Source organism: Alkalihalobacillus sp. NPDC127517 (assembly GCF_050276055.1).
In the GTDB taxonomy this organism is placed as follows: domain Bacteria; phylum Bacillota; class Bacilli; order Bacillales; family Bacillaceae_D; genus Alkalicoccobacillus.
In genome coordinates, this window is sequence record NZ_JBNNQX010000005.1 from 57,672 (window position 1) to 283,356 (window position 225,685).

Here is a 225,685-nt window from a genome sequence, read left to right on the forward strand (position 1 = left end):
CTGAAGAAACCTTTTGTTCAGCCATTAACTCGTCAACAGTAATCTTGGCGCGATCGATGTGATCCGGTGCTTGAAGAATACGAATGCCGTTAAAGAAAGGCGTTTCTCCAAAGAATTCAATTAAGCCAACTGTTCCGTACCAAGGTCTGAAGGTTGGAAGATTCTCTGTATCCTTCGTCATCTTGAACGTTTCCTCTGAGTAAAGGTCCAGAAAAACGATCTCCTGCTCAACCTGATCTACAGCCTGTACTAAACGAGGTTTAAGTGTTGTCCATTGTTCCGCTAATTCTTTTTCAGCTGATTGAAGTCGATGCCCCTCTTCTTGTAGGAACCACTTCACTCCTGTTAGCCCGTTCTCATGGGCGTAAAAGAAGTTTAGCCAGAAGTTAACATATCCTTCTTCAATACGTTCAGGAATTAACCGGTTCGAACGACGATGAAATTCTGATTGAAGGGTTAAGAATTCGCTATATGTAACCTTTTTATCCATAAATGCCTGTAGCTTTTTAGTCAGCTGATGCTTCTGCTGTGCAACACGTTCTTCACGTGCTTGATTGATATCTGTCACTTGCTTTTTATTCATGCAGCATTTCTTATATTTTTTACCGCTGCCACATGGACATGGTTCATTTCTACCTACTGTCATTTCCATACTAAACACCTCTATTAAGCTTTCTCAGTCTATAATGTAACATACGTTTGGTGGTTTCTGCTGAAAAATAAGTATTGGATATTATTAGAACAACCGGATTCTGCTAAGCAAACGAATAGAAAGAACCATCGTGGTCAAACTAAGCTCATTAAAAAGAATGGAAAGGAGGATCTCATATGGGCTTTCTATGGAGTTTGATTATTGGTGGTTTAATCGGTTGGGCAGCTGGAGCGATAACGGGAAAAGGCGTACCGTTTGGCATTATTGGTAATATTATCGCTGGATTTATTGGAGCCAATCTTGGTGGCTGGTTATTTGGAGATTGGGGCCCATCAGCAGGAGGATTTGCGATCATCCCTGCATTACTTGGCGCAGTTATCCTTGTCTTAATCGTTAGCTTTATCTTTCGTTCAATGCGCAAGAAATAAAGGAAAGCTATCCCGACCTAGTCAGGATAGCTTTTTTAGATTGAATCCTTTTGTTGAGAGGCAAGCATCGCCCGGTAAAGGTCCGATGTTTGCTTTAATTCCTGGTGTGATCCTTGTGCGACAATTCGCCCTTGATCCATGATCAGGATGTAATCGGATTTCATCGCAGTAGATACCTTCTGCGTAATCATAAGGGTTGTGCACTCATACCGTTTAAGTGCATACAAGAAACGGTGCTCCGTCTTTGCATCTAATGCACTGGTGCTATCATCCAGTAACAGGATTCGAGGGTTTCGAATAAGCGCTCGTGCAATGGCAATACGCTGCTTCTGACCTCCAGATAAGTTACTTCCTCTTTGACTAATATTGCCCTCATATTGATCCGGTAATTTCATAATAACATCATGAATTTGTGCGTCCATCGCCGCTTGTATCATCTCTTCATCCGTGGCATCTGGCTTCCCCCAGCAAATGTTGTCTCTGATACTACCCGAGAAAAGAAAGGTCTCCTGCGCAACATAGCTTATTTGTCTTCTCATTTGAATGACGTTAAAGGATTCGATTGGCTGCTCGTCAATTCTTATCTCACCTAATTCTGGACGATATAGACGAGGAATCAGTTGAAAGAGTGCAGACTTCCCCGATCCTGTTGCTCCCATAATCGCAACACGCTGACCCGACTGTACCTGAAAGCTAACGTCTTCAATGTCTGGAACCTCTTTTTCTTCATATGAAAACGTCACACCTCGAAATTCAATTGTTCCTTTGATCTGTTTGGTTTTTGCATCATCTTCAGCTATTTGTTCCTCCTCAAGCGTTTCGAGTACCTCAGTCAAACGTTCAGAGGAAGCCTTTGCTCTTGAAAAAGTCATAATCACGAGTGGAATAGAAGAAAGTGCTGCAGATATGCGCAAAACATAGTTCACAACCGCTACAACATCACCAACAGGAATGGATCCAGTGGGTATGGACTCACTTGCAAACCAAAGAATCAGAAGGATCGATCCATTCATGAGCAGCAACAGAACCGGCTGGGTTAGTTCCATTAAACGTAAGGAGGAGATGAGCTTATCCCTCAGGCTCTTATTTACATTGAGGAACCGAGTAGCTTCCGTTTTTCTTCTGACAAAGGCTTTAACGAGCTTAAAACCGAGCAAATTCTCCCTCATCACATGATTGACTCCATCAAGCTTCACCTGAACCAACCTGAATTGATCTGCTCCCCTTTTAAACACCCAACCGACAAGCATAATCACAATTGGAATCACAACAACTAAGACGAGTGCTAAACGAAAGTTGATAATAAGAGCCATAGTCAATGCACCGACGATGACTAAAGGCGGACGTAACATGTAACGAAGGGTCATCACGATGCTATTTTGAATTTGAGTCACATCATTTGTTAGTCTCATGATTAGTGAAGAGGTTGCAAACTGCTTCAGTCGGTCAAAGGAAGCGTACTGAATTCGTTTATACACCTGTTCTCGAATGTCATAGCCGGTGCTTTGACCAGCATGGGTTGCAAAAAAGGAATTCAACACCCCTGCACCAAAGGCTAGAAGGGTTAATCCCATCATAATCATGCCCCAAAACACAACCGTTTCCATATCTCCCTGCATGATTCCATCATCAATCATTCGAGCGAGCAAATACGGATGAAATAGCTCTACACTTAATTCCATTAACACAAGTACAATGGAGATCCCAACCATTGCCTTGTACTTCTTAAGGAAAACGAATATTCCCAATACACATTCCCCAATTCATTCTTAGATGGTCAGGCTCTCAGTTGGTTAAACCTATGAACAAGCTGGTTAAACGCTTGTTCTTCTTCTAGAAAAGCATTATGATTGCTTTCATTAAAAATAACAAGCTCTGAATGCGGTAAGCTTTCGTGAATCTCGATGGAGCAGTCAAGTGGGCATTGTCTATCGTACTTCCCACAACTAATGATTGCAGGTACGTTTACATGAGGAAGCTGCTCAAACAAGTTAAAGGCCGGTAACTCCTGATACGAAAAATAATCAAGTCGATTCCCGACGACCTTTCCACTACTTGGCTTCGAGAAATACTCCTCATATCGTTCAGGGCGATAGATCGACATCTGTGTCCATTCTTTACTTGCAGCCCTTCTTTCATCCACTGACTCACTCGTTTTAATGATATCAAGCAACTGCAGGACTCTTGAGTTGGCTGAATTTGAGCGATTGTAGATACAGTCTGGATGATTCATGTACTCATAGCTTCCAGCACCCGCATTAATCAGAATCTTTTCTAATGATCCAGGAGATTCAACGCCATATACCAATCCAAGCATTGCTCCTGTTGAATGACCTGCAAAGCTCCACGAGTCGATTTGCAAAGCACAGCGAATGGCTTCCAAATCTTCTACACCTTGTCGCATACTAAATTCATTCTCATCAGCAGCCTGACGCGAGTTCCCTGCACTGCGCAGGTTCACTAGATACACCGTAAACGCTTCCGTAAATGAATCAGCAAAATAGTTTCCTCGGTCGTTAAACTCACTATATAGATGGGTTATACATAACGGATCGCCTTCCCCACTAATAAACACTTCAAATATACCATGTTCCGTCTCAAGTAACTCCTGCTTCCACATTCGATTTCTCTCCCCTATCAGTTGGGATCTCGTTTTATTGCATCGATGATAAGTGATGGAAATTGAGGGTCATCACCTAGATTTCTAGGGTCACACTTAGATGATCTGTATATAACCCCGTCTGCTTTATTCCACTCTGATGTATGAAAGATTCCATGCTCATCAAAATATTCTAGCAAGGTGACGTGAAAGCCCGCTTTCTTAAATAAAGATTGGATTGTTTGATATGTATACACAATCTTGTGATCGAAGGCGGGGTGATCCTCGGGTCCCGGTCCTCCCACTTGTACAGTCCGTTGATACTCCTCATTCGGAAAAAAGCCATCAGGAACTGCACAACGAATATGTCCTCCCTCTTTCAAATAGTCCCTTACAAGATTTGCTGCAATAAGGCCTTCTTCGTAGGTAAGATGCTCCCACACATGTTCAGCTACAACCGCTGAGATTGATTCCTCTTCAAAGTTCTCAATCCAGCTTGAACGCTTCAGGAGGTTCAGTTCATCCTCTTCTGTATGAAGCCATCCCGGATTATTATTGTAGCCTCCCGCTCCGATTACAATCTTTAGTTCGCTCATCGTATCGTTCCTACTCCACTTTCGTTACGAAAGCCAAACCATACACTCCAGCGATCTTTCTCGATAATTTCTTGCTCTTGAGGAAGCTTTGATGAGATATACCTTACGAATGCATTTAATTGCTCATCACTTAATTCATGCAAAATAGTTCGGCCTCTTCTTGACTGCAAATCCTCTGCCAACTCATTCATGGTTGAATAGACAGAGCGCGTCTCCCACAATTCAACCCTTTCTACTCGCTTAAAGCCTGCCTCAAGCATTGCCTTCTGAACCGCTTCATCAGAAAACCTACGCTTCTTTTCCGTTTCTGCTAAAAACGGAAAGCATTCAAATAAATAGCCACGAATATGTGTTGACGTTCCTTCTACTAAGCAATCTTCAGGTGTGCGATCTTGAATGATTGCGACCCCGTCCTCTGGTGATAGGACACGAGAAATCTCTTTCATGTTAGGAAGTAGTTCAGCTAAATGATGAATGACTGCCCGTTCAACAACAACATCGAGGCTGCCATCACGGAGTGGCGCTAAGTTCTCTCCATCGGCAAAAACGTATTGAATGTGATCATTCGTTGTTTTTTCTTGGGCCGCTTCAAGCATCCGCTTAGAAGAATCCACACCTAGCACAGAGCTTGGCCCAAATTCCGCCAGCATTCTCGTGTAGATTCCACCTCCACAGCCAATGTCAGCTACTCGTTTCCCCTTTAGCTCAACCTTAGAAAGAATGAGCTGGATCCATTCCTGATGTGCAGTTCGTTCAGCGTACGTAAATTGATTTTCTAACTGATCAAATTTATTTTCCATTACACAACACCTCACTTTATCTAAACACTTCTCGATCCACACATTAATTTCCTGCTATTAACAGTTGCAACCGGTTTTATAAAGCAATCCTAAACCGCCAGACTTCTTTTCCTGCAAAGGTTTCATTTGATTCACGTAGCCTATTTAAAAATTCAAGTTCTTATTGACAATGACTGCCTTTAAATCTACTATTGATAATAGTTTTCATTTTCATCTAGAGAGGTTGAGAGAGTATGAATAATAGAACACATTCAATCATTGGTATTACACTAACATCCGCACTACTTCTAGGTGCATGTTCAACTGGAGAAGCAGACAATCAAGGCTCTCAAGCATCTGATGAGCATACTCTTACATTCGCATGGCCATATGATATTGGAAAATTGGATCCTCATGTTTACGTTCCATCTCAACTTTTCGCTCAGTCTATGATGTATGAGCCATTAGTTACATATGGAGAAGGAGGAGAATTAATTCCTCATCTTGCAGAGTCGTGGGACATCTCCGAAGATGGTCTGGAATATACCTTTCACCTACGTGATGACGTAGAATTTACAAATGGCACAAAGTTTGACGCTGAAGCTGTTCAATCAAACTTTGAAAACATTCTTGAAAACATTGATATACACAGCTGGTTAGGTTTCATTTCAAAAATTAACGATACAGAAGCCGTAGATGAATATACATTTAAACTTACATTAACGGAGCCTTATTATCCTACACTTCAAGAGCTTACCGTAGTAAGACCTGTGCGTTTTGGTGATACAGATGTTGAAGATCTTGACCCTGCATTACAAGACATTCAAAAGTCTGTTGGTACTGGTCCGTGGATCTTAGACGAATATAAAGTAGATGAATTTGCAACCTTTGTACGAAACGACGATTACTGGGGCGACCTTCCAGAAGAAGAATCCCTTACGATCAAGGTAATTCCTGATGCAGAGACCCGTGTTCTTGCTTTTGAAAAGGGTGATGTTGACCTTATATACGGAGAAGGAATTATCAGTCTCGATTCATTTAAACAACTTGAATCAACCGGTGAATATAAAACAAGCGTTTCTGATCCAGTCGCTACTAGACAGCTTGTTATGAACACAACGAAAGAGCAGCTTTCTGATGAACGCGTGAGACAAGCCCTTCATTATGGGTTTAATAAACAAGGCTTAGTTGAAGGCGTAACATCCGGACTTGAAGAAGCAGCAGACTACATTCTGCCTCCAAATATGCCGTACACTTCGAATATTGATGCAACAACGATAGAGTATGATCCAGATAAAGCGATTGAACTTCTTGAGGAAGCTGGGTGGACATTACCTAGCGGGGGCCAAGTTCGGGAAAAAGATGGTCAGCCTTTAGAGTTTGAATTAATGTACAATTCTTCGGAATCAATCCAAAAAACAATGGCTGAAACCTTACAATCTGAATGGACAGCCCTTGGAGTTAAGCTAGATATTGTAGGCATTGAGCTCAGCACACAAATCGAACGCTTTAAAGCGAATGATTTTGATATGAATTTCTATAGTAACTATGGTGCACCTTATGACCCTCATACATTTGCTAACATTATAGCAACAGAAGGGTTTGGTTTTAATGAAGCCATTTCTTCCTACGAAAACAAAGACGAAATCCTAGAACAAATTGATACAGTTCTCAAGTCAACAGATGAAGCAAAACGAGAAGAGCTTTACCGAGAAATACTAGGATCCCTGCAAGAACAAGCAGCCATTGTGCCAATATCCTATGTGAACAAAATTGCGCTGTACCAAGATGACATCTCTGATTTCTCGTTCTCTGCTAATAGAGATGAACATTCATTTTCAGGTATAAGACGTAACTAGGAATGAACGGGAGTACAACAATATGAGCATGTATATCGTGAAACGAATACTAATGATTGTTCCGATCTTTCTTATAGCGACGTTTGTTACCTATGGAATGATTAGTTTATCTCCGGTTGATCCGGCAGAAGCCTATTTTGCAGCTTCACACATCCAAGCAACCGATGAAATGATCAAGGATAAAAGGGCAGAATTAGGGTTAGATCAACATTTTGTTGTTCAGTACTTAGAGTCTCTTAAAAAGATAAGTCAATTAGATTTCGGCTTATCTTATCTTACAGACAAGCCTGTGTTTCAAGAGATTACGTCAAGAATGTCGGCAACCATTCAGTTATCCATCTCAAGTTTACTAATTGCCATTGTTGTTAGTGTTCCGATCGGTTTCTTTGCAGGCATGAAGAAAAACAGCTTAGTTGATCATCTCAGTCGGGCCCTCTCTTTTATTGGGGCTTCCATTCCATCATTTTGGTTGGGTTATTTGTTAATCTTTTTTCTATCCGTAAAGTTTGACTTGTTCCCTGTTGAAGGAACCGGTTCGTGGCAGCACTTAGTCTTACCTTCACTCACACTTGCTTTTCCGTTAATTGCCGTTTACACACGACTTTTACGCACAAGTGTCATGGATAATTTAAAGGAGCCCTATGTATTATTTGCTCGTACCAGGGGCCTCCGTGAGAAGTTAATTATCGGAAAACATCTATTCCGGATGTCTATTTCCCCAATGATTGCAGGACTTGGAATGAATCTTGGAAACTTAATGACAGGGGCCATTATTGTTGAAGTTGTCTTCTCATGGCCTGGCTTTGGACGATATTTTATTGATGCTTTGTTTAATCGTGACATTCCTGTCATTCAAGGATATGTGGTACTCGCTTCCGCTATTTTCCTACTTGCCAATCTACTAGTGGATCTATTGCAAATGATGATTGATCCAAGAATTGCAAGGGTTAGAGGTGGATCAAAATGACGACTACATTCCGAAGCTTTTTCTACAGTCATAAAATGATGGTAATCTCCTCATTTATTTTAGGAATTATTTTCATAATCGCGCTTATTGCACCTTATATTATGCCGAACGATCCTACCTTAGTTGATTCAATCAATCGATTACAGACACCTTCGTGGACCTATCCGCTCGGCACGGATCACTTAGGTAGATGTATCCTTTCAAGAATCTTATTTGGCGCACGAATCTCACTAGGGTACGCGTTAGTTATCTTTTGTTCAGCACTAGGCATTGGCTTGGTGGTTGGCGTAATTGCCGGCTATGTAGGCGGATGGGTTGACCAAGTCCTTATGAGATTTGCTGATGGACTCATGTCAATTCCAAGTCTTATCTTTGTTCTAGGTTTTGTTGGTATCTGGGGAGCAGGTCCTACGCAAGTCATTATTGGGCTCGTTCTTGTACAGTGGGTATACTATGCAAGAGTCGTTCGAGGCATGGTACTAAGCCTAAAAAGTCAAAACTATATCACAGCTGCAAGAATTAGTGGTTCTTCTTCTGTTGCGATTATTCGGAAGCACATTCTTCCAAACATCCTGCCTTCGCTTGCAGTCATTGGAACGCTTGAGATGGGCTGGTCGATCATGAGTTTATCTTCTCTGTCCTTTCTCGGACTCGGTATTCAACCACCTACACCGGAGTGGGGCTCAATGATTCTTGAAGGAAAATCATATATCCGTACTAATCCAATGGTTATGGTGTATCCTGGGGCCATGATTATGCTTGTGGTCATTAGTTTTAATTTACTGGGTGAATCCTTATCCGAAAAATATGCTGTGAAAAGACGTTAATAAAAGTGAGGGTTATGATGGAAGAGCAGAAGATTCTTAGCGTTTCGAATTTACAAACAGACGTTCAAGCACATAATGGCCTTTCGCCTTTAATCAAAGACATCTCTTTTCAGCTTAAAAAAGGGAAAATACTTGGCATTGTTGGTGAAAGTGGTTGTGGCAAAACCGTCACAAGTATGTCGATCCTCCAGCTTCACAACAAACAAACGATGCAAGTACGGGGTAGCATTCAATTAAAAGGACAAGAATTAAATGGAATCGGTGAAAAGAAAATGCGATCGATTCGCGGAAAAGAAGTCGCATTTATTATGCAAAATCCAATGAATGCCTTTACTCCCGTATTCACAATCGGTCAGCAATTCATTGAGACGCTGCGAACTCATTTATCCCTCTCTAAAAAAGAAGCGGCTGAGCTTGCTGTAGAAACCATGCAGAGCGTTAATCTAAAAGATCCAAAAGAACTTATGAAAAAATATCCATTTGAGTTGAGTGGCGGCATGCTTCAACGAGTCATGATTACCATTACCGCATCCCTAAAGCCGGCACTTATTGTCGCAGATGAACCAACAACGGCTCTTGATCTATCAAGTCAACTATCCGTATTACGGTTACTTGAGGATGTACGATCAACGTACGGAACCTCTATTCTTTTGATCTCTCATGACCTCGGTGTTATCTCTGAGATGGCTGATGATGTGATCGTCATGCAAAATGGACAGATCGTTGAATCAGCTCCAGTCTTAACGTTGTTTGACAAACCAAACCATGAATACACCAAGAGATTATTAAGGACTAGACCTTCCCTTTATGCAGAAGGTCAACCTTACTTTTATTCAAACGGGTGAATCCCTTTAGGGCAAGGAGGCGTTACATTTTGAGAGTTCTAGAAGTGAAACAAGTTCATGCTCACTACGGATCAAAGAATCTTTTTTCATTTGGACAAAAACAGAAAAATGTTCTTCACAACATCTCCTTTGGGATCGATGAAGGAAAGTGCCTGGGGTTAATCGGTACAAGCGGTTCGGGTAAAAGCACTCTTGGAAAAGTCATTCTTGGCATCCACCCTCCGTCGTCCGGCCACGTTCTTTTCCAAGGAAAAGAGATGTATAAAAAGGGAAACGAGAAGCTTCTTCGTAAGGATCTTCAAATTGTGTTTCAAGATGCGTATTCCGCCGTCAATCCTCGGATGACCGTAGAACAAATCATTCGTGAACCAATGGAAAACCATCGACTAGGATCGTCTGGTGACATGCGAAAACAAGTGATTGAATTACTAGAGCGTGTAAACCTAAGCGAGAACGAATTAACACGCTTTCCTCACGAGCTAAGCGGCGGGCAGCTACAACGTGTAACAATTGCTCGGGCGCTCGCTCAAAAACCTAAGCTTATTGTATTAGATGAATCGGTCAGTAGCTTAGATATGATTACGAAAAGTTTAATCTTAGATTTACTAGCTGACTTAAAACATGAATATAACCTCTCATATTTATTCATTACACATGATATTAAAGCAGCTTTCACCCTCTCTGATCAGATTGGTGTCATGGAAGAGGGCGAGCTGATTGAATTGTACGAATCAAAGGATCAATTTTTACTATCACACCACCCAAAAGTGAGTGAATTAAGAAAATCAATTCTGGCAGAGCACCCTCGTTTCCGTACAGTGGCGCCACTTCCGAATGAGAGAACGACTGTTAAACAAACGTTTGATTAAAGAGAAGGCATGGATTTCCTAGGAGAATTCATGTCTTTTTTTAACAAACTATTTCCAGATTATCGTATAATCATAGAAAAACATATGAGGTGGTTAATGTGAGAAGAACACTTTCTTTGCTTGTTTTTAGTGTGTTTGTATTTCTTTTTGGATGTCAGGCTTAGGATCCAAATCAAAGCTTACCCGAAGGACCAACACCATCTTCAAGCTCTCCACCTCTTTTAACTGTCACTATAGACAACAAAACGATTGATACCACATTAGGATCATACTGCTGGGGAAATGTTTGCACAGATTCAGAAGACCCGCTACTCATTGAAAAAAGAAAAGATGGTGAACCACCATCCTTTGCTCCTAATTCACTTGTAACCCTCTCGTATTCAGAGACTGAGCAACAAGGTACCCTCCATCTTATTTATCAAACAAAAACTAATCAGACTGAAGTAGAAGTCTCCCATGTTGAACAAGAATTTGAGTTACCTGAGCAAGCGGGCATTTATTATTACCGGACGTTCGCTACTTGGGAAAGTGGTGGAGATTTAAGCCATGCCTTCCGAGTTGCTGTCGAGTAACTTCTTTCAGTTACCTCTCTCTTCTCAAAGCAGAGGGGTTCTTTCTCTTTCTCATCCACTTCACCCATTTAAGGATCAATCTATTATCTGGCTTTAGGCACGCAGCTAACTGGGCTTCTTTTGCCTCCCGTATATATTTACGCCTTTTATCACAAACCAACTGTCTATAATAGTCCAGCATTAGGAAGCCCCCTTTATTGGCTGCGCATTAGAGTTCTTTCTTATCTTAAAAGCCAGCTTTGATCGGTTGGCGATAATCACAAGTAACGCTCCACTTGATAGGACAGCCATGCAAAGAAATGCGAGTTGTGCGTTGAACCAGTCCATTGAGACAGTGAAAACGAGAAGAAAGATTACTCGAATTCCCATACCTATTGCATCAAACACACCGTTCACTCGACCAATTCGAGAGTTATCAATTCTCGCCATCATGATCGTTTGTTTACAGATTCGACTGCCCGCATTTCCAAGGCCTTGGACGACTTGAAGAAGCAAAAAGAGTGGAACGATCGGGACAAGGGCAATGAAAAAGAGCGAGCTTGTATAAAAACCAACTGATACAATCGCCGCAGCCCATGGACCAAAACGAGCAAACATCCAAGTAACGAACACTCCCGCCATGCATGCACCAAGCGAATAAAGCATATTAGTATAGCCATAGATGGAGGCGTCAACCTGAAGCGTTTGATTTAGATAGACCGGTCGTAAGTAATTCCCTACCATTAATGTGACAAACGGGGTGAGTAAGGAGAGAATAACCAAGCTGAATGCAAGGTTCTGTTTTATAAAGGTCAATCCTACATTTCTTTCCGTCACTTTTGGAACCTGATCAACCTTTTTGATCTTGAAAGGCTGATCTTTCGGTAAGTTGTGAATCAGGCTCAAGCTAATTAAACTACCAAGGGTCACTACTAAAAGAACACGAGACGGTTCAATAAATTGAAACAAAACACCGCCTACTCCCCCTGCAATCATACTTGCAGACTGAGATTGAACTTCCAGTAAGCCATTCATTGAACCATGTTTCCCTTTATCAAAGAGCTGTTGGACGTACGCCAGCATGTTTGGATAGTACACGCCATAATAAGCTACCGAAACGACATACAATAAGATAAGTTGCCAAGTAGCTAACCCCTGATTGATAGAACCATACATCGCAATCGGTGTGACCAGAAGCAACACAAACCATTGATTCCCTTTCATAATGTTCCTTCGCGAAAATCGATCGATCATCACACCAATTGACGGAGCAGTTAAGAATAACAAGATGGTCGTAGCGATCATAACGATTCCAAGTAGTTTATCCCCTCCTTGCCTATCTACAATCAACCAAGCGACTCCTAAACTTAAAATACCCATCCCAATCGATGCAAAGAGATTGGCCCCGACTAAGAGGACTGCATTTCGATCCTTCCAGAACCCGTTCAACTTACTGCAATCCTTTTGTATTCATGAGAACAATTCGCCAGCCGTCCGGATCCTCAATTGTGATGCCTAACTCTCTCCAATATGGATTCTCTGGTTCTACCTCCCCGTACCCTAACTCGTTCAACCGCTCTGTCACCTGTTTGATCTCCTCATACTCAGGTACATAAAACACAATAAGATTATCTTTTGTTGGTGCAGGACAAGGGCTGCCATCGATATGCTGCGTAAATTCAAGATGATACGCGGTATCAGGTAATCCGTACATCACTCCGTTGTAACCACTGTGTTTCTGAAAGGAGCCAACCCTCGTTAATCCTAAGCCCTTTTCATAAAATTCAGTGACTCGCTCTAATTGATCCGTTGGTCGTGCGATTCGTATTTGTGCAGCATTCATGTTTCATTCCCCCTAACTACTGTGTATATCTAAAGTACCAATTTAATCTAATCCCAAATAGCCACAAAGGATGGATCTTCTCTCAGACTTTTGATGTAGATGAATGGAGCAATAATAAAAAAGGACGAATGATTCTGAAATCGAATCATTCGTCCTGACACACTTTATTCTGTTTCAACACTTATCTGAAATACCAGAACCACAAGGGAACCGATTCCGATTGAAAAGCATCTGTCGTACATTCCGATTCTGGAGAGAACGCAGATTCCTGCATCTCTCCATAATTCGCTTCATCAATATTATTTGTAAATCCTGCATCATCAAAACATGCTGGAGCACTGTATTCTGTTAATGTATAGTCAATAATGACCGTCTCGTCTGCAGGTGAACCTACTTCAATTCGAATGACAAAACCTAGAATGATAATAAGTAAGCTTACTCCTGCACCAATTAACCATCGATATTGTTTCATCTAAAATTCTCCTTCAATTCCTCTATAAAATGATAGGTTTTGCAATGCCCGCCTGAATGGCAAATAGGGCCGCTTGCGTTCTGTCAGTAAGCTCTAGCTTGGACAAGATATTGGAAATATGCGTTTTGACAGTTTTCTCCGAGATAAAGAGAGCTTCTGCGATGTCTTTATTACTTTTACCTGTACTAATCTCTTTAAGAACATCTACTTCTCTTTCTGTTAAGCTGTTTAAACGTTCTTTCGTAGAGTCATAGGTTACATGCGAAAGGACATGCTTCATGACGTGTGGGTGCAATTTATTTTCACCTTTGTAGACTGCTTTAATGGTTTCAACGAGTTCTTCTGGCTCTACGTCCTTCAACTGATAGCCCGATGCACCAGCCTGTAGAGCGGGAATTACGTAGTCCTGATCCGCAAAGCTTGTCACGATTAAAATCCGGGCCGTGGGCCATCTTGCTTTGATTTTGGTTGTTGCTTGGATTCCATCTAAAACAGGCATATCTACGTCCATCAAGACCACGTCAGGCTTATGTTGTTCAAACAAGTCAATCGCTTCCTGTCCATTTGATGCCTCTGCTACAATCTGAAAGGCTGGAATGGCCTCTAAGAAGTAGATTAATCCCTTACGTACGATATGGTGATCATCAACGATTAAGAGATTCATGCTGTTCTCCACTCCCCCCTGGAAAGATGATTTCCCACGTTGTTCCTATTCCTTTTTTGGTAGTTAACGTTGCGACTCCCTTTACCTTTTCGGCCCGGAGTTTAATGCCTTTAAGTCCGATTGTATGTACAGGAAGATCTCTTTCATCATCAAAGCCTCTACCTGCATCCATAATCATTACTTTTCTTTGCTGATTATTCTTATGTAAGGAAATCTGTACTTCTTCCGTTCCTGCATGTTTTTTCGTGTTGTTTATCGCTTCTTGTACGATACGATAGACCTCCTTTTGTTCTTCTTTACTAAAGGCTATCTTCTGATCATTTAAAAGCTCTACCCTTACTCCAACAAGTTGTCCGTATCTGATCATTTGCTTTGATAAATCAAGCTCTTCACCATCTGATCGCCGTACTTGGATCACTTCTTTTAATTCTTTAAGAGCTTCTTGAACAATGTCCGCTAAACTTCGAAGCTCTTCTTTTAATGATGGCTCCGTATAACGCATAGACAAACCTTTTAGGCGCAATTGTAAGGAGAACAGTAATTGGTTAACCGAATCGTGCAAATCGTGTGCAAGCTTTTCTCTCTCATGTTGCTGGGTGAGTCGCTCTTCAAGTTCCAGAAGTCGTTGTCTTTCTTTAAAAAGACAGAGATGCTCTTGGAGATGCGCTCGAAGCTCCAGACTTAGTTGTTCCGAATGTAAAAAGGATAGACGGTTAATTGGTGATGAGAAATTTACATCTTCTTGATTAAGTTGAAAGGCATGGATGAATTCATCAATCAGCATCTGATCGGAGCTTTTATAGGAGAGGGTATGCAAGCGCTGTAAAAAAGAGCTTAGCTGACTATACTCTTCTGCACGTGTTGCCTCCTGTTCATACAATTGGACTCTTTTGATTGCCGTTCCAATTTGGTATCCGATCGTTTCCAGTAAATTAAGTTCATCCTCTTTAAAATGAATCTTCCCTGGTGAAGCCACATTAAGAATACCAATCGGCTGCTCACCAGCATGAATAGGGATGGTGGCGTGATGGGTAAGATCCTTTGTATCTCCGAGCTTTTGATCAACTGCTAGCTCTAACCGTTGACATTCAAGCATGTTCACCGCGCTCGTTAACTCGCCATTTAGAAACTGGCGTTTACACCAGCAGCCGCCTTTTTTCAGCAATCGTCCGTCGGCACATGTCAATGCTTCAGGTAGATTCGCCTCTGCAACAAGCGTATGGCTTCCTTTTTGATCAATTAAAAAAATCCATCCACTTGATAAGCTAGTGACTTGCAAAATCTTAGTAAGAACAGGTGTCAGCATAGAGGTCACATCTGTTCCTTCGTTTAGTGTTTTTGACATTTCTTTCAGTGCGCGAAGAATATCCACAATGGGTCCCTCCACTTTTTTCCCTTAGTGTATCATAAGTGAACGAGGGCATTACTGTTTAAAAATAAACGTTTCTTTATAAGGTCGGTCCCCTTCTACTCCGGTGGTCCAAAGAACATCGATTTCAATTTGTTTTGCTTTTTTTGTTACGGACATAGCCGAGTAAGAAGCTGCCCCTCCAAGTGTAAGTAACCCTTTGGTTTGCCGTTCGTCCATGATGGCAAGGCCGTATCTCACATCTGTATCAGGTTCATCCCGGTACGCTCGAACCATCACAGCACCCATATCACCCTTCTTATTTTCCACTTCAAGCTCGTACGTATCGAATGCTTTAGGATTCGGCTTTTGAATACGTGAATCATTTGTTGCCACGTTCAATGAAACAATCCAGTGGTCTGATTCCTTCACCTGAGGGAGATCCTTAAAGGTAACAGCTTGTCCTGGCGTCGAACTTAGATTAAAGAACAATATGAAACCAATTACACCTAGTAACCAGCTTTTTCTTCGTTTCAAATCCTACCACTCCTTTATGGTAGGATTTACTCTCAAGTCTTAGAATATCCGAAACAAACATGAAAAAAAGAGACACCTTCAAAAGGCACCTCTTTTCTAATATATGTAATAATAATTTTTGGCAGTTGTATAGTATGTAGCTTAGCAAATTTTTAAATATAAGTCTATATTTTTTTTTGCTATTCACCCAAAATAGTTATAGAAGGAGGCGATTACATGAACCAGTCGTATCAAGAGGAACAGCATGCACTACGTGAAAAATTAATAAAGATCCAAGCTTATCAGAAACAACTTGAAGCTCTTCCCCGGTACCACGGTGATGACTTCAATGAACAGGTTCTTGAGAACAGCCGCGAACGCCAACGGCAAGTAATGAAAAAAGCAACGGAGGAGCCTTACTTTGGTCGATTAGACTTTGAGGAATACGGAAAGTCTCAAGCGACTCCCTTATACATTGGAAAAGCTGGTGTACATGATGATCAAACGGGAGAGGTCCTCGTTGTCGATTGGAGAGCCCCTGTTTCCAGTCTCTTCTATGCCTTCTCGGGTAGCGAGGATGATGTGTATTACGAAGCTCCCGAAGGAATCATTGATGGCACAATTGAGCTAAAGCGTAACATTATGATCCGTGAACAAGAATTGATGCGGGTAGTAGATAGTTACAAGCAAGGCGAATCAACTACTAGTGGCGGAGATGAGTTTCTCCTTTATAAGCTTGGTGAGCAAAAGGATAATCGTTTGCAAGACATCGTTTCAACGATCCAAGGAGAACAAAATGAAATTATCCGTCATCAGAAAAATCAAGCTGTCATTATTCAAGGGGTAGCCGGAAGTGGAAAAACAACCGTAGCTTTGCACAGACTCGCTTACTTGCTTTATGAATACCGCGAACAGATGCAGGCAGAGAACATGATTATTTTTGCACCCAATGCCATGTTTTTAGATTACATCTCTCAAGTTCTCCCTGAATTAGGTGTGGGTCACATTCAACAAACCACATTCAGCGAATGGGCTTTGAGTGTGCTTGACGACCCCGCTATTCAATTAGCCAATCAGACGAATAAAATGCAAAAACGCTTTGAGCAGTCTGAGGCCTCTGTAGATGAGGCGACACAGTTTAAAGGCTCTATTACTTTTAAGGAAATGATTAATCAAGAGTTAGAGGAATTAGAAGAGAGCTTGTTCCCTACAACTGACTTTACTCCTTGGGATGGCGCTACGATTACTCATGAAACGATCTCACAATGGCGCAACAAGGATTTTCTTCAATCCCCCGTCCAAGGCAAACAAGAACGATTGAAGGCTCGTATGAAACGTTGGATTGAAATTGAAGTGAAGCAGCAGCATCACTTAGATCAAAAAGAACAGCAGGAGCTTCGTAAACACGCTTTGGAACAAGCAAGAAAGTATCTAGCTAAGATGAAAAAAAGAACGCCATTTCAGCTTTATCTTCACATCTTAAAAAAACAAGGACTCACGCTTCACGAACCATTAATTGAGCCTGAGGATCTCGCTCCTCTTCTTCATATCTATCATAAATGGATCGGGTTCGATAAGGATAATCGCTTTGATCACGTTGTCATTGATGAAGCCCAGGATTTCTCGCCCTATCAAATTGCGATGTTGAAAGAGCAAACGCGAGGCCAGTCCTTTACAATCCTTGGTGACTTATCGCAGGGCATTCATAGCGTACAAGGAATTGACGAGTGGTCTTCTTTTAAAGAATTGTTTGGCAAACAAAAAACAGCCTATTTTGAAATGAATAAAAGCTATCGTTCTACACTAGAAATTATTGAGTGCTCAAATCACCTTCTACAACAATTTCCTAAGCGCAGAGTGCTGGCAGAGCCCGTTTTTCGCAGCGGCGAACCGGTTCAAATTGAACACGTATATGAAGAGGAAAAGGTAAATGCAATTACTACATGGGTACAATCCATGCAAAGTGAAGGCTATCAGACGATTGCAGTGATTGGACGCACGCACACAACATGCGCTGACTTATTCGAGCAACTACAAAAAACTCAAGAGGACCTGACATTTATCCAAGCAGAAGATGCAACTTATAATGGTGGAACCTCCATCTTGCCTGTCTATCTTTCTAAAGGACTTGAATTCGACGCTGTTCTGATTATCGACGCAGATGAGCAAAGCTATCAGCAGACTGCCGATCACATCAAGCTTCTGTATGTTGGGATTACACGTGCGCTTCACCGGTTACACATCATGCATACCGAACGTTTGACGAAGCTCCTAGCAGATTACGGATCTGGCGAATGACCATACTTAATCCATCCTTACTTAAGAAACAAATTTTGCGCGTAAGCCACGCTACGTCAATTACACCCATTCATACGGGATTTTCAACTGATTATAAGTTTATGGTTCGATTTGAACTCGAGCCTCCTCTGATCTTACGAGTGGGCCAATCAGACTCCCTCCAAAGCAGACAACAGGAAGCAAACATCTTGTTATCTCTTGATCAAAAAGGCGTCATCTGCCCCTCCCCTGTTGGATCTGGATACTTAGCTTCCTTAGATATGACCTATCAATTAAATTCCTATTTAGAGGGAGAGGATGCAGAAATCATTCTTCCCACTCTTTCGGATAAGGAGCAGTATAAGATTGGCTATAAAGCAGGAGAACAGCTTGCACACATGCATACATTAAAAGCTCCACATCATATCGTAGCATGGGAGAACCGAGCGATTACCAAGCATGAAACCTACTTAATGCACTACAAGAATCTCTCCAAAAAAGTCCCGAATGACGAAAAGCTGATGGACTTCATTACATCGAATCAACACCTTCTAAAAGGGCGACCAAATTATTTTCAGCATGATGATTTTCACCTAAAGAATATTCTTATCAAAGATCAACAATTTGCAGGAACCATCGATTTTAATGGCTATGACTGGGGAGATCCATATCATGACTTTGTGAAGATTTCCTTATTTTCACGGCAAACAAGCATTCCTTTTTCTATCGGTCAAATTCATGGCTATTTCCAAAATCATATACCCGAGTTGTTTTGGACTTTGTACTCTGTGTACACTGCAATGACTGTGTTCTCATCTGTCGTTTGGTCCATCCGTGTTGCTCCCGAGCAGCTTGACGAGATGCTTGGACGGTTGGAGACTGTGATTCAAGACCACTCCTCCTTTAAATCCGTTATACCCTCGTGGTTTTGTGATGCAGAACCTCTCTTCAAAATAAATGCCGAACCCTCTAAATAAGGAGGGTTCGGCATTACTATCATTTGATTATCCTAAATATGCATTAAGCATCCATATATGCTTATCAAGCTCTGCTTTTAACGCGATAAACATATCGGCTGTGGATTCATCCTCCACTTTTTCAGCTGCCTCAATGACCGCTTCCGCATGCGTTGAAACCGACTTAAAGTCTTGCTCAATCGCCGCAACCATATCTCTGGCCGTTTCTTGTCCACTTGCTTCTTCTATAGTAGACGTTTCAAGAAATTCCTTCATTGTCGCAATGGGTCTTCCTTTGATTGCAAGAATGCGTTCTGCGATCTCGTCAATGTGCACGCCGGCTTCATTATAAAATTCTTCAAATTTAGCATGTAATGTAAAGAAATCTGGTCCTTTTACATTCCAATGAAAATTATGAAGCTTTGTATAAAGTACATTCCAGTCTGCTAATTGTTGGTTTAATTCTGTTACTAATGTTTGGTTTGTCATCGTACATCCACTCCTTATCTCTTATAACTAAATTATATATCATTTAATAAATAATATCAAATAATAATTATTATAAATAAGGTTTTATTTTTCAAAGTAGATATGAGAATGTAAAAGACAACCTTCATTAAAAAGAGAGCTACACGAAGGACACGTATGGCGACAATCCTTATATTGCTGGATCGTTAATTCGTTCTTACATACACCACATAAAATAGCTTTCCTATTAAACTCTACCTCTGGCCACACTTCAATCTGATGATCCGCGCATTCATTGTGGCACTGATAACAAGGATAATAATGTCCGCAGCATTTAAACTTAATCGCAATAATGTCCTTTTCTGAATGATAATGAACGCACCGCGTTTGTTCATCAACAACGGGACCTCTCACCTTACACATCATGTACCCTCCTTCTTCACTTTACTAAACTACTTATAGAATGAGCGAATGTTTCTTGCAATTCAAGGAATGACTATTTAAACTATTTAGATATCTATTAACAATGATTCGGAAAGGAATGACAGCATGAGTTTACCCTCGATCGATGCTTACGTATCAGAACATAAAGAACGGGCGCTCGACACATTATTTAAGATCCTAAGACAAGAAAGCATCAGCACACAGAACAAGGGAATGAGAGAATGTGCATCTCTTATGCAAGATCTTATGAGAGATGTAGGAATCGAACCTGAGGTGTATGAAACAAAGGGACATCCTATCCTATACGGAGAACTTAGGTCTGAAAATCCTGAAGCTAAAACAATCTTGTTATATGGTCATTATGATGTTCAGCCTCCCGACCCACTTGATCACTGGCAAAGCCCTCCGTTTGAACCAACCATCCGTGACGGACGGATCTTTGCTCGTGGAGCAGGTGATAACAAAGGACAAATTGTCGCTCAGCTGTTAGGAGTAAAAGCATATCTGGACTCTTTTGGCGCACTCCCTGTTCACTTGAAGTTTGTGATTGAGGGCGAAGAAGAAATGGGTAGCGTGCACTTGCCTGAATTTGTCCAAGAGCATAAGGACATGCTCAAATCAGATCTTGTCTATACGGCTGATGGCTCCTCTCATAGTAGTGGCCAGCCCCTTGTTTTACTTGGAGTACGCGGAATGCTTTCGCTTGAAATTGAGATAGAAGGCGCTGCCTTTGACAACCATTCAGGGAACACTGGAAATATTGTTCCGAATCCCGCTTGGGAACTAGTTGAACTATTGCACACCATGCGTAATTCAAATGGGCATGTACTCGTTGACGGCTTTTACGATCATATCCGCCCTGCTACACCTGAAGAAACGAAGCTATTAAAAGATCTCCCATTCGACGCAAGTGAGGTCGGAGAAAAAATAGGTTATCCTTCCCTCTCTTTAGATGGACAAAGCTATCATCATAAGCTAACGATGGAACCTACGTTTAATATTTTTGGAATGAAGAGTGGGTATTTAGATCAAGGCGTTAAGACGATTACACCTTCTAAAGCCAGTGTAAAAATTGATACACGCTTAGTGGTCGATCAGGACCCCGCTGATGTGTTTGCAAAAATTGAGGCGCATGTAAGGGCTCACCATCCAACGGCCACCGTTCGCTTTCTTGGTTCAATGAATCCATCCAGAACTCCCGTAGATACACACATTGTTCAACAAGCAATTTCCGGGATTAAAGAAGCGTTTAATCAACAGCCCTTGATTCAGCCTAGTCTGGGTGGATCTTTACCTGATTACGTGTGGACAAATATTCTAAAAGCTCCTTCTATGCTGATGCCATACGCGAACTTTGACCAGCGAAATCATTCACCAAACGAGAATATCACACTTGATCACTTCTTTAACGGCATTCGTTGCACGGCTCATGTGATTCATGAGTTGGGGAAATGATAAAAGTGCAGTCAGAAAACTGATTAAGAGAACGAAGACGCTGGGACATAACAGTAATGCGGATAGTAAAACACGAAAAGAGCAACAAATCCGCTGCAGGAGAATCCCTCGCTTTCCGCGGAAGAGGCTGAGGCCGTACCCGCGGAAAGCGAAATTTTCACTGAAGCGGATTTTATAGCACATTCGTTTTAGGAACACTGATATTTCTTTTTATGTCCCTTATCACTCTTACTCCTCCGCAACAGCTTTCAACTTAGAAACAATGCCTGTCCAGCCTCCATCCATTCTTTCTCTAATGACTGCACTTTTTTCTTGTGCCTTCCCTATTATCGCATCAGCTTCACCCCAGCCACCGTGTGTTACTGTGCATACGGTTTTGTCGCCCACTTCTGTTAGAGATAGATCCACGAACCATCCTTCAGTATCCCAATCAAACGTTAGTTGCTTTGGCTCTTCTACATGGGTGACTTTACAAGGAGAAGTACCAAATGGTGATTGCAAATTAAATTCATGCCCTTCACTCGCTTTGATTTCTCCTGGCATAAACCATTGCTCAAGCCCGTGAGGTGTCGATACAAGCGACCATACTGTATAGATTGGTGCATCAATTTCCACTTTTTTATGAATATCTTTTAATAGGTTTTGACTCATAACAATTCTCTCCTCATGCTTTTTATACATCATGCACGTTTTTGTATATCTTTAGTCTCGTTTAGGTCTACACACTATCCTAACCATCTATTTATGATTCTCCCACTTCTTCTCCCTCATAAATCACATAAATCCAGATCATCAAAAGTGATTGTCATCCGTCGATAAACCAACGATTTTCAACACGTTTTCCCCCTAAAATATGCATTAATTCAATCGTTATCTCGATTGCCTAGCTCAACATTACTTTATTCTTAATTTTCTAAATATTGATGTTTTCTACTTATAGATTAGCTATGATACGTGTAGCAACGAGATTTACATAAAAAAGAAAAAATCTAGGAAGAGGTGACGAGTTTTAGGAAGAAAATTAAATAGAAAAGGAGAAAAAGATCATATGAACAGACGACTAAGAAAAATAATGTCCATTTCCCTTGTATTCTTGTTTGTCTTTACCATGTTCACCCCACACCAGACGTCAGCCCAATCCGCTAGTACGTCTATTTTTGATTTCACTCAATCAAGCTCTGACAAAATTAGTGAACGTGTCTATGAGGAGTTTGAAGACGCAGAATTCGTTACGTTTTTATTAAAATTTAAAGAGCAAGTGAATACGGCTGAGGTGGCAAGTAGCGTTTCTAACACACAGCAGGCTCAAAACGCATCCGCCTCACAGATGAAGCTGCTTGAGCGCTCTGCGGTTGTCTCTAGCTTACGTGCCACAAGTATCGACAGTCAAAAAGAAGTATCAGCCTTTCTTGAAGGAGAGTTAGAGGAAGAGAGAGTAAAAGACTTCCAATCATTCTTTATCGTAAATGGAATGGCCGTTACCGGTACAAAAGAAGTGATGGAAAAGCTAGCCTCAAGGCCTGAAGTCGAAAAGGTGCTAGCAAATGAAATGAGACAGTTGAATCCTACAGAACAAACCTCAGCGGAAGCACCTGATGTGGCAAGTGACTCTGATATTGAATGGAACATTGATCATATCGGCGCTCCTGCTGTATGGGAGCAAGGCATTGATGGAACCGGTATTGTCGTTGCCTCTATTGATTCAGGTGTCCAGTGGGATCATCCAGGTCTAATCGAACAATATCGTGGATATGATCCATCTGACCCTGAGAATCCGGATCATGAGTTTAACTGGTTTGATGCAACGGCAGGCAACGCAGCTCCATATGATGATGATGGTCATGGTACACACGTGACTGGAACGATGGTTGGAGTTGAGCCAGATGGATCGAATGCGACTGGTGTCGCTCCTGGAGCTAAATGGATCGGCGTAAAAGCGTTCACTCCTTTTGGTGGATCAGATGCAGATCTACTGGCTGCTGGAGAGTGGATTATTGCTCCTACCGATGAAGATGGCAACCCGCAACCCGAAAAAGCTCCAGACATTGTTAATAATTCATGGGGTGGCGGTGCTGGGCTTGATGAATGGTATCGCCCAATGGTTGAAAACTGGAGAGCAGCAAATATCTTTCCTGAATTTTCAGCTGGAAACACCACTCTTTTTAACCCTGGTGGTCCAGGGTCTGTTGCAAACCCGGCAAACTATCCAGAATCGTTTGCCACAGGGGCAACAGATATTAATGATAGCTTAGCAAACTTCTCACTTCGTGGACCCTCTCCGTACGAAGAGATAAAGCCTGAGATTTCAGCTCCAGGCGTGAATATTCGCTCTGCAGTGCCAGGGGGCGGCTATGAAGGTGGCTGGAATGGCACATCAATGGCCGGTCCTCATGTCTCAGCAGTAGCGGCATTACTTTTACAAGCAAATGCTTCGCTTTCTGTTGATGACTTAGAAGAGATTCTGATCTCAACGGCCATCCCTCTAACGGATGACGAATACCCAGAGACGCCTAATCATGGCTATGGACATGGGCTTGTCAATGCGTATGAAGCCGTATCCTCTGTTCTAGATGGAATCGGTACTGTATCAGGTAGCGTAACTAAAGACGGTGAAGATACAGAGCCACCAAGCTTTGAACACGATCCAGTAACAGAAGGGTATGCAGGACTAGACCTTCCACTAACGATTACAGCTACTGACGATGTTGCGGTAACAGATGTAACCTTACATTATGGTTCCAATGATGAGTGGACAACGGTTGAAGCCACACAAACAAGTGGTAATCACTTATCAGGAACGTATAGTGCCACGATTCCCGCTGATGCGGTAGATGGTGAAGCCATTCAATACAAATGGACCATCACAGACTTTGGCGAGAACATAACGGAATCTGATGTGTATGAAGTGACGATCCTCCCTTCCATTGGCGTTGGTTATGAAGAAGATTTTGCAACCAAACCGAATGGCTGGTACTCGTTTGGATCAAATGATGTCTGGGAATGGGGAGAGCCAGTATCTGGTCCAGGCGAAGCACTAACTGGTGACAATGTGTATGCAACAAACCTTTCTGGAGATCATCCGAATAATGCAAATATGACACTTGTGATGCCTCCAATTGATCTAGACGAAGGACAATCCTTCCTGCAATTCACTCATTGGTATGAGCTCGAAAACAACTATGATTTCGCCCATGTGTTTATTTCAACAGATGGCGTGGAGTGGGAGCAGTTGGAGCGCTTTAATGGCGCAACAGCCGATTGGACTGAAACAGAGATTGATCTATCAAGTTATGCCGGTGAACGTATCTATCTAGGGTTTAATGTAACAACAGATATTTCGATTACGAATGAAGGATGGTTCTTGGACAAGGTCGCACTATCAAATGAGTCCACGCAACCAACCTATCATCCTGGTGTAGAACCACCAAACCACACATACTTTAACCGAAATTTTGAAAAAGAAAATGTGAATCCTACTGACATCGAGCCAAAACAATCAAGTACCCAAAAACCTGCTGGAGCAAAGACGGATGCTGAGTTTGAACTCGCCTCCCTCCCAGTTGAAGCAACAGTTAATGTACTTGAAAGTGGACGTTCTGTTCAAACCAATTCAGCGGATGGTAGCTACTCACTTAAGCATGCACCAGGCGATTTTACATTACGTGCTGATGCGTATGGCTTTGTATCCGAGGAACAATCAATCACAGTGGAAGCTGATGCCACTACAACGGCTCACTTCACGTTAAGAGAAGTAGCAACCGGAACCATTTCTGGTGTGGTTAGTAATGAAGCAACGGGTGAGCCTGTATCAGGTGCTACGGTAACGTTACTTGAGGATGGGCACGTTGCTCCTGTACAAACAAATGATCAAGGTGAATATGAGCTAAGTGCCTATGAAGGCGAGTATACGGTCCAAATCACCGCACCTAGCTTCTATAGTCAAACGATTGAAGTAACCGTTTCAGGTGGAGAAACGTCTTCGCATGATGTAGCCCTGCAACCATTTGTCGGCTACGAAGGTGAGATCGGTTATGATGACGGTACAGCTGAGAATGCACGGGCCTACTATGAAGCAGGCAACGGTTGGGCTGTAAGAATGTCCCTTGCTGAAGGCGAGGATCGAGCACTTCTAACTGGTGGTCTTTTCCGCTTCTGGGACGAGGAATGGCCTGTACCTGGAGGAACTGAATTTAAGGTAGCCGTTTACGATTCAAGTGGTACGGACGGTGCTCCTGGCAAGCAAATTGCTGGACCAATTGATGCAACTGCGAAGCGTGATGGCACGTGGACAGAAGTTGATTTATCTGGTGAAGGTATTATGGTTGAAGGCGACTTCTACCTTGTGTACATTCAATCTGCTGCAGATCCAAATGCACCTGGTCTAGCGATTGATGAAGACGGTCCGGTTGCAGAGCGTAGTTGGGAGTTTATCGGAGGAAGCTTTACACAAACCCCAGCCGAAGAAGGGAACTACATGATCCGTGCACAAGTGAACTATGAACTTAGCGCTCCAGCTATTACGTCTCCGGAAGATGGTACGATTACAAATGAAGACGTGATTTCAATCGAGGGGACGTCTTCCGCTGCTTCAGACATTATCGTCTACAATGATGGAGAAGAAGCGAGTACAACAACCTCTGATGAATCTGGTGTATTTACTTCGGAAGTCACTCTTACAGAAGGTGAAAACAGCTTAACGGCAGCGGTTGTTACAGAGGCTGGTGTTAGTGACCCTTCCGAAGCGATCACTGTAATTCTTGATCAAACAAGCCCTGAGCTTGAGATTATAGAACCAGTGGACGGATCAAAAACAAACCGTGAAACCGTGACGGTAAAAGGAACGGCAACTGACGAAAACCTTGATGCCGTCACCGTTAATGGTCAAAATGCAAGCGTTGAAGAAAACGGAAGCTTTAGCCAACGAATTCTTCTAGATAACGGAACAAACGACATCGAAGTCGTTGCAACCGATCTAGCAGGAAACACAACAACAGAACAAATTAGCATTGACGTAAAATTCGATGCCCCAGTAATTGAGAACCTTAAGCCAGACGAAGATAAAACACTAAAATCTGGTGAATCCGTAAAGATTGAATTTACAAGTGAAGAAGACTTGGATGCGACCTTCATCATCCGCATGCCTCTAACAAACATCACCTCAAATGCAACGGAGCTCCCTATCCGTGAAGAGAGTGATGGTACGTATGTCGGATACTGGACAGCTACCTCTAACATTGAAGTAGAAGATGCAGAGATTGAAGTCATTGTCCGTGACGATTACGGCAATGAAACGCGCAAAGTCGCTCCAATGAAATTGAATGTGAATGTAGAAGAATAACGAACGAACAACCCCTCGTACGTGGTGATTACGAGGGGTTGTTTTTTATTTGACATCAAACTCTATAGAGAGCTTCTCCTCCCCATTCACAATGATGGTTAGTTGATGTTTCCCTGGGTAATGTGTGCGTGTTGAGAGATTTTGGAATGAATGTGTTCGTAAATAGTTCTTCGTTTCACCTTTTTTGATGGCTGTTTCGGAAAGCTTGAATACCTTTCGTGTGCGGTTACCACGAGCTTTCACGTAGTCAATCGCATAATCAATTCTAAGCTTCGTCTCAGTGTCTGCTTGAAGCCGGAATGAAAAGGTGATTGCTTCCCCAATTCGAAGAGATTCAGCCCTGCATTCGAACGCTTGAATATGTAACTTTCCACTCTTTCCATAGCCAAATAAACGAAGAATGTCCGGGTCACCCTTTTTCAAAAGGCTTCGACTGGCATGCTTAATGATCCAATCCGTGTCAGGATGCTCGTCCACCCAAACTGATGCGATGTCTTTAAAAAGAGAGGGATGCGTTTTGGTTACATCATTTAAGCTATTAGCCACACTTCTGCGCACGTATAATGACTGATCTTGTTTAAGTGATTCAAGGATCGGCAGAATCAAAGAAGGATTTTCTTTAATAGTAGGTATTAAGATGCCCCAAGGCAATCTTGGACGGCTCCCTTCACTCGCAAGCCTACGCACATGCTCATTTTCATTTTGCGCCCACGAAATGCTCTGTTGAATCATGCGCTCTGGGTCCTTTATGAAAAAAGGACGGACTGCAAACTCTGCTGTAGAGTACTGCGTGAATTGTTCCAACGCTTTAATGGATGCATCCCAATCCTCCAGCCCGTATAGTTGAACATAATCCGAGAATACAAGACCTGCTAGCCCACTATAGTTTGGCGCTACCTGCTTGAGTATTTCAAGTGAATCCAGATAAGGAGTCGGGAGTGTCGCGTGGATCGCCTCTGTAATTCTCCGTTTACGCTGCATCAGCTCTAGTTGATCCCAGTCTGATTGTAGAATGATTGATTGATATTCATTCACTTTGAAACGTGGTTCAGCTTTTTCTAGATTATTCATTAAATCTTGGATGAATGCTTCATTGTAAACAGCTTTCCTAAGTTCCATTCGCCATCCTCCTTTTTCACTCATTATAAGAGAATGTACGTTCCCCCGCAACTCCTTATGACGCTTTGATTCCATTGACAATCGCTCTAGCCGCTTTGTTCTGATAATCCTCTGTCTTTAGGAGACCCGCATCCTTTTCATTTGAGACAAAACCAGTTTCAACAAGTACCGAAGGCATACTGGTATATTTTAACACGAAGAAATCAGCCGAAAATACGCCCCGATTTTTATTATTAGTCGATTGTGCAAGTTCCTGTTGAATAGATGTCGCTACCTGCTTTCCTCTAGTACTTCCATGATAGTAAAACGTTTCAACCCCATTGGCCGCCGGATCTGAATACCCATTCGCGTGGATACTTACAAACAAGTCCGCAGCCCATTTGTTGGACTTTTGCACACGGTCTTCAAGAGATACAAAGATGTCGGAATCTCTCGACATCAATACTTCATAGTTCTCATCTATTAATAAATCTCTTACCTTACTCGCTACAGAAAGTGCAACAACCTTTTCATAGAGATCGTTGCCAATCGCACCTGGATCCTTCCCACCGTGACCTGCATCGATCACAATTCGTTGCACATGAAAGGGTTCAGTAGGTTTTGACTCAGGCTCTTTATCTTCGGAAGGCGCCACCTGTGGATCAGGCGTTCTCTCCATTTTCATCAAGTAGGCGGTGCTCACAAAACCCAGCTCCCCCTGATACGTAATTTGCCCCCACCCGTTCCCAACATCAATGTATTCCACTCGTTCACCAGGAGATAAGCTCCCAATAACAGTTGCCTCTTCACTTGGCTCAGATCGAACATTTAAGGAAACCTGTGTATCCACCTCACCCATCTCCGCTGCCTGAGCGCTCTCTCCCCATGTAGCCATAAACAACACTGACATAAAAATCACAACCAAAACCTTTCTCATCATGTAAACCCCTCTCCCTATCCGTTAACCTCATAATCTATTTCTCTAGCATTGACAGGTTGATAGAAATTAATCATGAGTTGGGTGAAAAAGTTATGGATGAGCGGGGGTCGGGGGTACCGTTTCACTTCGGCTTCTATCGTTTCACTTCAGCCCAGCTGGCTAACGCTCCATCCCCTCACACAACAAAAAACCCTCCACACAGGAGGGGCATTCAACTATTCTGCCGCCAAAACCGTTCGCAACGTCTCTACGTTTTTGTGCATTAAGGAGAAGTAGTCTTCGTCATTCGCGACATCTTCATCCGTTAATGCTTCGAGCGGGTAGATCGTCAGTGCTTCTGCACCGATTTCACTTTGTACGACTTCAGCTACAGCTGGAGTAATGTTCGGTTCAAATAAAACATAGTTCAGGCCAAGCTCTTCAGCGTGGTCAATTGTTTGAACAAGCTGACTTTGCGATGGTTCGTTTGTTGGTGAGATACCTGCAATCCCGATCTGATTCAATCCGTAACGCTCTTCCCAATATCCGTAGCCTGCGTGAGAAACGATAAATGTATCAAGCTCCGCCTTCTCAGCAACCTCTTTGAATTCACTGTCTAATTCTTCAAACTGGGAAACCAACTCATCATAGTTATTGTTAAAATAGTCTTCTTGCTCTGGTAACATCTCAACTAGCTGATCCTTAATGTTTTCAGCTAATTCTATCGACAGCACAGGATCTAACCATACGTGTGGATCGAATTCACCATGAGAGTGCCCATGATCATCATGCCCCTCATCATCGTGGTCATCAACCGAGATCGTCACTGGATTTGATTGAGCGAGAACCTCATCATTTTCATCTAAAAGCTTAGCCTGGATTTGTTGACCATCCTCTGCTGTGCCTTCATATTCCGCAGATTCATTCCCCTCAACTACTTCCCAGGCATCTTCTTCAGCTCCAAGCGTGTACCATTGCCACTTACCAAATTCAACTTCCTCAGAAGCTGTAGCTGTAAGATTTACGTGATCGCCTGAATGATAGTGATCAGAGACGCCTTCCATGTTCACTGTTTCGCCAGCTTCTCCTTCGTGATCATGGTCGTGATCATGGTCGTGGTCATGATCCTCTTCTTCATGTCCATGCTCCTCATCGCCATGCTCATGCCCCTCTTCTCCATGACCGTGATCGTGGTCATGGCTATCTGCAATCAACTCAACCCCGTCTGTTGCTTCTAACGTCACGACGTCTTCCCCATCCACCGCGCTGATAACCTTATCTGCAAAGGCCTCCATTCCAGCTCCACTATAGAAAAAAGCGTCGGCACTTGCTACCTTCACCATTTCTGTAGGTGTGGGTTCATAGGTATGAGCATCAGAACCAACGGGTACCATGTTGGTAACGTCTACGTAGTCGCCTCCGATTTTTTTCGTCCAGTCTTCTATTGGAAAAATGGTTGTATAAATATCTAGTGTTTCGCTCGTACCTTCTTCTGTGTCTCCTGATCCCTGCGAGCACGCATTTAAAAATAATAGTGCCGCTCCTGCTAGTGCTAAACTTTTTTTCATTGTCAGACTCCTTTTTCGTAATTGTTCCGATCTATGTACTGGAGTCAGTATATCGTAACGATTCTTATTTGTAAACGATTTTCTATCTTAAAAACAAATAAACGTGACGACTCTTAATGAGTTCGCCACGTACGTTCTTATTTATATTACAAATTGAGTGTATGACTTCCACTTTTTTTATTCATACTCCCTTCAGGAACAAACGCTAAAATGACTCCACCAATGATAAATAATAGAATGAGACTGAAAACCCCAGTTGTTGAGCTTCCTGTTGCTTGCGTGGTCACTGCTAGAAGTAACGGCCCCATCACGGCTGCGAATTTTCCAAAGATATTGTAGAAACCAAAAAATTCGTTAGCACGGTCCTTAGGAATAAGTTTGGCATAGTAGGAGCGGCTTAATGCTTGAATTCCTCCTTGAGAAGTTGCAACAAGCATCGCGAGTACCCAAAAATCAAACGCTGAATTCATGAACAAAGCATAGATACAGACAACAATATACACAACAATTCCTACATACAGCATCTTTTTTCCTGTGAACCGTTGGGCAAGTCTTCCGTACAATATCGCAAAAGGTGCAGCCACAACTTGAGTTAAAAACAGAATGAGCAATAGGCTTGTTGCATCAATTCCTAAATCCGTTCCGTAAGCAGTGGACATTTTAATAATGGTCCCTACCCCATCGATATAGAAGAAATAAGCGAGTAAAAATAACATGAGTGTTTTATATTGACGTATGCTTTTAATGGTTCGGCCAAGTCGCTTAAAGCTATTGATTACAGGCCTTGATTCACGTTTTATGAAATGGATTTGCTTTACATGTCGAAGCATCGGAATACTAAAGATCGCCCACCATACAGCTGTGATTAGAAATGAAATTTGACTGGCCGCGGTTACGGACAAAGGCAATATCTCCATCTGCGAGCATAAAATAATGACGATACATATTAAAAAAGGAATCGCGCTACCAATATAGCCCCATCCAAAACCACGTGCAGAGAGGTCATCCATTTTTTTCTCATCGGTCACATCCACTAAAAAGGCATCATAAAACACATTTGCTCCAGCAAATCCAATGGATGTGATTGTGTACAAAATTAACAGTGCTAACCAGCTATCAAACGGGACAACCGCTAGCATGGCCGTTGAAACGACACCGGCAATAAAGAAAAAAGCGAAGAACTTTTTCTTAAATCCATCGTAATCTGCAATGGTTCCAAGAATGGGACTAAGCATCGCGAGAATAAATGTTGCAATGGCAATGGTGTAGCCAAGATAAGCGGTTGAATTGACGCTCGAAATGCCTGCTGCCTCAGCACCAGCTTTAAAAAAGATCGGAAAGATAGCGGTTGTGATGACAACCGAATAAGCGGAACTAGCCCAGTCGTATAACATCCAGCTCCGCTCAACTTCACTGAATTTTTTCATGTGCAACACCCCCTTTTTTATTGTATAGCACTACCTAATTTAATAGGACAACCTTACAAATGTTTTACATAAATGAAATAAAAAAAAGAACCTTAAGCCATTCGCTTAGGATTCTTCTCTATGTAGAAACGGACATTTTCCTGTAAGAGGCTCTACATCATCTCCAATAAAAAACTGCTTCCACTCATTATGAGTAGGATCGCCAAAATGACTGATGTCAGGATGCGTCGGTAACTGGTCCCAGGCCTCTGTTCGCTCTCTCACTTTTTCACGGGACATAATACCACCTTTTTCTGTCCCTTCAAGCCCTTTAAAAATCTTACGTGGCTGGAAGCCTAAAACAAGGCTATCCCCCAAATTCCTTGTTCGTCTCTGCTTATAGGCTGGTGCGTTACCAAATGCAAAAATGGGTTCCCCCGCAAAGTGAAAGTCCCATAGATAATGTGCCGGATCCCGAGGACTTTCCTTTGGCCAAGGAATCGGATCTTCTTCGTGGAGGTATTGAAGGATTCTCCAGAAGTAATCTCGGTAGTATTCAATATCCTGCTCCCCTTTTTCTGGTTCGACAAAAACAAATAGTCCATGCCTAATGAAAGGTGGGTCCCTGAACAATTGAAGAAATTGATCAACCGCTTTTGGGAGGTTTGACCAATCGTCGTGCGAGAGGTAGGAATAACGAAGCTCCCCTTTGTTCTCGGCCTTCATTCCAAAATAACAAGGAAATGTTGCATCGGTCACAGTATCATGAAACGTCTGATATTCATTTAAAACCCATTCAGGAACAATCGATGGATTCGTCATATCCTCTTTAACTAATAAACTTCGATGGTCCAAGCTAGCTCACCCTTTATGGAAAAGTTTAAAAAGCAACGATGATTTATTCATACGCAGCTTTTGTCGTCATCATGCTACTTAGGCTCTTCCTTTATTTCAAGTGAATGAAACCAACACTTCTGATAATCAAGAAATCCAAAGTCGTCAAGTTCTACTCCATACGCATGTGGATGCGTGTAGGCTTCTTGTTTCGTCATGTAAAGAGGAATGACACGTATCGATTGTACTAAGTGATCATTAATTTTTATAAGGGCGTCTGTTGGATCCTGCTCTAGACAGGCTACTTGTGCAAGGTTCTCTAGTATCTCTGCTTGCTTCGGATCAAACAGGTTAATGAACCACGCATTGTGGCCTAAGAGAAATTGAATAAACGATATATGCAGGTCACTAGTGTTAACCATTGAAATAAGGATTAAATCGGCTTTGTCTCTTGTCCTTTTATGCACTAGTTCAAGAATCGGAACGATCACGACCTTCAGACGAAACCCATTTGTTCTTAATTCTCGTGTAAGCCAAGCTGCATCATTCACATTAAGGGAGTGTGCATTTGTATAAAGCGTCAGTGAAATTAGCTCAGTACTCTCTGATACATCTCGATACATCTGCGTTGCTTCCTCACCATATAAAGATTCACAACTACATAACCGATTCTCCCCAAGTTCGGTAATCATTTGGTTTTTATCAATGGCTGCCAGTAGTCGTTTTCTGTTGTTAAAGTTTTTCATATCGCCTTTTTTGTAGGTATTACAAATGAGTACTTTTCTTTCAAGATCCACTCTGTTGATCTTGGACCATTCTGTGACGTGTGTCTCACCCTCAGTTGGAACATACGGATAAAATTGGGCATCCTTCCTCCACTGTATCGAAGAAGGCATTGTCCATATTCGTATGATATCTAATAATGGACGCTCTCTAAAGTAGGTATCTACTGCGTGAAGTTCAATCAGCTCAGGTTGATGATCAAAGACTCTGAATGGTCCTGTACCAACGGAATTAGCATGTTGAGTATCATCTGATTTTTGTAAAATAACAGCTTGAGGAAGAGCAAGATAACGTAATAAATGAGGACAAGGCTTCTCGAATTCTAAAGCAATAGTATACCGGTCCAGTTCCCTAACAAAACGCAGACCCTCAACCATCCAATGATTAAAATCAATTAATCGTTTTAAAGTATAGGCTACATCCTCAGACGTAAGCTCCTGATCATCGTGATAGAATACTTGTTTCCTTAAATGAAAGACCCATGTATTAGCTTCAGCATTCACATCCCAGCTGTGTGCAAGATGTGGACAAACCTCTCCGCTAGAAGAATTGCGTCTTGTTAAGCCATCATATACCTGATGAATAAGATGCATCTCCATTTGCCTGATAGCTAGCATTGGATCCAACTGATGGATCTCTCTAAAGTACGGAAACTGCAACACATCTTTTCTCGTGTTTACATTCGTTTCCTGTTGAAATCCCAATTTACTATTGATCCAACCGTACAACTCATCTTTCCATTCTTCTGTAAGATTAAGCTCTTCTATTAATGAAAACATTTGTTTTAATTGTCTCTGATCAAACAATTCCTGAAGCTCTTCTAACTGAAGCTCTTGAATCGTTTTATGAAAAATGAGATAGGATTGCTTCGATCGACCAACTCCAGGTTTCCATTCAAGCCAACCTAAAGAACGTAATTTTTTCATAATAAAATTAACGTTCCTTCGCGAACAAAATAACACTTGTTCCAAATCAACTAAGGAAGTCGGTATTTGATGTGGCGTTTCTTGAATCTCAAAATGTTGAGTGAGTTGTTTATAGTGATCGAATGGTTTCAAATCCTTCCCTCCTAAAAGATGAAATGATTCAAGTTAAACCCTACGCTTTTTATGCACCTTTTACAATCTATACTTAAGTAAGGAGGTGCATATTTCTTGTTAAACAAGTCAGTCGCTATCATAGTTGGTGTGTTTGTAACAGTTCTATGGTCAAGCTCATACATTGTAAATGCATGGGCTTTCGAGGAAGGCATAGGGCCTTTAACACTTGCAGGGGCACGATATGTAGTAGCATCCATTGTATTAACGGTGGTCGTACGCTCCATTCGGTTATTCGATAACCGTGAGTATCCCATAAAGTCAACGTTGAGTTGGAGGATTGTTGTTTTACTCGGACTAACTGGTTATTTGTTCGCACAAGGTTTACAATACGCAGGTCAATTTTATATGACTCCTACTCAAACGTCTTTGTTTTTAAGCATTGGCAACACATCCGCGGTACTTTTAGTTGATTATGTGTATACAAGAGAAAGCAGAAGTCGTTCGTCCATTTATGCACTCCTCGTATTATCTGTCGGAGTGCTCACTTACTTTTATCCATGGGAACTTACACAGATCTCATTTATCGGGATAATCCTTGTCCTTTTTTCCTCTATAGGATATGCGCTTAATCTTACAATTAATCGAAGCCTACTGCGCCACAAAGCCACACGAACAGAAGACCTTATCATCTTCCCAATGCTAATTGGATCCGTGGGATTGTTAGGTGTCGGTCTTACAATGGAAGAGCTCCCTTCCCTTACACCAAAACTCGTGCTCCTCATTCTTTGGCTCGGCAGTGTAAATGGTGCTCTAGCCTTTTACCTTTGGACGTGGACTCAGAAACATCTCAAAGCATTTGAAAGTAGCTTGTTAAATAATTTAATGCTGATTGAAATCGCTCTATTGGATGTTTTGTTCCTACAACGGCAATTAATCTTAATGCAAGTAGTTGGTATCTTATTTGTTGCAGCCTCTATTGCTTACGTCCAGGTAAGTCCACTCCTTAAAAAAAGGCGAGAATCCACTTTATAAGTTGGAGACTCGCCTTGTTACTAGTGATTAAATAAAGATAAAAATAGAAATGATAAAACCAATGATCATTAACGGTATAAAGAGTATTAGTGCAACAACTATACCTGTTAACAGAGCCATCCACGCAGAGAATCCGTGTGCCTCTCCGATTGATTTAAGCGAAATAATGAAAGTCCAGATAAATGCAATCCCTTGTATGAAAATTAAAATAGGATGCATTCCATTAGCAATGTATTCTAGTGTAGACAGCTCTCTTGTTTCAATGATCAAATTAATACTATAGAAAAATTCTTCCCCTCGCATCGCGAAATCAATAAGACCAATAAAAACTGTTAACAAAGATGGAACCAAAGATCCTCTTACCATTGCTACTCGAAGATCAGAGGCATATCCACGCCCACCAAGCCACCGACCTACAACTGCGTTAATCCATGAACTAAAATAAAGCATTAAGAGTCCTAAAGCCGAACCTACAAATACAGTAACTAAGAAGACAACAAGCGGATTTATGCCCGCCCTACTTTGTTCATAAGTCGTAAACATCGTTAACATCCCAATAACAATGCTTAATAAAATTAAGGTTCTTTCCTGATCAGGTTTTTCTAATTCCTGTCTAATAACAGCCCTCGGCTTGAACCATATATGTAACCATGGATTTAATTTTTCTTGCATTCAAAGCTCCCCTTCCTTTTCAAACCATATATACCCTTTTTTCTCATCATAAACCTAACCAATACATAATAATAGATCTTTTGTTTAACCTATTAACAGGTGGTGATAGGTATGAAAGAAACAAAAAAAAATAGTAATCAAAAACCAATAATCGTCGACCCGGTTGGACTCGATCAGGATGAACAAGAAATGAACGGTGATTATGGTATGCCGGAGACGGACTACGAAGATCAGCTTCATGATAAAAAAGAGTAATTAAACGGCACACAGGCTTATGTCTGTGTGTTATTTATCTAAACAATAAACCAGTCTTACCATATCCCTGCACCAAATTCCATTCTCAACGATCTTTTCCGAATAATGCCGCACAAAAAAGTCATGGTCAAGTCGATCGATTCTGAAGCCACGTGTTTGATAAAAACGTAATGCATCCATACTTGAATTACCCGTACCAACTTCGACGAATCGAGCATTGAGTTGTTTCGCCTTCTCTATCGCTGTTTTTATTAACATTGAACCAATCCCTTTTCCTTGAAGGTTTTCTTTGACGGATATGTTCTTGATTTCGTACGTATCATTTTTTATCCGACAAAGAACCATCACTCCAATGACAACATCGTTTTCAATTGCTAAAAAACTTTTCCCCTTGTGAAGATATTCTTGTACGAGTTCTCTAGAAGGATCTGCTTCGAGTAACAAATCCCACGGCAATTCATCAGTAGCATGTAACTCCTTAATATACATACGCACCTCCAACATCTGGAATATTTACTCATTTTCAATTATACATGGATCATTAGAAAAAAACTCAGCAAATCCTATGATTTGCTGAGTCACATTTACTAACCTTAAATAGTAATGACAGTACCTAAAGGACCTGTAGCAAAACGGAAGAAAACCACATGCCCTGCACTTGCTGCCTCTGCTGGTGAGTTAATTAATGAAACTGGAAAAGCCGAACGGTTATTAATGGTAATGGTATCTCCTGCTACATAGTTCTGAACTCTGAATACGGATAGGTTTCCTCCAGAATCTGCGTTGGCTGTTGGTGCAACCGCTGCGGCAACTCCGTTTACCACAAGTGAGAAGACGGCATTGACCGGTGTTAATGCTGCAGTATTTAAAACAATTCCTATATAATACAGACCCGGTGTAATAACAGTGAAAGTTCCAGTTGCCGGTACAAATGTGATTCCTGCATAGGCACCTGGTGTTAAGCCTGTTAAGGCAGCCCCGGAAGCAATGGTTTGAGGTTGAACATTGCTATTAAAAAATGGCTGCGCTGCAATGCCTGTGGCTCCGGTTGGTCCTGTCGCTCCCGTCGGCCCGGTTGCTCCCGTGGCTCCCGTTGGCCCTGTTACCCCTGTCGCTCCGGTGGCTCCCGTTGCCCCGGTTGCTCCCGTTGCCCCGGTGGCTCCCGTTGCTCCCGTGGCTCCGGTGGCTCCCGTTGCCGCGGTTGCTCCCGTTGCTCCCGTGGCTCCTGTTGCTCCCGTTGCTCCCGTGGCTCCGGTGGCTCCCGTTGCCCCTGTCGCTCCTGTCGCTCCGGTTGCTCCCGTTGCTCCCGTTGCTCCCGTTGCTCCCGTGGCTCCCGTTGCTCCTGTTGGTCCCGTCGCTCCGGTTGCCCCTGTTGGTCCCGTTGCCCCTGTCGCTCCTGTTGCCCCGGTTGGTCCCGTGGCTCCTGTTGGTCCGATCGGCCCCGTTGCTCCGGTGGCTCCTGTTGCCCCGGTTGCTCCCGTGGCTCCCGTTGGACCCGTCGCTCCTGTTACTCCCGTGGCTCCTGTTGGTCCAGTCGCTCCTGTCGGCCCCGTTGCCCCGGTTGCTCCGGTTGCTCCCGTTGCTCCCGTTGCTCCTGTTGGTCCCGTCGCTCCGGTTGCCCCTGTTGGTCCCGTTGCCCCTGTCGCTCCTGTCGCTCCGGTGGCTCCGGTTGCTCCCGTTGCTCCCGTTGCTCCCGTTGCTCCGGTGGCTCCGGTTGCTCCGGTGGCTCCCGTCGCTCCGGTTGCTCCCGTTGGTCCTGTTGCTCCTGTTGCTCCTGTCGCTCCCGTTGCTCCAGTGGCTCCGGTCGGCCCCGTTGTCCCGGTTACTCCCGTCGCTCCAGTAGGTCCTGTTGCCCCTGTGGCTCCCGTCGGCCCCGGCGGACCACTCGCAACAAAACTAAATTCCGATGAAAGTAAAACGACGTCATCAATCACTATATCTGCCGCCCCAATTAACGCACTAACATTAATCGTAATGATTGCTGATGCAGTTTCGAGTGGCGCAGTTGAAGTTGTTTCATACACTGTTAACCATGTCGAATCAAAAGCATTAGGGATTCCATCAGATTGAACAATGACATTAAGTCCTGTTCCTATTAACACACCTGCAGCATTATAGTACTGCATCGTTACATTAACCTCTGGGGAAGGCAAATCACTCGTTTTTGCTAAAGACAAAAATAGTTCAAATCGGTCCCCAGCTAGTATCTCTACTTCTTGTGCTAAGTTAGACCCTGTCCCACTTGGTAATTGGAATGAGAAGAATCCAGTGTGACTGTACACTGAAGTGATAAACCCATTCACTGTTTCCCAAGGAGTTAAAATCCCTTCCTCAAATCCACTATTGGATAGTTTATTTAAGAGCATATAATCTCTCCTATCTACTGTTAACGAACTTACATATTAGTGTATTGAGTTCTACTATTTATGAACCTTCTTCTGCCTACTAGAGAAAGAATAAAAGTATTAAAAACCATATATACATCCCTTAAAGACTTTCTAAACAATAAAAATGCTAATGTATAGAAGAGCTTAGGTCATTACCTCACATCTAATCCCCACTTGACTTATAAGTTATAAAGGTTTTATAATTTCTGTAAATGTTAAGAAAATTGAAATGTATATCTTGATACCTGAAGACACCATCCTTTTCGGGTGGTGTCTTCTTTACTAATAGGGAGGGTATTAACATGGATTTCCACTGGTTTTTACCGACTGATGGGGACGGACATTACTTAGGAACAGATCATCTATCTCGCGAAGGAAACATCAGCTATTATACTCAGATCGTCCAGGCACTTGATCGTTTAGGCTACGAAGGTGTGCTTGTTCCCACAGGAAAAACGTGTGAGGACCCTTGGGTTGTCGCTTCTGCATTAACTCAAGTGACAGAACGTTTGAAATTTTTAATCGCTATTCGCCCTAGTATTATGTCTCCTACGGTGGCAGCTAGAATGGCTTCTGCTTTTCAACGCTTATCAAATGGCAGACTCCTATTAAACGTAGTTACTGGTGGGGACTCCAAGCAGTTAGCCGGAGACGGTGTGTACCTATCTAAGGATGAGCGATACGCGGCGACTGATGAATATTTAAGAGTGTTTAAAGACTTGATCAAAGGGGAAAAAGTTACATTTAATGGGAAACACATTCAGGTGACAGATGCTGAAGTCCTTTATCCACCTTCTGACCAGCCAATTCCCCTATACTTTGGAGGTTCATCAGCACCAGCACTTGATATTGCAGCCAAACATATTGATCAGTATCTAACATGGGGCGAGCCACCAAACATGGCCAAAGAAAAAATTGATCAAGTTAAAACACTCGCTACTGATCAAGGTAGAGAGCTTGGCTATGGAATGCGAATACATATTATTGTAAGAGAAACAGACGAGGAAGCATGGGATGCGGCAGAAAAGCTATTAACCTATGTTTCTGAAGAGCAAATTGCTAGTGCTAGAAAGGCATTCGGAGCAGCTGAGTCTGAAGGACAACGAAGAATGGCCAGCTTAACTTCTAGTAAAGACCTTGAGGTTAGTCCAAATTTATGGGCCGGAGTTGGTTTAGTTCGCGGTGGCGCTGGAACCGCTTTGGTTGGAAGTCCGCAAACGGTTGCGGCGAGACTGCGTGAGTACGAGGATCTTGGGATTACGTCTTTTATTATGTCCGGCTATCCTCATTTAGAAGAAGCATATCGTGTCGCTGAATTGTTATTCCCAATTCTTAAACCAAATGCGACTAAATCGAATCGTTCTGCCAATTTGTATGGAAAAGCGTATTCTTCTTAAAAAAAACCGAAAGTAGGAAAAAGAATGAAATCTGTACCGCGTATTTTTGGATTGCTTTCCTTAGTCGTATTAGCTAGTTGTGCTCCTGCCAATTCTGACCTATCAACCGGTTCCGAAGATTCAGCTGACTCAGATGTAACGATTAGTTTTATTCACTGGAGAGGCGAGGATAAAGAAGCCTTTGATTCTCTTATTGATGAATTTGAAGACGCGAATCCTGGTATTTCTGTTGACATGAACATTTACCCATCTGATCAATACCAGTCCCAGGCTCAAACATTAGTTCGAGATGGATCGACCGGTGATGTGTTTACCTCTTTCCCTGGTGCTCAATTTGATGCGTTAAACAAAATTGAAGCATTTGCTGACTTAAGCGGCGAACCATTTTTGGAACATTTCGAGGATTCATTAATAGAAGCTGGTCAAAAGGACGGTGTTCAGTACGCTCTTCCATACCAGCTTGTTTTTAATCAGCCCGTTTACAATGTTGATATTTTTGAAGAACTAGGTTTAGACATTCCTCGGGACTGGGATTCCTTTTTAGAGGTGTGCCAAACGCTTCTTGATAATGGATACATCCCTATTGCGTTTCCAGGTGCAGACATCGGCCCTGGTCAGCTTATGAACAGTATGGTTATGAATAACGCTCCGGAAGAAGACATTTTTGAGAAGCTTCAAGCTGGAGAGGTAAAAGCGACGGATGAGTGGTGGGTGAAGACGCTCAGTCAATTTAAGGAACTCGAAGATTTAGGCTATTTCCAAGAGGACTCTCTAGGGACACAGCATCCAGCTGCCATCTCTTTAGTTGCTCAAGAAAAAGCGGCTATGCTTGCAACTGGCTCCTATGCCATGGCTGGGTTACTAGAACAAAATGAGGACTTAAACTTACAGCTACTTGCACCAATCACGGTTGACGAGTCGGATACTACGTATGAAGGCATTCATACAACAACCTTTATGCTTGGAGTGAACAGTCAGTCTGAGCACCCAGAAGAAGCAAAGGCGTTCATTGAATTTTTATCAGAACAAGGACCGGCAAGTGAATACGCAAATGCTACTGGTCAACATTTAACAGTTAAAGAGTTAGATTATGAAACAGATGAACTACGTGATACAGCTGAATGGATGGACAAAAACACAAGATTCCAGCCACGCTTTCTCATTACAAATGCGGATGTGGAGCAGGCTTTAATTTCATCGATTCAAGATGTCATCGCTGGTACGGATCCAGAAGAGGCAGCTGCTTCTGCACAAGGGATTATCGATCAACACATTGACTAAATCAAATGCATAAGGAGTTACTATGAGAAATAAGATGCTGCTCTTCTTTATGCTGCCTAGTCTGCTTATCTATGGCGTATTCAGCTTCTGGCCGACGCTGAATACGTTTTTCTATTCTTTTACAGACTGGGATGGCTTAACAAGCGAATATTCATTTATCGGGTTTGATCACTATACTCGGTTGATTGGTTCAGATTCGATCTTCCACACAGCCATTACAAACAACATAAAGTTCATGCTGGTGGTTGTTATTTTTCAAACACTGTTTTCTTTAATTCTATCTTTATTTCTTATTAAGAATAGTCCAGTAAATGTTGGACTTCGCGCGTTGTTCTTTTTTCCAACGATCTTGTCCAGTGTGTCCGTTGCCTTCATTTGGGCCTATATGTATGACCCGTCTCTTGGTCTATTAAATCAACTCTTTGATTCCATTGGGCTCAGTACACTTAAACAAAACTGGATTGGCAATCAAAATATTGCGATTTACTCGATCTCAATCACACAGGTCTGGTTCCATACAGGTCAGATGATTGTACTGTTTGTAGCTGGACTTCACGCCATTCCTAAAGATCTATATGAAGTCGCTCGAATTGAAGGAGCGAGCCGGTGGCAATCGTTTCGTTTTGTCACATGGCCGTTGCTAGCACCTGCCACAACAATTGTCATTGCCTTTACAACCGTACAGACGTTTAAAGCCTTTGATTTGATCTATGCCATGACTCGTGGAGGCCCAAACTATTCAACAGAGATTCTAGCAACCTTTATTTACACGAGAGCATTTAGAAGTTATGAGTTTGGGTATGCTTCTGCAGCAGCCGTTCTTCTTATGGCCATCAGTGCTCTTATCGCGTTTTTGCAATTCAGACTACTACGAACAGAGCGTTCATAAGGGGGCATTGGAATGAAAGGAATACGCAGAATCGTTCTAAGCATTGCAGTGCTGATTATACTCATTCCGTTAGCAGGTCTTGTGCTCACAACCTTTAAGACCATGTCGGACATGTATGATGCACCTTTAGGGTTACCGGAGAGCTGGGCTTTAACAAACTACATAACCATTATCCAAGAAAATGGTCTCCACTATTACTTTGCTAATAGTGTCATCGTTACCTCTTTTTCAGTAACCCTTACGCTTTTGTTTGGTAGTCTCACTGCCTATGCACTCGTCCGACTAAGACCATTATGGTCAAGAATTGGATTTAGTTTCTTTTTACTTGGTATGTTTGTTCCCGCTCAAGTGAACATGATTCCATTATATGATCTCATGTACAACACGGGCTTAACTAATTCATTAATCGGCTTAATTGTGGTAAATATTGCTTCTACCATGCCGATTGCCGTACTGATCTTAACTGGTTTTATGCGCACTGTTCAAAAGGAACTATTTGAAGCTGCGGCCATTGATGGCGCCTCCCACTTCTTAACGTATGTAAGGGTCGCTCTTCCTTTGTCCAAGCCTTCACTTGCCGCAACAGGAACCTTTTTAATGGTTATGAGCTGGAATGATTTATTCTATCCACTTTTATTTGTAACCAGAAACGAGTACAAAACGCTTCCACTAGCTCTTCTTGATTTCCAAGGGGAATATGCGACGAATTATCCTTTATTGTTCTCAGGGGTTGTTCTATCCTCCCTACCGATCGTTATTATGTACTTCCTGTTCCAGCGGTACTTTATTGAAGGAATGGCCGCCGGTGGTGTGAAGGGATAAGTAAAAGGAGGGGTCTGGTAATGACAAAAGAACAGATGATTTGGAATGCTGCATTGTATGATCACAGTCACTCATTTGTTTCGTCTTATGGTGAAGATCTAGTGACTTTACTTAGCCCCCAAAAAGATGAGGACCTCTTGGATTTAGGTTGCGGTACTGGAGATTTATCAAATCAAATCCATCAATTGGGTGCGTATGTTGTTGGTGTCGATAAGTCTTCATCTATGATTGAAAAGGCACGTTCAAAGTACCCATCCCTTCCTTTCGATGTGCAGGATGTCACTCAGTTGGATCACAACCATCGTTATGATGCAGTCTTCTCAAATGCTACTCTTCACTGGGTACAGCAACCTGAGTTGGCTCTGCAGAATCTATTCAAAAGTCTTAAACCAGGCGGGAGATTTGTTGCGGAATTCGGAGGAAAGAGTAATGTTCGTCAAATCACTGATGAAATGATGAAACAGCTTCAATTAGTTGGCATATCCAATGTTGAAGAACGCTTTCCATGGTATTACCCAAGTGTAGCGGAATACACAACCTTGATGGAGTGAGTGGGTTTCAGAGTCACACTTGCCATGCATTTTGATCGACCAACTCCTTTAAATGGAGAAGAAGGACTTAGAAATTGGATCAGCATGTTTGGCGGGAGCTTTTTCGCAGGACTCTCTGCACAAGAGATAGAAGATGTTCTCTCTAAAACGGAAGAATCGCTCAGACCTACCCTTTACAAAGACGGGCAATGGATTGCCGATTACAAACGCATTCGAGTAGTTGGTATAAAAGAATAAACAAAAAAATCCACCTTAAAGCAAGGTGGATTTCTTAGTGTATTGCTTAATATTGAGAAGATTGTCCGCCATCAATGGCAATGACTTGTCCATTCACGAACTCTGCTTCGCCTGATAATAAGAAGGAAACAACGCGTGCCACTTCTTCTGGCTTACCGAAGCGTTTTTTCGGATTCACACTTACGAAGTCAGCCATTGCTTGCTCCCAGTTGTCTCCACCGATTTGTTTGAATGATCCTTCTACCATCGCTGTCAGTATTACACCTGGTGCGATCGCATTGACACTAATTCCGTATTGTCCGTAATCAATTGCAGCTGTTTTCGTTAAGCCTGAAACTGCGTGCTTACTTGCAACGTATGCTGCTTGATTAAGAACCGCACGGATTCCTCCAACAGATGCTACGTTTAAGATCGAACCATACCCTTGTTCTTTCATAATTGGTAACACGTGTTTCATACCGTAGAATACACCGTTTATATTAATATCTGTTACTTTATTAAATACTTCACTATCATACTCGGCTACAGGTGCCTGTTTCCCTTCAATCCCTGCATTATTGTAGAATGCATCAATCTTTCCGAAGGTTTTCACTGTACCATCTACGTAGTTCTTAACTGCCTCTTCATCTGCCACATCAGCTGTGATAAGAAGTACTTCAGTACCTGGTGTTTCTTCAAGAATCTGTGCTTTAGCTGCTTCTAGTGATTTTTGGTTTAAATCAACTAGTGATAACTTAGCGCCCTCTTTAGCTAATAGTAATGCCGCTGAAAGACCTAATCCAGATCCAGCTCCTGTGATAATAACCACTTTACCTTCATAACGAGTACTCATTTTTCGCTTCATCTTCTTTCTTTTTTTATTCACACTAATTATGACTTTATACCCAACCGAAATCAAGAATCTTGCTTAGGTTTTATTTATATCGGACTATTTATTCAGATTCTTTACCTTTTTCATTATCTACTTCTACAAAGTATCCTTTATAGCTCATTACATTTCCTAGCAGACCATTACTTATCTTTACTTCAATGGTGAAAGCCTGTACCTGATCATCGAATCCTTCTAAGACCTCTACATTCCCTTTAAGAATAGATGGAATAGGAATTTCTACCTTTCCTAAAACCAACTTCTGAGATCCAGACACTATGCTCAAGTTACCTTCTGGCGTCACTGTAAACAGGAGATCTGAATAAAATAAGGACGGCTCTCCCAAATAATCCTTTACAATCTTTCTTGTTGAGTCGATTGTCATGAATGCATGAAAATGCCTCGTTACGTTTTGAAAATGAAACGTGCGCTCCCACTTTACTTCCTCCATCCCATCAGGCTTTCTATACGCATTATTCTTAATTTCAAAAGGAATCTGTTTGCCACTCTCCGGAAAGATGAATTTCCACTTTGTTAAGAGCAATAGAAATGGGTACATCCAACGTCTTCCACCCTGAATGTCAGTCATTGTTCCTTTTCCTTGAAACATTCCATCCCTTTGAAACGAATATCTTTCCTGAAGTTTTGGATGCAGTTTTTCAAACGAATCACCTAAAAGCATCTGATAAATGGACATTTACTTTTCCCTCCTGCGTCGACACGTTCTCGCGGTGGGAAGATCTTTAGATAGATAAAAGCCGACCACTGACAAGGTCATTAATGCCACATTAAATGTAACTGGATTAAACGGATCACCTAAGGATTGAGGGGCAACAATTATGGCTGATAGCAAGAGTAAAGGGAAAATGAACATATGGATAAAGAATAAATGCCTTTTATGTTTGTAAAATAGCCACATGGCAGCTAAGAGTATTTCAAGAAAACCAACTATACTTACAGCGAAACCGGCTGAATTCCCGCTAATGCCTAATGCTTTCTCAATCATCATGACCTCATCTGGATGCTTAAGAAGTATCTTTGGAACAAGTCCATGGTAAAGCCAAATAAAGCTAAATAATAGAACCATACTCATGCTTAAAAAGAAACGTCTAAACTGCCATTTCGGTAATTCATGCTTCTCAATAGAGCGCTTTAACACATCAAAGCTTAATGCCGTGGCCCAGCCAATCAACGGGCGGAAGCACCATCGATCAATCACCCTACCTAGAAATCCATACCTTACATCGTAATCATATTGAGTAAGAAATGTAGTTGTGGAAGATTGCTGTTCATACTTCCAATATCCTCTTCCCTCGCGAATTAAAGAGATCTTCTAGTCCGTCCCAAAACGTAAGGATGAGGTTCTTGATCCATCCTTTTTCAGTTCTCCTACACTTTCTCCCCAACCAGCTATACGTAGTCCAAGTCCAATGTTTGTCTTGTACAAAAAGGACTGTGGCTCACCTTCTTTTTTTGGTAAGTAGGAAATGGAAGAAAACCGCAGATCCCATTGCTGATGACGCTCCGGCTCTTGAGTGGCCTGCCAGACTTCTTCTAGAGGAGCCTCGATTGGCAGTTCAACATAGATCGGTTTAGCCTTCATTTGGAGTGAACTCCTTTTTGGTTTCATTGTACGTGAAACGGATTGGTTATGAAAGGAAACATCATTTCATTGCAAGTAATCGAATTTGCTGAATCCGATCATCATGATCATACACAAATTCCAGCCTTGTCTTTCGTTCTCGATCTACGTAAAAAATCCATCTCTCCATACAAGGCTCAAAATCATTTGCGAAATTGCCGCCGTAGAGATCTTTTGCTTTCTGTAAGTCATCACCGACCGCTACACCCCGGCTCGTTTCTTCTCCTTCTTTATATACATGTAATTCACTTATTTCATGGTCCCCATCCGTCGTTATCCATGCTTCATTAAATTCCATGAGATAGGTATCCTCATCCACATGATCTCTAAGCTGATAGGTTCCAAGCCCTTCCACGTGTTTATCAGAAAAAGTGTCAAACAATTGTAGTCCTAATAGTGTCTCACCCTCTAAGTCGGTTGTTTCTACAAAGTAATCATTCGTTGCGTAAACATACCAGCCAACAGGGACAAGAATAACTAATAGAGTTGGTAGAGCACATAATAAAGCAATGACTTTGGAACGTCTCCAAAGGATGATTCCAAGTAGTAATGGAATTGTTATAATGAACAGAATCAAAGCTAGAAATCCAATCATTTAGTAAGCACTCCTTTATCTACATAGTAAAACTAGGTATATAATTAAAAAAAGGGGTCTAAATCGAATGTAAGACCCCCATACGTACAGCCAACTGACTCATTGGATAAAATGCAATGGTGGCAATAATACATGCAAACAAAAATGATGGATTCAATAAAGGCGAAAACCACGCACTAAAGGTTTCCGTAAATAAAACCGACATCATTAGAAGATAATTTGGAAGTAAAGCGACGAACACATATTGACGGTTTTCACGATATTTTTTGAATCCAAAGGAGTACCCGTGCTTGAAATACATTAAGCCTTGTAAGCAGCAATAAGCCAACAAGATGATCCATTTCCATTGCACTAACTGTTCCCAGAATACATTCGTTAGATCTGTGAAACCAGTTGTGTAAAAAAGCGTGAGCAATGCTCCTACTACGAAAAGAGAATAGTTAATTGAAACCATAGATTTTAAAAAATGTGTGCTTGAGGATGCTTGATTATATGAATTAGCCACCTCTTTGGGGCTACCGAATTCTACTATTACCATTTCCTCTGCATGAAGTGGCGATTTTCCTGCCAGCATAAGCTCGTGCTGCTTCGATTCCATCACTGCCTTGCACTCAAGAATAATGTCTTCCCTATTTGGATGCCTATGAAGCTCCAATCGTAAGTCGTTAAGATAAGACTCGATGCTCATAATGGCTTCTCCAAAAATCGATTAACCATTTTCACAAAGGAATTCCATTCTTTTGTCTTTGAGGATAAAACAGACCTTCCCTCATCAGTAATCGCGTAATATTTGCGCGCAGGTCCCTTGTCTTGTTCCTTCCAGTAGGACTTAATACACGCCTTTTCTTCAAGCTTATGCAACGCAGGATAGAGCGTTCCTTCCTTTACATCAAGCGTCTCTTCACTTTGTTTTTTCATTTCTTTCACAAGCTGATATCCATACATATCTTCATGTTCTAAAAGCTGAAGAACAAGCAAAGACGTACTTCCTTTTAGCAATTCACGATTAAACATGTAATCACCTACCTAGAATTAATGGGTATATTAAGTGTAAACAATTGGAAAGCACAAAGCAAGCAAAATAAAAAAACATCCGGCTTCACGCCAGGATGTTCATTTCTTTCTCGATGCAATGACAACACCTACTACAATCGCTATGATCAAAACAAAGCCAAGTAAGCCACCAAGCAAAATCATCGTGTTTAACATAATAGACATAGTCCCTCTCCTTAGTGAGCTGTCTGACGAGTACGAATTTTGTTAGAAATGAAGTACGCCCCAATTGCAGCTGCTAATGAAAACCATAACGGAAGGCCCACCATTCCAAATTCAACAGTAGACGCTCCCCCTGATATCGTATGCGAAGGCGTGTCCATCCATGTCAAAGCCAATCCTGACACGATCTGAAAAACAACAAATAAAGTGCAGAAGCTCAGTACAAATACAATTAGTTTTTTCATAACGATCCCTCCTAAGCCCATTTACGAGATTGGATAAAAAAGGTTTCAAGAATGTATAATCTCATCCTACAACTCTGTCTGTCCTATTAGCTTTGATTGAATGATATACCGGTCAGGAGCACTCCCTAAAAATTCAAATGGATAACAAGTTGTAAGTGTCAACGTAGCCTCGTCCTTATCGACAATGACCGTCCGATCATCTTCATCCGTAATCCAAATCTCTGCAATTTCATATTCATACCGTTGTCCTTCGTATTCCAGGTACAGTACATCGCCCTCGTTAAGTGTTCCTAATTCGGAAAACACCGTATCGCGATGTCCACTTAATACCGTATGGCGTTTCTCATCGGGCGTCGTTGTCCATTGACTAACGTACATCCCAACTCCTTGTTTCAAAGTCGCATCATCTGCGCCCCAATACGTTTTATAAGACTTCTCAATTTTCGGGATGATCAGCCGTGACATTTCAGATCCCACATCAAATAACTCAATTTCATCACTCATGATAGGATCTGCCTGTGGCTCTTCTTCCGTTTCTATTACATCCTTTTCCTCAGAATCAGAAGTTACCTTTTTTGCCTCTTCTATCTGCTTTAATTCTTCCTGACTGACTGGTTCTGCTGCCTGTGTTCCATTTATCCATTGGAAACCAAAGTATCCTGTCATCGTTAACCCAATAATAATTAATGCACTGTACACAATTCTCAAGCGCTTCACCTCTACCCTTATCAATCGTTCTTGCAGGTACTTATATTTAGTATAGAGGCTTTTCCTACTTTTCTAAAGGATGAATTCCATTTATCTCTAAGTGCTTCATTTAGGGTTCAAATGATACAGGATAGTCCTCTTAAATGAATGATGTTGACTCTAGCATGAGTAACCCCTACGCTTTGGATAAAGTAAGCGCTTTATTAAAAAGGAGTTGATTGTTTGATCCAAGTTGCTGTTATTGGAACAGGTGCCATTAGCCCTGCTCATATTAAAGCCTATCAAGCGTTCCCTGACCTTTGTACCATTACTGCACTAAGTGACCTGGACCTACCTAAAGCACAAGAAAAGATAGAAGAGTACGGACTAATTGATTCCACTGTAAAAGATGTTGAAGCCATTTGTCTCGACCCTGAGATTAACCTTGTGTCGATCTGTACTCCCCCCTCCACTCATGCCCCTCTCGCTGTCAGATTAATGGAATCGGGGAAACATGTATTGATTGAAAAACCAATGGCTTCATCACTAGAAGAGTGTGATCGAATTCTGAGTGCATCAAAAAAATACAACCGAATCGTTTCTGTCATTGCTCAAAACCGTTTCCTCACACCCATGATGAAGGTCAAACAACTGTTAGCAGAAAAGAAAATTGGAAAAGTCCTTCACACTCAAGTAGATTCCTATTGGTGGCGCGGTCATTGCTATTATGACCTTTGGTGGCGTGGAACGTGGGCAAACGAAGGCGGAGGCTGTACGTTAAACCATGCAGTTCATCATATCGACCTTTTGCAATGGATGAATGGAATGCCCAAGGAAGTGACAGCCATCATGAGTAATACAGCCCATGATAACGCAGAAATCGAAGACCTCTCCGTGGCTCTGCTTACATACGAAGATGGTTCGATTGCACAAGTAACAAGCTCAGTTGTTCATCATGGAGAGGAGCAGCAGCTTGTGTTCCAAGGCGAGAAAGCTCGCATCTCCGTGCCTTGGCGTATCCACGCCTCCACTTCCGCGTCCAATGGTTTTCCGGTGAAAGATTTAAATACTGAACAAGAAATTACCACGTATTTCGATCAGCTACCAGAGCTAAAACACACTGCACATGTTGGACAGATTCATAACATGCTTACCGCGATTAAAGAGGAGGCTCCGGTATTAGTCGATGGTGATCAAGGAAGAAACACACTTGAACTAATTACTGCAATCTATAAGTCTGCCAGTGAGAAAAGGACTGTTACACTTCCCATTCAGCCAAGTGACTCTTTTTATACAAAAGAAAGTATCTTAGAAAATACAACCTATTTCTATGAAAAAACAAATACTGTCGACCGTTTTGATACAGAAGAAATTACAACAGGGCGGGAGTATGACGAAAATAAAGGGTAGGATCTGTGTGGTGTGGTTTGGTATGATGAAATAAATTCCAGTTAAAGGAGAATAAATTATGCCAAGCCCTACTCAACAGATCGCCAACTCTTTTGTCAATCAATTCTTTCCATCCTCTCAATTCGCTATACTAGCTGGCAGTGCTTCAAGAGGAGAGGAAACACCTACATCAGATGTAGATCTAGTCATATTTGATGAAAATCTTCTTCCTTACAGAGAGAGCTTTGCATATCAGGGAAAGCGCATCGAAGCCTTTATCCATAATCAAGATTCATATGTAGCAGAGTTTGATCGAGAGAAAGAGATTGGTCGCCCCATTTTAGGGAACATGATAAAAGAAGGTATTTTACTAAAAGAACATGAATCTTATTTTTCTATTTTAGAGGCAGCAAAAAAACATGTCTCAGCTGGCCCGATCCCACTAAACAAAGCGTACATTCAGGCCTCGAGATATTTTATAGGGGACCTGGTCGATGATTTTTGTGATGCGAAACATAAACAAGAAGCTCTTATCACATTGAATCAACTATCACTTGAATTACCCGATTTTATCTTGCGGTTAAACAGTCAATGGTCAGGTAGAGGCAAAGGTTTAACAAGAGCCTTATATGAGTATAACAAAGAGCTAGCTGATGCGTTTTTCAGTGCATTAGAAGCCTTTTATCATGACGAAAACAAAGAACCATTTTTTCAATTTGCCACCGAAATCTATAAACCTCTTGGCGGATTTCTATTTGAGGGCTTCTCAATGGGTAAAAATTCATAATATAAATAACTTATTGACAACCACTACGTATAAAACGTATAGTAAGTCTATTAACTGAATAATGTAATTATTTCTTATCCAGAGAGGTGGAGGGAATGGCCCTTTGAAACCTCGGCAACAGACTTAACTCAAGAACTGTGCCAATTCCTGTAGTTGCGATACTACAAAGATAAGAAGAGCAGTCGATTAATAGATACTCGAACCCCTCTTCTTATATCCGAAGAGGGGTTTTTTAGTAGAAAAAATAGAGAGAATTGGAGAGAGACAACCATGACAAACGCACCGTTCAAAGCAGATCACGTAGGAAGCTTATTACGCCCAGAAAGCATTCACAAAGCGAGAAAAGACTTTAAAGATGGTACCATCACAGCACAGGAACTATACGACATTGAAACAACTGAAATTAAGAGAGTAGTTGATAAACAAATAGAAGTGGGTCTTGAAGCCGTTACAGATGGAGAATTCAGACGCAGATTCTGGCACACCGATTTCCTAGAACACTTAACAGGTGTAGAGGGCTATGTTCCAGAACATGGGTATAAGTTTAAAGGAGAAGAAACGGAAGCGTACGATGTCCGTGCAACAGGGAAGATTTCGTTTAATCAAGATCATCCACATGTTAAAGAATTTATTGAGTTTAAAGAAATTGTTGGCGAACGCGCTGTAGCAAAGCAGACCATTCCAAGTCCAAATCAATTATTTAATGCAGGAATTCGTAACGTGGAGATCTATCCAAACCTTGATGATTTCACGAATGATGTTATTCAAACATACCGTGACGCGGTTCAAGCCTTTTATGATGCGGGCTGCCGTTACCTACAGCTAGATGATGTGTACATTGCTGGCTTAAACTCAGAGCACATTCCGTTTAATGACAGTGGTTTAAATCGCCAGGAGCTGATCGATCTAGCATTACACGTCATTAACAGCGTCTTAGAAGACAAGCCTGAAGATTTAGTGATCACAACACATCTGTGCCGTGGAAACTATCGTTCAAACTGGGCATTCGAAGGCAGCTACGCGAAGATTGCTCCAACCTTATTCGCGAAAGAAAAAGTAGACGGCTTCTTTTTAGAATATGATGATGATCGCTCAGGTGATTTTGAGCCATTAGACCACATTCCAAATGGCGGCCCACAAGTAGTGCTTGGCTTATTCACATCAAAGCATGGCCAGCTCGAAGACAAAGAAACGATCAAGGCACGCTTAGAAGAAGCTACACAATTTGTATCTGCTGATCAGATCTGCCTAAGCCCACAATGCGGTTTCGCTTCCACTCACCACGGAAACATTTTGACAGAAGAAGAGCAGTGGGAAAAATTAAAATATGTTGTAGACCTTTCTAAAGAGCTTTTAGGCTAGGAAGGCATTGAAGACACCTACCTTTTGTGGAGTTAGGTGTCTTCTTTTCTTGGAGGTGGTTTTGCCCAATCAAAGAACCACATGAATCCAACTACGACAAGTGAGTAAACGAGTGTCTTGCTGAGGATTTGATTAAGGTCGAAGCTTTCCCCACTCCACAATGGTCTGATCAAATTGTACGTTCCATAAATAAAAAATAGGATTAGGAACATTCTTAAATTACGGTTTTTGAGGAGTTTCACAGGTAGCACCACCTCCTTTATATGGAAATTAGGTTATATCGAATTTAACATACTGGAAATGAATTATAAACCTTTAAGTTCCTGGTTGAGCGGGGAAAGGTCTTGCTAATCTGTGGAGAGGGCTTGGTAATGATTTGCGGGGTCTTGCTAATGAGGGTTGGATCTTGGTAAGAAGTCTTCTTTCCTTGGTATCAGATCCCTGTTCTTGGTGGACCCCCTCTCTCCTCTTGATAAAATGGAAAAAGCTCTTGCTAACGAATCTGCGATCTTAATTAAACGTTTGTTTAGCTTGGTTTAGAGCCTGTTGTTCTTGGTAAAATGTCTCCGCAACCGAAAAAACGTCGGACCCTTTTGAGTTCGACGTTTCTTTGTTGATTCTGCTGTCTCTTTGTTAATTCCAGCTTCTATTCGTTGATTCAGCGGTCTCTTCATTGATTTCAGCTTCTCTATATTGATTCCGCTCTCTCTTTATAAATTCCGCAATACCTCTTCGTTGATTCCAGCAATCTCCCACTTCATTCCTTCACTCTCAACAGCCTTAATCCATTCGCTGTCACCAAAAGTGTCGCTCCAACATCAGCAAGGATCGCAATCCAAAGTGTGAGCCAGCCGGGCACAACGAGCATGAGCGCGAGTAACTTAATTCCAAGTGAGAAGGTAATGTTCTGCTTGATGATAGTGAGTGCGCGGCGGCTGAGCTTAACGGTATAAGGTAATTTTTTTAAGTCGTCGCCCATCAGTGCAATGTCTGCTGTTTCAAGCGCTGTGTCTGTTCCAGCACCGCCCATCGCAATCCCAACTGTTGATGCGGCGAGTGCCGGAGCATCGTTTACTCCATCACCGATCATTGCTACTTTTCCAAATTCTGCTTGAAGCTGCTTCACTTGGGTGAGCTTATCTTCAGGCATCAATTCAGCGCGTACGTGGGTGATTCCAATATCGTTTGCAATGGCATGAGCGGTTCCTTTATTATCTCCTGTCAGCATGATGGTTCTGTGGATTCCGTTTTCATGAAGTGCAGAGATCACACTGCGACTTGACTCTCGAACTTCGTCTGCTACGGCAATAAGTGCAAGGATCGTCTCTTCTGTCCCGACGACCATAACTGTTTTACCTTGCTCTTGTAATGGTTGAATTCGCTCCAAATGATCATCAATTCGGTCAGCAAATAAAGCGGGACTTCCTACATAATACGTAACTCCATTGACCAATCCTTTTAAGCCTTTACCCGTAATCGACGTAAAGTCAGTTACATTTAGATTCCGGTCAAGAACCTGTTCTTCCTCTGCTTTTCGAACAATGGCAGATGCGAGCGGATGCTGTGAATTTGATTCAAGCGCCGCCACGATAGCAAGAAGCTCACTCAGGTTCACATCACTTACTTCAATATAATCTGTGACAACAGGTACACCTTTTGTTAATGTGCCTGTTTTATCAAAGGCAATGGCTTTAAGCGCACCTATTTCTTCTAAATACACGCCACCTTTGATTAGGACGCCGTGCTTTGCTGCGTTCCCAATCGCAGTTACGATCGCAACGGGTGTCGAGATCACAAGAGCACATGGACACCCAACGACTAGGACGGCAAGACCTTGATAGATCCACGTCTGCCATTCTCCACCCATAAAAAGTGGTGGCAGAATAGCCACTAGGAATGCCACAAGAATAATGGCCGGTGTGTAGTATTTCGCAAATGTATCGACAAATGCTTGAGATGGTGCCCGCTCTGCCTGCGCATCTTCCACGAGCTGAATGACTTTAGAAAGGGTTGTGTCTTTTACCTGTTTCGTTACACGAACCTCAAGCAATCCTTCTTCGTTTAAGGTGCCTGCGAACACTTCATCCTCTACGTGCTTTTCAACAGGAATCGATTCTCCCGTAATGGCTGATTGGTTAACAGATGAATGACCTGATACGACCACTCCATCCATCGCAAGCTTTTGCCCAGGCTTTACAATCATGACATCGCCGATTTGTATGTCCTCTACGTTAACCTTCATCTCTTGACCATTTCGTTTGATCAGCGCTTCTTTTGGTGCAATATCCATTAATGAGCGAATAGATTGTCTGGCCCGGTCCATTGAAAAGCGCTCAAGTGCTTCGCTAATCGCAAATAAAATGACAACAATAGCTCCTTCTGTCCATTCGCCAATGATCGCGGCACCTATAACGGCAATGGTCATCAATGTTCGCATATCAAACTGAAGGCGCGTTAAGTTGAGTAAACCTTGCTTAAACAGCGTATATCCTCCGATCACCATCGAAGTGGCAAATGCAAGGACTGTTACCAGATTGTCTTCTCCATTTACTCCGTAAGATAAAAAGCCAAACATCAGAAACAAAAGTGAACCAATCACAGTCATGTGCTTCTGGATAAAGGAAGTAGGCTCTTGTTCCTCACTCGAACTAGGTGCTGTCCGTTCATGCTCAGGTCGAACCTTCAGCTTTTCAAAAGCCCCAGCCCGCTCAAGCTCTGCCACATTAGTTGAACCATAAACGGTAATCTTGGAGGCGCCGAAGTTAACCTTCGCATCCGCTACCCCATCAAGCTTCTTCACATTTTTCTCAAAGGTTCCGGCACATCCTGCACACGAGAACCCCTCTACCCGGTACACATTTGATTCTGTATGCTCACTCATCATTACACCTCCTGACTATGTTGAACAGCCATCATCACTAACTGACGAACATGCTCATCATCTAACGAGTAATAGACCATTTTTCCTTCCTTACGACTTTTGGCAATGCGTAAATTTCTTAAATGTCTTAAATGGTGTGAAGTAGATGCCGTGGTCATCCCGATTATATTGGCCACATCGCATACACAAAGCTCTTCTTCCTGAAGCAGCGCAAAGGCTATTTTAAGACGGGTAACATCCGATAATGCTTTAAATACATCAGCCACGGGCACAAAATCTACGTTTTGAACTAAACCTGTTACTCGTTGAACCTTTTCCTCTTCAAAGCAAACCACATCGCATGTATCTTGATTGTCTTTAACAGATGTCATTACTTACACCTCATTCAAATATTTATTTGATTATTATATTATTCTCATCTTAAGTAAATGTCAATCAATTAAACAAACGAACGTTTGAATGTTTCAAAAAAAAGAGCATTCACTTTTTTTGTGAAAGCTCCTTACGAATTATTTGCTACTTGGAAAGAGAGTATACGACCATGAATACAAAAAGTCAGCGACAAATACGATGCCCCAGATCGTCCCGACTGCAAACATCGCTTCGTTTTGGTACGGAGAATTCTCGTAGTTTTGATCTTCAAGCCATGATAAATCTGTGGCATAACCGATCATTTCGTCTAGCCCACTAGTCCCCCACGACCATAGCAAGAACTGCCCTGCAAAAAAGGCAATGAGGTGGATAGTAGAGGATATTCGATATTTCTTCGCTTTATATTTCGGGTCTTTTGACCGTTCAATTCTTTTGTAATCCTTGTCTGTCAATAACTCGACTCCACGAAGCTTGCCAATCTTGATTCTCATCCACCGATCCAAACGAATAAAGTCAAAAATGCCAAAGGTACAGGCATATAGAACAAACAACGTGATGATGATGAGAAAAGTTGAGATCTCCCCCGTCTGTTGGTAGACGTAGATTCCAAGCAAAGCTTCAAAAAGTAGAAGCAAGAGAAATGACCCAATAAATATATAACTGGTTCTACCCTGTATAAACCAATACCGAGTGACCCCAAACAAAAGCAAGGCAACAACGGATAACACTTCAGCAGCAATAAACAGTTCCCAGTAGTATTGTAATAGAAAGTTCATTTATTTAAACCACTGCGTCACTTTTCCCTGTCCGTTCTCCGTCTCCACCTTCGCATACGCACCATTTATGAGCGTAAGTTGTGGAGGCACGTGTCCACAGTCGATGTCATAAATGACAGGTACACCAAGTTCTTCGGCAAGATCCTGATACACATCCTCCGCTGTATACCCTTCTACCGGTGTATTGGCCGCGCTTCTTCCGAATAAGATACCTGAACACTCTTCAAACCAACCAGCCAACTTCATTTGAATGAGTGACCTCTTTAAATCAGTTGTTGTCATCTCACAATTTTCAAAAAACCATAAAATAGGTTCTTCCTCAATGAATCGTCTTCTAAATGTCGCAACATCCCCGTATGGCGTACCAGTAAGGTGATGGATCACATCAACGCATCCTCCAAGCAACCGGCCTTCGATCTCAACTCGCTCACCTGTTGTCGTTTTCCACTCCGTTTTTTCAGTTAAATGGAATACATGTGGGCTTGGGTTTTCAAAATCCCATTCCTTCTGATAGTTATCAGATGAATATTGAACAACTTCTCCACCCGATTCAGTAGAAAGGACCTTCTCCCACATCGCCGTTGTCGGGTCACACGCTTCTCCTCTAAGATCAACAAGATTTGTTCCATGTGCTGTTGCAATACCCGTTTGAAGTGTAACTGTAAGTAACAGCAAACTAACATCTGAGTAGCCTAGAATCCATTTCGTTTTCATCGATTCAAAGTCAAGATGCTCAAGAATTTCAATAAGAAGCTCTCCACCCCAAGGAGGAATGATGACTTCTACCTCATCATTTGTCATCATCTGATTTAATTCCTCAGCACGTGCTTGCGCAGGAGCAGCCTTTGCCTTGTGCTGCGTCCATGTTGTTTCACCAACTTGAAAAGAATACCCTTTCTCCTCAAGGCGTCTTACTGCTTCTTTTACAATATGATGCAGCTCAGGATCAACACCTGAGGAAGGAGCTGTCACCCCAATTGTTATCGCCTTTTTCATATGTGGGTATGTAATCATGTGATCTATCCTCTCATTTTTTTTCTTTTAAAACTTCACTTGAATTTAACAACTGCTTTTTATACTAGATTAGACTTAGACTCAGGAGGAACGCGATGGCTTCTAACAAGAAGAGAAAACAAACGAGTGCTTCAATTTATCAGGTTGTTTGGAAATGGCATTTTTACGCTGGAATTATTACCGCACCATTTTTATTTATTTTAGCATTTAGTGGAAGTATTTACTTGTTCAAACCACAAATTGAGTCCTTTTTATACCAAGATTTTTTTGTTGTTGATCACATAGCGGAAACCAGTAGTACCTTTTCTACTCAAAGAGATGTAGTGAGAGATACATATCCTAATGCGTCAATCACGTCCTTTGTTGTAAAAGATGATCCGAACTCTACCACCGAATTTTTTATGACTGAGAATGGAGAATCTACATCAGTATTTGTTAACCCTTATACTTCTTCCATTCAGGGGACATTAAAAGCAGACGATCGGCTCATGAATATTTTTAAGAAGATACATAGCGAGCTTTGGATTGCAGGTACAGTGGGAAATCGAATCGTTGAACTTGTAGCTTGTTGGGCTATTATCCTGCTGATTACAGGTCTATACATCTGGTGGCCTCGAAACCGTGCATCCATTTGGGGGACTTTTCTTCCGAGGTTACATAAAAAAGGACACCTCTTCTGGCGTGACCTCCATGCTGTGCCTGCTTTTTGGTTATCCATCTTTATCCTAATATTAATTGCTACAGGGTTGCCTTGGTCAGGCATCGTAGGATCTCAAATTCAGAAGATTTCAGGTGCACCTGCTTATTCTTATGATTGGCAGGAACGCCCTGAGTCAGTTACTCTTTCAAAGGATGGCGCCGATGGAATACCGTGGGCAAATGAGAATCTAGTGATGCCTCAATCAATGGCTAAAAGTGAATATCTTCCTCTATCAGTAGATGACGTTACACATATTGCTAACTTGGAAAACATGGCATATCCATATACATTATCTTTACCCGATGGTCCAATGGGCGTTTATACCATCTCACATGAAACAAACCGTCTTGATCTTTCTACGAAACATATTGATCAATACAGTGGAACTGTTCTTATAGGTAGAAGCTTTCAAGATTTTGATTTCTTCCCTAAGCTAGTCTCTGCCGGTATAGCACTGCATGAGGGACGATTATTCGGATGGCCAAATCAGTTGCTTGGTTTAATGACTTGTTTAGGGTTAATGGGTATTGTTGCTAGCTCCTTTGTTTTATGGAAGAAACGAAAACCAAACGGGAAACTAGGCGCACCTCCTGGATCTAAAGATAAAAAGGTGACAAAAGCTGTCTTCTTTATTATGCTTGGGTTTGGAATCCTTTTGCCCTTAGTCGGTATCTCCATTATTACTGTCTACGCACTAGATCGACTAATTTTCTCTAATCGAGCTTTATTTACTGTAAAGAAACCGAATAATAGAATTGAAAATTAATAAGAGTTCGCATAAATTATCACTGGAAATAGAAAAATGAACAAACTAGCCAACACTTAATCATTAATTCTATGACATAAGGATGAATTCATATGAAACGAAAAATATTAGGTATTTTATTCCTATCGACCTTTCTTTTAAGCGCTTGCAATACAAATGATCCAGATTTAGAATCCATTATTCCTGATATCATTGAAGTTCAAATTGACTTAGAAGAATCCAAGCCACCAAATGAGAAGATAAAAATCCCAGTAAATGTGACTCAAGGTGATGAACCTGTTGATGATGCTCGAGATGTAGTGATTGAAATTTGGAAGGACCAAGACCGCGAGAACGGGTTTTTAGAAGAAGCCAAGCATCAATCTGAGGGGTTGTATCAAATTGATTATACATTTGAGGAAGACGGTATATACCTCGTCCAAGCACACGTAACAGCTCGTGATATGCATTCTATGCCGACAAAGCCTATTTTTATCGGTGATGTTTCAGAAGACGAGATCAATGCCTTTAATGAATCCGGCGGTGCCGCATCTGAACAGCAGGGTGAGAGTAAGCATCATTGATTTTGGGCTGGGCCTTCCTCGTATGCCTGAGTGGAAGGCCCGGTTCTTGGTAAATGGGTTACCAAGAAAGCTTTGTGGTGCGGTATTCAATTCCTAAATGATTAAACCACTTATTTAGACCTCTATACTTTCTCATTTTTAAAAAATCTCACTTATAGCAAAAAAATCAAGGCACAGACTACTATCCTGTCTGTGCCTTACCCTGTCATCCATTCAAGAGCATGCGCTCTATTTTTTTGCCATAACATACACTCTATCTTCTTTCTCTGGTTCCGTGATCTCTTTCTCTAAATCTTCCATCGAATGGAACGACACATTACTCCAACCACATTTGAATAAAAGATCTGCGACATCATTCATGGCAAATACGGTATTTGTAATGGTTTCGTCATATCTAACGTAAAGATCTTCTTTTTTTGTGGGCAGATAGCCATAATAACGCGTCGATCCTTTGCGTTCTACAAAATCGAAATGATTTTTTGTAATATGCATTTGTCCTTTATATTCTTGAATTGTAGAACCACTTGCTTTGGATAATCCATGATACGTATTTAAATCAAAGATAAAAATTCCACCTTCTTGAGTAAACCTATACACATTCTTAAAACACTTGTTTAATTGTTCTCGATTATTCAAATGGTTTAGTGCATCGAATGTAGAGATGACAATTGGATACGTTTGATCTAAGTTCATAGAGGTAACGTCCATTTGCTCAAATATCGCATCTCCTGAATCGATATAAGCTTGGTTAATTTTTCTTGCATAATGCAGCATATCATTCGATAAATCTATCCCATGTACCTTAAACCCTCTTGAAAGGAAATAATGACCGAGTTTTCCAGTCCCACAACAAACATCTAGAATCTCTTTACTTTCTCTTCCTTTAAGAGCATCGTATAATAATTTAGCTGCAGTTTCAGAAAAATAGTTAAGATTCTGGTTATAATATGCTGCAAAAGCCATCCCGTACATAATATCCTCCTCCCTACATTATGATCTAGTCGATTCTTCTCTACCCCAATACTTATTTACAAGTGGAAATAGAACTGCCCAAATAACAAACGTTCCTATTGCCGAATTCACTACATCCATCCATTCAAGGTAACCTCTAAAAATGAAGCTAAATAGACCAGTTACTGCAGCAACAAATATAGTAGCGATCAGTGCGTTACGAATGACTTTCCCCATAAGAAACACTCCTTTTGTTAGGTTATGCTACTTTTTTACGGTTTGAAACAAAGGTTCCAACTGCAAGAAAAACAACTGTTACAATCATGACAATTCCTAGTTCCTGATAATAATCAAAAACATTCTCATTCTCTGTCCAAACTCCACGCATGGCAAGTAATGCGTAATAGACCGGATTTAAATACTCAACCATCGTCTTGAGCACATCTGGAAAGATTTCGGGAGGAAACGTTAAACCTCCTAAGAACATTTGATAATTAAAGGCGATCAAAGCGATAGACTGATAGGTTGTGCTTTTCTTGATGAATGAAAAGATTAATACAGCAATCGAATATTGATAAAGATTGATCACCGCTAGCACGATAATTACATTATGCAGATTATCATAAGCGATTGGCACATCCGTTGTTAGTACTGCTACACCAATCAGGATCAATATAGCGAAAAGCTGAAAGATAAGTGTTGATAAAAACAAACCGAATGAAATCGAGAATCGATTGAGACCTAACAATCGATATTTCACCAAATTTCCTTGTTCTTCATAAAGAGAGTAATACTGGCCATAAATAACAACGACTGCATTTATAATGATGATTGGGATAAAAGCTGGAATTAAATAATCAACTAACGTATTATCTGAACCAGCTATATCAAAATCCGAGAACACATTACTAAAAATAATGAACATGAGTACAGGCATTAAGAAACCAATGATTGTGCTCTTATAATTTCTCAACAACAATTTTGTTTGGAATGTCGTATAAATAAAAAACTTATTCACGGTTTATCTCTCCGTTCTCATTGATGCTGTATCCGAGCGTTTTTAGAAAAGCATCCTCAAATGAATAATTTTTTACGTTAATATCAGAACCATGGCACTTTACAACTTTTTCAAACATTTCACTTTCATATTTTGGATCAAATTCAATCTCATACTTCCCGTGTTCATTTTTTGTAGCTTGCAATTCATTAATAACAGCTGATTTATCTGCAGTTTCTGGCAAAGAAAAGGAAATTTGTTTCTTATTACTAAAAGATTTGTCTATAATCTCTTTTACACTTCCGTTTAAAATTTTCTCACCTTTTTCGATGATTAAAACCTCTTGAGCCAAATATTCAATTTCATCCAAAAAATGACTTGTCAAAATGATAGTTGTACCGTACTCTTTGTTGATCCTTTTGATGATATTCCAAATTTTCCTTCTCGCTAAAATATCTAAACCCGTTGTAATCTCATCAAAGATAATAATCTTTGGTTGATTAATTAACGTAAGCAGTATAGAAAGTTTTTGCTTTTCTCCACCAGAAAGATTATTAATAAGACTTTTTTTAAAATCTAATAAACCAAACTCCTCTAGCAATTCTTCTAAATTAACATCACTTCCATACATCTTCTTATAGAATTGACAGATCTCATATACTCTTGCATCATCTTCAAAAACAGAAGATTGCATTTGCAAGCTGACATTCCCATATAGATCTTTCTTAGAGAAGGCATAAGATATATTACCTGTGCAATCAGTTAGCTCCATGATACATTTAATTAAAGTTGTTTTACCTGCCCCATTATGACCAAGTACTGCGAAAATAATCCCTTCTTCTACATCAAATGTAATGTTCTTTAATACCTCGCGATCTCCATATTTCTTTGAAACTCCTTCAAGAGATAACATGGCAACCTCCTTCATCATTCTCTATATTATTTAAAACAGTTGTCACAGTATTGTGTCTTGTAAACAGTTTTAGCATAGATTGATAGATCAGGAACGTTCAAATCATAGTATTTTCTAATTGGCAGGCCAACATCTTCTGTTAAAAAGGTGTGCAATTGATTGAAGGAAAAATAAATGGTATTGATTAAAAAACTAGTAATAAAATTGCGATAAAAAAGGGGGGACGTACACTTATTTTTGGTCAATCCATCTGTTTTTTGATAACAATGTAAACAAACGGTTACACCAGGTATGAGAAGAGGTCCAATTCTTAAGTGATCATAAGAATAAACCAAACATTTAGCTCTTAGATTTATCTTTGGAATATTTGACAAGGACGACTCATTAATGATTATTAGATCTTGTTCACTTAAAAGTGTTAAGTCTTCAACGGTAACTTCCCTGCTCTGAATTCCCTCACATTGTAGCTCTTCACTTAATCCATCGTTATCTTCTAATAGATATACCTCGTTTTGCGATATTGCTTCTCTATACTTTTCTAGAACGTTTATTGAAATGCCAGAATTCAGTGCCCTTATCAAAATACCTCTTACATTTGCTTCACGTCTACAGGCTATTTCATCATCTATCAAAAAGTGAGATTGAATGCTCTTACTGATTGATATAACATATCTCTCTTCTCCATCATAGTCAGCACCTTGTCCTGTCTTTACTCTAAATCCTAAATATAATTTCTTTAGAACGACATCTGGATCGCAGTCAGCTGGAATATTTATGGACAGCTGTTTCTTGTTAAAAAGATTAGTTATGAACAATTCATCTTCAATTAATTCAGCTTTATATTTGGACTTCAGTACCATAAGCATTTTATTCACCCCACAACGATTACGTAAAGCAAATCATATTCATCACCAATCCTACTCTTAAAGGCTAGCTCGTTATAACCTCCGAGACAAACAGAATGGTATCCGTTTTCATGACTATAAAGCATAATATTTTGTCCAATATGCCCCATCTCCAAGCATGTTAGACGATAAGAAGCTTCACCGTACCTTTCATCAATCAGTTGATAATCACTAGCTAAAAATAACTTAACTGGAAAACCAACCAAACTTTTATCGCTCATTATTTCATCAGAGCCATTGTTTAGATCATCTGTATACTCTTCTAGGTTATGCTCATATGGATTGTACCGATAAATAAATTTGTGACCTTTGATTTTAATAAAAATGGAGGTTGGGTAGGTCGCCCCTGGTGAAGGATAGCTAAATAAACCTTTTTCCTTGTTTGTTACACCTGCACAATATAAAAGCAGTTTTGAAAGAAACTCTATCGTAATAGGTTTTCCACTTACTTTTCTTTTACTTCTGCGTGAGACGAGTAATTGCTCAAATTCAGTCTTTGGGTTAGAAATATGAAGATGTTTAGACTCCTTAGGAAGCCATTTTTTTTGACCTTTAATTGGCTTAATGAGTGTTGAATGAAAATGTTCATTCACTTGTGAATTGAGATGGTAGATCTTTCTTAATTTGCTTCTCTCACCTGTTAAATTCCACAAATTATTGTTTTCAAACATTTTTCTGATTTCCTTCCAAAAATTTAAAAATAAGTTGAGCAATAGCGTACTCAATGTCAGGAGTCACACCTATGCGATTATTTGTCATATGAACATGAGAAATAAGCAATTCATATTCATTGATGATCTCATTCTGCTGAAGGCTAGAGAAGTAGGGTTGATACACGTTAGCAATGTTCATACGTGAATTAACCAGCTGCTCCAATCTTTTTTTAAAATAGCTTTCTCCAGAAAAATAAATACCGTCCCTTTTGTATTCGACCCATAAACTTGCATAGTTAGAATAAGCTGAAGGATCAAAACCTCCAAGTTGAAACGAGTAGTACATTAGATCTAATGAAACAATCATTCGCTTAGATCTCTCTAAATGATTTAAACGATTAGCCAAGACGCTACTTTCGCAAAATACAGACTCTGATTTTTCGATTAAGTGTTTTCCACCATATCGTTCATATTCTGGTTTATAATCCATCTCAGAAACAAACCCATGAGTACCCCAGTACACTTCCGATATCCCTTCTTTTTCCATCATTGTTTTATCATAAAAATGATTATAATCAATTAGGTTCACCACATTCTCTTTTAAGAATAAGGTTATTGATTGCTGAAAGCGCTGCTTAATTTTAGTGTAATCTTCTTCCTTACATTTAAATCTTAACCTCACATGTGGCCCACCTAGCCAATATCTGATGAAGAAATATTTCTCCATATCTGGTTGGATAACTGTTTGAAACTCTTTTTTCATGTACTGATCAAGAGCGGCATAATCATGAATATAACCGTGCAACGAAAACCACATCATATTCCCTCCCTCACACTTACTTAGGCTTTAAGAATCAAAAGTATAGCTTAATTGCTGAACAGGCGAGTTACACACAACCCCCATATAATTGATTTCATAATCAGAACCTAACTGTAACCTTTCAAGTAGGTACTCATCATTATGGTTCTTCATGGGTCTAAACGCGTAACCTACAGTAGATGCATACAATGAGACTTGTTGCATCATTTCTCCGCAAGATAATAAATGTGATCTTAATCCATTGTTCAACATAGATTTTTCTTTAGAAAAACAAACAAATACGATGGAATACGAATCCATTTGAAAGAATCTGTGGTCATGTTTCATGACTTGATCGAATTGAATATCCTTTGCTTCTCCTGTTCCATCAGCCCAATAAACGGTAACTGTATCTTCTTCCTTCAATAGAAAACAGTACTCAAGGCCATTGCCACTAATAATTTTCTTCGACTGATCTAAAAATTGAAGAATGTACTCAATATGAAACCGTGAAAAGGATTCTCCAAAATTATTATTTCCAATGGTCGTATGTGCAGAGTTACGAATAAGTGTATGAATCGGTTTAAAAAACGAAACATTCTCTACCGAATAATGAGCGCGATCTATTGAAGAACATTCATTATACTTGTCTAGTATCCCCCTTAGATGTCTTGTACATCTAAGTTCATCGTGAGCTACAACTCTACGTAGATCAATTCCACGTTGAACATCAGGGATACTACTTATCTCTAAATCGATCTCCAATTGAAATGAGGGATATGTGTACCTGGAATCGAAGTTCAAATTCTCCTTCAAATAATTCCCATCGATACTCTTTGCTTGATAGAAATTCATTTTTCTACTACCGACGACATTCTTAACATTGTAAAGTAAATGCCCTGCATCGAGCATTGAGATATATAGCGAAAATTCACTGTATATTCTTGCTAAATTTAATACATCACTAATACCAACAATGTATACCTTATCTCTAGAATATCGATCTGCATCCAATTCTCGTTTGGAAATAAGTAACAATTCATCATCATACAAACTGTAATAATACGCTTGGCTATTCATAATAAAGATTAATGTACCCGAATGAAGGCTTCTTGCTGACGGAGAGTTATTATGATCGTTATAGTAACTGAGCACATCAAATCGCCTAATACGCAAACAATTATTTATGATTGCAGAGATAAAATCTGGGAACTTTTCATTCAACTCGATGTCACATTTGCTTTTTTTAATATATTGTTTTGAGAAAGGTAAAAGGATGGTCAGGTAATGATTGACCGTACTTGTATACCTATCCCCTGAATACTCTCTGTAATACTTTACTTCTTTATCTCTTGTCGCTTCATCATTAAGGGAATGGATGCGGTTCATTATTCATCACCTCAGTCTGACCATCCAAATCATTTAATTGGACAGCCTGTTTTATTCTGCTACGATTAATATTTTGATACAAGTATCCAAAGCTCACGTTCTGCATTGATGGAACTACGATCTTTACGCAATTTAATTCAAACCGTCTTAACGACTCACTTGTTAAGTTCGCTTGTAAGATTTGATCATGGTAATTGGATAGCTTTTTAATTAGTGCGTTAAATAATTGATCTTGAGAGGAGAAAAATTGCATCTTTTTTTTGTGATGTATCATTGATTGAACCGCATCAATTCTTCTATTTGTATTAACAGCAAATTGAAAAGCAAAAGCCATTTTCTTTGACGAGTAAAGAAACAGATGGTCTTCAAGCTGTTCTACCTTGGAATAATCATTAATATAATCATTTACTTCCTTATCCTGATACTTCTTCTCTTTGTACCCAATAAAGGCACGTATGGATGTGGATGCTTCAATTAAAGCCGATTCTAAAGCTTTCACTGGATCTATATTAGTTCCAGCTGTAGTGTAAAATGCGATCTTAGAATCATCATCCTCCCTCAATTCTAAGAGGACCCAATAGGTAGGGACTTCACTCTCTAAAGTAATATCAAAAATGTGGACTTCATATCCAAATGCATGTAGATAGGCAATCATCATGTTAATTTCTCTGCTATCTAATTGATCTACATGATCAAGTCTTAATGGAGATGATTTAGAGTACCAATGCACTAGAAAAGCGTCTCTTTCAATTAATTCAAATAACCCTCCTAGAGAAGCTTCTATTGTATTACTACCTAACGCAGTCCCATTCGAACTATCAGACAAATAGATTTGTTGCTGACTATCTTCATAAAATTCGTTCGAAGCAAAATAAATTATTTGTTCTGGCGCTAAAACATACTCTTGGTTAGTTAAAGAGTAGACGTTTCTCCAAAAAATTCGATTGTTTGTATCGTATTTTTTGTAATTAAACTTAGAATGAGCATAATGCCTCTCTTCAAAATGAATAAACTGGTTAAGAGTAACAAAATTCCACGCTTTTTCATTTAAGCTTTGTTCACTCTCAAGTACAACTGTTTTTGAAGCCGGAGTCAGTCCATGTAAGCGTTCAAGACCTTCAAGAATCGATGTAAAAAATGCTTTTCTGTATGTTTTGTTTCTTCCATGCGCATCGTAACTTCTTGGTCCTAAAGCTCCCCCCGCACTGATTAATGGCATACTGTCAGAAACGCTGCGAAAATGCTCTGGTAATAGACCAAAGTGCGGATGAAAAAAAGTATTTAATGAGGACTGTAAACGCTTAGCCGTTTCACTAAATGTTTTTGTACGATACCCATCCAATAATGGTAATTCTACAGGTGTCATCTCTACGGATTGGATAAAACGAATTGAATCATCTTGACCACAAATCTTACACTGGGGGTACTTAAACATTGTTAATTTCTCAACATGTTTGGTTAGTAAGTCATAGACGAAATATACCGCCCCCTTGCTTTTACGGACTTCTGCTTCTAGCTGTTCAATAACCGTATAATCAATTTTGTTGATTCCAAGGAAATCAGAAGAGTTTGTCTCCAAACTTAGTAATCCTTGGTCTATAACTCTATTCTTAATACATTGCAAGCAACCAAACATTTCTGATTCATAAACGACAACAATATATCGATCCATTTTCTGAGTTAAGATCTGATTAATAGGAGCTCACCTCAATTTTTCTAACGAGTAAATCTGAATCTCGTACATTGTCTTCAAATTTCCAACTTTCTTCTTCATACTTGAAATTTCTAGATTCTAACAACCTCAAGGATTCGTCAATAAAGTCTGTGGGCTGAACCTTAAAAAGGGTTCCTGTTGATTTAACATGACCTTTACGAATATCACAGAGTAGCTTTTCATCATCTTTAAGGACAGAAACGAATTGTTGACCCTGATTTTCTTTTAGTAACACAACATTCCATATCAATTCAGAAATTTTACTGTCTAGATCAATTGTTCTTTTACCATCTGTATATAACCTGTCAGAATCTACATCGTGTACATAGATCGTGAAGGAGTTTGACTCATTGAATTTTTTGCAATAAATATTCAAATGATGTTTCAAACTTCTCATATACTTTACTCCATCACTATTCTCAAATTCCGTTCCTGATAGGTGGTACAGTTCATACGACTCCTCTATTTTTTCTAACATAAATAAAGCCTTACGAAGATAGTACTCACTTGAATTCGTTACAATCCATCCTTCATTTTCTTCGTCACTCAAAAAATACTCTAATCCCTTTTGAATTGATTGATTAGCTGTTTCTACATAGTTTAATCCTGCATAAACAAACGTTTTTCCATTTCCCTTATTAGTTAGTGCATAAGTAGCTAGACCCATTTGATAAATTTCTTCATACGAGCAATCCAATCCTGAGATTCGTAAAGGGATCTTATTCAGATGGAGAAATTCTTCAAATTTACTAACCTTCTCTAAATCATTAACTCGTTTGTTCGCTTGATCGTGATGAAACACGATGTCTTGTGTAGACTGGAACCATTTATCTTTGTTAAGATTATATTCTGCAAAAGTCCCCTCTTCGTTAATACTAAAGAACGGCTCAGAGATCCCTAAAATGGTCTTAACCACATAGATCATTGTATATATTGGCCCAACCTTATATAACAGGCTTCTTTCACTTGGAACAGCATCAGCTTTTGTAGGTAACTCATCTAAAGGATCACCAGATACTGTTTTTTTTCCTATAAGCTTATCTTGGGACAAGGATAATACTATTGTTTGATTTTCCTTGTTCTCAGATGATGACATATCCAGTTTCCAAACATGATTTGCTTGCTCTACTTCTTCTTGTGTCATATTTTGTAGGTCATTTTCTCGAAACACCTTTTTCATTTTTGGAAAGATTTCATTTACTTTATCACTGATAGAAATTTCCGCTGCATCGAGTTTTTGACAAGCTTTATGAACGTTCTCTGATGGTGGCAAGTATTGCGTAACGAATTCAAACCATTTCTTTTTTTGATAATATTTTAGGCTTTTTGAATTTGAGTTAGAATACAAAAGGATAGAACCGATCTGGTGAAGTATTTTAAGTAACTTAATGATTCTTTCTTGTTCCACTGAGATCTCTTGACTAAGAGCTTCTATAGAACATTCTTCTTTTGTGACAACCATGATTTTTAAGAGAGTATCATATTCATCCTTGGTCATAGTTAAAGAGATCTTTTTAAAGTAATTTCTAATTAAAACCTCTTTCCCATCAAAATAAACCATCGTATTCTGGCGATTTAATACGAGCATCTCCATCAGTTGGCTCCCCTCTGATATATTTCAAAATTTATTTCTTTAGCCAGAGATTCAGCATTACTGTGAAACTCTTCAAACAATAACCGATTAAACATGTCCTCATTAAATTTACTAACTATCTTCCTTTCGAAGAACTTACAAGATAAAGGATCTGCAATGTTAAAGAATAGCGGCTTGTAGTTAAGATATTTTTTGTTTTGTAGTTTGATCTCCTTATCAATCACAACAAAAAAAGTGGGGCTTAGACCTATTTCTAGAAATAATGAATTTAATCTCTTATAGTAATCAAAGTCTTTTTCTTTTTTTTGTTTGACTAGCTGATCATTAAATACACTAAACCGAACTCTCTTTCGATTTAATATTGTATTTCCATACTGCAATCTAGGAATGACAGTAGATTTAACTAGTTCAGCAAAGTCATAATACATAGCTCCACACGTAAAGAATTGCAGTAATACCGAGATATAGCCTGGCATTGACGCCGGTGTTAATGAACCTCTGAAGCATATGTTGACTTCTTTCCCTTCATCATCGATTAATTCTAAACGATTTCCCACAGAAGGAATCCGAATGATAAAATCCTCTACCTTTGTAAGTTTTTCTTCTGATTTTATAGAGAATCTCCTAGTACCAACTCCTAAGGTATAACATTCTTGCTCTAAACGATGCTTTTTGATATTTCCGTTAAAGCCATAAGTGTCGGTTAACTCATAGTAATTACCTCTCTCATAATGATTCCTTAGGAATTGTTCATATTCAGGATCTAAGTCTAGAAATTTTTCATTGTAGTTCATAAACCTCGCCAGGTATTTTTCGTTTCCCTCGTAGAAAGCATTTAAAATTAAATGACCATTGTTAAATTGTGCGAAGACACTACTGCTGAATTCAGTAGCCTCCTTTAAATCCGAAGGTATTTCCTTAACGTAAGAGTCCATTAACGACATGATATCCACGAATTCCTCGTTATGATCAGAGCAAATTTTATTTAAATCCTCTATGAAACGTAATTTAAGGTCATCCAGGGCAATGACTTCTTCTGCTAAGAAAACATTCTTCCCATGAAAAAGCGGATCTTCCCAGTAATGAACCATATCTTTAGAAACTTCAAATAGCACAGAAAAGAATTCACTCTCTAGTTCTAACTTGTTTTTTTGTGTTCTGCTTTTTAAGCGAGCTCCTAGTTCACATCGTAGTCGAATACTTGGGTCGAATATCATTGTAAATAATTGAATTTCTTTGAGTTCTGGCATGAATTGATCAAGAATTCCTTTATCCATTTGATCCAAATTTGTAAAATACCCATCTTCATAAAAGACTTCAATTTGCTTGAACTCAAGTTCTGTTGCTTCTTTAATCTCGGTAAGGAGGGCTCTCAATTCATTAAAATTACTTTTCTTCTCATCAATACATTTGGCGCCAGAGACTTTTTTAGCTATTTCATACGTTTTATTAATGAAGCCTGATAACTCATCATATTTGTCTCTCTCAAGCATGGTTTGAGATTTGGTTAGTAGATCGTCTATGAACAGTTCACACTCTCTCTCATCAAATCCAATCGTAGGAATAAGCAATCCTACTTCTACAAATTTCCTCACCATGAAGATGGTATCTGACTCTTTCATGTTGTTACCTAGACATGCATGAAGTTCTTTGAACTGAATATAGTCATCCATATCCTTTTCTTTAAACAAGTCCGCAATATCACTTGGTAACTTTAATTTACCAAGACTCTCATCTTGTAAGAATATTTTCTTCCTATTAGGATCATCCTTTTTTGAGAGAAACTCAACATATTCACTTCCCTCACTGTTTTCCGAGATTGAAAATGGTGGAAGTGTGTATTTGGATTGCATCAAAAATCGGTCTGACGCTACAAAATAATGAAAAGCTAGCTTATATACAAACGTGTAATTAAGAGCAATGCCTTTTTTTATATGGGAAGCCGAGATTTTATCTTCTTTAGCCAACTGCACCCGACCCACATTTGTTACAGTACTAAATGGACTAGTTTTTAAACTGGCTCTACTTACGAAATTGTACAATGTGTCTTCAACTTTTCTTTGTTTGGCTCGATGCTCTTCAATTGGTGTAGTCATGTATGAATGCAGCTTTGAGTAAATTGATGGATTAACCATAAGTAATCCATTCAGCACATTCTCATTTTCATGTAGAATTTTTTTTAATCCTCTTCGCGACATAAGTAAATGAGCATCATAATTTGCTATTGCTTGTTCACTTGAGGCTTCAAGCTCGCTTACGAGTTGAACATACTCTGATAAAATTGGCTGTACTTCAGCTCTATTTTCCAAATCTGATTTAAGTATGCTCTTTCTGACTTTGTTAAACTTATCCTTCCTTACATCACGCAACAAATCAAGAATATCATTAGACCTATCTACCTCTAGTAGCTCATTTAACGCATCTATCAACAGAATCTTTAAGCTCTCTATTTCCTGTTCCTTTTTCAAAACTGTTTTTAAGGCACCAAGATCATATTCATTTAAAAAGTCTTCTTTTTCCACATTGTTTTCTCGCTTTAAAACAAAAGGATTCACATACATGTCTTCACCCCAGGTCGAGTATTTATTTTATGGTATATAGTAATTCTTCATCTAACGTTTCTTCGTAATATCGAACAACTGAATACGCATAAAACTGTTTTTTTGCCATGCTTTGCTCAAATAAGGGGAGTGACAAATAAAATAAATTTACAATGTCTCGAAAAACAAGCATCCTTTTAGACAATATAAATTCCTCAAGTTCTTTTTCATCCATTTTTAACAAATCACCATGAAATTCATTTGCTAAGGGTTTTAATTCCCTTTTCAATAATTCTAATTGGTCCTTTAATCCCAACCTTTCAGCGTCTTCATAGTTGCTAATATCAAAGATATTATTCATCTCATCCTTGATCACTAGCCATTTTTTCTGCCACTCTTTTAATGGATTTTCGACTTTTCCTTTTATCTCAGGTTTGTAATTCTTATATAATGCGTACCTTCTATTCTCAAATGTTTCTTTAATCTTACTTTCATACCCTCTCGCCTCAATATTTGAGAAGAAGCCTTGAGCATGGGATAGAAATGATAAACAGCCTCTAGAAGGACCTTCTTCAAACAGTGTGGCAATAAAGCGGAATTTATCTAGGAAAAGATGTGCCTTTTCAACTTCGCTAAGATTTCTAAATTCTTTGAGGATATTGAGGTAAATTGGGTTCAGATCATATCGATATCGTTTAAACATGTTGTAATGAAATGACGAATTATACAAACCCGTCTTGCTATCTCTAATTTTCACATCTCCGTGATCGTGCATAGTAATAGATTGACTCTGTTTACGAAACTCAAGTTGCATCAGTTTTTCTTGTTTTTTTAAATACAACTCCCTCTTTCTCTCAACCGTTTCTTCGCTTAAATTATGTTCCATTACATAGTTGTTTACACACTCTTTTACCTCATGAAATATCTTTTCTTCTAAATCCTTATGCTCAAAGTCGATAAAGATATTTGGTCCATGTTGCCAATCCGTATCAAAAAAATAGTGTCCTAGCATTTCAGAAAGACATGTTTCCTCACTAAGTTTCAGAATCAAAGGAATTTTACTATCATTATAATCGTAAATAGCAATCGCCATAGGCCAACACCTTTCTTAGTTTCTTTAGTCGTTTCACTTGTAAAAAATATAAGGAAAGTGATAAAATTTTGTCAAATTTCAAATAAATTGATAAAGAGAGCGGAGGATTAATATGATTGCAGTTAATTTTGTGATTGAAGATGAAAATAACGAATTTCATTCAACAAACTTTAATGCTTATTCTCTAAAAGATCATGAAAATTGTTTTCTTGATCATTATGACTTTGACAACAACTCACCAAAGAATTTTGTTGAATACCTCGAATTTCATGATGTATCAGATTATGTCTTTATTTGTTCAGGTCAGAGAATCAAACGATTAGTTCATTTTTTAAACGAATATTTCGACATACGATTTCACTTATTTGATGTTGATTTAAATCCAGAGATTGGATCGGAGACAATATTAAATTCCTTTTCTTTAGAGAGAAATCGAATGATTGACAACCCTAAAAAGATGATAGAATCAAATATACGGAAGGAGATCCACCTTCTGATAACTGGACATTACCCCCTTTCTTTGAAAAGTAATCTATTAAAACACATTTTTATTGAAAAAAGTAAATTTTTACTTGATTTAGATCCTTCAATTCTATTGAACAGTTCTATGAACATAATTATTTTCTCCAATGAAGACTTCCAACACATTCCAGACATTTTCTTTTGCATTTGTAAGTCGTATCAGCTTGATCAAAATGCTTTACGCGAATTAAATCTCGTAAACCAGTCAAACGAAGAAGTAAGAGCAAACATCGTTCAATTTGAATCCACAGGTTTAATAAATAATCCTCAATCTATTAATGGCTTTGTTGATTATGCAACAGTTCTTGGAATAGATCGCTTAAACCGTTTGTTCTTCTACTCAGAGGGTGTATTTGCTGATTTAATGAGAGCGAAAGAGTTATCCGAAAATAGAAAGTGCGATTATTTAAATCTTGTAAACTTTTTTAGTTTCTACAAGGAAGAACCGATTACGCCATCAATGAATATTTTTCCAACACTTTTAAATATCTCATCTCAACTAAAAAATTCTAGGAAAGTCTATGCGGTCACTCCTCATAACACATTAAGTAATAAGTATTTTCTTTCACACTTTAAAAATTTTCATTTAATTGGATTGATAGAGGATGGCGAATGTTCTATTTATAATATCGCTCTCAATAAGAAGTATAAAATTAATAAATCGTTCATTCTTTTTCTCGAATTTTATTTAAAAGATGATATTGATTCAAATAGATTAAAAGAGATTTTCCCAAGTAAGTATGATGAATTAAAAGATATGTTTTATGATTCAATCTCAACAATTTAAAATGGAGGTACGTCATGACTTATCCTTATATCGTTCCCATTGAGTTTGATCATCAAAAAGATCTTATCCTAACTAACATCGTGTCTGCGAAGAACGAATATCTGTACGATTCCTTTGGAAAACGCCACCTAGATTTAAGAACAGGTTTGTGGAATATAAGTCTAGGTTATCAAGAAGACTATCTGAATTTAATTCAACAATCATTCGAACACTCTGTAAAAAAGGGGATGTTTTATTTAGACCTTCGCTGTTTATCAACGGACATTTATTCAGAATACGCCCTGAACCTTCTAGAATTTGCAAACGAGGAGAGTGCGCATTTTAGTAAAGTTTTCTTTACCAACAGTGGATCAGAGGGTACAGAAATCGCATTAAAGGTTACCCACAAACTAACATCTCGAAAGGAAATACTAGCTTTTCAAGATGGTTATCATGGAACCTACTTTGGCGGCATGTCTGTAAGTGGAGTAGACGTAGAATTGAGTAGAAGTTATTTAAATGTTCAAGATTATGTTACCTTTTTTGAGATACCTACTACTGATGAAGCAAAATCAAAACTCACACACCATATCATGACTAACGGGGAAAACATAGGTGCATTTATCTTCGAGCCTGTTTTAGGGTCGGGTGGAACACAAACACTTGATATAAACTACCTAAATCACTTGCTTGATTTATGTAAGCAAAAACAAATTATTACTATATTTGATGAGGTTGCAACGGGTTTTTACAAAACAGGTACACGCTTTTTCTATAATCATCTAAATATCAAACCTGATATTCTGATCTTAGGAAAAACGATAAATAATGGAATTTTACCGTTTGGAACAGTAATTATTGGGGAAAGAGTAAATCAGCTACTTAAAAAGTCACTAATTGAGCATTTTTCAACTCAGAATGGAAACATCCTCGCAATTCAAACTGCTAATGTAACGCTTAATTATTTGCTTCAACATGAATCGTCCATTATTAACAATATCCAGTATATTGATAATGTGATAAGAACAACACTAGAAGAGTATAACGTGCCTTTTAATGGAACTGGAGTTATGTATTCAATTCCGATAGATAGTAGCATCACGACAGAACTCGTTTACAATCACCTTGAAAAGCTAGGCGTTCTAGTTTCACAATATGCTTTTACTGAATGGGGTCATCATCGCTCTGGTATATCAATCTTTCCTCCCTACTTTCTAGACTTTAAAAAGTTTAAACAAGCTCTACAACTTATTGCTAAGACAATTAATTCTTATCCAAATTTGAGAAGGTGAATCGTCTTGCTAAATATTATGGTTATCGGATCAGAAGGCATGTTGGGACAAGCATTTCAAAAAGACTGTTCTATTGGATACCGCCTTCTCTGTATAGACAAAGAGATCAATGAGCCAGAATTAAATCAACATCTTTGGAAATTCTCTTGTGATATCACATCTTCAACAGATTTAGATACTACCTACAAATTAATAAAGAACAAAGGTATCTCAATTGATGGACTCGTGTACCTTGCAGGAATAAATCCTATGAAAAACTTTTTTAATTCCACCACAGAATCCTGGAATAAGACATTTGATCTAAATATAACTGGATTTATGAATTGTCTAAAAAGGTTTTATGATTTATTCTCTGATCAAGTTTCAATTGTTTGTGTGGCCTCTCAAAACGGAATCGTTGGGCACGAAAATCGGATATGTTACGGACCATCAAAGGCAGCCATTATCCAACTAGTTAGAAATTTATCAGTCGATTTCTCGACCTATTCAGACAAAGACATTAAGGTTAACTGCGTTTCTCCAGGATACGTGTTAACTGAAAAAAATAAAGACTATTTTGATACCTTCTCAGGTAAAAAGCTCTTGAATCGAAATCCATATAAAAGACTAGTTAAGACAAATGATGTAATAAACGCCATTAATTTTTTATTATCTGACCAGAGTATAGCTATTCGTGGTCAAAATTTAGTGGTGGATTATGGATACACGATGATTTAATCAGATTATTTTATAAGGGAGGTGAGAAAAAATGTCAATTGAAAATAATCAAAAGGAGAGGATATCAGTGTCAAATGTAAACGAAGAAGAAAAGTTAAAAGCAACAGAAAACAAATCTGAGAATAAAGAGCAGAGTTCAGAGGAAGATTTAAATGAACTATTTGCAGATGTAGAAGACCTTGAATTCATTGAAATTAATGAAGCAACCGCACTTCCTGAAACAGCTGCTACCAGTGGCTCATCCTTTGGTAGCAACTGCTCAACATGCGGGTCAAGTTCTACCTGCTCCACATAATTTAGGTTAGAAAAGGCTATTGGAAACCCAATAGCCTTTTCTTCTGTCATTATAACATCAGCACTATTTATGTAAAGAGACATCCAGCACAAACTGGATGTCTCTTTTAATCACAACGGTAATGGCGCCACCGCTGAGATGAGTTGTTTTTCAATTAATTCCTGCCAAAATGCTTCTGGGATATTCTCTTGCAAAGCATTCAGATCTTCCTCAATACGATCTGGTCTAGTTGATCCCGGTATGACTGCCGCAACAGCTGGGTGTGCTAATGAAAATTGGAGGGCTGCTGCTTTTAGCCTGACTCCGTGAGATTCTGCTACTTCTGTTAGCTTGTTAATTTTCGATTGAACGTCCTGTGGGATATCGCCGTAATTATAGTTATCTCCACCAAGCAAAGCTCCCGAGCTATACGGTGCACCTACAACGATGCTCGCGTTAGATTGTTCGACTTCAGGCATCATTCTGCGCAAGGTGTCTTCATGATCAAGAAGTGTGTATTGAGTTGCTTGTAAGCTAATGGTTGGATGCACTTCTTCAAGCTGTAGTGCAAGCTCAATTGGGATCGTAGTGTTTACGCCAAGGCCCCATCCTTTAATCACATCTTGTTCTTTTAAGTCATCTAGAACACGGAAGGCTCCCGTTCTAGCTTCTTCAAATTTAGCAATCCATTCATCTCCGTGATAATCAGGCGATAAATCGTGTACAAACACAAAATCAATTCGATTGGTTTGCAGTCTTTGCAGGCTTTGATCAATGGAGGCATGAGTGGCCTCTGCGGAATAATCTGTGGTCACCTTATTGGTTCGACCATTTGCAAAAAGTCCTTCCTTTTCTTCCGTTTCATCTTCAATCACGCGACCAACCTTCGTACTTAACACAAAATCATCTCGATTTCGTTTAGAGAGAAAATTTCCTAAGCGAAGCTCCGCTAAACCCGCACCGTAAAAGGGAGCTGTGTCGTAGTAACGAATTCCTGCATCCCACGCTGCCTCAATCGTTGCTTGGGCTTCTTCCTCAGGTACTTCACGAAACATATTTCCAAGTGGCGCTGTGCCAAGTCCTATTTTATGAGTAAGTAGTTCATTTTTTTGATTCATCTGTCAGTCTCCTCCTCAATCATTCATAATCGTCTTTTACCGTTCATCTAAAGGTTTAAACCTCCAAGGAGTAGGATATTTTTCCCTTAGGAAGAATAGGAATGGGATAGACCCTCTAATCTCTTCCAAGATTATCAATCTTTGAAATCATTGATTGTCTACTACACTCTCATATACAATAGATTATTAGGAACTTTTTATAACCCATAACCCTCGACCTAGGTGTGATAAAAAATGAAAAAACCATTGATACTTTTTATAAGCTTGCTAATTGCGATTGGTATAGGCTTTTATATTCATCAGTCCACTCAAACAAAGCCGTCCTTCCAAGAAGTGACGATTGTAGATAATGAAGAAACCACGGAACCGGAGTCAATAGAGGAGCCGGACGGGGAGTCAGAAGATAACGTGGAAGAGGAAGCTACAGAGGAAGAAGAACCTCAAGCCTCTCCGTTCTCTGATTTTATTGTAAAAGCTGCACAAAACACGATTCAATTCTTCTCAAATAGGGAAACAAAGATTACAGCAATTGGCGATTCGTTAACACAAGGAGTCGGCGCTGTTAACGAGGAAGGTGGATATGTTGGCATTCTCGACCGATCCATCAATCAATCAGAACAGCTTGTCACAGTCAATAACTTTGGAAAAAGAGGGAACCGTTCGGGACAAATGCTTGAGCGCTTAAGCCTTCCAGAAGTGGAAGAGTCTATTCAGCAATCCGACATCGTCATCGTGACCATCGGAGCCAATGACATAATGAAAGTATTACGAGAAAATGTGACTGATTTGAAATTGGAACCTTTTGATATTGAACGAGAACAATACGCCGAACGATTAAACGAAATTACAGACACCATATTTGAGTTAAATCCCAATGCAGATATCTATCTACTTGGTATTTATAATCCATATTTACAGTACTTTGGAGATGTAGAGGAGCTTGGCGAAATTCTGACTGATTGGAATAATGAAACAGAAGAATTCGCTGAAGAAGATGATCAGATTTTCTTTGTTCCAACCGAGGATATATTCGAAGACACGGATACAGATTTACTTGCTGATGATCGTTTTCACCCAAACGATGCCGGCTATAAACTTATGGCACAACGTGTGCTTGATTATTTAAGTGAAGACGAAGGATGAGTCGATGAAAACAAAAGAACCTAAAAACCCAACAAATTGGAAAAGATGGTTTGTTGGGCTCCTAATCCTAAATATTGCAGTGATCGCAACCATACTTACCTTTATCTTCTGGCCGATCTCAAGTGTCAATTATTCTTACGACGACAGCAATGACCCGGGACGAAGCTCTGAATTCATTGTGCAAACGACCAAGCAAAATATTAACGATCTTTCTAACGCATACATTGATCAATTCTTAGAAGGAACAAATCATAACTACCGTTTGGAAATAGATGAGGACATTCACTTAATTGGTGAGCTACCTGTTTTTTCAACAACTCTTCCATTATCTGTCCGCTTTGAACCAGACGTACAAGATAACGGCGATCTCATTCTGAGACAAGAATCTATTTCCTTAGGATTACTCGAACTTCCAAACCAGAAGATTATGGAGTACCTAGACCGTTACCTCCCAATGCCCCCATGGGTCACTGTTAATCCAGAAAACGAGGAAATCTACGTAGCGGTTACCGATATGGATATCCGTAGTAACTTCCAAGTCGAGGTCGAGCGAATTAATCTAGAAGAAGACGACCTCGCTTTTAAAATTATTGTACCGTACCGGACACTCGGTATTGAACCGGCAGAGCCGATTGAGTAGAAGCAGATTGCGTGGCGCGCTCCCCTAGTTTTGAGCTGGGGAGCGGGCTTTTTTTGATTTTGGGGGCGCAGGGAGTGGTTTGTGGATTCATCTGTTTTTGAGCAGCGAGGGTTTTTTTGCGCATTTTCTCTGTTTTTGAGCAGTGGGGACGACTTTTTGTGCATTTCTTCTGTTTTTGAGCAGTGAGGTCTTTTTTTGCGCATTTCTCCTGTTTTTGAGCAGTGAGGTCTTTTTTTTGCGCATTTCTTCTGTTTTTGAGCAGTGAGGTCTTTTTTTGCGCATTTCTACTATTTTTGAGCAGTAAGGCTTTTTTTTTGCGCATTTCTTCTGTTTTTGAGCAGTGAGTCCTTTTTTTGCGCATTTCTTCTGTTTTTGAGCAGTGAGTCCTTTTTTTGCGCATTTCCATTATTTCCGAGCAGTAAAGCCTACATCTTGCCTTTGTTCGTACGCACTTCACTCGCGCAATCTACTAATCCAATTCCTGATACAACCCGATCCTGTTCCCAAATGGATCTTCAAATGTACACCAGGCTGCTGGAACCCCCTCGCGCGTCTGTATACTTTCAATCAAAACGTCCAACTCTCGCATTAACCGCTCTCGTTCTCCATAGATGTCTTGCACCCCTCAACTCGCGCACCCCACCTTCATTCCCGCGCACTTTCCTCGCATCTAAAAAAACAGCGCCTCCTAAAGGCACTGCTCTCTTTCTTATTTTCCTTTATCCTTTAATCCTGGTGGGGTCACAGGTGGTCCTGGCGGTGTAACTGGTCGATTAGGTGGCGAAGGGTTTTTAGAGATTCTGGTTGGTGGCAGTGCTCCAACGTAGCTGCCTCCTTCACCTGCTCTGATAAGAGAACTCGTGTCAGAGAGTCTCGTAAAATCTCCCCAAATAAGGTTTCCATTTTTATCTCTTTCATATAACTCTGGAACCGTTAAACTTTTGAAATGCGACTCATCAATGACGACACCTTCTGAGTTCACGGTTTTCTCGCCGTCAAAGAAGAAGTTTGTTTTGTCTACGTTCCCTGAGACAAAGTCAGCTCGTGCATGTTCTGGATCTGTAAAGATAGACAGGTTGTTCGTGAAAATGCCCTGTTCCTCTGGCTCAAAATATGGATTAATCCGGAAAATATAGTTGTACCGTTTGTTATCAATAGAGGTATTGTTTTTCATCATAATCGTTCCTGGGTTAAAGTTATCCGTGAAGCCATCCATATTGTTATCGAATGCTAGATTATTCTTCACAATATGAGCAACAGGCAGACCTTCTCCACCTACTTTAAACCCACTTCCTGAGGTCCCCTCTTCATTGTAGCCGTTGCTGAGCTTCCCATTAGAATAGGCTATGTTCCCATCCATTGTAATTGGCTTATTTGCTCCCTCATTTGTACGGTTATATAAATCCCAGCCATCATCAATGTTATTGTGTGCAATATTACCTTGGAAGACGTTTCCTTCTCCTACTCCAAGTTTTGCAGCAAACCCATCCGCATTAATATCAGAAGCATCTCGATTGTCATGAGCAACACTGTTCAGAATATAGTTGTGCTGTGGCCATTTCTCCGGATCCGTCCCACTACCAGAAATCTGGAATCCTGTACTTTGATTAAAGCTAAATGTCATTAATTCAATTAGATTGTGGCTTCCATTTACCCTCATACCATTCCCAGTAGATTTTGTTAGTTCAAATCCTGCAATATGCCAATAATCAGCATTTAAGCTAATCAGATTACCAGCTCTGTTCTCCCCATCAAACACCACTGTCTCGCCTTTATACGGCACAAGCGACTTTAACTTGCCTTCCTTTCCACTGTACTGTTTTGCGATGCTAATCGCTTTTTTGTATGTTCCTTCACGCATGAAGATCGATTCGCCAGGCTTCACATATTTGATCGCTGTTTCTAGATCAAGTGGATCATTCTTTTTTCCGCTCGCATCCTTTGATCCATCTGGCGAAACAAACAGCCCTTGTCCGCCTTTAAATACTCGTTTAGTGACGTTAATCTCCTGCGTGATGGTTTGTTCCGTTAGAGCATCGACTGGGGTAAAGTCTAATTTGAAATGCGTCTTCTCACTTTGAAGTTTAGTTTCAAATGAATAGGCTTTGTCTGCTGAAACGGCCGCATCTGTCACAACCACTTCTCCATCTTTCCAAATGGTTACATTCCCGTCGTAGTTCGCCATTGATCTTAACTCATACGTATCTGAACCAGATTCTTGAGGGGATACCACATGAAAGGCTACATCAGGTTCATTGGCTGGTATCTCAGGTGAAGGCACTGTATTAGCTTCGCTTAAAGTTAGCTCTGCATTACTTACAGTCAAAGCAGCATTACGAGATGCATAGAAGCCAAGCTGCATGTTCGCCTCATCCATTTGCTGAACGAGATCCGCCCCTGCTATTTTTTGCTCAAAAGAAGGCGATCCATCTACATGAGTGAACGTAGCTGTCATGACAAAATCTGTGTCCGTTCGCTCGAGCTTTAACCGTACCGGAGTATCCATCGGAAGATTCGGCACACCTTGAATGACATTATTTATCCACGTGCTACCCGGGTTCCCCCAGGGTTCTACCACTCCTTTTCGTGCAAGTGCACTAATCCCTCCACGCATGAGGCCGACTGCCGCAAGATTTGAAGCAGCTGGAACTTCCTCATATCCATCAACCATAGGATCTTGACGGGCACTGCCATTGACATCTCGAACCATGATTCCTCCGCCCTCTTGTCCACTCGCACCTGCCCCTGTCTCAGGTCCTAATTGGTGAAATGTAAGGTCAGCCTCTAATATAAAGTTCGTGTCTCGCGCATCTAAGGTTGTATAATAAAAAGTAAGTCCATCATGGCCAGGAGCTAACTTCCCTCCACGACTCTCCATAAATATGTCTCCCTCAATTGTCCCAGGGTTCTCCGGATCGGCATAGTTTATGCCTACCTTATCTGGTAAGGTGTTTGCTGCGAAATTAAGGTCTGTTGATTGTCCAAATGTGACATTCTCCCATACTAAATCCTCTGGATCAACTACCGCAGCATTCCCTTCTCTTACACCTACATGACTAAACATCAAGACAAAGACTAGAAATGACAAAACGACCCCAGGCACACCTTTCATCACATCAACTCCCAGTATGTTTATATGTATTACACCTTAAATTGTAAGCGCTTTCTCAATGATGGTCAATTCGATTTGCATTTTAGTCTTAAATAAGGCTAAAGTCCGTCTAGATCTACCATCATTAAGATCTGTAAATATTGGGATAACTCTCCATCTATAGATACAGATAATAGGTGATGATAGAGTAAACGTAAATCATAGATTACTTAGGAGGAGTTAAATGAAAGTCTTACGTTTTTCACTCATTGCAATACTTGTAGTCGCCCTTTCATGGGGGATGCCACTCGCTACTCAGGCGCAAGATGAAGTAGAAGCTACTTCAATTGATTTTACGAAACCTGTTGTTTTGGTTCATGGGATAGGTGGGGCTGGTTATAACTTTGCAAGTATTGAACGTCACTTAAGAGGTGTAGGTTATGCCTCAGCAGATTTACACGCCATTAATTTCGCCGATCGTTCAGGAAACAACCTTCGAAACTCTAGACAGTTACAAGAATTTATTACGGATGTATTAAGGAACTACGACGCAAATGAGGTCAACATTATTGCCCATAGTATGGGAGGTTCAAATACATTACGTTATCTGACTCAACTAGGTGGCGTGGACCAGGTTGATAAAGTCATCACATTGGGAGGAGCAAACCGATTGGGAGCTAGCTCTGTACCAGCAGGAGTAGACTTCACATCCATTTATAGCAGCTCTGATCTAATCGTTTCAAACAGTCTTTCTCGCATTACAGGAGCCAATAACATTCACGTAACTGGAGTCAGTCATATTGGTTTATTATCAAACAGTAGAGTTCAGAACTTGATTGTAGAGGCTTTGGAAAACTAGAATAATAGGAAAAAGCAAGGGGCATGTCGCCACCTTGCTTTTCTTTATACACGAATGAAAAGCTTCTGCTGCTGTTTCTCATAGCTTCCCTTCATGACGCCAATTGCTTTGAGTTCGTAGTCATTTTCAGTCGTTAGTCGGACACTTTCTACAAGAAATCAAGGGCTCCTTTTTTATTCTATTATTCTTCAAAAAACGGAAAACTCGTCCCCTCTTCAAGTGACAACACAAAGGCCTTAACCAAATCCTTTGTTGCTTGTAAGTCTCCCATATCAATAACTTCAACTGGAGAATGTGCATAACGAGAAGGAATGGATAGAACCCCCGTCGGTATACCATGATTGGCCAGGCTCATCGCTCCACCATCTGTACCGATTCCGGGGAACACTTCTTTTTGATGTGAAATATTCTGCTCTTCAGCCAAATGAACAAGTCGATCGCGTACAGCAGGGTGAGAAATGAGACTAAAATCAAGCACTTTGATTCCAGTTCCTCCACCTAGCGCAAGGGATTGGTCCATTGTTTCCTCCGGCGTATCACTTACTGCAGTTGTGTCGATTGCTATCGCTACATCTGCCTCTACTTGACGAGCTGCAACCTGTGCACCGCGCAAGCCGACCTCTTCTTGAACTGTAAATATCGTTGTAATTGAACCTGAAAACGTAGTATCTACAAGCTCTTCTAGCATTGTAATGATCACAGCGCAGCCCGCGCGATCATCAAACGCTTTACCTACAAAGCGACCTGTCGACTCATCACCCAGGTACTCCATATTCGGTTTCCACGTAATGGGTGTCCCAATCTCGACGCCTAATTGAATCGCATGATCCTTACTTTTTGCTCCAATATCTATGTATAGATTTCGATGATTCCGCACCTTGCTAGCATCATCAAACTTCGCATAATGCGCAGAAATACTCCCAATGACTCCCGTGAGCATCCCCTTCTTTGTGCCCAGCTGAACCTTTTGTGTTAACAACAGCCGATCATCATTCCCACCAAGCTTCTCGAAGCGAATTAATCCATTATCCTCAATCTTCTTCGCAATAAACCCAACCTCGTCCAAATGCGCAGTCACAATCAGATGCGGACCCGGCTTATCCCCTTTTTTTGTCGCAAATACATTCCCTAACGCGTCCACTCGAACATCATCCGCAAGAGATGTCACACGCTCTTTAATCCATTTACTAACCGGCTGTTCATTTCCACATGGTCCATGCAACCCCGTTAATTCTTCAAGTAGTTTCTTCATGATGCATCCTCCTCTAACATAGCTTAGAATTAGTATACCGTTTTAGTTAGGAATACGAAATAACGTAGTCTGAAAATAGTAGGTGTGCACGTTACAGGTGGCGTCGTTTTTATTGGTTCTGTAATCTCTCTTTCTGTTCAACTAATACACCGAAGTCAGTCACACTCTTTCTTAGCGTCGCTTCTGAATTTGGCTCATAGTAAACCGTAGAAAACTCATCGTGCAAGTTTTGGATCTCGTCGAACAGTCTTTCATACCGTTCTCTATCTAATTCTGATATCGCTCCGTTTTTATAGAAATTTGAGTTTAGCATCTCATGTATCGCTGATAGTTCTGTTGCAATAGGGCTTAAAACCTCTGCGTTCGTAAGTGTATTGATAATGGTTGAAGAAAAACTCAATTGTTTAAGATTCTCATGAATTATACGTAATTTTTGCTCTTCATCTTCTAAATGTCTTACTTCATTTATCTCAGTCGTAGCCATAAACAATTGGAACAAGCTATGGCCTAAAACGATACTCTCTTTGTCTGATCGTTTTTCGTTCTGCTCACCAACAGCATGTCCAACGGCAAAAAAGAGAGTTGCTATGAATAGAATTAAGATGGTTATGAACACATATCTCTGTATATGCGTCTTGTTCAAATTATTTGTTGTCTCCTTCTTGATTAGCTAAGTATTGATTTATTTGGATGGTATGATGCGCATCATGTTTAACAAATATCTTCAAAAAGCTCTCTGCAGTAAACGCTCTTTTCTTTCCACCAATCGTAAATCGATCTTCTGGATTAACACTTGATATTATCTGAATCAATTCTTTTCTATTCTCTAAAAAGAGATCCATAATCTCAAAAACAGAGTTACCCTTTAGTCCTTTTAAAACATTAAGATTCTGAACATCATGGTTTGGAAATGCCGGCAAATCAGCGCCATGATTCATGTTTGGTACCATATATAATAGATTGTGTTTATCCCATCCGTATAAGTGTCCAATGATTTCTCTTATGGACCAGCCGCCATCCTTGATAGGAGTGGTTAATACCTTCTCTTCTAAATCTTTATACGATTTACATCGCTCAATTAATTCCTCATATTGTTTAATCGTTTTTTTCATATGGTGTTACCTCCTTTTGGCGCCTTTTATCATCTATTCTCCTAATTTTTTTTAATTCCTCTAGAAGTATCCAATATTGTGGAGATTGATTTCCATCGAAAAAAAACCACCTAACCTTGGTGGTTTTTCAATATTTTTTAGTTGAATATATCTAATTGTGCGCATTCTTGCCTTCACTCGCGCACCTCATCACCTCAAATAGTCAGCACTCCAACAGCCATCGGCGGCAGACGTAGCTCAATCTGAGATCCATTCACGGTAAAGTCTTTATAAGGCAGTGGTTTTACCTGCTCTGGGTCTTCAAATGTATTATGAGCATTCGTTTCTCCAGCACTTAGAATCCTTCCTGTGATTTGATCTAATTTATCTTCATACCCTCGCACATCAAGTTGCACAGTGGTCGGGTTCTGGTGATCCACATGGCAGAAGCTGATGTGGATGCGTCCATCTTTTGTTGAGGCTTGGACGCTGACAGCCGGGATGTTCTCGCCGTTCCATTCGTATGGGTCACTTGCGACATCGACGTCTAGTTTGGTCGCGTCCTGATGCACTTTAAACATTTCGAACACGTGATAGGTTGGGGTGAGAATCATTTTATCCCCTTCTGTTAGGATCATTGCTTGGAGTACGTTCACGGTTTGTGCGATGTTCGCCATTTGCACTCGCTCGTTGTGCTTTTGGAAAATATGAAAATGTAGTCCGGCGACTAGTGCGTCACGAATGGTGTTCTGTTGGTACAAAAATCCTGGGTTTGTTCCTGGTTCTACGTCAAACCACGTGCCCCACTCGTCTACGATCATTCCGACGCGTTTGTCTGGATCGTATTTATCCATAATGAGCGAGTGTTTGGTGATTAACTCGTCCATATGCAACGCTTTTTTCATCGTGATGTACCATTCACTCTCTCGTGAATCTAGGGCCGAGCCTTTACCTTTAAAGAAGTCTCCTGGAATGGTGTAGTAGTGTAGGCTCAATCCGTCCATCAGCCACCCAGCTTCACGCATTAAGACCTCTGTCCAGTTGTAATCATCTACATTCGCTCCACCGGCAATTTTGTAGATTTTATTGTCTCCGTAGTTACGGACATAGGTCTGAAATTGTCTGTACAGATCTGCATAAAATTCAGGGCGCATGTTCCCGCCGCAGCCCCAGTTCTCGTTACCTACTCCAAAGTAAGTGAGCGGCCATGCCTTTTCCCGGCCGTTTTCTTTTCTCCAGTTTGCCATCGGGGATTCACCGTCAAAGGTCATATACTCTACCCATTCAGACATTTCCTGAACAGTGCCACTTCCAACATTTCCACAAATGTAAGGCTCCGTTTCTAGCATTTCACATAGCATCATAAATTCATGGGTACCAAAATGGTTGTTCTCGACAACACCACCCCAATGAGTGTTCACCATTCTCTTACGGTTTTCGCGAGGGCCTACACCATCCTTCCAATGGTATTCATCGGCAAAGCACCCACCCGGCCAACGTAGGATAGGGATGTTTAACTTTTTTAATGCAGCTACCACATCATTCCTGATTCCATTTGTATGGTCCATATCCGAGTCCTCGCCTACCCAAAACCCCTCATAAATGCAACGGCCTAGGTGTTCCGCAAAATGTCCGTATATGTTTTTATTTATTGTTCCTTTATGAATATCACTATTAATAATTGCTTTCTGACTCATCATCTTCCCTCATCTCTTTTATTTCTGTGCATCAGGTACAGGCCTGCCGAACTCTGGAAATCCGTCATCATTCCAAGTGAATGTCTGTGCTCTTGTGTGACGATTTGGATCATATAATGGATCGCCAGTAATCTCTTTATAATTACGAGCATGATAGATTAGCACATCTTCAGCTCCATCCTCTGAAACGGTAAAGCTATTATGACCGGGACCAAATTGGCTATGTGCGATATCAGTTGTGAAAACAGGTTCCGGCAGCTTATGCCAGGAATTTGCATCAAGCAAATCACTGTGTTCATCCGCGTACATCAATCCCATGCAGTAATGGTGATTGGTTGCACTTGCGGAGTAAGCGAGAAAGACTTTCCCGTTTCGTTTAATGATCGCTGGGCCTTCATTTACCAAGAATCCAATCCGCTCCCAGTCATATTCAGGGGTTGCAATCATTACCTGTTCTCCTTTGATGGTCCACGGGTTTTCAAGCTCAGCGATATAAAGGTTTGAGTTCCCCTCAATGTCTGGATCCTTTTGAGGCCAGACGAGATAGGATGTTCCGTTGTGACTAAAGTAAGTCGCATCAAGCGCAAAAGACTCCCACTTTGTTTTGATTTGTCCCTTCTCGCTCCATTCACCCTCCAATGGATTTGGAGACTCATTTTCTAGAACAAACATCCGATGATCAAATAAGCCATCTTTGGTTTCAGTTGTTCTAGCTGCCGCAAAATAGATGTACCATTTCCCGTTTATTGGATGTATTTCTGGAGCCCAGATATTTGCACTTAATGGTCCAGACTCATACTTTCTCCAAACCACTTTCGGTTCTGCATCACTTAGTCCATTAATCGTTTTGGAGCGTCTTACTTCAATACGATCATATTCGGGAACCGACGCAGTCATGTAGTAATAGCCATCATCATGTTTGTATACCCAAGGGTCGGCTCGTTGCTCTACTACTGGGTTTTTATACGTTGTATTTGTTGTCATATGTTTCACTCCTATGCTTGGTTTAGTGTGCCATCTCCTGCTCGGTAAGCTTGATGGCTTTGTTTTTAGCCAGATACGTTACAAATGCGATTAATACAAGCAAAAATCCAATAATGTCCATAGATGCTAGTAAGATTGCTCCCCAGACTCCCATCCAAATCACCGCACCTTTTTGAATGGTATGATCCTTGATTTTAACAGCTACTACAAAGGTAATCATTGCACCTATTAATACGAAGATACCGTACAACATGATCACCTGCAGAACATTGTTCACCATTTGAGAGCCCGCAATCGCAGTACTGAGTTCCTGACTCTCAAGTCGGGCGGCTCCCTCACGATCAAACCAGTTGTAATAGCTGAAGATCGTTAGTAATGCCGTACATGCATTCCAAATTGCTGCAACGATGAGTAACTTTCGCTCAATACCTCGTTTGATCGTCATCATCTATCAATCACCCTTTTATCCTTTGATTCCTGCGTTTAACTTAATTGCCTGGACAAAGTACTTTTGTGCAAATAAGAATAGGAGAAGTGTCGGAATAATGGCGAGTATAGCTGATCCCATTAATTGACCAATCATTCGATAGTTTCCGTACACATCTTGAAGGAGCAATAGACCTGCTGTTACCGGCATTTTCTGTACATCTGTATAAACGATAACCGGCCAAAGAAAATCATTCCATGAACCCACAAATGAAAATAATCCGCATACTATGAGTACTGGCTTAATTAATGGAAGAATGATACGGAAAAAGATGACGAAATCACTTGCACCATCAACACGTGCGGATTCGTCTAATTCCTTAGGGATTCCTTTCATGAACTGCCTCACTAAGAAGATATTCCCCATTCCTGCTAAACCAGGAACAATCATGGCCCAAGGCGTATTAACCCAGCCCAACGTATCAATAATTTTGTAGGAAGGGATGAGGTTTACGACATTAGGAAAAAACGAAATGGCTAGTAACGTGAAAAAGAGAACATCTCTTCCTTTAAATTTCATACGCGTATAACCATATCCTGTTATTGAAATAACGACTATGACAAGTAATGTATGTGTAGTAGAGATAAAGATAGAGTTCCAAATCCATTGGAGGATTGGAGCACTTGATGTATTCTCTAATATGGCCACATAGTTATCGACAATCCAGTTAACGGGTAGAAGTCGAAACCCTTCATTTACTACTTCTGTTTGTGAACGAAATGAGGTGGTGATTCCAAATAAAACAGGTACTAACCAAATGGCACTAACTAGAATTAAAAATGTATAGGCTAAATACATAGATGGACTAAAACGCTTACTTTTATTGAGTTTAATTGGTTTTGATTGAGTGACCGTTGGCTTTGCCATGTTGACCCTCCTTTACAGTTTGACTTCTACACCGCATTACGGTTCATCAGATAATATTGAATGGCAGAGATCACAAGAATAACAAGTCCAAGCATAACGGCCATTGCCGAAGCCACACCTGCAATGGATTGACCATGACTAAATGCCAGATCACGAATGTACATCATGAGAACCGTCGTACTTTGCTGTGGTCCACCACTTGTCATCATTAAAGGCTGAGCAAACACATTAAAGGAACCAGCAGTTGTCATGACTAAGGTGAAAATTAATGGAAAGCGAATGGATGGTAATGTGACATTAAGAAATTTTCGGAACGATCCAGCACCGTCAATTTCAGCAGATTCATACAAGTCAGGTGAAACCCCGTTGATTGAAGCACGATAAATAATCATGTTCCCACCGATTCCTGCCCATATCGTAATGGCGATAATCGTAATCCAAGCGTATGGTTGAGTTGCTGACCAGACCACATCTGACCCAAAGAGATTATTTGCTACACCAAGTTGCTTATTAAAGATTAGTGACCAAATAAGAGATGCAGCTGAAATGGAAATCAGACCTGGAATATAAAGCAATGTTTGAAACATATTCTTAAACTTTACGTCCTTCTGCTCTAAAGCAACTGCTATTAATAGTGGAATGATGATCATTAATGGAACAGTAATTAACACAAAAATGAATGTGTTTTTCATTCCATTGTAAAACTGCTGATAGAATGTTGAATCTGAGTTAAACAAAATCGTTCGATAGTTGTCTAAACCCACCCACACTGGGTCACTTATCATATTCCACTTGGTAAACGATGCATAAATTCCGAAGATCGTTGGTAAGAGAATGAACACTAAAAACAGAACAATATGCGGACCAACAAAAAGAATAGGACTCAGGTTCGCTTTTTTCATCTGATTTATACACTCCTTTCATAGGAAAAGCCGGGGCATATCGCCCCAGTCTCACCTTTATTATTCTTCTGCCTCTTCATCCACCACATTCTCTAGATCAAGCGCACCTTCTTGAATCTTATCTTCAACAAAGCGCTGCATTTCTGCTAACCCTTCATCAACATCAATCTCACCATGAACCATATCTGCTGCGTACATATCTACAGCTTCAGCTACATACGGATAGTGACGGTACGTATAGATGTGTAAGGAATCTGTTTCTTCTTCAGTAGACGTGAAGAAGGATTGTAAATAATTTTCGTATTCAGGACTTTCTGCTACATCCACACTTGCTACAATTTGTCCGGCTTCCGCCCATTCAATAGAGTTGGCTCTCATATACTCTAGAAATTCACCAATGCCTTGTTCCTTCTCATCTGTCCGATCCTCACTTGTTAATAAAGCAAAGAGGTGAGAAGATGCTCGATTGTGGAAGTTCGATGGATCAAAGGCATACGTGTTGGTTACTCCGTAGTTTAAGCTCTCAACCTGTGAGTGCCCAATAGAGCTCCACGTTCCATCCGTTGAAAATAGTACATTCCCAGACTGAAACATCAGATATCCGTCTTCCCCATATGGTGTCATGATTCCAGCCTCTGATAATTCCTTAATCGCTTCAATTGCTTCCTTCATCTCAGGCGTGTTAACCGTTGGATTCCCTGCCTCATCTTCAATGTCTCCATTTAAATTTTGAATTTGAGCCAATACAACCCAACCTAATAGAGAGTCATTTAATACATAATCGCCTTCATCTAACTCCCCTTGTAATGAAAGCATCTCATCAAACGTCACTACATTATCATCTAGAAAACTCTCTACTCCGTATTTAGCAAGTAAATCTTCGTTGTAATACATCGCACTACCATGAATGTCTAAAGGAATCGTATACTGCGTCCCGTCTACTTCTCCGGCTGTCCACGCTTCCGTTAAATAATTATCTTCTTTTAACTCCGACTGCTGTCCCATAATGGTTGTCATCGGTTCAAGTAGATCCTGATCCACAAAGTTTGGAACACGATCTGCGTGAATGATGGACAAGTCTGGAATTCCGTTCCCTGAATTCAACACTGTATACATTTTCGTGTACATGTCAGAGGTAATAACGTGATTCACCTTGTACTCAGGATCGGTTTCGTTGTATTCCTTTACAAGCGCATCCATATTGGCCCCGTCATCACCAGTTAAAGGTGTCCAAAACTCAATCGTAAACTCATCATTCCCACATGCCCCCAAAAGCATTGTTGCTCCAAGAACAGCAACCAGTCCAGTTACCTTTTTCATTTTTGTAACTCCCCCCATTAAAATATGATAGCGCTTTCAGTAAGTATAAAAAAAAACGAATTTACTACTTATTCTATACGCATATATAAATAAACCTAGTACCTTTTATTTATATTTGTACGTATAACTTATTTTTGATTATAACGATTGTTTCTTTTCTTAGCAACATAAATATGGAATTTTTCATACAATTGTATTCGACATCAAGCTGCAAAAAACGCAGAGAAATGTATCCTCTGCGCTTTTTTGCCTAATTCATTTTTGTGCCCCATAAGGCTTCTCCATCCTTAGATGTGAGTGTAAATGTATGCACATATGCAGCCTCATTTGGATTATATTGCGTCAAGAAGACTCCTTCATAGGTGGTCCCCTCTAAATTGATCTCCGCTCGGTTATGACCCATGCGTTTCCATGCTCCAGTCCGATCACCAGAGATTTTATTGTTCTTTTCCAACGTTACTTGGAGTGGTCGATTAATCTCTGCGGTTAATTCTGTTCCATGTTCTATTACTTGATAATCTCCAATTAACTCCTGACGTCCAACACTCTCTTCAACCTCTCCTGCATGTCTGTATGGAGAAACAACAGGCCATCCTTCTTTATTCATAAAGAACTGGTGAACTCGTAATTGATGCATTTCGCCGCTATCTGGGAATCTAGTATGAAAGACTACAAAGCGTTCATTCGTTTCAGAATCAACATAAATGGAGTTATGTCCAGGAGATAGATAGCCTGAACTTGTATCTCCCTCGTCAAATTGGAAATTCGCCATCAGTTTATTTCCGATTCCCTCATGGTCCCGACTTCCAACCTTGTTACGCACTGTCCCATCATCTAAAGACTCTGGAAATACCGCTGCTTGACCGGACCCATCTACATACGGACCATTAGGTGATTCAGAGCGAAAGACTCTCATTTGGTATCCACCTGTTGAACTTAATCCACCATACGTTGTAAACAAATAATAATAATTCTGTTCCTGGTCGTAGTAGACGTAAGGACCTTCGATTGAGTGACCATAGCCCCCTGCAATCTTTGTACCAAAATATCGATCAATCATTCGCCCGTCTTCTGTTGTTCCGTCCTCACCGGGGTGGATAGGTTGACCAGTCACCGAATCTACTTCTAATACATAAATTCCACCTGCCCAAGAGCCATAAGTCATCCACAAAGAGCCCGACTCGTCGAAAAAGAGATTTGCATCGATCGAATTTGTGAACAGGCGATAATTGTACCCACCGTTCTCTGTGAACCATTCTGGATTCGGTTCTTCTAACACACCTTCATCAATTAAGTCCGGTATATTTGTATTCTCCCAATTTTTATTCACATCGCTGTTTGCATCATACGCATCGTCTTCATGAAATCCTGAATACATGATTGTATCTACGTACTCAAAAGGTCCATCCATATCCTTTGATACTGCATACCCGATAGCTGAACGAATGTACGTAGAAGACACACTATAATACATCATGTACGCACCCTTTGATCCATCTTCGTTTACATAATGCTCATTCCAAATGACCTCAGGAGCCCAGACAGCATAACCCCCGCGACTATCTGCGTCATTCTCCCCCGCCCACTCAAACGATTCTGCTAAATTAGATGACAGGTCCCCATACATGGTGTTGCCTGGCGTAGTATAGCCATTCGTATAATTCTCCCAGTTAATCAAATCAGTCGATTTCGCGCCATCAATATGAGAACCAATCGCATAAAACGTGTCTCCTTCCTTCACAATAGAAGGATCGTGAACCGTGGCATTCTGAAATTGAATTTCCTCCGTTGTCTTTTGCGTCATTGCAGCCCCTCCGCTCTCACTATAGAAACCAACCGTCAACAAACCCAGAGCTAAAGCACCAGCAGCATAACCAATTTTACGAGGTACTCTCATCAATCAATCTCCCTTCAAGATTTTTTGATAACGCTTACATTAATATGCTAACATGTCGGTCTTATACGTACAACTATATAAGAAGTTTAGAAAATAAAAGCTATGGTTATGGTTTGATTGATCAAAAGGTAAAAGAAGATGTAGCAAGCCTCCTAGAAAAGACTTGTTACATCTCCTTTTTGATTATTGAAGTGCTTACTTTTGATTGAATCCGCTCCCTCTTCGTCGATTCCGCACTCTCTTTGTTGATTCTCTCCTCTCTTCGTCGATTCCGCCTTCTCTTTGTTGATTCCGCACTCTCTTCGTCGATTCCGCACTCTCTTCGTCGATTCCACACTCTCTTCGTTGATTCTCTCCTCTCTTCGTTGATTCCGCTCTTTCTTCGTCGATTCCGCACTCTTTTCGTTGATTTCACTCTCTCTTCATCGATCCCACTTTCGCACTCCAACACATGCCTCTAAACAAAATACCTCCTCCCCGCCTTCCTCATCACAACAACACCCAGCCAACCTCCAAGCAACAAGAGCCCCAACGAACCTGCCCATCCTGCTGGCCGAATTCCAACCCATTCCGCTGAGATTCCGACCATCATGGTCAAAACAATAATCATCAAAGCTTCAGCCAATCCAAAGATACTGCCGAAGCGTCCCATCATGGCTACAGGAATTTGATTTTGATAAAAGGTCAAGAATCCTGTGCTAGCGAAAATCGAAGCAAAGTCCATAATCCACACGGCAACTGCCGCACCGAGAAAGCCTTGCGAGCTATAATATAAAAGATAGCCCACAGCAGCTAAAACAGAGCCAAATCCAATCAGAAAATGCAGCTTCAATTTTTTCACAAATAGTGTGTTAATGATTGTCCCAGCAATAATACCTATCCCAAATATGGCTAGTAAAAATCCATACGTGGAATCTGATAAAAGAATCACTTCCTTCGCAAAGCCTGCTTCTATTGAATCAACGGCAGTCATCACAAAGATCGTTCCTGCGAATAGTAAATAGACTTTAACAATGTATACCGATGATTTACTAAACAACAGAACGGTATGAAAATCACTTTTAATCAACTTCCATGTGAGCGGCTCCGCTTTTTCTTCATTCGCTGCTTCTACATTAGGCAAAAGCATAATAACCCCGGCTGAAAGCAGTAAAGCCACCCCATTTACAATAATGGCTGTGTCGGTTGAACCTATCCAGAAGAGAACGCCTGCGATCATTGGTCCGAGAAGTGTTCCGCATGAGTTAATAAATCCTCGAAGTGCGTTAAACTTCTGACGGTCGCCTTCTGGAATCAGCTTTGTCATAATGACCATCGACGTTGGTTCAAAGATGGCTGTTCCCATGCACACAACCAGCGCAATCAAATAAATAAGTGGTAAAGATGGCATTAGAGGTATGCAAAAAATACATAAGGCTCTCCCTATATCTAACCAAATCATCAGGTGTCGAGTATTAACCCGATCAATCACACTCCCAGCCCATGCATTTGAGAATATGGTTGCAATCGGTCCGAGAATATAAAGAAGTCCAACAGCTAGAACCGAACCCGTTTCATTTAATACAGTAAGGTTTAGGGCAATTAAGTACACCCAGCCTCCGATATTTGAAATCCCAATGCCTCCCAGTAATAAAAAAAGAGTTTTCCATTTGCCCAATGACACCGCCTCCTTTTTATTTGAAAACCCAAATAAAAAAACTCACCCCCAAAACATACTTGTTTTGGGGGCGAGTATCCGTCGCGGTGCCACCCCATTTTGCTTCTTTATTACTAAAGAAGCCTCATCAGGTACGGCATGGCGAAAAGCCTGCGATACCTTATCTCTATAACGGGAGAACCCGTTGCACCATCAGGAATAGAACAATCCATCCGATACACAGCTCCAAGACTTGGTTCAGCATGTTTCCTCACCCCTCCTTCTCAGCTACCGGAGGTCTCTGTATATGGTTCCTATGCCTACTCTTCTTTTCATTGCTTTTGATGTGGAATTTCTCATAATATTATCCTTTTATTGGTTGGTTGTAAAGAGTTACTTCTCTCTAATTCGTGATACACTAAACAAAAAAGTAAGTGAGGGATCCCTTTGTCCAAACATCGTATCTATACAACAAGCGTTGCGAGTGTCTATCCTCATTATGTAACTAAGGCCGAGCGAAAAGGACGTACCAAGGAAGAGGTCGATGAGATTATTCGTTGGTTAACTGGCTATACGCAAGACGAACTTGAAGCGATCATTGAAAATAAAACAGATTTTGAAACATTCTTTGCGGAAGCAGATAAGATAAATCCTTCGAGAGAGTTAATTAAAGGGGTTGTCTGTGGTGTACGTGTGGAGGATATTGAAGAGACCACCATGCGTGAGATTCGTTATTTAGACAAGCTGATTGATGAGCTTGCTAAGGGTAAAAAGATGGAGAAGATTTTGCGAGCATAATGCTCATGGATGAACCTCTTGCCTGATCAAGAGGTTTTTATTTGTACTCTTTCTTTATTTATGTTAAAAATATAGTGATCACTCAATATAGAGGTGAATAGAACAATGAGCAAAAAAAGAGAAGCATTGCTTACAAGTGCAGAGCAATTATTTTATAAAAATGGCTTTCATTCTATTGGAATAAAGCGAGTGCATGAAGATGCTGGCGTATCCCTGATGACGCTCTACAACCATTTCCAATCAAAGGAAGAGCTTATTTTAGAAGTTCTAAGAAAAAGAGAGGAAAGATACTTCGAGCTTCTTAAAACCAACTCTCCTACTATTTTATCAATTGCCACTGCACATCTGGACTGGCTTCAATCTCATCAGAATGGCTGTTTGTTTTTACGTGCAAAAGAAGAGTTCCCAGGAAAAAATCATATGATTTGTCAGTATGTGATTAACCACAAGAATCACTTGATTTCGTTTATTGAAGGTTGCGGATACTCTGCTAAAGATTCGTTTCGTTTAGCCTTGTTGCTGGAAGGGGCTACAGCGATGTCAGAAATTCATGACACCAATCAAGTCCGTGAAGAAACGTTAAGAATGATTGGGTCGATTTTTCAACAGTAAACAACCCTTAACTCGTTGTTTACTTTTTCTTTCACTATAAATTATAGTGATCGTTCTATATAAAAGGAGATGATGACTGTGTGGAAGCTATTGTTTCCCGGTATTGCAATGATAGCCATTACGTATTCATTTGCTCGATTTAGTTTTGGATTATTTCTCCCTTCTATTACGGATAGTCTTGCTTTAACAGAAAGGCAGGCTGGTATATCAAGCTCCTCTGCTTACTTTGCCTATACCCTTGCCTTGTTAACCTCTTCATCCTTTATTCGCACATTCGGGCAAAAACGAGTCATTCAGTTTGCTGGACTTACTGCAGTGATCGGGTTGTTGTTGATCTCTAGCTCCTATCATTTTCTTGTGCTTACAAGTGGAACATTTATTGCAGGATTAGGAAGCGGATGGGCCTCTCCTGCATTTAGTCAGGTGGTCGTAAGTTCTTTAGAGAAAAAGGAACACGATAAGGGAAACACGTGGATTAACAGTGGCACAAGTTTTGGCCTTATTGTTTCAGGTCCAATTGCATTACTATTAACGGACCAATGGCGACTTGCATTTGCTTTTTTTGCTTTCGTAGCACTCATCGTGCTCATTTGGAACTCGTTTATCATTCCAGTTAAAAAGTTGGAGATTTCTAAAGTGAACCTTTTCAAGCGTTCCGTTTTCGTTAAAGCAAAATACTTAATGATTGCCTCACTTATAATGGGAATTGGTTCCTCTATATTTTGGACCTTTTCCAGAACGTACCTAACTGATCAATACAGTATGGGTCATCAAGAAAGCTCATTCTTCTGGGTTATCATGGGTATCTCAGGAGTAATCGGAGGTGTTGCAGGCGTAGTGATCTCCAAGCTAGGACTTCGAATGTCCTATTTGTTTGCTGTTATGGTTTTAGCAGCTTCTATGTATCTCATTACAAGTTCCTCTGCACCTTCCATTTACCTATCTGCTGTCCTGTTTGGTATTTCATACATCTTTCTGACCGGCTTGTTTATTGTCTGGGGTTCAAGGGAGTTTTCTAACATGCCTGCACTGGGAGTTAGCATTTCCTTTTTATTACTAGGGGTGGGGCAGACTGTTGGATCCGCTATTGCTGGAGAATTAATTCAAATGACTTCCTTTTCATTTAGTTTCATCATCTTTTCCATCATCTGTTCACTTGGCTTACTTGTTCCCGTAAAAATAAGTGACCTACAAAACTAAAGGGAGAGCTTCGTTTAAGCTCTCCTTATCTCTTAACTAAGTCAGATCGTAGCATCCCAAACACAACACTATCTGTCCACTCGCCCTTATTCCAATAATCTTGAATAAAATGGGCTTCCTTCCTCATCCCCACTCGTTCGCACAACCTAAACGAAGCTTTATTTCGCGCATCTAAATTAGCCTGTATTCGGTGAACACCGTTTTCTATGAATAGCTTTTGTATCAGCCCATGAACTGCTTCACTCGCGTATCCCTTCCCACCAGCCGATTGCGCAAAACTATATCCAATTTCAACCGTATCTTTCATACCGGTGTACCACACGGATAAATCACCAATCACTTTAGTCTGATTGACAACCGCTAAGCTTAAGGGCTTTTCATCTGTCAGTATTTGATTGTTTAACTTTTTCTTAAAATGAGCTTGTTTGTCTTCTTCCGTCCAGGCAGAATGCAGAAGGTATTGGCATGCTTCTTCATCCGAATAAATATGAAAAACATCCTCAAAATCTTCATCTTTAAATGGTCGAATTTGTAGCCTTTCTGTTGTAAATATCATCATTTCACCTACTACCTTTCTCACTTCTTTAATACACCATCTATCTTATCATCTTTAAATCATTGAAAACGATTGCAATATTACTCTAAGCTGTTAAACTGTACTTAGTTAACCTACTTTATTAAGTGGATTATTAAGTTTAAATGTCAAAGGAGGAAATAAAATGAACACGTTGTCTCTAACCTCTTGGAGCTTAAATCGAGTGCTCGGACCCTTACATTGGACGAAATGGGATGAAGAAAATCAAACGATTATCACTGAAGTGTCAACTCAGCCAGAGATTCACACCTTATTGGAGCTTCCAGGACTTTTGTCCGAAAAAGGATTTGACGCTATGGAGATTATTCATCCTCACTTTCCAACTATCGATGATGAATACCTTCAAGCATTACGCTCGGCCGTGGAGCATGCGGGTATTCGTTTTGATACACTCCTACTTGACTATGGAGACATATCAAGTGAAAACCCGATAAGGCTTAAAGCAGATCTTGCATTTATCAAGAAATGGATTAGAGTTGCTTCTAAAGTGGGAGCAAGTCATATTCGAGTAGTAGGTGGGGAAGCTCATCCGGATAACAAGGAGCGACTAGCTTTTGCTGCCGAGCAGTTAACCCATTTAGCCGAGTATGGTAAAGAAAACGGTGTTCATGTGATTACCGAAAATTTTCATTCCTTAGCTTCAACGGCTGAAAATTGTTTGTATTTAAATGAACAGTCTTCTATTAATGGGCTCATTTCAGATTTTGGTAACTTCTCTGCTGAAAATAAGTTATCCTCACTTCGAAAAACGGTTCCACATAGTACATCCATTCATGTGAAGGCTCAGTCAAATCGTGATGGAACGATGGATAAAGCTGAGTTAATTCATTGTCTAGATGTTGTTTCAGAGTTACAGTATTCAGGGCCCCTCACACTTGTTTACGATGGACCTGGAGACATGTGGGAAGGAATTGCCGAAGTTAGAAAAGTGGTTTCATCGTACTTATAATCCAAACGAACCGAGGCCGGGATAAAACTAAGATCAATTAGAAAATGGCGAATGATTCGATCGCAGAATCATTCGCCATTCGTGGTTTTATTTGAACAAGTGAGGGATTCTCCTGTAGCGGATTTATTGTTATGTTCGTGTTTTACTCGCTTCATCAATGTTATGTTTCGGCCTCGTTCAATTATTTCATATATATTTCAATCCAAAAACCACCACTACAATGACTGATTGTACTAAAACGGCTCCCATCTTCAAATGATCTTTTGCTACTTGCACTTGCCATTCTTGGATAGGGAAATGGACGGGAAGATATCCAACTTGGTGTAACCCTTGATTAAATTGGACCGAATTAAAGTAGAGAGATAGCGCCAATAAAGGAATGAGAACGATCATGTTATTCACAAAAAAGGTGAGTAGACCCATGACTAAGATGACACGAACAAAGTGCCTCCCCACTTCAGTTCCTCTGATTGCAGATCGTAGTAAAAAATAAACCATTGGGTCTTCTTTTTTCTCAAAAAACCATAATGGTACGAGATTCCAAGAACGTGCAGTCGACTTTACATCTATCACACTACTTAAAAGCAGCATAGCAAGTCTTACGCTTCGCTCCTCAGAAGCGATCAACCTCTGCCAGGAATGAATCGGAAAGATGAGATGTTTATGATAAAGAATGCCTATAAGTAGAATGCCCACAACAGCTATCACGACGAATAGTGAAGGAGCTTCCAGCAAAAACAAAAAACTAACAATTAGACTAAGGTGATATACAAAAGATAGGAGAGTGGGTCTTTTTGAACTGATGCTTATCATAAGGGTAAGCGAAAGGATATGCAGCATCCCTACTAATTGCACAAGGACAAATAAAGCCATGAATTCTCCTATCCCCAAAGCATAGACATAGTACAGAAACACGGTGAATACAGTAACTTTTATACTTTGTATACCGAGATTAAAAGCAATAATGCAGCGAAAGTAATTGCGCATATGCATGATTCTAGGAGCCAGATAAACCTCATCAAATTGATTGATAAAGCTTATGATTCCTTTGTTAAGTACAAAAAGAAAGAAGATTCCTGTGAGGACGATTGAATGATAATAAGATTCATAGCTCTCGTCTCTTAAAAACATCACCACTACATACATAAGGAGCATTGCAAAAGGAATCACACCAAATACACCACTATGACTGAATGCCTTTGTCAGTAGCTTCATACTTTGTCGCATAGACTGCTGATACCGTTCAATAAATAACTCTTTCATTCTGCAGCCTCTGTGAGCGAGAAAAATAGTTCTTCTAAATCAGACTCATTAAAATCCTCTGGACGAAGATACGACCGATCACTATAACGCAGCTGCCTTCCCCTATGTAAAACAACGATTCTATTACATAAATGCTCTGCAATCGTTAACATATGTGTAGAAATGATCAGACCACATCCTTCTTCTTTAAGTCTAATTAGATCTTCTTTGAAGAATTTTAATCCTTTGGGATCAAGCCCCATAAACGGTTCATCGATTACGAGATAGGTTGGATTTGAAATTAGTGCACTAATAATTGAGACTTTCTGCTGGGTCCCTTTTGATAATGCATGAGGATATTTGTTTAAGTGAATCCCTAATGAATATCTATCAATTAAATGGTTTAAATAATCATCCTCTTTAAGTTGATAAACCTTCTTTATGAATTGAAAATGTTCATTCATTGTTAGGTTCGGATACAACTCTGGCTTATCAGGAATGTGAGCAAGTTTCTCTCTTTGGCTCATCCAATCTTGTTTATCAATGGTGATCTGTCCGCTGTGAGGTTTTAGTACGCCTGTCATGTGGCGGATGGTTGTGCTTTTTCCAGCACCATTTAATCCGATTAATCCAACGATTTCACCGGGTTGAATATCAAATGTGATGTCTTGGATGATCTTTCGATTCAGATACCCCCCACTCACTTGGTTTATGCTCAACATGATCGTACCGACTCCTTTATATTCATCTCATCACGTTCTATTTATTTCAGAGTTACGCATTCTCATTCTATCTAGAAACTTCTAGATTTGATCACTAAGCTCCTTCTTTATTCGCTATCTCCTGAGGTAATCATTGAAACTTACATATAAGATGATATAATAAATATACTTAATTAAGTTCATTTATAAAGTATATTTGAGGGGAGATTTTCTAATGATTAAATTGGTTGTCACAGATTTAGATGGAACATTCCTTAACAATCATCACACGTTCAACAAAGAGTATTTTGTAAAGGTTCATGATCAGCTAAAACAAAAAGGAATACTATTTGTAGCATGCACAGGAAAGCAATGTGAACGTGTTGAAGCCCTGTTTGAGGGTATTGGTGAGGACATTTGGATTTTAGGGGACAGTGCAACAAGAATTAAAAAAGCGGGTCAGGTTATTAAAGATTTTACAATTGAGCGTGAGATTGCAATGCAATCAATTGATCAAGTTGGAGGATTTGCATCTGGTTTATCCATTATTGTTTGTACGAGACACGCCGCCTACGTTCACTCTTCTATTGATGAGGACGCATACAAAATCGTAAGAGGCTCATATGAGAAAGTCATAAAAGTAGATCATTTTAATGAGATCGAAGGAGAAGTTTTAAAAATAACAGTGTATGATGGGAAAGGGAGAAGCTCTCAACTACGAAAACATGTTGAATGTTCCCTACTTAACCAAATCTACATTGTAGATTCAGAAGCAAACTGGTTAGACATTACTGCATTAGGGGTTCATAAGGGAGAAACCGTGAAAGCGATTCAGTCCATGCTTGGTGTTACGAAAGAAGAAACCGTTTCCTTTGGTGATGGAGAGAACGATGTTGAGCTTATGGATATTGCATCTTACAGCTTTGCCGTAAATAATGCATGTGAGAATACCAAGAAGGCAGCACAATATGTTATGAAGCTTACAAATGATCAAGACGGGGTCTTGCACACCATTGAAGCTTTATTAAATCTTAACGAATAGGAGGAGGATAACATGGAAGCAGTCTTAATCATCCTTCAAGGTCTATCCTCCCTATTCTTCATATGTGCGACGGTTCTACTGATGGGTTTCGTGTCCTTACGGTATGAAAAACGTCACTCTAATGATTAATCAGTATGTATTTAGCTTTTAATACTTATTGTTAGGCGGTACACCTATGAAACGTTTAGTTTGGTTAGCCTGTTTTGCCTATTTACTAACAGGCATTGGACATATCATCCTAGGAAGTGTGCTAGAACCATTAATTGATCATTATGATGTGACCTATAGCGATGGTGGGCAACTCATTATGAATCAATTCTTTGGGTTTCTGATTGGAGTTCTTTTCACCCCATTCCTTATTAAGAAATGGGGAAGAAGACTGACGCTCCTGCTCGCCATGACCCTCTTTGCGACTGTACAGCTTTCACTCTATTCCTTAATTCCGTGGAACTCACTTCTTATGATTATTCCATTTAGTGGAGCCGGGTTTGGGATGATTGAAACATTACTCGCTGGTATGATCGTTGCTGAGCTTAAAGAGAAAAAGGCTTCTATCATGGTCCTGACAGAATTATGTTTTGGAATCGGGGCTTTAACCATCCCACTAATTGCTGCTTTCTTAATCGCTACAGGTGAATGGAATTCAATCTTCTTATTTGTTTCGATTCTAGTTAGCATTAGCTTCTTCTTATGGTTGTTTGTTAGAGTTGGTCAGTATGAATACATTCTTCGGAAAAAGCCTGAGATGCCTTCAGGTAGTCAGACGGTTAAAAAAACGTATACAAAACCAACACGTCCTTTGTTAATCCTGGGATCGATCTTTTTCTTTTTATATGTTGGACTCGAAATGACGTTCCCTAATTACTTACCTACGATTATGGCAATGACATCAGACCTCTCAAATGCAACAGTTGCACTTAGTATTACAGTCTTCTGGGGGGCCATGACTGTTGGGCGGTTACTGATGATCTTTATCGTCAATCGCTTTAGAATTTGGAACTTATTTATGGGAATGGTGGTCGGTCAGATGCTGAGCATAGGGATGTTTGCTCTATCTCCAAATGCTACATTCAGTTTCATCGTAATCTTTATTGCAGGCATTCTCATGGGAGGTATTTTTTCATTAGGACTTCTCGTTATTAATGGTGGCATCCCTGGTTTAGAGGACCGGACGACTAGTATTCTCATCGCCATGGGCGGCCTGGGTGGTGCATTACTCCCTAAGTTTGCAGGGAACTTGTTAGATGAATACCCAGTCCATGTGACTCTATGGTTTATGTTTGCCTTTTCTGTTGTGATGACCATTCTTCTTTTCTTCATCCATATCTCTTACAAAAAGTTGAATCTAGAAGAGCCTGCTGAAGTAATTAAAAAGACCAATCCAAAAACCCTTCAAATGTAACATCTGAAGGGTTTTCTATATTCCCCTATAAAGGATAGGGTGTATTCTCATTAGCCAGCCAGCGTAAGCCTGCGGTCATACTCTCTTGGAATTTAGTATCGATCAAAATGGTAGGTTCGTTTGGATGTTGACGTAGGTGTCCATTTCTCTCTAATGCATCAACCACCAGATCCTCTGATAAGTGGATTGATGAAATGACAATGAAATTAGGAGCAAGAGCCGCATTGTAGAAAGAGATTACTTCTGAAATGGCATCAACCAATTCTTGATCTGTTTGCGGTGGGTTTTTATCCATTAGAAATGGTAGGTATTTCCCCTCTCCAGCTAGCCCTAAATTCCCTTCAATCAACGTATGATTACTAAAGATCGTAATCCCTGGAGAACTCTCTTTAGGAAAATAGATCCCAACGATGGTTCCTGCCAACTCCTCGTTACACCGAATAAAATACCCGATGGTCGTAAGGTGTGCATCATTTTGAATCGATATTGGGACATCTGTATGCCTTGCTAATACCTCTTTAATACGCCATCCAGTAAATTGTTGCCCCCAACTGGATGTGACCTCATCTTGAAACACCTTCCCAGGGATAGATAATGCAATGTTATCGACTGTTATATCGCTATCATTTAAACAATTTAATATGGCGTCAATTAATCCGTCTAGTGACACCTCTGTATAATCCATCAACCACTCATGCTTTTCTTCTCCATAGAGATTAACAACCTTAGCTACAATGCATAAGTTCGATCGGTTGTTTTGAATAGAAAGTAACAACGAATGAGTATGATTTGCGTTAAATACATACTCGATGGCTGGCCTGCCCATTGGCGGTTGAATGACCTCTCCTTCCAGAATGACGTGATCTTCTAGTAGCTCCTTGATTAACGAATTAGTCGTCACAACACTTAGACCGGTTGCTTTCCCAATTTCCGAAGCAACCATTTTTTGGTTAGTAAACATAATGCGTTTGACTAGGTCTAGGTTCTGTTTACGAATCATATTTGTACCCACTTATTAATGCCTCCACTGTTTTTATCACATGACTCCGTTTTTACTCTTCCCTCTATCATACATGAGTTTTCGTCATATACCCATCTACCTTACAAATAAACGCAAATAGTTTCGTAATAAAAGGTTCATCCGAGTAGATTTGGGAAAACATGCTATGTAGGTATCAACCTAACAACCGTGAGGAGGATATCTATGATCCTACTTTTCGAAAAAGAGCTGTTTCATCGTGAGCTTAGCTTTCTCAAACGATTACGGGTGAGAGCGCGTGAAGATTGCCCCTTATTCGCCGTAAGCCTTGATGAAGATATTTATCAACTCGAAAAAGCTCTAGAGGAGATAAACGTAGAAGGCAATAAGTAGTTCATCCTGTCAAACAACGTTTAAGAAAACAGAAAGACGGAGGTGTCTATGATTAACACTATTACTAACAAAGAACTTCTATTCAAAGCATTAGACTATACGAGAGCCGGTGTATTAATCACAGATCCTCAGCTAGAAGACAATCCGATTATATACGCAAACCAAGGATTCTATGAGATGACAGGATATTCAACATCAGATATTCTTGGTCAGAACTGCCGTTTTCTCCAAGGAGAAGAGACCGATCAGAGTGAAGTACACAGACTGCGACAAGCCATTAAAGCGAATGAATCTTGTTCGGTCACTCTGTACAACTATAAAAAATCGGGTGAAGGCTTTTGGAACAGTTTAACGGTTGACCATTTGTATGTCGAGGAGGAAAAGAAACATTTCTTTATTGGTGTACAAAAGGACGTGACACGAGAGAAAGAGATTGAACGAGAGCTACTCGGCTCACAGCAAGAGATTGCGAGCCTTGCCTGTCCGATTGTTCCCGTATTTAAGGGTGTAGCCGTCCTGCCGTTAATCGGTAAGGTTAATCAAGAGCGCTTTAACCACATTTTAACTGTCACAACAGAAGAAATTGTAGAGCGCAGGCTAACAACCATCATTGCAGATTTGTCTGGTGTCACCAATGCTAATGACTTCCTTCTAGCAGATTTAATAACGCTTAAAGACGTCATACGTATGCAAGGGGCTGACCTGATTATCACGGGAATGTCTTCATCGATTGCGATGGATATTCTACAGACGAAGGATCTGCTTTATAATAACCTGCAAACTGCTGGCTCTGTTCAAGAAGTCGTTCAAGCCTTAATTGAACAAGAAAACAACAAGAAACTCGACTGAATGTATAGTCGAGTTTTTTTACAATTTGCATCTATTCTTTTTTAGATAAGGGATAAAATGAGTTTCCAGACACCTTCATTCCTATAACGTCCTCCAGACAAGCAGCCTCTTCCTCACTCACATCAATTGATAACAAATACTGAGCTTTTGAAAGGGTCTCTTCCATCTCTTCAGTGGAGCGTTCTATGCAGCTAGATAACACCTGATTATTTCCAGTAGAACGCTCGTAATCAATGATGTATCGAATATAGTCTGAGCTATAGACGTTGGACGTATCAACTACTAAGAAGGAGTCTTCACTTGTAGCCGCAGCTGTTTGTTTCACCTCATGGTAGACTTTGTGCAAATCGGTTCGTAATTCAGATGCATTAACTGGAGCAGCAATCCCATTACCCAAATCACTTCCTACTGCAAAAAGAAAGATTCCGACCATGATCACACTAAGTATTGTCCTTATCTTTGGCGTAACCGCTGTTAACGTAATGATGGCTTGCACGACAAGAAGAAGACTAATAAAAAGAACGACGCTATTCATATATCGGTTAAACCCTGCAAGTCTAATCGCCTCAGCTTCTGGCATTAAGAAAAAATACATCGTAAAAAGCATGATGACATAGAAGCCAAGAAATCCTACCGAAAAGGCAATCGTCTTTAGCAAGGAGGTAGGAGGTTTCTTTTTTAAAAACCAGATCACTATCACGACTAAAAGAACGGCTATGAAGCTACTTAGTAGTACTCGCGTATTAACCAGATCCCATTTAATCAGCGCTGTCCCCATTTTCGGTAGGAACGCTTCGACAAACTCCGGGGTTTTTGAAGGATTCAGAAAGGTATTCCGATTCATCGCAAATTTGTTTACAACTTCATTCGCAGGATACGCTTTATCTACGTATCGTTTCCATAGGAAATCAAGTATAAATGGAGTGACCCCTACAACCAAGCCAATGACCACGAGTGATTTCTTCTTAAACCAGTCTCTCCTGGAACCCTTTTTCTCTAAAAGTACATACATAAGTATGTAGATGAGTATTGAAACAAAAAAAAGCTTTCCACTATCTTTTGTCAAAACGAGCAAACTAGTAAACGGCACAAACGTTATAAGGAAGCTCCGCCTATCTTTCTGATAGAGGAGAAAGGCAAAAACAGAAGCGGCAGCGATGTACCCAAGCAACGGATCGACTAGTAATTCAAAGAAGTTATGCTTGGCCGATGAATGAATAGCGACCGTAATCCCAAGCAGGGATAGGAGCGCAATAGGCTGCTTCCATGAAACAAAAACAAAGGGTACACAAAGAAAGGCCGACATCATAAAAACATGACCAATGAATGCAATCGGCTCCGAAAAGCCAACAATGTGTACAAATAAAAATAAAAAAAGTGCCGAACCTGGTGGATAGTTCGTGAAGCCAACCATTGTTGAGTAGTCCGGCAGCCCACCAATACGTTCCATCTCTTTGACGACTAAACCCCAATGACTAAAATGGTCATATTGAAAAAAGAGCGTGTCTTTAACGAGAATGGAACCCACTACAAAAAATAGATAAAAAAAGACAAGTCCCGGAGACAGAAAAGAGCGAAGTGCATCTCGATCTCTGCGAATCAGGAACAAGCCACCTGCTAGCAAAATGAATCCTCCAATTAAAAGGAACCAACTCATATGCGGAAGGAGATTTAGCAGTCCTGATAGGAACAAAAAGACAACCGCAATGGAACAAACAACCGCTGGTGCTATGGCAGAGTGAATCCGATACCTGACATGAAGCCATAACACATAGCCGGTCAACGCAAGAATAAGAACGAATACACTAAGCAACGTTACGAGCATGTTCCGGTCCTTTACTTGCAAACACCCAAATCCGTTGAACGAAGAAGCTTGCTACAAATAGTAACGAATCGACGACCATCTTAATGATCACTGCATTTCCACTTGTATAGTGAAAAATGAGAAAAACAAAGCCAGCAGATAAAGACATCTGAACCACAGCTAAACTGTAATATCTAACTGCGCTTGGGAACGTCTTGGTATCTGTTCGGAACACCATTTTACGATTTAACACGAAATTAAAGATAGACGAAAGCACTCTTGATCCAACTGTCGCCACGATCACGAAACTAGTAGGTAACAAAGGTCTTAATATCAAACCAAACAAAGCAAACAACCCAATATCAATTAAAAATGAGAATACTGAAATGATCGCAAATCGTAAAAAGACATAATAGATTTTAATGGAATCAATAATTGGGTTAAAGTGAGACGATTCATTTTCATCTATATAGATCGTATCAATGGAAACCTCTTGAATGTTTCGTTTAAACGATCGACATGCAAGAATCATCTGCATCTCATATTCATACCGCTCACCCGTAACCTTAAGGAGGTCATTCAAAAAAGTAGCTGGAATCCCACGTAAGCCGGTTTGCGTATCTGAGATCTTCATACCCGCTGTAAACTTAAGTACCGATTTGGTTACCTTATTTCCGAAACGACTGCGTGCAGGGATATTATCTTCATCAAAATTACGGACGCCTAATATTAAATCAGTTGGGTGTTTTTCCAGATGCATAGCTACTTTCTGAATATCTCTTCCGCTATGCTGACCATCGGCATCAGCTGTCACAACGCCAATTCCTTTAGACTTCGATGTCATAAAATAAGAAAAGGCTGTTTTTAACGCTCTACCCTTCCCTTTGTTTACATCGTGGTTTAAAACTGTACACCTCTGAAGCTTTTCAATCGTTTTAAAGATCGCTGATTTAGCTGGACTACTTCCATCATTCACAACGATAATTTCCGCAAAATTATACTGTAAGATATTTTTAATCGTTGTCACTAGTTTCTGATCCGGTTCATAGGCCGGAATAACAATCGATACATTCGAAGGACCCACCTCATGCAACTCCTCATATACTAAAGTAATTGAATTGAAATTAACGATAGTATACAAAAGAAAGAATACAAATTGCGGTAATTTACTAATACTTAACATTATTAACAAAATGAATAAAAAAACGAGTGAATTGATGCTAAAAGGGTAAAACGCTAAGCTACTCTAAACCGTAAACACCGACCGATTAAAAGAATAGTTCATAAAACCAACGTATGCCTACATAGAGTACCCAGAATATATAGATAACGTATGTAACAATTGCACAGATTCTTAGGATGTTACTATCTGCTTTTTCCGCATCAGAAAAGGCTACCACTGCTAATGCGAAAATAAAGTATGTAGAATTTTGATCATCAGCGAAATAAGCATACGCCAGTAGAATGGATAAGATAAGAAAACATAATCGAGATCGATCTGTATGTTTATCTAATTGAAATGCTGTCATGGTTCCCCTACTTCCTACAATGAACAATCATCTGCGGACTATCCTTTGTGAACGTATCCTTCTTCCACGTACCATACAAGTGAAGCTGCTCAAATCCATGAGCTTCTAGTAATCTATTCAACTCCATTGGGTACGTATAACGTAAAGAGATCGATTCTTTTTCTGAGTGTAAAGTCTCCTCGTCTTTTTTCCAACTGGTCTCCGTCACGCAGTGTAAGATTTGAGTGAAATGATTATAGGTTTCTGTATGGTTCCCTACCTTCTTTTTCCCGTTCATGGTTTCAACTGTTTCACTAACATCATCAACACTCAATTCAGCTAGGATCGGATTTCTTGTATCAAAAATAAATTCTCCACCTACTTCTACATGGCGGCTTATCGATCGAAGCAGGGCATCCTGACTTTCATTTGTCAGAAAATGTTGAAAGGAATTACCGGTCATAAATATGAGGGGAGATTTCACTTGAAGATCTAGCTCGGTGCAGTCCTGCTGCTCAAATTGAATCTGAAGATCTGCGTCCATGGCCTTTTTTCTAGCTCGGTTTAACATTCCTTCATGCAGATCAACGCCAATAACGTGTAGACCCTGTTTTGATAGTGGAATCGTTAGTCTTCCTGTTCCACACGCAAGGTCAATGATAGGGGATTGTATCTTGCTTGCATACTCCATTACGTATATTAGGTCGTCTTGATACGATTCATGTAATGCATCGTATTGTGTGGGATCCTCATATTTTTGTAGATTTGATTCGAATATACTTTTCATGTTGATTCACTTCCTCTACATCAAATTCTTCTTCCGTAGGTACATCTCCATGTCATCTTTCGTTCGCTCAAAATAGATATTCTGGTGTTTACCGTAATTAAAGAATCCATGTTCCATCCCTTCGTACGTTTTAAATTCAATACAATTACCAGCCTGATTCATCTCTTTCACAAAGCGTTTGTTTTGCTCACAAAGATCATCTCCCGTTCCACATATCCAAAGAGTGTCAGGTACACTCTTTTTTATATGATGCAGAGGTGAAAAGTCGGCTGCCTGATCAAGAAGCTCTGGGTATCTTCTTCTCATGATGTCCACACCGTCCATATCAGCAGAAAAGACGATAAGGCCATCGGGCAGGTGATCAACATCTCCGACAGAAGCTTCCTCGTCATCCAGGTCAGAGAACATCATGGAAGAAACGGTGATATACCCTCCTGCAGAAGACCCACAAACAATGATCTTACTCGGGTCAACACCTATTTCGTTTGCATTTCTCCTTACATAACGGACAGCGGATTTCACATCACAAATCGCTTGAGGAGGAATAAAGCCTTCATCTGCACCATTTCGATAATCCACGCAAATGGCCATCATTCCGAGGCTTGAAAAATAGTGAGCTTGGTGCTGAAATTGATTGGGCAGCTTAGGATCTCGTTTAAAGCTACCACCATTAAAAAACAGAATGGCAGGACGGGGATGAATGAATTGGACGGTAGGTTCAAATATATGTAAAGTTAAATAACGATCCCCGACTACCTTGTAGGTTACTTCGCCAACTTCATAATCAAACGGAACTTTTTTCATAAGAATCTCCCTTCATATCTGATTCGATTTGAATAATATTCTTTATGACAACGCCGACATCATGATTCAATTTAATTACAAACAAATGGTCAGCCTCATCCGGAGTTGGTGGCTCGGCTAAGTCAGACTGTTAACCTTCCCTCCTATCCTTAATCAAATGTAAGAATAAAGACATGTGGTTCTTCTCCCACAGGCCTATCTAAACGAACAAACGCGTTATAATCATCTTCCCAGTGGATGGAGAGATCTCCTCGCAGTTTTGTAAATTCAATTGTATCTTCTCCATACTTTATTTCGAATATTGGATCAGGAAAGTCTGCGATCTGAATAACTTCAATTTCATTTATGTTATTAGGTGAATAGCTGTGCTCTAATGTATATTGTTCCGGATTCTGAAACGAGTAGATAAGCACGAGGATTGGAATTAGAGCTATGGTGAGCAACAGCGTCAAAAATAGTAGAATCCTTTTTAATGATCCTTCCAGTTGCATCCCCTCCTACAACAATTATATCTCACTTTTGTTAATAATCGGATAAATAAAAAGGCTTAGTTAGATGTTCATTCTAACTAAGCCTTATAAATTCTTATGGTCTTACAAGGATCTTGCATTGTTTCTTATCATTTATAAGCTTCTCGAATCCGTCTTCAACAATATTGTCTAGTTCAATAATACTTGTTATCACTGAGTCTACATTTAGTGATCCTTTTGAAAGGAGATCGATGGCTTGAGGGAAAATGTTGTTATAGCCAAGAGACGAGTTAATTTTCTTTTCACCCACAACCTGCAATGTTGGATGATATTGAATTGGTTTTGCAAAAATACTTACAATCATAAATTCACCGTTTGGTTTTATCACATCAAGTGATTGATTAAATGTAGCTTCAATCCCCGCTACATCAAATGAAACATCTACCCCACCATTTGTGTTGTCCTTAATTACTTGTGCTACGTCTTCTTTTAGAGGATTTAACACAACATCCGCACCCATTTTAAGAGCAATTTCCCTTCGCTCATCACTCACTTCTGCAACAAAGATCTTACTCGCCCCAGCTGCTCTTAAGCATTCTGAGAGGAGAAGCCCAATGGGTCCAGCTCCGAATAAAGCTACGCTGTCTCCAATTTTAAATGTACTCTTCCGGATGGCTTGAAGTACTACAGCAATCGGTTCCAAAAGGGCTGCTCGTTCAAAGCTAAGCGAGTCTGGTAGAACAAAAACGTTCGACTCCTTCACGACAGCATATTCAGCGAACCCGCCATATTCATGAATTCCATATGATTTCATATTCGCGCAAATATTATAATTACCTTTTTTACACGTTTCACATTCGCCGCAGCCCCAAATTGGCTCAACAGCAACACGGTCGCCAATCTTAAATCTCGTAACACTTTCTCCGAGCTCAACAACTTCCCCTGTGAACTCGTGACCTAATACCATTTGCTCCGCCGTAACAAAGTTTTTATGCATGTATTCATGGAGGTCCGTCCCACAAATTCCTGCGTACTTAACTTTAATTTTGACCGAATCATGTTTTACCGTTAAATCTTGTACGTTCTCTACTTTTACATCTTTAGATCCATAGTACATTAGCGCTTTCATTATATGTAATTGTCCCCTTTGGATTCAATCTAAGAAATTTGTCGAATCATATACTTATTATACGTAATGGGGTTATTTTATACAACTAAATAGACTAGTAATGTGGTTAAATATAATGATTTTATTTACAATATTATCAATACGAATGTAAACTAATACCTAATTACTTATGTAAGGATGTAATTTTATAGCCTAATAGGTCGGGACTTAATGAGGATCTGCATTCATGGCGAGGATAGAGCACTTTTTTGATATAAAGATTTTTCTTGGTAACTGTGTGGGGTTTCTTGTTGGAGTAAGTGAAGCTCTTGGTCTGGAGGTCATCGGTCTTGCTATTCGGGGTGGCTTCTTGGTGTCCTCTGCCAGCTTCTTGTTATAAGCACCTGATCCTTGGTTGGACTCGCCCTGGGCTTGGTTAAATCCCTGTTCTTCTTGCTAACGCCTCTGGGTTCTTGCTTAATTGGGTTAGGAGCTTGGTTTGTGGTCGATTGTTCTTGGTATTCCTGGCTGTTCTCTTACTAACGGTTGCGAGCTTGGTTGGACTCCCGTTTCTCTTGGTGTTGGTGCTCAACTCCTTGCTCCGAGCGTGATCGCTCTTGCTAAACGGGGTTGGTTCTTGGTGTCCACTGCTAGCTTCTTGTTATTAGCACCTGGATCTTGGTTGGGCACGCCCTGGGTTTGGTTAAATCCCTGTTCTTCTTGCTAACGCCTCTGGGTTCTTGCTTAATTGGGTTAGGAGCTTGGTTTGTGGTCAATTGTTCTTGGTAACCTTGGCTGTTCTCTTACTAACGGTTACGAGCTTGGTTGGACTCCTGTTTCTCTTGGTGTTGGTGCTCAACTCCTTGTTCCGAGCGTGATCTTTCTTGCTAAACGGGTCCGCCTCTTGGTGTCCTCTGCTAGCCTCTTGTTATCAGCACCTGGTTCTTGGTTGGGCACGCCCTGGGCTTGGTTAAATCCCTGTTCTTCTTGCTAACGCTTCTAGGTTCTTGCTTAAGTGGGCTCGGGGCTTGGTACTTAACTCATTCTTCTTGCTATTCTAAATAAAGGGGAGCTTTTCATCATATATTGGTTTCGTCATTTACCTCAACTTGAGATAAATCAATCAGAATGGAAGCCGTTTATTAAAAATGAGTGGTTTCGCATACATTATATGAAATTTGTTTATGTCTTTCAGTTTCTCGTTCTTTCTATACCTTTTCTAATGGGGGCCAGCTTCTCCCAGCTCAATATGTTTTCCATATTCCTATTAGCGATTGGCACCTTTATCACTCACGAGTGGATCCACATCGTTACAGTCTATAAAAAGGGCGACATGAGTTTGACTTTTAAAGGAATTTTCTTTTGGTTACATACAAATGCGGTCTTATCCAAACCACGATTCTTTCTATTTATGAGTTCTCCCTTTACCTTTTTAACGATTGTTCCGGGGACTTTGAGTCTTTTCACATCAGGAGAACTGCAGGTAATCATGCTCTTTGTCTGTTGGATCAACACATTCTATTCTGCTTCGGATCTTTTTAATTCTGTTTTAATTCTTTTAAAGCCACGGAACTCCAAGTTTTATAGAGGCTTTTATAAAGTGGAAGCTGTTTAGTGAGGTTGGGAGTCTACCTCCCCAACCGCAAAACTCCGCTCGCCCCTTTTATAAAGCCAGCTCGTTCATAGAATTTTGTATTCTCTTCTGCAAATGTAACGGTTATGATTTCGATTCCTGCTCTCTTTGATTCTGTTACTAATTCGTTTATAAGCTTTAATCCAATCCCCAGTCCTTGATAATCTGGATGTACAATGATGTCTTCCATATATCCGTGCTCTAAACCCATTCCACATAGATAGCCGAATGCAATTAATCTTCCTGAGTCATCTTTTACTCCGGCCCAGAACTGACATCGTTGAAATAAAAGTGGATAATCTTGATCTCTTCTATTCCAGCCTACGACCTCTCTTAGTTCTGGTACTTCATGTTGTTCTAATGGTAGATTGATTTGTGCAGCAAATGGCATACGTGCCTCCCTCTCTCAACATTCCTTCAAGGAAAAATCATATCCTTGGTATTCTAGTCGGAGCTTAAAGCCCAGCTTTTCTGCCACCGCAACAGACGCAAGGTTCGTCTCCATGCAGTCCCAATATGGTACATGGCTTGAGTCTAGACATTCTTTTATAAAAGCTGCGGCTACATGTTGAACAAGGCCACGGCCTCGATAGGGTTTGTAGGTTTCCATTCCCATACAATGGACGTTTCCTGCCACGTAACCTGAAAAGCAGTAGCTCACAATCTCATGCTCATAGATCATGCAATATCCTAAGCCGTGATGAAGAAATGAATGGACCGATGGCCAAAACGTCAGGATTTCGTCTTTCAATTGAGGAAGGTTTTTGATTTTGTTATTGCTTAATACATCTCGATTGAGTTTTACACATTGAAATGTTTCCGGAATATGCGAATTCGCAGGCTTAATAAACGATTCTTTTTCTAATAGATAGACTCTTTGGTTCCAACTGCCAATGGTTCGATGCTGAAATACCTTTTCAAAGGTTTGATTCCACCCTGAATGGTAACCTAAGGCTTCGAACCATTCTAAGCCAACCTTTTTCGCCTCTGCTTTAATTGTTTGATTAATAAATGGGTTTAATGCTTGATTAAAGAGTTCATTATCAGCGTCTCCAAAAAAGATAAAGCCATCGTTTGAATGCAGCCATACCATCCCCGTTTTCGGCTGTTCAAGATTATCCACGAACACGCGCCCAGGACTCGTCCCTTCTACTACAGCTCTAACTTCTGCTAATCCGTCATCTTGAAGCAACCTAAGACACTTTTGAAACTGATTCTTTTTCAGCTCGATGATCATAAGGCCCTCCTGAACATTATTTAGTAGCAATCAGTAAAAAACGTTTAGAGTTTGTGCGTATTCCTTTTTTTGCTTTATTTGTGTGGACGAATTGATTGAATCGATCCATGTCATTTGAATCCTCTAGAAAATTAGGGATAATTGGCGTGTGGTTTAAGAGAAATAACAGATCCTCTTCCCTTTTATAGTATTCTGTTGCATTGTATTCTAGTTCTACAATCGATCTAAAACCCGCTTCCTTTAACTCAGCTATATATTTTTGTTTTAACCTACCGTCTTGCTTGCCATAAGACTGTCCTCTTCCAAATGCCTTTTTTAGATTCAGCTTATCTTCTTCGCTAACTTGCTGTGTGATAAATGACCCGCCTTGCCTTAGGACTCTATTCACTTCACTGGCTGTAAAAGGAGCGTGTCTACTCGTCACGATGTGAAAGAATTGATTTGGAAATGTTAAGTCATGACTAGACATTTCGTGAAAGCTTGTGTTTAAGATCCCAGACGTCTTTAGATTACTTTTAGCCTTCCTTATCATGCTTTGAGACGCATCAATTCCAACTAGAAATACAAACTTTGGAGCCATCCTAATGACATTTTCTCCCCCACCCGTTCCAAGATCTAATAAGAAATTGGACTCCTGACCGATCTCTATTACTTTTTCATTGAAATCCCATACCGCTCCTTCAATTCCAACCTGAAGATCACTAAAATCCCAGCCGTTTACTTCTCCAACTTTGTTATAAAACTCTTCTTCATTCATAAGAGCCACAACCCTTCATCCGACTATTGCTACATTCCATAAAAAACAAAAAAATCCTGCCTTGGCAGGATAAGAGTGGTGCGATTACGGGTGCGTTTGGTCAACGAGCCTTTGGAAATCTTCCGGTGATGCGACCTCCTCACCCCTCCAAATCCAACGTGGTCGGATCTCTTCGTCATACACATATTCATTTTCATTAAATTGCATGTCATCATTTTCTTTATTTTCATTGCTAACGAATAACCCCGTCTGGCTAGCTGTCAGTTTGTTTTGCTCCACTAGATTTGAGTAGGCATAGTATTGTACAAGAAGCTGGGCTCCTTCAAGGTCTTTCGTGTCGTTACCTGAGAGCGTGTTACCTGATATGACTGAATCAGTGGTGCCTCCGCGCTCTGAGTCATAGCCCCCAATGGTGATACCAGTATACACATTTTCGTAAACGTCATTGTTAAGAATCTTAATATTGGTCGCAAACTTCCCTTCATGCTCGGACGTTGCCTCAATTCCAATGTCATTTTGATAAACGCAATTTTCTTCAATTAGAATGTCGCTCCCGCCGTCTACATAAATGCCACCCGCACTATAATCACCACCATAGCTTGGGTTATCGTAACTAGAATTGTGGTGCACGTCGTTTCCACGAATGACTCCATTACGTGCAAAGTCACGATCAGGGTCTGCCGCAATTCCTTCGTATCCAATCACATCAATTCCAATATTATTTGTATGGTGGACATGATTGTCTGCGATCAAAAAGTCACTGACATCGCCGTTTACAACAAGTGCCTCACTCCAGCCTAGCTTAAGATCAGTAAGCGTGTTATTTGTGATCTCTATGTTTGTAATTGGTTCTTCACCATACACCGCGATACCATGCGCATTCCCGTCCTTTTCATAGGTCGCAATGTCGTGTATGAACAGATTCGATAATTCGACGTGCGCACTTGGTCCATTTACAAGAACGCCGATAACCGTCTTATCTTCGTGCTCTGTTGTAACGTTTTCTACTTCCAACCCATCAATGATAACGTAGCTTTGCCCAGTTATTTCAATCATCGCTACATCATCGAGACCATCCTCAAGCTGTTCTCCGCTTAGGCGAACCTCTTCCTCTTCATATGCCTCAAAACGAATAGGCTGATCCTCCGTCCCACTATGCTGGATAATCAGTGGCTCGTAGTAGATTCCTTCTCGGATCGACACCGTTGTGCCTGCCGTTGCCCGGTCTGCAGCTTCCTCTAGTGTTAAAAGGGGTTCCTCTATTGTTCCTGCATTGTCGTCGTTTCCATCTGTCGCAACATAAAGCTGCGGGCCTTCTTCACTTGTTTCAATTTGTTGATCTTGGCAGCCTGCTACTACCATTCCAGCTAGCAGGATAAAGGTTGTATATGTTCGTCTCAAGCTTGTTCGTTCCTCTCTATCTCTATTATTCAATCTTATAACCGACTCCCCATACGGTTTGAATTACCTTGTAGCCTAGGGCTTTTTCTAATTTGTCTCGTAGATTACTAATATGGACCATGACTGTGTTGTTAGAGTCATAGTATTTTTCCTTCCATACCTGTTGGAAGATTGACTCTGAATCAAATACTTGTCCAGGTTGACTAGCCAATAGGTAGAGAATCTCAAATTCCTTCGAAGTTAACTTTAGTTCTTTGTCTTGAACCATTGCCCTGTACTTTTTCTTATCAATGATTAGGTCACCTAACTCAAGGATCGTACTTTCCTTTGCTGAACCACGGTAATAATACGCTCTTCGTAGTAATGCCTTCACTCTTACAACGAGCTCAAGTATATTAAAGGGTTTAATTAAATAATCATCTGCACCAGTCATAATTCCCGTAATCCGATGCATATCTTCTGACTTTGCACTAATCATTAGTATCGGGAGCTCATGATCTTGTCTTACTGTTTGGCAAAATTGTAATCCATCCATCTCAGGCATCATGACATCAAGAACAACTAAATCAATATCACTTTCTTTCATTTTTTGAAGAGCTTCGACCCCATTGCCAGCAAGCGTTGTGGCATACCCTTCATTTTTTAGTGAAATACTCACTAAGCGTGCGATTTCTTGATCATCATCCACGATTAAAATATGCTTAGACAACCGGTTCCACATCCTTCTTACTACTTGTCGAATGATAATACCTACAAACCCGCGATGAGAGACTGCAAGCTAAATCATTCGTTATCGTTTGAGCGAGAGTAGCCATTGTGTTCATACTTATTGCTTTATCATGACTCGTTCCAATTAATACTACTTGATCCCCGCTCTTTATACCATCTATATCGGTAACATCCATCATCAGTTGATCCATACATACATTTCCAACCTGATCCGCAAATTGTCCTTTAATTAGTATAGGTGCTCGTTTTCCTGAAACAGCTCTCGGATAGCCGTCTGCGTAACCAATCGATACGGTTGCGATTCTCCTTGGAGTATTAAATTGACATGTACGCCCATATCCAATCCATTCATCCGTAGGCACTGTTTTAATCATTGAAACCCTTGCTTTTAGTTCCATAACAGGCTTCAAACCAATTTCCCTCACCTCTCCAGAAGGAATACCAAAAAGCATGATTCCAGGTCTAACAAAGTCATATGTTAGATGGGAATGATTCATAATCCCACCACTGTTTTGAAGATGTGTTTTTCCGTATGGATAATCTCTTAATGCACCTAAGCATTGGTTAAAGCGTGCAACCTGAACATTTGTCGTTTCTACATCTATAGGATCTAAACTGTCTGCAACAGATAGATGACTATAAATGCCATGTACATGAAGTTGAGTATAGGAGAAGATTCCTTTGATATGATCGGTGTCAAGATATGCGTAACCCATTCGATTCATACCGGTATCTACTTTAATCTCGACTTGAAGCCTCACGCCTGCCTTTTCAGCAGCTTTTGCTAAAGCTCTTGTATAAGTTGGCGAGAATACACTTTGAATCAACCGAAGCCGTGACAGAGTCATGGCCTCGTCAGGCGACGTCAGTCCTAATATTAAAATGTCCACGAAGGGTAAAAGATTTCTTAACTGAACGGCTTCGTTTAGAGTAGCCACTGCAAAATTTGTTACACCTGCTCCAAAGAGGCTTTTTGCCGTTTGGTCCAGTCCATGTCCATACGCATCTGCTTTTACTACAGCCATGATGTTTGTTTCCCTAGGAATGGTTGAGCGGATCACGTCTACATTATGTAGGAGGTAATCTAGGTTGACCTCCACCCAAGCTCTAGATCGACTCAAGTCTACTCACTTCCCTTCCTTGCATAGAAAGCTCAATAAGCTCATCTACCAATGCAGAATAAGGAATCCCTGAAGCTTCAATCATTCGCGGATATCTGCTGGAAGGTGTAAAGCCTGGCATTGTATTAATTTCATTAAAGACAATCTCTCCATTTTCTTTAATAAAGAAATCCACTCTTGCTAATCCCTTGCACCCTAATATGCGATAGATTTGTACTCCCAGCTGCTGTACCGCTCTCAAAACATCTTCCTTCTGTCTTGCTGGAACGTACTGTTTCATCTCACCGGAGTGATATTTGTCTTCATAATCTAGGAAATCTCTACTTGGTTCAATCTCTCCGATCAGGCCGACTTCAGGATAGTCATTTCCATAGACTGCACACCCTACCTCCATACCCAAAACCATTCCTTCACAGAGGACCTTGTCATCAAAAGTAAATGCTTGTTCAATAGCTTGCTTTAATTCAACTTCATCATGTACTTTTGATATCCCATATGAAGAACCTGATCTTGCCGGCTTTACAAAGATCGGATACCCCACATCTTCTGTAGCCCATTGTTGTACCTGTTCAAATTGATACTCATATCGACCAAATGAGATAAAGTCGGTGGTACCAATGCCCGCGCTCTTCACTAATTGTTGCGCGATCACTTTATCCATACAAAGAGCGGAACTTAATGTCCCGCAGCCTACATACGGGATGTTTGCGATATCCAATAGACCCTGAATCGTTCCGTCTTCCCCGTTTTTTCCATGAAGTACAGGAAAGTAACAGTCGATTTGTATGTAAGTGATGCTTTCATTCTCTAATAAAATGAGTCCTGGCTTATGATGATCGGGGCTGACAACCACTCGTTTCAAAAAGGGACTTCTTGCCCAACTTCCATCCTTAATCTGCTGACTAATTCCATCAAATATATACCAACTGCCTTCCTTCGTAATCCCAATTTGAATGACATTGTACTTCGTTACTGATATCGCATCAATCACCGCTGCGGCTGATTGTAAGGACACCTCATGTTCACTTGATACGCCTCCAAAAAGAATAGCTACTGTTTTTCGTTCCACGGTTCATCTCTCCACTCATTTGTTAGTGAGTTCATCATAAAAAAAACCATTTAAGAAAGCAGAAAGAAAACCTTAAGAATCTTAAAGAATGAAAAGAATACAAAAAAAGCCTTTACAGAGAAACATCCTGTAAAGACTTAATGTCCTTTTAACGCAGGCAAGGTTACATAAAATGCTGTACCTGCTTGATCACTCGTGACGCGTATTTTTCCACCATGTAATTCAACAATGTTTTTTGCAATCGCAAGCCCTAACCCAGAACCACCAGTGTCCTTTGTTCTAGACTGATCAACACGATAGAACCGTTCAAATAAAAATGGAAGCTCAGCTTGAGCAATGGGCTCCCCGTAGTTTCGGATTTCAACTTCAACAGCTTGATTTAACTGACTTAATCGAATATCAATATGTGGGGCATCTGATCCATACTTAATTGCATTTTCAATAATATTACCAAACACTCTTGAGAGCTTTTCACCATCTACAGTGTGCTTAACTTCATGCTCAGGAAGCTTCATCCTAAAGCTCAGGTTTGATTGCTTCATCTGCAAATAAAAATGAGATGCCATCTGATTAAGAATCTCTTTTAAATCAATTTCCTCTTTGTTCAGCATTAACTTTGGATTCTTTGTGCGTATATATTCAAAGAGATCATTCACCATGGTATTCATTTGTTTTGTCTTATCATAAGCAATATCAGTGTAATATCTCAGAGTAACTTCATCTTTATATTGATCTCTCTGAATTAAATCAAGATAACCGATGATAGAAGTGAGCGGCGTCCGAAGATCATGTGAAACATTTGTAATTAACTCTGTTTTTGATTGTTCAGCCACCCGCTCCTCATCCACGGTGATTTCTAGCTTTTTAATAAGCTGATTCACTTGTAGTGCCAGCTGTCCAAGCTCGTGATTCTCTTTCACTTCGACACGTTGAGAAAGCTCCCCGCTTGCCATTTTTTTGAGGTCCGCTTCAATTTTCACGAAATAACGAATGTATCTGTGAGCAATAACTAAAAAACAAAGGATAATTCCAGCAAAAAACAAAACAAAGATAAGATCAAAGAAAACATACTCATAGTAGGTAAGTGCTTCATAAAAGGATACGGCTATTCGATCGAACACATTCACATAGTCATTTCGAGACATCCCATAAAAAAAGTGAAGGCTTGCTATTAAAGCAGTAGTAAAAAAACCACTTAACAATAACATGATAAATATCTTAAACATAAGAGCTACGTACCGTTTATTCAATCAACTCTTCCTCTCCCCATTGATTCTTCCCTAAACCAAACACGTATTGTATCTAGCATACCATTACTTATAGAAATCGAATCTACAAAAACTAGATCATCCCACACCGCACCTGTCTCTTCCATTTTATCGTCATGATAATAAAGCAAGATGACTTGTTCCTCATTAGGTAATGTAGCAGGTGCACTAAACAGTATGATGGGTACCAAACAGCATATACTAGCAATCAATTTTCTTATCAACTCTACTCATCTCCTTCATATACGAGCTTATCCATCTAATCATAAGAAGAAGAAAAGAAAATCTTAAGAATTCTAAAGAAATAGCGGGGATGAGGTTGAAGTGGAGCGTTAGAGAGCATCATCCCATTTTCAAATTCAATTTCAGGCTAACTAAAAACCGTCCCCGACAAGGGCACGGTTCGTTTTCACTTAATCAATACGGAAAAAACCGTTTCAATCTGACCGATCACATCTTCATCATCGTCTAAAAAATAGGTAATGACTGCATATTGATTTTCATCAAGTCCTTGAACGCTGAACGTATTCCCGTCCAATTCACCTTCAGTTAAGCTAGAACCTCTATATGTCATGAGGTGATGAATAACCGTTTGTTGCGTATCGTCACTTAGCTCAATTTCGAGTGTTTCTTCAAGATCTGCTTCATTAACGAATTCTGTAGCCCTTGCAGATCTGTCCTCACTTTCTTGGGAGGTGTTTGATTCGTTACAGTCGTTCCAGCAAGCGACAGTCGATTCCGATTCTAGTTCTTCACTCGTTGAATTATAGATTGAAACGGTAGGAGCTTCATCCGGTAATGGCTCAGCGCCTGTTTCTTCGGACTGGTCATCTTGAATGGCGTTACTCGAGCATCCCACTAAAAAGAACAGTATAAAAACCATGGTTATCTTCTTCATCCTGTCACCTCAACTTTCATTTAATCAAAGGGTAGTTCACTATTCTTTGCTCCGTTTCATTTACAAGCTCAAGCTCGGTTGCATGAAAGTCCAAGGCTGCCAGCTGCATGGCATTTGCGAACACAATTTGATCAGATTCTGTGACAAGATCTTCATCAATTGTGTAATGGACGGATGCGACATCCTTTTCAAGTGATGTATGATCGATTTCGATTCCTTCTACGATGGCCGTTGAATAGGACAGCTCATGTTCATTAACTGTTTTCATCTCTTCTACAGTTTCTTCAAAATTCAACGATTCTCCATCAGCTCCTGTAACGTCTTCACCTAACAAGCCACCGGGTAAGAATAAGGTCTGTTCGAGTTCTGTATCGTAAAGGGTATAATAGCCACGTGTTAGACCTCTTTCTTCTTCAATGTTCATCGTTTGATCTAGCGGACTTCCACCTACAATCATCTCTCTACCACCACTCGGATCTAAAAAGATCACTTCTTCAACCCCATAAAGATCGCTTATCCCAGAAAATGATTGGTAAAACAATCGGTTTTGAGCAGAGGTTGTGGAAAGCAGTGTGTGATCGTTGGTATTAAATTCAACCGTTAGCTCGCCTTGCTCTAGAGACAATTCAGTAAATGAGCTTAATATGTCCTGTTCAGACGGATCACTTTCAAACAAGGACCTCTCAAGACGTTCTTCTCGTGATCCGTCTAAATTTCGCTCTCGATTAATTGAGAATGTTGTAATGAATTCAGTCTTTGCGTCCACGTAATCCGTCTGAATCGTATAATTTTCACTTTCCTGTACTTCCTCATAAGCTTCTTCATTCTCCTCCTCTTCATCATTTGTATCATCTGTTTCGACTTCCTCTGCGTCTTCCTCACCAGAATCCGTTCCACTCTCTTCCGTGTTATTTTCAACTGGTTCTACTGGATCTGTGTTTTGAGTTTGTTCATTTGAGGTATTACAACCAACAAGGATACAAGCAACCGAAACCATACCAGTTATTGCTGTTACCTTTTTCAATTTAATCCCTCCCTTTTCTTACCATACCCGTATAGAGGTTGGACTAAAAGGTTATTTATCATTTCTTCATTATCATTGTAAAGATACTAAATGATAATGATAAAATAGGCTTTATCCAAATATCCCGCAAAACAGCTTACATTTTTGATAAAAAAGATTAATCATACTTGTTGACAAACAGTAATAATTATTTAATAATAAGTATGTAATTAGAATAACTATCATTAAGCGATGACTTAATGTTCATATTAGGAGGATGTTTATTTATGTCACTTATCGGTTCAGAAGTACTTCCATTCACAGCACAAGCTTATAAAAATGGTGAGTTTGTTGAGGTAACAAACGATAGCTTTAAAGGTCAATGGAGTGTTGTTTGCTTCTACCCTGCTGACTTCAGCTTTGTTTGCCCAACGGAACTCGAGGATCTACAAAACCAATACGCAGATTTAAAAGCACTTGGTGCAGAAGTATACTCTGTTTCAACAGATACTCACTTCGTTCATAAAGGTTGGCATGATAGCTCTGAGAAAATCGGTAAGATCACGTACACAATGATTGGTGATCCATCACAAACAATTTCTCGTAACTTCCAAGTTTTAAATGAAGCATCAGGTCTTGCTGATCGTGGTACGTTTGTTATCGATCCGGATGGTATCATTCAAACAGTTGAAGTGAATGCAGACGGTATCGGTCGTGATGCGAGCATCCTAGTAAACAAAATTAAAGCAGCTCAATATGTTCGTAACAATCCAGGTGAAGTATGTCCTGCAAAATGGGAAGAAGGTACAGAAACACTTACACCTAGCCTTGATCTAGTAGGTAAAATCTAAGGAGTGTCGTAAAACATGGTTCTGGATACAGAGATTAAGTCACAGCTCAACCAATATATGCAGCTTTTAGAGAATGACATTGTGATTAAAGTGAACGCGGGAGACGATAAAGTATCAACAGATATGATTGCTCTTCTCGATGAACTTTCTTCCATGTCTGAGAGAATTACGATTGAAAAGGCTGCTCTACCCAGAACGCCAAGTTTTAGTGTAAACCGTGTAGGAGAGGACACTGGCGTAACATTCGCCGGTGTTCCTTTAGGTCATGAGTTCACATCTCTTGTCTTGGCATTGCTACAAGTAAGTGGTAGAGCTCCAAAAGTGGATCAATCGGTTATTGATCAAATTAAGCAAATTAAAGGTGAATTTCACTTTGAATCATACATTAGCTTAACGTGCCATAACTGCCCTGACGTTGTTCAAGCGTTAAACATGATGAGTGTATTAAACCCTAATATCACGCATACCATGATTGACGGAGCAGCTTTTAAAGATGAGGTTGAGGATAAGCAGGTTATGGCTGTACCAAGCGTTTTCTTAAACGGTCAATCGTTCGGAAGTGGTCGTATGAGCACTGAAGAAATCATTGCTAAGATGGGTGTTGGCGTTGACGCGGAAGAGCTAGCTTCTAAAGATCCATTTGATGTTCTTGTTGTTGGCGGTGGTCCTGCTGGTTCAAGTGCTGCGATTTATGCTGCCCGTAAAGGGATTCGTACTGGAATCGTCGCTGAGCGCTTTGGTGGTCAGGTAATGGATACATTAAGCATTGAAAACTTCATCAGTGTTCCTCACACAGAAGGTCCAAAGCTTGCTGCAAGCCTTGAAGAGCATGTGAAGAATTACAATGTCGACATCATGAACCTTCAAAAAGCGAAGCATTTAGAGAAAAAGGATCTCTTTGAGGTAACCCTTGAGAACGATGCCGTACTCAAAGCAAAAACAGTCATTCTTTCAACTGGTGCACGCTGGAGAAATGTTGGCGTACCTGGTGAAGAAGAATTTAAAAATAAAGGTGTGGCTTACTGCCCACACTGTGACGGTCCATTATTTGAAGGCAAAGATGTTGCGGTTATCGGTGGAGGAAACTCCGGAATTGAAGCGGCAATCGACCTTGCTGGGATCGTTAACCATGTAACTGTTCTTGAGTTCGCGCCTGAGCTTAAAGCAGACAGCGTCCTTCAAGATCGTGTGAATAGCCTACCAAACGTCACGGTTATCACAAATGCACAAACAACCGAAATTACCGGGGACTCAAGTGTAAACGGGATTTCATACAAAGATCGTGCAACAGAAGAGATTCATCACGTTGCCTTACAAGGTGTGTTTGTTCAAATTGGTCTCGTACCAAACACAGAATGGTTAGATGAGTCTGTTGAACGTACTCGTATGGGCGAGATCGTAGTAGACAAGCAAGGCGCAACAAGCGTCAAAGGTCTATTCGCCGCCGGTGATTGCACCGATAGTGCGTACAACCAAATCATTATTTCCATGGGATCAGGTGCCACTGCATCACTCGGCGCATTTGATTATTTGATTCGTAACTAAAATAGCACTCGTTCTATGTAATCATAGGGCGAGTGCTTTTTATATTTAAAGTCAAAAGTAACAAAATGGCTTATTAAATTAGCGCAAAAACTCAGCCAGTTGTTGTTCATGCTTATCCAGTATAATTTGTTTAGACTTAATGCCTTGCTCGTGCAGCATAGTAATGTTTTCAATGAGAAAATCGTTACTGCCAATAATATAAAAGATGCCTTGCTTATCTGTGGTTAGTTTTTTCACATGTGTATAGTATTCTTTTCGGGAAGAAACAAACTGTGCTGTGAAATTTTTAGCAGTTGCGGATGTAAAAATAGAAGGAAATAAGAAATTCTTACTTGAGTCAATGTTCAAGGAGTGAATCTGATTGACGTTATCAGCTCGTTCTAAGTAATCAAGGACAAGCGGTCTGAAGGTTGCTAGTCCAACACCTGAAGACAGTAAATAGACATTTCTGCCTTCTCTTTTAAGCGGTACGTTTGAATGAGTCTTAAAGATAGCCACTTCATCGCCAACCGCTAGTTCTCTTAATATTGCTTTAAACTCAGAGCATTCCTCTTTAATACGTGTTGTAATACCAATGGTTTTCTCGCTCGGTAAAGTGGAAATGGACATATGACGAATTAGACTACGATTAGGCTTATCCCCAACATTAAACCCTTTTAGTGCAAAGTGAGTGTGAGATCCCTCTTCCCAAGTAAAACCTTCAGGGCAGTCAAGAAAATAAGTTTTAATTTCAGGCGTTTCTTCGACAATTTGATTGATTTTCGTCCAATAAATACGTATGATAATCTCCCCCACACTTAGCTAATTAAGATTGTTACTTATTAGTCTACATTAATTGATAATTATTCTCAATGTTTAACAGACAAAAAGTAGTACTTATATAGTAAGAAGATAAACATAATGCTTACGTTTGATTTCATTCTGATGTCTTTTATAGATTCAAGAGCGTTTACTTAAACGCCCTCTCACTCAACCTCTGCTTCCGTCGATCAATCGTATCGTAATATTTCACCTTTTTTTGGAGCACTTTAAGACTGGCTAGTTTCTGATCAATCTCTTGCTGTACTTTCTCTGCATGTGCTGCCATTAACTTTTTTCTTGCGGATATAGTATCTGGTCCCTCTTGGAACATGGTCACATATTCCTTGATAACCCGAATTGGCATGTCCGTGTCACGTAGCGTTTTAATGAAAGCAATCCATTCAATATCTGTATCTGTATAGCTTCTGTTTCCGGATGAACCACGCATGATTGCTGGAATTAATTGTTCTTTTTCATAATATCGCAACGTAGATGCTGATAGTCCCAGCTTTTCTTTGATTTCGTTCATTGTGTAGTGGTTCATATAGGCAAGTCCTTTCCGTTGACTTAAAGTGCACTTTAAGTAGTATGATAAGTTCATCTTAATAGAGGAGTGATTTGATGTCTAACAAAATTCTTGTTGTTGTGAGTAGTTTTCCAAAATATCCGGATTTAAATAGAGCGACTGGCTTATGGTTAGGCGAAGCTGTTCATTTTGTGAAAAAGGTAGAAGACGCAGGGTTTGAGGTGGATTATGTGAGTCCAAAAGGCGGCTACACGCCAATTGATCCTCATAGTCTGGCTGCGGCTGAAGAAATTGACTGGGAGTTTTATCTGAACCCAGAATTCATGAAAAAGCTTGGGAACACGTTAACTCCTGAAGACGTGAATCCAGCTGATTATGCAGCCATCTACTATGCGGGTGGTCACGGAACAGTCTGGGACTTCCCTGAAAACGAAGGTCTTCAGAAGATTAGCCAAACGATTTACAACAATGGCGGAATTGTTTCTTCTGTATGCCACGGCGCAGTAGCGTTGTTAAATCTCAAAACCGAAGACGGTAATTACCTGATTGCCGATAAAGTGGTAACAGGCTTCACAAATGAGGAAGAGAAGCTTGTTGAACTTGATAAGCACCTTCCATACCTCGCTGAAACTGAACTGGTTAAGCGAGGCGCGCAGTTCCAAAAAGCAGACAAGCCGTTTGCACCATATGCTGTTGAAGACGGACGCCTAGTAACAGGTCAAAATCCGGCTTCAGGTGGCCCAGTTGCAGATCTAGTGTTAAAACAACTTCAAAAGTAAAACAAATAGCGACCGGTCCTAGTAGGGCTGGTCGCTTCTTTCTTTTAAAAGAAATCAATAAGAGCAGGCTCGTCTCCAGGAATAAGTGATACAAAGCGTTGGATTGCTTCATTATCGCCTTTGATCAAGCCTTGCTTCAGATAAAATGAAGGTCTTCTGTAGCCTAGCATTAAGCTGGTTAATGTCTGGATCGTCATCGAGATTGTCGGCTGCTCTGATGACAATCCGCAACTTCCTTGCCCGTCTTCAATCGAAACCGCAAATGTCTGATTATTCCACTCAGCATAAGCGTCTTCAATTTGAAGCGTAAAGCTCATACTTGTTCCCTTAGTAAATGGATACTCTTTTAAGAATGCTTCCACCTCAACAATTCGTGCCATGAAGTAAGGATGAATCGCTGCCTTTGCTTTAGGGTCCGGAAGAAAATATGCTACATGTTCTGAACCGGCTGCTGTTATCTCAACGGACTCAACCATCGAATCATGCTGTCCAATAAATGAAAGCAGTGCCTTCAGTCCGCTACTCTCACTATAGACAAGCTCTTCTGTCTCAAACCGATGATTCTTTACCTTATAGACCATGTAAGCAGTAGGCACACCTGAAGAATCGGTATAAAGAACAGTCTCATGCTTTGCGTATTTCTCCACAAGCGCTTCCCACCACCAGTTCTCACGGACAAGCATTCCATGACTACAGCTTTTGTCATACAGGGTGCGAATACGAGGGTCAGCAAAAGGAATTCGTTCGAACTCTCCCTCAAGCTTTCGGTCTGGTTTCGGAAATTCTGAGAGCTGCAGCGTATACGTCGCCTCATCAAATGCAATCTCCCAACCGAACTTCCGGTAAAACCCTATAGCAAACGGGTGAAGATAAGAAAGCACATGCCCCTCTTCTCTCATCGTTTTTAGTGTATAACTCATTAGCTGCGTAATGAGGCCCTTGCGTCGTTGCTCAGGATAAGATGCTACTCCGGCAAGACCACCCATTCTCATCGTATGACCAAATACATTTACATCAAAATCCAACAGCTCTACTTTTGCTAGAACTTTCCCATCAGATACCTCACCATATGTTGTAGCATCGTTCCACGATCGTTTCGCCCGTGCACGTGATTCCTCTGGGTCAGCTACTTGAAAAGCGTAACAATCTAACGCATAAGCTTGTTCAAATTCATGATCTTCTAAACGTCGAATGGCCATGTGAAACCTCCATATCTTGGAATATCTCTAGTTTAGCATAAGCGTGTACTCTATTTAACCTAAAAAAACAGGGTAGATCTAAGATCTACCCTGTGATCGTTCATAAACATATTCTTTAAATGAGTTGTAGACCCAAATGCTCACGAAAGCTATGACCACTATACGCCTCTCTAAACAAACCTACTCGCTGTAATTCAGGAACGACTAAATCGACAAAGTCTTCCAAGCTCCCAGGTAAGGTTGGTGGCATTAGGTTAAACCCGTCCGCTACTCCGGCCTCTACCCATATCTTCATTTGATCGACAATGTCCTTTGGCGTTCCAATGAGTGTGAGGTGTCCTCCACCTGCACTTAGATACCCTATTAATTCCCTCACCGTTGGATTGGTATCGTTTATAATCTCTAAAACGGTCTCGTAGCGACCCACTGGCCCGGTAAACTCTTCAACTGGTGGGAGGGAAGGCACTTTTTCATCAAGTGCCCAATTAGAGCAATCTTGTTGAACAAAGAAACTTAGTTGCTTTAAAGCAGCCTCAATCGGTAATCGTCCATCGAGCTCCGCTTTTTTCTTTAAAGCCTCTTCATATGTATGGCCAACATAGGTTACCAACCCTGGCAAAACTTTTATACGCCTTGCCGGGTCCTCACTTTGTTTCATTTGCAGATCTAGCTTCTTTCTGAACGTTTTTGCTTGTTTAAGATTCCAAGAAACCGAATAAACAGCATCCGCGTACTTGGCTGCGAGTGCAATACCCTCTTTTGATGCTCCTGCTTGCATCGAGACCGGTTTACCCTGGGGACTACTTGGTGTTGTAGAAGGTCCATGCACATTAAAGTAGGTTCCCGCGTGGTGAATGGGCTCAATCTCTGATGGATTGATGATCTTCCCATTATCTCGATCATGTAAAAACGCCTCTTCCTCCCACGAAAGGAACAGTTTGTCCATCACCGCCGCAAACTCATCAGCCTTTTGATAACGCTCCGCACGTGGGGGCAGCGCGTTCATTCCATGATTTTGAGCTTCTATATCTGTCATCGAAGTCACCAGATTCCAGCCTACCCGCCCGTTTGTCAGGTGATCCAAGCTTAAAAGCTGTCTAGCCGCTGTAAATGGGTTAGAAAAAGTACTTGAGATGGTTGAGACTAACCCTACATGTGTCGTCACTTGAGAGATAGCCGTTAAATTCACAATCGGGTCAAACCAAAAAGCTGGCAATTCAGTAGAATCCAACCCTTTAAATGCTTGGTTATCCGCAAAAAAGATCGCGTCAAAGTACCCCTTCTCCGCAAGCTGGGCGAGCGACTGGTAATAGGAAATCTCCCCAACTTTTTCAATGGTTGAATCAGGCATTAACCAAGCCGCTTGATGATGCCCACATCCATATAGTAAAACACCTAGATGTATTTGTTTCTTTGCCACCCTTTTCACCTCACGTTCCTTCGTCTGATGTTGCTTAGTTCATCGTCAATCCGCCATCGACTGTAATGTTTTGGCCCGTCATGCCAGTCGCTTGCTCAGAAGCAAGATACGCAACCATATTCGCTACATCCTGAGTTTCCGTTACCTTTTTAAGTGGTGTCGATTGAGCGATCAGATCAAAGACCTCAGGGGTTGTGACTGCACTAGCATCTGTTGTTTTTAACAAACCGCCTGAAACAACATTAGCTTTAATTCCATGCACACCAAGTTCAGCCGCAATGTTACGTGTAAATCCAATTAAGCCTGCTTTTGCCGTTGTGTATTCATGATAAGGGACAACAGGGTTCTGAAATAGATTGGTTCCGATACTAATAATCGTTCCTTCTTTTCTTTCTATAAATTGAGGAACCACACTTTGAATCACATTGAAGGCAGCTTTCAACGTGCCATCAACCTGTTTTTGATAATCATCCCATGATAGCTCTGTGAACGACTTTTGTTTTGTAGGGTCAAACTTGAAATCTACTAACGCATTGTTAACCACTACATCAACTTTTCCAAAATAAGCTGTAGCTTGTTCGATTAATCGATCTACTTCCGCCCGATTTGTAACATCTGCTTGAATGGCACAAGCCTTGTCTTCTCCAATCTCAGACACCAAGGCTTCTGCAGCTTCCTTACTTTGATAATAGTTCACAACAACCTGAAACCCTTGCCCCGCTAGTGTTCGTACGATTGTTGCTCCTAGTCCTCTGCTTCCACCTGTTACAACGACTGTTCTTGTCATTCTGACCACTCCTCTATGTTTTTGTTAGATCAACGAAAAAAACGCAGCATTCCTGTAGGAACACTGCGCAAACTAATGAATACATACCAATCAATCACAAATACACGGTAACTATGTATAAAAGCTTGGCACTTTCCTCCGCTAGTCTTACCTAGTTCAGGTTCAAAGGGTTCGAGTATAAACTCATCTCAGTTAAAAACACCCCTAGTGCATCTTGACTATTTAATTATCGTTGGTTATTTTAGGTAACGTTTTCACGTTGGCTTTACTATACCTTAGATTAATTGGTGCGTAAAGATTTAATTCACTCATCATCTTCCTTTAAAAGTTCTGATAGCATTCTTTCACGATTCTGTAGAAAATAGTGAGTGATTTGATAGTGATCCGTCATTTGATAATCAATTACATCAATTTTTTGTTGATCAAAGCTATAGATCTCTGCATCTGGATAGCCAAGTAAGATAGGAGAATGCGTAGCAATAATAAATTGCGCGTTTTCCTTTGTTGCCAGGTCATGAATCACCCTTAGAAAAACCAATTGTCTAGCAGGAGACAGTGCAGCCTCCGGTTCATCGAGTAAATAGAGAGCCTTACCATCAAAGCGGTTTTTAAACAAGGAAAGAAACGATTCTCCGTGCGATTGTTCGTGTAAGGATTGTCCACCATAACGACCATAACTGTAGGAAGGATCATCTTTCTTTAATTGATCCAAATGAGAGGCAAATTGATAAAAGGATTCTGCTCTTAAAAAAAAACCATTACCAGTCTTAGGCATCCATCCTAACCGAAGATAGTCGCCTAACGCTGATTGGGAAGCATGCACCTCATATTGATTCCCCCTGCCTCCTCCCGCTGTATTAAAATCGCATTTATCCGCAATTCCCTCTAACATCGTCGATTTTCCTGAGCCGTTTTCACCAACAAAAAAAGTAACAGCTTTGGTTAGATTTAGTTCATCAAAATGCTTCAGACACGGGATTGAGAAAGGATATTCATTGTCACCTGAGATCTTTTCACGTAATAATTTGATCTTTTTTAAATACATGACTTCCCCTCCTACAATTTATTTTCAATTACTTCATCTTTTCACACTATACCATCTTCTTTTCCTGATTTTGATGCGCTAGATTGAAAAAATCAGTTGCATTTAACATAAGTTCATCATATTATTTACTTACCGGTAAGTAAATAAAGGAGGAGATCATATGCGAGACAAGGAACAAACGTACAAACAAATTATTGAGACGGCCTTTTCTATGTTCTCAGAAAAAGGGTTTGATCAAACAAGCATGGCTCATATCGCAGCAGAAGTAGGTATAACGAAACCAGCTGTTTATTATTATTTCAAATCAAAAGATGATCTGATTAAAGCCCTCTTCGACATCATTGCTAAGGAAATCCAGTCGATCACTTACGCAGACCTTAACGAGATGAATGATACGAACCTGCATACCATGTTGTATACCATTGGCGAAAAAGCAATTTCCCTCCAAGAGCACAACCTGCAGTTTAACCAATTGTTTAACCAATACATCTTGTTAGCCTCTCGTGACTCTTATTACTCTGAAAAAATAAAAGACATTCAACAGGAATTCTTTAATGCCTTCTATAATCTGTTTAAGCATGCTGTTAAAGTGAACGCAATAAACGATGAAAACATTTTAATTAAGTCACAATTGCTTGCACTTGTCTTTGATAACATCACGAATTACATCTTAACCGACACAAAACTGGAATTTGAACAGGTTTGGCGTGAAGCTGTAGATAATACACTAAGAGGCATAGAAACGTATGAATAATAGTCTAAGTAATCATCGTATAGAAGGGTTAGACTTTGCTCGTGCCCTGGCTATGTTTGGAATGCTGGTCATGAATTTCATGGTCTCTACTGGAGCACAGGGCAACGGTGCACCTGCTTTGGTCTGGTTCACCAACTTATTTGAAGGAAGAGCCGCAGCCACCTTTGTTACATTGGCTGGTATTGGGATCTCTTTGATGACCAGGAAAGCACGTATCACATCAGAGCAAGCAGTCATTCAAAACACACGAACCTCTTTACTAAAGCGATCCCTCTTCTTATTTGTGCTCGGTATGCTGCTATACAGCATAGGTTGGTCAGGGGACATCTTACACTATTATGGGTTTTTCATGTGTTTTGCAGCTTTTATCATCCTAACCTCACCAAAGGTCATTATAGTCATCCTTGCGACTATTGCCCTTGTCGCTCAATTCTGCCAGGTCTTCTTTAACTATATGTATGGTTGGAGTCCAACTCAGCCCTTCTTAGAGTATCTTGATTTCTGGACAGTGACAGGATTTCTTAGAAACTTATTCTTTAATGGATATCACCCTGTTTTTCCGTGGTTTGGCTTTCTGCTTATAGGCATGCTGATAGGGCGTTTGAACTTAGCGGATGTCAGAATAAGAAAAACCATACTCCTTGTGAGTTTAACCATGCTCACCGCTACAGAGCTTCTATCAAGATTCTTCATCCACCTTTTTTCAAGTTCCATTTTAGATATGGAAAGTGCGCGTTTCATCTTTGAAACAGGACCGTTCCCACCAAATATCTTTTATCTGATCTCTAATTCATCGTCTGCTCTACTGGTGATTATGTTATCTATCTACGTCGTTAACAAATGGTCAAATAATCCTCTCATTCGTTCTCTAATCTACACAGGTCAATTAACTTTAACCCATTATGTAAGTCACGTCGTTATTGGAATCGTCATTCTGCTGCTCTTAGATAAGGTCGTAGTGTTTAATGGATATGTAGCCCAGCCACTTTTTCCTATCTTTCTTTATGCTTGTGTATATTTCTTAGTAAGTGTCATTTTCTCAGCTTCTTGGAGAAGAAAATTTAATAGAGGACCAATCGAAATGTTAATGAGAAGATGGTCCTGATTGTACCAAATAGCTTCATGATAGAAAAACCGCTCCAAAAAGCTTTGGAGCGGTTCAGATTTATGGTGAAACGACTCCTACACCTGCATTTTGACGTACAACATTTTTCACCTGACTTACAGGAGTCGCCTGATACGAATATGGCGGGTTATATGTTGTTGTCGAAGAAGTTGGAATGTCACCAGTTGATTGAGTAAATGTGTTATTGATTAGGTGCCAATATCCAATTTGTCTACTATCACGGCTAGTAATAGGGTTACGTGTATTCTCAAATGCATTCTCTTCAATTCGGATCTTAGCACCCATTCGTGAGTTGATTCCCGTTTCAATAATGTTGCTGTAGTAGTTGCTAAAAATATGAGCCTCACCAAAGCGTACTGATGGGACACGAGAGTTCAAATTTTCGAAATAGTTATTGTGAAAAGTGATCTTACGGTTATAAGAATCAGTATCTGATGAGCCCATCAGCATGCTTTTCCAGCTATCATGTACATAATTCCATGAAAAAGTGATGTAATCAGCATCTCTTTTTACATCAAACAGACCATCATAATAGTCTTTATGCACATCTAAGCTATTATAAAGCTCATTATGGTCTACCCAAATGTTTTTAGAAGGTCCTTCAATACTAATAGCGTCTTTATCCCCGGTATTCACATGGTGTATTTTCAGGTTACGGATAATGATGTTGTTCGCACGCCATACCTTCATTCCAATTCCATTAAACTCTCCGCGTGTTCCCACACCAAGAATTGAAACATTATTTACGTCTTTTATGTCGATTTTACTAGCTGATGTATTTGAGGGGGTAATAGTACCATTCACATAAATCGTTAGAGGGGTATTGCTTGGTTTGTTCTTTAACGCTGTAAGTAGTTGATCTCCTGTTGTTACGGTTACAGTTGTACCACCCGCACCACCTGTTGTACCACCATTTAGTGTTGCAAAACCTTGCATGGCAAAATTAGCATTCAAAATGTTAGCGCTTTCATTTTCTGCCTCGACTGGAACAGTAAACACACTTAACATAAGCACCATGGCAATGAATACAGAGAAGACTGATTTCAAACTCATCCCTACTTTCGCATTTTTTAGTAAATGAATTGAAACAAACAATCAAACAGCTCCACAGCTCACCCTACTCAATTATGCAATGGATATAGGCATCACCCCTGTATAGAAGATATATTAAGCGTACCATGATATAAAAAATGAGACATTGGGAAAATCACGACTGAATTGATTGCATAATAACTTGTTAGATGACTTTCTTCCAATGATTAATAAAGTAGCCGATGCCTTAAATCAAATCTCATTTCAAAAAAAACTCCACAAACTAGAGACCTTTAATCAAGCTTTAATAGCAATCTTTTAAAAATCCGCTTGCTTGGCATCGCTTGATGAACATTCCACCCTATGTGTTGCTTAGTCTACTGCATGTGAAATAATGTTTTGAGGAGATTGGTTATTAAGATTATGTTTAAACCGATAAATGATCCTTGTCCTAAAAGTATCATTGGAAAATAAATGTATTTTCTTTATAAATGTAGTATGTTGATATAGAACAATTGAAATCATTCTTATATCGGGGTGCGTTTATATGCCTAAAACAGATAATTTGTTAGCCATTCTGTGGATGCTTCGTGCAGATAAAAAAATTACAGCTAAACAAATCTCAGAAAAGTTAGAGATAAATATACGGACTGTGTATCGTTATATTGATACCCTTACAACAAGTGGAGTGCCAATCATTTCAGAACCAGGACAATATGGTGGATATGCTTTATTAAATACGTTTATTGAGGCTCCTTTATTTTTTAATTCTGATGAGCAAACTTCTCTTTTTCATGCCGCTGTTTTTGCAGAAGAAGCTGGATATTATGGTGGTGAAGCACTAAATAGCGCAATTACCAAGCTAAGCAACTATTCAAATCAAAAGCAGGAAACAAAAACAGACCAGCACATAGCCACTCTTGAAGTGATAAATCAATTACGCCCACTTTCTATTGAGTCCTTTTTAAAAAAGTTGGAAGAAGCTATTGCTTCCAGCTATTCAGTAAAGATTAAATACCATAAAAGTGGTGTCTTGGAATTAAACGCTAGATTGGTCAATCCATACAGATTGATCTATTGGAACAATAAGTGGTACATGATTGGATTTTGTCATCGCAGGCAAGATATCCGTAGTTTTAGAGTAGATCGAATGGAAAGCCTGCTGTTAACCGAGGAACCATTTAATCAGCCAGAACATTTCTCAGCACGAGATCATTTTATAGGAGGTCTTCTACCTACATTAGATGAAAAGGATGGTGTTATTTCTTTGGTTGTTAGTGGGAATAAGCACGTTTTGGATGATCTTTGCCAACATTGGTTTTTAGGGAATTATTTAAAAGAACAAACTTCAGATGAAGCCATTTTTCTACTAGAAGAAGATGTAATACTTACCTATGTCCCCTATTTACTTTTACCATTTAATAAATCAGTTAAAGTGATTGAGCCAGTAAGCCTTAAGAGAAGGCTTGTTGACGTTCTATCTGAATTGATAACATTTCACGAAAAATAAAAACATCCCTGACGGTAACTGTCAGGGATGTTTTCTTATACTAGACATATCAAATATGATTGGAGTGTGAAAGGATGCAAGTTAAAAAAGCCTATCTCTATGTATTTAACACAATGTCAGATTGGGAATATGGATATTTAATCGCTGAACTAAACACAGGTAGATATTTCAAAAAAGGATTGGAACCTTTTAAAATAATAACAATTGGAGCTACTAATGAGATAGTTACTACAATGGGGGGACTTAGTATCAGTCCAGATATCTCCATCGATGAATGTACTCTAGAGAGTAAAGATCTTTTCATTTTACCAGGCGGATCTACTTGGAATGATGAAATGCACCAACCTATATTAGAAAAAACTGCCCAAGCATTAGAGACTGGTACAATGGTTGCTGCCATTTGTGGTGCGATTGAGGGACTTGCAAATATGGGATACTTAGACACTAGAGAGCACACAAGTAATAACCTTGAGTATACTAAAATGGTTTGTCCCAATTATAAAGGAGAAGGATTTTATAATTTAGAATCTGTAGCATCTGATGCGAATTTAGTTACTGCATCAGGAATAGCACCCCTGGAATTTGCTCGGGAAGTACTGAAGAAACTTGAGATTATGACACCTGATACTTTACAGGCATGGTACAACCTAAACAAAACTCATCAACCCGAATACTACATGGAATTAGTAAATTCATTGCAATAACGAACAACGTAAAATGCTATAAACTCTTAACCATCTTTACTATTTCTTTTTGGTACCCTAAATGTTCATAAACTTCAACTGCCCTTTTATTTCTTAAGAAGACATCGAGACTGATCTCGGTTAGCCCTTGATTAGTAGCCCATTCTTCAGCAAAATGTATTAATATTTTTGCTACGCCTTTTCCTTCACTTTGTTCAGACACAGCTATCGCTGATACATATGCTAGTTTATGATTTGTAAAATAGTCTTCTTGGATTCCAAGCTCAATGTAATCTAATTTGAGGCCGTCATCCTCTGCTATGAATATGCTTTCTTTGTTACTAGTAACAGCTTGTAAAACGAACTCTTCTTAGCCGAATACACGCAAAAAAAGTTATGAACCCTCATGAAAATAGCTAACAAAAGGACTCCTACTGTTAGAAGTCCTTATTTCTATCCTTATTTCCCACTGTCCAAAACGCTACTTCTACTCTCTTCTTGCCTTTCATCCGCGTCTTCTTTCACTTTTTCCTGAAGCTCTGTACTCTTTGTTTCTATATAGTCTGAGAGCTTCTCTCTCCGTTCATGTGCGAGGTCCCTCACTTCATGGATATCAAAGTCAACGTCCGGTTTTAATTTGTATAGAATTGAGACGATTCGATTTCGTTCCTCATACCCTCGTTGGATCGCATCATTTTGTACTTCATATAATGAAAGAATTTGTTCGGTTCGTGCCTCGTAGCCTTTTAAGATGTTCTCATTTCTCCATTGTAGCCATGCCATCTCCAAATTCTCTGCTTCTTGACTAAACACCTCATCCAACATTTCTGCATGATCTGCTTTGAAGTACTCGCCTTCCCCTGCATCAGCTATTGCTTCAAGCGATTGATGTTCTTCATCATTCACATTAAAACCAATGATCTGGACGACAGCTGATACATCAGAATCGTGAAGTGCCTTCGTTGCCTCAACTGGATCTCCACCGCACGTTTCTTCACCAGCACTTACGATGTACATGATGTTTTCTCCACCTTCTGGGAACATAGCTCCTGCCTCTTCAATGGCTAAAGCAATCGGTCTAAACCCTGTTGCTTCAAACGAATCGAATGCCGTTTGGACACTTTCTTCTTCATACTCGTTAAATGGATAGAATGTCTCGGTTTGAGAACAAGATTCCTCTTTGCCCTCTGTTTGATTACTCCCCTGGTGTCCGTAAGCATGGATGGCCACATTTGCATCATCAGGCAGATCTGCTACAAAAGCCTGGACCGCATCCTTCGCAATGTCGATCTTCGACTTTCCATCCATCTCGGTCGCCATGCCATCACTTGCATCCATTAGGATCTGGATGTTGAGTCCCTGCTTTTCTTCTTCCTCTGATTCATCCTGCTCCTCTTTTGGAGCCTCTGTTCCTTCCTCAAAGCTTTCAAATAAATCCTGTTCTTCTCTAAAATCTTCAGCCAATAGATAGAGCATGCGATCAAAGGCTTCCTGAGTAGTTAGGCCTTCAGGAAAATTTTTAACCTCTTCAAGAACGGCTTCCTCATCAAAGGCTTCTCCGTGAAAAACCCCTGGCTCCTGTCTCAGTAGGTCTTCTACAGAATCCGATTCATTCTCCTCCTCTGCTTCAGTCTGAGATTCCTGAACATCCTCTATATCGACCTCTGGCGACTCATTCATTTCTTCTGTCTTCTCGCTTCCACTAACTTGCTGATCCTGAATATCTGTATTTGTTGGTTCTTCCTCATCACTACAGGCTGCTAACCCAACCATTGTAGCTAGTAAAAGGCACGCTATTCTTTTTTTCATTCAAATCACCTTTCATCTCTTCTGCTACTCTCTATCATAAAACGATTACAAGTGGAAAACTAGTCATTTATGAACAGCTCTACCTCTAACTATACATGTTACTAGCTTTTCACGTTTTACGGACATCAATACCAGGGTATAGACTCGGTACGTGTAGAATAACAATGAATAAGGAGAATCCATATGAAAAAAAGAGGTATGTTTATCACAATCGTCGCAATTATTTCCCTAACGTGTGTGGGAATTCTTGTGTTTAATTTTTTTAACGGAAGCCAAGACCAGCTAGCGATTACAGAAGAAAAGGTCTATGAATACCTGACAGAAGAACAGAATTATGCAGAGGAAGAGATTGAATCGATTCGCACAGATTACGACTGGAGTGGCGATAAATATGACGAAGAAGATGCGTACCAGGCATTTGTCACGTTCGCAGATGAAGACCAGGAATATCAATACATCTATAATGACAACATTGGTGTGCAGCAAATCGGAGGAACAGACGGCGAAGGCAATCATACCGAGGATAACGGATAACGCTGCTTGAAAGGAGGGTGTTGAATGAAAAGGGTAACGTGGAGATCCTATACGGTCCTGACCTTAAGCATACTGCTCATTTTAAACATTCTCTTATTGGATCTGATTGCCCCATACCTAAACACGTTCACTGGCACACTCTATTACTTATTTGTGCCAGTGTGTTTGGTGGCAATCATCATCTTTTTGGTTCTTAGTTTCATCTCAAAAAAAGAAAGCAACATTATGCCTGTGCTCGCGCTCATCATTACGCTTGTCACACTTGCAATCATCGCTTTCTTCATATACTTTGGTGCTAATTTTGCCTAAACGTCTTAAAGGCGGGACTCAATTCGCTCCACACATCAAATTGATTTCCGTCTATATCCTCAAAAACGAAATTCCTGCCTGAGTGACCTCGATCCTCGACCTCTCCAACTCTCATTTTCTTAAGCATAAACTCTTGATGTAAAGACTCTAGAGCAGCCATTCCATCTACCTCAAAGGTTAAAGAGAACCGTTCCTTTCCATGAATATCTATAAAATTAGTGAGCTGACCCTCTTGAGCCTTTACTAGAAAGACACTATGATTCGCTAGTTCAAGAATAGCCTTATCCTCATCCTCATAATTTAACTCAGCCCCCAGTTTTTCAACATACCACTGGGCAGAACGTGTTGGGTTGGAAACAGGTATATAAGTAGTACCAACTCTAATTAATTTTTCATTCATTGTTTTTACCTCCTTGGAAGTGGATATGTATGCACATGTCTGTAACAAATTAATTCCTGATTCGTGTTCACTACAACCTCGTCTATTCCATAGCTGTTATGCGCATTATAGTATGGGTAAATGCGAAGCGTAATCTCATACAATCCACCAATCCCGTATACTTGTTTGATCTTAAGAATCTTCGTATCATAGGCTGCCCATTGTAGTGTTCCTGGTACATGATTATCGTGTTTATATAACTCAATCACTGCTTGATCAATGGGCGCTCTCAAACTACAAATTAAGGCGTATCTTAATGAATCAGAAAGATTAGTGTCTGCTTCGTTTAATGTGGCGCGGTAATGTTGTAGCATAGTCGGTCTCCCCTTTAGCTTGTTTGTAGTATTTTATATGCGGGAGGGAATTGTGGGATGACTTGATCAATCAACATATTCCATAATTATCTATAAATAAGTTTAAAAGTAATCTATTTAGGCTAGTTGATAAGTATGTTCCTCCTAAGAAACTCATAGTGTTAAAAAGGAGACTGATAAAATGGGGAAAATGATAAGTGGATCCATACTCATTCTAACGGCAGGAATTTTATTTGCCACAAGAGTGATCGCTAGTTCTATTATTGCTGGTGGGTCAGAAGTAAGTGGATCGGGTCTTTATGATGATATAGTCGATAGTTACAGCTACTCTAACCAATTATTAACTGGCTCTATTATACTGGCAGTTATAGGATTTGCTTTGTTGGTTTGGGGTCTACTGACAAGTAAAAACCATGCAGCAGAATCTTAATTCTATAGTACGGAATAACAGTTTATTCGAGAAACAGACCACTACGTAAGGTGTAGTGGTCTATTTCTTTATTTTCCAAAAGGATATTTTACATCCGTAAGCTCCTCTGATACACTCCATAACCTTGTCATTCTAGAATCGTCATAGAGTCCTTTCCTCGGTTCTTCGATCGTAGGATTCCCTTTTCTACCACCTGCTCCATCTGGTCCAATCAATTCCCCACCTCGGAGAGATTCGTCTGTCGCTGCCATGATGGTAGGTAGCGCCCCTTTCTCAGCTGGCTGACTAGCCAATTTTAGAAACGGTTTAACGTACCAAGGCGTTTTCTTTTTACCCAAGGTGAACAGGTTCGTAGACGATATCCCCGGATGCGCAGCTACACTAATGGTTTTATAGTGATTTGCCTTTAAGCGATTATCTAACTCTTTGGCAAATAAGACATTTGCTAGTTTACTCTGTCCATAGAAAACAAAGCTCTTATAACCACTCGTTCCATGCAAGTTCTCAAATTGAATAGCCCCATTCCGATGAGCAATCGATGTCAACGTGACAACCCGAGAAGCTTCCCCCTTCTCAAGTAACGGCAGCAGTAAACCCGTCAAAGCAAAATGACCTAAGTGATTGCTGGCAAACTGCAATTCAAACCCATCCTCCGTTATCGAATAAGGGGGCATCATGACGCCTGCATTATTGATGAGTAGGTCAATGACCTCCACCTGGCTTGAGATCGTATCAGCAAATTCTCGAACACTTTGAAGCTTTGAAAGGTCGAGTGAATGGACATGGATATTCGCTTCTGAATATTCGCGTTGGATCTCTTCTTTAGCTTTCTTACCTTTTTCCGTATTTCTTACTGCTAGGATGATGTGGTGTCCCAGACCTGCGAAGTGCTTGGCTGTTTCTAGGCCGAGTCCGCTGTTTGCGCCGGTGATGAGTATTGTTTTGATTTTCATGTGTTGGCTCCTGTTCTGAGAATGTACGTTTCAGTTCACTGATTAACTAAATGAATATAATGACAATCTACCTTAACTCATAGTATAGGTTTAATTAACCTTAGTCCAAAAAAGAGAATGTTAATTTAGATTACACTATTTATCTAAAGCCAGAAGTGTACTATTCTTTTAAAAGATTTTTAATAGAGCTCACAGTTTCTAAGTTTTATAGTAATGTTCATCTCTTTTTATGCACTATCAATGATTTATGTAGTATAGAAAAAAACTCCCTAATCATAGGAAGTTTTTTTCTATCTTTATATAACCTACTCAACCGTCACACTTTTTGCAAGGTTACGTGGTTTATCCACATCACACTCTCTGTGTAGCGCTGCGTAGTATGAGATTAGTTGCAATGGAATCACTGCTGCTAGTGCAGTTAGGTGTTCGTGAACGCGCGGGATGACGATTTGGTCGTCTGCTTCGTTCATACCTTCCATGCTGATTGTGCAGACGTGGGCGCCACGTGCTTCTACTTCTTGGGCGTTTCCGCGGATGCTTAGGTTTACGTGCTCTTGTGTTGCTAGTGCAAAGACTGGTGTGCCTTCTTCAATTAAGGCAATCGTTCCGTGCTTTAATTCTCCTCCAGCAAAGCCTTCTGCTTGGATGTAAGAGATTTCTTTTAGTTTCAGTGCACCTTCAACGACTACATGATAGTCAGCTGCGCGTCCGATAAAGAAGGCGTTACGTGTAACGGATAGGAAGTCACGAGCGACTTTCTCCATCTCTTCCTTCTGTGCTGTTAGTACTTCCATTGCGTTTGCAACGATACCAAGCTCTTGTAATGGATCGAAGTCTAGCTCGATGCCGGCAGAACGGGCTACGTCAACGGCAAGGATAGCAAATACAGCGATTTGAGCTGTGTATGCTTTTGTAGAAGCAACAGCGATTTCAGGTCCAGCATACGTATGAAGCGTGAAGTCAGCTTCACGAGAAAGCGTAGATCCTGGTACATTTGTGATGGTTAAGGCTTTGTGGCCTTGTTTTTTCACTTCGACTAATACACCTCTTGAGTCGGCTGTTTCACCACTTTGAGAGATGAAGATAAAGAGTGGGTTCTCTGATAATAACGGCATATTGTACAAGAATTCACTTGCGATATGCACTTCAACTGGACGGTTTGCAAGCTTTTCAACAAGCTGCTTTCCAACTAGACCTGCGTGATAGCTTGTTCCAGCTGCAATGATATAGATGCGGTCACTTGATTTTACGGCTTCACGAATGTCAGCATCGATACGTAGGCCACCGTCTTCATTTTGATACTTTTGGATGATGTTACGCATAACAAACGGCTGCTCATCAATTTCCTTTAGCATAAAGTGAGGGTATGTTCCTTTTTCGATGTCACTCATATCAAGCTCAGCTGTGTAAGGCTCGCGCTCAATCTTCACACCAGCAAGTGTTTCAATTGTAATGGAATCACGTTTAACAATGACAATCTCCTGATCCATGATCTCAACAAACTGATCTGTTACAGCAAGCATCGCCATAGCATCAGACGCAATAACATTTGCATCTTCGCCAACTCCGATCAGAAGTGGGCTCTTATTTTTTCCGACAAAGACCGTTTCTTTGTCTTCTTTATCGATTAAAGCAAGAGCGTATGAACCTTTAAGAAGGGATAACGTCTCACGGAAGGCTTGTTCTGTGCTGTGACCTTGCTCTACAAAATGCTCAATCACTTGAACAATGACTTCTGTATCCGTATCACTTGCTAGCTCTTTGTTACTTAGGTAGTTTGCTTTAAGTTCTTTGTAGTTCTCGATCACACCGTTGTGTACGAGAGTGAAACGGGCACTTGAGCTCTGATGCGGGTGTGCGTTCAATTGACTTGGTACACCGTGAGTCGCCCAACGTGTGTGTCCGATCCCAACTGTTGCGCTGGTTTCTGAGTCCACCACACCACGTAGAGTCGCAATACGGCCTTTTTCCTTGAATACGTGTACGCCCTCTTCGTTTGTTAGAGCGATACCGGCTGAGTCATAGCCACGGTACTCAAGCTTTTCAAGTCCTTGAAGCAAGATTTCCTTTGCATCTTCCGTTCCTACATAACCTACAATTCCACACATGAATGGTTACCTCCCATAGTCGGGGGCAAGCAACCTGAGGGCATACTTGCCCCCACTCTTATCAATTTTAGTTTTTATGGGCATGGTACTTCTAGCTTTGTCCACCAGGTCACCCTGATGCTTTTTCCAGAAGCTTGACGGTTGTCATGCATCAACCGGAGGGCATCCGCCGAAAAAATCGATAAACCCTCTCCTCGTCAACTGTCCCAAGATCCGTTCGCGGAACAGTTCAGGCGCTTTATGTTGCTCACTACCCTTACACAATCCTCCTCTCATCTAATCCAAAATAATCATACTTGATTGACAACCTATCGTCAATCAAGAAAATAAAGCGGAGAGTGGGGTTTACCGTGTAGTCTATGCGGCAAAGTCACGGGTGGTGAGCAATTCGGGGAATTGTCTAATTTTGTGGTAATTGGTAGTGAAATTCTGATTGAGCCTTTACCTAGAGTTACCTCTAGGTGCTATCGTTAAAAAATAATAATTTTTTTATAGGAGTGATGATAGTGAATGATATTTTTGATCGTGATCGTGCCGGTGAGACTATATCCATCCAAGATCCTGAATTCCCCAAAATGGCTCAAGCGATTGAGCGAGCGCAAGAGCTCGTGGCTAAACTGAATACAGGCTACCATTCAACTGAAGAGGTCAGAAAACAATTCTTTGAATTAACTACTCAGGAAATCAACCACACCTTTGAACTGCTTCCTCCCTTTTACACCGATTTTGGGCAAAACATAACTGTAGGTAGTCATGTTTTTATTAATTCTGGGTGTACATTCATGGATAGAGGAAGGATTACAATCGGAGATCATGTATTAATTGCTCCGAAAGTAAATCTTGTGACGACGAATCATCCAACCTCTCCAACTGAAAGAAGAGCCACTATTTCTAAGCCAATCAACATAAAGAACAATGCTTGGATTGGCATTGCAGCAACCATCATGCCAGGTGTGACGATCGGTGAGAATTCCATTATTTCAGCCGGAGCCGTTGTTACAAAAGATGTGCCTGATAACGTGATTGTTGCAGGAGTTCCTGCCAAAGTCATTAAATCAATTGAGGAATAAAAAAAGGTGTCCCTTCCGTTATGGTTGGGACACCTATCACTCATTAATTACATCGTGCTCGTATCAATCACAAAACGATATTTTACATCAGAGTTTAAAACACGATCATACGCATGGTCAATCTCATCTGCAGAGATGACTTCGATGTTTGGAGCGATATTGTGCTCTGCGCAAAAGTCGAGCATCTCCTGTGTTTCTTGAATGCCACCAATCATCGAGCCTGCAAATGAACGACGACGACCAATTAACGACATGACATGAACAGATAATGGTTCAGGTGGTGCACCCACGTTTACCATCGTGCCATCTAACGCAAGAAGGCCAATATACGCGCCAGCATCAATCTTTGCGCTGACTGTGTTAATGATTAGATCAAATGTACCTGCAAGCTTCTCAAAGGTTTCTGGATCCTTGGTTGCGTAATAATCCTTGGCACCAAATTTCATTCCATCTTCTTGCTTGTTTAACGTCTGCGAAAGAACCGTAACCTCTGCTCCCATTGCATGAGCAATCTTAACAGCCATATGACCAAGTCCACCCATACCGACAACTGCTACTTTCTTGCCAGGACCAGCATTCCAACGGTTTAAAGGGGAGAACGTCGTAATTCCTGCACATAGTAACGGAGCTGCTGCATCAAGCTCAATATTGTCAGGGATGCGCACAACAAAGCCTTCTGTGACAACGATATGAGTGGAGTAACCACCTTGAGTCTGCTCACCATATTTATCAACCCCAGCATATGTAGGGACGTTTCCTTTATTGCAATACTGCTCATCGCCTTTTTGACAGTTCTCACATTCTCCACAGGAATCAACCATACACCCAACGCCAACACGGTCGCCCACTTTGAACTTAGTCACATTCGGGCCTACCTCTGTTACGATTCCAGCAATCTCATGACCGGGAACTAACGGATAATTCACCTCGCCCCACTCTCCATGAGCTGTGTGAATATCGGAGTGACAGATCCCAGCAAACTTAATCTCAATCAGAACATCTTGTTGATCAAGCTCACGTCTCGTAATCTCCGCTTCTCGGAATCCTTTATCCGGACCGTCTACTGCACGTGCTTTTGCTTTTACCATAAATGTATGACCTCCATATGAATTTAGACTATAAGGGTCTTTTCCCTTATGAGTGTAAGGTTAATCCCTAAAGTTAACTCTAGGTCAAGCTTAAACTCAATCGTCATGTTAAGATGGATGAAAAAGTAGCTAGGAGATGGAGATTCTGATGACATATTCTATTGGTGAAGTGGCTGAAACATTAGATTTAACGGTGCATACTCTTCGTTATTATGACAAAGAAGGCCTTATGCCTTTTGTGGAAAGGTCTCCAAGTGGGCAGAGACTATTTAAAGACTCTGATATTGAAGCATTAAAAATTATTCAGTGCCTGAAGCTAACCGGCATGCCGATTAAAGAAATTAAAGGCTTTATTCAATGGTGCCAGGAAGGAGACTCCTCTTTAACACAGAGATACGAGATGTTTCTAGAAAGGAAAGCCAAGGTAGAAGCGCAGATGGAAGAATTAAAGAAGACGATGGAGATTATTGATCATAAATGCCACTATTATATGACTGCGGTTGAGGCTGGGACGGAAGGGATTCATAAGAAATAAGGTGGGTCCACCATTGCTTATTGGTAATGGGACTTATATGTTTTTATTAGGAGATTAATGTGGGCTTGATGGTATCTACTGTGATCAGAAAGATGCCAGAGTCCCCAACGAATAGTTGCTTGTTCTGTTTCATACTCCACAATATCGCTCAAATGTTCATCATAAATGCTTAGGCAGAAATCCTGCAGTTGATCGATCACTTTTTGATAGTCCGTTATTATACATTCTAAAGGTACACCACTCACATCAGGTATGTTACCTTCCCCATCAACCATTGGCCCATATTTAGTTTCAAGTTCATTCGGAATATGCCCCCCTTTAAATCTGTAAACCCATAAAAGATCTACATAAGAGAGGTGCTTAATGAGCTGAGCAATACTATTCTCTTCTCCACCTTCTCCTTTATAATCTAGGAGCTCTTGATTGATCCCTTTTACAATCGAACATAACCTCTGGTAATTTTCTTCAATTGCCGCATAAAGCAGGTTCGTGACTGGCTGCATAGGGTGCTCGGTTTGTAAGTCTCTAATCATGTAATCCCGCCTTTTTATTTATCTTTTTTCCTTATCGTACAGGAGATGCCCAGAAACATGAGGACTCTTTGCTCAAATATCCTGCTAATGCTCAAAATCGAGGACCCTCTGCTCAAATATCCTGCTAATGCTCAAAAATGAGGACTCTCTGCTCATAAATCCTGCTAATGTTCAAAAATGAGGATTCTCTGCTCATAAATCCTGCTAATGCTCAAAAATGAGGGCTCTCTGCTCAAATATCCTGCTAATGCTCAAAAATGAGGGCTCTCTGCTCAAATATCCTGCTAATGCTCAAAAATGAGGGCTCTCTGCTCATAAATCCTGCCAATGCTCAAAAACGAGGACTCTCTGCTCAAATATCCTGCTAATGCTCAAAAACGAGGACTCTCTGCTCATAAATCCTGCTGATGCTCAAAAACGAGGACTCTCTGCTCATAAATCCTGCTAATGCTCAAAATCGAGGACTCTCTGCTCAAATATCTTGCTAATGCTCAAAAATGAGAACTCTCTGCTCAAATATCCTGCTAATGCTCAAAATCGAGGGCTCTCTGCTCATAAATCCTGCTAATGCTCAAAAATGAGGGCTCTCTACTCATAAATCCTGCCAATGCTCAAAAACGAGGGCCTTCTGCTGAGTTCCTTAAGTTAAAATTAGCGCAGCTCACCCCGCTCCCCCACACCATCACCCTCATTCCCGCGCATCCACACTCTATTCCCGCGCATTTTCCTTCCCACTCGCGCACCTCACCCTCATTCCCGCGCACTTTCATCCCCACTCGCGCACCTCACCCCCATTCCCACGCACTTTCATCCCCACTCGCGCACTTCACCCGCATTCTCGCGCACACCTCCCCGCTCCCACTCCCACGCACCAACACAAAAAACCGCCCCCTCACCCAAAAGGCGAGAGGACGGTACAAACAGTTCTCTATTCTTGTAGTCCCATCTCAGCGCGGACAACTTCTGCTATGTCTTCTACGAATTTCGTGCATTGTTCTTCGGTTTCGGCTTCTACCATGACACGTACTAATGGCTCTGTACCTGATGGGCGCACGAGGACGCGGCCGTTTCCGTTCATTTCGGCTTCTACTTTTTCGATTGCTTCTTTCACTAGTGCATTTTCTTCAACCGCATATTTATCTGTTACTCGGATGTTCACAAGCTGTTGCGGGAATACTTGCATGGGCTCTGCTAGTTCTGAGAGCGTTTTGCCAGTCATTTTCATGATATTCACAAGCTGCAGGGCAGATAAAATGCCATCACCTGTTGTGATGTAATCAAGGAAAATGATGTGACCGGACTGCTCGCCGCCTAGGTTGAAGCTACCTTTGCGCATTTCTTCCATAACGTAGCGGTCGCCAACGCCTGTTTGCTTTGTATCGATGCCTGCTTCTTCAAGTGCTTTGTAGAAGCCAAGGTTACTCATAACCGTTGTCACTACTGTACTGTTGTTCAAGCGGCCATGTTCTTTAAAATACTTCGCACAGATGTACATGATTTTATCGCCATCAACGATTTGCCCTTTTTCATCAACGGCAATCAGACGGTCGGCATCTCCATCGAAAGCCAATCCGATATCGGCTTCTTTTTCTAATAAGAATTCTGCGAGTCCTTCTGGATGAGTAGACCCACAACCTTCATTAATGTTTACACCATTTGGCGTACTACCCATCGCAGAGATGTCAGCGTCAAGGTCAGCAAACACATGACGTGCAAGCGCAGAGGCAGCTCCGTTCGCACAATCAAGCGCAACATGGATACCCGAGAAGTCATCCTCTACCGTTTGTTTTAAGAACTGGATATACTTGTGTCCGCCTTCAAAATAATCATTTGTTTGACCAAGCGCACCGCCTGTTGGACGTGGAAGTGTATCTTCTTCAGCGTCTAATAGCGCTTCAATTTCAGCTTCCTGTGCGTCTTTTAATTTAAAGCCATCCGGTCCAAAGAATTTGATTCCGTTATCTGGTACAGGGTTATGCGACGCTGAAATCATGACGCCTGCGTCCGCACTAATATTTTTTGTTAGGTAAGCTACACCAGGTGTTGAAATAACACCTAGTCGCATGACCTCTGCACCTATTGATAGAAGTCCTGCTACTAATGCACTTTCAAGCATTTCCCCTGAGATTCGTGTGTCTCTTCCAATTAAAACACGAGGCTGCCCTTCACTGTGCTGGGTTAACACGTAACCCCCTACTCTTCCAAGCTTAAAGGCCAGTTCAGGTGTGAGCTCCGTATTAGCTACACCCCTGACACCGTCCGTTCCAAAATATACTCCCATTGTCATCGCTCCTTCAACTCTGCTACTCAGACTGATCGGTAATTGTTAGTTTTGCATTTTTAGATTCATCTGGTTCAAATCGAATATTTTGTGGTCCATTAAATTCAATCGGTAGATCCTTTTCTCCAGCAGTTTCTTCACTGATATCAACATATGCCTGAAAATCTGAGGTGCTCATACGATTCAACTGTTCCTCTGTTCCATAAGCCGTTACATTTATGTATGCCGGTTGATCAGTGGCGAGCCTGGCCGACTTTTCATCAGATCTTCCCATGATATTCAGCGGCACACTTGTGAGTTCACGTTCCTCTTCTTCTCCAACTGTCACATTAACTGAGATCTTTTTAGGCTCGACTCGTTCTGCACCATCAGGAACAGGCACGTCCAATTCAATCGTTGTTGATTCCTCAATTTTGCTTAAATCTAGTTCTACTCCGCTAAGAGACTCCAAACTTTCAATGTAATCAGCTGGTCCATAAACTGTGACATCACCTGGCTCAAGCTCTATTTGCTCAATGCTTAACCCAGATTTCAGCTTACCTGTTCGTTTGATGTTAACAGGCACCTGTTTATTTGGACTCGTCACCGGAACTCGCACCGTTACAAAATTAGGGTTCGAATCCATTTCAAGCTCAATTCCATCCGAGTTATAAATGTGAACAGGATACTCATCTTCTATCGTGCCATCAGCATTGTCCATGTCGACAAAAACCTTTGCCGTTGCTGCATACGAAAGAAATTCTCTGGCATTTGTGACATCTACGTTAATCGGTGTCACGATTGGTGTTCCAACCGTATACCCTTCCTCCACACTGTCTGTGTTCAATAAGTCGACTTGAACAGGGAAGGATGACGTTTGAATCTCTTGAAGCTCAATATTAGCGGTTGTTGGTGTGATCGTTACCGATAGTTCACTTGGAAACCCACGATATTCGATACGCGCTCGATGAGACCCTTCTTCAAGCTCTGTAGCATTTACAAAAACTTCGTATGTCGGTCTCATCATTTGAAAATAAGCCAACGCACTCCTTGAACCCGTCAACTTTACTTGCACAGCTTGAGGAGCCTCTGTTAAAGCATACTCTTCTTCATTGTAGTTTACTTGAAGCTCTACTTCTTCAAGTGTGTAGGAGCTATTGCTAATGGTCGGTAATACACTTGGCTGATTACCAAGGTTATCCTGGTTGACCATGGCAAATAGCATAAGCGCAACAAAGAACGCAATAATACGTACAAACCAATGGCTATTAAACAGCCTATCCATTTTTCTTTCCTCCCCACTTAAATCGTGACGGAGATGATGCTTTATCTTCAGAGAGCATCGATTTTTCTAGAATTTCACGCAGTTCTTCCTCCGTTAAATCACGGTGCAATTCTGCGTTTTTCGTAACAGAGATATTTCCTGTTTCTTCAGATACAATAATCGTAATACAATCTGTAACCTCACTTACCCCAAGTGCCGCACGGTGTCTAGTACCCAATTCTTTTGAAATAAACGGGTTTTCAGATAAAGGCAAGTAACAGCCTGATGCAAGAATGGTCTCATTTTTAAGAATGACTGCTCCATCATGCAAAGGGGTATTTGGGATAAAGATGTTAATGAGCAGCTCTGATGTCAGATCTGCATTCATTGGAATACCTGTTTCTGCGTAATCACTTAAGCCTGTTTCGCGTTCAATCGAAATAAGCGCTCCAATTCTGCGTTTCCCCATGTATGTACATGATTTAATAATGGCATCGATTGATTTTTGAACAGGTTCATTTTTAGGCGTAGTACGACTCGCAAAAAAGCGCCCCCGCCCTAACTGCTCGAGACCTCTTCTCAGCTCAGGCTGAAAGATGATGATGATCGCAAGTAACCCATACGTAAGGGTTTGCGACATGATGAACTCAAGCGTTCGGAGTCCAAAGAATCCACTGATAAACCAAACAATCAAGATAACCGTTATCCCTTTGACCAGCTGTACGGCCCGGGTTCCTCTTATAATCATAATAAGCTTGTAGATCACGTACGTTACAAGCAATATATCAATAATTTGACCAAAGTAACTTAGCCAACCAACATTTTCAAATGGCAAATCAAACGGAAGCATAGCCTGCATTGCTTTTCCTCCAAACAAATCAATCTAAAGTCACAAAAACGAGACAGGAATAGCAGCCTGTCTACCTTAACTATTCATTCAGTCGCTAACGGTAATTGAGCTATACCCTTACCTTACGACATTAGCTGCCTCATTATACCATATAAGCATAAGAATTGAGATAGATGTTGTCGGTGAATGTATAAAAAACTATGTGGAACTAGTTAGAAACCTAAAAAAAGATCCTCACCACCACATAGGTGAAGATCTACTTTAGTCACGATCATTATCAAAAATCGAAACTGTTTCATTAAACATGTGCTTCATATTATACCAAACCCACTCAAGCGCCTGGTTCACTTCCTCGATCTCACCAGCCACTTCACCGGTTGATGCATAATACGGCTCGCTATTTACAAGGAGAACATCTCCTTCAACATTTCCTTCTACAACAAGCTGACCATTACGAACGATAAGATCTCCCTGAATGGTTTCCCCTTCTGGTATGGTTACGACGCCCGTTTCTTTATCAATTTGAATATTTCCTGATCCAGATACAGTAACCTTCTCAGCGTTACCTGACCAAGATGTTAAAAAGGAACCGGACATTAATAAGAAAAAAATCGCAGCCGCTATAAGGATTGGATGTTTTTTTATCTTACTTTTCCATTTGACTGTTTGTTTTTTAGGTGGCAGCTTTGCCATCACTTGATCTGTAAAGTTAGCAGGAGCTTCGATATGAGATGCACTTTGGGTAAAGGCAATGACTTTCTTTAGCTCACGAAGATGCAAATCACATTCTTCACAGGTTTCAACATGTAGATAGAGTTCTTTCTTCTCTACTTCGGTTGCGTCTCCATCTAAATATTTATGAATTAATCCTTGTACATGTGACTCGCACGACATAGGAATATGCCTCCTTCTTTAAATCTTCCTCATTCGTTTTCTAAGCGCCTCTCTCCCACGGTGAATTCTTGTTTTCACTGTAGAAATCGGCATATCAAGGATTTCACTAATCTCTTTTAGCGACAAGTCCTCTATATATTTTAAAATAACAGCAGATCGATACTTAAGGGGTAACTGATTAATCTCAGATTGGATCCATTCCTGCATCTCTAAGTTCACCACTTGATCCTCAGGAAGTTCCTGATCAGCAGCAAGCTGTGACTCGTAGGTTAGTCCTTCCGTTCCTTTTACCTTGTCTTCCAAGTAAAAGTCAGGCTTCTTTTTACGAAGTCGATCAATCGCAACGTTTGTTGCAATGCGGAATAACCAAGTAGAGAATTTGCGATCCATATCAAATTTATCAAGGTTCGTATAGGCACGTAAAAAAGCTTCTTGTGCCACATCCTGAGCTTCCTGCGGGTGGCCAACCATGCGATAGGCCACTTGGTAGACCTTGTCTTTAAATAACTCAACAAGTTCACCGAAGGATTCCGTATCCCCTTTTTTCACTTCGATTATCAATTTCCTGACTAATGTGTCCATAGCAATACCCCTGACCGCTTCAATCTGTACCGTTTACGTACCGGCTTAAAAAAGGTTTCATTTTTTTATTACACTTTTTTTATTTTAACAGAAAAAAGGAGTTTTAAAGAACAAAATTAGGGTAGTAATTATGTATCGATGTTAAAATCGGACTATTTTCCCAGAAAAGGGGTGACAAGTTATGCCTTCAAAGAAAACAAACATACTCTTGCACAAAATTGAAAGAGTCCGTCATGATTTAAACAAAATGGCCTTAACCGTTGATCTAAGCTCCCCAGACATCATTAATAGAAGCCAAGAATTAGATCACCTTCTCAATGAATACAAGACCATAACAAATTAATAATCCTTCGTCATCTCCAAAAGAGATGCTTTTTTTATTTTACACAAAAAAAGAAGCCTTACTCCTTAATGGAGATTCAGCTTCTTTTATATATACGATTAAGTAAATTCATGAAAGAAAAAGTGAGCCATGAAGGATTCCGACGCTATGCTAGTCCTGCTTCCTACTTCTTTTTATTAATGAAGCAGGGGAACCGTAGGTGAGAATCACGCTCTACTTGAGAAAAAAAAGTGAGCCATGAAGGATTCGAACCTTCGACCCTCTGATTAAAAGTCAGATGCTCTACCAACTGAGCTAATGGCTCATGACTTATTTAAAAGAAATGGCTGGGCTACCTGGGATCGAACCAGGGAATGACGGAATCAAAATCCGTTGCCTTACCGCTTGGCTATAGCCCAATAAAAATGGTGGAGGGGGGCAGATTCGAACTGCCGAACCCGTAGGGAGCGGATTTACAGTCCGCCGCGTTTAGCCACTTCGCTACCCCTCCAGCTAAAGAAAAAAGATAATATGGTGGAGGATGACGGGCTCGAACCGCCGACCCTCTGCTTGTAAGGCAGATGCTCTCCCAGCTGAGCTAATCCTCCATTATAACTTCAGATAAGCGGCGGATTTTTTCGTCCACTGCGTTATTCTCAATCAGTCACGTACTAAGGTACGCTCCTTCTTTCGAAAACTTGTGTCCTCAAACTCCTTGCTTCTCTTTGTTATTGACTGCAGATAAGCTTCAGATTCCTCTTAGCTTCTCTATGTACATCGCTGGTTATTCAAAAATGTAAATGGTGACCCGTACGGGAATCGAACCCGTGATACCGCCGTGAAAGGGCGGTGTCTTAACCGCTTGACCAACGGGCCAGAAGTGTGTGTCTCAATCACTGACAAAAAGTATTATACCCAATCCACAAACATAAGACAAGTGTTTTTAAAAACTTTTTTTAAAAAAGTTTTTACCACTACCTTTACGAACATACATTCGGTATAATGAAAAGAAAACCGAAGAGGATGATTTTGATGGAAAAGGAACCTGACTTATCACATTTGGAGCTACTCACCATCCTTGAAAAAGTTCGTTACTCCGCGCGTCAAGAAACCAAACTAGAAGTAGCGGAGTGTATGCTCGATTATGGAATCGACATTACGCTTGTTGGAGCCGTAACAGGACTTAAGAAAAGCCAGCTACTCTCAGGTAAGTAACACCACCACCCCTAGTCATTTAGCCCGAAGATTAAAAAAAGTGCCCACTTCCGTAGCCAAACTTCCATGAATGCATAGAGTAAAGTATTCCCTTTGAAAGGCGGTGTACGCATGGGCTTCTTCGGTGGTGGTAACTACGGTGGCGCTGACTACGGTTGTGGCGGTGGCTACGGATACGGTCAACAAGGACCAGTTGGAGGATACAGCGGCGGTTGTGGTAACGGTTTTGCTTTAATCGTTGTTCTATTCATTCTTCTTGTAATCATTGGTGCTTCTTACTGCAAATAAGTAATGAAGCTGATCCGTCAACTCTTCACTCTGTAAGTGTTGACGATCTTCACTATGCCTATTAACCAAAGAGCTGTCTCATTTTAAGGCCATTCGTTTCTGAATGCACCCATTTGAGACAGCTCTTTTTTTATTGTTTATACTACTTATAACAACTATTTAGGAGGGACTCCCATGAAAGTATATTACGAAGAAATTGATAGTCAGCTATTCCCTCAGTGGTTATTGCTTCCTGCAACAAGCCTCGATACGTCCTTAACGGTTCAAATAGATGCTCCGTTTGAACGTATGGAACCTGAAGATTTTCACGATGATTTAACAGTTGTTACGGTAACTCAGGCAGCTCTTGCCATCCGTTCAATTGATGAAACACACTTTGTTCTACATACGGATCAGGTAAAGAATGATCTCGAGACACACATACCAGATTCAATTGACTACTTTCTAATTCGACTTGAGGATTTGGAAGAAGTCCTTCAAATGAGCGTTAAGCCTTATTTTTCGTGTCCTCTTTGATTCGTTTCTCTATATAAAGTTTATTTTGTTTGGTGAATCCACAATAGAATACGTCATCAAAGTTTTCGTATCCTTTTTCTTTTAGCTCCTGTCTCAACCAGCTTGAATCTTTCCCGAATATCTCCAAGTGCTCTTCCTGTACCATGCCATCTAAAATAAACGGAAGCGTAAATGGCGACTGGTCCCCTTTTTTATAAACGGATAACGCCCCAGACGTCTCAAGCAACGCATAGTCAACATCACAGATATCGAATACATCCTTCGTCCGCAGCTGAAGTAATACGTCATCAAGATTATACGATTGCTTCTTCATACTCTCCTGCTGAAGCTTTCCTTCTCGTATGATCAGGACGGGTCGACCGTCAACAACATCTCGGAATTTTTGATTCTTTAATGAGATACGTGAAAAGGTATACTGAATAGCAAACAATAGAAGAATGGGAGCGATGCCCTTCATAAATGAAATATCTGTGTCTTCAATCATAATGACGGCGATGTCTACAATCAGTAAGGTGATAACGATATCTAGAACACTAATTTCACCAATATCTTTTTTTCCTGTCAAACGAAAGAAGGTCAAAATCATGAAAAACACAATGGCTGTCCGTAGCAGCGCAACCAATACCTCATCCATCTTAAAAAGTCCCCCGATCGACAGATTTTGTTTGTAGTATCTGTCTACGACCAGGGGACTATGCATGAGATCTGCTTATGATATTTTCGGAAGTCGCTTCACTAAGCGCTTCATCACTCGGTTTGATTCACTTAGTACAAGTTGTTTGTCGAGTGTTTTCATGATGCGGTTCTCCATCACAATTTTTCCATTGATAATGGTTGTTTCAACATCCGCACGTGTAGCTGAATAAACAATTCTAGAGATTGTGTCGACATCAAATGATGGGTAGGTATGAAAATCATTTAGGTTCAAAATGGCAATATCCGCTTTTTTGCCTACTTCCAAGCTTCCAATCTCATTCTCCAGCCCAATCGCCTTCGCTCCACCAAGTGTAGCCATACGAAAAACCGTTCTTGCATCCATTGAAGTTGGGCCATGGATTGGCTTTTGAATAAGGGCTGCGAGTCGCATTTCATTAAACATATCAAGGTTGTTATTACATGGTGCCCCATCCGCTCCAAGGCTTACCGCAATATCCTGACTTAATAAATCTGGAATTTCCGCAAAACCTGAAGCTAGCTTTAGATTTGAGCCTGGGCAGTGTGTCACTTTTACACCACGGTCTTTAAGAATTCTCTTCTCCTGCTCATCTAACCAGACGCAGTGCGCTAAGATCAATCGTTCATTCGCCAGTCCTAGATGGTCCAAGTACACAATATTTCGCATACCCGTTTCAGCTTGAACAATCTCAATTTCACCACGGTTTTCAGACGCATGTGTATGCACTTTAACCTGATAGTGATCAGATAAGGCTTGAACCTCTTTCAGCAAAGGTTCTGTGCATGATACGACAAATCGCGGTGTAAAGGCGTACTGAATTCGTCCTTGGTCATGGTTATGCCATTTCTCTAATAAATCAACGCTTTCCTGAATGGATTGCTGGGTATTTTCCTGTAATGCTTTAGGGACTTCGGTTCCCTTATCCATCATGACCTTTCCGGCTAATGCACGAATTCCCGTTTGAGAGATCGCTTGAAAGGCCGAATCCGTATGATGGACCGTTTCCATATCTACAATTGAGGTGGTTCCACTTTGAATGAGTTCACCGATTCCAAGCATCGCTGAGTAATAAATTGATTCCTCATCATGCGCGGCTTCGAGTGGCCAGATTCGTTTTTGCAGCCAATCCATTAATTCAAGGTCATCCCCTTTTCCCCGAAAGGCGGTTTGACATAAATGGATGTGTGTTTGAACAAATCCCGGGATCACTGTTCTGCCTCTACCATCAATCACTTTGTCAGCTTTTACATCCCCAAGATCTGATCCAATCGCTTTAATTGTTGTGCCCTCAATCAGAAGGTCTCCCACAAACGATTCTTCGTCTTTGTTCATCGTAATCAATTCTGCTTGCTTAATTAAAATGCTTCCCACTTTAATCACTCCTCACATTGAAATGAAAGAAGATTTGCCCACAAAAAATAGCTACAAAAATAGGGCAAACCTATTCTCGTAGCTAGGAAGTTTAAGGCTCCTACTAGAAACCCCCAATCCATATTATCGGGGCTATACGATGAAAACGATACTATGCAACTACTGCTCTAGTTTAGTGCATAAGAAGCCATCAAGCAAGATCATCGTCACATTACCTTACTGCTTACAGTTTAAACAAACGTTTGATTGACTCTGTGAACAGGTTCGTCACATTCATTGATTTATCATATGTTTCCCTTACTAAGACGCTTGTCTCTTTTTAAGTGTGGTGGTTACAATAATAATGATCTTATTTGTTGGGGGCGGGTCATGGTTATCATTGTTCAATTATCAAATGTGTTTCTATATATTGCGTTTGCGATTGTGTCCGGATATTATATTCTGCAGATTTTGCCAGAAAGACTTCGGGTACACATTACGTTATCTAAACAAACAGTGGAAAGTATTCTTCTTTCCATACCAATCTTGCTTGCTGTACCAGTTGTGAATGTAATTAATACGCTGACAAGCCAATTTGGTGCAAAGTGGTCTGATGCTTTTACAACTGTTTTACTGACGTACTTAGCAGGACAAGCGTTGATTGGTGCAATAATTGTTGTCAGTAGTATGTTCGTTTTAAATCGAACGAAGAAGCTATCGACACCTGTGGTGCATTATTCCCTTTTGGCTGGAGTCGTTCTTCTGATGGCTTGTGCAAGCTGGGCAAGTCATGGGACATCCATATCAGGTTGGATGGGTTTTGTTTCTACCTTTATCCACTTCATCAGCGTAGCTGCATGGATCGGTCCACTGTTTGTCATGGGCTGGTATGCACGTGAGCTACCTGATAGCCAATCGCTTCATAAATGGTTCTCACCCGTTGCCGCTGGAGCTGTTTTACTCCTATCGCTTACAGGCTTTTTCTTACTTACTGAAGTTACCCAGGATTATTTTAACGGGTGGCTGTTATCTTATGGTCAGCTTTTGTTTATCAAACATATTCTGTATGTTCCACTTCTATTTTTCGGGCTACGGCACTTAATTATGCTTAGTTTAAAAAAGCCTCGCCTAACAGCGCCACAGTTAAAACGGTCCTTCCGTGCTGAATCTGTGATTGCTTTATTCATCTTCGCTGTGACAGGGTTTATGTCTGAGCTTGAGCCCCCTCACGAAGTGTTGCGTACGCTTCAAACTGAGCCCGTTAGCTGGATCACTCAGCTGTTCATCCAAGAACCACTTTCTCAGTTTCAATTGCTATCCTTTTCACCTGGACCAATTGGGTTTGTATTTCTTTATCTGTCCATCATTTTCTTCTTAGCTGGTTTAGCCATATTATTACTAACAAGGGGCACCTTTTTCTCAGCACTTATGATGGGACTTCTGGTTGTTTCTTCTTATACAGGCATCATGATGTCCCTAACTCCTGGAGAAATCTATGTGGATAACACCTCTTATTCTGAGATAGAAGATGCTATTGCGGCGAGTCACCCTGAAGATGCTGCAATTAATGTTCTTTGGGAAGATGTTGGTACGGATGTAGCCTATGCAATCTATACAGTTGATGACACAGATCTTGGGCTAGAAAAACTTACTGTGAATCAAGAGAAATTCACCCGTATTCCGTTAAGTGGACTTGTTTTAGAAGGAGGATTTAATCGTGCCAGCACCAATGGTACGCAAACTCAACGTTTTGAAACAGGGACTTGGCACAACCCAGACTTCAGGTTCGCCTATGTAACCTTTGGCTATACACCTAATCCAGAAGCAACGGAAGCACGGATCATCTATACCGGAGAAACGGTCACCACACCGATTGAAAATCAAACCTTCGTCTTAATCACAGACAGCGATGAGAGCTGGTATGAAACACATACGGTGGAAATCCTTAATGAAAGTGGCGAGGTACTCGACTCATTTGAGCTTGATTCAATGAGTGGAGGGTTTCATCATTAATACACAAAAACGTTCTGCACCCATAGTGGATACAGAACGTTTTTTTGTTAAACGAGAGCTTCCTGCTCTTCTTTTAAACGACTACCAAGATATTTCGCTACCTCAAGCATACCGAATACACCAGCTTTCTCCTCGGCTTCTGAGTTGTAGTTTGTGTTTGTATTAATGTCATACGTATACAGATTTCCTTCTTGATCACGAATGCATTCAATTCCCGCAATTTGCACGCCATTTGCTTTTAACACGTCAGCATATTGACTGAGGACTGGTTCGTTAAAGCTATGATCAATTTGGAACTTCGCATTTGGCTCTTCCCCAGCTGGGCAGAATAAGTCTTCAATCGAGCAAGCATCTGCCGGGCATAGCTCAAAGCCTTCAGATGTATCAACTCGCACCGCATAAACAAATTCTCCTCCTACAAATTCACAACGTGTAATGTATGGCTCAGGAGCCTGAATATATTGCTGCAGCAAAGTAATCCCGTCAACTGGCTCTTCAAAGGCATCACTCTCAAGATACGTTTGGAGTGCTCGTTTGTCCTGGAATAATTGGACACCAAGCCCTTTTCCGGCACGATTATGCTTCGTAATAAAAGCTTGTCCATCAAATGTATCCGCAGCCTGTAGAATTTGGTCTTTGCCAACCGCAGCCACTGTTTTTGGTGTGCGTACGCCGAATTTTTCAAGCTCCATATATTGAACCACCTTACTCACCTCAAGCTGCAATGCCCGGCTATTATTAATTACCGTACGACCGTAACGTTCGAGCCAAGCCAGCACTGCTGCTGCAAGCTCAGGCGCATAACGGTGACCTCGCGTGTGAGAAGAAGCACTCATACGCGAATAAAATATACCTTCAGGAGGAGCATCGTTTAGATTAATAGCTCCACTGCCTAAATGCCAATCCTCATATGGTAAGCCTAACTCTTCTAATCTGTTAAATAAGTGGACGGTCCACTCCTGATTTTCATGTATGACATAGATCTTCTTCATCTTAGATTGTCTCCTTTGTTTGCTTTCTTAGTTGTTCAACAACGGGCATCACATCGCGAGCGAAGCGTTCCATTTCTTCATATTGCGGCGAGCATTGTAAGAGCACTAGATCAAGCCCAACCTCTTCATACTCCAAAATTCGTTTGGCAATCATCTCTGGTGTGCCAATCAATTCAGGTCGTAACCCGCGGTTGGATACAGAGTAGTCTTGCAGTTTAATTTGCTGTTCCAGCTGCGATTTGCTTGTAAAATCATCGTATCCCGCATAGGCATCAGATTCCTTCACATCCGTAATGCGGGCAAGCTCAGCCTGGGCTTCTTCTTCAGTATCACGACAAATGACGTAAGCCGCCATTCCAAAACGTGAAAATGGTGTGTGCCCCGTTTTCTTCCGACGTTCCTTCATATCAGCAATCTTCGCGCGGATCTCTTCTACTGTACCACCGTGCATCACGTAGGCGTCACATTTTTCAGCGATTGTTGTTTTGCCCTGCTCACTCTCACCACCAGCATAAAGAATCGGATTTGGACGCTGAACAGGTTTTGGTGAAAGCTTCGTATCCTTTAACTGATAGTAAGTTCCATCATAAGTGAAGGAGTCTTCTGTCCACAGTCCTTTTAACACATCAATGAACTCCTCGGTTCGTGCATAGCGCTCATCGTGCTCTGTGAATACTCCACCATATTGTCGCGCTTCCTCAGCCCACCAGGCAGACACAACATTTAACGTAAACCGACCGTTACTAATCTGATCAATATTCGCCGCCATCTTTGCCGTAGTCGCTGGATTATGGAACCCCGGACGAATCGCCGTCATTAACTCTATTTTTGAGGTAACCGCAGCAAGCGCCGCAGCTGTAGTCCATGCCTCGAGCACATCTTCACCTGGACCCTTTATATCATTTAAGTAAAGTTCAGCAAGGAGAGTTGTATCGTATCCCCAATCCTCCGCTGCTTGAATCACTTTTTTTGCATAATCAAAGGTTGCCGGCATCTGTTCATCTTGAACATTGCGTAACCACCCTCCAAAAATCGGTAGCCAAAACCCATATTTCATTTGATACGCCCCCACTCTATAATAAAAAAAACACCTCTTCGATAAGAAGACGTGTGCGTACTCCTTATCTATCAGAATGATCATCATTCTGCTGGATTTGGCACCTGTACATCTGTGTCGGTTGCCGGGCTTCATAGGGCCAGTCCCTCTGCCTCTCTTGATAAGATATATGATTGTCTATTAATTTTATCAGATTAATCAGATTTACTCAAACATAGAGTTTCAAGATGCATTCTCTCGCGTTTTATGACGAACTGAGCGAAAAATTAAATAAATGATAAGTATTCCTAGAACAATGACTAATGCTGATTTGATGGGAGTTGGCTCTCCGATCATGTTCTGCAATAGATCACCTGGACTAAAGGGGACGCCGAGCCATCTTAAGATTCCTTGAGCTAAAAAATAGAATACTATCCCTAGGATAAACCACTTCATAAAGCCGCCCACCACCTCATGATTCAGAAAATAGATTATATTCAGTGTATCAAGAATTGATGTGTTTGAAAAGGATGAGGGTGTGTAATGCTCCATTCTGCTCTCTAACGTTCCAATCCACCTCCCCCCCAAAAAAACAGCAAGCATCCGAAGATACTTACTGCTTGGCATGGGCTTCTTCTGCTGCTGCCATGTCCATATGAAAGAACTCCCAAAGGTGGCCATCGATGTCTGCGAAGCTCCATCCATACATGAATCCGTGATCCTGTGGTTCATTATAAGCTCCTGCTCCTGCAGCGAGTGCTCGATTTACAACCTCGTCCACTTCTTCTCGGCTATCAAGGGAGAGCGCGACAATCGCTTCGGAGTGAGTGCTTGTGTTTGGGATTTCTTTTTTGGTGAACGATGTGTAGCGGTCTTCTTCAAGAAGCATCACATAAATGGTTTCGTTAACGACCATGCATGTTGCACTTTCGTCTTCGAATTGTTGATTAAACGTAAAGCCAACCTCTGTAAAAAAGGACTTTGATTTTTGTAGATTCTTGACTGGAAGATTCACAAAGATTTGTCTTGCCTTAATATTCATCCGTTACCCTACTCTCATCATTTTGTTCCCTTATAATTCGCCTTCTTTTTGCTAGTTCCTGCTTTTGTATCGTTCTCTTTTGCTGTGTATTCAAAAAAACCTGGAACGTCATAAGTGTTTACCTTATCAATCGATTCCATAACCTTCATCTTAATTTCTTGTTCAACGTCTTCTCGGTACTGCCAAGGGATGTGACGAATGCTTTTCTTGATCTTCGGCTCCATCTTCTCAATGAGATCTTTTTGTCTTTTCGTATCAATCATGCTTGTCCTCCTGATCTATAGCTGTTCTTAATTTTGAAAGAGCTCTTGTCGCAATTTGAGAAACATTCTGTGGTGTACTTCCAAGCCTTTTGGCAATGGCCTTATGACTGAGTCCATCTAGAAAATAGAGGTTCAGCACCTGCTTTTGCTTCTCAGAGAGCTTGAGAAACTGTTTGTATAGTGCCGGATTCTCAATCATTTCCTCCAAATGCTGCCCTCCATCTGTGACAAGACTCTCTACGCTTGGACCCTTCGATTCTAAGACATCATGAAGATAGAGTGAGTGATCGTCTGAGAGTGGTTGGTCCATCACATAGGAATGGCGTGCGAAATGACGCCTGTAGCGTTTGCTTACATCAATAGAATAAAAGTGGATCAGTTGCGAAAGATATTTCACTAGTCGAAGCTCCATATAAAAACTACGAAAATATTCATTCACAGCCTCCCTATTTTTAACTGTTGGTTCTACAATACTTTCTATTAACAGCTCCATATGCTGTTCTTCTTCAAGAAATGCTTTAATGACTGGTGTGTTAAGAGCCTTTTCATAGGTTATGACAAACTCTCTAAACTCATTTGACTCCTGATAGGCACGTTGGTTTACTAACTCCATCATCCATACCTCCTTTCTCTTTAAAGAGATGACAAGCAACGAATAATCAACGTTTCATAAAATAAATAAGAACTTATGTTCTCATTATACACAGAAAATGCGAATATATGTTCTTGTCAATTTGGGAAATAAGTTGATTTTTTATTCATGGAGATCTCTTTATATAGTAGCTTCTCTTAAAGGGGTGAAAAGATGGGAACTATGCCTGAATGGACGATGTTGCTTGCGAACGTTGGTTTTCCAAGTGCTGTTGCCTTGTATCTACTGTTTCGTTTTGAAAAGCAAATCACCGCACAGACGCTGGCCATTGAAGACCTGACAAGGAAGCTTGCAACCAAAAATGAGGAGGACGAGTAACATGAATATCATCCAAGATTTAATTCCAACGAGTAACTCAAACCGCCCAGGGACAAGCCTTGCTCCAACTTTCATCACCGTACACGAAACAGCCAACACCAACCCAGGAGCCGATGCAGAGACGCATTCCCGCTATGTTAAAGGAGCAGATGCCCAGAGCCGACAAGTCTCCTGGCACTATACAGTAGACGATTCCACCACCTATCAACACCTTCCGATTAATGAAGTGGGGTGGCACGCAGGTTCAATTGGGAACAGCCAGTCAATCGGAATTGAACTTTGTGTGAATAGCGATGGGAATTTCACCGCAACACGCCAAAGAGGGGTTGAATTAATCCAGAGCTTAATGAATCAGTTAGACATTCCACTCTCTCGTGTGGTCAGCCATCAGCATTGGACAGGCAAAAACTGCCCAGCTAATCTATTAAGTGTCTGGAATAGCTTCATCCAAGAGGTAGGTGGCAGTAGTAACGACTCAATTGGAACCGTTCGGGTGCTCGCGTCTTCTCTCTGGGTATACAACCGTCCAGATTGGAGTGCACGCTATCAGACAGTCAGTCGCGATGAAGTCTTTACCGTCGTACGCGAATTGATTGTGAATGGATCAAAGATGTATGAGCTTCGTAGCGGTCTATTTATCACCGCAAATACGCAATTCGTTCAGTTCCAGGCTCGTTAAGTATAAAAGAAGAACTCGACATCCCAGGCGGGAGTCGAGTTCTTCTTCTATACCGTTAGTATCGGTTTATCTATTCCTTTTTGATAAAAAGCGAGCGTGCCTTCCTTTTCCTCAACTGAAAAATACGTACCCCAATCCGCATCGTAGCGAACGTCCGGCGCTCCATACACTGCAACTGCTTGAATATGTGTTCCAGGTTCGAGCGTACTCACAACTGTTGGAATACTGGTTCTTGGCTTCATAATGTTTGTATTTATGTTTGGATACACAAGCCTCGCCTCTCCTGTTCCATACAGCCGCTTAATTCCACTTGTTCCACCACTATAGGAATAGAGCGCTTTGCCTTCTCCTACAATAATTGATCCATTTCCATCATCACCAAGTCCTACAGCAAATCCACCTTCTGCAGCAGTTAGTGGCCTAGCTGTTCGGATACGATGAATCCGCAAATGACATGGGAGCCTTGGAACAATCCATGTTTCTATCGTGACATCTCTCCATGGCTGCCAATCCATTTTGATTAGTGATTTTGAGAGTTGACTATACGTGGACGAGCGTTTCACTCTGAAAAGTTGGTCCTGCTCACTTAATGCAAGCATCGAGTCAAAAGCTCCCTGCTCAATTCCCCACTCTGCCCGGGGAACACTAAAACCGAAGTGGCTCGAGTAGACAAACTTCTCATACTTTGCAGAGGTATGGGTATGCTCATTTGTCCTGGGGTGACCTGCATTAAAGATAGCCGCATGACCCAGATGCCGAGCCAGTACTTTATTTGCTTCAGCTTGCGCCTGAACTTCCATTAGAGATGGCATTCCCTTTTCATCTGCTTTCCAAAATGGATGATCATCAGGAAGCGCCAGAAATAGGAAGGTTTTGAGTGCCCAATACGGCGAGCCCGGCGAATTATAGTTTTCCGACATCCCTAAATTCGGATACTCGTACCCAATGGTCAATACACCTCGTGCATCAAAAATCGATCGGTCCATCCATTTACGAAGATGACGAAACAATAGTCCTTTTATCTCGCCCAGTGTATAGGGAGCAACGTCTACCTCCGCAAAGACGATCGCACTCCAGAATGCAGCCTGTGCAAAACGATACGTCATACTGCGACCATACGGGATCGCACCTCCATCGTCCGCAAACCAGTAGATGAAGTCCTTGGCAAAACGCTTAGCTCTTTCTTTATAGAGAATGGCTCGTTCTGGATCCTCCCCCTCCATTACCTTGGCATAAAAAAGGCTATAAAAGTGAATCGCAAACGGGACATAATAATCACGATGCGCATCTTCCCCGTCTGCGTACCAGCCATTCCCCAGATAAAATGCTTCCATCCGTTCAAGCGAATCCTCGATCGTTTGCTGGCTATATGGCGCGCCAACTTGCTTTAACCCCAATTGAACAAGAACCGGGAAGAACAGCCAATTGCAGTCATGACATTTGTACTGACTGCTTTGGGAGAGCCATGCAACAAGATGCTCACGCTCCTCGTTTGTTAGCTTCCCCCAAAGCTGATTTGGCATTAAACAAAGCGCATAGCCGTATACGGACATTTCCACTAACATCTGATGGTAATCAGTTAGCTTCCCCCAATATTCAGAGTGGTTTGGGTCCGTTCCATTCCTAACACCTTCAACAAGTCGGTCGAGATAGGTAGGATGACTGCCACCAGCTACGAGTGGAGCTACTCCCCAGAAAAGTCTTGAGAATGCTTCCATATGAGCCGTTTTTGAGCCATAAGAAGATCCCGTCTCCCCTAAATGAATTCCTGCATGACCTTCTTTTAACTCATCCATCACAGGATTAACGAGTTCCAAAAGCCATTTCTCGATATCCGCTTTCGTTTCACCCATTTGAAGACTTTCACGTTTCATGTGAACACCCTTCCATTCGATTGATTTCCTCTATTGTAAACCCTTACAATAGAGGAAAGGTACCCTTTTAAAGCAGATCGGAGGAGCTTTTATGAAAAAATCCTTATTCACAGACAGTCACGGAGAACCCATTTCACGTGAGCGTGTTCATCATAAGATCCAGCAGTCATCTTTTCTGCAAAAGTGGGTCCAGGACCTCTCCACCTATGCGCAATCTGTTTTACATACACCAATGCCTGAACTAGACTATGATTCATTTAACGCGTATGTCGTGGACGGAAATCGTGATCCTTATCAACAGGTTTACTTTGAAAGGCGCAAGCGTCTTACCACCTTTTCGATTCTGTCATACCTCTATCCAGACCACTCGGAGTATTGTAAGCATCTTCACTCAACCATATGGGCTATTTGTGGTGAATGGACGTGGTGTTTGCCTGCCCACCTTCATCTAGACTCAGCATTCGAGCAATCTGATCACGCGGCTTATCAACAAATCGATTTATTCGCCGCTGAGACGGCCTTTTCTTTAGCTGAAATTTTAACAATGTTCAAAGATTCGATGCCTGCTCTAATCAAGCAGAGGATAACCTACGAAACTCGCAGAAGAGTGCTTAAGCCATTTCTTAAAATGGACCAACCATGGGAGCAGGCTACTCATAATTGGTCGGCTGTCTGCGCCGGTTCCATTGGTGCATGTGCGATGTACGTAATTAATTCCAATGAAGAGCTTCAACGAATCCTTGATAAATGTATAAAAAGCGTCTCTTATTTTATATTGGGGTTAACAGATGAAGGAGTATGTCAGGAGGGCTATCATTACTGGCAGTATGGATTCGGATACTTTATTTACTTTGCAGATCTACTAAAAAAGCATACAAGAGGCAAGATCAATCTATTAACGCTTCCTAAAATAAACGAAACCGCTCATTTTCAAGAGAAGGTCTTTATGGGGCAGGATACAGTCGCTAATTTTTCAGATGCGTTGGAAAAGGCTGCGCCACTACTTGGGCTCAGCTATTATCTCCACACTCATTTCGACAAAGTACACCTGCCTAAGGCAAATGAGTGCGCCACATTTGATTCAGACCCCTGCTACCGTTTTGCGCCTGCCATTCGTCATTTTATTTGGTACGATGACACGAAAGAAGGTGGAACGTGGCCCACGCACACAACCCACTTTTCCGAGGCACAATGGTATCTCTCAACCTTTACCTATAAGGAACAATTGCTTGGCGTTGCCCTAAAAGGTGGTCACAACAATGAACCTCACAACCACAATGACCTCGGCCACTTTATGATCTATGTGGATGGTGTGTCCATGCTTTCAGATATTGGAGCGGGGCATTATACAAAAGCCTCCTTCAGTACAGACCGGTATCATATGCTCTCAAACGGATCACATGGCCATTCCGTCCCTATCATCGGGGGCTACGTTCAACAGCAGGGTGCTGATTCGATTGCCAGGGTTCTCTGCTTTAAAGAAGATCAAGGTCAACAGAGCGAATATCAACTAGAACTCACACATGCGTACTCCGTTCCTTCTTTGCAGTCGTTTACTCGTAAATGGGAGATCAATAGGGAGTTCGGACATGTTCGTTTGACTGATTCATTCACACTTACATCACCTGAACCAGTCATGGAACGGTTTGTGAGTCTAGCTGAGAATGTGCGTGTTAAACCGGGTACAATCATAATCTCTCAAGGTGAGACTTCTCTTCATATACTGTTTGATCAAGAGTTCACTCCAACTGTAACAAAAGAGAAGATACTAGATCACTTTGGGGATGTTAAAGAAATCAATCTGATTGATTTTAGCTTTGAACACATAGTAGGAAAGGTTTCATTTACGTGTCATTTTACAGTCAGACCTACTCTAACCGATAAAATGGCAGACTGATCGCTAAATAGACGCATACAATCAGAGAGACATACAACAACACGTTCGACAAATGAATCAACTAGGTATCCCGTAATACTTCCGCTTATCACAGCAACAGGCAGTAAAAAATAGTTGTGGAGCTTCTGTGTAGACGTGGTTGTGTAATTTCGTTTTTTACAGTGTGGACACGTTACTCTGCGCCAATTAGAGAGAATAATTTTCCACAGAGGTACGTTTTGATTGCAGTGGTTACATGTTCGATTCATCGAAGTAATCCCCCCTCCTAATTAAACCCAATTAATTTAGCATTACCCTCTTGAGCTGTTAGGAAAACGAAAAAGAGTAAGGCACCCACGCCTCACTCTTTTTCTTGTTTTTTTACAACGGTATTAAATTACCTTGTTATCTAATGCACGTTACTCAAAATAATTGAAATTTCCTTCATCGATGGCTGCTTGTTTCTCATCTAAAATTTGTTGGTAGCCCGCATTTAAATACCGTTCCTTGGCAGCTTCATAATTTTCATCGAATTTATCTTCAGGTCCCATAACAACCATTAGATAGAGTTCTTGAAATAATGCATTTAAATCAGCTTGATAATCATTCTGACTATCTATGACTACTGTGAATAAAGGATCTTGTATAGAATACTCCCTTGTTTCATCTTGATATTTAAACAGATCATCAACAATATACTCGAAACCTGGAGGTGACCAAAAGCTTTCCATTGCTTTACGTGTTAACTCTTCAGTCTCAAAATAAGGGGCTTCCGTTACAAGTGCCCAATAATCTTTGTTATTGTTCATTGATAGAGCTGATTCACCATTGAATTCTGTTTCAATAATTGGGATACCATCTGAATCTAATGTATAGTTTTCACCTTCAATCCCATTTTGCAAGAAGAATAGATTTTCAGACTGACTCATCCATTCTAAATACAACCATACAGCAATTCTTTCTTCTTCAGTGGCAGATTCATTTACTCCCATAATTAAGCCAAATGGCCAATTGGCTCGCCCTTGTGGCACTCCTCCTTCGGGTATTTCAGCATATGGAGGAAGTACAGCAAATTCAGCTTCTGGATTATTTTGTAGTGTAGATGTGTAAAGATCCGTGTTAGAAGAAATGTACTCTCCCACTATACCTGTTCGACCTGCTACAAACTCTGACCTGATTTGATTCCCATCTGTACGCAGGTAAAACTCCTGATCTATTAGACCATTATGATACCGATAACTTAAATTCCTAAGCCAACGTTCTGTATCTTCCGTTGTAAAATCAGCCACCATAAGGTCTGAATAAAGTGCACGGTATTCTGGATCAATTGGCCAGTCACGGAAAGCATAATTATAGTTGTAAATATTAGCCGTCAATCCTCCACCCATTGTACCAATTCCTGCATCCCTCCACTTCTCTGCCATTTCATTTAGCTTTTCAAGTGACGTTAAATCCTCCACTTTCATACCTACTTGCTCAACCCAATCCTTACGAATAACAGTTGTATAGTTACTGACATCTGGTCGATCAGCAAAGAAGAACATGTTTTGATCATCCACAACACCAAATTGTTCATTCGTGTCTTTTAAGTTTTCCCAATATGTCGGCGCATATTTAGCCAGTTCATCTATATCAAGCGGCTGTAACACATCACTGTCATAGTAAGCCAACGCTTGTGGCATATCATAATGGAAGATAACATCTGGTGCATTTCCTGCTGCTAATAATTGTTGAAAGTCTGTTACTTCACTAGCTCTTGCTATCGGAACAAAGTTGATAGAGATGTTGTGTTCATCTCCAAATTCTTCTTGAATCCAACGAGTATAAAAATTATCAGATACATTCCAGCCTTCAAAAGCTCGATCATACACAGGAATACTTAGCTCTACAGTCTCTGAAAACTTCATCTCATCGTCAGGTACATTCGTCCCATCATCGTTTTGTTTAGGATCATTCGCAGCGTCATTTGAACATGCAACTAAAAGCCCTCCAAAAGCCAATACAGTAAAAGTACTTAACCATTTACTTTTCATAGTTATCCCCCATCTTTATTATTCTTTAACAGATCCAATCATGACGCCTTTCACAAAATACTTTTGTACAAATGGATAGACACAAAGTATGGGAAGCGTCGCAAAAATCACAACAGCTGCTCTCAGTGTTTCAGGACTACTCGTTTGTACGAGTGTTAACTCAGTTTGGAAGCTCTCGCTAGCTTGAACTACCAGATAATATAATTTCAACTGTAGGGGGCGCAGTTCGGTTTCATATCTGATGTAGAATAACGCATCTTGATAGCTATTCCACCGACCTACAGCATAGAAGAGTGATAGTGTGGCAATAATAGGCTTGATAAGGGGCAAAACGACGCTCCACAAAATTCGAAAATGTCCAGCTCCATCCATACGCGCTGATTCTTCTAAGCTAGCAGGTACAATACTTTGGATAGATGTTTTTAAGATGAGTAGATTGAATGCACTAAAAGCCCCCGGAAGAACAAGCGACCAAATGGTATCAAGCATTCCTAACTTATTTACAAGTAGATAGTCAGGGATAATCCCACCAGTAAAGTACAGTGTAATCATGAACAATAAAGTGATTGTTGTCCGACCTTTTAATTGTTTTCTCGATAGTGGATAAGCTGCACAAACCGTAATGATCATGCCGATTACTGTAAATAAAACCGTTATGAGAACGGTTACATATAAAGACTGTAATATGCTTTTATCACTCAGTATCTGAGTGTAAGCATCCAATGTGAATCCTTTAGGCCAAAGGAATATATTATTTGCAACGACGTATGCATCACTACTTAAAGATTTGACGAGAACATGTACAAAAGGAATTAAACAAGTTAGAGAAATGATTACTAGAATGAGACGAATAACGAGTTCCCATATATCAAAACGTTTCCGCTTACCCATTTTGCTCTTATTAATTACGTTCATACTCCCCCCTCTTTCGTCTTAATCATTTTTCTGTATAACCTACTTGTAAAAGGTCTTTAAAGGAGCCCATCCTCTCCCATCTTTTTTGCTATTCGATCTGAAGCTAACACAAGGATAAGTCCAATGATGGCTTGAAAGAGACCAAGTGCAGTAGCTCGGCTAAAATCTCCGTTTTCAAGGCCCCAACGATACACCAAGATAGGAATGGTTGTGGTGAATTCTGTTGAAGCCATATTCTGTAGAGCAAAAACCCTCTCGAATGACCCCCCCATCACATTTCCCAAACTTAAAATTAATAGAACAACAATCGTAGGTCGAATGCATGGTAACGTAACATGCCACATTTTTCTCCATCTACCTGCACCATCGACGGTTGCAGCCTCGTATAGTTCTGGGTTTACGCCACTCATTGCAGCAAGATAGATAATTGTTCCCCATCCCATACCTTGCCATACACCGATAGCTAGATAACTAATCAGCCAGTGTACATCCTCTTGAAGAAAGGGGATGCGTCCTCCTCCTAGTTGCTCGATAAGGTTGTTAACCATGCCGCTTCCAAGGCCAAGTAATTGATAAGCAAGAGCACCAATGATGACCCATGATAAAAAGTGTGGTAAATAAAGAACAGTTTGGTTCACTCGTTTGAATACTTTTCCCGTAATCTCATTGAGAAGTAAGGCCAACATAATGGGCACAGTAAAACTTAGGATTAAATCAGATACGTTCAGTAATAATGTATTACGAACCGCTTTTGCGAATTCAGGTCTATTAAACAGATCAATAAATACATCAAATCCGACCCATTCGCTAGCCCAAAATCCTTTTATAATGTTGTAATCCTTAAAAGCAATCAGTAGTCCTGATAAGGGCATATATTTAAAGATAAATGCAAACAGGACAGGCAATAAGAGTAAAACATACAATTGCCAATCTCTCTTTAGAAAATAAACTAGTTTCTTTCGATCACCCTTTATTTGTTTAAGATTTTTTTGAATCAATTCATGTTTCGTATCTTTCGTTTTCAACCATACACCTCCCATTAAATCATGTGTTCTGCTACAGAATTGATTGCTAGATTCCCGTAATCTACGTTTAATCGGTCCTGACGCAAATCATAATTAATGATTATTCAAATTACTTTTGAATAGACCTTAGTCTGTAAGATATATCTAAAAGAAATACTTTTAGAAATTTAAAATCAAGTAACTAAGCTTTCTCCAACAGTTTATAATCAAAAAAAAAAGAGTGAGGCACCCACGCCTCACTCTTTCTCCTATTTTTCTTTTAACAACTGAAAGATCTGCTCGTTCTGTTCTTCCGTTCGTTTTAGGCTTTTTTCAATATTGCTTGAGCTAATAAAGAACTCAATTATACTGACACCTACTATGACTTTTCTTTAAATATCGTACATGCTTCAACATCAACGGTTAAACATCGCGCGTAGATCCACATCTTCACGTTTCTCTTGTGGCGCTTCAAACATTGGTCTTGCTCCAAAGCGGAAGATGCCGGCGAAGATGTTGCCTGGGAAGGTAGAGACCTCCGCATTAAAACGCCCAACTGATTGGTTATAGGAGTGACGCGCAGCTTGAATGTTCTCTTCAATATTTGTAATGGAACGTTGCAAATGCTTATACGCTTCACTAAATTTAATATCCGGGTAACGCTCCGCCTGCGCCATAAATGCCGGGATCTGGCGGTTCATATTATTGTGCGCTTTGACTTTCTCATCTACATTTGTCGCATCAATAATTTGTTGTCTTAATCCAATAACCCCTTGAAGGACTTGGTTTTCGTCCTCCACATGCTGGCGTGTAACGTCCACCAGTTTAGACAGCTCATCCACACGACGCATTAAAATGGCATCTAGGTTTGCAAAGACATTGTCGACGTGAATGTTATACCGTTGAAATTTATTGTAGTATACGATGGCGACACCTATGATGGCCGCTAACATAATACCTACAACGATAAGAATGATTGTACCCATTTGTCTCTCTCCTTTTCTATTGCTTATCTTATACGAGTATTCAAGGTATTTTGTTTCATTTATTCCAAATTCGTAAGTTTAAGTTCAAGTCATCAACAAGCTGCATGGCACGGTTCATGTCCTGATAATATTCCTTGAACATCTTCTCATCAATCTTCTGATGGATGTTCGATTCAAAATGAGTCTGGTTAGTATGTAGCATAAAATACATCTTTCCATCCAGGAAGGTAAAGTAGCTTTTTGCGCGTTTGAAGGGTTTTGGGTGTTTCTTTGGTACAAGGCGACCATTCATTTGATTCATCCCTTGCCTTGCTGCTTCTTTTTTCCGGTACTTTGCATTCGACTTGTTCGAACGCTGTTGACTTGCAAACTCCATGAGTCTTTTTTTAAAAGCTGGCGTTAAAATATACCTGGCTTTTGTTTCATCTGTCGTTTTCACTGTGAATGTCTTATCAAACTCGAGGTCCATCGTCTCCATCTCTTTTAAAATCTCTTCATCACGCTTTGTGAAGAATCTGGAGAACCAGCTCGGTCTTCTTTCCTTTGGAACGATGGTTGTGAGTCCCTCGAACTCTTTGTTAAAATCAGCTACAAAGAACAACCCTTGAAAAGCGGCCTCTCTCCACCGTCGCACTCGCTTACGATGCTCATACGTTACTAATTTGTCCGCTGTAACCTCGGAAAAAAAGAGCCGTGTTCGTTCATCCCCTTCCCCGACATCGCCTTCAACAAAATCATTTCCTCCATAATAATCAAACGCATCTGCAAAAATATGCGCATCGACAAAATGTTTGGAAGCGACAAAATAGGTTGGCTTATACACAAAATTCGGATTCATAAAATGAATAATTTTCGTTAGCAGTTCTTTTTTGATTTGGGTCTTGAGCAACCGTTCTTCTTTTTGAAATTTCACTTCTTTGCTGATTCCAAAAAACAGACAGTAGAAAATCCACGCTCCAGGAATGGCTAAGAAGTACGTCCATTCCATGAAATAATAGATAGAGACCGCTGCTGCAATCGTCAGCATAAGTAGGATCCAATACGGACGTCGATGAGCACGTAGCAACTGTAGCCGTTTCCCCTCTAATTCTTCAGCTAAATGATGCAAATCATCTTTATAAAACGCTTCAAATTCCTCTTCAGATTTTGAAAATCGTTCCAAATCATACGCATCCTGAAATTGCTTCATCCTTCCACTCCTTTCCACAAATTTCACTCTTTTTATTGTGAAGGCTACAAGTGACCCATGCATGAGGAATGAGTATGATTTCACTGTTTTTTCCAACAGGACTTATTTCCTTATCCTATTTGTGTTAGAAATAAACATCTTTTTAAAAATCCAGTTTTTTGCAGGTAAACCGAAAATCATGAGTAAATCAATCGCTAGAAATAGTGGGTTTTTCAGTCTAGTTTTTAAAAACGGTTAAACATTTGTTAAGATATTCAACATATTTTAGATAATACAATTATAATTTCATTTTAATTCCACTTTTACATTTTATAAACAGAGGGTATGTGTGAAAAAAGGAGGCGTTTAAAATGAAAAGAATCACTACTCTTGCCAGTATGATTTCTGTAACCTTTATAATTGCTGGGTGTCAAACTACCGATGGTGAATCAAATTCCCAAGTATCTGAAACGGTTGAAAGTGATCCTGGAGAAAATGAGGACATAAGTGAAGAGGTTAATGAGGGAGATACTAACGGTGGTAGTGACAGCGAGAGCAAAGAAGATGAAGAAGAATCATCGAACGACAATCAAAATATTGAAAACCTAGACCGTGAAGAGGATGAAGATTCTTCAAGTTCAAAGGAAGAGAATAATAAAAAAACCTATTCTGGAACTCAAGAAAGTATAAATTATTTTATTGATTCTCATTTATTTAATCACGAAAGCGATTTCTACACTGCATTTACTATTAACCGCGGTGGAGAAGGAAAAGATTACTCTATTGAGGAACGTTTAAAGCAATCTCTTATCGAAAATGACCCCACTGAACAAAAAATTCTAGACTCATTCACTGACATGTCTTTAGACTGGCCAGAACTCAAAATTACATTTAACGCAGAGGAGACTGAATTATCAACAACGCCCGGTGTAAGAACCCTATTTTTCGATTCTTTACTAGGAATAAGTGATTTATATGGAATTGAGCAGATTATCTTCTTAAATTCTGATGGTGAAAATGATGTGACCGTAACTGAAAGACTCGTTGATGAACCAATTGCTGTTGAAAATGAGAGAGGGCTCTCACGAGGATACTATACTATTTATGATGATGAGTTAGAACAGACGTTGTTTATTTCTGGTAGTGCTCTTGAGGATGAGGATGTTGTAGACGAGAATGGTGAAGCGCTCACTTTTAAAGATACAGTAGAAGTTATGCGTTCGATTAATTCTTCGGAAGCGTTCTACTCTTCAGCTATTGTTGATGGAATTGAAATTATTGATGCATCCATTGTCAATGGAGTAGCTAGTGTTCAATATACAATGGATGAAGATCTTGTAACTGAGGCAGATCGAACAGTATTTGAAAACGCCATCCAACTTGCGGCACTTGATTTTCATGCTTGGGAAGTCGATCTAGTGAACGATACATTGCAAGAAGGTATCACTTACCCTCTAGTGGGTCAATAATATATACTAATTAACAAATTTAGGAAGTGAGAATTCACAGTTTATTAAATAAAAAAAGACAGGCATCTATACAGATTCTAAGATGCCTGCCTTTTTCAATTATGTTCAAACGCGATTAGTGCTCTCTCAAGGCCAGCTAATCCTTCATCGATTTGTTCCTTCGTAACGGTAAGTGGCGGGATCATGCGAATGACCTCTCCGTGCTTGCCACTAAAATAAAAGAGAACTCCTTCATGTAATGCAAGATCTAGAATGTCCATTGCCGCTTGCCCATCACCCAAACCAGTAACAGGATCAACGATTTCAATTCCTATCATTAGACCGATCGAGCGAACATTTCCAATCCGCTTATATTTCTTTTGCAATATTTCTAGCTGCTCACGTGCATAAGCACCTACAACCTTTGTATTCTCAAGTAATTTTTCTTCCTTGATGACTTCAATTGTAGCAAGAGCCGCTGCGCATCCAAGTGGTGTCCCACCAAAGGTAGTCGCATGGGAACCTAGTGGCCATTGTTGCATAAGCTTATGATTAGCCACTGTTGCACTCAGTGGTATGCCTGATGCAATGCCCTTTGCTACCGCCATAATGTCCGGTACGACTTCAAGGCTTTGAGAGGCAAACCACTCACCCGTACGACCGAACCCAGTTTGTACTTCATCAAAGATTAGCAGTATCCCATGCTCATCACAAATGTGACGAATACGCTGTAACCATGATTTTGGAGGAATGATATAACCCCCTTCACCAAGAACAGGCTCTATAATCATACAAGCAACTTCATTTGGCAGCACTTGATGTGCAAATAATTGTTCAGCTGCTAAATCCAGTTTCTGAATCGCTTCTTGCTCTGAGTCTCCGGGTTGATAGTATGGTAATTGATACGTTCCACTTACATGTTGATGTGAACGATATTTGCTTTTTGACGTACTAACCGCCATGGATCCAAGCGTTCTTCCATGGAAGCCCCCAATAAATGAAACGACAAAAGGTTTCTTCGTCACATGACGCGCCAGCTTTAATGCACCTTCAATTGCCTCTGTCCCACTATTTCCAAAGAAAAAGCAATCAAGATCTCCAGGCATAATCTCAGCTAGCTCATCAGCTAGTTTTAAAATCGATTCATATTGAATTACACCGATTGGTCCATGAGTGAGGTAATCGGCCGCATCCTTGATAGCAGCAACCACCTTTGGATGTCTGTGCCCTACGTTTGTCACTGCAATCCCAGAGGTAAAATCAAGGTAACGCCTTTCATCCACACCCCAGTAATAACACCCTTCTTCCTTCACAACAGGTAAGTTGGGATGATCTTTGGCCATACTTGGTGCCAGCCGGATTGGCATCTTTTTACTTAATTCCGTCCATTCAGTTGACATAACCATCACTTCCTTTTCTCTCTTTCACATCTTACTCGTTTATCTCGTTAAAATACAAATAGATGAGCAATCAGTACAACAATTGGCAACGTAATGACTGTCCGAATGATAAACATAAGGAACAACTGACCTACGTTTACAGGTATGCTTGAGCGGATCAGCATGACACCGATCTCAGACATATAGATTAACTGTGTCAGTGAAACAGCTCCTACTACAAATCGCGTTAGCTCACTTTCAATATTCGTCCCAAGTATCGCTGGCAGGAACATATCAGCAAAACCGATTAACATAGCCGGTGCTGCTTGGGAGGCCTCCGGTATTTGCATCAATTCTAAGACAGGGATTAATGGGTAAGAAATGACCTGAAAAACCGGCGTGAAGTTTGCAATGATTAACGCAATCGTTCCGATACCCATAACAAGAGGTAACATACCAAACCAAATATCAGCTGCATTAAACAAACCCTTTTTTAAAAGAACGGAAGTAGCAGGCACTTTTGATGCTTTGGCTACACCTTTTTGGAAGGCCCATCTTGGAATAGAAACATTCTCAGGAGCCTCTTCAACAATTTGTTTTCCTGCTGGCTCGTAGTAGTCATTCTTCATTCTTGATAAAGGAGGAATACGAGGACAAATGATTGCCGCCACAAACACGGCGATTAATACGGTTAAATAAAATGCAGGAAACAGATGTTGAACATCAAGCAATCTAGCAACAATTAAGCTAAATCCGATTGATGTAATCGTAAAGTTCGTTACGATGATCGCTGATTCTTTTTTTGAATAATAACCTGACTCGTATTGATTAATTGTAATTAAAATACTAACCATATTATTCCCCATCCAAGAGGCCATAGAATCAACGGCTGCTCGTCCAGGTAATTTAAATAATGGTCTCATAATTTTTTGGGCTAATGTACCTAACCACTCCATTAAGCCAAACTCAATTAATAATGGAAGCAACATACCCATTACAAAGGACCAAATGGCCAACACAGGCAGGAGATTATACAAAACTTCCTGACCAGTTCCTACTCCAATAATCACTTCCGGCCCGACTTCAAATAACGTTAAGACTGCGAAGATCGCTCCTAAAAAACGAATCATGAGCCAAAAAGGATGGATAACAAACAAGCCTTTAAGAAAGGGCTGGTTCTTCATCCACGCGGGCTTCGCAACTACTCCAATGAGTGCGCCGATACTCGATAGAACCAAGATCGCAGCTAAGATCTCTGCAATAACCCCACTCACAAATAATTCTAGATTACTAGATAGGAATGCAATTAGGACTGTCCATTGCCGATCCGCGCCTATTGGTAAAGGGATTAAGAAAAGTAATGCCCCAATCAAAGATGGAATAATAAATGCTAAAACATGTTTATGATCATTTAAAGTATTGTTGTTTTCCATGTGAACTCTCCTTCTTTTACAACTTATAAGATTACATGAAAATGAATACTTATTCAATGTATAAGAGAAAACTCTATAACCGTGAGGTCTTTAAACCAAAGAAAAAGATGATCCCCCTTTAGGAGAATCATCTTTTTAGTTATCTTCCTGTATTGACTTGTCCTTGTGGTGTTACAACATCTGTGGAGCCTGCGGACAATGTAAATGGACCAGATATGCATATTAAAATGGCCAATGCTAAAACGTATAATTGTTTTTTCATTCTGCAACTTCACCCCCCAATTGAAAATTGGAAACCTTTTAAGTGAAAAGCATGTTTCATGTAATGCAAGGCTTTAACATGTTCCTCCAGGTTTTCATAAAACCTGGATACATCCTGGCAGACTTCGATTGCGTCAAAATATAATTCCGCTTCTTCCATCTGCTTAATCCCTTCGTCTACTTTACCCTGGTTGAATTCAACATATAAATGACGATTAATTAAGCAGCGCAATTGATATTCAATATCACAAGCCTTGTCCGCTTCAGACTCAACCTCTTCTAGTAAAGGAAGTCCTTGATCCATTTCACCCATGCGTAGATGGATAAACGCAAGCTCACCTTTACTCTTCATCCCATTAATAGTAGATGAATGACCAGGAGAATCTAACGCTTTCATTATACACTCTTTTGCCTGAATTTGGTGATTATTTCTTAAATAATGGAAGGCGAATCCTTGATAAATTAACGCCAAAGACGCCGAATACCCCTCAGCTATCTTAATTAGTTTTATATATTGTTCTTCTGCTTTTTTCTCCTGATTTCTTTCAGAAGTGATCGCTGCAAGTAAGTGATGATTATCTAATTCTTTTTCTTTATAATCTGGTTCTGACTTAAAGATTTCTAGTGCTCTTTCAAAATATGATTCGGCAAAAGTGTATTGATAGATTCGATAATAGCCTTCTCCTATACGTTGAAAGAATTCTGCTTGCTCATAAGGATCTGCAACATGCTCCAATAATGACTCCGCTTTAATATAAAGCTTTATCGCAGCTTTATAATGCGCTTTGTAGAACTTTCCTAGCCCTGACATAAAGTAATAGTAAAATTTGAGTAAGGGATCCATCTGTCCGATCTCTTCTAACTTCTTTTCATCTAACTGACTATCCAGGTTTTTTTTCATTAAGCTGTGACGGTATTCTACAAGCGAATAATAAGCGATTACCTTGTCATCTGGTTGCATATTCTGAATAGACTTTTCTGCTTTTAATCGTAAAGCATTCGCTTCCACATAGTCTTGGGCCACAATGCTTCTGTACCACTCTGTGCATTGTACCCCTACTTCTTCAGCGGGTATCAAAGTCTTCATAACAGACCCTCCTTCACATCTAGTATATCGTCCATTTATTAACAAATATATATAGCTTTCGTATTTCCCAATAATATACACATCTCTTTTACTAGATAAAACGTTCTCAAGAGTTATAATCAGCAACATGCGGACATATGGATAAACTCTACACTAGAAGTGGTTTAATACTAGCAGGGATCATGATATACAAATACAGCTAGGTGTGTAGAGACTATGTAGAGGAGCTTAAACATGCTTTGGACTGTAGTAGTTGTCGTCATTGTCCTATGGTTACTTGGATTTATTGGAGAGATCGGTGGAGATTTAATACATCTATTGTTAGTGATCGCACTTATTGTTCTGATTTATCAACTTGTTACAGGTCGAAGAAGATTATAATGCGGTGAGAATCATTACCCACCCCATTTGAAGATGAAAAGTAATAGTTGATACATTAACTAATGTGGACAGTTTCTACTTGAAACTGTCCACATTAGTGTTTTTACTTTTTTATCGTCACATTGAACTACAAAGTTATTAGTATTCAAAAACAGTGTATCTAATGTAAGATAAACGGATAATGAGAGGTTAAAAAGGATGTGATCGATATAAATAGAAAAGTAGCCATTGTGACCGGTGCTAATTCTGGAATGGGGCTGGCTACATCTGTGGCCATTGCGAACAAAGATATACATGTCATCATGCTCTGTAGAAATGAGGAGCGTGGAAAAGAAGCGTTAAAAAAAGCGGAACAGCAACTAACAAAGGGTTCGGTTGAATTACAGTTGTGCGACCTTTCTTCATTTGAGGATATTCGCTCGTATGCAAAACGATTTCTCGAATCCGGGCAACAGTTGGATGTTTTTATAGCTAATGCAGGAGTTGTCTCAACAAAACGTCAGGAGACGGTAGATGGCTACGAATCGATGTTAGGTGTTAATCACCTTGGACATTTTCTACTGATTCAATTATTGCTTGGTAAAATCAAAGAGTCCCCTGACGGTCGGATTATCATAGTTTCATCAGGTGCACATAAATGGGGCAAGCTTGACTTTGATAATCTTCAACTACATTCAGGATTTAATGTGATGAAGGGGTATGGACAATCTAAACTAGCCAATGTTCTTTTTACTAGAAAGCTAGCAAAGGATTTGTTAGGCACAAATGTGACTGTAAATGCGCTCCACCCGGGTGCAGTTGCAACAAATCTAGGAGTGAACCGAGAGACTGGATTCGGAAAGGCCATTCATCGTGTGCTTAAGCCATTTTTTCTTACTCCCGAGCAAGGTTCAAAAACAGCCGTTTATCTTGCTACAAGTTCCGAACTAGATGGTGTAACAGGAGCGTATTTTATAAAAGAACAACAAGCGCCGATCTCAAAGCGTGCAGCTGATGATGAACTTGCGCTGAAGCTATGGGATTGGAGTATGGAAGAGACTGGACTATCGAAGGTGAAGGAATGAAATCTATCCCTCCTGATACTACACGTCAGGGGGGGTTTTTATAGAGGTTTCATCATTTAAGACGATGTTATAGTTGTTGCTATAATTATAAACCGTTCTTTTGTGTCGTACTTCAGCCACTCGTTGTTTGAACAAGAAATTTAGATCTTTTATAATGATAAGTTAAATCTGTTAACCCTATTGGATTGTAATTGGGCAAATAATACATAACGTTATAATTAATTTTCGGATCCTTTTCATTTAAACCTAGAATTTCTGCTTCTAGATTAGAAAGAACATTCACATTAAGATAGGTTTCGAAATGGATACTCTGATAACCATACGCTTTCTTAATATACTCTATAATTGAACCCGTTGTGATTTCATGGTTTAAATAGGTTACAAGTTTCTTGTTGTAGTAACTCTTTTCAATACAGATTACTTCCCCATCAATCGTATGAACGCGCTCTAAATAGTAAATTTCATCGGTATCGCTTAGTTCAAGTAAATTGGCAGTTTCCCTATTAAGCTTTAAAGTTTTTAGCTTAATCGTTTCTAAAACGATATCTGTATCGCTATTAACCTCATTTAATACATGTTGGGGGTATTTTAAATATCCAGATTGTCTCTTAGGTTTTCTAACATATATTCCACTCCCCCTAATCTGATAGATCAGACCCTTCTCTTCTAAAATAGCCAAAGACTTAATGATCGTACTTTTACTAACCTCATACGTTGCCATTAACGACTCTATAACAGGTAGCTTGACTTTATAAAATGGTTCCTTCTTCCTTATTTTCATTTCAATTGCTTCTGCAATGTGCTGGTACTTTAGCATACAGACCTCATTTCAAAATGAATGCAATATATTCTATTCAAATCTATTAACTCTTTTATATTGTTAATTCAATTGTGTTTCCTTCAGGATCTAAAAGGACACTTTCATAATATCCGTCCCCTGTTAACCTAGGACCATCAATATGTTGGCATCCATTAGTAGATAAAACCTCTGTTGTATGATCAACTTTATTCATACTACCTAATGAAAAGGCTATATGAGCATAACCAAATTGATTATTCAGTGGGTCTTGATCTATATCTTGTCGTTTCATCAGTTCAAGCCTTGCCCCAGATTCAAACGTTAGAAAGTATGATTCGAATCCTTTTTTAGCGTTTATATATTTCTCATTACTTGCAGCTTGAAACATCTCACAATAAAAACTTCGCATCTTTTCAAGGTCTTTAACCCATATAGCTACATGTTCAATTCTCATTTAGAACACCTTCTTCTTATTTTTCCAAAACTTAATAAAGTACCTTTATTAAGTTATTTATTTAAGTTACAATACTACATATGTAAAAGTCAACTTTCATTGGTAACAAACTTATTTTAAGGAGGAAGATGTTTGGCTACAGCATTTCTTGTTATTATTTACCTTGCATTTATAAGCTTAGGAATACCTGATTCACTTCTTGGAACAGCGTGGCCTGTAATTAGTAGTGATATCTCTCTACCATTCAGTGCTGCAGGCGTTATCTCTATGGTGATTGCTGCAGGAACGATCATTTCTAGCTTAACAAGTCGTTTTTTCATTGAAAGGTTTGGCACTGGATTGCTCACATTTATAAGTTGCGTTTTAACTGCAGGAGCACTGCTAGGATTTGCGTACGCTCCTTCTTTACTATGGTTCATATTATTAGCAATACCTCTTGGTTTAGGTGGAGGGGCTGTAGATGTGGCCTTAAATAATTTTGTAGCTGACAATTATAAAGCGCATCATATGAATTGGCTACATTGCTTTTGGGGTTTAGGTGCAACTGCTGGCCCATTTATCATGGCTATGACATTATCAGAATCTAATTCATGGAGAAATGGCTATGTTATTGTTTCGATCATACAATTTACACTCGTTATCATTCTTTTGTTTTCTATACCGTTATGGAAAAGGGTCGCATCCCGTAAAGGAATTCAAGAGTCCAGTAGCGCTGATGATGGATATGATCAGCCATTCGAAAAAAAGTTGTTCCGTTTAAAAGGGATTAAACCATCGTTAGCATCTTTTATGTTTTGTGCAGGAACAGAAGCAACTGTAGGGCTTTGGGGAGCTAGTTATTTAGTCTTTTCTAAGGGTGTATCTGTAGAGCATGCAGCTTTATTGATTTCTCTGTATTATGGAGGAATTACTATAGGGAGGTTCATTACAGGGTTTATTTCTTTTAAAGTGAGTAATAGGGCACTAATTTTATCAGGTCAACTCTGTGGGATTATTGGAGTTACTTTGCTCTTCGTTCCCTTATCAACGAGTGTTTCGATCCTAGGGTTCTTAATGATTGGGTTAGGCTTGGCTCCTATCTATCCTGCCTTACTTCACGAAACACCTAGAAGATTTGGAAAGGAAAATTCTATTCGATTAATGGGGTATCAAATGGCCGTTGCTTATACTGGGAGTACGTTCTTCCCTCCCATTTTTGGATTATTAGCTGATAGAACTACATTATCATTGCTTCCATTTGTCATTCTCTTCTTTTTAATTAGCATGCTAATCTGTTCAGAAATTGTTATTAAACAGTTGCGTAAAAGCTCGATGACAGTTAAGACATAAGCTTTATTCATACGAAAGTAACAAGATTAAATATTAAAATGGGATGGATTCTATATCCATTCCCATTTTCAATCCCCATCCGAGCTATTACTCGAATATGTTGAGTACCAATAGTTAATTTCCCTTCATTCGATTAAAACACTCTACCCTACCTCAACGTTTGGAGACAGTTTTAACCTTCAGTTCTTCTAACAGTTCTTCTACTTCTCGCTGAATGATGGCTTTTAAGACTTGATGCTCTGATCGCCATCCTTTGTGATAGAGAGTGTATCCATAAAAGTCAGAGCTTGACGGAGGGACTTTTGCCAGCTTCACTTGCTGCTTATGCATCTCTTTTTTGAGCTCGTGTAGTTCCTTGCCAAGCTCATAAGACATCATTCGTAGACGCTCTGTTGGCATCTTCCGCAAATGCCGCTCAATCACATTTCGTGCAGTTGCACACACAATATATCGATTGACCAATGGATACATGTCTTCTCTAATCATTTGTAATCCCACCTTATAGTAGGTAGTATAACCGAACACACGTTCTTTATACAACTGGAAATCACAAAACAAAAAAGCAACAATCTTGTATGATCGTTGCTTGCGTCCCTTATCTATAACTTCCATACTTCTTCGCCCTTTGATCTGCCTTCTTATCTGCAACAAGCAAACACGCGTGAATTACACCAGGTACCCAGAAAATGAGCGTTAAAATTAAATTAATGATTGCCTGAAACGGCCTGCCTACAAATAATACCGCCACAGGAGGCAAGATGATCGCAAGTAGGTATAACATGATGCATCCATCCTTTGATTTTAATTAAACAAATGTTTATTTAAAGGTTCCCATTTTCAAATTCATTTAAACGTAAAGTCGATTATATACATACAACTTATAAACACCGTTATATAATTAATGTATCTTTTTCTTTTTATATCCATTTAATCAAAGAACAGAGGTGACTTTATGTGTTTAAAGGACTCGTTATAGCTGTTCACTCACTCTATTTCTTAGCTATCATGTCCATTATGGTTGGGGCTCAATTATCAGTTGCAGCACCTGATATTGAAAGAAATGATGGCTTATTGTATGCTCTTGTCATGGTCGTGATGCTTTTCATCGGTTTCTCTTGCTGGTTAAACTTAAAGGTACGAAAGATCTGGATCTTTATTCTCTCCGTTGTCGTCATTCCATTGTTGTTTCAATATGCGATTCATCTATCTCTTGTATTTGGGTATTAATTGGTTAGGGAGATAAATCAAGGAGGCACCTGATTAGGCGCCTCCTTGATTTGTTAATTTGTGATGGATTTAATATATTGACCAATATCGTTACTTTGTTTATCTAGGTTTCGGATATCTTCCATAAACTCTGTCATTACATTCGATTGATCATTCGATGCTGCGGTAATTTCAGCAATACTTACTGTTAGACGCTCCATATTCTTTTGGATTTCTTGAAGTGATTGGCCGATCGTCCCAACGGCTTCATTTGTTCCATTGGAAAGCTTACGAACTTCATCAGCTACTACACCAAACCCACGACCAGCATCACCTGAACGGGCCGCTTCAATTGCAGCGTTTAATCCAAGAAGGTTTGTTTGAGCCGAAATATCTTCAATTAAGCGAACTACTTTACTAATCTCTTGTGAGTTGGCATTTGCTCGTTCTGCTTGTCCATTAATATCCAAACTTGTTGCTGAAAGCTCCTCTGCTTGGGCAGCAACTTGTTGAACCTTACCTTGCAAATTAGAAACGATCTCACGGAGTTCATCTAATTCTATATCCAGAATTTCTTCATCTTTTAATGTTTTAGTTACTTGAAATACACCGATGATCTCTTTATTCTCATCAAAGATTGGGTTCGCTGAATAAAGAAGGCCTACACCATAACGCTCTTTTGGAATATGCATCTGCACCTTATCACCTGCAAGCGCTTTGCGTAGAATATCATTCTCATCTGTGAAGGCTTCATCCCCCACATTCGCACTATAATCCAAGTCTTTTGACTGTGAAGAAAAAATGAATTTTTCCCTATCTGTTACAACGACCGCACTACTCTCCCCAAGATTCCTCTTAATCTCAGGAGCTAAACTTACTAAAGCCTTTAACGTCAAATGCATGATTCATATTCTCCTATTCTTGGTTGAATGCTGATTTCATGGTTTTAATAATGCGTTTGCTCTTCACATCTAAAGCTTGTGTGTCATCCATAAATTCAACCATCGTAGCAGATTGCTCTTCAGATGATGCGGAGATTTCATTGATATTTGTAGATAACTTTTCGATACTCGATTGGATTTCAGTTAAAGATTTTCCAATCGTCTGTACGGCTTCTTTTGTGTTAATTGAAAGCTTACGAATTTCATCGGCTACAACACCAAAGCCTTTACCAGCCTCGCCTGAACGAGCTGCTTCAATTGCAGCATTTAAACCAAGAAGATTCGTTTGTGTAGAAATTTGTTCAATCAATTGAACCACTTCTCCAATTTTACGAGAATTCTTGTTGGCATTATTCGCCTGTTGGCTTATATCACTGCTAGTAGCCGAAAGTTCTTCTGCTTGAGCTGCTACATGCTGGACCTTGCCTTGCAATGCATCTATGACTTCATTCAATTTACCCAGCTCTGTATCTAACTTTTCTTGGTGCTCCAACGTTCGAGATAATGAGATCAAACCAACGATTTCGCTTGTTTCCAAATCTCGAATAGGCGTAACAGAAGTCACGACGGCTACCCCAAATATGGCAGGATCCATTGTTTTTGAAATAATATGTTCTCCTTTAATAGCACGAACATATACATCGTGTCGATCCAATCTCGTCTTACCTACTTCAACGTCTATATTTAAAATAGTCGAGGGGGCAAAATAAACGAATTTCTCTGTATCAATTACACCCATTGCGGCTGTTGGACCAAGTGTGTCTTTTATAATCGGGGCAAAATTAACCACTGCCTGTAACGTAGCGTTCATTAAACGAGCTCCTCTGTGCGTCTTTTTACATAGTATCGGCAAGATGAGCACTAAAGTAAAGTATTTGAATTTTTCATTAGAGAAGTTAGGGAAGAGAGGTAGTTCCCAGGGTAGCTTTTGTATAGCGAAGAGGGGGCTTCCTTGGTATTCCGCGCATCCGCCCTTTGTAATCGCGCATTTCCTGGGTCACTCGCACATCTGCTGCTCATATTCATCTCTTAGAACAGACATGATGATCTCATCTGAATAGGTCCCATTCATATAAAGCGACTGCCTAAGCCGACCTTCCTCCACGAAACCTGCTTTTTTATAAGCATAATAGCCTCTGAGATTATGGGAATAGACTTCAAGCTGCAAACGATTCAACTTCAATTCTTCAAAAGCAAAGGCAAGAGCCTTCTTTACTGCTTCGGTCCCGTACCCTTTTCCTAAGGTAGACGTTTGATGTAAAGAAATACGAAAGCTCGCCTTACGGTTTTCCTCCTCCACCTCAACGATAGAAAGGTCACCTATCATTTCATCATTCTTCTTCAAACAAACGGCAAAATCATACCGCGTATCATCTTTTTGACACGCCTCATAATGGTTTACCACCTGATCAAATGTGAATGTCTTTTTTGTTCCAGTCATGTAGAGAATCTCTTCATTATCTAATGATTGATAGATCATGTTCAGATCCTCTCGTTTTAACTCTCGTAAATAGATAGACTTGGGCATTGCTCACGACCTCCAAGGATAATTAGAATTCTTTTCGTTTATAGACTTGAATGGACACGATGTATGAGATGATGAAAAGGATTAAGGTGATTAGTATGAAGCTAAGCGAGAACATAAGGTCTAAGTTGATACTCTGTACACTAATAAACACCAACTCATAGAGTAATGAACTTAAGAAAAATACCCCAATGCCTACTCCAACCCCTACCATCATAATGGCTTCGGCTTTTTCGGTTCCTAAGATATAAGTTAAAGGATAAGTGATAAAGCCAAGTATAAATACCAATCCTAGTGCGTTCATAATGCTATAGATATAACCTGGATTTAAAGTAATTCCAAATAAAAACTGAGATAAAAGAAATTGAATTCCTACAATAAATAAACCTACACTCGATACTAAAGTGAAAAACAAGTAATGACTTTGGACAACTCGTTCTCTTCTAACCGGTAGCGTTAGTACATACTTACTCCATCCAGACGTTGATTCATGTTTAAGCACCTCTATAGCAGCTGATGCCATAAATGAAAATGGCAGAAGGACTGCCACTCTTTGGACAGCTGAGTTATCTATAACTACTAATCCGACTGCAAATACCAAACCGATGATTAAATACACCCAAAACGACTTCTCCACTGCATAATACTGATTTAGTAATAACCCTTTCATACCCTTTCACCTCTCATTAAAATTCGTTTCATCACTCATTCAAAACTCTTTTCTTTTATAAACTTGAATAGAAACAATGTATGAAATGATAAAAAGAATGAGTGTGGTTACCATAAAACTAAAGGAAAAGAGCCAATCTTCGTTTAAAGGAAGAAAATCATAGATGAGTGCACTGAGGAAGAAGAGTCCAATACCTGCTCCGGCACCAATCATCGCTATGATCTCCGCTTTTTCCGTTCCCATTAAGTACGTCAATGGATAAATAACAAATCCCATTGTAAGCGCGATGCCTGCGATGTTAAGCACAGCATAGATATACCCCGAAGACTCAGTGCCAAATAATAATTGCGCCAGGTAATAAGCAAGGATGGAAATGGCTAAACCGATGATTAATAAAGTAATGAAAAATAAGTAGTGGCTTTGAACAACGCGGTCTCTTTTAAGTGGGAGGGTTAGCACGTATTTGTTCCAGCCAGATTTTGCTTCATGCTTTAAGACCTCAAATGCACTTGTTGAAAGGAGAAGAAGTGGCAAAAATCCAGCCAAACGCTGTAGCCTCGGGTCACTAAATAACATTAAACATGTTGCTGCTACCAGCCCTATTAGAGCATGCCACCAAAACGACTTCTCCACTGCATAATACTGATTCAACAATAAACCCTTCATCCTCTCTCTCCTCTCATTAACAGTAAAGTGACATCATCCATTGTAAATGGTCTTGTTTGTAATGCTCGTGGTAGTTTCTCTTTGTCAGAAACGAGTACGTCGAAGAACGAACTGCTTCCTCGTTTCGCTACTCTGATTGCACTGGGGATGGTTTCATACTGAACGGGGTCACATTGAGTGATTCCATAGGTATTGCGGATGTTATCTTTTGTTTCTTGGAGGAGAATCCTTCCTCCTTTAATGAAGATAAGTTGATCGGCAATTTGCTCGATGTCGCTTGAGATATGAGAGGACATGAGGATGCTACGGTCCTGATCCTTCACAAACTCTTTTAGCACGTTTAATACATCCTCGCGCCCACCTGCATCGAGTCCAGCTGTTGCTTCGTCTAAGATTAATAGCTTAGCTCCGTGGGAGAGAGCCACAGCAGTTGAAAGCTTCATAGACATTCCCCGTGAGAAGCTGCTGACGTTTTTATTTTTGGGCAAAGAAAACAATTGGATCAATTGAAAATACGTTTCTTTGCTCCAGTTGGAGTAGATTTCTCGGAACACCCGCTCGAGTTTGGCCACGTTCAGACCGCCTACCAGTTTCATTGTGTCGAACACTACACCAATGTCTTCCTTAAGATGAACATCACTGGAATCCATCTCTTCTCCAAACATTTTGATGGTGCCGCTGTCTTTTTGTAGCGTGCCTAAAATAGAACCCATCGTTGTGGACTTGCCTGCACCGTTTTCTCCGATAAATCCAACAATCGAACCGTATGGGATAGAGAATGTAATATCTTGTAGACCAAACGTTGAATCCTCATACAGTTTGTTGAGCTCTTGAACCTCGAGTATGTTTGTCATCACTCTGTGCTCCCTTCTCTTTTTAAGACAACCGTATATAGAAAATCACTTGCAATTCCAATGATCATACCAAGCCCAATTGTTGTGATCAGTACATTGAACTCATACACCGTAAAGAAAGCAAGCTGATCTACAAACCACGTATCCGGCACCGCATCCTTTATCCAGCCAATCGTCTTATCATTCCATCTGCCTGGATTCCATGAGGATTGGTCAATGAAAAAGACGACAAAGTAAATGAACCCAAACAAACATGCCATACCAACGCACCTTCCAAACCAAGCCATTATACGCATGAGTTCCCCCCTTTTATGGATGTCCGATTGTGTAAACCATAATGTCCTCAAGTGATGCTCTTTCAATTACGACATGATCACCCATAAGTTTTCTGATAAGAGCTGCTTGATTCGTTAGACCTTCAAAGCCGATTGATGTTTCTCGTACATTTACAAAAAGGCTGCGAATATCGTCATCAAGGAGGTCCACAGATCCGCGAACAAGGCCATATTGCTCAGCAATCGATTCTTTGTTGTCACTGAGTAATATTTTCCCTTCATGAATAAATGTAATATAATCTGCAATTTGCTCAAGGTCTGAAGTAATGTGCGTAGAAAAGAAAATCGTCTTTTCCTCGTCCTGCATCACTTCTGCTAACAGGTCCAAAATCTCTCGTCTACTAATTGGATCAAGTCCTGAGGTGGGTTCATCTAAGATGAGCAGCTCCGCATGGTGAGAAAGCGCGATCGCAATCGACAGCTTCGTTCCCATTCCTTTTGAGAGGTTCTGAATCTTTTTATCCCATGGTAACTGAAGACGGTTTACATAGGAATCAAACAGAGAATCATCCCATTTTTCATAGAAATGAGCGATGACCTTCTTCATTTTCTTAATGGTTAAATGCTGATAGAGATGATGATCGGCATAAATAAAGCCAATTCGCTGCTTTTTTTCATTAATGTTAGCCGTATAGTCTTCACCGAATACGTTAATGACTCCTGAATCTAGGTTAATGAGATTCAGCATAATCTTGATAATTGTTGTCTTTCCTGACCCATTAGGACCAATAAAACCGGTAACAAACCCTTTTTTCACAGAGAACGAAAGGTCCGAGATAGCAAAGTCCTTATACGTTTTGTTTACGTGTTGAAGTATAACGGCGTCCTCCACTACTCTTCCTCCTCATAAAGCATCTTCAATAATTCTTCAAGCTGTTCATAAGGAATCTTTAGATTCTTACTCTCATGAACAATGTTCGCGAGTCCTTCTTCAATCATCTTTAGTCGTTTCACATGCATTAAGTCATTGCTTTGACTAGCAACAAATGAACCCTTTCCGACAAATGAAGCAATAAAGCCCTCACGCTCCAATTCTTCGTAGGCGCGCTTTGTTGTAATCACACTTATCCGAAGATCTTTTGCTAACGCTCGCATGGAAGGAAGGGAATCTCCCTCCTTTAGTTCATCACGTAGAATACTCTGTTTAATCTGATTTTTAATTTGAAGATAGATTGGTTCTTGAGAAGCATTTGATAAATTAATGTTCATAATAACCTCGCTAACCATAACTTTGTTACAATTGTATCTAATGTATATATACAATGTCAAATCGTATATGAGCTATATCTATTTCACCTGTTGTATGAGACAATTGATAAGAAGACAGAAAGCCACTATTTAAAGGGGTTGATCCGTTGTACAAAATTATTCGTACAAGTAACGGTGAAACGAAAACTTTAAAGGCTTCAAACAGTCATTTGGATAAATCCTTTTTGGAATTCGTAGATGCAGAACTGCTTGTAAAAAAGCTTAACAATAATGCTCGTCCTGGTTATTGCTGGACGGTAAAAGAAACGGAACTGAGTGAATAGGTGACTGCCTGTTTACTCTTTTTTAAAATACGGAAAGAGGTGTCTCATGTATCGAATTGTATGTACAACCATCAAACACACTAAGTCACTGGACAGAAAACACAATAATTTAACAGAAAAAACCTTTCCTACTGTTCAAGAAGCAAAGGCCGTGACTAACGAACTGAACCAACAGAATGGTTCTACTCATATTTGGACCGTGGAACAGGTCTGGTCTATTTCAAAATAACTCTCCATGCAGAAAACCCCCTTTGAAGGTGTAACTAAAGACCATTCAAAGGGGGTTTTCTTATTAAAGGTAGAATCTAAACGTACATTATTTATCGTTTAAAGCTTGTTGTATAGAGGAATATACATTAATCCCATCTAATTTAATACCTAATTTAATCATCGTATGCGCAATTTCCGGTCTAATCCCTGATAAGCAGGAATCTACACCGATAATCGATAAGCTTTTTATAAGCATAAGTAGTTGCTTTGCAACTGCCGTATCTACATTTGAAACGCCAGATAAGTCCACAACCAGTCGCTCCACTCCTTTTTCATTACAATTTGCCAAAGCACTATTTATAATGACTCTTGCACGATATGAATCAATTTCTCCTACAAGTGGGAGTAAGCCTAATGTTGGTGAGAGTAGAATAATTGGAGCACTCAACTCTGCGATCATCTCTCGCTGCTCACGAAAAAGCTTTTCCTGATTTCTCTCAAACTCATTTGTAACCTTTAAAATAACTTGTTGCATCGTTTGTAGAATGACTTGACGATAGTGGGACGCTTCTTCTAAAGAGACAGGGTGGCCCTCTACATATTCGTCCAATAATTCGAGATATTGCTGTTGCGTATGAAGAAATTCATAAATTTTCGCAGAGTTTAGCGTATTTAAATGCGCTTCATCAAATGTAATTTCTCTGATCCAGTTATCCATATCCGTTCTAAATGTTTGCTCATCAGTAATAAAAACCTTGAAAAACTGCTCGTGAAAACTCATAGCTTGTCTTTTCAGCCGCTCCACATCTTCTGTTGATGTAGAAGAATAGACACCGTTATTCATTTGGTTAAGTGAGGAATACCATTGCTCTGTAATGTGTTGAAGCCTGCTTACATAGAAATCATGGAGAAGAATTTGGTTGGACATTGACTGATTTCCCTTCTTAACAGATCATATTCTTTTAGTGAGTGAGTCATACAAAAGAAAAACCCGTTCACATTTGAAAACGGGCCTTAGCGAAATAAGGTAGATACATATACCTATACCCAGTATTCGACAACATTAATCATTTTTTTCGTTTTCTTTTAATAGATCTTTACTTCGTCAATCTCTTCAGCAGGTATTTCATCCACCTTCACTATTTCCTTTTGCTGCTCACTTAATAAAGCCAAAGCCAGCGCAAAGAACGAGAGTCCCATCACAAAACTACCAATAAATGCAGATAAGCTAAAGCCCGAAATAAGAAGTAAACTTACAAATGCAATAAGAGCTGGAGAAATCATTAACACCATTTTTCGGTTCAAATTGATCACACCTTATAAAAAATAGGAAAAGAGCCTTAGATCGGCTCTTTTTTGATGAATGCTACGACTCTTTAGTTTGAGTTGTTATTATCATTTTTTCCTATTTCACTAAAATGTTTTTTTCCATGTTTGTTCTTTGTTTTTTCTCCACCTTTTCTTCCTGCCTCTTCATAACTCATCTTTCTGCCCTGATTGTTCTCCGCCATGCTGAACGCCTCCTTTATAAGTATAGCTTCTGTGTAACCGTTCCATCTAAATTAAAACCACATTTTTCAAATTATCTGATAAAAAAATATAATAATATTTCTTGTTGATAGAGAAGGTGAGTAAATTAGAAATTATTTAACGGAAAAACCTTTATAAAATCAGTGCGTAACGACAATTCTCAATATTTCCCACAAATAAATACTAATAAATAGGTTTGAGTTAAATAGGAAACGGAAATCCACTAGATAGCGCTCAACCATTCACAAAGGAGAGAAGTACATTGGGGTTATTTTCAGTTTTAATTTTTGTAGCGATTGTGCTCGCCGTTTGGCTATATGCATTTAAACGAAGTCGTGGCGTAAACATGGATTCATCAGAGGGGCTTTTCCTTGGTGGACGTAGTTTAACCGGTGTAACAATTGCCGGCTCCGTTGTCATGACAAATCTCTCAACTGAGCAAATTGTCGGTCAGAATGGACAAAGTTATGAAGCAGGTATGGAGGTAATGGGTTGGGAAGTTACTGCTGCAATAGCAATCGTTGCACTAGCACTAATCTTTTTACCAAAATATTTAAAATATGGTGTAAGTACAGTAACAGACTTTATTGAATTACGTTTTGATACCACAACAAAACGAATTGCATCGTTATTATTTATTTTTACTTATGTGGTATCATTCTTACCGGTTGTACTGTACTCTGGTTCGCTTGTATTTAATCAAATCTTCGCGGTGGACGAACTACTAAATGTATCCCCTCTTATTGCGATCTCCATTATCTCTGGAGCAATTGGTGTACTAGGATTGCTCTATTTATTAATTGGAGGATTAAGACTAAGTGCTTACAGTGATACAGTTTATGGAATTGGCCTCGTTGTTGTTGGATTATCAATTCCGATTATAGGATTAATGGTTCTTGGTGACGGTAGCTTCATTGGAGGATTTGAAACGATCCAACAAAACACACCCGAGAAGCTGAATTCGTTCGGGGCAATTGATTCCGAAATGGTTCCTTGGCCTACACTTTTTCTAGGTCTCTTATTTAACAACTTGTTCTTTTGGTGTACAAACCAAATGATTGTACAAAAAGTATTAGCTGGACGTGATTTAAAAGAAGGGCAAAAAGGGGCTCTATATGTTGGGTTCTTTAAAATATTCGGCGCTCTATTCTTAGTGTTCCCAGGTATTATTGCATATAATATGTTTGGCGATGATGTCAACCCTTCAGATAATGCATACCCAATGCTGGTTACAGAAGTTCTTCCAGAATGGGGTTTTGGTATATTTGCTGCCATTATCTTCGGAGCTATTTTGAGTTCATTTGTCGGTGCATTAAATGCAACGACAACTCTTCTAACACTGGATTTCTACAAACCATTAAAGAAAAATGTAACGGACAGACAAGTTGCACGAGCTGGTAAAGTCTTTACCGTTGTCCTTGGATTGATGACGGCAATCATTGCACCGCTCATTTCATTTGCACCGGCAGGTCTATTCCATGTCGTACAGCAATTTAATGGTGTATATAGCATGCCGTTGCTTGCAATTATCATTTTAGGTTTCTACTCAAGATATGCAACGCCATTCGCTGCAAAAGTCACTTTTGTATTCCACATTGTGGTATACGGATCGTCACAAATATTCTTTGATATTCATTACTTGTATGTATTTAGTGTCATTTTCTTTGTCGATCTATTCCTCATCTGGGCAATTAGTCGACTACAAAAATCTAGGAAGCCGTTTGAATTTCCTGAGATTGATGTGAAAGTTGATATGACTCCATGGAAGCACAGTAAGTGGGTCAGTGCCCTTATTATCATCGTGGTTATTGGAACATATTGGTTGTTTTCCCCATGGGGAATTGCCGCTGTGATGTAAGTGAGAAAAACACCGTCTATGAGCGGTGTTTTTTCTCGTTTACTGTTAATTGATATCGAATTCGCTCACAAAGCTCACAGTATCTTAATGCTTCCGATGGAGTCACTTGTACATAGGCTTCTGCTGCTACATGCTCATATAATTTTTTTAAGTCCACAAACATTTTTAGTATAGGCGTATCAAGCACACGATGCTTTTTTAATGATTCTATTTTCTGAGCCTCATCTGCATGGAAAGACTTACCTATGGCTTGTAGCAAGTCCTCTGTTTCCTTCTCAACAATAGACCAAACATAGAGTACAGCTGCGCGTGGAGAGGCGTATGCAATTTGTTCAACCTGCAGTGGAGTTGGTTGCGAATCATCTCCTCCTTCATCATCCTCGCTTTGAATGGAAACCGCCTGCATGGTGTTAGCTTGAGTTGATTGTTCAATTAGATGTAGCTGCTCTCCCACATCTACTCGCACATCACGGTATGAAATACTACGAATGGACTGAACTAATTGAGTAATTGGTACCTTAAGCATCAGGATGATCACTAATAAAGTTAATGGCCAAATGCTTGAACGGACAATGCTTGAAATGAATTCGAGAACACTCAGCTTTACTCACCTCCATACTCGTCTCATTAAGACCAGTTTTCTTGAATAAACAAAGGTATGATAAATGTATGAATCCATTTAGATGGATATTCGAATACTAAACCAATTACGAAACAATGGAGGCTATTATGACTACGTATTCTTTTCCAGAGAATTTTATGTGGGGTGGCGCAACGGCCGCTAACCAATTAGAAGGTGCCTATGATGAGGGCGGTAAAGGAATGAATTTGGCAGATGTTATGCCTGGTGGGAAAGTACGCCTAGGTGTAATTGGGAATCCTGGCTTTGACTTTAAGATTGATCACGAAAAATATGTATATCCGAACCATACAGGGATTGATTTCTACCATCGTTATAAAGAAGACATTGCTCTTTTTGCGGAAATGGGATTTAAAACATACCGCATGAGTATTGCATGGAGCCGTATCTTCCCACAAGGAACAGAAACGGAGCCAAACGAAGAAGGACTTGCTTTCTATGACCGAGTTTTTGATGAGTTAAAGAAATATGACATTGAACCGGTTGTCACGCTTTCTCATTACGAAATCCCTCTCCACTTGATTACAGAGTACGGTGGATGGCGCAGCCGTGAAGTGATCGGATTCTTCGAACGTTATGCAACAACGTTGTTTACTCGTTATAAGAACAAAGTAAAATACTGGTTAACATTTAATGAAATTAACGGTGCAACACACATTCCATTACTTGGTCTTGGTTTCTCACCTGATTCAGAAGAAACAAGATTACAGGATAGCTTCCAAGGTCTACATCATCAGTTTGTAGCGAGTGCACTAGCTGTTAAAGCAGCTCACAAAATTATTCCTGAAAGCCAAGTTGGTTGTATGCTTGTTTATGCTCCAACATACTCGTTTGATAGTAACCCGCAAAATATCATGCACGCTCTACAAGAACAACGTCTGTTCAACAACTATTGTGGGGATGTACATGTACGCGGAGCATATCCTGCGTTCGCTACTCGTTACTTCAAAGAAAACGGAATCTCTCTTGATATCCAAGAAGGCGACCTTGAAACAATTAAAGAAGGCACAGTAGACTTCATATCACTAAGCTACTACATGTCTCGTACCGAGAAAAAAGAAAAAACACCAGAAGAAGTTGGACAAGGAAACCTTATTGGTGGAGTGAAAAATCCATTCCTTGAAGCAAGTGACTGGGGCTGGGAGATTGATCCGGAAGGCCTGCGTATTGCATTAAACCAATTGTATGACCGCTACCAGGTACCTCTATTTGTTGTTGAAAACGGACTTGGTGCTTACGATAAAGTAGAAGAAGATGGATCCATTAACGATGACTACCGCATTGATTATTTGCGCAGTCATATCGCTGCAATGGGAGAAGCCATTGAAGACGGTGTAGAACTAATGGGTTACACGCCTTGGGGTTGTATCGACCTTGTCAGCGCATCTACTGGAGAAATGTCTAAGCGTTACGGCTTCATCTATGTAGACAAGCACGATGATGGCTCTGGCTCATTTGAAAGAAGCAAGAAAAAATCTTTCCATTGGTATAAGAACGTAATTGATACAAATGGTAAAGAACTATAATTGTTTTTTGGCACAACTCAAGTCGAGTTGTGCCTTTTTTCATTTCCAGACTTTTGGCATCCCAAATCCCCACCTCTATTCTCCTATTTTAAGTTCTTTTGTCCCAATTGCTGAATAGACTATGAAAAAACAGCTCTAACGTCTATTCGGAGGGAAAAGATGAATCCAGCGATTGATATCTCAGCATTAAAGCGTGTCTATGTAAAACCTAGAATTGTTGCCTTTATACCAGCTCACAACGAAGAACTCTCCATCCGTGACTGCTTAGAAGGATTAGCTGATCAACAGCTACCTCCCAATGTAGAGCTAGATATCTTTGTCATTGCCGATAATTGTACAGATCGTACCGAGGAAGAAGCGTTAAAAGCCGGGCAAGATCTAGAATTACGAGTGATTGTGTTAAAAACAGAAGGAAACAAACAACGAAAAGTTGGAGCGCTTAATACCGCATGGAAAAGCATCTATGGCGATGTCATGGAGCTATATGAAAATAAATTAACCCCTTTTCAGGAAAAGTACAAGCCGGCAGTAAAAGCGATTCTTGGGATGGATGCAGATAGTCGCCTCGCTCCAAAAGCGCTCATTCATTTGTGGAATGGTCTGATGAGTGCTCGAAACATCGGTGGTGTCATGGCAAAGTACACAATGAGAATGCCATTGAAAAAAAGCTCTATTACACGGGATGATCCCTATTATGAACATAAAATCCAAAGTGGATTATATGGAGGAGCCATCCAACGCTGGTGGACTCATCAACAAAAGCAGGATATGGCAAGCTGGATTCTTAACCTCCAATATCATGGGGGAAGCACATATGTGCTCGGCGGTCAGGCAACGTTGTTTCGCCCAGAAGCGCTTCAAAAAATCGTTGATGAAAATAATTTGGACGGGCCATGGCAAAATGATAGTGACGTGGAAGACATGCTCCTCACATGGCAGCTTCAAAGATTAAAATGGAAAACCTTAATCAGTCCAGAAGCTCGTTGTTTTGTAGATGCGATGAGATCCTACCACACATACCGACAACAGCGAAATAAATGGCGCGGCGGCACGGTTGATCTTCTAACGAACAAAGACATTAAGATAAAAACAAGGCACTACGGGATGCTTTGGCGATCGCAGATGAAGACATTTATTGATCTCTTTATTCGAATCTTATTTTTCTTACTCTTAACTGTATCCATCTCCACTGACCAGTTTGTCTGGTCATGGCTCTGGATCATTCCCGTTGCTCTTGCCTCCATTTTAAACTTAATTTTGGCCTTAAAAACACCCATGAGTCGACCCATAGATGTGTTCCTCGGAGGCCTCATTATTAGTACCGAAATCTATCTGTGGGTAAACTTCCTAACCTTTATCCAAGTTTGGCTCGATAAGCTGTCTCCATATAAAAAGGACGGCTGGGCCCAGCAATACCAAGCAGAAAACGGTACAACTAGAAGTAAGCTTTGGCAAGGACTTGGGCTTTTCGCTCTAATGATTGCAGGCATTGTGCTTGCTTCTATCCATTACAGAGAATTCTTAACAAGCACACAGATCCAAGAACTAACCGAGTCCTATCTTCGCTTTGGCTGGCTTGTTCTTACGTATCTAACCATTTTCGCATCAGCCGTGATGGTCTACAAAATTTGGACTCTACGCAGTCGCCACAAAGCATAAAGATAAAACCACGCTACTATTCACAAGTGCGTGGTTTTGTTCGTTATAATGAAGAAGAATCTTAAAAAGAAGGAGAGATAAAAATGAATCCATCCGTTATATTTGATATGGACGGCACCCTATTTCAAACTGATAGAATACTTGAACGCTCATTAGATGATACGTTTAACCACTTACGCTCACTAGGCGAATGGGACAGGCCAGCCCCCATTGACACCTATCGTGAAATCATGGGCGTTCCCCTTCCAAAAGTATGGGAAGCCTTACTGCCCAATCACTCTGAAACCATCCGCAATCAAACAGATGCATACTTTCTAAGTACACTCATCACGAACATACATAACGGCCAAGGCGCCCTCTACCCAAATGTCCAAGAGCTTTTCCGCTACCTCAAGGAACATGACTATTTCATCTATATTGCAAGTAACGGATTAATTGATTACCTCGCCGCCATTGTCCGGCATTATCAACTAGATGAATGGATCGACGAAACCTACAGCATTCAACAAATTGACACCCTGAACAAAGGAGATCTCGTCAAAAAAATCCTCACAACCCATCACATAACACATGCCGTAGTCGTAGGCGATCGACTATCGGACATCAACGCAGCCAAAGACAACGGATTACAATCATTTGGATGTAACTTTGACTTCGCACAAGCAGACGAGCTGGCGCAAGCCGATTTTGTCATTAACGACCTGCTTGAGATAAAAGATCTATTAGAAGCACATTTACCAAGACAAAAAGCATAATTACCAAGACAAAAAGCATAATTACCAAGACTGCGCGGGCATTCAATCAAAAAAACTCCACATTTCTGGGAGCCATACGTCTTTTACCAAGCGCATGGCTCCATCTAGCAAGGAGTACGGCCATTACCAAGAAAGATTTCTTTATACCAAGAACAAATGCTCCTTTACCCAGAAGAATAGAGAAAAAAACAAGCTAAATGTCACATCTACCAAGCTCGCCCCTCTTATAACAAGGAGAATACGTGTGAGTGCAAGAAATATGAGGAATTTACCAAGAAGTGACCGTACTTCCTCCCTCCTAAAAGCTTAGCACTGACTTAAATCCAATGCCCATTTCCCACTTTCCATGATTAACTCGCGCTTTCCATCATAAGTTAGACCAAATACACTCATATCTTTACTGCCAATCATAAAATCTACGTGAATAGAGGATTCATTCATCCCTCTATGTTCTCTCTCTTCTTTGCTTAACTGGTTACTCCCAACGAGGTTATCTGAATACGCTTGACCAAATGCTAAATGACTAGCTGTATTCTCATCAAAAAGTGTCTGGTGAAAAAATAAACCAGTTTGCTCTATCGGAGAGTCCACTGAAACCAGAGCTACTTCACCCAACCTACTTGCCCCAATATCTGTACGTAAAAGTTGATTCACAACCTCTTCTTGATCGCACAGAATTTTTGTTACAGCTCCATCCTTGAAAAAGATCTTCAAATTTGAAACAAGCTGCCCGGCAACCCAAAGAGGCTTTGTCAGTTTAACGTGTCCGTTTACACGTTGAGCGTGCGGCATCGTCCATATCTCTTCAACAGGAATATTTGAAATGAAAGATTCTCCCGAGGATGTTTTTTCTAATCCGCCAATCCAGTTGTGGTCTTCAACTAGCCCCACATATAAATCTGTTTCTTCACTAAAAAAATGTAACTCAATAAACTGCTTTTGATTAAGGATCATCTGATAGCTTTCAAGTGACTTGATATGTTCTTTCCATATAAGCACAGGGTCCTTTTCTAATACTCTTGTTGCCTTAAAAATCTCTTCCCAAAGCTGATCTGTCGCTTTCTCCTTTTCCTCATCAGGGAATACTAATTTAGCCCATTCATTTGTAGCTGCAGCTGCAACAATCCACCTAGAATGATTCTCCATCCCATAGGTCATTACATCACGCATGGCTAGTGATCTCGCTTTATTTATTCGATGTACCCGTTCAGTGTCTAAATCACCGACTAATGTTAAATGAGGTGCGATAAGTGTAAGCTGTATAAATTTTTCTTTGTATAAGGCTAACTTTTGATCAGCTAGAATAGAAGGAAATGAATCTATGAAGGAATCATGAAGCAACTCATACCTTGCTGAATCAATCTCATGATCCTGCAAGTCCAACACAATATAGGCAGCACCAAGTTCGTATGCGCGTCGAACCAAAAGTCGAGCTATATGAATATGTTCAGTGTTACATTTAAGTTGAATACGATCTCCATGTTTAACGTTTAAACCTATACTTAGAATCAGGTCCACATACTTGTTTAATTTATCTTTAAAGTCCATCCCATCCCTCCATCCTTTCCTTCACCATCTCTACCATTTCATGCAACCGGACATCATAAAGATAGTGTTGAGATAGAAATACCATTCGATCCCCTCTTACGTCAAAGGAAGTATTAGCGACACCCATCTTCTTTTCCTTTTCATTGACTAGATGAACGATCGCAATCTGTTTTAGGCTCTCTTCCTCGATTTCATAAATGTAAAAAACAGCATCCTCCCGCAGCATAAGATGCGTATTGTTAACAACTAGATCACTTGCCCCCTCGAGAAAAGGATCATACCCTTTAAATACACCATCTTTTAAATGAACAATTTTAAATGAATCATAATAATAAAACCAAACCTCATGATCAGACACTACATTCATTGAATAGCACTCTGCAATGTACACTTGGTCATTCGCAAATAGTTGACTTCCTTTTGAGTCCCACTGAATTACGCCTGGTTCTCCAATGGGAGGTGGCGAGCCTTTTAACCATGGATCTCCCCATCCATGACTTCCAAAGATCCCTTCATCAAAATACCCTGTCCAGATTGACCCCTTCTCCGTGGTATAAAGATGACTGATCCCATCACCTATTAAAAACTCTCGAATCGGTTGGAATTCGTTTCCTCCACGTTTAAATACACTCGCATTTTGGTCAAACACTCCATTACCATAGTAAGAAACTCTGGCATCTACCATAATTAAACGTCCTTTTGGAAGAGGCTGCACAAAATCAAAAGCCTTCGTTTGATCCTTAACTGTAAATACTTCTACCTGGTGATTCGTCAAAATCGCAACTTGAAAGTCAAAAGGGATTTGGGTCGAATTGGTTAGGATCACCTCGCTATAAGCTTCTTCATTCACTATACGTAAAAAATACAACGAGCCATCAAACCCAATGGATGGCTCTCCCCAGTGCTCTTCTTTGTTAAATACAGTATCGAGGTCCAAGGTTGGCCCTAAATATAATTCTAATGGCTGCTGTTTTGGCATTTGATTCTCCCCACATTCCATAAAAAAACTCCTATGTAGACATGAACGACTCATACTCGTTCTTTTAGTCTACATAGAAGTTATTAGAAATTAAACATTTATTTTCCTTCAGTACTCTTTGAATGCTCATACCTTGTCAATACCTGTTTCCAAGTATCCGGCTTCTCGTCTCCTTGATATGGAACAGAGACCTTTGCAAGCTCGACCAATCGATCTTTGGCAGCCTGGGTCAGATTTGCATTGATGCCTGCTTCCTGCAGCATTTCAATTGATCCGCTAAGCTCAAAGGCTCTTCTTTCCGCATGCACTGCGCTTCCAGTCACAAGACGATTTAATGTATCTATAAAGGAATGACTATCCATCGTATTCTCTATAGATAGCAGCACCTCATCAGACACATTAAAAGCTTCTGAGGCTTCTAACGTCTCCAAATAAAGACCCACAATTCCTTTCATGAATACACTTCGTATCAGTTTAACAGCAGATGCATCCCCTGCTTGATTACCAACAGATGTAATATTCATATGATAGGGTTCCATTTTACTAATCAGTTCATCCGTACCGTTTCCACTTGCGGAAATAGGTACCTTATGTTTATAAACAGGCAGAGGTCCAAGCATTGCAACGTCAACAAAAGCAATACCATCTTCTTTTAATCCTGCTTCGATATCTTGCTTCACCTTAGGAGTTGAAGCAGAGACATCTACATATAAAAACTCGTTACCGATACGTTGCTCGCGTACACTTTTACTTACCTCGAGCGCCTTGCTCGCGGGCACAGCAACAAACAATACCTCGATGTCCGTTATTAATTCAGGTAAGGTCGTCTTTAACTCAATTCCCACGTTTTGTGCTCGTTCCTTAATCTTCGGGCCAAACGTCTCGTCATTTGCCATAACATCATAGGCTTGAATAGACTCGAGACCTTCTTCTTTTAATCCTGTTGATAATTCAAATGCCGCTTCACCAAATCCTAAGAACCCGATCTTCATCTTAAACACCCTTTACAATTAATCATTCTCTTTTTTTGTAGACATGGTACTCCATATCTTTGAGGATACGATCAACCTCCGTAAGCCTATTCGAAATGTTTTCTGATTTCTCGACTGATAGCGCACTTATCAAATAATCGACAACAAAAATAGATGAAACAATAGAATTGTGGGATGCCAAGCTTTCAGCTGGACATGTAATGATTACATCCGAGTACGAAGCAAGAGGAGATGAAAGCTTATCTGTTATGGTGATAATCTTAGCATCTCTCTTCTTAGCCTGGTTAACGTAATCTATTAAACGTGAGCCATATCTTGAATAGCTGACAACAAGGAGTACATCCTGATCTGAAAAGGAGATGACATCATCCACCCAGTCACTTGAGTCAGCAAGTGTTAATTTCGTCTGTCCAATCATTCTATTTAAGTTGTGTGTTAAGTACTGTGCAACGGGTAACCCGCTTCTGACACTAGTACAATATCGATTCCTTGCACGGGTAATTAATTTAACCGCTTCAGCCAAGTTTTCTTCTGTATTTAATTGAGTCGCATTTTGAATTTGATCTAACTGAAGCTCATAATGACGTCTCCAGCCTTCACTATGGGTATGGTTTCTCAAATTCTCTTCTAATCTTATTTGTGGAGCTGATTCTTCTCTTAAAACTATTTGTAGATTTTTCTGAAAATCACTATAACCTGAATACCCTACGTTTGCCATCAGTCTCATAACCGTAGTTGTACTTGTACCAACCTTTGTGGCTAATTGTTCGACAGTCATAAAGCCAACTTCTGTATAATGTCCAATAATATAATCAACGACCAACTTCTGCGATCGTGGTAAGGAGTCTAACTGTTCTTTTAATGTCTCCAAGGGGTTTTTCAATGAATTCCTCTCCTTAAAGGATAATATGATCTAAAAGAATCATATCGAACTTAGAATACAGTGTCTAATATCCTTTAAAGAGATTCATATTACAGCCATTTTGGCTTAATCTTACCTTCAGAGATATCTTTTAACCTTGTTTGCTCGTATGCTGCTTTTTCTTCTGCTCGGTTTAACGCCTCTTCTACCTTATGTCTAGGTAAGACGATCACTCCATCTGCATCTCCCATGATGAAATCTCCCGGTTCAACTTCTTTCCCTCCACAAAACACAGACCCATTAATCATTCCCGGTCCATTTTTAGTTGGTCCACCTGGGATTGCTCCACGGCTGAACACGGGGAATGATGAGTGAGCGAGCATGTGGTAATCGCGAATTAATCCATCAATTACGAAGCCACTTAGGTTTAGAGCCGCCGCCGCGCTCGCCATCAGTTCACCAATGATCGCTCTTTTTTCATATGCACCTGCTGAAACAACAAGCACGTGCCCAGGCTGCGCCTGATAGATTGCATGATGAACAGCTAGATTATCCCCATCATTTACATCAACCGTTACAGCTGATCCCACTAAAACACTATCTATATTACAAGGCTTTATCTTATAGTCCATTTCCGGAGGTGTATCAACAACATCACTTAGTAATGTTGTACTTAATTTTCTTGCTCTTTGAACCCAATCCTCGGGTAAAACATCTGGTACTGGTTTAACTTCAACGTTTGTCATGTTATTTCCCTTCTTCCTCTACTTTTGGTTGCTTAAAATAAGATAATAGATATCCGCTAAAGGCAGCAATGGACGTCATAAAATAAACAGTACTTGCTAGATTGTCATTAAGCCCGATAACCCAGTTCGCTTGGAACGTAAACAACCCTAGCATTTGTCCAAAAACTAAAACCGTTCCCAAGACTGTAAAAAGGATGACAGACAATATAAAAATACCTAAGATGATTTTCCGCATTATAGCCTCTCCTCCTAAAATGTGATTGGAATGATGCCCATCCCAATTAACCAGCTAATAATCATTAAAGGTAAGGTATAGAAAAGAAGTAATGGAACGTATGTTTTTTCTGGCCCAACCTTCGCCATTCCCGTTGCTACATAAATTGGTCCTGAAGTTGGCGTACTTCCTTCCGTTGCCCCAAACATCATAATCGTAACAACAGCTACCAGTGGATCTACCCCTACAGCTGTTAAAGCTCCAAATGATGCAAGACCAATTGTGGCAATTGTTGCAGACGTTGCAAGCGGTGTAGCAACAAGTGTAATAACAATTCCTACAATAGCGACCATTAACCATTTTGGCAGGGCGAACGATGTCATTAACGCTTGCAGCTGTTCTGTTAACCCAATTTCATTTAATACTGCGCTTGTAGCAAAAGTGAAAATGAGTACAGGTCCAATCACATAATACGATGGAGCCGTTTTTTCAAAGAAGGCCGTCCACTGTTGTTTTCCTTTTGGTAAATGATTACGTCCGACAAGTAACGTAAAGAAAATCATAAAGACTGGCACCCAGACAATGAAAGAAATGGAGCCCATCACAGCCTCACCCAAGCTTTCATGAGACAAGAACCACTTAGATAACGGCCCAAAGTTAATAATGAGCGGAATAATGATTCCTAAGAAAATAAGGAGTGAGGTCCATCCTTCACTAAATGATTTTGATAAGGGCTGAATCAAATCTGGATGAATCGGCTGAATGTTGTATTTCTTTGTCATGATGTATACAACCACAAGACGATGAATTAATGCATACATACCTGCAATGTATAAGGCTAAGAATAAATTACTCTCTGTTACACTAGCAGCTACCGGCGCAAATCCAAGCATGATAAACATCGTAGAGTTTGGAGGAATAATACTTCCAAAGCCAGAGTTCCCTGCTACAACGGAAGCCGCATGTTCCTTTCTCCAACCTGATTTCTCCATCCAAGGAATTGTGATTGAACCGGTTGTTGCTGCAATTCCAGAGCCTGAACCAGCAACAAGCGCAAACAGCGAAGAGCCAAATGTATTCACATACGCAGCCCCTCCAGGCAAGCGACCAATTAGTGAATTTAAAATTTGAATAATCCTACCTATAAGTCCTGTGTAATTAATAAGTTGTGCCATAAAAATAAACGCTAACGAAGCAAACACAACAGAATGTGTAAGCCCTGTCATTAAACTAGGCAAAAAGAGTTCAAATGCTCGACTTCCAGAGAAAATGAGCGTTATAACAAAGCCTAAAATCATGGCTTCACCAATATTTCGCTTTGTAAAGATAGCCCAAATTAAGACAACAACGATAAAAGCTGCTAAAGCCCATACAGCGATCTCCATAAAACATGCTCCTTATCTTAAGTATATTTTATTACATATTAATTTAAAAAGTAATATTTATTACTTAAATGCAGTCTATCACCCTTGATCTTCTTTGTAAACGTATACATATGTAAAAACTGAAATTTCTCATTAAAAACCAGACAAAAGACGCTAAAATTCTACAAAATCTTTTTCAATTTTCACCAACACTTCCTCTCTCTTATCCGTTATCTAGATGAATCGGCTACACTAGTACTAATACATCAAGGAGATTGGGAATGATGCTTGTGCAAGAAATGTACATTGACCTTGAATCAGACCTTTTACGTTTCGCTAGGTCGATTGCAAGACATCACCAGGAAGCTGATGATTTGATTAGTTACGCAGTAGAAAAAGCCTTAAGCCAACGAGAGATTGAGACGTGGCCACGTCATAAGCAAAAGGCTTGGTTTTACCGGGTGATGAAAAACAACCTGATTGATCATCGCCGTAAGCATCAACGTGAAGAAGAATGGGAAGAAGAGTACGCACCAGCATTCTCAGCAGTTGGGGTTTCATCGATTGAAATGGTCGAGTTACTAAGCAAACTTCCAAAAAATCAAAGTGATATGGTTTTTAAACGATATTGGATTGGATTAACAAGCAAAGAAATCGCAGAGCAAACCGGGCTAAGTGCTTCAACCATTCGTTATCACCTAGCTCAGGCTTTAAACACATTAAGAGAGTATATTGAGGAGGAATAGAAATGGGAAGAAGAATTGGAAATGTTGGTACGTTGAACATTGTCCGTGCAACGAAAGAAAGTATTGAAGAAATTGAAGAGATTAACAATGTAGGACTTGTATTATATTCAAGAGAAACAGCACATCTGCTTCCATTACTTAATGCGAAGAACATCGGCAAAACGCTTGAAATTGATCATGATACTCGGTCAGTTAGTGGTTCCTTAACGATTGATTCAGACTACCTCATGGCCTTTGATCAAACGACATTGGTTATGATTAGCGGTCTTTGTATTATCGCTAAGGACGTAACCGTTGAGCAGTTAAAACAAACAAAATGCGAGCTATATGTAAGTGGAGTTGTTTATACTCCCCCCCAGCTGTACGGGGCAACAGGCATTATTTTAAAAAATACAAGTGGTCAGGTCATAACATATGACGAGGTCATGCCAAAATTCACGACGGGTCATGTAAAGGTAACGAAAGGGTACTTAACTGGTTTAGATCCACAAACTCCCTTGCTCATTACAGGTAAGTTAACTTTAGATGCAGACCTTGACCTAAAGTTATTCAATGAGAAGATAGCCAACATCATGTTAACTGGCAAGGCTACACTGTATAAACATCAAGAAGAAGTTTTTCATAAAAAAACAACTATAATTGGAAAAACAGAGGTGATTCCAACTAGTTATCTTGAGTTAACCAAACCATTAACTCTCTCAAGACAGTCGATTAAACGATTCAAACAACAATCAATTTATTTAAACAAACCCATATTCATCAATAAATCTGTGTCTCGTGAAGCCTTTAAAGAGGCGTTTGCTTCCATTCATTCTACTTCTTACATTGTCTGCCACGAGGACGTAGAAGATCTAGTATACGAGTCCCTCCACAGCTTTGAAACTGAAGTGATTTCCTATGAGAATGCAATTCGATCAGTGGACAAAGAAGATTGGCAAAATGAAGACATTGAGATGTTGGGGCATGATACTACGTTAGTTGTTCAAAAAGCCTTAACACTATCAAGTTCTGTCGCACCCGAATCATTAAGTGAGCGCCTCAACACCATTCATCTTTTTGGAACCATCTACGTTGACTCACCAAGTCAAAAAGCGGCTGTACAATACTTGCTTGAAACAGCCAAGGGTGAAGTGATTGATCGTTCTACTCATAAACAACATGAAGGACTAGACAACATCGGAGAGCTGACTCTTTAAAAGGAGGTATGGAAATGTATGATATTGAACGCCTCCATGATCGAATGGTAGAATGGCGAAAACAAGCAGAAGATGAACTCTATTCCGTAAAATAAAAAAACGCCCCTTCTACCTTAAGAAACAGATAGGACGTTATCTGATTTCAATTAAACAAATAGAATCAACCTAAAAAAGAGGGAAAGTGGATCTAATCCACCTTCCCTCTTTTCTTCTATTGAGACTTATTGCTTGGCGCAAGTTTGTTCGCTGCACTCTCTTTAATCAACTTAGCTTTTGCTTCATTCGTTTCGGCATAGGCAGTTAACAGGACACTTAAGCTCGTTACCCCCATAAGCACTTGAAACGTTTCCATTTTAAATGACCTCCATTGGCTCTCGTTGTTACCTACACATCTATACCACCCACTCACATAAGCCAAACATTAGAATGGTAACCACTTAAGTAACGTAAAACCTGCAAGGACCAAGATCATTGTTCCCATGAACCCAGCTAGAAGAACCTTGCCTCCTTGTTTTCTTAAAATCGTTACATCCATCTTTAGACCAAGTCCAGCCATTGCCATGGCAAGAAGGAGATAGGATAGAAAGATACACGCATCGATAATTGATGAGGGAAGGATTCCAAGTGTATTCACCACACTCATCGCAATAAACCCAAAGAGGAACCACGGAATCAGTGGCGCGTTCTTAGATCCGGTTTGCTTTGCGCCTCTGTTTAACCAAGTCATGACTCCGAACGCCACGGGTACAAGCAATGCAACTCTTGTAAGCTTTACAACAACCCCCATGTTCTCAGCCTCTTCTCCCCCCACTGATGAAGCAGCAACCACATGAGCCACTTCATGCAAGGTTCCTCCAGCGAAGATGCCGAACAGGTTATCTGAGAATGGGACCCACGTATACAAAAGGGTATATATAATGGTAAAAGCCGTTCCAAGTAGCGCTATCACAGCGACTGCTACGCCTATGGTTTGTTCCTTTGCTTTGACAATTGGAGCGATGGCCAGTATCGCTGCTGCCCCACAAATCGCCGTTCCACATGCTGTTAAGATACTTAAGGTTTGATTCACGCGAAAGGCACGACATAATCCATAAACAAGCACTAATGTAGTAATCAACAACACAAACGCATAAAAAAAGACTGGTAATCCAGCTTGATACATATCTGATAAGTTCAATCGTAATCCAAGTAAGATAATTCCAAAACGAAGAAGTCTCGTACTAGCATACTCCACACCTGGAAGATAATTGCGATTAATTCCGATGGTTCCCCTCCAGAGAACACCAATTAGAGTCGCAACCACTAAGTGCCCCAGAACCTCTATATAAGGAATCTGTGCTATGAAATAAGCAATCCCTGCAATACTAAACGTTAATCCTAACCCAACCCAAAAGTTTCCACTACGCATACAATCTCCTCCTGATGTCTACCTCAAGCTTACTCCCCTTCTTTTTATTTGTGAAATAAATATATATAATGATATTAATTAAAAAAACAAATAAAAGAGGTGAACCTGATGCATATGGATGAGCTTGAGACCTTTATTACACTTGTACAGGAAAAAAATTTTACTAAGACGGCTATAAGACGGTCTCTCTCACAACCCACTGTTAGCGTTCATATCCGGAATCTAGAAAGGGAGTTCTCGGCTACCTTTTTTAAACGAACAACTAAATCCCTTCATGTGACAGCAGAAGGTGCTTTTTTCTATGAACAAGCATTAAAGATAAAGGCTCTGTACGAGCAAACAAAAGAATCTCTCTATCAAAAACAGCATCAAGCAGAAGGACATATACGAATTGGGACAAGCTTCACGATTGGGGAATACATATTGCCCCAACTGGTTGCTCGCTTACGTCGCGATCATCCGTTGATCGAAATTAGTATTACCATGGGCAATTCTAACTCTGTCATTGATGCAGTCAGAACCTTTGAAGTCGACATAGGCTTTGTCGAAGGTGAAACCACTTCAAAAGAAGTAACCCTCACACCCTTTCAGCAGGACCGACTACGCGTTGTGTGCTCTGGAGATGTAGATAAACCGAACACCTTAGGAGAACTACAGAACAAGACATGGGTTATCCGCGAAGCAGGCTCTGGAACCCGTTCCTCCTTTGATCACTTGGTGGATACGAACCACATTCAGCTAGGCTCAACCATTGTCTTCAGTTCAACTCATGGGATTAAGGAAAGCGTAAAGAATAACCTTGGCTATGCGTTTCTGTCAGAGACAACGATTCAAACGGAATTAAAGGATCAGGCGCTACAAACCGTAGATATTCGAGGATTACAGGAAGAGAGATCTTTTTCCTATGTGTTAACGAAAGGGACAGTGCCTGGGAGGAATCTGGAGTTACTGTTGGGGTATTTATGAAAGAACTCTGAAGTCGATGGAAGGAATAGAACCATATCTGTCGAATAAACAAAGAAAACACGGAAAAGGTGATCATATGAATCCAACGCAATCAAACCTTTTTACTCAATTAAAAGCGTACAGGCAGTGGCTTCTCTATTCAATAGAAGGCATTACTGAGGAGGAAGCAGAGATCATCCCTCCTCATTTCAACAACAATATAAGGTGGAACCTCGGACACGTCTACTTAGATCAGTACAACTGGATTAAAGCACTAACAAAAGAATCCTCCGGCGTACCTGATTCCTTTGAACAGTGGTTTGGCTTTGGAACATCTCCTGCCTCCTTTCAAGCTGACACACCTACCTTTTCCGAGTTAAAGGAATTGCTCCGTACCCAACCAGAACACATCCGCAAAACTTATGGAGAACGACTTTCTGAGGTCTTTCCTGCTACTGAAATATTGAACAAGTGCTTGTTCGAACCATATTCCATGAAGGCATGCACCTCCAAGCCATTCTTGATTTAAAGAAGAGTATACCAAGTTAATCGCTCGATCATTCTCGTGATCTACCTTTAACCATTCAACTATACTTTTAATGGAGAAATCCCCTTCTACGCCTAAGATAGCAGTAGCATCGCTTCTTTGTTTACTCGACAAAGCATGTGAGGGGCTTGTTATTCTATAGTTAAACGTAATCGTATTTAACCCACTCATTCTGCTCTCTTTTTTCATAGACAACCAGCATTGGAGGAACGTACATGTACCAAGTTTCACTTAAACCACCTGCCGATTATTATGATGACTCGATTCAAGAGTTAGATCAAGAAATCCTAAAGCTACTCTCCGAACGAAAGAAACGCACACAAAACAATCCAGGCTTCCCACACGAGTCGCTTCTCACAAAATGGGCAAAAGAACTTCAATTTGAAGAGGCGTTTTTACATAGCTTATTTTCCACCCTTTTTTACGAGGACGAGTATAGGCCAATCGTTGAGCCTAAAGACTTTCTTAAGAATATCCCCGTCTTAAAAGGGGTGATGTGCAAGGACGTGTTCCACTCCATTACTTTAATCAGACAATATAAAAATGCCAGTGTGCTTAATCTAGCAACGGACTATAACTCAAACCCTCAAGAGAAGCATCCTTTTTATGAACTTGAAATAAAAGGGAGTGAGATAGAATATGAATGTCAGTGGTCCAACGGCGGTGGAACAGGCGATCACATGAATACAAGCTTTGTCATTATCCCTACTCTACCAGATCAAGAAACGGGGCTTACGCTGACCTTCAAGGCATATGAGCATATGCCAAAGCGACCCAAACCCGACTCCACATTTGAACTAACGTATTAATCAAACGTTTGTTTAACCTAGAACTGAACACTAAACCCATTAAACTGGTGTATCCCAGTACCAAAACGGAGTAAGTTATGCTCTCTCAAGTATGAAACTGCATCCTTCACTTCCATTAATATCTCAGGGGAAAGGCCCAGTGTATTATGAGCACCATAAATTCTACTGACACCTTCAAGAGCAGCAACCTTCTCTAAGGAATCAGCAAGATCACTCGGACTCGTTGATGGATAGTGAGCATACACAGGTGTGGTGTCGTACAACAAATCTCCGGTAAACAAATAGCCACTCTTCTCTTCAAAAAATGAGAGGTGACCCGGTGAATGTCCAGGCGTATGTAATACGGTTAACGCACGACCCCCACCATCAAATACTTGACCATCACGCAACAAACCAGTGGGCTCGCCTTGAAACGGTTGATATGTGTTAGCGTCAAATGAATGAGGGGGTGGAATTGTAATATCTCGGCTCATATCCTTTCGTATTTGGTCTATGGTTAGTCCTTGTATCCCGTTAACTAACCAGTCTCGATCAGCCTCATGCACAAAGATCCGCTCATATTGACCATGACTTCCAATATGATCTGCATGTACATGAGTCGTTAATACATCAATTGGAAGTTTGGTTAACTGCGAGGTCACTCTCGACAGATCATCAATACCAAGCCCGGTGTCTAGTAATATAGCTCTCTGATCTCCAATAAGGAGAAACGAATGAACCTTCTCCCAATGACCATATTCACTTAATGCGAATGTGGTAGAATCAATCTCTTGAACAGTAAACCAAGGATCATCTAGCATCATGTCTCTCCTTTTCTATGTAATATGAAGCTGCTCTTTTAGTTTCTTTTTATAGCGTTCGAGTTTCTTGATTTTCTTAAATGTAAGGTATGAACAGATCGTGACAAGGAGAAGAAGGTATTCATACTCCTCTCGGTTATTGTTTAAAATTCGGTCCTGCATAAAAAGCACTCCTTTATTAACTGATATCTTGTACCATTCAAGATATGAGAGGAAATTCCTTTAAATAAATTTCAGAACGGAGGCAACATATGAAAACATCAAGAAACCCTAACACCGTCCACCAACCCGTAGCCCCCTACGTACATCAAATGGAAGTCACAGGTCCAAATCGGTGGCTTACCCTATCAGGTCAGCTTGGGATGGGTGTAGACAACAGAATTCCCGAAGATCCCATTGAGCAGTTAAAACTAGCACTACACAACATTAAACTAAATCTTGATGAAGCAGAGATGGAGATTAAAGACATAACGAAGCTAGTCTTTTATTTAGTCGGAGAATTTGATTCAGATCGACGGAGACAAGTTGTTCAAGACTTTCTCGATGGCCACCTTCCATGTACTACATTGTTGTATGTAGTCGCACTCGCCGCGCCGCCGTTTAAAGTGGAGATTGATGCTTGGGCTTGTCGGGAACTCTAGCAAAAAGGGCGCTCTGCACGTGGCAGGGCACCCTTTTTCGTTTAGTGGAACATGATTTCTTGTTGGAATTTGGTGGCTAATGCGCCGATTTTAGGAGAATAAAATCCCTCACGATTATCAGCCTGAGTGAAGATATAATACCACTCACCCTGCTTCTGCACGAGTTCAAACGTCCTTAGCATTTCATTAGCCTGACCTTGTCGCAATATATGATAGAAGCTTACATGACTTGCCCCTTCAACATATTGAGGATCAAACTCATATCCATTTATTAACGTTTCCTTCGCATCTTCAATTGAAACGGATGGATCTAACTTTCCAAACGAATAGTAACTATTGTTTCCATTCTTCTCATGAACAAATTTCCATTCCGTGAATCCATTCCGCTCAATTTTTTCTACTTCCGTTCCCTCTTCTAGATAACTTGTAAATCCTAGCTCATGCTCGTAAAGGAGTAGTTCTGTAAAATCATACCTAGGCATTCCTGTTAATATGGTGATCGATGAGCGCCTGCCGTACTTTTGCTCATAAGGGCCATAAGCTGCTACCATCTCGTAAGCGTTACTTGGAGTAATACCACTCAAAGTAATATATGTCGAAGCAAGTTTACTAGAATGAGTTGAATTGATATCCGTTAATAGTATGAGCTTCTTCCCAAATAAATCGGCTTCAACATAATCATATAAACGTCTATCGTTCTCATTTAGTAGTGTATACATTTTAGTCGTATCATCTAACTCAATTGCAAAACGATTTTCATATCTACTAAGAAAGTGGAACTCAATACCTAACTGATGTTCTTCTTTAAATAGATATGTCAGCCAATCCATCGGAACTTCTGTTGCCTCTGTATACATAATATCTGACAGCAGCTCTTCCTTTGCTTGATTAATTTCTTCAGGTAGGGCTTCGTCTTCAAAGATTAGAATGGTTTGACGAACTCCACCAAATCCCGTTAATATCGTTTTGGTTCCGTTAGCAAAAGCGTCATTGCTTCTACTCAATTCCCAATCATCCGGTACAGCTAGCTGAAGTTCACCATTATGGAATGAGTTATCGCCTGCACCAACATCACCTAGCTCATAGTCCGGTCTCTCCACCACCTCAGAAAGCAATTCCTCATCTACACCAATTTCATCAAAATCCACAGCTTTCTCTTCTTTCACTTCCTCCACTTTTTCCACCTGATTCTCTTCATCTGCCGGCTGTTCTTGGTTGTCGGTCATCGGTAAGAAAGTAAAAACAATGAACCCGAGTAACGCAGCGGCTCCAAGGCTTGATGCGATATAAGCGCCTCTGCTTTTTGGCTTTGGTTCTTCTGTGTCTTGCATACCTTGTTTGAACGCTTTTAAGCTTTTTGTGTAGGCACTATGAGGTAAGACAATGTATTTCTTCTCTTTGGGATTATCCATTACACGCTACCCCCTCATTCCGCTGCGTCTTCAGCATCTTTTTTGCACGCTTTTGCGTAGACTTTACTGACATCACAGATACCCCTGTAATCCTTGCTGTATCAAGTAATGAGAATTCCTCCACGTACCTAAGATGCATAATGCGCCGGTACTTTAAAGGTAGCTGGTTAATTAGATGTTGAAGCTCTGATAGCTGCTCTCCCTGTCCAACTTCTCTATGGTAGTCAATAAACTCTTCCTGTAATGGAATGGTCTTCAGTTGCGTTTCCTGTTTACGATAATAATCAATGATGGCATGTCTTGTAATCACGTAGATCCATGTCTTAAATGATGAGCGTTGTTTAAAGTGACTGATCTTTGTTGCCACTTTATAGAAGACCTCTTGAAGGATCTCCTCTGCCGCATCATAACTACTCGTTTCAGTAAAGATATAGTGATAGATCTGACGAGCATATCGTTTATGTAAAGCCTCTAAGGCCATTTCATCTCCATTTAGCATCCTCTGAACCAATTCTTTATCTTCCAAAAAAGTCTCACTCTCCCTTCACTTATATAGACGTAAGCAAATCACTAAAAGTGGCATAACATTTAAAATGAGATCATTTTTTTTATACATACCAAGAAACATTGATTCGTTAGTAAGAACGATCTGCCTTTTAACACGAAAAAGATCCATTTTATCAAGCTGAACGTAAATCCCACCAAGCTCTATCCCCTTACACTAAGACGCGCTCTCCTCTTACCAAGAAGATCACCAATAAAAGCAAGAAGCCCATACAAAAAAAGCGAAACAAGCACCATCCGCTCGTTTCGCCCTTTACTACTTACGCCAAAATGTTGTCACTTCAGCCTTATCTTGAATATTAAACTCAATCATCTTACCAATGAGAGAAAAGTCCGTCGGCATCTTCCACTTCATGCGAACCAATTGAGCCGTATGATCATAACCAGCTTCTTTAATTTCATCAGAGAAACGGTCAATCACAACCTTTTCTGGTGCTACAGCCAAATGCTGCTTCGCTACACTAAATCCCATGATAAATGTTTCATGATGTGTAAACATTGGTTGATTCCAAGCGATCTTTGGTTTAAGCTCCGGGTACGTTTCAAGTACCCACGCCAATACCTCTTCTGTTCTCGCGCGGTGATCCGGGTTATCGATCCCTTCTAAAAACTCTGCAAATACATCCATATAATCGCTCCTTTTTCATCTGTTATGCTAGTGGCAAATCTTTATGTAATTCAGTCATCTGATCATGTAGGTCTATCACATCCTGTACCTGAGGATGGATCGTAGGATTCCCGAACGTGGCAACATGCTCGCAGGTTCGCCACTCGGAAGATACGCTTTTGTAGTTTTGCTCCCATTGATCCAGCTGCTGTTTGTCCTCTTGTTTCAGGTAAGGGAAACGCACAGGGGGTTTATACAATCCAATGCGTTTCGGCTTAGGAGTCAACCGTGCTCGAAAGCTTTTCTGAGCAGAGCACAGCTTTCGATATTGCGGGTCACTGTTCAACTGCTCCAACAACCGATCTGACTCCGCATTTCCTGGTGTGTAGACTTTATGCGTTAATAAGTAGCGCAACCCACCGCGAGTTCGATACACACGTACGCCTCTTTCTGAATGTTCTTCAACCCATCCTCTTATATGCTTAATAGCTGCTTCCTCAGTCGTTTCAGGTTTTTCAGTTGGTTCAAAAAACAAACCGAGAACGCGTTTAAATAGCGTTGGGGTAGGTTCTTCTATATCAACGTCCACAAACATCACATGAGCCGTATTCAACACCAAACAACCCTGCGCATTCCGCGTAATGACCAACTCCACCGATTCTTGCTCATCTTTTTGTTCAAAGATCACTTCTTCTCGAACAGGTCGATTACCGTAATATTCATTCGACAAATACTCACCAGAACGAATGCGATTTCGCAAAAGCTCAGCCGCTTGATTTGCCTGTTGCTGCGCATCATCCAGGCTATGATCAGACCATCGCCATACAGGAATGGATACTGAGTCTCCTGAAGCTTCTTTTTCATTTACTACTGATTTTGCCCAGAATTTTGGAAAATACATGTTAAAACTCTCCTTTAATTTGTGAAGGAATCAGAATGCGTTTATAGAAGGGAGTGTGTAATGAATGAAATTATTAAAAAGGAGAGATTAATTTGGGTCAAATTAAGATTTATGGATTAAAAGAAAAGCTAAATCCAATCAAAGCATCACTTTCCGATGCAATTCATTCTTGTCTAGTTGATGCATTTGAGTTCCCACCAAATAAAAGATTTCATCGCTTCTTTCCTATGGAAGAAGATGATTTTCATTATGACTTAAGTCGATCTTCTGCCTATACAATTGTAGAAATTAGCATCTTTGAAGGCAGAAACCTAGATACAAAAAAGAAACTGATTCAGCTTCTATTCAATCGGCTTGAAGATCAGCTACAACTGTCCCCTCACGATGTCGAAATAACGATCTTTGAAACACCTAAACAAAACTGGGGTATTCGTGGTCTCCCGGGAGATGAATTATCATTAGACTATAAAGTGGATCTCTAAGTAGACCTTCTTAAGCTTTTCAGGCTCTTAATACCGACCATAATCACACCAGCTAAAAGAACAATCGGTAACAGTTCAAACCCAAAATCTGTCCAATTAAATACGCTTATCGTTTCGCTGACTACTGACATCACCGCATCCATCCCTTTTTTATTTATAGTATCATAGAATATCCAAAAAACGTGCACCTGAATGTCATTAGTGCACGTTTGCAATTATTATTAGACCTATACACTTAAACATGCGGAGGCTTCCCATGAACTTAGAAGAAACAATCCAATCATTCATCAAACACGCTACCATTCATGATGATACACAACACTCAGGAAACTACAGAAAAGGAAATAAGTCTGCGGCCCTTCTCTTTGCATTATCTGATGAAATACATGGTGACAAAGACAATGGTCCTGAAATCATTGACCGTCTGTTAGAACAAACAAATCCCGGTGTCTTAATCTGGGCTAGTGGCCTTGCAATAGAAATGAATTATCGCAAGAAAGATGCGATACATATTTTGAGGGATCTCTCTTCAAACCAAGAATTAGGGATACAATCTCATAATGCTGAGATGTCTTTAACAGAGTATAAGAAGAAACGCTATTAAGATTGTTTGAATCATAGAGCGTGTATTCATTCCCTCTCATCAACCTCACCCGTTTCCTTATCAACCTGATACCAAGCATACGTGGTGAACTTCTCTTCAGTTGAAGAACCGACAGCTACAGCATAGTGGTCCTCTCCCTCGCGCTCTTCTACCATCATACCGATCTCTTCTGTATCAAACACATCATTTTCTTTAATATAATCATAGACCAAATCGGAAACGTCTTCTTTTTCAATCTTTGACTGATTCTCTGATCCTTCATTCTCAACACTCGCGTCAGCCAATTCATTTAAAGGATAGATTGAGATCACCCGGTCGGTTTCATTGATCAGTTGTAGTTCGTTCACTTGAAAATCAAGAGCAGCCAGTTGAATCACATGCTCAAACTGAATTCGTTCGTCTTCAGGAGCTTGTTCGTCTCGCATGAGTTCATATCGAACCGTTGCTAGACCGTCTTCTATCTCCGCCTCTTGAATGGATAAACCTTCATACAAACCTGTTTTATAAACACCATCATTCTCTTGAACCGTTGTCATTGCTTCAAGCGTTTGTTCAAAAGTAAATGGTTCACCATTCGGATCATTCATCTCTTCCTCAGCAGTGGCACCGCTGATGTAAAGGGGCTCACCATCATTGGAAGTCTCTTGAGTTATAACATAATATCCCCGGTTCAGCTCACTCTCTATTTCAATCGGTTCATTCCATTCGTTCTCCGCAAACTGTAGTCCTCTTTCTCCATCTTGATTGAATAGGTTTGCTTCTTCTACACCAAACCTAAAGCCAATTTCATCAAGCATACTCCAAAATATCGATGACTCTGAAGACGCCATACTTAATGTCTCATTCTCATCGTAATAAAAGTTAGCCGTCGTTCCATCTAATTCAAAATCAGATACATTTGAAAACAGCTCTCGTTGAGATTGATCGCTCTCCATTAAGGATTGATGAAATCTCTCCTCTACACTTAAATCTTCAGGGGTACGAACAAACGAATAGACTAAATCCTGTCCTTCAAGAACCTCTGTATAGATTAGGTACCCGCCTCTCACTTGTTCTTCCGTGTATTCTTCATCTTCATTGTTCTCTTCTTCTGAAACTGCAAGATCTTCTGTTTCCACCGGCTCTTCGTCACTGGTCTCTGCTTCATCGCCTTCTGTTGAATCACCGTTTTCTTCATTATCGTCATCAGATTCAGCTTCGCTCTCTGGAGCTTGCTCGTCGTCCTTATCACTCTCGGTTGTTTCAGTCACTTCTTGCTGTGATTCGTCTTGTGTTGGCTCGTTTTGTTCCTGTGTATCTGTGTCTGCCGAGGTGTTACACGCCACAGCCAAAGCAAAAACAGAAATGAATGCACTTATCTTCATATATTTCCTCAAAGACAATCCCTCCTTCATTTCAAGTGGTTTAGGAACCCATTCCCTTATGCTGGGATTAGAAACATCATTTGTGGGAAGGAAATAAGAGTTGACTTTTATATCACAAATAGATATATTATTTTTAGATATATCATATTATGATATAAAATAGAAACAGGTGATCAAATGAAACCAACCGAACAATTAACTGACTCTATGTTTTACATTATGGCTGCTTTAACAAAACCACGGCACGGGTACGCCATCATGAACCTAATCGAAGAAACAACGGATGGCATTCTAACCATTGGGCCTGCATCCATGTACACGATTATTAAGAAATTACTTAAAAACGAGTGGATTTACTTACATGATGCAACAGACTCAAGAAGAAAAACATACTTACTCACTCAAAAAGGAAGAGTCGTTTTAGAAGAAGATGTAGAGCTACGCAAGAAGATGATTCAATTAGCAGAAGCAGGACTTAAACTAAAGGAGGCAGGCGAAGATGAAAACCACTAAGTATATAGTGTCCGAAGGGTTGGCCTTTGGAGAAGAAACGGATATGAAGAAGCTGCAACTTAAGTCAAAAGAAGGCTGGCACCTAGAAAAGTTTGCTTTCATGGGATATACGCTTAAGAAAGGAGAACCGGCTGAGTATATTTATGATATTGATTATCGGAAACTGGATGACGCTGAGCAGGATGAATATATCAACTTGTTTTCAGAATCAGGTTGGACTCATGTGTTATCCGATCACGGTACACACATTTTTCGTGCCGCTCCAGGGACAAAGCCCATTTTTACAGATATGGGGACGATTGCGGAGAAGCAGCTTAACTTAGGGAAATCTCTGTTACCAATAACTATTATAACCCTTTTGTTAACTATTTTCTCATGGGTGGGGCTCTCCCTTAGTTCAGGCATGCTCAAGAATATACTCGCAGTTGCGATCGTACCGTTAACTATTGTGTCAGTACCCGCAGCTTGGACGGTATTAACTATTTATAAAAACAAATGGAGCGTTGAAGATAAGAAAGGATTAATCCTCATCGCTAAAGTTATCCCATACCTTCTTCTCTTAATTAGTTTGACGATTGTCTTTCTGATTTCTAATCATGTACATGATGGGCTTCTAACAATTTCTCGCATGGTAGTTTACGCTGCAGGTGGTTTTTTAATCGTTTATATAGTAATAAAGGTTATAGAGATCAGAGTAAATAAAGCCTAATGGAATGTTTAAGCTAGATTCTTCATTTCTCAGATGAGGCTCTTCATTTGTACATCGTTTAGTAGTGCTGGGAGGAACGTTATACTATGCTTTTTGATGAAACCATGCATATGCATGTAGGATATTACGAGAACAATCATGATATTGAGGGGATCTTTTTAAAAGTTCTAGACGAAGATATTTGGTGTCTTTTTTATAATGATGATGAATATGAGGTCAAAATACCAGATAAACGTGTTTACCCATTTTCAGAGGATTTTGGATGTTTGGTAGGAATGTATGTCATACCAGAAAAGGAACTGACTCACGAAAAGGGTACTAACTTGTTTTATCAGTTTTTCATCAAAATTATATGAGTAAAAGCTTTACTGCCTTATCTTAAAAGTGCTTCCGACTAGTGGGTGCGCTTTTTTTGTTATACTGAGTATTTCCATTTCCCTGAAACTGCAGAAAGCATAAGCCACGGTTCAATAATCATATTAATAACTACATGTGCGATAATTGGAGCTAGTGTACTTCTTCCTGAAAAGATATAGAGAGCCGCTAGTAAACATCCTAAAATAGTAGTAGAGACTATAATGTGAGCAACGGTGATAAAATCCCTAATAACAACGGTTTCAAATTCCTCAATAATAACAGATAATCATTTCTATACTAGAATCTGTTTGGAGTGTAGAAGTGATGATCAAGATTGGGGAATTTATGATGATTAAAGAATTACACAAGAAAGGCTGGTCTATCACTGCTATTTCAAGTGAAACTGGATTCGATCCAAAAACCATTAGGAAATACATACATTCTGACGGATTACCCTCTAAGAAGAAAACCTTAAAAAAAGAGAGTAAGTTGGAACCTTACAAAGAGTATCTATTGAAGCGTATAAAAGAAGGAACAACAAACTGTACTGTGTTATTGGAAGAAATACAATCAATGGGTTATGAGGGAAAACTGACAATCCTTCGGGATTTTGTTCGACCATTTCGTACGCGGCCTAAGAAACAAGCTACTATTAGGTATGAGACACCTCCAGGTAAACAGGCTCAAATGGATTGGGGACATATCGGAAAAGTAATGGTAGATAATGAAGAGAAAGATATCTATGCGTTTGTGATGATCTTGAGTTATTCCAGAATGAAATATGTGGAGTTTACAGATAGCATGGATTTGGAAACCTTGATGAAGAGTCATATGAATGCTTTCGCCTTCTTCAATGGAGTACCTGAGCAAATCTTATATGACAATATGAAAACGGCTGTTATTAAACATAGTCCAGTGGAAATACGGTTTAATCGAAAGTTTGAAGAATTTCTAGCATACTATGGCATCTCACCAAAAGCATGCAAACCCTATCGGCCTCAGACGAAAGGGAAAGTTGAAAATGTCGTTGGTTATTTAAAGAAAAACTTTATGCAGCGTAAGCATGAACCCACTTTAAAAGCACTGAACGATGATGTGAGAGTTTGGTTAGAGCAGACAGCGAACCGGAAGGTTCACCAAACGACTCTAGAAGCTCCAAATACGCGATTCCATCATGAGCAACGATATTTGATGAATTCAAATAGTAAGCCACTTTTCCCTATCCATCACTGGGAGATTAGAAAAGTCAGTAAAGATTGTTTTGTTTCTTTTAATGGAAAGAGATACTCTGTTCCTTTTAGATATGTGGGGCAGGAGTTGAAAGTAAAAGAAACATTAGATCACCATCTAGAGATCTTCGATCACTATGAATGTATAGCTAAACACCCGATTATTACCGGAAAAGCAAGAGACCATATTCACCTAGAACATTATAAAGGACTGCAAACGACTACTGTTGGTTTGCCGACCCACAGCCGTTTACAGTCCTCTGAGATCAAAGTGGAACAACGTTCCCTTCGAATCTATGAGCAACTAGAGGATGGTGAATCGTTATGAACACGAACCTACTAGTTGAACGCTTAGAAGAAATCGGTTGGCATTACACCGCCGATCATATAGATGGTCTGCTTGAAGACGCATCTAAAAATAATGTACCATATTCCGACTTCTTAATCACGGTCTTATCGAAAGAAATGGAGCAAAAAGAAAAAGCAGCTTTTAATAAGCGCCTTCAAAAGGCCAAGCTACCCTTTACTAAAAGCATCCATGATTTCGATTTTTCTTTCCAACCTAGCATTGATGAACGAAGAGTAAAAGACGTACTAACCGGTAGGTACATTCACAACGGTGACAATATACTACTTTTGGGTCCACCTGGTGTAGGCAAGACTCATCTAGCCATCTCAATGGCTTATGAAGCATTAACGCAAGGACATCATGCCTTGTTTATTACAGCAAACGATTTTATATCTGAGTGTCAAAAAGCTGACAAACAAGGGTTAATCCAACGGATTATCAAGAGGTATAGTCGACCAGATTTACTAATCATAGATGAGCTTGGTTATTTTAGCTTTGATGATTTAAGTGCAAATACGTTGTTTCAGATCATATCTAAAAGATACGAACATGGTGCGATGATCGTCACATCAAACAAATCTTATGTAGAATGGGGTAAAATATTTGGTGACGAAGTGTTAGCTACTGCCATCTTAGATCGCCTCATTCATCATTCAACAACCTTTAATATAAAAGGGAATTCGTATCGACTGAGGGAAAAGAAAAAGGCCGGCGTTCAACCGGCTATCATTCGCTGAAATAAGGGAATTTGATTCCGTTGAAAACAGGGAATTTCAGACCGTTGTTGACAATAACAGGAAAAATAACTTTTACTTCTCTCCTTAGCAAACCCCATGCACCATGAGCCAAACCAAAAGCTAGTCCAGAAGTGATGATTTGAGTAACACTTGATAGATTCAAAGTGTAAAGATAGTCCATTAATACTTGGCGAAACAACACTTCTTCTACTATACCTGTTGCAAACGCAGCCCATATACCAATAATCTTCAACCAATTAAACGTAAAAAGATGACTTCTTATAAATGGTATAGCATAGACAGTGTATATACTGTACGCAAGAATAATAACTAGAGTAAAAAGCCAAACCATTAAGTTATTCAGTAACTCTGCATGATAACCAATTCTCACCTCTATAAATCTTTGCGGGTTCCCAACATACCAATAAATAATACTTATCGTTAAAATACTTGAGATTATTAATAGGATCCAACTAGTTTTAACCTTTTCAGTTTTTGTTATGAAAGCATTCATGACCTAACCTCCTAAAATGCGCTTGAGCTAAGAGCATTAGGTCAATCTTACAGCATGAAATAAGGGTTTCCTATTCACCGAAGTCACTGTGATCTCGGATTATGGATTACTTTAGTCATTTATTTACTAAATGATTCTGATTCTAGCATTAAAAACAAAAAAATAAGCTTCCCCATCATCGGAGAAACCTTTATGTGGAACAATTCTATATAAGCTTCCAAGCGGATTCGAACCGCTGACCCCCACCTTACCATGGTGGTGCTCTACCTGCTGAGCTATGGAAGCAAAGCAAATATTGGCTCCACAGGTAGGACTCGAACCTACGACCGATCGGTTAACAGCCGATTGCTCTACCACTGAGCTACTGTGGAATAAATAAATAAATAAATTAATATATGTATAAACAAAAAAAAGCCCGGCAACGTTCTACTCTCGCAGGGGGAAGCCCCCAACTACCATTGACGCAGAAGAGCTTAACGGCCGTGTTCGGCATGGGAACGGGTGTGAC

The 225,685-nt window shown here is 40.3% G+C and carries 240 protein-coding genes, 7 tRNA genes, 1 rRNA gene, 2 pseudogenes, 4 riboswitches and 1 other annotated feature (1 of these 255 running past the window's edge); of the genes and pseudogenes, 84 read left to right on the top strand and 166 right to left on the bottom strand.

Annotated features, from left to right (window positions below):
* A protein-coding gene (locus ACQKKO_RS07715; RefSeq protein ID WP_498645901.1) for a YecA family protein crosses the window boundary here: on the bottom strand, positions 1 to 652 show its beginning. The gene continues 1,466 nt to the left of window position 1, outside the view; only the first 652 of its 2,118 coding nucleotides appear in the window; the start codon lies at positions 650 to 652; its stop codon lies beyond the left edge, outside the window.
* Positions 653 to 828: 176 nt separating this feature from the next.
* Here ACQKKO_RS07715 and ACQKKO_RS07720 point away from each other — a divergent pair, with 176 nt between their 5' ends.
* Positions 829 to 1,080 carry a GlsB/YeaQ/YmgE family stress response membrane protein gene (locus ACQKKO_RS07720; protein ID WP_498645903.1) on the top strand — a complete coding sequence of 84 codons (252 nt, stop codon included), beginning with the start codon at positions 829 to 831 and terminating at the stop codon, positions 1,078 to 1,080.
* 35 nt (positions 1,081 to 1,115) lie between these two features.
* On the opposite strand, the gene ACQKKO_RS07725 is transcribed toward ACQKKO_RS07720, so the two are convergent.
* From ACQKKO_RS07725 to ACQKKO_RS07740, 4 genes are all read right to left on the bottom strand, one after another.
* Positions 1,116 to 2,792: an ABC transporter ATP-binding protein gene (locus ACQKKO_RS07725; protein WP_498646330.1), complete on the bottom strand. Its 1,677-nt coding sequence runs from the start codon at positions 2,790 to 2,792 to the stop codon at positions 1,116 to 1,118.
* Between the two features lie 65 nt (positions 2,793 to 2,857).
* Entirely contained in the window at positions 2,858 to 3,700 is an 843-nt protein-coding gene (locus ACQKKO_RS07730) for an alpha/beta fold hydrolase (protein ID WP_498645905.1), read from the bottom strand.
* A 17-nt stretch (positions 3,701 to 3,717) separates the two neighbouring features.
* Positions 3,718 to 4,275 (bottom strand): class I SAM-dependent methyltransferase, encoded by a 558-nt coding sequence (locus tag ACQKKO_RS07735; RefSeq protein WP_498645907.1) that lies wholly within the window; start codon positions 4,273 to 4,275, stop codon positions 3,718 to 3,720.
* Positions 4,272 to 5,075 (bottom strand): class I SAM-dependent methyltransferase, encoded by an 804-nt coding sequence (locus ACQKKO_RS07740; protein WP_498645909.1) that lies wholly within the window; start codon positions 5,073 to 5,075, stop codon positions 4,272 to 4,274. Before ACQKKO_RS07740 ends, ACQKKO_RS07735 begins: the two co-directional genes overlap by 4 nt.
* Positions 5,076 to 5,308: 233 nt before the next feature.
* On the opposite strand from ACQKKO_RS07740, the gene nikA reads away from it, so the two are divergent.
* Genes nikA through ACQKKO_RS07765 form a run of 5 tightly spaced genes read left to right on the top strand, consistent with a single transcriptional unit; the run spans position 5,309 to position 10,421 of the window.
* Positions 5,309 to 6,913 carry a nickel ABC transporter substrate-binding protein gene (gene nikA, locus ACQKKO_RS07745; RefSeq protein ID WP_498645911.1) on the top strand — a complete coding sequence of 535 codons (1,605 nt, stop codon included), beginning with the start codon at positions 5,309 to 5,311 and terminating at the stop codon, positions 6,911 to 6,913.
* A 22-nt stretch (positions 6,914 to 6,935) separates the two neighbouring features.
* On the top strand, positions 6,936 to 7,880 hold the full coding sequence (gene nikB / locus ACQKKO_RS07750) for a nickel ABC transporter permease (RefSeq protein ID WP_498645913.1): 945 nt from the start codon (positions 6,936 to 6,938) through the stop codon (positions 7,878 to 7,880).
* Complete coding sequence (nikC, locus tag ACQKKO_RS07755; RefSeq protein WP_498645915.1) at positions 7,877 to 8,707, top strand: nickel transporter permease; 831 nt, start codon at positions 7,877 to 7,879, stop codon at positions 8,705 to 8,707. The genes nikB and nikC overlap by 4 nt, the downstream gene beginning before the upstream one ends.
* A 17-nt stretch (positions 8,708 to 8,724) precedes the next feature.
* Positions 8,725 to 9,552 (top strand): ABC transporter ATP-binding protein, encoded by an 828-nt coding sequence (locus ACQKKO_RS07760; RefSeq protein WP_498645918.1) that lies wholly within the window; start codon positions 8,725 to 8,727, stop codon positions 9,550 to 9,552.
* Between the two features lie 29 nt (positions 9,553 to 9,581).
* Positions 9,582 to 10,421: an ABC transporter ATP-binding protein gene (locus ACQKKO_RS07765; RefSeq protein WP_498645922.1), complete on the top strand. Its 840-nt coding sequence runs from the start codon at positions 9,582 to 9,584 to the stop codon at positions 10,419 to 10,421.
* A 752-nt stretch (positions 10,422 to 11,173) separates the two neighbouring features.
* Here ACQKKO_RS07765 and ACQKKO_RS07770 read toward each other — a convergent pair.
* From ACQKKO_RS07770 to ACQKKO_RS07795, 6 genes are all read right to left on the bottom strand, one after another.
* Positions 11,174 to 12,421: an MFS transporter gene (locus ACQKKO_RS07770; RefSeq protein WP_498645924.1), complete on the bottom strand. Its 1,248-nt coding sequence runs from the start codon at positions 12,419 to 12,421 to the stop codon at positions 11,174 to 11,176.
* Position 12,422: 1 nt separating this feature from the next.
* A complete protein-coding gene (locus ACQKKO_RS07775) occupies positions 12,423 to 12,815 on the bottom strand; it encodes a VOC family protein (protein ID WP_498645925.1) in 393 nt (130 codons plus the stop codon).
* Between the two features lie 181 nt (positions 12,816 to 12,996).
* The gene (locus ACQKKO_RS07780; RefSeq protein ID WP_498645927.1) at positions 12,997 to 13,287 is read right to left on the bottom strand and encodes a hypothetical protein; all 291 of its coding nucleotides are present in this window, start codon (positions 13,285 to 13,287) and stop codon (positions 12,997 to 12,999) included.
* 22 nt (positions 13,288 to 13,309) lie between these two features.
* Complete coding sequence (locus ACQKKO_RS07785; protein ID WP_498645928.1) at positions 13,310 to 13,951, bottom strand: response regulator; 642 nt, start codon at positions 13,949 to 13,951, stop codon at positions 13,310 to 13,312.
* Positions 13,932 to 15,323 carry a GAF domain-containing sensor histidine kinase gene (locus ACQKKO_RS07790; protein ID WP_498645930.1) on the bottom strand — a complete coding sequence of 464 codons (1,392 nt, stop codon included), beginning with the start codon at positions 15,321 to 15,323 and terminating at the stop codon, positions 13,932 to 13,934. The genes ACQKKO_RS07785 and ACQKKO_RS07790 overlap by 20 nt, the downstream gene beginning before the upstream one ends.
* A 51-nt stretch (positions 15,324 to 15,374) precedes the next feature.
* Positions 15,375 to 15,836, bottom strand: a complete 462-nt coding sequence (locus ACQKKO_RS07795) for a YozF family protein (RefSeq protein ID WP_498645932.1) — start codon at positions 15,834 to 15,836, stop codon at positions 15,375 to 15,377.
* A 216-nt stretch (positions 15,837 to 16,052) separates the two neighbouring features.
* Here ACQKKO_RS07795 and ACQKKO_RS07800 point away from each other — a divergent pair, with 216 nt between their 5' ends.
* Complete coding sequence (locus ACQKKO_RS07800) at positions 16,053 to 18,113, top strand: HelD family protein (RefSeq protein ID WP_498645933.1); 2,061 nt, start codon at positions 16,053 to 16,055, stop codon at positions 18,111 to 18,113.
* Positions 18,110 to 19,069, top strand: a complete 960-nt coding sequence (locus ACQKKO_RS07805) for an aminoglycoside phosphotransferase family protein (RefSeq protein ID WP_498645935.1) — start codon at positions 18,110 to 18,112, stop codon at positions 19,067 to 19,069. The genes ACQKKO_RS07800 and ACQKKO_RS07805 overlap by 4 nt, the downstream gene beginning before the upstream one ends.
* Positions 19,070 to 19,096: 27 nt before the next feature.
* Here ACQKKO_RS07805 and ACQKKO_RS07810 read toward each other — a convergent pair whose 3' ends face one another.
* On the bottom strand, positions 19,097 to 19,537 hold the full coding sequence (locus tag ACQKKO_RS07810; protein ID WP_498645937.1) for a Dps family protein: 441 nt from the start codon (positions 19,535 to 19,537) through the stop codon (positions 19,097 to 19,099).
* Positions 19,538 to 19,621: 84 nt separating this feature from the next.
* Positions 19,622 to 19,939, bottom strand: coding sequence for a CHY zinc finger protein (locus tag ACQKKO_RS07815; RefSeq protein ID WP_498645939.1), 318 nt, complete (start codon positions 19,937 to 19,939; stop codon positions 19,622 to 19,624).
* 126 nt (positions 19,940 to 20,065) lie between these two features.
* Here ACQKKO_RS07815 and ACQKKO_RS07820 point away from each other — a divergent pair, with 126 nt between their 5' ends.
* A complete protein-coding gene (locus tag ACQKKO_RS07820) occupies positions 20,066 to 21,415 on the top strand; it encodes a M20/M25/M40 family metallo-hydrolase (protein WP_498645941.1) in 1,350 nt (449 codons plus the stop codon).
* 228 nt (positions 21,416 to 21,643) lie between these two features.
* Here the strand turns inward: ACQKKO_RS07820 and ACQKKO_RS07825 are convergent, their stop codons facing one another.
* Positions 21,644 to 22,066 (bottom strand): SRPBCC family protein, encoded by a 423-nt coding sequence (locus ACQKKO_RS07825; protein ID WP_498645943.1) that lies wholly within the window; start codon positions 22,064 to 22,066, stop codon positions 21,644 to 21,646.
* A 397-nt stretch (positions 22,067 to 22,463) separates the two neighbouring features.
* Between ACQKKO_RS07825 and ACQKKO_RS07830 the strand changes: the two genes are divergently transcribed.
* Positions 22,464 to 26,753: a S8 family serine peptidase gene (locus tag ACQKKO_RS07830; protein ID WP_498645945.1), complete on the top strand. Its 4,290-nt coding sequence runs from the start codon at positions 22,464 to 22,466 to the stop codon at positions 26,751 to 26,753.
* Positions 26,754 to 26,798: 45 nt separating this feature from the next.
* On the opposite strand, the gene ACQKKO_RS07835 is transcribed toward ACQKKO_RS07830, so the two are convergent.
* The 6 genes from ACQKKO_RS07835 to ACQKKO_RS07860 form a co-directional block, all read right to left on the bottom strand.
* Positions 26,799 to 27,872, bottom strand: coding sequence for a DNA alkylation repair protein (locus ACQKKO_RS07835; RefSeq protein ID WP_498645947.1), 1,074 nt, complete (start codon positions 27,870 to 27,872; stop codon positions 26,799 to 26,801).
* A 55-nt stretch (positions 27,873 to 27,927) separates the two neighbouring features.
* Entirely contained in the window at positions 27,928 to 28,791 is an 864-nt protein-coding gene (locus tag ACQKKO_RS07840) for an N-acetylmuramoyl-L-alanine amidase (RefSeq protein WP_498645949.1), read from the bottom strand.
* Between the two features lie 215 nt (positions 28,792 to 29,006).
* Positions 29,007 to 30,338 carry a metal ABC transporter solute-binding protein, Zn/Mn family gene (locus ACQKKO_RS07845; RefSeq protein ID WP_498645951.1) on the bottom strand — a complete coding sequence of 444 codons (1,332 nt, stop codon included), beginning with the start codon at positions 30,336 to 30,338 and terminating at the stop codon, positions 29,007 to 29,009.
* 146 nt (positions 30,339 to 30,484) lie between these two features.
* Positions 30,485 to 31,765, bottom strand: a complete 1,281-nt coding sequence (locus ACQKKO_RS07850; protein WP_498645953.1) for an MFS transporter — start codon at positions 31,763 to 31,765, stop codon at positions 30,485 to 30,487.
* Positions 31,766 to 31,870: 105 nt separating this feature from the next.
* Positions 31,871 to 32,566 (bottom strand): YqcI/YcgG family protein, encoded by a 696-nt coding sequence (locus tag ACQKKO_RS07855; protein ID WP_498646331.1) that lies wholly within the window; start codon positions 32,564 to 32,566, stop codon positions 31,871 to 31,873.
* Positions 32,567 to 32,673: 107 nt separating this feature from the next.
* Entirely contained in the window at positions 32,674 to 34,419 is a 1,746-nt protein-coding gene (locus ACQKKO_RS07860) for an ABC transporter substrate-binding protein (protein WP_498645955.1), read from the bottom strand.
* Between the two features lie 96 nt (positions 34,420 to 34,515).
* Here ACQKKO_RS07860 and ACQKKO_RS07865 point away from each other — a divergent pair, with 96 nt between their 5' ends.
* Positions 34,516 to 35,433 carry a DMT family transporter gene (locus tag ACQKKO_RS07865; protein ID WP_498645957.1) on the top strand — a complete coding sequence of 306 codons (918 nt, stop codon included), beginning with the start codon at positions 34,516 to 34,518 and terminating at the stop codon, positions 35,431 to 35,433.
* A gap of 27 nt (positions 35,434 to 35,460) precedes the next feature.
* Here ACQKKO_RS07865 and ACQKKO_RS07870 read toward each other — a convergent pair whose 3' ends face one another.
* Positions 35,461 to 36,105 carry a YIP1 family protein gene (locus ACQKKO_RS07870; protein ID WP_498645959.1) on the bottom strand — a complete coding sequence of 215 codons (645 nt, stop codon included), beginning with the start codon at positions 36,103 to 36,105 and terminating at the stop codon, positions 35,461 to 35,463.
* A 111-nt stretch (positions 36,106 to 36,216) separates the two neighbouring features.
* Between ACQKKO_RS07870 and ACQKKO_RS07875 the strand changes: the two genes are divergently transcribed.
* The gene (locus ACQKKO_RS07875; protein WP_498645961.1) at positions 36,217 to 36,360 is read left to right on the top strand and encodes a DUF4021 domain-containing protein; all 144 of its coding nucleotides are present in this window, start codon (positions 36,217 to 36,219) and stop codon (positions 36,358 to 36,360) included.
* A 30-nt stretch (positions 36,361 to 36,390) separates the two neighbouring features.
* Here the strand turns inward: ACQKKO_RS07875 and ACQKKO_RS07880 are convergent, their stop codons facing one another.
* Together ACQKKO_RS07880 and ACQKKO_RS07885 are read right to left on the bottom strand one after the other, a co-directional pair.
* Entirely contained in the window at positions 36,391 to 36,864 is a 474-nt protein-coding gene (locus tag ACQKKO_RS07880; RefSeq protein WP_498645963.1) for a GNAT family N-acetyltransferase, read from the bottom strand.
* A gap of 89 nt (positions 36,865 to 36,953) precedes the next feature.
* Entirely contained in the window at positions 36,954 to 38,726 is a 1,773-nt protein-coding gene (locus tag ACQKKO_RS07885) for an NTTRR-F1 domain (protein WP_498645965.1), read from the bottom strand.
* A 323-nt stretch (positions 38,727 to 39,049) separates the two neighbouring features.
* On the opposite strand from ACQKKO_RS07885, the gene ssuD reads away from it, so the two are divergent.
* From ssuD to ACQKKO_RS07915, 6 genes are read left to right on the top strand one after another with little or no spacing between them, the layout of a single operon-like run.
* Positions 39,050 to 40,144 carry an FMNH2-dependent alkanesulfonate monooxygenase gene (gene ssuD, locus ACQKKO_RS07890; RefSeq protein ID WP_498645966.1) on the top strand — a complete coding sequence of 365 codons (1,095 nt, stop codon included), beginning with the start codon at positions 39,050 to 39,052 and terminating at the stop codon, positions 40,142 to 40,144.
* A 24-nt stretch (positions 40,145 to 40,168) separates the two neighbouring features.
* The gene (locus tag ACQKKO_RS07895) at positions 40,169 to 41,425 is read left to right on the top strand and encodes an ABC transporter substrate-binding protein (protein ID WP_498645968.1); all 1,257 of its coding nucleotides are present in this window, start codon (positions 40,169 to 40,171) and stop codon (positions 41,423 to 41,425) included.
* A 22-nt stretch (positions 41,426 to 41,447) separates the two neighbouring features.
* Complete coding sequence (locus tag ACQKKO_RS07900; protein ID WP_498645970.1) at positions 41,448 to 42,314, top strand: carbohydrate ABC transporter permease; 867 nt, start codon at positions 41,448 to 41,450, stop codon at positions 42,312 to 42,314.
* Positions 42,315 to 42,326: 12 nt separating this feature from the next.
* The gene (locus ACQKKO_RS07905) at positions 42,327 to 43,136 is read left to right on the top strand and encodes a carbohydrate ABC transporter permease (protein WP_498645972.1); all 810 of its coding nucleotides are present in this window, start codon (positions 42,327 to 42,329) and stop codon (positions 43,134 to 43,136) included.
* Between the two features lie 20 nt (positions 43,137 to 43,156).
* Positions 43,157 to 43,687, top strand: a complete 531-nt coding sequence (locus tag ACQKKO_RS07910) for a class I SAM-dependent methyltransferase (protein ID WP_498645974.1) — start codon at positions 43,157 to 43,159, stop codon at positions 43,685 to 43,687.
* A complete protein-coding gene (locus tag ACQKKO_RS07915) occupies positions 43,688 to 43,924 on the top strand; it encodes a hypothetical protein (RefSeq protein ID WP_498645976.1) in 237 nt (78 codons plus the stop codon).
* 46 nt (positions 43,925 to 43,970) lie between these two features.
* Here ACQKKO_RS07915 and ACQKKO_RS07920 read toward each other — a convergent pair whose 3' ends face one another.
* From ACQKKO_RS07920 to srtD, 9 genes are all read right to left on the bottom strand, one after another.
* Positions 43,971 to 44,756, bottom strand: a complete 786-nt coding sequence (locus ACQKKO_RS07920) for a glucose 1-dehydrogenase (RefSeq protein WP_479824983.1) — start codon at positions 44,754 to 44,756, stop codon at positions 43,971 to 43,973.
* A 100-nt stretch (positions 44,757 to 44,856) separates the two neighbouring features.
* Entirely contained in the window at positions 44,857 to 45,489 is a 633-nt protein-coding gene (locus ACQKKO_RS07925) for a DUF4166 domain-containing protein (RefSeq protein WP_498645979.1), read from the bottom strand.
* On the bottom strand, positions 45,490 to 46,011 hold the full coding sequence (locus tag ACQKKO_RS07930) for a DoxX-like family protein (RefSeq protein WP_498645981.1): 522 nt from the start codon (positions 46,009 to 46,011) through the stop codon (positions 45,490 to 45,492). It abuts the gene before it with no gap.
* 114 nt (positions 46,012 to 46,125) lie between these two features.
* A complete protein-coding gene (locus ACQKKO_RS07935; protein WP_498645983.1) occupies positions 46,126 to 46,395 on the bottom strand; it encodes a hypothetical protein in 270 nt (89 codons plus the stop codon).
* Between the two features lie 61 nt (positions 46,396 to 46,456).
* Entirely contained in the window at positions 46,457 to 47,029 is a 573-nt protein-coding gene (locus ACQKKO_RS07940; protein ID WP_479824977.1) for a hypothetical protein, read from the bottom strand.
* 58 nt (positions 47,030 to 47,087) lie between these two features.
* Positions 47,088 to 47,717 (bottom strand): hypothetical protein, encoded by a 630-nt coding sequence (locus ACQKKO_RS07945; protein WP_479824975.1) that lies wholly within the window; start codon positions 47,715 to 47,717, stop codon positions 47,088 to 47,090.
* Positions 47,714 to 48,043: a PadR family transcriptional regulator gene (locus ACQKKO_RS07950; protein ID WP_479824973.1), complete on the bottom strand. Its 330-nt coding sequence runs from the start codon at positions 48,041 to 48,043 to the stop codon at positions 47,714 to 47,716. The genes ACQKKO_RS07945 and ACQKKO_RS07950 overlap by 4 nt, the downstream gene beginning before the upstream one ends.
* Before the next feature lie 215 nt (positions 48,044 to 48,258).
* Positions 48,259 to 48,489, bottom strand: a complete 231-nt coding sequence (locus tag ACQKKO_RS07955) for a hypothetical protein (RefSeq protein ID WP_498645985.1) — start codon at positions 48,487 to 48,489, stop codon at positions 48,259 to 48,261.
* Between the two features lie 66 nt (positions 48,490 to 48,555).
* Positions 48,556 to 49,206: a class D sortase, LPxTATN-specific gene (gene srtD, locus ACQKKO_RS07960; RefSeq protein ID WP_498645986.1), complete on the bottom strand. Its 651-nt coding sequence runs from the start codon at positions 49,204 to 49,206 to the stop codon at positions 48,556 to 48,558.
* A gap of 213 nt (positions 49,207 to 49,419) precedes the next feature.
* Between srtD and ACQKKO_RS07965 the strand changes: the two genes are divergently transcribed.
* From ACQKKO_RS07965 to ACQKKO_RS07975, 3 genes are all read left to right on the top strand, one after another.
* The gene (locus ACQKKO_RS07965; RefSeq protein WP_498645988.1) at positions 49,420 to 50,586 is read left to right on the top strand and encodes a Gfo/Idh/MocA family protein; all 1,167 of its coding nucleotides are present in this window, start codon (positions 49,420 to 49,422) and stop codon (positions 50,584 to 50,586) included.
* A gap of 58 nt (positions 50,587 to 50,644) precedes the next feature.
* Entirely contained in the window at positions 50,645 to 51,352 is a 708-nt protein-coding gene (locus ACQKKO_RS07970; RefSeq protein ID WP_498645989.1) for a nucleotidyltransferase domain-containing protein, read from the top strand.
* A 71-nt stretch (positions 51,353 to 51,423) separates the two neighbouring features.
* A riboswitch (SAM riboswitch) is annotated at positions 51,424 to 51,528 on the top strand.
* A 94-nt stretch (positions 51,529 to 51,622) separates the two neighbouring features.
* The gene (locus ACQKKO_RS07975; protein ID WP_498645991.1) at positions 51,623 to 52,714 is read left to right on the top strand and encodes a 5-methyltetrahydropteroyltriglutamate--homocysteine S-methyltransferase; all 1,092 of its coding nucleotides are present in this window, start codon (positions 51,623 to 51,625) and stop codon (positions 52,712 to 52,714) included.
* A gap of 757 nt (positions 52,715 to 53,471) precedes the next feature.
* Here the strand turns inward: ACQKKO_RS07975 and ACQKKO_RS07980 are convergent.
* The 4 genes from ACQKKO_RS07980 to ACQKKO_RS07995 form a co-directional block, all read right to left on the bottom strand.
* Positions 53,472 to 55,595: a heavy metal translocating P-type ATPase gene (locus tag ACQKKO_RS07980; protein WP_498645993.1), complete on the bottom strand. Its 2,124-nt coding sequence runs from the start codon at positions 55,593 to 55,595 to the stop codon at positions 53,472 to 53,474.
* Between the two features lie 2 nt (positions 55,596 to 55,597).
* Positions 55,598 to 55,966, bottom strand: a complete 369-nt coding sequence (locus ACQKKO_RS07985; RefSeq protein ID WP_498645994.1) for an ArsR/SmtB family transcription factor — start codon at positions 55,964 to 55,966, stop codon at positions 55,598 to 55,600.
* 138 nt (positions 55,967 to 56,104) lie between these two features.
* The gene (locus ACQKKO_RS07990; RefSeq protein WP_498645996.1) at positions 56,105 to 56,743 is read right to left on the bottom strand and encodes a hypothetical protein; all 639 of its coding nucleotides are present in this window, start codon (positions 56,741 to 56,743) and stop codon (positions 56,105 to 56,107) included.
* Positions 56,744 to 57,757, bottom strand: coding sequence for a S66 family peptidase (locus tag ACQKKO_RS07995; RefSeq protein WP_498645997.1), 1,014 nt, complete (start codon positions 57,755 to 57,757; stop codon positions 56,744 to 56,746). It lies immediately after the preceding gene.
* Between the two features lie 95 nt (positions 57,758 to 57,852).
* Here ACQKKO_RS07995 and ACQKKO_RS08000 point away from each other — a divergent pair, with 95 nt between their 5' ends.
* Positions 57,853 to 59,223: a PepSY-associated TM helix domain-containing protein gene (locus ACQKKO_RS08000; protein ID WP_498645999.1), complete on the top strand. Its 1,371-nt coding sequence runs from the start codon at positions 57,853 to 57,855 to the stop codon at positions 59,221 to 59,223.
* Positions 59,224 to 59,315: 92 nt separating this feature from the next.
* A complete protein-coding gene (locus tag ACQKKO_RS08005) occupies positions 59,316 to 59,786 on the top strand; it encodes a FixH family protein (RefSeq protein ID WP_498646000.1) in 471 nt (156 codons plus the stop codon).
* A gap of 228 nt (positions 59,787 to 60,014) precedes the next feature.
* Here the strand turns inward: ACQKKO_RS08005 and ACQKKO_RS08010 are convergent, their stop codons facing one another.
* The 12 genes from ACQKKO_RS08010 to ACQKKO_RS08065 all read right to left on the bottom strand — a co-directional run bounded on the left by ACQKKO_RS08010 (position 60,015) and on the right by ACQKKO_RS08065 (position 73,334).
* On the bottom strand, positions 60,015 to 60,758 hold the full coding sequence (locus ACQKKO_RS08010; protein WP_498646001.1) for a class I SAM-dependent DNA methyltransferase: 744 nt from the start codon (positions 60,756 to 60,758) through the stop codon (positions 60,015 to 60,017).
* 18 nt (positions 60,759 to 60,776) lie between these two features.
* The gene (locus ACQKKO_RS08015; protein WP_498646003.1) at positions 60,777 to 60,974 is read right to left on the bottom strand and encodes a hypothetical protein; all 198 of its coding nucleotides are present in this window, start codon (positions 60,972 to 60,974) and stop codon (positions 60,777 to 60,779) included.
* Positions 60,975 to 60,996: 22 nt separating this feature from the next.
* Positions 60,997 to 61,755: an ABC transporter permease gene (locus ACQKKO_RS08020; RefSeq protein ID WP_498646004.1), complete on the bottom strand. Its 759-nt coding sequence runs from the start codon at positions 61,753 to 61,755 to the stop codon at positions 60,997 to 60,999.
* Positions 61,748 to 62,647: an ABC transporter ATP-binding protein gene (locus ACQKKO_RS08025; RefSeq protein WP_498646006.1), complete on the bottom strand. Its 900-nt coding sequence runs from the start codon at positions 62,645 to 62,647 to the stop codon at positions 61,748 to 61,750. Before ACQKKO_RS08025 ends, ACQKKO_RS08020 begins: the two co-directional genes overlap by 8 nt.
* 26 nt (positions 62,648 to 62,673) lie before the next feature.
* Positions 62,674 to 63,513, bottom strand: coding sequence for a hypothetical protein (locus tag ACQKKO_RS08030; RefSeq protein ID WP_498646010.1), 840 nt, complete (start codon positions 63,511 to 63,513; stop codon positions 62,674 to 62,676).
* 5 nt (positions 63,514 to 63,518) lie between these two features.
* A complete protein-coding gene (locus ACQKKO_RS08035; RefSeq protein ID WP_498646013.1) occupies positions 63,519 to 64,223 on the bottom strand; it encodes a SagB/ThcOx family dehydrogenase in 705 nt (234 codons plus the stop codon).
* Positions 64,216 to 65,022, bottom strand: a complete 807-nt coding sequence (locus tag ACQKKO_RS08040) for a lantibiotic dehydratase C-terminal domain-containing protein (RefSeq protein ID WP_498646014.1) — start codon at positions 65,020 to 65,022, stop codon at positions 64,216 to 64,218. The genes ACQKKO_RS08035 and ACQKKO_RS08040 overlap by 8 nt, the downstream gene beginning before the upstream one ends.
* A gap of 30 nt (positions 65,023 to 65,052) precedes the next feature.
* On the bottom strand, positions 65,053 to 66,393 hold the full coding sequence (locus tag ACQKKO_RS08045; RefSeq protein WP_498646016.1) for a hypothetical protein: 1,341 nt from the start codon (positions 66,391 to 66,393) through the stop codon (positions 65,053 to 65,055).
* Positions 66,371 to 67,972: a YcaO-like family protein gene (locus tag ACQKKO_RS08050; RefSeq protein WP_498646017.1), complete on the bottom strand. Its 1,602-nt coding sequence runs from the start codon at positions 67,970 to 67,972 to the stop codon at positions 66,371 to 66,373. The genes ACQKKO_RS08045 and ACQKKO_RS08050 overlap by 23 nt, the downstream gene beginning before the upstream one ends.
* 112 nt (positions 67,973 to 68,084) lie before the next feature.
* Positions 68,085 to 69,701 (bottom strand): hypothetical protein, encoded by a 1,617-nt coding sequence (locus ACQKKO_RS08055; RefSeq protein WP_498646019.1) that lies wholly within the window; start codon positions 69,699 to 69,701, stop codon positions 68,085 to 68,087.
* Positions 69,701 to 72,223 carry a hypothetical protein gene (locus tag ACQKKO_RS08060; protein ID WP_498646021.1) on the bottom strand — a complete coding sequence of 841 codons (2,523 nt, stop codon included), beginning with the start codon at positions 72,221 to 72,223 and terminating at the stop codon, positions 69,701 to 69,703. The genes ACQKKO_RS08055 and ACQKKO_RS08060 overlap by 1 nt, the downstream gene beginning before the upstream one ends.
* A 61-nt stretch (positions 72,224 to 72,284) precedes the next feature.
* Entirely contained in the window at positions 72,285 to 73,334 is a 1,050-nt protein-coding gene (locus ACQKKO_RS08065; RefSeq protein ID WP_498646022.1) for a hypothetical protein, read from the bottom strand.
* A gap of 112 nt (positions 73,335 to 73,446) precedes the next feature.
* On the opposite strand from ACQKKO_RS08065, the gene ACQKKO_RS08070 reads away from it, so the two are divergent.
* The 4 genes from ACQKKO_RS08070 (at position 73,447) to ACQKKO_RS08085 (ending at position 76,926) form a co-directional block, all read left to right on the top strand.
* Entirely contained in the window at positions 73,447 to 74,643 is a 1,197-nt protein-coding gene (locus ACQKKO_RS08070; protein ID WP_498646024.1) for a hypothetical protein, read from the top strand.
* 14 nt (positions 74,644 to 74,657) lie between these two features.
* Positions 74,658 to 75,914: an aminotransferase class III-fold pyridoxal phosphate-dependent enzyme gene (locus ACQKKO_RS08075; protein ID WP_498646026.1), complete on the top strand. Its 1,257-nt coding sequence runs from the start codon at positions 74,658 to 74,660 to the stop codon at positions 75,912 to 75,914.
* A 6-nt stretch (positions 75,915 to 75,920) separates the two neighbouring features.
* A complete protein-coding gene (locus ACQKKO_RS08080) occupies positions 75,921 to 76,631 on the top strand; it encodes an SDR family oxidoreductase (RefSeq protein ID WP_498646029.1) in 711 nt (236 codons plus the stop codon).
* A gap of 67 nt (positions 76,632 to 76,698) precedes the next feature.
* Positions 76,699 to 76,926: a thiazolylpeptide-type bacteriocin gene (locus tag ACQKKO_RS08085; RefSeq protein WP_498646031.1), complete on the top strand. Its 228-nt coding sequence runs from the start codon at positions 76,699 to 76,701 to the stop codon at positions 76,924 to 76,926.
* Positions 76,927 to 77,036: 110 nt separating this feature from the next.
* Here the strand turns inward: ACQKKO_RS08085 and ACQKKO_RS08090 are convergent, their stop codons facing one another.
* Positions 77,037 to 78,023 carry an aldo/keto reductase gene (locus ACQKKO_RS08090; protein ID WP_498646033.1) on the bottom strand — a complete coding sequence of 329 codons (987 nt, stop codon included), beginning with the start codon at positions 78,021 to 78,023 and terminating at the stop codon, positions 77,037 to 77,039.
* Between the two features lie 234 nt (positions 78,024 to 78,257).
* Here ACQKKO_RS08090 and ACQKKO_RS08095 point away from each other — a divergent pair, with 234 nt between their 5' ends.
* Together ACQKKO_RS08095 and ACQKKO_RS08100 are read left to right on the top strand one after the other, a co-directional pair.
* Positions 78,258 to 79,166, top strand: coding sequence for a GDSL-type esterase/lipase family protein (locus ACQKKO_RS08095; protein ID WP_498646036.1), 909 nt, complete (start codon positions 78,258 to 78,260; stop codon positions 79,164 to 79,166).
* Between the two features lie 4 nt (positions 79,167 to 79,170).
* Positions 79,171 to 79,806: a YpmS family protein gene (locus ACQKKO_RS08100; protein WP_498646038.1), complete on the top strand. Its 636-nt coding sequence runs from the start codon at positions 79,171 to 79,173 to the stop codon at positions 79,804 to 79,806.
* Here the strand turns inward: ACQKKO_RS08100 and ACQKKO_RS08105 are convergent.
* Both ACQKKO_RS08105 and ACQKKO_RS08110 read right to left on the bottom strand, forming a co-directional pair.
* Complete coding sequence (locus ACQKKO_RS08105) at positions 79,754 to 80,206, bottom strand: hypothetical protein (RefSeq protein WP_498646041.1); 453 nt, start codon at positions 80,204 to 80,206, stop codon at positions 79,754 to 79,756. The genes ACQKKO_RS08100 and ACQKKO_RS08105 overlap by 53 nt on opposite strands.
* A 309-nt stretch (positions 80,207 to 80,515) precedes the next feature.
* Complete coding sequence (locus tag ACQKKO_RS08110) at positions 80,516 to 82,918, bottom strand: right-handed parallel beta-helix repeat-containing protein (protein ID WP_498646042.1); 2,403 nt, start codon at positions 82,916 to 82,918, stop codon at positions 80,516 to 80,518.
* Between the two features lie 223 nt (positions 82,919 to 83,141).
* On the opposite strand from ACQKKO_RS08110, the gene ACQKKO_RS08115 reads away from it, so the two are divergent.
* The gene (locus ACQKKO_RS08115) at positions 83,142 to 83,756 is read left to right on the top strand and encodes an esterase/lipase family protein (RefSeq protein ID WP_498646044.1); all 615 of its coding nucleotides are present in this window, start codon (positions 83,142 to 83,144) and stop codon (positions 83,754 to 83,756) included.
* Between the two features lie 181 nt (positions 83,757 to 83,937).
* Here the strand turns inward: ACQKKO_RS08115 and ACQKKO_RS08120 are convergent, their stop codons facing one another.
* From ACQKKO_RS08120 to ACQKKO_RS08170, 11 genes are all read right to left on the bottom strand, one after another.
* Positions 83,938 to 85,008, bottom strand: a complete 1,071-nt coding sequence (locus ACQKKO_RS08120) for a M42 family metallopeptidase (RefSeq protein WP_498646046.1) — start codon at positions 85,006 to 85,008, stop codon at positions 83,938 to 83,940.
* A 109-nt stretch (positions 85,009 to 85,117) separates the two neighbouring features.
* Positions 85,118 to 85,651, bottom strand: coding sequence for a hypothetical protein (locus tag ACQKKO_RS08125; RefSeq protein ID WP_498646047.1), 534 nt, complete (start codon positions 85,649 to 85,651; stop codon positions 85,118 to 85,120).
* Between the two features lies 1 nt (position 85,652).
* Positions 85,653 to 86,120, bottom strand: coding sequence for a DinB family protein (locus ACQKKO_RS08130; RefSeq protein WP_498646050.1), 468 nt, complete (start codon positions 86,118 to 86,120; stop codon positions 85,653 to 85,655).
* A 194-nt stretch (positions 86,121 to 86,314) separates the two neighbouring features.
* Positions 86,315 to 87,796 carry an alpha-N-arabinofuranosidase gene (locus tag ACQKKO_RS08135; RefSeq protein WP_498646054.1) on the bottom strand — a complete coding sequence of 494 codons (1,482 nt, stop codon included), beginning with the start codon at positions 87,794 to 87,796 and terminating at the stop codon, positions 86,315 to 86,317.
* A gap of 18 nt (positions 87,797 to 87,814) precedes the next feature.
* Positions 87,815 to 88,780: a glycoside hydrolase family 43 protein gene (locus tag ACQKKO_RS08140; RefSeq protein WP_498646056.1), complete on the bottom strand. Its 966-nt coding sequence runs from the start codon at positions 88,778 to 88,780 to the stop codon at positions 87,815 to 87,817.
* A gap of 22 nt (positions 88,781 to 88,802) precedes the next feature.
* Positions 88,803 to 89,228: a hypothetical protein gene (locus ACQKKO_RS08145; protein WP_498646058.1), complete on the bottom strand. Its 426-nt coding sequence runs from the start codon at positions 89,226 to 89,228 to the stop codon at positions 88,803 to 88,805.
* 15 nt (positions 89,229 to 89,243) lie between these two features.
* Positions 89,244 to 90,065 (bottom strand): carbohydrate ABC transporter permease, encoded by an 822-nt coding sequence (locus tag ACQKKO_RS08150; RefSeq protein ID WP_343132055.1) that lies wholly within the window; start codon positions 90,063 to 90,065, stop codon positions 89,244 to 89,246.
* Between the two features lie 95 nt (positions 90,066 to 90,160).
* Positions 90,161 to 91,036, bottom strand: a complete 876-nt coding sequence (locus tag ACQKKO_RS08155; RefSeq protein ID WP_498646060.1) for a carbohydrate ABC transporter permease — start codon at positions 91,034 to 91,036, stop codon at positions 90,161 to 90,163.
* Positions 91,037 to 91,096: 60 nt separating this feature from the next.
* Positions 91,097 to 92,356 carry an extracellular solute-binding protein gene (locus tag ACQKKO_RS08160; RefSeq protein ID WP_498646061.1) on the bottom strand — a complete coding sequence of 420 codons (1,260 nt, stop codon included), beginning with the start codon at positions 92,354 to 92,356 and terminating at the stop codon, positions 91,097 to 91,099.
* A 250-nt stretch (positions 92,357 to 92,606) separates the two neighbouring features.
* Positions 92,607 to 94,253, bottom strand: a complete 1,647-nt coding sequence (locus ACQKKO_RS08165) for a glycoside hydrolase family 43 protein (protein WP_498646063.1) — start codon at positions 94,251 to 94,253, stop codon at positions 92,607 to 92,609.
* Positions 94,254 to 94,710: 457 nt separating this feature from the next.
* Complete coding sequence (locus ACQKKO_RS08170; RefSeq protein WP_498646065.1) at positions 94,711 to 95,910, bottom strand: MFS transporter; 1,200 nt, start codon at positions 95,908 to 95,910, stop codon at positions 94,711 to 94,713.
* Positions 95,911 to 95,973: 63 nt separating this feature from the next.
* Positions 95,974 to 96,234, bottom strand: a binding site (T-box leader).
* A gap of 102 nt (positions 96,235 to 96,336) precedes the next feature.
* Here ACQKKO_RS08170 and ACQKKO_RS08175 point away from each other — a divergent pair.
* The 3 genes from ACQKKO_RS08175 to ACQKKO_RS08185 all read left to right on the top strand — a co-directional run bounded on the left by ACQKKO_RS08175 (position 96,337) and on the right by ACQKKO_RS08185 (position 98,499).
* The gene (locus ACQKKO_RS08175) at positions 96,337 to 96,687 is read left to right on the top strand and encodes a DUF2200 domain-containing protein (RefSeq protein ID WP_498646067.1); all 351 of its coding nucleotides are present in this window, start codon (positions 96,337 to 96,339) and stop codon (positions 96,685 to 96,687) included.
* A gap of 105 nt (positions 96,688 to 96,792) precedes the next feature.
* Positions 96,793 to 97,299: a TetR/AcrR family transcriptional regulator gene (locus ACQKKO_RS08180; RefSeq protein WP_498646069.1), complete on the top strand. Its 507-nt coding sequence runs from the start codon at positions 96,793 to 96,795 to the stop codon at positions 97,297 to 97,299.
* Positions 97,300 to 97,377: 78 nt separating this feature from the next.
* Complete coding sequence (locus tag ACQKKO_RS08185) at positions 97,378 to 98,499, top strand: MFS transporter (protein ID WP_498646070.1); 1,122 nt, start codon at positions 97,378 to 97,380, stop codon at positions 98,497 to 98,499.
* Between the two features lie 25 nt (positions 98,500 to 98,524).
* On the opposite strand, the gene ACQKKO_RS08190 is transcribed toward ACQKKO_RS08185, so the two are convergent.
* Positions 98,525 to 99,055, bottom strand: a complete 531-nt coding sequence (locus tag ACQKKO_RS08190; RefSeq protein WP_498646333.1) for a GNAT family N-acetyltransferase — start codon at positions 99,053 to 99,055, stop codon at positions 98,525 to 98,527.
* A gap of 163 nt (positions 99,056 to 99,218) precedes the next feature.
* Between ACQKKO_RS08190 and ACQKKO_RS08195 the strand changes: the two genes are divergently transcribed.
* The gene (locus ACQKKO_RS08195) at positions 99,219 to 100,043 is read left to right on the top strand and encodes a sugar phosphate isomerase/epimerase family protein (protein ID WP_498646072.1); all 825 of its coding nucleotides are present in this window, start codon (positions 99,219 to 99,221) and stop codon (positions 100,041 to 100,043) included.
* A gap of 186 nt (positions 100,044 to 100,229) precedes the next feature.
* Here ACQKKO_RS08195 and ACQKKO_RS08200 read toward each other — a convergent pair whose 3' ends face one another.
* Together ACQKKO_RS08200 and ACQKKO_RS08205 are read right to left on the bottom strand one after the other, a co-directional pair.
* Positions 100,230 to 101,306 carry an ABC transporter permease gene (locus ACQKKO_RS08200; RefSeq protein ID WP_498646075.1) on the bottom strand — a complete coding sequence of 359 codons (1,077 nt, stop codon included), beginning with the start codon at positions 101,304 to 101,306 and terminating at the stop codon, positions 100,230 to 100,232.
* A complete protein-coding gene (locus ACQKKO_RS08205; protein ID WP_498646077.1) occupies positions 101,303 to 102,007 on the bottom strand; it encodes an ABC transporter ATP-binding protein in 705 nt (234 codons plus the stop codon). The genes ACQKKO_RS08200 and ACQKKO_RS08205 overlap by 4 nt, the downstream gene beginning before the upstream one ends.
* A gap of 214 nt (positions 102,008 to 102,221) precedes the next feature.
* Between ACQKKO_RS08205 and ACQKKO_RS08210 the strand changes: the two genes are divergently transcribed.
* A complete protein-coding gene (locus tag ACQKKO_RS08210) occupies positions 102,222 to 103,028 on the top strand; it encodes an HAD-IIB family hydrolase (RefSeq protein ID WP_498646079.1) in 807 nt (268 codons plus the stop codon).
* Positions 103,029 to 103,203: 175 nt separating this feature from the next.
* The gene (locus ACQKKO_RS08215; RefSeq protein ID WP_498646082.1) at positions 103,204 to 104,430 is read left to right on the top strand and encodes an MFS transporter; all 1,227 of its coding nucleotides are present in this window, start codon (positions 103,204 to 103,206) and stop codon (positions 104,428 to 104,430) included.
* A gap of 25 nt (positions 104,431 to 104,455) precedes the next feature.
* Here the strand turns inward: ACQKKO_RS08215 and ACQKKO_RS08220 are convergent, their stop codons facing one another.
* The gene (locus tag ACQKKO_RS08220) at positions 104,456 to 105,442 is read right to left on the bottom strand and encodes an ROK family protein (protein ID WP_498646084.1); all 987 of its coding nucleotides are present in this window, start codon (positions 105,440 to 105,442) and stop codon (positions 104,456 to 104,458) included.
* 192 nt (positions 105,443 to 105,634) lie between these two features.
* On the opposite strand from ACQKKO_RS08220, the gene ACQKKO_RS08225 reads away from it, so the two are divergent.
* Positions 105,635 to 105,802 carry a hypothetical protein gene (locus ACQKKO_RS08225; RefSeq protein WP_498646085.1) on the top strand — a complete coding sequence of 56 codons (168 nt, stop codon included), beginning with the start codon at positions 105,635 to 105,637 and terminating at the stop codon, positions 105,800 to 105,802.
* A gap of 48 nt (positions 105,803 to 105,850) precedes the next feature.
* Positions 105,851 to 106,651, top strand: a complete 801-nt coding sequence (ytvA, locus tag ACQKKO_RS08230) for a YtvA family blue-light photoreceptor (protein ID WP_498646087.1) — start codon at positions 105,851 to 105,853, stop codon at positions 106,649 to 106,651.
* 31 nt (positions 106,652 to 106,682) lie between these two features.
* Here ytvA and ACQKKO_RS08235 read toward each other — a convergent pair whose 3' ends face one another.
* The 7 genes from ACQKKO_RS08235 to ACQKKO_RS08265 form a co-directional block, all read right to left on the bottom strand.
* Positions 106,683 to 108,476 (bottom strand): hypothetical protein, encoded by a 1,794-nt coding sequence (locus ACQKKO_RS08235; RefSeq protein ID WP_498646089.1) that lies wholly within the window; start codon positions 108,474 to 108,476, stop codon positions 106,683 to 106,685.
* Complete coding sequence (locus tag ACQKKO_RS08240) at positions 108,457 to 109,539, bottom strand: glycosyltransferase (RefSeq protein WP_498646091.1); 1,083 nt, start codon at positions 109,537 to 109,539, stop codon at positions 108,457 to 108,459. The genes ACQKKO_RS08235 and ACQKKO_RS08240 overlap by 20 nt, the downstream gene beginning before the upstream one ends.
* 184 nt (positions 109,540 to 109,723) lie before the next feature.
* Positions 109,724 to 109,984, bottom strand: a complete 261-nt coding sequence (locus ACQKKO_RS08245) for a hypothetical protein (RefSeq protein WP_498646093.1) — start codon at positions 109,982 to 109,984, stop codon at positions 109,724 to 109,726.
* 7 nt (positions 109,985 to 109,991) lie between these two features.
* Positions 109,992 to 110,750: a class I SAM-dependent methyltransferase gene (locus tag ACQKKO_RS08250; RefSeq protein ID WP_498646095.1), complete on the bottom strand. Its 759-nt coding sequence runs from the start codon at positions 110,748 to 110,750 to the stop codon at positions 109,992 to 109,994.
* 15 nt (positions 110,751 to 110,765) lie between these two features.
* Entirely contained in the window at positions 110,766 to 111,554 is a 789-nt protein-coding gene (locus ACQKKO_RS08255; RefSeq protein ID WP_498646098.1) for an alpha/beta hydrolase, read from the bottom strand.
* 149 nt (positions 111,555 to 111,703) lie between these two features.
* A complete protein-coding gene (locus tag ACQKKO_RS08260; protein WP_498646099.1) occupies positions 111,704 to 112,045 on the bottom strand; it encodes a hypothetical protein in 342 nt (113 codons plus the stop codon).
* Positions 112,046 to 112,139: 94 nt separating this feature from the next.
* Positions 112,140 to 113,153, bottom strand: a complete 1,014-nt coding sequence (locus ACQKKO_RS08265; RefSeq protein ID WP_498646101.1) for a 2,3-butanediol dehydrogenase — start codon at positions 113,151 to 113,153, stop codon at positions 112,140 to 112,142.
* A 226-nt stretch (positions 113,154 to 113,379) separates the two neighbouring features.
* On the opposite strand from ACQKKO_RS08265, the gene ACQKKO_RS08270 reads away from it, so the two are divergent.
* Positions 113,380 to 113,532 carry a hypothetical protein gene (locus tag ACQKKO_RS08270; RefSeq protein WP_498646102.1) on the top strand — a complete coding sequence of 51 codons (153 nt, stop codon included), beginning with the start codon at positions 113,380 to 113,382 and terminating at the stop codon, positions 113,530 to 113,532.
* Positions 113,533 to 114,246: 714 nt separating this feature from the next.
* Positions 114,247 to 114,747 carry a DUF3267 domain-containing protein gene (locus ACQKKO_RS08275; protein ID WP_498646335.1) on the top strand — a complete coding sequence of 167 codons (501 nt, stop codon included), beginning with the start codon at positions 114,247 to 114,249 and terminating at the stop codon, positions 114,745 to 114,747.
* Between the two features lie 13 nt (positions 114,748 to 114,760).
* On the opposite strand, the gene ACQKKO_RS08280 is transcribed toward ACQKKO_RS08275, so the two are convergent.
* From ACQKKO_RS08280 to ACQKKO_RS08330, 11 genes are all read right to left on the bottom strand, one after another.
* Entirely contained in the window at positions 114,761 to 115,156 is a 396-nt protein-coding gene (locus ACQKKO_RS08280; protein ID WP_498646103.1) for a GNAT family N-acetyltransferase, read from the bottom strand.
* A 15-nt stretch (positions 115,157 to 115,171) separates the two neighbouring features.
* Positions 115,172 to 116,002, bottom strand: coding sequence for a GNAT family N-acetyltransferase (locus ACQKKO_RS08285; RefSeq protein ID WP_498646105.1), 831 nt, complete (start codon positions 116,000 to 116,002; stop codon positions 115,172 to 115,174).
* A gap of 16 nt (positions 116,003 to 116,018) precedes the next feature.
* Positions 116,019 to 116,759, bottom strand: a complete 741-nt coding sequence (locus tag ACQKKO_RS08290; RefSeq protein ID WP_498646107.1) for a class I SAM-dependent methyltransferase — start codon at positions 116,757 to 116,759, stop codon at positions 116,019 to 116,021.
* Between the two features lie 84 nt (positions 116,760 to 116,843).
* Positions 116,844 to 118,193 carry a right-handed parallel beta-helix repeat-containing protein gene (locus ACQKKO_RS08295; RefSeq protein ID WP_498646111.1) on the bottom strand — a complete coding sequence of 450 codons (1,350 nt, stop codon included), beginning with the start codon at positions 118,191 to 118,193 and terminating at the stop codon, positions 116,844 to 116,846.
* The gene (locus ACQKKO_RS08300; protein ID WP_498646113.1) at positions 118,186 to 118,881 is read right to left on the bottom strand and encodes a response regulator transcription factor; all 696 of its coding nucleotides are present in this window, start codon (positions 118,879 to 118,881) and stop codon (positions 118,186 to 118,188) included. The genes ACQKKO_RS08295 and ACQKKO_RS08300 overlap by 8 nt, the downstream gene beginning before the upstream one ends.
* On the bottom strand, positions 118,862 to 120,010 hold the full coding sequence (gene alr / locus ACQKKO_RS08305; RefSeq protein ID WP_498646115.1) for an alanine racemase: 1,149 nt from the start codon (positions 120,008 to 120,010) through the stop codon (positions 118,862 to 118,864). Before alr ends, ACQKKO_RS08300 begins: the two co-directional genes overlap by 20 nt.
* Positions 119,997 to 121,079 carry a D-alanine--D-alanine ligase family protein gene (locus tag ACQKKO_RS08310; RefSeq protein WP_498646117.1) on the bottom strand — a complete coding sequence of 361 codons (1,083 nt, stop codon included), beginning with the start codon at positions 121,077 to 121,079 and terminating at the stop codon, positions 119,997 to 119,999. The genes alr and ACQKKO_RS08310 overlap by 14 nt, the downstream gene beginning before the upstream one ends.
* A gap of 137 nt (positions 121,080 to 121,216) precedes the next feature.
* On the bottom strand, positions 121,217 to 122,329 hold the full coding sequence (locus ACQKKO_RS08315; protein WP_498646119.1) for a sensor histidine kinase: 1,113 nt from the start codon (positions 122,327 to 122,329) through the stop codon (positions 121,217 to 121,219).
* Positions 122,326 to 122,571 (bottom strand): hypothetical protein, encoded by a 246-nt coding sequence (locus ACQKKO_RS08320; RefSeq protein WP_498646121.1) that lies wholly within the window; start codon positions 122,569 to 122,571, stop codon positions 122,326 to 122,328. The genes ACQKKO_RS08315 and ACQKKO_RS08320 overlap by 4 nt, the downstream gene beginning before the upstream one ends.
* 185 nt (positions 122,572 to 122,756) lie before the next feature.
* Complete coding sequence (locus ACQKKO_RS08325) at positions 122,757 to 123,245, bottom strand: hypothetical protein (protein WP_498646123.1); 489 nt, start codon at positions 123,243 to 123,245, stop codon at positions 122,757 to 122,759.
* Positions 123,246 to 123,261: 16 nt separating this feature from the next.
* The gene (locus tag ACQKKO_RS08330) at positions 123,262 to 124,269 is read right to left on the bottom strand and encodes a hypothetical protein (protein WP_498646125.1); all 1,008 of its coding nucleotides are present in this window, start codon (positions 124,267 to 124,269) and stop codon (positions 123,262 to 123,264) included.
* A 266-nt stretch (positions 124,270 to 124,535) separates the two neighbouring features.
* On the opposite strand from ACQKKO_RS08330, the gene ahpC reads away from it, so the two are divergent.
* Positions 124,536 to 125,099, top strand: coding sequence for an alkyl hydroperoxide reductase subunit C (gene ahpC / locus ACQKKO_RS08335; RefSeq protein WP_203088568.1), 564 nt, complete (start codon positions 124,536 to 124,538; stop codon positions 125,097 to 125,099).
* Between the two features lie 15 nt (positions 125,100 to 125,114).
* Complete coding sequence (gene ahpF / locus ACQKKO_RS08340) at positions 125,115 to 126,644, top strand: alkyl hydroperoxide reductase subunit F (protein WP_498646128.1); 1,530 nt, start codon at positions 125,115 to 125,117, stop codon at positions 126,642 to 126,644.
* Between the two features lie 78 nt (positions 126,645 to 126,722).
* Here the strand turns inward: ahpF and ACQKKO_RS08345 are convergent, their stop codons facing one another.
* Positions 126,723 to 127,424, bottom strand: a complete 702-nt coding sequence (locus ACQKKO_RS08345; protein ID WP_498646337.1) for a dihydropteridine reductase — start codon at positions 127,422 to 127,424, stop codon at positions 126,723 to 126,725.
* 169 nt (positions 127,425 to 127,593) lie between these two features.
* Positions 127,594 to 127,989 carry a MerR family transcriptional regulator gene (locus ACQKKO_RS08350; RefSeq protein ID WP_498646130.1) on the bottom strand — a complete coding sequence of 132 codons (396 nt, stop codon included), beginning with the start codon at positions 127,987 to 127,989 and terminating at the stop codon, positions 127,594 to 127,596.
* A 77-nt stretch (positions 127,990 to 128,066) separates the two neighbouring features.
* On the opposite strand from ACQKKO_RS08350, the gene ACQKKO_RS08355 reads away from it, so the two are divergent.
* Positions 128,067 to 128,750 (top strand): type 1 glutamine amidotransferase domain-containing protein, encoded by a 684-nt coding sequence (locus ACQKKO_RS08355; RefSeq protein ID WP_498646133.1) that lies wholly within the window; start codon positions 128,067 to 128,069, stop codon positions 128,748 to 128,750.
* A 44-nt stretch (positions 128,751 to 128,794) separates the two neighbouring features.
* Here ACQKKO_RS08355 and ACQKKO_RS08360 read toward each other — a convergent pair whose 3' ends face one another.
* The 4 genes from ACQKKO_RS08360 to ACQKKO_RS08375 form a co-directional block, all read right to left on the bottom strand.
* The gene (locus tag ACQKKO_RS08360) at positions 128,795 to 129,949 is read right to left on the bottom strand and encodes a GNAT family N-acetyltransferase (RefSeq protein WP_498646134.1); all 1,155 of its coding nucleotides are present in this window, start codon (positions 129,947 to 129,949) and stop codon (positions 128,795 to 128,797) included.
* Between the two features lie 115 nt (positions 129,950 to 130,064).
* On the bottom strand, positions 130,065 to 131,378 hold the full coding sequence (locus ACQKKO_RS08365; protein WP_498646136.1) for an LLM class flavin-dependent oxidoreductase: 1,314 nt from the start codon (positions 131,376 to 131,378) through the stop codon (positions 130,065 to 130,067).
* A gap of 25 nt (positions 131,379 to 131,403) precedes the next feature.
* Positions 131,404 to 132,156 (bottom strand): 3-oxoacyl-ACP reductase, encoded by a 753-nt coding sequence (locus ACQKKO_RS08370; protein WP_498646137.1) that lies wholly within the window; start codon positions 132,154 to 132,156, stop codon positions 131,404 to 131,406.
* Between the two features lie 116 nt (positions 132,157 to 132,272).
* Positions 132,273 to 132,372, bottom strand: a riboswitch (TPP riboswitch).
* A gap of 88 nt (positions 132,373 to 132,460) precedes the next feature.
* Positions 132,461 to 133,201, bottom strand: a complete 741-nt coding sequence (locus tag ACQKKO_RS08375) for an AAA family ATPase (protein WP_498646138.1) — start codon at positions 133,199 to 133,201, stop codon at positions 132,461 to 132,463.
* A 160-nt stretch (positions 133,202 to 133,361) separates the two neighbouring features.
* Between ACQKKO_RS08375 and ACQKKO_RS08380 the strand changes: the two genes are divergently transcribed.
* Positions 133,362 to 133,955, top strand: a complete 594-nt coding sequence (locus ACQKKO_RS08380; protein WP_498646140.1) for a TetR/AcrR family transcriptional regulator — start codon at positions 133,362 to 133,364, stop codon at positions 133,953 to 133,955.
* Entirely contained in the window at positions 133,948 to 135,060 is a 1,113-nt protein-coding gene (locus ACQKKO_RS08385; RefSeq protein WP_498646141.1) for a DUF418 domain-containing protein, read from the top strand. Before ACQKKO_RS08380 ends, ACQKKO_RS08385 begins: the two co-directional genes overlap by 8 nt.
* A gap of 60 nt (positions 135,061 to 135,120) precedes the next feature.
* Here the strand turns inward: ACQKKO_RS08385 and ACQKKO_RS08390 are convergent, their stop codons facing one another.
* A complete protein-coding gene (locus tag ACQKKO_RS08390) occupies positions 135,121 to 136,134 on the bottom strand; it encodes a pectate lyase family protein (protein WP_498646339.1) in 1,014 nt (337 codons plus the stop codon).
* Positions 136,135 to 136,660: 526 nt separating this feature from the next.
* Here ACQKKO_RS08390 and ACQKKO_RS08395 point away from each other — a divergent pair.
* Positions 136,661 to 137,623: a helix-turn-helix transcriptional regulator gene (locus ACQKKO_RS08395; RefSeq protein WP_498646143.1), complete on the top strand. Its 963-nt coding sequence runs from the start codon at positions 136,661 to 136,663 to the stop codon at positions 137,621 to 137,623.
* A 74-nt stretch (positions 137,624 to 137,697) separates the two neighbouring features.
* Positions 137,698 to 138,327: a type 1 glutamine amidotransferase family protein gene (locus ACQKKO_RS08400; protein WP_498646146.1), complete on the top strand. Its 630-nt coding sequence runs from the start codon at positions 137,698 to 137,700 to the stop codon at positions 138,325 to 138,327.
* 16 nt (positions 138,328 to 138,343) lie between these two features.
* On the opposite strand, the pseudogene ACQKKO_RS08405 reads toward ACQKKO_RS08400, so the two are convergent.
* Together ACQKKO_RS08405 and ACQKKO_RS08410 are read right to left on the bottom strand one after the other, a co-directional pair.
* A pseudogene (locus ACQKKO_RS08405) lies at positions 138,344 to 138,652 on the bottom strand (GNAT family N-acetyltransferase); the annotation flags it as partial.
* Between the two features lie 113 nt (positions 138,653 to 138,765).
* On the bottom strand, positions 138,766 to 140,115 hold the full coding sequence (locus tag ACQKKO_RS08410; RefSeq protein WP_498646148.1) for a vWA domain-containing protein: 1,350 nt from the start codon (positions 140,113 to 140,115) through the stop codon (positions 138,766 to 138,768).
* Positions 140,116 to 140,298: 183 nt separating this feature from the next.
* On the opposite strand from ACQKKO_RS08410, the gene ACQKKO_RS08415 reads away from it, so the two are divergent.
* A complete protein-coding gene (locus tag ACQKKO_RS08415) occupies positions 140,299 to 140,649 on the top strand; it encodes a DUF3139 domain-containing protein (protein WP_498646149.1) in 351 nt (116 codons plus the stop codon).
* Positions 140,650 to 140,673: 24 nt separating this feature from the next.
* Complete coding sequence (locus ACQKKO_RS08420; protein WP_498646150.1) at positions 140,674 to 140,958, top strand: hypothetical protein; 285 nt, start codon at positions 140,674 to 140,676, stop codon at positions 140,956 to 140,958.
* On the opposite strand, the gene ACQKKO_RS08425 is transcribed toward ACQKKO_RS08420, so the two are convergent.
* Together ACQKKO_RS08425 and ACQKKO_RS08430 are read right to left on the bottom strand one after the other, a co-directional pair.
* Entirely contained in the window at positions 140,945 to 141,358 is a 414-nt protein-coding gene (locus ACQKKO_RS08425; RefSeq protein ID WP_498646151.1) for a VOC family protein, read from the bottom strand. The genes ACQKKO_RS08420 and ACQKKO_RS08425 overlap by 14 nt on opposite strands.
* A gap of 5 nt (positions 141,359 to 141,363) precedes the next feature.
* Entirely contained in the window at positions 141,364 to 141,711 is a 348-nt protein-coding gene (locus tag ACQKKO_RS08430) for a DUF3888 domain-containing protein (RefSeq protein ID WP_498646153.1), read from the bottom strand.
* Positions 141,712 to 141,892: 181 nt separating this feature from the next.
* On the opposite strand from ACQKKO_RS08430, the gene ACQKKO_RS08435 reads away from it, so the two are divergent.
* Positions 141,893 to 142,141 (top strand): hypothetical protein, encoded by a 249-nt coding sequence (locus tag ACQKKO_RS08435; RefSeq protein WP_498646155.1) that lies wholly within the window; start codon positions 141,893 to 141,895, stop codon positions 142,139 to 142,141.
* A gap of 68 nt (positions 142,142 to 142,209) precedes the next feature.
* Here the strand turns inward: ACQKKO_RS08435 and ACQKKO_RS08440 are convergent, their stop codons facing one another.
* Complete coding sequence (locus tag ACQKKO_RS08440; RefSeq protein WP_498646157.1) at positions 142,210 to 143,094, bottom strand: oxidoreductase; 885 nt, start codon at positions 143,092 to 143,094, stop codon at positions 142,210 to 142,212.
* A 305-nt stretch (positions 143,095 to 143,399) separates the two neighbouring features.
* A complete protein-coding gene (gene glmS / locus ACQKKO_RS08445; RefSeq protein WP_498646159.1) occupies positions 143,400 to 145,202 on the bottom strand; it encodes a glutamine--fructose-6-phosphate transaminase (isomerizing) in 1,803 nt (600 codons plus the stop codon).
* A gap of 500 nt (positions 145,203 to 145,702) precedes the next feature.
* Between glmS and ACQKKO_RS08450 the strand changes: the two genes are divergently transcribed.
* A complete protein-coding gene (locus ACQKKO_RS08450) occupies positions 145,703 to 146,272 on the top strand; it encodes a sugar O-acetyltransferase (RefSeq protein WP_498646162.1) in 570 nt (189 codons plus the stop codon).
* A gap of 47 nt (positions 146,273 to 146,319) precedes the next feature.
* Here ACQKKO_RS08450 and ACQKKO_RS08455 read toward each other — a convergent pair whose 3' ends face one another.
* Positions 146,320 to 147,360 (bottom strand): NAD(P)-dependent alcohol dehydrogenase, encoded by a 1,041-nt coding sequence (locus ACQKKO_RS08455; protein WP_498646164.1) that lies wholly within the window; start codon positions 147,358 to 147,360, stop codon positions 146,320 to 146,322.
* Between the two features lie 145 nt (positions 147,361 to 147,505).
* On the opposite strand from ACQKKO_RS08455, the gene ACQKKO_RS08460 reads away from it, so the two are divergent.
* Positions 147,506 to 147,895 (top strand): MerR family transcriptional regulator, encoded by a 390-nt coding sequence (locus tag ACQKKO_RS08460; RefSeq protein WP_498646341.1) that lies wholly within the window; start codon positions 147,506 to 147,508, stop codon positions 147,893 to 147,895.
* Between the two features lie 17 nt (positions 147,896 to 147,912).
* Here ACQKKO_RS08460 and ACQKKO_RS08465 read toward each other — a convergent pair whose 3' ends face one another.
* From ACQKKO_RS08465 to sigW, 6 genes are all read right to left on the bottom strand, one after another.
* The gene (locus ACQKKO_RS08465; protein ID WP_498646166.1) at positions 147,913 to 148,428 is read right to left on the bottom strand and encodes a DinB family protein; all 516 of its coding nucleotides are present in this window, start codon (positions 148,426 to 148,428) and stop codon (positions 147,913 to 147,915) included.
* Positions 148,429 to 149,356: 928 nt separating this feature from the next.
* On the bottom strand, positions 149,357 to 150,709 hold the full coding sequence (glmM, locus tag ACQKKO_RS08470) for a phosphoglucosamine mutase (protein ID WP_498646168.1): 1,353 nt from the start codon (positions 150,707 to 150,709) through the stop codon (positions 149,357 to 149,359).
* Positions 150,710 to 150,731: 22 nt separating this feature from the next.
* Complete coding sequence (locus tag ACQKKO_RS08475) at positions 150,732 to 151,973, bottom strand: CdaR family protein (protein WP_498646170.1); 1,242 nt, start codon at positions 151,971 to 151,973, stop codon at positions 150,732 to 150,734.
* Positions 151,966 to 152,787, bottom strand: a complete 822-nt coding sequence (gene cdaA, locus ACQKKO_RS08480) for a diadenylate cyclase CdaA (RefSeq protein ID WP_498646343.1) — start codon at positions 152,785 to 152,787, stop codon at positions 151,966 to 151,968. Before cdaA ends, ACQKKO_RS08475 begins: the two co-directional genes overlap by 8 nt.
* 276 nt (positions 152,788 to 153,063) lie before the next feature.
* Positions 153,064 to 153,696, bottom strand: a complete 633-nt coding sequence (locus ACQKKO_RS08485) for a zf-HC2 domain-containing protein (protein WP_498646172.1) — start codon at positions 153,694 to 153,696, stop codon at positions 153,064 to 153,066.
* A gap of 18 nt (positions 153,697 to 153,714) precedes the next feature.
* A complete protein-coding gene (gene sigW / locus ACQKKO_RS08490; protein WP_498646174.1) occupies positions 153,715 to 154,278 on the bottom strand; it encodes an RNA polymerase sigma factor SigW in 564 nt (187 codons plus the stop codon).
* A gap of 181 nt (positions 154,279 to 154,459) precedes the next feature.
* Here sigW and ACQKKO_RS08495 point away from each other — a divergent pair, with 181 nt between their 5' ends.
* Complete coding sequence (locus ACQKKO_RS08495) at positions 154,460 to 154,621, top strand: aspartyl-phosphate phosphatase Spo0E family protein (protein ID WP_203088528.1); 162 nt, start codon at positions 154,460 to 154,462, stop codon at positions 154,619 to 154,621.
* A gap of 231 nt (positions 154,622 to 154,852) precedes the next feature.
* Here the strand turns inward: ACQKKO_RS08495 and ACQKKO_RS08500 are convergent.
* The 5 genes from ACQKKO_RS08500 to ACQKKO_RS08520 form a co-directional block, all read right to left on the bottom strand.
* Positions 154,853 to 154,925 (bottom strand) — tRNA-Lys (locus ACQKKO_RS08500).
* Positions 154,926 to 154,944: 19 nt separating this feature from the next.
* Positions 154,945 to 155,019: transfer RNA gene (locus tag ACQKKO_RS08505), tRNA-Gln, on the bottom strand.
* Between the two features lie 7 nt (positions 155,020 to 155,026).
* Positions 155,027 to 155,111, bottom strand: a tRNA-Tyr gene (locus tag ACQKKO_RS08510).
* Between the two features lie 21 nt (positions 155,112 to 155,132).
* A tRNA-Val gene (locus ACQKKO_RS08515) sits at positions 155,133 to 155,208 on the bottom strand.
* A gap of 193 nt (positions 155,209 to 155,401) precedes the next feature.
* Positions 155,402 to 155,476, bottom strand: a tRNA-Glu gene (locus ACQKKO_RS08520).
* Between the two features lie 156 nt (positions 155,477 to 155,632).
* Here ACQKKO_RS08520 and ACQKKO_RS08525 point away from each other — a divergent pair.
* The 3 genes from ACQKKO_RS08525 (at position 155,633) to ACQKKO_RS08535 (ending at position 156,619) form a co-directional block, all read left to right on the top strand.
* Positions 155,633 to 155,815, top strand: coding sequence for a hypothetical protein (locus ACQKKO_RS08525; protein WP_498646176.1), 183 nt, complete (start codon positions 155,633 to 155,635; stop codon positions 155,813 to 155,815).
* Between the two features lie 111 nt (positions 155,816 to 155,926).
* Positions 155,927 to 156,103: a YjcZ family sporulation protein gene (locus ACQKKO_RS08530; protein WP_203088526.1), complete on the top strand. Its 177-nt coding sequence runs from the start codon at positions 155,927 to 155,929 to the stop codon at positions 156,101 to 156,103.
* A 174-nt stretch (positions 156,104 to 156,277) separates the two neighbouring features.
* The gene (locus tag ACQKKO_RS08535) at positions 156,278 to 156,619 is read left to right on the top strand and encodes a hypothetical protein (RefSeq protein ID WP_498646179.1); all 342 of its coding nucleotides are present in this window, start codon (positions 156,278 to 156,280) and stop codon (positions 156,617 to 156,619) included.
* Here the strand turns inward: ACQKKO_RS08535 and ACQKKO_RS08540 are convergent.
* Complete coding sequence (locus tag ACQKKO_RS08540) at positions 156,591 to 157,253, bottom strand: DUF421 domain-containing protein (protein ID WP_498646181.1); 663 nt, start codon at positions 157,251 to 157,253, stop codon at positions 156,591 to 156,593. The genes ACQKKO_RS08535 and ACQKKO_RS08540 overlap by 29 nt on opposite strands.
* Positions 157,254 to 157,328: 75 nt before the next feature.
* On the bottom strand, positions 157,329 to 158,666 hold the full coding sequence (locus ACQKKO_RS08545) for a 5'-deoxyadenosine deaminase (protein WP_498646183.1): 1,338 nt from the start codon (positions 158,664 to 158,666) through the stop codon (positions 157,329 to 157,331).
* 59 nt (positions 158,667 to 158,725) lie between these two features.
* Positions 158,726 to 158,826: riboswitch (purine riboswitch) on the bottom strand.
* A gap of 209 nt (positions 158,827 to 159,035) precedes the next feature.
* On the opposite strand from ACQKKO_RS08545, the gene ACQKKO_RS08550 reads away from it, so the two are divergent.
* Positions 159,036 to 160,658 (top strand): CopD family protein, encoded by a 1,623-nt coding sequence (locus ACQKKO_RS08550; RefSeq protein WP_498646184.1) that lies wholly within the window; start codon positions 159,036 to 159,038, stop codon positions 160,656 to 160,658.
* A 47-nt stretch (positions 160,659 to 160,705) separates the two neighbouring features.
* On the opposite strand, the gene ACQKKO_RS08555 is transcribed toward ACQKKO_RS08550, so the two are convergent.
* From ACQKKO_RS08555 to ACQKKO_RS08580, 6 genes are all read right to left on the bottom strand, one after another.
* Positions 160,706 to 161,650 (bottom strand): ATP-grasp domain-containing protein, encoded by a 945-nt coding sequence (locus ACQKKO_RS08555; protein ID WP_498646186.1) that lies wholly within the window; start codon positions 161,648 to 161,650, stop codon positions 160,706 to 160,708.
* A gap of 1 nt (position 161,651) precedes the next feature.
* Positions 161,652 to 162,707, bottom strand: a complete 1,056-nt coding sequence (locus ACQKKO_RS08560; RefSeq protein ID WP_498646188.1) for an LLM class flavin-dependent oxidoreductase — start codon at positions 162,705 to 162,707, stop codon at positions 161,652 to 161,654.
* A gap of 61 nt (positions 162,708 to 162,768) precedes the next feature.
* Positions 162,769 to 162,874: riboswitch (SAM riboswitch) on the bottom strand.
* A 55-nt stretch (positions 162,875 to 162,929) separates the two neighbouring features.
* Entirely contained in the window at positions 162,930 to 163,142 is a 213-nt protein-coding gene (locus tag ACQKKO_RS08565) for a hypothetical protein (RefSeq protein ID WP_498646189.1), read from the bottom strand.
* A 157-nt stretch (positions 163,143 to 163,299) separates the two neighbouring features.
* Complete coding sequence (locus tag ACQKKO_RS08570) at positions 163,300 to 163,728, bottom strand: VOC family protein (RefSeq protein ID WP_498646191.1); 429 nt, start codon at positions 163,726 to 163,728, stop codon at positions 163,300 to 163,302.
* A gap of 17 nt (positions 163,729 to 163,745) precedes the next feature.
* Entirely contained in the window at positions 163,746 to 163,991 is a 246-nt protein-coding gene (locus tag ACQKKO_RS08575; protein WP_498646193.1) for a sigma-O factor regulator RsoA, read from the bottom strand.
* Positions 163,984 to 164,607: a sigma-70 family RNA polymerase sigma factor gene (locus ACQKKO_RS08580; RefSeq protein WP_498646194.1), complete on the bottom strand. Its 624-nt coding sequence runs from the start codon at positions 164,605 to 164,607 to the stop codon at positions 163,984 to 163,986. The genes ACQKKO_RS08575 and ACQKKO_RS08580 overlap by 8 nt, the downstream gene beginning before the upstream one ends.
* Positions 164,608 to 164,796: 189 nt before the next feature.
* Here ACQKKO_RS08580 and ACQKKO_RS08585 point away from each other — a divergent pair, with 189 nt between their 5' ends.
* Complete coding sequence (locus tag ACQKKO_RS08585) at positions 164,797 to 164,961, top strand: YvrJ family protein (RefSeq protein WP_479826467.1); 165 nt, start codon at positions 164,797 to 164,799, stop codon at positions 164,959 to 164,961.
* 1 nt (position 164,962) lies between these two features.
* Complete coding sequence (locus ACQKKO_RS08590) at positions 164,963 to 165,640, top strand: N-acetylmuramoyl-L-alanine amidase (protein ID WP_498646197.1); 678 nt, start codon at positions 164,963 to 164,965, stop codon at positions 165,638 to 165,640.
* Between the two features lie 47 nt (positions 165,641 to 165,687).
* On the opposite strand, the gene ACQKKO_RS08595 is transcribed toward ACQKKO_RS08590, so the two are convergent.
* Positions 165,688 to 167,514 (bottom strand): DUF2264 domain-containing protein, encoded by a 1,827-nt coding sequence (locus ACQKKO_RS08595; protein ID WP_498646199.1) that lies wholly within the window; start codon positions 167,512 to 167,514, stop codon positions 165,688 to 165,690.
* 91 nt (positions 167,515 to 167,605) lie between these two features.
* Between ACQKKO_RS08595 and ACQKKO_RS08600 the strand changes: the two genes are divergently transcribed.
* Positions 167,606 to 169,411 carry a heparinase II/III domain-containing protein gene (locus tag ACQKKO_RS08600; protein ID WP_498646200.1) on the top strand — a complete coding sequence of 602 codons (1,806 nt, stop codon included), beginning with the start codon at positions 167,606 to 167,608 and terminating at the stop codon, positions 169,409 to 169,411.
* On the opposite strand, the gene ACQKKO_RS08605 is transcribed toward ACQKKO_RS08600, so the two are convergent.
* The 6 genes from ACQKKO_RS08605 to ACQKKO_RS08630 all read right to left on the bottom strand — a co-directional run bounded on the left by ACQKKO_RS08605 (position 169,366) and on the right by ACQKKO_RS08630 (position 175,517).
* Entirely contained in the window at positions 169,366 to 169,659 is a 294-nt protein-coding gene (locus ACQKKO_RS08605; protein WP_498646201.1) for a hypothetical protein, read from the bottom strand. The genes ACQKKO_RS08600 and ACQKKO_RS08605 overlap by 46 nt on opposite strands.
* A gap of 150 nt (positions 169,660 to 169,809) precedes the next feature.
* Positions 169,810 to 171,423, bottom strand: coding sequence for an extracellular solute-binding protein (locus tag ACQKKO_RS08610; protein ID WP_498646203.1), 1,614 nt, complete (start codon positions 171,421 to 171,423; stop codon positions 169,810 to 169,812).
* 18 nt (positions 171,424 to 171,441) lie between these two features.
* Positions 171,442 to 172,338, bottom strand: a complete 897-nt coding sequence (locus ACQKKO_RS08615; protein WP_498646205.1) for a carbohydrate ABC transporter permease — start codon at positions 172,336 to 172,338, stop codon at positions 171,442 to 171,444.
* 56 nt (positions 172,339 to 172,394) lie between these two features.
* Complete coding sequence (locus ACQKKO_RS08620) at positions 172,395 to 173,336, bottom strand: ABC transporter permease (protein WP_498646345.1); 942 nt, start codon at positions 173,334 to 173,336, stop codon at positions 172,395 to 172,397.
* Between the two features lie 422 nt (positions 173,337 to 173,758).
* Positions 173,759 to 174,328, bottom strand: coding sequence for a LemA family protein (locus ACQKKO_RS08625; protein WP_498646207.1), 570 nt, complete (start codon positions 174,326 to 174,328; stop codon positions 173,759 to 173,761).
* A gap of 55 nt (positions 174,329 to 174,383) precedes the next feature.
* Complete coding sequence (locus tag ACQKKO_RS08630) at positions 174,384 to 175,517, bottom strand: DUF3137 domain-containing protein (protein ID WP_498646209.1); 1,134 nt, start codon at positions 175,515 to 175,517, stop codon at positions 174,384 to 174,386.
* A 350-nt stretch (positions 175,518 to 175,867) separates the two neighbouring features.
* On the opposite strand from ACQKKO_RS08630, the gene ACQKKO_RS08635 reads away from it, so the two are divergent.
* Positions 175,868 to 176,965, top strand: coding sequence for a hypothetical protein (locus ACQKKO_RS08635; RefSeq protein ID WP_498646211.1), 1,098 nt, complete (start codon positions 175,868 to 175,870; stop codon positions 176,963 to 176,965).
* 95 nt (positions 176,966 to 177,060) lie between these two features.
* Here ACQKKO_RS08635 and ACQKKO_RS08640 read toward each other — a convergent pair whose 3' ends face one another.
* The 3 genes from ACQKKO_RS08640 to ACQKKO_RS08650 form a co-directional block, all read right to left on the bottom strand.
* Complete coding sequence (locus ACQKKO_RS08640; protein WP_498646213.1) at positions 177,061 to 178,344, bottom strand: aspartate aminotransferase family protein; 1,284 nt, start codon at positions 178,342 to 178,344, stop codon at positions 177,061 to 177,063.
* A gap of 47 nt (positions 178,345 to 178,391) precedes the next feature.
* On the bottom strand, positions 178,392 to 179,756 hold the full coding sequence (locus ACQKKO_RS08645) for a YjiH family protein (protein ID WP_498646215.1): 1,365 nt from the start codon (positions 179,754 to 179,756) through the stop codon (positions 178,392 to 178,394).
* A 271-nt stretch (positions 179,757 to 180,027) separates the two neighbouring features.
* Positions 180,028 to 181,104, bottom strand: coding sequence for a response regulator aspartate phosphatase (locus tag ACQKKO_RS08650; protein WP_498646217.1), 1,077 nt, complete (start codon positions 181,102 to 181,104; stop codon positions 180,028 to 180,030).
* 234 nt (positions 181,105 to 181,338) lie between these two features.
* On the opposite strand from ACQKKO_RS08650, the gene ACQKKO_RS08655 reads away from it, so the two are divergent.
* The gene (locus ACQKKO_RS08655) at positions 181,339 to 181,485 is read left to right on the top strand and encodes a lmo0937 family membrane protein (RefSeq protein ID WP_498646219.1); all 147 of its coding nucleotides are present in this window, start codon (positions 181,339 to 181,341) and stop codon (positions 181,483 to 181,485) included.
* Positions 181,486 to 181,694: 209 nt separating this feature from the next.
* Positions 181,695 to 182,549: an SDR family oxidoreductase gene (locus ACQKKO_RS08660; protein ID WP_498646347.1), complete on the top strand. Its 855-nt coding sequence runs from the start codon at positions 181,695 to 181,697 to the stop codon at positions 182,547 to 182,549.
* A gap of 112 nt (positions 182,550 to 182,661) precedes the next feature.
* Here the strand turns inward: ACQKKO_RS08660 and ACQKKO_RS08665 are convergent, their stop codons facing one another.
* Together ACQKKO_RS08665 and ACQKKO_RS08670 are read right to left on the bottom strand one after the other, a co-directional pair.
* Positions 182,662 to 183,366: a GntR family transcriptional regulator gene (locus ACQKKO_RS08665; protein WP_498646221.1), complete on the bottom strand. Its 705-nt coding sequence runs from the start codon at positions 183,364 to 183,366 to the stop codon at positions 182,662 to 182,664.
* A gap of 55 nt (positions 183,367 to 183,421) precedes the next feature.
* Positions 183,422 to 183,802 carry a VOC family protein gene (locus ACQKKO_RS08670; RefSeq protein ID WP_498646223.1) on the bottom strand — a complete coding sequence of 127 codons (381 nt, stop codon included), beginning with the start codon at positions 183,800 to 183,802 and terminating at the stop codon, positions 183,422 to 183,424.
* A gap of 132 nt (positions 183,803 to 183,934) precedes the next feature.
* Between ACQKKO_RS08670 and ACQKKO_RS08675 the strand changes: the two genes are divergently transcribed.
* A complete protein-coding gene (locus tag ACQKKO_RS08675; RefSeq protein ID WP_498646225.1) occupies positions 183,935 to 185,131 on the top strand; it encodes an MFS transporter in 1,197 nt (398 codons plus the stop codon).
* A 153-nt stretch (positions 185,132 to 185,284) separates the two neighbouring features.
* Here ACQKKO_RS08675 and ACQKKO_RS08680 read toward each other — a convergent pair whose 3' ends face one another.
* Both ACQKKO_RS08680 and ACQKKO_RS08685 read right to left on the bottom strand, forming a co-directional pair.
* A complete protein-coding gene (locus tag ACQKKO_RS08680) occupies positions 185,285 to 185,743 on the bottom strand; it encodes a YhjD family protein (RefSeq protein WP_498646226.1) in 459 nt (152 codons plus the stop codon).
* The gene (locus ACQKKO_RS08685) at positions 185,727 to 185,912 is read right to left on the bottom strand and encodes a YqaE/Pmp3 family membrane protein (RefSeq protein WP_343129000.1); all 186 of its coding nucleotides are present in this window, start codon (positions 185,910 to 185,912) and stop codon (positions 185,727 to 185,729) included. Before ACQKKO_RS08685 ends, ACQKKO_RS08680 begins: the two co-directional genes overlap by 17 nt.
* Positions 185,913 to 186,085: 173 nt before the next feature.
* Here ACQKKO_RS08685 and ACQKKO_RS08690 point away from each other — a divergent pair, with 173 nt between their 5' ends.
* Positions 186,086 to 186,358: a hypothetical protein gene (locus tag ACQKKO_RS08690; RefSeq protein WP_498646228.1), complete on the top strand. Its 273-nt coding sequence runs from the start codon at positions 186,086 to 186,088 to the stop codon at positions 186,356 to 186,358.
* A 53-nt stretch (positions 186,359 to 186,411) separates the two neighbouring features.
* Here ACQKKO_RS08690 and ACQKKO_RS08695 read toward each other — a convergent pair whose 3' ends face one another.
* The 9 genes from ACQKKO_RS08695 to ACQKKO_RS08735 all read right to left on the bottom strand — a co-directional run bounded on the left by ACQKKO_RS08695 (position 186,412) and on the right by ACQKKO_RS08735 (position 192,537).
* A complete protein-coding gene (locus tag ACQKKO_RS08695; protein WP_498646230.1) occupies positions 186,412 to 187,239 on the bottom strand; it encodes a methyl-accepting chemotaxis protein in 828 nt (275 codons plus the stop codon).
* A gap of 13 nt (positions 187,240 to 187,252) precedes the next feature.
* Entirely contained in the window at positions 187,253 to 188,089 is an 837-nt protein-coding gene (locus tag ACQKKO_RS08700) for a methyl-accepting chemotaxis protein (protein WP_498646232.1), read from the bottom strand.
* 186 nt (positions 188,090 to 188,275) lie between these two features.
* Positions 188,276 to 188,806 (bottom strand): GNAT family N-acetyltransferase, encoded by a 531-nt coding sequence (locus tag ACQKKO_RS08705; RefSeq protein WP_498646234.1) that lies wholly within the window; start codon positions 188,804 to 188,806, stop codon positions 188,276 to 188,278.
* A 22-nt stretch (positions 188,807 to 188,828) separates the two neighbouring features.
* The gene (locus ACQKKO_RS08710) at positions 188,829 to 189,473 is read right to left on the bottom strand and encodes an ABC-2 transporter permease (protein WP_498646236.1); all 645 of its coding nucleotides are present in this window, start codon (positions 189,471 to 189,473) and stop codon (positions 188,829 to 188,831) included.
* A gap of 39 nt (positions 189,474 to 189,512) precedes the next feature.
* Positions 189,513 to 190,139, bottom strand: a complete 627-nt coding sequence (locus ACQKKO_RS08715; protein ID WP_498646238.1) for an ABC-2 transporter permease — start codon at positions 190,137 to 190,139, stop codon at positions 189,513 to 189,515.
* Positions 190,136 to 190,993, bottom strand: a complete 858-nt coding sequence (locus tag ACQKKO_RS08720) for an ABC transporter ATP-binding protein (protein WP_498646240.1) — start codon at positions 190,991 to 190,993, stop codon at positions 190,136 to 190,138. Before ACQKKO_RS08720 ends, ACQKKO_RS08715 begins: the two co-directional genes overlap by 4 nt.
* On the bottom strand, positions 190,993 to 191,289 hold the full coding sequence (locus tag ACQKKO_RS08725; protein WP_498646242.1) for a hypothetical protein: 297 nt from the start codon (positions 191,287 to 191,289) through the stop codon (positions 190,993 to 190,995). The genes ACQKKO_RS08720 and ACQKKO_RS08725 overlap by 1 nt, the downstream gene beginning before the upstream one ends.
* A gap of 13 nt (positions 191,290 to 191,302) precedes the next feature.
* Complete coding sequence (locus ACQKKO_RS08730; protein WP_498646244.1) at positions 191,303 to 192,160, bottom strand: ABC transporter ATP-binding protein; 858 nt, start codon at positions 192,158 to 192,160, stop codon at positions 191,303 to 191,305.
* Complete coding sequence (locus ACQKKO_RS08735; protein WP_498646246.1) at positions 192,160 to 192,537, bottom strand: GntR family transcriptional regulator; 378 nt, start codon at positions 192,535 to 192,537, stop codon at positions 192,160 to 192,162. Before ACQKKO_RS08735 ends, ACQKKO_RS08730 begins: the two co-directional genes overlap by 1 nt.
* 146 nt (positions 192,538 to 192,683) lie before the next feature.
* On the opposite strand from ACQKKO_RS08735, the gene ACQKKO_RS08740 reads away from it, so the two are divergent.
* Together ACQKKO_RS08740 and ACQKKO_RS08745 are read left to right on the top strand one after the other, a co-directional pair.
* On the top strand, positions 192,684 to 192,860 hold the full coding sequence (locus ACQKKO_RS08740; protein ID WP_498646248.1) for a hypothetical protein: 177 nt from the start codon (positions 192,684 to 192,686) through the stop codon (positions 192,858 to 192,860).
* 46 nt (positions 192,861 to 192,906) lie between these two features.
* Positions 192,907 to 193,089, top strand: coding sequence for a hypothetical protein (locus ACQKKO_RS08745; RefSeq protein WP_498646250.1), 183 nt, complete (start codon positions 192,907 to 192,909; stop codon positions 193,087 to 193,089).
* An 87-nt stretch (positions 193,090 to 193,176) separates the two neighbouring features.
* Here the strand turns inward: ACQKKO_RS08745 and ACQKKO_RS08750 are convergent, their stop codons facing one another.
* From ACQKKO_RS08750 to ACQKKO_RS08760, 3 genes are all read right to left on the bottom strand, one after another.
* Positions 193,177 to 193,998: an STAS domain-containing protein gene (locus ACQKKO_RS08750; RefSeq protein WP_498646252.1), complete on the bottom strand. Its 822-nt coding sequence runs from the start codon at positions 193,996 to 193,998 to the stop codon at positions 193,177 to 193,179.
* Positions 193,999 to 194,156: 158 nt separating this feature from the next.
* On the bottom strand, positions 194,157 to 194,375 hold the full coding sequence (locus ACQKKO_RS08755; RefSeq protein WP_498646253.1) for a hypothetical protein: 219 nt from the start codon (positions 194,373 to 194,375) through the stop codon (positions 194,157 to 194,159).
* 71 nt (positions 194,376 to 194,446) lie between these two features.
* Positions 194,447 to 194,581 (bottom strand): hypothetical protein, encoded by a 135-nt coding sequence (locus tag ACQKKO_RS08760; RefSeq protein ID WP_498646256.1) that lies wholly within the window; start codon positions 194,579 to 194,581, stop codon positions 194,447 to 194,449.
* 281 nt (positions 194,582 to 194,862) lie between these two features.
* Here ACQKKO_RS08760 and ACQKKO_RS08765 point away from each other — a divergent pair, with 281 nt between their 5' ends.
* Positions 194,863 to 196,458 carry a solute:sodium symporter family transporter gene (locus tag ACQKKO_RS08765; protein ID WP_498646258.1) on the top strand — a complete coding sequence of 532 codons (1,596 nt, stop codon included), beginning with the start codon at positions 194,863 to 194,865 and terminating at the stop codon, positions 196,456 to 196,458.
* Positions 196,459 to 196,474: 16 nt separating this feature from the next.
* Here ACQKKO_RS08765 and ACQKKO_RS08770 read toward each other — a convergent pair whose 3' ends face one another.
* Entirely contained in the window at positions 196,475 to 196,984 is a 510-nt protein-coding gene (locus ACQKKO_RS08770) for a DUF4145 domain-containing protein (RefSeq protein ID WP_498646260.1), read from the bottom strand.
* A 203-nt stretch (positions 196,985 to 197,187) separates the two neighbouring features.
* Between ACQKKO_RS08770 and ACQKKO_RS08775 the strand changes: the two genes are divergently transcribed.
* The 3 genes from ACQKKO_RS08775 to ACQKKO_RS08785 all read left to right on the top strand — a co-directional run bounded on the left by ACQKKO_RS08775 (position 197,188) and on the right by ACQKKO_RS08785 (position 201,038).
* Positions 197,188 to 198,624 (top strand): glycoside hydrolase family 1 protein, encoded by a 1,437-nt coding sequence (locus ACQKKO_RS08775; RefSeq protein ID WP_498646262.1) that lies wholly within the window; start codon positions 197,188 to 197,190, stop codon positions 198,622 to 198,624.
* A 159-nt stretch (positions 198,625 to 198,783) separates the two neighbouring features.
* Positions 198,784 to 200,283 (top strand): glycosyltransferase family 2 protein, encoded by a 1,500-nt coding sequence (locus ACQKKO_RS08780; RefSeq protein WP_498646264.1) that lies wholly within the window; start codon positions 198,784 to 198,786, stop codon positions 200,281 to 200,283.
* 83 nt (positions 200,284 to 200,366) lie between these two features.
* A complete protein-coding gene (locus ACQKKO_RS08785) occupies positions 200,367 to 201,038 on the top strand; it encodes an HAD hydrolase-like protein (protein ID WP_498646266.1) in 672 nt (223 codons plus the stop codon).
* A gap of 306 nt (positions 201,039 to 201,344) precedes the next feature.
* Here ACQKKO_RS08785 and ACQKKO_RS08790 read toward each other — a convergent pair whose 3' ends face one another.
* From ACQKKO_RS08790 to ACQKKO_RS08820, 7 genes are all read right to left on the bottom strand, one after another.
* Positions 201,345 to 202,586, bottom strand: coding sequence for an aminopeptidase (locus ACQKKO_RS08790; RefSeq protein ID WP_498646268.1), 1,242 nt, complete (start codon positions 202,584 to 202,586; stop codon positions 201,345 to 201,347).
* The gene (locus ACQKKO_RS08795; RefSeq protein ID WP_498646270.1) at positions 202,576 to 203,586 is read right to left on the bottom strand and encodes a hypothetical protein; all 1,011 of its coding nucleotides are present in this window, start codon (positions 203,584 to 203,586) and stop codon (positions 202,576 to 202,578) included. Before ACQKKO_RS08795 ends, ACQKKO_RS08790 begins: the two co-directional genes overlap by 11 nt.
* Positions 203,587 to 203,663: 77 nt before the next feature.
* The gene (locus ACQKKO_RS08800) at positions 203,664 to 204,557 is read right to left on the bottom strand and encodes a DUF1932 domain-containing protein (RefSeq protein ID WP_498646272.1); all 894 of its coding nucleotides are present in this window, start codon (positions 204,555 to 204,557) and stop codon (positions 203,664 to 203,666) included.
* Between the two features lie 22 nt (positions 204,558 to 204,579).
* Positions 204,580 to 205,440 (bottom strand): MurR/RpiR family transcriptional regulator, encoded by an 861-nt coding sequence (locus ACQKKO_RS08805; protein WP_498646274.1) that lies wholly within the window; start codon positions 205,438 to 205,440, stop codon positions 204,580 to 204,582.
* A gap of 89 nt (positions 205,441 to 205,529) precedes the next feature.
* Positions 205,530 to 206,165, bottom strand: a complete 636-nt coding sequence (locus tag ACQKKO_RS08810; protein WP_498646275.1) for an RraA family protein — start codon at positions 206,163 to 206,165, stop codon at positions 205,530 to 205,532.
* Between the two features lies 1 nt (position 206,166).
* On the bottom strand, positions 206,167 to 206,400 hold the full coding sequence (locus ACQKKO_RS08815) for a hypothetical protein (RefSeq protein WP_498646277.1): 234 nt from the start codon (positions 206,398 to 206,400) through the stop codon (positions 206,167 to 206,169).
* 14 nt (positions 206,401 to 206,414) lie between these two features.
* On the bottom strand, positions 206,415 to 207,764 hold the full coding sequence (locus tag ACQKKO_RS08820) for a TRAP transporter large permease subunit (protein ID WP_498646279.1): 1,350 nt from the start codon (positions 207,762 to 207,764) through the stop codon (positions 206,415 to 206,417).
* A gap of 260 nt (positions 207,765 to 208,024) precedes the next feature.
* On the opposite strand from ACQKKO_RS08820, the gene ACQKKO_RS08825 reads away from it, so the two are divergent.
* Together ACQKKO_RS08825 and ACQKKO_RS08830 are read left to right on the top strand one after the other, a co-directional pair.
* On the top strand, positions 208,025 to 208,489 hold the full coding sequence (locus ACQKKO_RS08825) for an RNA polymerase sigma factor (protein ID WP_498646281.1): 465 nt from the start codon (positions 208,025 to 208,027) through the stop codon (positions 208,487 to 208,489).
* A gap of 2 nt (positions 208,490 to 208,491) precedes the next feature.
* A complete protein-coding gene (locus tag ACQKKO_RS08830) occupies positions 208,492 to 209,685 on the top strand; it encodes a hypothetical protein (RefSeq protein ID WP_498646283.1) in 1,194 nt (397 codons plus the stop codon).
* A gap of 211 nt (positions 209,686 to 209,896) precedes the next feature.
* Here the strand turns inward: ACQKKO_RS08830 and ACQKKO_RS08835 are convergent, their stop codons facing one another.
* Together ACQKKO_RS08835 and ACQKKO_RS08840 are read right to left on the bottom strand one after the other, a co-directional pair.
* On the bottom strand, positions 209,897 to 210,037 hold the full coding sequence (locus tag ACQKKO_RS08835) for a hypothetical protein (RefSeq protein WP_498646285.1): 141 nt from the start codon (positions 210,035 to 210,037) through the stop codon (positions 209,897 to 209,899).
* Positions 210,038 to 210,106: 69 nt separating this feature from the next.
* Positions 210,107 to 211,093, bottom strand: coding sequence for a YeiH family protein (locus ACQKKO_RS08840; protein ID WP_498646287.1), 987 nt, complete (start codon positions 211,091 to 211,093; stop codon positions 210,107 to 210,109).
* A 108-nt stretch (positions 211,094 to 211,201) separates the two neighbouring features.
* On the opposite strand from ACQKKO_RS08840, the gene ACQKKO_RS08845 reads away from it, so the two are divergent.
* From ACQKKO_RS08845 to ACQKKO_RS08855, 3 genes and pseudogenes are all read left to right on the top strand, one after another.
* Positions 211,202 to 212,059 (top strand): LysR substrate-binding domain-containing protein, encoded by an 858-nt coding sequence (locus tag ACQKKO_RS08845; protein WP_498646289.1) that lies wholly within the window; start codon positions 211,202 to 211,204, stop codon positions 212,057 to 212,059.
* A gap of 76 nt (positions 212,060 to 212,135) precedes the next feature.
* A pseudogene (locus ACQKKO_RS08850) lies at positions 212,136 to 212,587 on the top strand (DinB family protein).
* Between the two features lie 213 nt (positions 212,588 to 212,800).
* A complete protein-coding gene (locus ACQKKO_RS08855) occupies positions 212,801 to 213,394 on the top strand; it encodes a hypothetical protein (protein WP_498646291.1) in 594 nt (197 codons plus the stop codon).
* Positions 213,395 to 213,411: 17 nt separating this feature from the next.
* On the opposite strand, the gene ACQKKO_RS08860 is transcribed toward ACQKKO_RS08855, so the two are convergent.
* On the bottom strand, positions 213,412 to 214,194 hold the full coding sequence (locus ACQKKO_RS08860) for an MBL fold metallo-hydrolase (protein WP_498646293.1): 783 nt from the start codon (positions 214,192 to 214,194) through the stop codon (positions 213,412 to 213,414).
* Positions 214,195 to 214,209: 15 nt separating this feature from the next.
* Positions 214,210 to 214,356 (bottom strand): hypothetical protein, encoded by a 147-nt coding sequence (locus ACQKKO_RS08865; protein ID WP_498646294.1) that lies wholly within the window; start codon positions 214,354 to 214,356, stop codon positions 214,210 to 214,212.
* A gap of 89 nt (positions 214,357 to 214,445) precedes the next feature.
* On the opposite strand from ACQKKO_RS08865, the gene ACQKKO_RS08870 reads away from it, so the two are divergent.
* Complete coding sequence (locus ACQKKO_RS08870) at positions 214,446 to 214,835, top strand: RidA family protein (protein WP_498646296.1); 390 nt, start codon at positions 214,446 to 214,448, stop codon at positions 214,833 to 214,835.
* Between the two features lie 41 nt (positions 214,836 to 214,876).
* Here ACQKKO_RS08870 and ACQKKO_RS08875 read toward each other — a convergent pair whose 3' ends face one another.
* The 4 genes from ACQKKO_RS08875 to ACQKKO_RS08890 all read right to left on the bottom strand — a co-directional run bounded on the left by ACQKKO_RS08875 (position 214,877) and on the right by ACQKKO_RS08890 (position 218,319).
* Positions 214,877 to 216,247, bottom strand: coding sequence for a hypothetical protein (locus ACQKKO_RS08875; protein WP_498646298.1), 1,371 nt, complete (start codon positions 216,245 to 216,247; stop codon positions 214,877 to 214,879).
* Positions 216,240 to 216,773 carry an RNA polymerase sigma factor gene (locus ACQKKO_RS08880; protein ID WP_498646300.1) on the bottom strand — a complete coding sequence of 178 codons (534 nt, stop codon included), beginning with the start codon at positions 216,771 to 216,773 and terminating at the stop codon, positions 216,240 to 216,242. The genes ACQKKO_RS08875 and ACQKKO_RS08880 overlap by 8 nt, the downstream gene beginning before the upstream one ends.
* 294 nt (positions 216,774 to 217,067) lie before the next feature.
* The gene (locus ACQKKO_RS08885) at positions 217,068 to 217,439 is read right to left on the bottom strand and encodes an iron chaperone (RefSeq protein WP_498646301.1); all 372 of its coding nucleotides are present in this window, start codon (positions 217,437 to 217,439) and stop codon (positions 217,068 to 217,070) included.
* Positions 217,440 to 217,461: 22 nt separating this feature from the next.
* Positions 217,462 to 218,319, bottom strand: a complete 858-nt coding sequence (locus tag ACQKKO_RS08890) for a hypothetical protein (RefSeq protein ID WP_498646303.1) — start codon at positions 218,317 to 218,319, stop codon at positions 217,462 to 217,464.
* Between the two features lie 92 nt (positions 218,320 to 218,411).
* Between ACQKKO_RS08890 and ACQKKO_RS08895 the strand changes: the two genes are divergently transcribed.
* A complete protein-coding gene (locus tag ACQKKO_RS08895; protein WP_498646305.1) occupies positions 218,412 to 218,801 on the top strand; it encodes a tautomerase family protein in 390 nt (129 codons plus the stop codon).
* On the opposite strand, the gene ACQKKO_RS08900 is transcribed toward ACQKKO_RS08895, so the two are convergent.
* Complete coding sequence (locus tag ACQKKO_RS08900) at positions 218,798 to 218,932, bottom strand: hypothetical protein (RefSeq protein ID WP_498646307.1); 135 nt, start codon at positions 218,930 to 218,932, stop codon at positions 218,798 to 218,800. The two genes, ACQKKO_RS08895 and ACQKKO_RS08900, sit on opposite strands and share 4 nt — an antisense overlap.
* A gap of 125 nt (positions 218,933 to 219,057) precedes the next feature.
* On the opposite strand from ACQKKO_RS08900, the gene ACQKKO_RS08905 reads away from it, so the two are divergent.
* The gene (locus ACQKKO_RS08905; protein ID WP_498646309.1) at positions 219,058 to 219,405 is read left to right on the top strand and encodes a hypothetical protein; all 348 of its coding nucleotides are present in this window, start codon (positions 219,058 to 219,060) and stop codon (positions 219,403 to 219,405) included.
* 26 nt (positions 219,406 to 219,431) lie between these two features.
* On the opposite strand, the gene ACQKKO_RS08910 is transcribed toward ACQKKO_RS08905, so the two are convergent.
* The gene (locus ACQKKO_RS08910) at positions 219,432 to 220,781 is read right to left on the bottom strand and encodes a hypothetical protein (RefSeq protein ID WP_498646311.1); all 1,350 of its coding nucleotides are present in this window, start codon (positions 220,779 to 220,781) and stop codon (positions 219,432 to 219,434) included.
* 165 nt (positions 220,782 to 220,946) lie between these two features.
* Between ACQKKO_RS08910 and ACQKKO_RS08915 the strand changes: the two genes are divergently transcribed.
* The 3 genes from ACQKKO_RS08915 (at position 220,947) to ACQKKO_RS08925 (ending at position 222,347) form a co-directional block, all read left to right on the top strand.
* Positions 220,947 to 221,282, top strand: a complete 336-nt coding sequence (locus tag ACQKKO_RS08915) for a PadR family transcriptional regulator (protein WP_498646312.1) — start codon at positions 220,947 to 220,949, stop codon at positions 221,280 to 221,282.
* Positions 221,269 to 221,991 carry a DUF2812 domain-containing protein gene (locus tag ACQKKO_RS08920; RefSeq protein WP_498646314.1) on the top strand — a complete coding sequence of 241 codons (723 nt, stop codon included), beginning with the start codon at positions 221,269 to 221,271 and terminating at the stop codon, positions 221,989 to 221,991. Before ACQKKO_RS08915 ends, ACQKKO_RS08920 begins: the two co-directional genes overlap by 14 nt.
* Before the next feature lie 86 nt (positions 221,992 to 222,077).
* Complete coding sequence (locus ACQKKO_RS08925) at positions 222,078 to 222,347, top strand: DUF3986 family protein (protein ID WP_498646316.1); 270 nt, start codon at positions 222,078 to 222,080, stop codon at positions 222,345 to 222,347.
* A gap of 59 nt (positions 222,348 to 222,406) precedes the next feature.
* Here the strand turns inward: ACQKKO_RS08925 and ACQKKO_RS08930 are convergent, their stop codons facing one another.
* The gene (locus tag ACQKKO_RS08930) at positions 222,407 to 222,625 is read right to left on the bottom strand and encodes a CPBP family glutamic-type intramembrane protease (RefSeq protein WP_498646349.1); all 219 of its coding nucleotides are present in this window, start codon (positions 222,623 to 222,625) and stop codon (positions 222,407 to 222,409) included.
* Positions 222,626 to 222,672: 47 nt separating this feature from the next.
* Between ACQKKO_RS08930 and istA the strand changes: the two genes are divergently transcribed.
* Positions 222,673 to 223,905, top strand: coding sequence for an IS21 family transposase (istA, locus tag ACQKKO_RS08935; RefSeq protein WP_498646318.1), 1,233 nt, complete (start codon positions 222,673 to 222,675; stop codon positions 223,903 to 223,905).
* Positions 223,902 to 224,663 carry an IS21-like element helper ATPase IstB gene (gene istB / locus ACQKKO_RS08940; RefSeq protein ID WP_498646320.1) on the top strand — a complete coding sequence of 254 codons (762 nt, stop codon included), beginning with the start codon at positions 223,902 to 223,904 and terminating at the stop codon, positions 224,661 to 224,663. Before istA ends, istB begins: the two co-directional genes overlap by 4 nt.
* On the opposite strand, the gene ACQKKO_RS08945 is transcribed toward istB, so the two are convergent.
* The 4 genes from ACQKKO_RS08945 to rrf all read right to left on the bottom strand — a co-directional run.
* Complete coding sequence (locus ACQKKO_RS08945) at positions 224,653 to 225,177, bottom strand: CPBP family intramembrane glutamic endopeptidase (RefSeq protein WP_498646322.1); 525 nt, start codon at positions 225,175 to 225,177, stop codon at positions 224,653 to 224,655. The two genes, istB and ACQKKO_RS08945, sit on opposite strands and share 11 nt — an antisense overlap.
* Before the next feature lie 212 nt (positions 225,178 to 225,389).
* Positions 225,390 to 225,462 (bottom strand) — tRNA-Thr (locus tag ACQKKO_RS08950).
* 11 nt (positions 225,463 to 225,473) lie between these two features.
* Positions 225,474 to 225,548: transfer RNA gene (locus tag ACQKKO_RS08955), tRNA-Asn, on the bottom strand.
* A 42-nt stretch (positions 225,549 to 225,590) separates the two neighbouring features.
* Positions 225,591 to 225,685, bottom strand: a 5S ribosomal RNA gene (gene rrf, locus ACQKKO_RS08960); the annotation flags it as partial.

Excerpts from the sequence above, each read along its gene's own strand:
- ACQKKO_RS07720 (WP_498645903.1), top strand. The coding sequence starts at position 829 with ATGGGCTTTCTATGGAGTTTGATTATTGGTGGTTTAATCGGTTGGGCA.
- ACQKKO_RS07725 (WP_498646330.1), bottom strand. The coding sequence starts at position 2,792 with ATGGTTGGGATCTCCATTGTACTTGTGTTAATGGAATTAAGTGTAGAG.
- ACQKKO_RS07730 (WP_498645905.1), bottom strand. The coding sequence starts at position 3,700 with ATGTGGAAGCAGGAGTTACTTGAGACGGAACATGGTATATTTGAAGTG.
- ACQKKO_RS07735 (WP_498645907.1), bottom strand. The coding sequence starts at position 4,275 with ATGAGCGAACTAAAGATTGTAATCGGAGCGGGAGGCTACAATAATAAT.
- ACQKKO_RS07740 (WP_498645909.1), bottom strand. The coding sequence starts at position 5,075 with ATGGAAAATAAATTTGATCAGTTAGAAAATCAATTTACGTACGCTGAA.
- nikA (WP_498645911.1), top strand. The coding sequence starts at position 5,309 with ATGAATAATAGAACACATTCAATCATTGGTATTACACTAACATCCGCA.
- nikB (WP_498645913.1), top strand. The coding sequence starts at position 6,936 with ATGAGCATGTATATCGTGAAACGAATACTAATGATTGTTCCGATCTTT.
- nikC (WP_498645915.1), top strand. The coding sequence starts at position 7,877 with ATGACGACTACATTCCGAAGCTTTTTCTACAGTCATAAAATGATGGTA.
- ACQKKO_RS07760 (WP_498645918.1), top strand. The coding sequence starts at position 8,725 with ATGGAAGAGCAGAAGATTCTTAGCGTTTCGAATTTACAAACAGACGTT.
- ACQKKO_RS07775 (WP_498645925.1), bottom strand. The coding sequence starts at position 12,815 with ATGAATGCTGCACAAATACGAATCGCACGACCAACGGATCAATTAGAG.
- ACQKKO_RS07780 (WP_498645927.1), bottom strand. The coding sequence starts at position 13,287 with ATGAAACAATATCGATGGTTAATTGGTGCAGGAGTAAGCTTACTTATT.
- ACQKKO_RS07785 (WP_498645928.1), bottom strand. The coding sequence starts at position 13,951 with ATGAATCTCTTAATCGTTGATGATCACCATATCGTACGTAAGGGATTA.
- ACQKKO_RS07800 (WP_498645933.1), top strand. The coding sequence starts at position 16,053 with ATGAACCAGTCGTATCAAGAGGAACAGCATGCACTACGTGAAAAATTA.
- ACQKKO_RS07805 (WP_498645935.1), top strand. The coding sequence starts at position 18,110 with ATGACCATACTTAATCCATCCTTACTTAAGAAACAAATTTTGCGCGTA.
- ACQKKO_RS07810 (WP_498645937.1), bottom strand. The coding sequence starts at position 19,537 with ATGACAAACCAAACATTAGTAACAGAATTAAACCAACAATTAGCAGAC.
- ACQKKO_RS07815 (WP_498645939.1), bottom strand. The coding sequence starts at position 19,939 with ATGTGTAAGGTGAGAGGTCCCGTTGTTGATGAACAAACGCGGTGCGTT.
- ACQKKO_RS07820 (WP_498645941.1), top strand. The coding sequence starts at position 20,066 with ATGAGTTTACCCTCGATCGATGCTTACGTATCAGAACATAAAGAACGG.
- ACQKKO_RS07825 (WP_498645943.1), bottom strand. The coding sequence starts at position 22,066 with ATGAGTCAAAACCTATTAAAAGATATTCATAAAAAAGTGGAAATTGAT.
- ACQKKO_RS07830 (WP_498645945.1), top strand. The coding sequence starts at position 22,464 with ATGAACAGACGACTAAGAAAAATAATGTCCATTTCCCTTGTATTCTTG.
- ACQKKO_RS07835 (WP_498645947.1), bottom strand. The coding sequence starts at position 27,872 with ATGGAACTTAGGAAAGCTGTTTACAATGAAGCATTCATCCAAGATTTA.
- ACQKKO_RS07840 (WP_498645949.1), bottom strand. The coding sequence starts at position 28,791 with ATGATGAGAAAGGTTTTGGTTGTGATTTTTATGTCAGTGTTGTTTATG.
- ACQKKO_RS07845 (WP_498645951.1), bottom strand. The coding sequence starts at position 30,338 with ATGAAAAAAAGTTTAGCACTAGCAGGAGCGGCACTATTATTTTTAAAT.
- ACQKKO_RS07850 (WP_498645953.1), bottom strand. The coding sequence starts at position 31,765 with ATGAAAAAATTCAGTGAAGTTGAGCGGAGCTGGATGTTATACGACTGG.
- ACQKKO_RS07855 (WP_498646331.1), bottom strand. The coding sequence starts at position 32,566 with ATGACGAATCCATCGATTGTTCCTGAATGGGTTTTAAATGAATATCAG.
- ACQKKO_RS07870 (WP_498645959.1), bottom strand. The coding sequence starts at position 36,105 with ATGCAAGAAAAATTAAATCCATGGTTACATATATGGTTCAAGCCGAGG.
- ACQKKO_RS07875 (WP_498645961.1), top strand. The coding sequence starts at position 36,217 with ATGAAAGAAACAAAAAAAAATAGTAATCAAAAACCAATAATCGTCGAC.
- ACQKKO_RS07880 (WP_498645963.1), bottom strand. The coding sequence starts at position 36,864 with ATGTTGGAGGTGCGTATGTATATTAAGGAGTTACATGCTACTGATGAA.
- ACQKKO_RS07885 (WP_498645965.1), bottom strand. The coding sequence starts at position 38,726 with ATGCTCTTAAATAAACTATCCAATAGTGGATTTGAGGAAGGGATTTTA.
- ssuD (WP_498645966.1), top strand. The coding sequence starts at position 39,050 with ATGGATTTCCACTGGTTTTTACCGACTGATGGGGACGGACATTACTTA.
- ACQKKO_RS07895 (WP_498645968.1), top strand. The coding sequence starts at position 40,169 with ATGAAATCTGTACCGCGTATTTTTGGATTGCTTTCCTTAGTCGTATTA.
- ACQKKO_RS07900 (WP_498645970.1), top strand. The coding sequence starts at position 41,448 with ATGAGAAATAAGATGCTGCTCTTCTTTATGCTGCCTAGTCTGCTTATC.
- ACQKKO_RS07905 (WP_498645972.1), top strand. The coding sequence starts at position 42,327 with ATGAAAGGAATACGCAGAATCGTTCTAAGCATTGCAGTGCTGATTATA.
- ACQKKO_RS07910 (WP_498645974.1), top strand. The coding sequence starts at position 43,157 with ATGACAAAAGAACAGATGATTTGGAATGCTGCATTGTATGATCACAGT.
- ACQKKO_RS07920 (WP_479824983.1), bottom strand. The coding sequence starts at position 44,756 with ATGAGTACTCGTTATGAAGGTAAAGTGGTTATTATCACAGGAGCTGGA.
- ACQKKO_RS07925 (WP_498645979.1), bottom strand. The coding sequence starts at position 45,489 with ATGTCCATTTATCAGATGCTTTTAGGTGATTCGTTTGAAAAACTGCAT.
- ACQKKO_RS07935 (WP_498645983.1), bottom strand. The coding sequence starts at position 46,395 with ATGAAGGCTAAACCGATCTATGTTGAACTGCCAATCGAGGCTCCTCTA.
- ACQKKO_RS07940 (WP_479824977.1), bottom strand. The coding sequence starts at position 47,029 with ATGATTGGATTTCTAGCTTTGATTCTGTTCATTATAACAATTCCATTA.
- ACQKKO_RS07945 (WP_479824975.1), bottom strand. The coding sequence starts at position 47,717 with ATGAGCATCGAGTCTTATCTTAACGACTTACGATTGGAGCTTCATAGG.
- ACQKKO_RS07950 (WP_479824973.1), bottom strand. The coding sequence starts at position 48,043 with ATGTTTAATCGTGAATTGCTAAAAGGAAGTACGTCTTTGCTTGTTCTT.
- ACQKKO_RS07955 (WP_498645985.1), bottom strand. The coding sequence starts at position 48,489 with ATGAAAAAACTAATTGTATTTGTACTGAGCTTCTGCACTTTATTTGTT.
- ACQKKO_RS07970 (WP_498645989.1), top strand. The coding sequence starts at position 50,645 with ATGCCAAGCCCTACTCAACAGATCGCCAACTCTTTTGTCAATCAATTC.
- ACQKKO_RS07975 (WP_498645991.1), top strand. The coding sequence starts at position 51,623 with ATGACAAACGCACCGTTCAAAGCAGATCACGTAGGAAGCTTATTACGC.
- ACQKKO_RS07980 (WP_498645993.1), bottom strand. The coding sequence starts at position 55,595 with ATGAGTGAGCATACAGAATCAAATGTGTACCGGGTAGAGGGGTTCTCG.
- ACQKKO_RS07985 (WP_498645994.1), bottom strand. The coding sequence starts at position 55,966 with ATGACATCTGTTAAAGACAATCAAGATACATGCGATGTGGTTTGCTTT.
- ACQKKO_RS07990 (WP_498645996.1), bottom strand. The coding sequence starts at position 56,743 with ATGAACTTTCTATTACAATACTACTGGGAACTGTTTATTGCTGCTGAA.
- ACQKKO_RS07995 (WP_498645997.1), bottom strand. The coding sequence starts at position 57,757 with ATGATTACATACCCACATATGAAAAAGGCGATAACAATTGGGGTGACA.
- ACQKKO_RS08000 (WP_498645999.1), top strand. The coding sequence starts at position 57,853 with ATGGCTTCTAACAAGAAGAGAAAACAAACGAGTGCTTCAATTTATCAG.
- ACQKKO_RS08005 (WP_498646000.1), top strand. The coding sequence starts at position 59,316 with ATGAAACGAAAAATATTAGGTATTTTATTCCTATCGACCTTTCTTTTA.
- ACQKKO_RS08010 (WP_498646001.1), bottom strand. The coding sequence starts at position 60,758 with ATGTACGGGATGGCTTTTGCAGCATATTATAACCAGAATCTTAACTAT.
- ACQKKO_RS08015 (WP_498646003.1), bottom strand. The coding sequence starts at position 60,974 with ATGGGGAAAGTCATTCGTAACGCACTGATCGCTACTATATTTGTTGCT.
- ACQKKO_RS08025 (WP_498646006.1), bottom strand. The coding sequence starts at position 62,647 with ATGTTATCTCTTGAAGGAGTTTCAAAGAAATATGGAGATCGCGAGGTA.
- ACQKKO_RS08030 (WP_498646010.1), bottom strand. The coding sequence starts at position 63,513 with ATGCTTATGGTACTGAAGTCCAAATATAAAGCTGAATTAATTGAAGAT.
- ACQKKO_RS08035 (WP_498646013.1), bottom strand. The coding sequence starts at position 64,223 with ATGTTTGAAAACAATAATTTGTGGAATTTAACAGGTGAGAGAAGCAAA.
- ACQKKO_RS08040 (WP_498646014.1), bottom strand. The coding sequence starts at position 65,022 with ATGTGGTTTTCGTTGCACGGTTATATTCATGATTATGCCGCTCTTGAT.
- ACQKKO_RS08045 (WP_498646016.1), bottom strand. The coding sequence starts at position 66,393 with ATGAACCGCATCCATTCCCTTAATGATGAAGCGACAAGAGATAAAGAA.
- ACQKKO_RS08055 (WP_498646019.1), bottom strand. The coding sequence starts at position 69,701 with ATGGAGATGCTCGTATTAAATCGCCAGAATACGATGGTTTATTTTGAT.
- ACQKKO_RS08065 (WP_498646022.1), bottom strand. The coding sequence starts at position 73,334 with ATGGCGATTGCTATTTACGATTATAATGATAGTAAAATTCCTTTGATT.
- ACQKKO_RS08070 (WP_498646024.1), top strand. The coding sequence starts at position 73,447 with ATGATTGCAGTTAATTTTGTGATTGAAGATGAAAATAACGAATTTCAT.
- ACQKKO_RS08075 (WP_498646026.1), top strand. The coding sequence starts at position 74,658 with ATGACTTATCCTTATATCGTTCCCATTGAGTTTGATCATCAAAAAGAT.
- ACQKKO_RS08090 (WP_498646033.1), bottom strand. The coding sequence starts at position 78,023 with ATGAATCAAAAAAATGAACTACTTACTCATAAAATAGGACTTGGCACA.
- ACQKKO_RS08095 (WP_498646036.1), top strand. The coding sequence starts at position 78,258 with ATGAAAAAACCATTGATACTTTTTATAAGCTTGCTAATTGCGATTGGT.
- ACQKKO_RS08100 (WP_498646038.1), top strand. The coding sequence starts at position 79,171 with ATGAAAACAAAAGAACCTAAAAACCCAACAAATTGGAAAAGATGGTTT.
- ACQKKO_RS08105 (WP_498646041.1), bottom strand. The coding sequence starts at position 80,206 with ATGCGCAAAAAAAGGACTCACTGCTCAAAAACAGAAGAAATGCGCAAA.
- ACQKKO_RS08110 (WP_498646042.1), bottom strand. The coding sequence starts at position 82,918 with ATGAAAGGTGTGCCTGGGGTCGTTTTGTCATTTCTAGTCTTTGTCTTG.
- ACQKKO_RS08115 (WP_498646044.1), top strand. The coding sequence starts at position 83,142 with ATGAAAGTCTTACGTTTTTCACTCATTGCAATACTTGTAGTCGCCCTT.
- ACQKKO_RS08120 (WP_498646046.1), bottom strand. The coding sequence starts at position 85,008 with ATGAAGAAACTACTTGAAGAATTAACGGGGTTGCATGGACCATGTGGA.
- ACQKKO_RS08130 (WP_498646050.1), bottom strand. The coding sequence starts at position 86,120 with ATGAAAAAAACGATTAAACAATATGAGGAATTAATTGAGCGATGTAAA.
- ACQKKO_RS08135 (WP_498646054.1), bottom strand. The coding sequence starts at position 87,796 with ATGAGTCAGAAAGCAATTATTAATAGTGATATTCATAAAGGAACAATA.
- ACQKKO_RS08140 (WP_498646056.1), bottom strand. The coding sequence starts at position 88,780 with ATGACAACAAATACAACGTATAAAAACCCAGTAGTAGAGCAACGAGCC.
- ACQKKO_RS08145 (WP_498646058.1), bottom strand. The coding sequence starts at position 89,228 with ATGATGACGATCAAACGAGGTATTGAGCGAAAGTTACTCATCGTTGCA.
- ACQKKO_RS08150 (WP_343132055.1), bottom strand. The coding sequence starts at position 90,065 with ATGTATTTAGCCTATACATTTTTAATTCTAGTTAGTGCCATTTGGTTA.
- ACQKKO_RS08155 (WP_498646060.1), bottom strand. The coding sequence starts at position 91,036 with ATGAAAAAAGCGAACCTGAGTCCTATTCTTTTTGTTGGTCCGCATATT.
- ACQKKO_RS08160 (WP_498646061.1), bottom strand. The coding sequence starts at position 92,356 with ATGAAAAAGGTAACTGGACTGGTTGCTGTTCTTGGAGCAACAATGCTT.
- ACQKKO_RS08165 (WP_498646063.1), bottom strand. The coding sequence starts at position 94,253 with ATGAGAGTACCTCGTAAAATTGGTTATGCTGCTGGTGCTTTAGCTCTG.
- ACQKKO_RS08180 (WP_498646069.1), top strand. The coding sequence starts at position 96,793 with ATGAGCAAAAAAAGAGAAGCATTGCTTACAAGTGCAGAGCAATTATTT.
- ACQKKO_RS08190 (WP_498646333.1), bottom strand. The coding sequence starts at position 99,055 with ATGATATTTACAACAGAAAGGCTACAAATTCGACCATTTAAAGATGAA.
- ACQKKO_RS08195 (WP_498646072.1), top strand. The coding sequence starts at position 99,219 with ATGAACACGTTGTCTCTAACCTCTTGGAGCTTAAATCGAGTGCTCGGA.
- ACQKKO_RS08200 (WP_498646075.1), bottom strand. The coding sequence starts at position 101,306 with ATGAAAGAGTTATTTATTGAACGGTATCAGCAGTCTATGCGACAAAGT.
- ACQKKO_RS08205 (WP_498646077.1), bottom strand. The coding sequence starts at position 102,007 with ATGTTGAGCATAAACCAAGTGAGTGGGGGGTATCTGAATCGAAAGATC.
- ACQKKO_RS08210 (WP_498646079.1), top strand. The coding sequence starts at position 102,222 with ATGATTAAATTGGTTGTCACAGATTTAGATGGAACATTCCTTAACAAT.
- ACQKKO_RS08215 (WP_498646082.1), top strand. The coding sequence starts at position 103,204 with ATGAAACGTTTAGTTTGGTTAGCCTGTTTTGCCTATTTACTAACAGGC.
- ACQKKO_RS08225 (WP_498646085.1), top strand. The coding sequence starts at position 105,635 with ATGATCCTACTTTTCGAAAAAGAGCTGTTTCATCGTGAGCTTAGCTTT.
- ytvA (WP_498646087.1), top strand. The coding sequence starts at position 105,851 with ATGATTAACACTATTACTAACAAAGAACTTCTATTCAAAGCATTAGAC.
- ACQKKO_RS08235 (WP_498646089.1), bottom strand. The coding sequence starts at position 108,476 with ATGCTCGTAACGTTGCTTAGTGTATTCGTTCTTATTCTTGCGTTGACC.
- ACQKKO_RS08245 (WP_498646093.1), bottom strand. The coding sequence starts at position 109,984 with ATGACAGCATTTCAATTAGATAAACATACAGATCGATCTCGATTATGT.
- ACQKKO_RS08250 (WP_498646095.1), bottom strand. The coding sequence starts at position 110,750 with ATGAAAAGTATATTCGAATCAAATCTACAAAAATATGAGGATCCCACA.
- ACQKKO_RS08255 (WP_498646098.1), bottom strand. The coding sequence starts at position 111,554 with ATGAAAAAAGTTCCGTTTGATTATGAAGTTGGCGAAGTAACCTACAAG.
- ACQKKO_RS08260 (WP_498646099.1), bottom strand. The coding sequence starts at position 112,045 with ATGCAACTGGAAGGATCATTAAAAAGGATTCTACTATTTTTGACGCTG.
- ACQKKO_RS08265 (WP_498646101.1), bottom strand. The coding sequence starts at position 113,153 with ATGAAAGCGCTAATGTACTATGGATCTAAAGATGTAAAAGTAGAGAAC.
- ACQKKO_RS08270 (WP_498646102.1), top strand. The coding sequence starts at position 113,380 with ATGGCGAGGATAGAGCACTTTTTTGATATAAAGATTTTTCTTGGTAAC.
- ACQKKO_RS08280 (WP_498646103.1), bottom strand. The coding sequence starts at position 115,156 with ATGCCATTTGCTGCACAAATCAATCTACCATTAGAACAACATGAAGTA.
- ACQKKO_RS08285 (WP_498646105.1), bottom strand. The coding sequence starts at position 116,002 with ATGATCATCGAGCTGAAAAAGAATCAGTTTCAAAAGTGTCTTAGGTTG.
- ACQKKO_RS08290 (WP_498646107.1), bottom strand. The coding sequence starts at position 116,759 with ATGAATGAAGAAGAGTTTTATAACAAAGTTGGAGAAGTAAACGGCTGG.
- ACQKKO_RS08300 (WP_498646113.1), bottom strand. The coding sequence starts at position 118,881 with ATGTGGAACCGGTTGTCTAAGCATATTTTAATCGTGGATGATGATCAA.
- ACQKKO_RS08325 (WP_498646123.1), bottom strand. The coding sequence starts at position 123,245 with ATGAAGAAGATAACCATGGTTTTTATACTGTTCTTTTTAGTGGGATGC.
- ahpC (WP_203088568.1), top strand. The coding sequence starts at position 124,536 with ATGTCACTTATCGGTTCAGAAGTACTTCCATTCACAGCACAAGCTTAT.
- ahpF (WP_498646128.1), top strand. The coding sequence starts at position 125,115 with ATGGTTCTGGATACAGAGATTAAGTCACAGCTCAACCAATATATGCAG.
- ACQKKO_RS08350 (WP_498646130.1), bottom strand. The coding sequence starts at position 127,989 with ATGAACCACTACACAATGAACGAAATCAAAGAAAAGCTGGGACTATCA.
- ACQKKO_RS08355 (WP_498646133.1), top strand. The coding sequence starts at position 128,067 with ATGTCTAACAAAATTCTTGTTGTTGTGAGTAGTTTTCCAAAATATCCG.
- ACQKKO_RS08360 (WP_498646134.1), bottom strand. The coding sequence starts at position 129,949 with ATGGCCATTCGACGTTTAGAAGATCATGAATTTGAACAAGCTTATGCG.
- ACQKKO_RS08370 (WP_498646137.1), bottom strand. The coding sequence starts at position 132,156 with ATGACAAGAACAGTCGTTGTAACAGGTGGAAGCAGAGGACTAGGAGCA.
- ACQKKO_RS08375 (WP_498646138.1), bottom strand. The coding sequence starts at position 133,201 with ATGTATTTAAAAAAGATCAAATTATTACGTGAAAAGATCTCAGGTGAC.
- ACQKKO_RS08380 (WP_498646140.1), top strand. The coding sequence starts at position 133,362 with ATGCGAGACAAGGAACAAACGTACAAACAAATTATTGAGACGGCCTTT.
- ACQKKO_RS08385 (WP_498646141.1), top strand. The coding sequence starts at position 133,948 with ATGAATAATAGTCTAAGTAATCATCGTATAGAAGGGTTAGACTTTGCT.
- ACQKKO_RS08390 (WP_498646339.1), bottom strand. The coding sequence starts at position 136,134 with ATGAGTTTGAAATCAGTCTTCTCTGTATTCATTGCCATGGTGCTTATG.
- ACQKKO_RS08395 (WP_498646143.1), top strand. The coding sequence starts at position 136,661 with ATGCCTAAAACAGATAATTTGTTAGCCATTCTGTGGATGCTTCGTGCA.
- ACQKKO_RS08400 (WP_498646146.1), top strand. The coding sequence starts at position 137,698 with ATGCAAGTTAAAAAAGCCTATCTCTATGTATTTAACACAATGTCAGAT.
- ACQKKO_RS08410 (WP_498646148.1), bottom strand. The coding sequence starts at position 140,115 with ATGAAAAAAAGAATAGCGTGCCTTTTACTAGCTACAATGGTTGGGTTA.
- ACQKKO_RS08415 (WP_498646149.1), top strand. The coding sequence starts at position 140,299 with ATGAAAAAAAGAGGTATGTTTATCACAATCGTCGCAATTATTTCCCTA.
- ACQKKO_RS08420 (WP_498646150.1), top strand. The coding sequence starts at position 140,674 with ATGAAAAGGGTAACGTGGAGATCCTATACGGTCCTGACCTTAAGCATA.
- ACQKKO_RS08425 (WP_498646151.1), bottom strand. The coding sequence starts at position 141,358 with ATGAATGAAAAATTAATTAGAGTTGGTACTACTTATATACCTGTTTCC.
- ACQKKO_RS08430 (WP_498646153.1), bottom strand. The coding sequence starts at position 141,711 with ATGCTACAACATTACCGCGCCACATTAAACGAAGCAGACACTAATCTT.
- ACQKKO_RS08435 (WP_498646155.1), top strand. The coding sequence starts at position 141,893 with ATGGGGAAAATGATAAGTGGATCCATACTCATTCTAACGGCAGGAATT.
- ACQKKO_RS08440 (WP_498646157.1), bottom strand. The coding sequence starts at position 143,094 with ATGAAAATCAAAACAATACTCATCACCGGCGCAAACAGCGGACTCGGC.
- glmS (WP_498646159.1), bottom strand. The coding sequence starts at position 145,202 with ATGTGTGGAATTGTAGGTTATGTAGGAACGGAAGATGCAAAGGAAATC.
- ACQKKO_RS08450 (WP_498646162.1), top strand. The coding sequence starts at position 145,703 with ATGATAGTGAATGATATTTTTGATCGTGATCGTGCCGGTGAGACTATA.
- ACQKKO_RS08455 (WP_498646164.1), bottom strand. The coding sequence starts at position 147,360 with ATGGTAAAAGCAAAAGCACGTGCAGTAGACGGTCCGGATAAAGGATTC.
- ACQKKO_RS08465 (WP_498646166.1), bottom strand. The coding sequence starts at position 148,428 with ATGATTAGAGACTTACAAACCGAGCACCCTATGCAGCCAGTCACGAAC.
- glmM (WP_498646168.1), bottom strand. The coding sequence starts at position 150,709 with ATGGGAGTATATTTTGGAACGGACGGTGTCAGGGGTGTAGCTAATACG.
- ACQKKO_RS08475 (WP_498646170.1), bottom strand. The coding sequence starts at position 151,973 with ATGGATAGGCTGTTTAATAGCCATTGGTTTGTACGTATTATTGCGTTC.
- ACQKKO_RS08485 (WP_498646172.1), bottom strand. The coding sequence starts at position 153,696 with ATGTCGTGCGAGTCACATGTACAAGGATTAATTCATAAATATTTAGAT.
- sigW (WP_498646174.1), bottom strand. The coding sequence starts at position 154,278 with ATGGACACATTAGTCAGGAAATTGATAATCGAAGTGAAAAAAGGGGAT.
- ACQKKO_RS08495 (WP_203088528.1), top strand. The coding sequence starts at position 154,460 with ATGCCTTCAAAGAAAACAAACATACTCTTGCACAAAATTGAAAGAGTC.
- ACQKKO_RS08525 (WP_498646176.1), top strand. The coding sequence starts at position 155,633 with ATGGAAAAGGAACCTGACTTATCACATTTGGAGCTACTCACCATCCTT.
- ACQKKO_RS08530 (WP_203088526.1), top strand. The coding sequence starts at position 155,927 with ATGGGCTTCTTCGGTGGTGGTAACTACGGTGGCGCTGACTACGGTTGT.
- ACQKKO_RS08535 (WP_498646179.1), top strand. The coding sequence starts at position 156,278 with ATGAAAGTATATTACGAAGAAATTGATAGTCAGCTATTCCCTCAGTGG.
- ACQKKO_RS08540 (WP_498646181.1), bottom strand. The coding sequence starts at position 157,253 with ATGGATGAGGTATTGGTTGCGCTGCTACGGACAGCCATTGTGTTTTTC.
- ACQKKO_RS08550 (WP_498646184.1), top strand. The coding sequence starts at position 159,036 with ATGGTTATCATTGTTCAATTATCAAATGTGTTTCTATATATTGCGTTT.
- ACQKKO_RS08555 (WP_498646186.1), bottom strand. The coding sequence starts at position 161,650 with ATGAAGAAGATCTATGTCATACATGAAAATCAGGAGTGGACCGTCCAC.
- ACQKKO_RS08560 (WP_498646188.1), bottom strand. The coding sequence starts at position 162,707 with ATGAAATATGGGTTTTGGCTACCGATTTTTGGAGGGTGGTTACGCAAT.
- ACQKKO_RS08565 (WP_498646189.1), bottom strand. The coding sequence starts at position 163,142 with ATGAAGTGGTTTATCCTAGGGATAGTATTCTATTTTTTAGCTCAAGGA.
- ACQKKO_RS08570 (WP_498646191.1), bottom strand. The coding sequence starts at position 163,728 with ATGAATATTAAGGCAAGACAAATCTTTGTGAATCTTCCAGTCAAGAAT.
- ACQKKO_RS08575 (WP_498646193.1), bottom strand. The coding sequence starts at position 163,991 with ATGATTGATACGAAAAGACAAAAAGATCTCATTGAGAAGATGGAGCCG.
- ACQKKO_RS08580 (WP_498646194.1), bottom strand. The coding sequence starts at position 164,607 with ATGATGGAGTTAGTAAACCAACGTGCCTATCAGGAGTCAAATGAGTTT.
- ACQKKO_RS08585 (WP_479826467.1), top strand. The coding sequence starts at position 164,797 with ATGGGAACTATGCCTGAATGGACGATGTTGCTTGCGAACGTTGGTTTT.
- ACQKKO_RS08590 (WP_498646197.1), top strand. The coding sequence starts at position 164,963 with ATGAATATCATCCAAGATTTAATTCCAACGAGTAACTCAAACCGCCCA.
- ACQKKO_RS08595 (WP_498646199.1), bottom strand. The coding sequence starts at position 167,514 with ATGAAACGTGAAAGTCTTCAAATGGGTGAAACGAAAGCGGATATCGAG.
- ACQKKO_RS08600 (WP_498646200.1), top strand. The coding sequence starts at position 167,606 with ATGAAAAAATCCTTATTCACAGACAGTCACGGAGAACCCATTTCACGT.
- ACQKKO_RS08605 (WP_498646201.1), bottom strand. The coding sequence starts at position 169,659 with ATGAATCGAACATGTAACCACTGCAATCAAAACGTACCTCTGTGGAAA.
- ACQKKO_RS08610 (WP_498646203.1), bottom strand. The coding sequence starts at position 171,423 with ATGAAAAGTAAATGGTTAAGTACTTTTACTGTATTGGCTTTTGGAGGG.
- ACQKKO_RS08615 (WP_498646205.1), bottom strand. The coding sequence starts at position 172,338 with ATGAACGTAATTAATAAGAGCAAAATGGGTAAGCGGAAACGTTTTGAT.
- ACQKKO_RS08625 (WP_498646207.1), bottom strand. The coding sequence starts at position 174,328 with ATGGGTACAATCATTCTTATCGTTGTAGGTATTATGTTAGCGGCCATC.
- ACQKKO_RS08630 (WP_498646209.1), bottom strand. The coding sequence starts at position 175,517 with ATGAAGCAATTTCAGGATGCGTATGATTTGGAACGATTTTCAAAATCT.
- ACQKKO_RS08635 (WP_498646211.1), top strand. The coding sequence starts at position 175,868 with ATGAAAAGAATCACTACTCTTGCCAGTATGATTTCTGTAACCTTTATA.
- ACQKKO_RS08640 (WP_498646213.1), bottom strand. The coding sequence starts at position 178,344 with ATGTCAACTGAATGGACGGAATTAAGTAAAAAGATGCCAATCCGGCTG.
- ACQKKO_RS08645 (WP_498646215.1), bottom strand. The coding sequence starts at position 179,756 with ATGGAAAACAACAATACTTTAAATGATCATAAACATGTTTTAGCATTT.
- ACQKKO_RS08650 (WP_498646217.1), bottom strand. The coding sequence starts at position 181,104 with ATGAAGACTTTGATACCCGCTGAAGAAGTAGGGGTACAATGCACAGAG.
- ACQKKO_RS08655 (WP_498646219.1), top strand. The coding sequence starts at position 181,339 with ATGCTTTGGACTGTAGTAGTTGTCGTCATTGTCCTATGGTTACTTGGA.
- ACQKKO_RS08665 (WP_498646221.1), bottom strand. The coding sequence starts at position 183,366 with ATGCTAAAGTACCAGCACATTGCAGAAGCAATTGAAATGAAAATAAGG.
- ACQKKO_RS08670 (WP_498646223.1), bottom strand. The coding sequence starts at position 183,802 with ATGAGAATTGAACATGTAGCTATATGGGTTAAAGACCTTGAAAAGATG.
- ACQKKO_RS08680 (WP_498646226.1), bottom strand. The coding sequence starts at position 185,743 with ATGGAAGTTATAGATAAGGGACGCAAGCAACGATCATACAAGATTGTT.
- ACQKKO_RS08685 (WP_343129000.1), bottom strand. The coding sequence starts at position 185,912 with ATGTTATACCTACTTGCGATCATCTTGCCTCCTGTGGCGGTATTATTT.
- ACQKKO_RS08695 (WP_498646230.1), bottom strand. The coding sequence starts at position 187,239 with ATGCATTTGACGTTAAAGGCTTTAGTAAGTTTAGCTCCTGAGATTAAG.
- ACQKKO_RS08700 (WP_498646232.1), bottom strand. The coding sequence starts at position 188,089 with ATGAACGCTACGTTACAGGCAGTGGTTAATTTTGCCCCGATTATAAAA.
- ACQKKO_RS08705 (WP_498646234.1), bottom strand. The coding sequence starts at position 188,806 with ATGCCCAAGTCTATCTATTTACGAGAGTTAAAACGAGAGGATCTGAAC.
- ACQKKO_RS08710 (WP_498646236.1), bottom strand. The coding sequence starts at position 189,473 with ATGAAAGGGTTATTACTAAATCAGTATTATGCAGTGGAGAAGTCGTTT.
- ACQKKO_RS08715 (WP_498646238.1), bottom strand. The coding sequence starts at position 190,139 with ATGAAGGGTTTATTGTTGAATCAGTATTATGCAGTGGAGAAGTCGTTT.
- ACQKKO_RS08720 (WP_498646240.1), bottom strand. The coding sequence starts at position 190,993 with ATGACAAACATACTCGAGGTTCAAGAGCTCAACAAACTGTATGAGGAT.
- ACQKKO_RS08725 (WP_498646242.1), bottom strand. The coding sequence starts at position 191,289 with ATGCGTATAATGGCTTGGTTTGGAAGGTGCGTTGGTATGGCATGTTTG.
- ACQKKO_RS08735 (WP_498646246.1), bottom strand. The coding sequence starts at position 192,537 with ATGAACATTAATTTATCAAATGCTTCTCAAGAACCAATCTATCTTCAA.
- ACQKKO_RS08745 (WP_498646250.1), top strand. The coding sequence starts at position 192,907 with ATGTATCGAATTGTATGTACAACCATCAAACACACTAAGTCACTGGAC.
- ACQKKO_RS08750 (WP_498646252.1), bottom strand. The coding sequence starts at position 193,998 with ATGTCCAACCAAATTCTTCTCCATGATTTCTATGTAAGCAGGCTTCAA.
- ACQKKO_RS08760 (WP_498646256.1), bottom strand. The coding sequence starts at position 194,581 with ATGGCGGAGAACAATCAGGGCAGAAAGATGAGTTATGAAGAGGCAGGA.
- ACQKKO_RS08770 (WP_498646260.1), bottom strand. The coding sequence starts at position 196,984 with ATGCTTAAGGTACCAATTACTCAATTAGTTCAGTCCATTCGTAGTATT.
- ACQKKO_RS08775 (WP_498646262.1), top strand. The coding sequence starts at position 197,188 with ATGACTACGTATTCTTTTCCAGAGAATTTTATGTGGGGTGGCGCAACG.
- ACQKKO_RS08780 (WP_498646264.1), top strand. The coding sequence starts at position 198,784 with ATGAATCCAGCGATTGATATCTCAGCATTAAAGCGTGTCTATGTAAAA.
- ACQKKO_RS08785 (WP_498646266.1), top strand. The coding sequence starts at position 200,367 with ATGAATCCATCCGTTATATTTGATATGGACGGCACCCTATTTCAAACT.
- ACQKKO_RS08790 (WP_498646268.1), bottom strand. The coding sequence starts at position 202,586 with ATGGACTTTAAAGATAAATTAAACAAGTATGTGGACCTGATTCTAAGT.
- ACQKKO_RS08795 (WP_498646270.1), bottom strand. The coding sequence starts at position 203,586 with ATGGAATGTGGGGAGAATCAAATGCCAAAACAGCAGCCATTAGAATTA.
- ACQKKO_RS08800 (WP_498646272.1), bottom strand. The coding sequence starts at position 204,557 with ATGAAGATCGGGTTCTTAGGATTTGGTGAAGCGGCATTTGAATTATCA.
- ACQKKO_RS08810 (WP_498646275.1), bottom strand. The coding sequence starts at position 206,165 with ATGACAAACGTTGAAGTTAAACCAGTACCAGATGTTTTACCCGAGGAT.
- ACQKKO_RS08815 (WP_498646277.1), bottom strand. The coding sequence starts at position 206,400 with ATGCGGAAAATCATCTTAGGTATTTTTATATTGTCTGTCATCCTTTTT.
- ACQKKO_RS08820 (WP_498646279.1), bottom strand. The coding sequence starts at position 207,764 with ATGGAGATCGCTGTATGGGCTTTAGCAGCTTTTATCGTTGTTGTCTTA.
- ACQKKO_RS08825 (WP_498646281.1), top strand. The coding sequence starts at position 208,025 with ATGATGCTTGTGCAAGAAATGTACATTGACCTTGAATCAGACCTTTTA.
- ACQKKO_RS08830 (WP_498646283.1), top strand. The coding sequence starts at position 208,492 with ATGGGAAGAAGAATTGGAAATGTTGGTACGTTGAACATTGTCCGTGCA.
- ACQKKO_RS08835 (WP_498646285.1), bottom strand. The coding sequence starts at position 210,037 with ATGGAAACGTTTCAAGTGCTTATGGGGGTAACGAGCTTAAGTGTCCTG.
- ACQKKO_RS08840 (WP_498646287.1), bottom strand. The coding sequence starts at position 211,093 with ATGCGTAGTGGAAACTTTTGGGTTGGGTTAGGATTAACGTTTAGTATT.
- ACQKKO_RS08845 (WP_498646289.1), top strand. The coding sequence starts at position 211,202 with ATGCATATGGATGAGCTTGAGACCTTTATTACACTTGTACAGGAAAAA.
- ACQKKO_RS08855 (WP_498646291.1), top strand. The coding sequence starts at position 212,801 with ATGTACCAAGTTTCACTTAAACCACCTGCCGATTATTATGATGACTCG.
- ACQKKO_RS08860 (WP_498646293.1), bottom strand. The coding sequence starts at position 214,194 with ATGCTAGATGATCCTTGGTTTACTGTTCAAGAGATTGATTCTACCACA.
- ACQKKO_RS08865 (WP_498646294.1), bottom strand. The coding sequence starts at position 214,356 with ATGCAGGACCGAATTTTAAACAATAACCGAGAGGAGTATGAATACCTT.
- ACQKKO_RS08870 (WP_498646296.1), top strand. The coding sequence starts at position 214,446 with ATGAAAACATCAAGAAACCCTAACACCGTCCACCAACCCGTAGCCCCC.
- ACQKKO_RS08875 (WP_498646298.1), bottom strand. The coding sequence starts at position 216,247 with ATGGATAATCCCAAAGAGAAGAAATACATTGTCTTACCTCATAGTGCC.
- ACQKKO_RS08885 (WP_498646301.1), bottom strand. The coding sequence starts at position 217,439 with ATGGATGTATTTGCAGAGTTTTTAGAAGGGATCGATAACCCGGATCAC.
- ACQKKO_RS08890 (WP_498646303.1), bottom strand. The coding sequence starts at position 218,319 with ATGTATTTTCCAAAATTCTGGGCAAAATCAGTAGTAAATGAAAAAGAA.
- ACQKKO_RS08900 (WP_498646307.1), bottom strand. The coding sequence starts at position 218,932 with ATGTCAGTAGTCAGCGAAACGATAAGCGTATTTAATTGGACAGATTTT.
- ACQKKO_RS08905 (WP_498646309.1), top strand. The coding sequence starts at position 219,058 with ATGAACTTAGAAGAAACAATCCAATCATTCATCAAACACGCTACCATT.
- ACQKKO_RS08915 (WP_498646312.1), top strand. The coding sequence starts at position 220,947 with ATGAAACCAACCGAACAATTAACTGACTCTATGTTTTACATTATGGCT.
- ACQKKO_RS08920 (WP_498646314.1), top strand. The coding sequence starts at position 221,269 with ATGAAAACCACTAAGTATATAGTGTCCGAAGGGTTGGCCTTTGGAGAA.
- ACQKKO_RS08925 (WP_498646316.1), top strand. The coding sequence starts at position 222,078 with ATGCTTTTTGATGAAACCATGCATATGCATGTAGGATATTACGAGAAC.
- istA (WP_498646318.1), top strand. The coding sequence starts at position 222,673 with ATGATCAAGATTGGGGAATTTATGATGATTAAAGAATTACACAAGAAA.
- istB (WP_498646320.1), top strand. The coding sequence starts at position 223,902 with ATGAACACGAACCTACTAGTTGAACGCTTAGAAGAAATCGGTTGGCAT.
- ACQKKO_RS08945 (WP_498646322.1), bottom strand. The coding sequence starts at position 225,177 with ATGAATGCTTTCATAACAAAAACTGAAAAGGTTAAAACTAGTTGGATC.